Genomic DNA, 222086 nt, shown 5'->3' with positions numbered 1-222086 from the left:
GAACGACGAGGGCCAGCACTCGCTCTGGCCGTCCTTCGTCGACGTTCCCGGCGGGTGGGCGATCGCCCTCGGCGAGAACAGCCGCGAGGCCTGCCTGGACTTCGTCGAGGCGAACTGGACCGATCTGCGCCCCCGCTCCCTGGCCCGGACGACGGACGCCTGACCCTCCTTCACCGCCCGCCCCGGTACTGCCGCCGGCGGTACCGGCCGACCTCTCCGGGGGACCCCGCGCGATGCTCTGCACCAGGCTGACCAACGCCCGTTTCCTCACCATGGACCCGGACCACCCGGTCGCCCGTGAACTCGGCATCTGGCGGGGCCGGATCGTCGGCCTGGACGACGCGGTGGCCGCCCTGCCCGCCCGCGAGGTCGTCGACCTGCAGGGCGCCACCGTACTGCCCGGGTTCATCGACTCCCACGTCCACCTGCCCTGGACCGGCTTCGCACAGAACACCCCCAGCATGGCCGGCTGCACGCGCGTCGACGACGCCCTCGCGGTGGTGGCCGAAGCGGTCGCCCGCAAGGACTCGCCCGGATCGTGGGTGAGCATCGTCGGCTACGACCAGCGGGCGCTGGGCCGCCACCTGACCGCCGCCGACCTCGACCGGGTCGCCCGGGGCCACAAGCTGTACGTGCTGCACGACTCCGGGCACGGCTGCGTCGTCAACACCGCCGTGCTGGACCTGCTGGCCGCGGACGTCCCGCACGAGAACGGTTTCCTCGCCGAAGGCGCCATGGGCGCCGCCCGCGCCCTGCGACTGCCCTATTCGCAGGCGGAGTTGGCCGAGTCCATCGGCCGCGCCGCCCGTACCTGCCTCGCCGAGGGCATCACCGCCTGCGCCGAGGCGGGCATCGGCGGTGCCCTCTTCGGACACACCCCGGTCGAACTCGGCGCCTACCAACTCGCGCGGGAGAAGGGGCTGCTGCCCCTACGGGTCCAGCTGATGGTCTCCGCCGACCGACTGCGTCCGGTCGGCGCCCACGAGGCCGACGGCATCCCCCGGGCGCTCGACCTCGGACTGCGCACCGGATTCGGCGACGACTGGCTGTCCGTGGGCGCCCTCAAGATCTTCACCGACGGCGGGATGATGGCCCGCACCGCCGCGCTCAGCGCCCCCTACGAGGGCATGGGCCACGCCGGCCGGTTGCAGGACGACCCCGAAGTCCTCACCCGGACCATCGTCGACGGTCACCTCGCCGGATGGCAGCTCGCCGTGCACGCCATCGGCGACCGGGCGGCGGACGTGGCGCTCGACGCCCTCGAAGAGGCCCAGCGCCTGAGACCCCGGCCCGACGCCCGGCACCGCATCGAGCACGCCGGCCTGATCCGCCCCGACCAGCTCCCGCGGTTCGCGCGGCTGGGCATCAGCGCGGTGGTCCAGCCCAACTTCCTGCGGTACTTCGGCGACGACTACGCGGCGATCATGGGGGAGGAGCGGGCGCCGTGGCTCTACCGCGGCCGGGGCTTCCTCGACCACGGCATCACCCTGGTCGGCAGCTCCGACCGCCCCGTGACGGACGGATCGCCGCTGCGGGCCGTCCAGTTCATGGTCGAGCGCGCCTCCGGGTCCGGTCGCCGGATCGGCCCGGGGGAGGCGATCACCGTCGACGAGGCCCTGTACGCCTACACGGTCGCGGGCGCCCACGCCTGCCGCTGGGAGGACAGCGCGGGCAGTCTCACCCCGGGCAAGCGCGCCGACCTGGTCGTCCTGGGGGACGACCCGCGGCGCGTCGACGTCTCCCGCATCGGCGGCATCGAGGTCGTGGCGACCTGGGTCGACGGCCGCGACACCGCCTGGCGGGTCAGCAGGCGCGGACCGGCTGGTGGTCGTGGACGAAGCGGGCCGAGACCCAGCCGCGGGAGCCCTGGAGGCGGTACCAGATCGGGTTGCCGTCCACCCACCCGCCGCGCTTCTGGCAGTTGAGGAGCACCCGCTGACCGGGGCGGAGCGACTTGACGACGGGGGAGTACACCGTGGCCCTCTCGCGCACATGGAGGGGCGCGTCCGAGACGACCTCACCCACCGGGTACGCGGCACGGGGCGCGGCGGCCGGCCCGGCCCCCTGCTGGGCGGCCCATCCGGCGCCGCCCATCGGGCCGAGTGCCAGGCCTGCGGCCAGCACGCACATCACTACGGACTTCTTCATCTTCGGCCTCTTCTCCGACGACATCGGCGCGGGCGTGCCGCGGCGGACCGCGGACGGTCGAGAGTGCCCGACACGACTATCCGCGCGGCTGGGGGAACTCCCGGGCCGACACGTCCGCGGTTCCCTCCGATGGCCCCCGGCCGCCGTCGTCGTGCCCCTGATCGGGCGCATGTCCTGATCCCGCTGTTTCGGATGCGGGTGAACGAGCAGACGCGGGCCATGGCACCCGGTGTCGTCAGCCGACGTGCCGTCGTGCCGTCGCTCCGCTGTGCCGCTCCGGCCGGACGGTGCGACCCAGGCCCCCTCCGGCCGTCCGCCGCCCTCCCGCAGAGACGAGTCATCATGGACCACCTGCCCCACGTCCCCGAGCAGGAACTGACCTGGACGACCGAGATCCACCAGGTCCGCACCCGGTTGCGGTTCCCCCTCCGGGCCACGTTCCGGTGGTCGTCCGAAGACCCGCTGGAGGTCGGGGTCACCTTCCACCCGGTGGGCGCCGGTGACGTGACCTGGGTGCTCGGCCGCGACCTGCTGGCCAGGGGCCTGCGCACCCTCGCGGGCACGGGCGAGGTCCGGGTCCGGCCGTCGGCCGGGCCGGGCCGCGCGGGACAGGTCCTCCTGCGGCTGGGGACGGCGCCTCCGTACGCCCTCTTCCTGCTGGACCGGGCGGGGCTGGAGTCCTGGCTGGAGAAGACGTGGGCGGCCGTCCCCGCCGGCGCCGAAGCGGAGCGCCTGGACTGGGAGTTCTTCGAGGGCCTGCTCGCGGACCGCTAGCGGGTGCGTGCGGCAGGCGGCTGCTCTAGCGTCGAAGGAGGGGGAGGTCCGGCCGAGCCGGCCCGGTGGCGGTACGCCGGCCCCGGGTGCTCGGCGGCGCATCACCGCGCGGATCCGGAGGCATCCAGGTCGCGGGCCGCGTGACGAACCCCGAGAGCAGGTGTGTTCCATGCGTATGTCGACACGTGTCGCAGGCGTCCTCACCGGGCTGGCCCTCGCACTCGGCGGCGCGGCCCTCGCCCCGGCCGCGCACGCGGACGTCAGGGACTGCATCAACGTGGTCGAGGAGCAGCTGCAGGGCGGCGAAGCCCCCTCCTACGTGGTGACGGCCTGCGAGACCGCGCAGAGCGGTGGCCACGCCGGGTGTGTGACGGGTCTCACCAAGGGCGGCGGCGTGACGAACGGCACCGCGGTGACCGCCTGCTCGGCGGCACCGTAGGTCACAACAGGGGAAGGGCCCTGTCGTCGGGGACGCCCGCCGCCGGTCCGGGGGCGGGCGTCGGCGTAGCCGCGAGGTAGGCGAGGAGGCCGGCGATCTCACGGCCGGCCTCCGCCGGGTGGCGGAAGCGCGCGCCGGGGGCGATGGCGTAGCGGTTGCGCCGGCCGTCCCGGGTCCGGGTGAGGTACCCGTCGGTCTCCAGGTCCGTGACGATGGCCTGCACGGTGCGTTCGGTGAGGTCGCAGCTCGCCGCGATGTCGCGAAGCCGGACCCCCGGGTCGCGCGCGATGGCGATCAGGACCCGGGCGTGGTTCGTCAGAAAGGTCCAGTGGTTCCGGCGGGAACCCGTGTGCTCGTTCTCCACCCCGACATTCTCACAGTGGCGACTCGCGAAAAGCAAATCCAGAAAAGTCTTTCCGGTATAACTTGACGTGTGTCGGGCGTCCCCGGCAGGGTGCAGGGAAGCGGAAGGGGACTTCCGCAGCGACCGAGCAACGAGCGACCGTAGAGATCGCACAACGCGCCGCAAGCACCTGTGCCCAAGGAGCGAAGACGATGACCATGACGGCCACGACCGAGGCCACCACCTCGACGACCCCCACGACGCCCACCCCTGCCGGTGGCGCCGCGGCGGGACCCGCGATCAGCGGGCTGCCCGAGGTGCCCTGCCCGCGGGAACTGTCGACCGTCGACGCCCGGCAGCTGACCCGGCTGTTCTTCGAACGGCTCCGGAGCCTCGAAGAGGGAACCCACGAGTACCAGTACGTGCGCAGCACGCTGATCGAGATGAACATCTCACTCGTGAACTTCGTCGCCCGCCCGTTCCGCGACCGACCCGGCGGCCCCGAGAACGAGGACATCGTCCAGGTCGGCATCATCGGCCTCATCAAGGCCATCGACCGGTACGACCCCGACCGCAACACCCAGTTCACGACGCTCGCCGTGCCCTACATCACAGGTGAGATCAAGCGCCACTTCCGCGACGCCACCTGGGCCGTGCGGGTCCCGCGCCGGTTCCAGGAGCAGCGCCTGCTGCTCGCGAAGGCCACGGAGGAGCTGACCTCCGAGACCGACCGCGCGCCCACCCCGGCGGAACTCGCCGCCCACCTGGGCCTCACCGAGGACGAGGTCCGCCAGGGCCTGGTGGCCGCCAACGCCTACTCCACCCAGTCCCTCGACGCGCCCCAGTCCGACACCGGCACCGCCGGAGCCCCCGCGGGCGACCGGGCCACCCGCTCACTGGCCGAGACCGTCGGCGACCTGGACCCCGCCCTGGAGGCCGTCGAGGACCGCCAGGCCCTGGCACCCCTGCTCGCGGGACTGGACGAACGCAGCACCCGCATCCTGGAGCTCCGCTTCGGCCAGGAGATGACCCAGGCGGAGATCGGCGAGGAGGTCGGCCTCTCACAGATGCACGTCTCCCGGCTGCTCGCCCGCACGCTGGAGACCCTGCGCGCGGAGATGCTGCACGACTGACCGCGGTCGGAGGACCTCAGGGGGCCGGGCGGCCATCGACGCCCGGCCGTCCCGACCCGTTCCCGAGACCTGACACCGGGGAGTCATGAACAGCTTGCTCCGACTACTGGCCGTCCTGGGCGGCTCCGTCGTGCTCACCCTCGTCGTGGGCCGCCTCACCGACCTGCTCCTGCGGCGGGCGGACGCCCGCCACCCCGAGACCCCACTGTGGAACATGCTGCGCCGCTGCGGCCCGTCCGTGCGGGTCCTGCTCTTCACGGCGGTCCTGCGCGGCGCCTACCGGCAGATCGCGTGGCAGCCCTTGCGCGACCATGAGACCGCCGTGGGCCGCACCCTGACGCTCGTCCTGATCGGCGCGGGCGCGTGGTGCGTCGTCGGCGTCGCCTCCGCCATCGTGGAGTCCTCCTACGCCCGCTACGCGTTGGGCACCCGCGACCCCTCACGAGTACGCCGGGTCCGCACCCAGGTGACGCTCATCAGGAGGATCGTCACCGCCGTCGTCGCCGTGGTCGCCGCCGCGGCGATGCTGCTCACCTTCCCCGCCTTCCGGGCCGTGGGCACGTCCGTACTGGCCTCGGCCGGCATCATCGGCATCGTCGCGGGCGTCGCCGCCCAGTCCACCCTCGGCAACCTCTTCGCGGGCTTCCAGATCGCCTTCGGCGACATGGTGCGCATCGGCGACACGGTCGTCGTCGACGGGGAGTGGGGCGTGGTCGAGGAGGTGACGCTCACCCTGATCGCCGTGCGCACCTGGGACGAGCGCCGGATCACCATGCCCGTCTCGTACTTCACCTCGCGGCCCTTCGAGAACTGGTCGCGCGGCGGCGTCCAGATGACCGGAACCGTCTTCCTCCACTGCGACCACACCGCCCCCGTGCCCCTGATGCGGGAAAAGCTGAAAGAGATCCTGGACGGCTGCGAGGCATGGGACGGCCGCGGCTGGGACCTGTCCGTCACGGACGCGACCCCCACCACCATCGTGGTCCGGGCGATCGTCACCGCCCAGGACGCGGACCGGCTGTGGACCGCCCGCTGCGAGGTGCGCGAGCAACTGGTCGGCTGGCTCGCCGAGAAGCACCCGTACGCCCTGCCCCGCGTCGCCATGGCGGCCGCCGTGCCGTCGCCGGACACCCGTACGGACGCCGGCGACGATATGGGCGCCGGGGCCCGGACGGACGTCAGGCGGCCTGCGGGCTGAAGGCGTACAGGCCGTCCGCACCGGGCTGCACGATGCCGTAACTGCTCTCCGGCACCTCGTTCCACGCGCCGGGCAGATCGCCCAGGGGCTCGGACACGACCAGACGGGTCTCGTCGGACACGCCCTGGAGGAACGCCATGTCGGGGTGCAGCCTGCGCAGCGTGTCGACGCGGCTGCTGTAGAAGAGCGACCGCGAGGTGCCCTGGCTGGAGTAGCGGAAGGCCCACACGGTGGTCCCGTTGGTGACGGCCACGGTCATCTGCATCGGGAACTCCACGCCGTGCTCGTGGCCGATGCGCTCCACCACGCCGACCATCCTGGCGACGGCGCCCGGCGGGTCCTCCTCCAGGCCGAAGGTGAGCGCCAGGTAGAATATGACCTCGGAGTCCGTGGTGCCCTCGATCTCCCCGAAGAGCGCGGGGTCGACGAGCATCGCGAGGTCGCGCCGCATCCCGTGGAAACCGGCGACGGCTCCGTTGTGCATCCACATCCAGCGCCCGTGCCGGAAGGGGTGACAGTTCGTCTGCTGCACCGCCGTGCCCGTCGACGCCCGGATGTGGGCGAAGAACACGGGGGAGGTGACGTGGTCCGACAGCTCCCTCAGGTTGCGGTTGTTCCAGGCGGGACCGACGTCCCGCATCAGGGCGGGCGTACCGTCGCCGCTGCCGCCGTCCGGATACCACCCGATGCCGAAACCGTCACCGTTGGTGGTCTCCACGCCCAGCTTTGAATGGAGGCTCTGGTCGATCAGAGAGTGGGCGGGTTTGTACAGGATGGTGTCGAGCAGTACGGGGGTTCCCGAATACGCCAGCCACCGGCACATGTGCGATCACCTGACTCGTCCGCCCCGTCGGGGTTGGCCGTACCGCGGGCCGGCCGGGGCCGCAACCGCCCGCGGGGGCGCCCCGTCGCCCATGCGCCATTCTCCCGCCGCCCGCCGGGGGCCGCACGCGGACGGCCGCGCACCCGGCGGGCGCCCGTCCGCCGGGTCGGCGGCGGCTACCAGCCGAAACGCCGGTCGACGACGGCCGCGAACTCCTCGAAGCTCAGCACGCGGTCACCGTTCTGATCGGCCGCGTCGAAGAGGGCCGAGGACTCCTCGGTGTCGCCCACGCCCCAGAACGGGATGTCCCCCTGCGCGGCGAGGGTCGGCCCCTTGGAGCGCAGGGCGCCGATGACCTCGGCCCGGGTCAGGGTGCCGTCCTGGTCGAGGTCGAGGGCGTCGAACAACCGCCGGGCCTTCTCACTCATCACATGTCCTCTCAGCGGTGCACGCGCCGTCTCGGCCGACGGGTCCTGTACGCAAGGACGCGACGCGCCCCCGCGAGGTTGCCCGGTCGGGCTCACCAGCTCACGTGCAGGGTCTCCGGCGAACGGTGGATCAGCGTGGGCCGCATCCGCGGCCGCGGCCGGCCGGGGTCGGGGCGCAGCCCCGGCAGGCGGCCGGTCAGCAGCTCCAGGGTCAGCCGCAGCTGTTCGCGCGCCAGCCGGGATCCGGGGCAGCCGTGCGGGCCGTGCCCGAAGGCGAGGTGCTGCCGGTTCACGGGCCGGGTGATGTCGAACTCGCCGGGCCGTTCGTGGCGCTCGCCGTCCCGGTTGGCCGCCCCGAACGCCACCAGCACGGCGGCCCCGGCGGGCAGCCGCGTCCCGCCGAGGGTGACCGGCCGGGTCGTGGTCCTGCGGAAGGCCTGGATGGCGGTGTTGTGGCGGGCGGCCTCCTCAACCGCCGCCGGGATCAGCGAGGGATCGGCGCAGAGCATCCGCCACTGCCGCCGGTCGTCGTCGAGCAGGTGCATCAGTGTGGTTCCGATGAGGGCGCCGGTGGTGAGGAATCCGGCGATCAGCAGGTTCTGCAGGCTCGTCACCAGCTCGTGGCGCTGGTCCGGCGTGAGCTCGCCCGTACCGGGGGCCAGGGCGGCCACCATGGCCGAGCACAGGTCGTCGCGGGGGTGGGCGCGCCGGTCGCGCGCGTACCCGTCGAGCAGCTGCTGCAGTGCGACCACGTCCTCGGCGGCCGCGGCCTGGGCCTGCGGCGGCAGCGGCCGGAAGAGGAGCTCCTCGGCCCGGTGGCCCCCGTGCACGGCCGTGGGCACGTCGGCGGCATCCAGCCCGATCAGCCGCCCGACCACCATCCCCGGCAGCCGCTGCGCGTACGCCCCCACGAGCTCCGCGGACCCGTCCGCCGCGAAGCCGTCCACCAGCCCCGCGGCGCACGTCCGCGCGTACGGGACCAGCTGCGCCACCCGCGCGGCCGACAGCCCCCGGTTCAGCGGGGCCCGGTGCCGGCGGTGGGCCGCACCGTCCGAGGACACCACCGTGGGCCGCGGCCCGAACCCCCGCTGCAGGACGCCGAGGGCCGCCTCCGACAGCGGGACGTCCGGGAGCAGGGCGTTCGCCGAGGAGAAGTCCTCCGCGCGCAGCAGCACCTCCCGTACGTCGCGGTCGCGCGCGACCAGCCACGCGTCGAACTCGGGTACGTAGGTGAGCCCTTCGGCCCCGCGGGCCCGGTCGTACAGCGGGTACGGGTCGCGGTACAGCTCGTCACGCCGGGCCTGCTCGTCGTGCCACGACAAAGGGGACCTCCGGAGCGCTGGGGACGGGGTGGGCGCCGCCGCGTACGACCCGGCGGTGCGCCGGGTCATCCTGCCCGAAGCCGGTCCCGCCCGGTAGGGCGCGGGTCCGGAGCAAGTCCGCTGCTACCGGATCGCGTTGAGTTCGGCGACGATCGACGCGGGCGTGTGACCGCTGGTGTCCGACAGGCGGTGGAAGTCGACCGAGACGAAGTTCGGGGACCGGCCGCCGGCCGCGGGCCGGCACTGCTCGGCGATGCGGTTCCTGAGTTTCGCGCCGTTGTCCAGGGCCGCCGTCAGCACGGTCGGCACGTTGCGGTGGTGGCTCATGGTGAACAGGCGCCGGAAGCCGGGCTCCTGCCGGTCCAGCGGCACGTCGGGCCAACGGGTCACGCAGGACGTGTCGTTGCCGAGGTCCCCGAGGCTCCAGTAGTTGCTCACCGTCCACGACCGGTCGTACATGACGCCCAGGTTCTCGCGGTCGGACCGGTCGGAGAAGATCAGCAGCCGCTTGTCGGAGGTGACGAGGTCGGCGACCTTCGGCCAGCCGTTCTGCCGTACGCCCCACTCGTCCGGCCGGAACACCAGGTCGGACAACCCGCGGACCCGGCCCAGGGACGAGGCGAGCTGGTCGGCGCTCACGTAGTCCTCCAGGAAGACGGTCACCACCTCCTGGGGGTGGGCTGCGAGGAAGTCCACCACGGTCTGCATCGTGCCGTGGAAGGACTGGCGCGGCAGGGCGTACGTGGCGCCGGCGAAGGTCTTGCAGTCGCCGTGGCACAGGTAGACGTCGCTGGGGTAGCAGTCGCTGCCGAAGCTGATGACGCACAGCCAGGTGCTGCGCTCGTACCAGTGCGTGTCCAGGCTGATGCCGCGGACGCCGCCGTCGAGCTGGGCGCGGACCGATTCGGACTGGTTGACGGAACTCCAGCGGGAGTCCTCGTAGTTGGTGAAGGCGTTGTGGGTGGTCAGGAAGGAGACCTCGTCGAGGCGGCGGTCGCCCCAGCGGGCGGCCGCGAGGGCGGCCGGGGTACCGGTCGCGGTCGCGGGGGCGGTCGGGGCCGCGGCGGTGGTGGTGGCGGTCGCGGTGGTGGCGGTGGTCGCGGTGCCCAGCAGAGCCAGCAGGAGGAGGCACGCCGCGGTGCGCCGGGCGCGGCTCCTCCGGAGCGCACCGCGCATGCGGCCGCGGAATCCCGTCATTATCATGCCCATGTCAATCATGGCGGGAGGTTAGCGTGCGGGCCGCCGTTATACCTCCCGGTGGACGTGTGCCGGATGTCCTCTCCTCGGCCGGGCCGGAGCCGAGGGTGTCGGCCGTGTGCCCGGACAGCGAGGCGCTGATCGCCGCCGTCGGGACCTGCTCGTGCGCGCCGGAAGGGGCTGCGGGGGCGGCTGGACCTGTCGAGCGCTCCGTCCGCCCCGCCCCACCGCGCCCGGTCGCACCCGTCGCCGCGGCCGGGCGCCGGGACGGGCCGCCGGCCCGGGGCGTTCGCGGGGGCTCAGTAGCGCAGGGCCGTCGCGGTCTGCGCCGTCACCGTGCCGGACAGCTTGTGCGTACTGCGGGCCGTGCCCCGGCCCGTGCCCTTCCCGGCGACGTCGGAGACCGTCACGACCACGGTGTCGACGAGGTTGCCGCTCTCGTCCTTGAACTCGACCTGCACCGCGAAGGACTTGGCCGCGTCGTCGGTGTTCCGCACGGTCACGGGGACCGTCGTGTAGCCGTCCGCGTCCGTGGCCACCGTGCCCAGGGACACCTGTTCCTCGGCGTCCACTCCGTCCTTGACCTCGGAGAGCTTGTCCTTCGCGACGGCGGCCGCGGACTCGGCGGCCTTCGCGGCCTCGGAGGCGGCCGACGAGACGGCCTCACCGGCCGACTTCACCGCGGACGCGGCACTGGAGACGGCCCCGGCCGGGTCGCCGTCGCCGCCCGAGCAGCCCGCGGCGCCGAACGCCACCGCCGCCAGCACCACGCCTGCCGCACCACGCATCCACGCGACCGTCGCCACCACGCCTCCAAGGGTGTTCCGGGTCTCCCAGTCAACGGCCCGCCGCCCCCCGGATGCCCCCTGGGCGGGGCAACCGGGTGAGGAGCCGCCGCAGCGCCGGCGCCCGGCGGCGCGGGGCGCCCGGCTCAGGGACGCCCGGCGGCCAGCCGGTGCTCGTGGACGCGCAGGTGCAGCGCGGCCAGGTCCAGCAGGGGAGTGGCCACCCCCAGCGCACGGGCGCGCACGGTGAGGTCGGTCAGTACGTGGTCGGCCTCGGTCGGTGCCCCGGCGACCAGGTCGCGGTACAGGGACGGGGTGAGGGGCGAGCCGGGGGCCGTCACCGTCGCCGCGGTGAAGGCCAGCTCGGCCTCCGGCACCGGATACCCGGCCGCCCCGGACACCGCCGCAGCCTCGGCGAGCAGGGACCTCCCCAGGGCCGCCCCGCCCGCGACGGCGTTGACCTCCCCGACGGTGCCGCGCATCAGGCAGGTGACGGCGACCAGGGTCGAGATGAAGACCCACTTGTGCCACATGGCGGCGACGATGTCGCCCGTCGGCGGCGAGTCGATGCCCGCTCCGGTCAGCACCGCGCGGACGGCGTCCACCCGGTCCGAGGGGCGGCCGTCGAGCTCGCCGGTCAGGACCACCGCGGGCGGGGCCATGCGCAGGATGTCGCCCTCCTCGTTCAGGGTGGTGACCACCTTCGCGACGCCGCCGAGGACCGCCCCGGGCCCGAGGCGCGCGACGAGCGCGTCGAGCTGGGCCACGCCGTTGAGCAGCGGGACGACGGCGGTCCCGGGCCCGACGGCCCGCTCGATGTCCGCCAGCGCCGGGTGCAGGGCGGTCGCCTTCACGGAGAGCAGTACCAGGTCGTAGGGGCCGCCCGGCGCGTCGGCCGTCACCAGCTTCGGCGCGAGGCGGAGCTGCTCCCCCTGGCCGTCGACCCTCAGGCCGCGGGCCGCCAGGGCCTTCGCGCGGGCCGGGCGGACCAGGAAGGAGACGTCCTGGCCGGCGTGCGCGAGCCGGGCGCCGAAGAAGCCGCCGACGGCGCCGGCGCCGACCGTGAGGATCCTCATGTGCGGGTGCCTTTCGTGGGAGCGGCCGGAGCGCCGTCGACGGCACTCCGCGGGGAGCGGGGGGAGCGCGGCGCGTACCGGGAGACCGCCACGCCGGCCAGGCACAGCAGTCCGCCGAGGAGGGTGAGCAAGGCCGGTACCTCGCCCAGCAGGGCCCAGCTCAACAGGACGACGATGGCCGGGACGGCGTACGTCGTCGCTCCCAGCCGGCCGGCGGGCATGCGCGCCAGGGCGTAGGTCCACGTGGTGAAGGCCAGGGCGGTGGGGACGACGCCCAGGTAGACCATGTTCAGGGTCGCGGAGAGGGGCGCCCGGGGCAGTTCGCCGAGCAGCTGACCCGTGAACGGCAGGCAGACAGCGGCGCCGGTCATGCAGCTGTACGCGGTGATCTGCAGGGGCGTCCCGTAGGAGAGGGCGGGCTTCTGGGCGATCACGCCGGTCGCGTAGGCGACCGCCGCGAGCAGGCACAGCGCCACCCCGAGGAGTGAGGTGGAGCCGCCGTCGCCCGACGACATCGACAGGCCCACCACGACCGCCCCGACGAAGGAGACGGCCATCCCCGCCAGCAGGCGGGGCGGCAGCGCCTCGCCGAGCAGGCGGGCCGCGAGCAGGGCCATGAGGATGGGCCCGGTGTTCACGAGCAGGGACGCCGTACCGGCGTCGACCAGCCGTTCGCCCCAGTTCAGGGCCACCGTGTAGCCGCAGAACCACACCACGCCCGAGATCAGGATCCCGCGCCAGGCCTCGCGGGGCGGCAGGCCCTGGCGGCGGATCAGGAGCAGGACGCCGAGCACCAGGGAGGCGGCCAGCAGCCGGCCGAGGGCCAGGGCGCCGGGGGAGTACGCGGCGCCCGCGCTGCGGATGGAGACGAAGGCGGAGGCCCAGGCGAACACCGTGAAGGTGACGGCGCCGACCGTGAGGACGCCGGGCGGGACAGGACTCGAGCGGAACGTCATGGCACCACTCTACGGCCGCAACATTTCGGCGTCGACCGAAATAAAGTCTTCGGTGGATCGCCGTCTAGGCCCATGTCCGAGAGGTGATACCCAGCAGGCCGTCGAGGGCCCGCTCGCCGGCCGCGGTCACCTCCAGCGCCCGGCCGCCGCCCGGCGGGCGCACCACCCAGCCCTCGGCCAGGGCCCGTCCGCACAGCCGCGCCCCGGCCAGCCCGCCCAGGTGGCGACGGCGCTCGGTCCAGTCCAGACAGGAACTCGCCGGCCGCCTGCGGCCGGCGCCGGTGAGGTCGATGCCGGTGTCTGCGCACCAGAGGCGCCCGGCCTCCGTCAGTTCGAACACGCCGTCCGTGCGCAGCAGTCCGCGCCGCTCCATCGCGTCGGTCACCGCCATGCCCAGCCGCCCGGCGAAGTGGTCGTAGCAGGTCCGGGCCCGGGCCAGCGGATCCGGTGCGCCGACCACCGGAACGGCGTGCGCGGCGTCCCGGTCCGGCACCGCGTGGCAGGCGAGCTCGTCCAGCAGTCGGGCGGTCGCGGCGTCGGCCACGCGCACGTAACTGTGCCGGCCCTGCCGCTCGGTCACGCAGATGCCGGCGTCGAGCAGCCGGGTCAGGTGGCCGGAGATGGTGGAGGGGGCCACGCCCGTGATCCGGGCCAGCTCACCGGCGGTCCAGGCGCGGCCCTCCAGCAGCGTCATGCAGATGGAGGCCCGGGTCTCGTCGGCCAGCGCGGCGGCGAAGGCCGCCAGTCGGGCCGCGGGAGCCGGGGCGTCCGCGGCCGGCTCGGGGTGCAAGGCGTTCATACGTCCAGGATGCCCGATGATTTCGGCATACGACGAACCATTCCCCGCAGTCGGGTTCAGTGTCCGGCCGCAGCCTTCACCAGGGCCACGGCCAGGCCGATGGCGGCGTCGAGCGCGCCGGCCAGCAGGGCGAGGGCCCCGCCGCCGCCCATGCGGACGCCGCCGTACCAGCCCCAGCCGAAGAGACTCGCGACGCTCACGCCCGCCGAGGCGTACAGGGCGGTCCCCAGGTCCATGACCCCCAGCGCGGAGGAGGCGATCAGAATCAGCGGGGCGACGGCGGACAGCAGCAGGGGACTGCTGACCCACAGCATGTGGCGCAGCTCCGCCCCGGTGGCGAGCCGGCCGTGGACCACGCGGTGGGCCTGCTGGTCGGCGACGAGCGAAGCCAGCCACAGCCCGGCGGCGGCGGTCAGCACCGTGGCCGCGGTCCCGGCGGCGTCGGCGTGCTCCGAGACGGCCAGACCGATCACCACGGAGATCATGGTGATGGTCGCGTACAGCCGTTCCTTCAGCCGCGCGGCGGCGGCCGCCGCCCCATCGGCGCCCGCCCCGCCACCCCCGGCAGCCCCTCCGAACCCGGCATCGGCATGATCCATACCGCCACCCTATGACCGGACGGCCGGACGCGCCCTCTGTCCTGACGGGGTGTTACGGGCCACACTGGTGGTTCAGGGGCGGGACGCGCCCTGATGAGGAGGCGGTGGCGTGGCGTCGGAAGATCCTGCGGAGCGGTCCGCCCCGGCGGTGCGTCCCGAGGTGTGGGAGACGTACGGACCGGCCGATCTGAGTGCGGTGCCGGTGTTCGCCGGAGGGTTCATCAACTTCGGCTACTGGCAGTCCGTCGACCTCGACGGGCCGCTCTCGCAGGAGGACCGGATCCGTAGCGAGCGGGACCTCTACCGGCACGTGCTCGACGCGGTCGCCCCCGGCGGCGGCCGGGCCGTGGAGGTCGGCTGCGGTCTCGGTCTCGGGTGCGCCCTCGCCCTCGACGAGTACGGGCCCGCCCAGGTCACCGGGGTCGACATCCACCCCCAGCAACTCCAGCGGGCCCGGGTGGCGAACTCCCCGCTCCTCGCCGCCCGGCCGCGGCGGCTGCACTTCGCACTCGGGGCGGCGGAGAGCCTCCCGCTCGGCGACGCCGAGTTCGACTGCCTCTACAGCGTCGAGGCGGTCCAGCACTTCCCGGACCTGCCGGCCTTCGCCCGGGAGGCCGCCCGGGTGCTGCGCCCCGGCGGGCGGATCGCGGTCGCCGGCTTCTTCAGCACCGACGGGGTGCCCGCGCCCCAGGAGCGGCTCGCGGGGCTGCTGGAGACGTTCGCCAGCGGACTCGACATCGCCCGGCCGGTCTCCCGGCTCGCGCAGGCCCTCACCGACGCCGGCTTCGGCGACGTCCGGGCCGACTCCATCGGCCCCCAGGTCTGGCCCGGCTGGGACCGCTGGCTCGCCCGCCTCTGGGCCCCCGGCACCTGGCCGCGCAACTTCATGGCCGCCTGGGAGCAGCGGATCCTGGACTACTACCTGGTCACGGCCGCCCGTCCCTAGTCTTCTGAGTCAGGAATTCTGTTCAGATAGCTGGTGAGGCGTTCAAGGATTTCGTCCGCGGTCCTGGTCCAGACGTAGGGCTTGGGATCGCTGTTCCGCGCGGCGATCCAGGTCCGGATGTCCTGTTCCAGGGCCTGGACGGTCTTGTGAACGCCTCGCCGTATCTGCTTGTTCGTCAGCTCCGCGAACCATCGCTCCACCAGATTCAGCCAGGACGACCCGGTGGGTGTGAAGTGCAGGTGGAATCGGGGATGGGCCAGCAGCCAGGTCTTGATGGCCGGGGTCTTGTGGGTGGCGTAGTTGTCCAGCACCAGGTGGACCTCCACACCGGCCGGGACTTCCTTGTCGAGCTTGATGAGGAACTTCTTGAACTCCTCGGCGCGGTGGCGGCGGTGGAGTGAGCCGATCACCTTGCCGGTGCCGACCTCGAGGGCGGCGAAGAGGGTGGTGGTGCCGGCGCGAACGTAGTCGTGCGTGACCCGCTGCGGGACACCGGTCATCATCGGCAGGACGGGCTGCGAGCGGTCCAGCGCCTGGATCTGGGATTTCTCGTCCACGCAGAAGACCAGGGCCCGCTCCGGCGGGTCGAGGTAGAGGCCGACGACGTCGTGGACCTTGTCGACGAAGTACGGGTCCGTCGACAGCTTGAAGGTTTCCGAGCGGTGCGGCTGCAGGCCGAACGCCCGCCAGATCCGTGACACGGTCGACTGCGACAGGCCTGTCTCCTTCGCCATCGACCGCGTCGACCAGTGCGTGGCGTCCTTCGGTGTCGACTCCAGCGTCCTGGTGACCAGCGCGGCGACCTGCTCGTCCGTGACCGACCGTGGACCGCCGGATCGCGGCATGTCTGCGAGGCCGGCGATCCGGTGCTCGACGAACCTCGCACGCCACCGGCCCACCGCATGCGCGGTCGAGCCGAGCCGGGCTGCCACGTCCTTGTTCGAAGCGCCTTCCGCACAGGCCAGAATGATCCGGCAGCGAAGTGCCCACGCCTGCGGCGTGGAACGGCGCCGCACCCACTCCTCGAGTGCGGCCCGCTCCTCATCCGACAACGTCAACTCGGCCTTCGGCCGCCCCGTCCGCGCCATAAACCAAGCCTACACATCTGAACAGAATTCCTGACTCAGAAGACTAGGTCCTGTCGTCGAAGTGGCGCCGGTCAGGCCCGCGGTGTCCGGTGCCGTGCATCGCAAGGCGGAGGGGCGCCCGAGTACTGGACGTACTGGGGCGCCCCGACAACGCGGCGAGGTGCGGTGCCGGGCGCCGCGGGCCAGGTGCAACTTTGACGACAGGGCCTAGTGATCTGGTTCGGAGATGCGTGAGCAGTAGCGGCAGATCCGGTCGAGTATCTGGTCGGCGGTCTTGGTCCACTTGAAGGGCCGGGCGTCGTCGTTCCAGACCTTGATCCAGCCTTCGAGTGCGGTTTTGAGGTCGTCGAGTGAGCAGAACACTCCGCGCTCCAGGCAGCGCCGTTCCAGCTCGGCGAACCACCGCTCGACCTGGTTGATCCACGACGAGTACGTGGGGGTGAAGTGGAGCTGGAACCGGGGGTGCGCCAGAAGCCACCTGTGCACCACCGGCGCCTTGTGGGCGGAGAGATTGTCGCAGATCACGTGGACCGCCAGGCCCTTGTCGGTCTGGCGGTCGATCTCGTCGAGGAAGTCCCGGAAGTCCACTGCCCGGTGCTGCGCGGACAGTTTCGTGATCACTTTGCCCGTCGCGGTGTTCAGGGCGGCGAACAGGTCGACGGTGCCGTGCCGGACGTAGTCGAAACTGCGCCGCTCGGGCACCCCCGGGATCATGGGCAGCACCGGCGCGGTCCGCTGAAGGGCCTGGATCTGCGGTTTCTCGTCCACCGCGAAGACCACCGCGTTCGCCGGCGGAGCGAGATACAGGCCGACGACGTCGCGGATCTTCTCGATCAAGAACGGGTCCGGGGAGATCTTGAAGGTCTCGGTCCGCCACGGCTGGAGGCCGAAGGCATGCCAGATCCGCAGCACACTGGCTGGCGAGATGCCCACGGCCTTGGCCAGTTCCCGCTTGGACCAGTGCGTCCCGCCAGGAGGGGTTTCCTCCAGGGTGCGGACCACCACCTCTTCCACCTGGGCGTCGGTGATGGTCCGCGGGACCCCGGGCCGCGGTTCGTCCGCGAGTCCATCGAGCCGGTCTCGCAGGAACCGGGCCCGCCACTTCGCCACGGTGCCGCGGTTCACTCCCAGCCGGGCGGCCACCGCCAGGTTCGGCCCACCCTCCGCGCACGCCAGCACGATCCTCGCCCGCAGGGCCAGACCCTGCGCGGTCGCCCGGCGCTTGACCCAGTTGCTCAACACCTGCCGCTCGGCCTCACTGAGGACCAGCGGCTCCAGCCTGCTGTCACCCACAACCCACAGCACACCGAAGCCGGCCAGCGCCCGTCAGCCAAACCCGCGAATTGGTACGCAAAGCGACTCACGTGGTGCCGAATCAACTCACGACCAGATCACTAGGGGCGGGTCGCCGGCGCCAGGGCCGTCACGGCGTGGGCGGCGCCTCCTGGAGGTAGGCGGCGATCAGGGCGAGGTCGTTGGCGATGGACACCACGTCCTGGGTGTCCGGGCCGGGGGTGGAGGCGCCGTTGACGCCCGCGTAGAAGGGGTCGAAGCGTCCGCCGCCGCGGTCGAGGTACCCGGCGATGGTGATGGCCCCGACGGCCAGCCGGTCGTTGAGGTCGTCCGGGCCCACCGCCGCTCCGGTCTTGCCGAACACCTTCCCGCGCGCCGGGCAGTCGCGGCAGTTCTCGGCCAGCAGGCCGTCGACGCCGAGGATGGGCAGCGCCTCGCGGAAGAGCCGGGCGTCGGGGGTCCGCTGCCAGTACGCCAGCATCTGCACCAGCGCCGCGGGCGTGGCCCGGTCGGCCGGGTTGCCGCCGCGGCCGTCCGCCAGCTGCAGCTGCTCGCGGTCGACGCCCGCCTCGTCCAGGAAGTCGGCGAGCACCGGGAAGCCGTCCGCGCACCGGTGGCTGCCGGTCGAGACGGCCATCAGGCAGATGCCCAGGTTGGCGCCCAGGTTGTGGCTGACCTTGAGGATCAGCTTGGCGTACTGGGCGTAGGGCGGGGAGGTGTACGCCGCCACCCGCGGGTGGCCGTCGTAGTCCCGGGGCAGCCGGGCGACCGGATTGGCCCCGGCAGGGTCCGCGGTCACCTCCACCCCCGCGCGGTCGAGGGCCTGGATCAGCGCCGCCCGGCCGAACGCCGCCGGGTCGGCGATCGGGGACGTGCGCAGCAGGGGCTCGGCGTCCGCCGCGATCGTACCGGTCAGCCGGATCCGGGTGCCGCCGTCGGTGGCCGTCACCGTGATGTCGGTCGGCTTGCCGGCGGCGACCGTCTTCACCGTGGAACTGACCTGGTACGGGGCGACCTTGGGCCGCCAGTCCAGCCGGGCGGCGGCGCCCGCCGCGTCCCCCGGCGTGGTCAGGAGGTCGATCAGGTTGTCGTTGATGATCATCGGGGTGGGTACGGGATCGAGTCCGGGGTCGGGAGCGAACAGCCGGCTGTCCACGATCACGTCCCCGTCGACACGGGTGATCCCGGAGGCGCGCACCTGCCGGGCGAGCTCGTCGATTCCGGCCAGGGGGTTCTCCGGGGTCAGGGTCGCCCCCGTGAAGACGTCGGCGTAGGTGTGGTCGAGGTCGGTGTACGCGACCGTGCCGTCGGGGCGCGTCCTGCCGCCCATGGTGAGGTCGCCCTGGGCGACGAGGTCGAGGTCGCCGGTCAGGGTGGCGCCGTTGCGCTCGCCGACCGCGTGGACGGGGGTCACGAAGCGGTGTGCGGAGCCGAGGGTGTGCCACGGACCGGAGACGCTGACCAGCTTGGCGGTGGACCCGGGGACGAAGAACTGGTCGGGGTACATGCTGTGCACCACGCGACCGTCGTCCGGCCCGGTCTGCAGCAGGCCCCACTGCGCGTTGCGGTACTCAGGCTTCCGCATGATCTCGGTGATGCGCGGGTCGAGCCCGTCGTCCCCGCCGCCGGACGCGGTGGGGGAGGGCACGGGGGTCGGGTCAGCGCCGTTCGCGGTGCCCGGGGCCAGCGCCAGGAACAGGGGCGCGGCGCAGGCGGCGGCCAGGCCGCGGCGCAGCGCGATGGGGGGCTTCGGTCCGCTCACAGCGCGCTCCGTTCGTCGCGGCTGCCTTCCCCGAGGTCTGAGAACAGCGTGGCACGGCCGGTAGCGGCATGCATGTCACCGTCGGCCGCACCCACCCGGGTCAGGCCGCACCCACCCGGGTCAGTCGGTGTGACCCCCGCCGGGCAAGATCGTTCACAGGGCATGCGACTGAACGTACGAACCGCCGCCCTTGCCCTGGCCCTCGCGGGCTGTGCCCTGTCGGCCGCCACCACCGCCCACGCCGCGGGCCCCGCCTCCGCCCCGGCCGCCGTCACCGCGGCGTCCGTGCCGGCCGACGGCCCGGCCGACGAGCTCACGGACGACCTGACCGACAACCTCGGCGACGTGGTCGAGGACCTCGACCTGTCGGGTGAGGACTGACGCGCACAGGACTGACGCGCACAGGACTGACGCGCACAGGACTGACGCGTACCGGAACGCCGGGCGGCCGGCCCCGCCGCAGCAGGGCCGGCCGTCGTCGTCGGGCCGGGCGGAGACACCCCGTCCGGTCAGTCGTCGTCGGGGCGCACCGCCCCGACGAGGGTGGCGAGCACCTCGACGGCGCTGCCGTCGTGGTCGCTGCCCGCGGTCCCGCTCCCGCTCTGGAAGTTGGCCGCGCGGTCGACCTCGACCACGGAGTCGGAGTGCGAGTTGTCGATGACGGTGATCAGGCTGCCGCTCGCGGCGGCCGGTGTCGCGCCGCCGCCGATGAGGGCCACGGCGAGCGCGGCCGCCGCCCGGATGCGCGCGCCCGTCACACCTTCACGCTCTCGCGCGCCACCGGTACGGGGTGGTGGCGCGAGATGTTCTTCGCCAGCAGCCGGGTGGACTCCCCGACCCCGATCTCCTCGCCGTCGTTCGCCGCGGGCAGCCGCCCGTCGGCGAGGCGCAGTTCGGCGAGGGCGGTGTCCATCGCCTTGTGCGCGGCGAACAGGCACGGGGTGCTGTAGATGGCCACGTCGACACCGAGGTCGGTCAGTTCGGTGAGCGAGAGCCTCGGTGACTTGCCGCCGGCGATCTGGTTGAAGAGCAGCGGCTTGGCGCCCACGGCTTCGCGGATCCGCTCGATCCACTCCACGCTGCGCACCCCGTCGACGAGCACGACGTCCGCGTCGGTCGCCGCCAGGGCCTGCGCGCGGTGGACGATGTCGGCCTCCTCCGTCGCGTCGGTCCGCGCGACGACGACCAGGTCCTTGCGGGTCGCCAGCACCATTTCCAGCTTCTCCAGGTACTCCGCCAGCGGGAGCACCTGCTTGCCGTCGGCGTGCCCGCACCGCCGGGGACGCTTCTGGTCCTCCAGGATGACGCCGGAGGCGCCCATCCGTTCCAGCCCCTCCACCACGTGGCAGGCCACTTCGGGGTCTACGTACCCGTCGTCGATGTCGACGAGCAGGTGGTGACGGGGGAAGGCGCCGCGCAGTCGCTGGACGAAGGCCATCATGTCGGGCCAGGCGATGAATCCGATGTCGGGCAGCCCGTAGTGGGAGGCGGCGAACCCGAAGCCGGACACGAACATCCCGTCGTAGTGCCCGGCCGCCACGGAGGCCGAGTACATGTCGTACACCCCGATGAGCGGTGTGGTGCCCGGCATCGCGATCTGTTCCCGCAGCTTGTTCCCGTAAGTCATCGTTCGGTTCCTCCGAGGGAGCGCATCGGCACAGGGAGGTGAAGAGCCGCTCCACCAGGACTCTTTACCTGAATCAGATCTTTCCTTGGTGAAGTGCAGAACTTTCACGGATGAAGCCTTTACTCACCCCGATGGCGCAGCCGGTTCACCACAGAAACGTCACTTGAACATCAGGTGAGGCAGCCGTGAGAGGGGGACGGAGACTTCCGCGCAAGTGGTTTCATTCCTCGGTCGGCAGCCAGTTGCCGTGCAGTCCGAGGGGTACCCGGACGGGGATGCGGACGCGGGCCACCGGGCCCGGTGCGGGGTCCTCGGCGGGGATGACGAGGAACCAGCTCGACCCGTCCGTACGGTCGGTGGCGAAGGTCAGCCAGTGGCCGTGCTCCGCGGAGTCCAGGCCGGGCTCGGGCGCGAAGACCGGCTCGCCGACCGAGAGGTCGCCGGCGTCCCAGACGCGCGAACTCCCGGTCTCCGTGTCGTACCAGAGCACGGCGTCGTACTCGCCCGGCAGCAGGTCCGTCCGGCCGGTCTCGGTGGCCAGCGCGGCGTACCGGTGGCGGCGGCCGATGAGCCGGTCGTCGACCCGGGGGAACTCCACCCGCGCGTCGGCCAGCGGGGTGCGGGCCATGCGGCCGGCGCCCGGCTCGATGCGCGCCCGTACCAGACTCCCGCGCACGGGCCCGGCCGCCGCGCCGGGGTGCCCGCCGACGGTCAGGCTGCTCCATTGGACGTAGTCGAGGACCACGGGGGCGTCCTCCCCGGGGCCGTCGTCGTAGGCGTTGACGGTGTGCCACAGCCAGAAGGCCTCGTCGGAGGCCCAGCGCAGCGGACCGCCGTCACGCGGGATCAGCGCCACCCGAGTGCCGCGCTCGGGCCGCCAGTCCAGGAACGAGCCGCCCGCCATCGCCGCGGCCAGGTCGAAGAAGGCGGGTGCGAGGACGAGCACGGCGTATCGCGCGGTCAGCGCCATGTCGTGGATCATCATCGGTTCGTCCACGCCGTCGACGGGAGTGGGCCCGCGCTGGACGGCGCCGTCGCGACCGATGACCGACCAGGTCAGGTACGGCGGCTCCAGGCCGTAGCAGAAGACGACCATCTCGCCCGTGACCGGGTCGACCTTGGGATGGGCGGTGATGCCCGCGGGCAGCGCCCCGTCGAAGTCCTCGCGGCCGACGGTCGCCAGGGCCGGGTCGATCCGGTACGGGCACGCCGACTCGGCGAGGGCCAGCATCCGTCCGGCGTGCCGGACGACGTTGATGTCCGGCATGTCCCGGAAGGTGCCCGCGAGTTCCGGCCCCACCTCGTCGGCACCCGGCATGATCATCGACTCCAGGCCCCCCCACAGGGCGTGTCCGGCCCGCTCCTCCGCCTCCAACGCGGGGGTGCGGACGAAGCGGTTGCGGTAGCGGGCGCGGCCCCCGGAGACCCAGACCCCGTGCAGCATGCCGTCGCCGTCGATGGGGTACAGGTACGAGCCGATCGGGGCGAACCGCGGATTGGGGCCGTTGCGCAGGTACAGGCCGTCCAGTGAGGGCGGGAGTTCGCCCGTCACCTCCAGGTCGGCCGCGTCGACCTCCTCCGAGACCGGGGCGAACGACCCCAGCAGGTGCGGGACGCGGGTGGGGTCGAAACGGGGCGGCGTGTGCGTGTTCACGGAACCTCCCGACGTAGGCCCGGCGGGGTCCCGGCGACCGGAGGGGCCCCGTACGGGCGCGCTGTCGCAGCACCTTCCAGTGAAACGCGGTACCGGTACGGGTGCCAGACCGGGGGCCGGGGGCGGGCCGGGGGCCGCCCGGCCCGCACACCGTACGGCAGACCCGGCGCCCCTCGGCGGCGTCAGGGAGGTCAGGCGGGCGCGAACAGGTCCGCGAGCGCGTCGTCGAGGACGAAGCCGTTGTCGAGCCGGACGCGGACCGTCGTGCGCGGCCCGTGTTCGCCGTGGGCCCTCCACGCGGGCTCCAGCGAGGCGATCCGCTCCGCGAGCTGCTGCCTGCTCGCGGGCGGCATCTGATGCCCGAAGTCGTCCATGAGCGCCGTCAGCCGTACGTACTCGCGGACCTCATGGCTCTGCTCGCGTTCCCGGGGCGCGTCCACCCGCTCCACTGTGCCCGCGGTGCCCGCGGCGAGGGCGAGCGCGCCGACGACGGGGTAGTCGGCCGCCGGGGAGGGCGCGGCCGTGACGGCCGTCCCGGCCAGCCTGAGGTCTGCCGCCAGCGTGACCCGCTGGCCTTCCTGAAGCGGGGGTGTCATCGGTCGTTCACTTCTCCGGTCGGGTCGCGGTGGCGGCGGCTGCGCCCCAGTGTCCCACCCTGCCGCTGGGCGAAGATCGGGCATCGCGCGCTCCCGAGCCCGGCCGCCCGCCCGCCCCCGGCCCGGCCGCCCGGCTGCTCAGCCGCAACGCCACTCACCCGCGCCGCGACGGAGGCGGCGCCGGGGGCAGGGCCCAGCGGATCGCCCGGGTCACCGCGTGGCCCCCCGCACGGGCGGCCGGGCCCGGGATCCGCTCGGCCGCCGCACCCGAGCCGCAGACCACGGCCTCCCGGGCCCACGGCGGCAGCAGGTCCACGGCGGCCGCCGCGAGCAGCGCGTACGGCAGCCGGGCGGGGCCCGGCAGCGGCGGATCGGTCAGCAGGAAACGCGCCGTGTCCCGGGACGCGGCCGTCGGGCGCAGGCACGGCCGGAACCACGCCATCCGCGAGGTCAGTTCCCGCACGTCCCGCGGCGGCCGGTCCGCGCCCAGCGCCCGGGCCACCCGCGCCGCGTCGGCGAGGTAGGCGTCGCAGCCCGCCGCGTCCAGCGGGTGCCTGCCGTACCGCTGGTGGGCGCGCAGGAAACAGTCCGCCTCGGCGATGTGCACCCAGGCCAGCAGCTCCGGGTCGTCCGCCCGGTACGGCACTCCCTCGGCCGTCCGGCCGCGGACGCGGGCGTGCACCTCGCGGACCCGCGCCACGGCCGCATCGGCATCCGCACTCGTGCCGAAAGTCGTGACCGCCAGGAAGGTGCTGGTCCGGTGCAGCCGCCCCCACGGGTCCCCGCGGTACCCGGAGTGCGCCGCGACGGCGGCCATGGCCACGGGGTGCAGGGACTGCAGCAGCAGCGCGGCGAGGCCGCCGACGAACATCGACGCGTCCCCGTGGACCCGCCGGACCGGCCGGTCCGGGGCGAACCATCGGGGGCCGGGGGCGGAGTGGATCCGCTCCCGGTTGCGGGCTCCGTCCGGCCCGGCGACGCGCAGGAACACCGCCTCGCCGGCTTGCCGCCGGATCCGCCGGACGGCCGTCGTCGGGCTCGTCATGCGCCCAGTATGCGCCCGGCGGCGGTCCGCGGTCCCATGGACGGTAGGGCGGCCGGAACGATTGAGGAGGGCCGCTCCGGGCAGGTGCCCGGTGTACGAGGAGGTACATCATGGCTGCCGAGGACGTGCCTGTGACGGAGGGCGACGCCGGCACCGGGCACCACGACCACTACGTGGTGCGGGTGAGCGGCGAGATGGACCTGGACCACGCGGGCGACCTGCGGGAGACGCTCGCCGCCGCGCTGTCCCGGGCGCCCGAGGGCGCCGAGATCATCGTGGACCTGCGGAACTCCTCCTTCTGCGATTCCACGGGTCTCAACACGCTGCTGGCCGCGCGGCGGCAGGCCGCCCGGACGGGACACGTCCTGCGCCTGGCCGCTCCCAGTCACCAGCTGTTGCGTCTGCTCGACCTCACCGGGTCCAGCGGATCCTTCCCCCTGGACGCCTCCGTGCCCGGCTGAGTGCACCGGGGACGGTGCGCCCCCCAGCCGGCGGCACGCCGACCCCGACGATCGGAGAACCCGATGACCAGCGCCGACGAGACCTACGGCGACGACGTCTACCAGCCGCAGGACACCGACGAGTCCGCAGAGGCGCAGCCCGACCTGGAGAACACCCTCGACGAACCGGGCCTCGACGACACCCTCGACACCGCGTACGTGCCCTTCGACCGCCCCCTGGCGGTCGACGAGCGGGGCACCACCGCCGCCGAGGCGCGCAGCGGCGAGACCCTCGAACAGCGGCTGGCGCGTGAGCAGCCGGAGGTGTCGGACCAGGACGAGACCTCCGACGAGGCCGGCGACGCCATGCTGGTGGGACCGGACCGGGCGGGCCGTTTGGCCGCGGTGGACGACACGGCTCCGCAGCGCCACGTCTCCGTACTGGCACGCGACGTCGGCATCGACGGTGGCGCCGCATCGGCCGAGGAGGCGGCGGTGCACGTCGTCGAGGAACTGCCGCCCGCCGAGGACCTGGACGCCTGACCGACGCAGCCGACCGCAGGCGGGTCGGCCGGCCGGGGTGGCCGGCCGGAGTCAGTGGGCCGGAGCCCACAGGGCGGCCAGGTGCCCCCGCCCCGGCGTCAGGTCCTCCCAGCCGCCCGGCAGGTCCACCACCACGACTCCGGAGGTCGGGAACCCGTCCCGCAGCCGTTCCAGGAGTTCGGCCGGTCCGGTGCCGCACAGGGCCGTGGCCAGCTCGTGGATACCGGTGTTGTGGCCGACGAGCGCCACGCAGCCGAGCCCGGCTCCGCGTTCCGCCAGTACGGTGACCAGCGCGTTCGGCGCCGCGTTGTACAGCCGCTCGTCGTAGACGGCATCCGGGGGGTCGGGCAGGGCCGGCACCAGCAGCTGCCAGGTCTGGCGCGTCCTGCGCGAGGGCGAGCACAGCGCCAGGTCGGCGCGGTAGCCGCTCTCCGCCAGCCAGCGGCCGGTGCGCGGGGCGTCGGCCCTGCCGCGTTCGCCCAGGGCGCGGTCGAAGTCCTCGGCGGGGTCCCCCTTCGGTACCGCCTTGGCGTGCCGTACCAGCAGGAGTCGGCACCCGGTCGTGAGCGGCGCTGGGTCCGAGGACATGGAGGTCTCCCTTGCGGCTGGAGCGCGTACGCGGGTACACGGTCATGGTGCGGTCGGCCCGCGGCGCGCGCACCCGCACCCCGCCCGGCCCGGCGCGCGGGCGCGGGCGCGGGCGCACTACGCTGCATCGAATGGAACGCGCAGACGTACTCAGGCGAGTGATCGGCATCCTCACCGAGGCCCAGGACATCCGCCGGGCCGCCGAGGCCGGGGACGACGCGGACGCACCGGCCGGGACGGCCGGAATGGCCACGCAACTCCTCAACGAGATGCTGCCGTCGATCACCGTCCCCGCCGAGGCGTCACCGCAGCAGGTGGCGACCCTGGTGGCCGAGGCGCTCGGCCCGGCCCTGCACACGATGGTCTCGGGCTTCAGCCTGGCGTTCACCAGCCTCGCGATCGCGCACGACGACGGGCGGACGGACGTCTCCTCGATCGAGGTCCTCCAGGAACTCGCCCTCGAAGTCGAGGCGGGCACCTACGACGACGGTCCCCGGGAGACCTGACCCGGCCCGGCCGGCCCGCCCGGCCGGCCCGCCCGGCCGGCCCACAGGGCCGGTGCGCGGACGACGTCAGTCCGCGTCCCGGTCCCGCGGGTGGGACATCTTCCGCTCCTGCCGGATGCGCAACTCCTCCGGCGTCTTGCCGGCGACCGGCTTGCTGGCCTCCGGGTGCACCGGGTCCGGGCCCGGGTGCTCCTGCGGCTGCTCCTCGCGGCCTCCGGCCGGCTCCTGACGCCTGTCCTGCGTACCCTTCATGGCTGTCGCTCCCTCGCAGATCCGATCGACGCGGACTTCGAACGTCCTCCACCTACCCCACGGGTCACTGCCGACACGACCGGACCCGTCCGTTCCGGTACGCGTCATCCGCCACGGGCTGGGAAGATGCCCACACATGCCGGAAACGATCAGCAGCTTCGCCACCCGTGTCGTGCGGCGCCGCCGCGAGCCGGTCGCCGTCCAGGCGCTCCGCTCCACCGCCGCCGCCGTGATCAGCTACGTCGTCGCGCTGCGCCTGAGCAGCGAACCGAACCCGCTGACCGCGCCACTGACGGCCCTGCTCGTCGTCCAGGTCACGCTCTACTCCACGTTGACCACCAGCATCCGCCGGGTCAACTCGGTGGTCGTCGGAGTCCTGATCGCCATCGGGTTCAGCGCCCTCGTCGGCCTCACCTGGTGGAGTCTCGGACTGCTGATCCTGGCCTCCCTGGTGGTGGGCCATCTGGTGCGCGTGGACGAGTTCGTGCCCGAGGTCGCGATCAGCGCCATGCTCGTCCTCGGCGTCACCCAGGTGACGGACACCGCCTGGGACCGGGTGCTGGAGACCGTCATCGGCGCGGTGGTCGGACTGCTGGTCAACCTCCTCCTCGCACCACCCCTCTGGATCGGCCCCGCGGGCGCCGCCATCACCGACCTGGCCCAGCGCATGAGCCGCCTGCTCGACCACCTCGGCGAGGAGTCCCTCGGCCCGGGCCGGGTCGAACAGGCCGCCGCCCGGCTCCACGAGGCGCGGCGCCTCGACAACGACATCGCACAGGTCGACACCGCCCTGCGGCAGGCCGAGGACAGCATCCGGCTCAACCCGCGGGTCAAGGAGGGCCTGCTCTTCCGGCTGGTGCTGCGCACCGGTCTGGACACCCTGGAGATCTGCGCCGTGGTGCTCCGCGTGGCCTGCCGGACCCTGACCGACCTGGCCAGGACCCGCCCCGACGGTCCGCTGTTCGAGCCGCTGACCGCCGCGGCCCTGCGCGAGGTGCTGCGCCACACCGCGATCGCCGTGGAGAGCTTCGCCCAGCTGATCACCGCCCAGGTCAGTGCCAACGCGGAAGAGGCCGAGGCGCGCCTGAGCCGTGAACTGGCCGTGGCCCGCGCCCACCGCGACCGGCTCGCCGACCTGCTGCTGGCCTCCGCCCGCGAGGACCCCGAACACTGGCAGCTGCGCGGCGCCCTGCTCACGGAGATCGACCGGGTGCTGGACGAGCTGGGTGTGGAGAAGCGCTCGCAGCGGCTGTTCGAGGAACTGGACGAGCACGCCCGCACCCGGCACACGGGGCGCCTGCGGGCGTGGGCCCGGTGGCGCCGCCGCACGGAACGGCCGCAGCAGTGAGCCGCCGGATGTGCGTGCGCCGCGGCGGCCCGTGCGCCAGGGTGGGGGCATGGTGCATGTACTGGGCAGCAGGATCCTGCTCCGCCCCACGGACCCCGAACGCTCCCGCGCCTTCTACGGTGAGACCCTCGGCCTCGCCGTGTACCGCGAGTTCGGGACGGGACCCGAGCGCGGCACGGTGTACTTCCTGGGCGGCGGTTTCCTGGAGGTGTCAGGACGGGCCGACGCCCCACCCGCGCCGGGCCTGCGCCTGTGGCTCCAGGTCGCCGACGTGCGGGCGGCGCACGAGGAGCTGAGCAGCCGTGGCGCCGAGGTGCTGCGGGCGCCGCTGCGCGAACCCTGGGGGCTGGTCGAGATGTGGATCGCAGACCCTGACGGCGTACGGATCGCCGTCGTGGAGGTCCCGGCGGACCATCCACTGCGGTTCCGCCCCTGACCGGGAGCGCTTACGGCCCCTGGCCGGGGCGGATCCGGGTCCGCCGGGAGCGCCAGGAACGCCCGGCGTCAGTAATAGTGCTTGCGGCCGCCCACGGCGTGCCCGACCGCGCCCAGAATCCAGAGCACCAGGCCGATGACGACGAGGATCACGCCTATCGTCCAGAGGATCGAGATCCCCGTGACGAAGCCGATGATCAGCAGGATGACGCCCAACACGATCATGACTACCTCCTGGTCCTGGTCGAACCGGTTTGGATGGCGTCTACCACGCTTCGGCGCCCTTATGCCTGTTTCGGTCGGAGATGTCGGTCCACCCCGGTCGGCGGTCCCGCGAGGTGCGTCTCGCGCATGACGCGCTCGACCGTCTCGGCGAGGGTGCTGCGTGCTCCGACGACGGTCTCGACGCCCCCGGGGAGGAGGTCGCGCTCGCGGTACCAGGCGCGCAGCTCCCGTTCGGTGACCTGGGCCAGCAAGGCGGGATCGGTCTTGGACGCATGGCGGGACAGCGTCTCCTCGAACGGGACGTCGAGGTAGTAGCAGCGCGAGACGCCGTGGTGGTCGTCGAGCAGGCCCAGCAGCATGTCGCCGTACCGGTCGGCGGAGAGGATGCCCTCGACCACCACGTGGTAGCCGGCGTCCAGGGCATGGCGGGCCACCGTGTCGATGAGTCCGATGTTGGCGCCGCCGGGCACGTCGTGCTCCCTCAGCACGGTCCGCCTCAGGTGGTCCTGGCCCACCAGGGCCACGCCGCGGCCGAACCGCTCGCGGATCCCCGCCGCCACCGAGGACTTGCCCGACGCCGAGTTTCCCCGGACGACCACGAGCCGGGTCTCCTCGCGCCCCACGGACCGGCGGGGGATCCCGGCGGCGCGGGTGCGACGGGTGCGGGGTGCGGCCTGCACCGGCTCCTCCTCCCGGTGTTCCACGGGATCCCCGGGACGCTGGAAGTGGACCGCCGCCGGTGCACCGTCCCGGTAGGCGTCCAACCCGGCGCGGCAGTACGCGACCATCGGCGCGGGCAGCTCGTCCAGCGGGTACCAGCCCATGCCGTCGCACCGGTCCGGCTCCCGCACGCCGGGCCGGCCGGACCACCTGCGCACCTCGAAGAACACGCCGAGGCGGGAGGAAGAGCCCATCGGCGGGCGGTGGTGCACGGTGACCGCCGCGCGCACGTCCGCGGCGTCGATGAGGATCCCGGTCTCCTCACGGGCCTCCCGCACCACCGCCTCCACGATGTCCTCGTCCGCCTCCAGGTGGCCCGACGGCAGGTGCCACATGCCGCTCGCGTACACCGGTCCGGCCCGCCGCGACAGCAGGACCTCGGGACCGCGGTCGCCGTCGCGGCGCAGCAGGAGATGGACGTCGACGGGCAGCGTGTGCCGCAGGGGGGCGCTCAACCGGTGCTCCCGGGGTGGTTCCAGCCGAGTTCGGTGTAGGGGCGTCCGGCGCGGATGCCGTCGATCGCGGCCCGGGCGTAGGGGACCATCGGCTCCGGCAGGGCGTCGAGCGGCCACCAGTCCCAGGACACGCAGCGGTCGGGCTCGCACAGTTGCGGCTCGCCGAGCCATCGCCGGGCCCGGAAGACCAGTTGCATGCGGGGCTGCCCGCCCGGCCGGTCCACGACGTGCACCAGGTGGACGAGGTCGACGTCGGCGGCGTCGATGACGAGCCCTGCCTCCTCCCGCGCCTCCCGCACCAGACAGGCCACGGCGGACTCCTGCTCGCAGTGCCCGGCGAGGAAGTGGTGGGTGGAGGCCGCGTAGGGGGAGTCGGGGTGCCGCAGCCCGAGCAGGACCTCGCCGTCGCGCTCCAGATAGAGATGCACCCCGACCACATGCGCCACCGCCCCGACCCCGCCGCGCTCCCCACCCCGGTCCGGGAGGGCGGCCGACCGGCAGGTGGGGCCCGCGTCGGAATCGGGGGCGGCGTCGGCGTCCGACTCGGCGTCGAGGGCGGTGAGCAGGTCGTGGAGCGCGTCGGGCTCGGCTGGATGGCGTTCGAGGTAGGCGGCGACGACGCCGCGGATGTGTGAGCGGGTAGGGGGCACGTGTACCTCACAGTTCCGGGGGAGGGCCGGTTCCGAGAACGGCTCGGGACCGACCCCGTCACGGTCGCTGCGGGGGCAGTCCGTGGACGGATGTTCGGGCCCTTGGCGAGGGGCCGTGAAGACCGGGTGCCCCGCGCTGAAACTCGCTCGAACAGGGTGGGGTCATCCTCGCGGGGGATTGCGCGCCCCCACTGCCGACCCGGGGACCACGTCACCCCCGAGCCGCCGGCGGCCACCCGCGCGTACGCCCGGACCGGCGCGCTGCCCCGGCCGGCGGCCGGCCGGTACCCGTTGATCGTCCTCTCCCCGGGCTTCACGATGCCGCGAGCCTCGCCGACCACCCTGGCGGAGGACCTCGCCGGCCGCGGTCACGTCGTCGCCGCGGGCGACCACGCGTACGAGTCGGACGGCACGACCTTCCCCGGCGGCCGGGTCCTCAGCTGCAAGGCCTGCGAACAGGTCTTCCCCGACAGGTCGTTGCACCGGCGTCGGACGGCCGGCCCCGGGACGTGTCCTTCGTCCCCGACCGCCTCACCGGCCCGCGCTCCGCCCGGCGCCACTCCCGGCTGATCGGCTCCCGGCACATCGGCATGGCCGGCCAAGGAGCCCCCCGCCCACCCCGCTTCGGGCAGACTGCGGTGATGAACACGGAGGCGGGGCACGGCGAGGACCGCTGGGGCGGCGACGGGGCACTACGGGCCGCGTTGAGAGGTACGGCCGAGGGGCTGGGGTGCGATCTGCCCGAGTCGGACCAGGACCGGGGCCGCATCGCGGAGTACGTCGCCCCGGGGCGCGGCCGACGCGTGACGGTGTACCCGCCCGGTGCGGAGCGCAGGACGTTCCAGGTGAACCTGTACGACCACCGCACGCGCCTGGCCTGCGGGTGGACCGCGGACCTGGCCGGGGCCGTCAGGGCGACGGCGGCGTGGACGGGTGGCGCGGGGCTCGTGCAGACCCGGGCGCGCGCCCCGTTCCTCCTCTTCAGACCCTGGGCCCTCGCCCACGAACGGGAGCCGTTCGGCGGCGTCGAGTTGACCTGGCGGACCAAGCTCGACCTGGTCCACATGCCGCCCTACGACCGGTACCCGCGCGCCCACGCGGTGCCGGCGGCGGCGTACGCCGAGCCGCTGCTGCGTGGGCTGATGCCCGTCAACAGCCACCTGAACCTTGGGTTCTCCACCAGGATCCACGAACCCTGGAAGGCTCGGGTCGGCCCCGCGCTTCACCCTTACGACGAGGGGTTCTACGGGGTGCGGGACGGCGGCGAGGTGGTCGCCCGCGCCGCGACTCCGCAGGAGGCCGTGGCCCACGTGGTGGCCGCCCTCCCCGAGGGGCTGGGGCCGGCGCGCTGAGACGGGGCGGAGCAGCTCGCTACCCGCCGGGTGGGAAGCTCCAGGCCTCGATGTCGCGGTAGTGGATCGGACCCGGGCCGCGGCCGATGTTGCTGCCCACCAGGTGCAGGCGCGCGGCCGGCCAGGAACGGCCGGAGAAGCCGGCGAGCCCGGCGGCGGCCTCCACCACGCACGCCGGATCGCTCCGGCGGGTCCGGGCCAGGGTGAGGTGGGGGCGCAGCGGGCGGTCCTCGAAGGGGACACCGCACTCCTTGACCACGGCGCGCACCTCGGAGGCGAGCAGGTGCAGCCCGTCGAGGTCGCCGTCGACACCGCTCCACAGCACCCGCTCGTCGAAGTGCCCGCCGCCGCGCAGCGACAGTGCGAGGGGGCGGCGGGCCGCCGCCAGCTCCGCCAGCGGCGGCCGCAGCAGCGCAACGGTGCCGACCGGCAGCTCCCCCAGGAACGCCAGCGTGATGTGCCAGTCCTCGATGCGGTTCCACCGCATGCCCGGGTACGCCGCGTACGCGGGCCGCAGCGCCCGCGCGAGCTCCTCCTTGGCGTCGTCGGGCGGGGCGAGCGCCATGAACACACGAACGGTCGAGGGCTGGATCTGTTCCTTCACAGAAGCCTTCGTACCGTACGCCGCACGCTCCGGTCACTTCGGTCCGGCCGACGGCCCGGCCCGCCACCGCCCCGCGGTACCGCCGTGCTCCCGTACTGCCGCTCAGTCGACGAGCACGCCCGGGTTGAGGATGCCCCGAGGGTCCAGTGCGCCCTTCGCCGCGCGCAGCGCGAGGGCGAAGGGGTCGGGGCGCTGGCGGTCGTAGCCCGGACGGTGGTCGCGGCCGACGGCGTGATGGTGGGTGATCGTGGCCCGGTGGCGGTGCAGGACATCGCTCGCCACCGCCTTCAGGTCGTCCCAGAAGGCCACCTCGTCGCCGGGGCGACCCCCCGCGAGGACGGTGAAGTACGGGGCCGCGCCGTCGGGATAGACGTGCGTGAGGCGGCAGTTCACGGTCGCCGGATGGCCGGAGGCCTTGAGCGCGGCCTCCCCGACCTCCCTGCGCACCGCTTCGATCAGGCCGGGGATCCGGTCCCAGGTGGCCGCCGTCTCGAAGGTCTCCGCGACGGCTCCCATCCGGGCCAGGCCGTCACGGAGGTACGGCATCCGCAGGAAGGCCGAGCGCCAGGCGCTCACGGCCGCGTCGGCGTCCGCCGCGCCCGGGGCGCCGGCGCCGCTCGCGGCGTCCGCACCGTCCGCGCCGCCCCGCCTGCCGCCGTGGGAGCGGGCCAGGTCGACGGCCTGCCCGAGCCGGGCGGTCACCGGTCCGTCCGCGGACTCGAACCCCAGGACCAGCACGGCGGAACCGTCGTGCGAGGCACCCGACAGTGCGGCCTCGCCGGCGTCCAGCAGCCGGCAGTTGGCGGGGGACAGGTCCGACTGGGCGATGGCCCGCACCGCCTCCAGCGCGGCGCGGAAGTCGGTGAAGGAGAGGGAGGCGGACGCCTTGTGGGCGGGGCGCTCCTGCAGCCGCACCCACGCCTCCGTGATGACCCCGAGCGCGCCTTCGGAGCCGAGAAAGAGCCGGTCGGGGGACGGGCCCGCGCCCGACGCGGGCAGCCGCCAGGAGGCGCTCGTACCGGCCGGCGTGACCACGCGCAGGGACTGGACGAAGTCGTCGATGTGGGTACGGCCGGTGGCGTAGTGGCCGCCGGCCCGGGTGGCGAGCCAGCCGCCCAGCGTCGAGAACTCGAAGCTCTGCGGGAAGTGCCGCAGGGTCAGCCCGTGGGGGCGCAGCTGGTCCTCCAGACCGGGGCCGAGCGTGCCGGCCTGGATGCGCGCCGCCCGGCCGACGGTGTCGACCTCCAGGACCCGCGCCATGGCCGTCAGGTCCATGGACAACACGGCCCGGTGGGCGTCGCCGCGGTACTCCACGCCGCCGGAGACCGACGAGCCGCCGCCGTACGGGACGACCGCGACCCGCCGCTCGCCGGCCCAGTGCAGCAGGTCGGCCACCTCCTGCTCGTCCGTCGGGCGTGCGACCAGGTCGGGGATGCGGCCGGGCCGCCCGCGCAGCGCGCGCACGACGTCCCGGTAGGCCTTGCCCATGGCGTGGGCGGCGCGCTCCTCGGGCCCGGTCGTGACCAGGTGCGCCAGGCTCGACGGGGGCTCCACGGCGGGCCGGGCGATTCCCAGGTCGCGGACGCGGGGGACGGGGAGGGGGTGGCCGAGGGTGCCGGGTATCAGGGCGCCCATCGCGGCGCACTCCGCGTCGTCGGGGTGCGCGTCCGCCCACCCCCACCCCCACCAGGACCGGGTGCGCGTGGTGGGGGCCGGCTGCTGCGTCGTACCGGGCATGGAGGCGCTCCAGAGATCGCGGGACAGGAACTTACCTTGCGGTAAATTACTTACTGATAATATCCGCCCATGGCAACCCCACGCTCGAAGGCCGGCACCAAGGGAGTCCCGCGGCACCAGCGCCGGGAGCAGATCCTGGCCGCCGCCACGGCGGAGTTCGGCACCCACGGCTACGCGGCCGCCTCCCTCCCCGCCATCGCCGAGCGCGTCGGCGTCACCAAGACCCTGCTGCACCAGTACTTCGGCACCAAGGAGGACCTCCATCTCGCCTGCCTGGTGCCCGTCGGAGAGCGCCTGCTCGACACCGTCAGGACCGCGATGGGCGAGGACGGCACCACCCCGCACACGCCCCTGCGGGTGCTCGGGAGCATCTTCACCGCCCTGGAGGGGCAGCGGGAGGCGTGGTTCGTCCTCTACGACACCTCCCTGCCGGCCGGCGGCGCGGCCGCCCGCCGGGCCGCGGAGTACTGGTCCGCCGTCGACGCCCTCGCCGCCGACGGCACCGCCGACCTGCTGCGGGCGGCCGGGTCCGAGGACCCGCTGGACGCGGACGCGCTCAAGTACGTCTGGCGGGACCTGGTCGCCACCCTCGTCCGCTGGTGGGTCAAGCACCCCGACGAGTCCCCGGAAGCCATGACCCGGCGCTGCGCCCGCCTCTTCGCGGCGGCCGCGGCCCTCACCCCCGCCGAACCACCCTGCTGATCGGCGCCCATGGGCGTAGACCGGCGCTACGGCATGTGCTGCTGCATGCGCGTCGCCGTGCGGACGAGGTCGGCGACGGCCGTGGACCGGCTGTGCGGGGGCCAGGCGATCACGGTGGTGACGGCCGGCGCGTCGAGCACGGGAACGGCGGCGAGGTCGCCGGGCAGTTGGGCCCGGCACGACTCCGGTGAGACCGCGCACGCGCGCCCGAGCGAGACCAGCTGCAGCAGCTGCGCGTGGTCGCGGACCCGCGGGCCGGGCCCGCCCGGGTAGCTGCCGTCGGGGTCGGGCCAGCGGGGCAGGGGCAGGCCCGGCAGCCCGGTGATGTCCGCCATGTGCACATGGGTCCGGGCGGTGAGCGGATGCCCGGCGGGCAGGACCACGACCTGCCCCTCCGTGCCGAGCTCCTCGGTGTCGAAGCCGGCCGTCGGGTCGAACGGCCGGTGCAGCAGCGCCACATCGGCCCGGCCCTCGCGCAGGAGCCGCCCCTGCTCGGCCGGGCCGCACAGGATGACGTCGACGGGAACCGCGCCGGGTTCGGCGGCGTACGCGTCGAGCAGTCGCGCCAGCAGTTCCCTGGACGCGCTGGCCTTCGTGACCAGGACCAGGCCGGGGCGCCCCGTCACGGTGAGGGCGGCGCGGCGGGTCCGGCGCTCGGCCGCCTCGACCGCGTCGAGTGCCGCCCGGCCCTCGACCAGCAGCACCGAGCCGGCCCCGGTCAGCGCCACCGTGCGACTGGTCCGGTCCAACAGCGCCGCCCCGAGGCGCCGTTCGAGCTGCTGGATCGCCCGCGACAACGGCGGCTGCGCGATCCCGAGCCGCTGCGCGGCCCGCCCGAAGTGCAACTCCTCGGCGACGGCGACGAAATACCGCAGTTCCCGGGTCTCCATCCCGACACGCTATACCGGATCGATACCCTGAGGGTATCGCCGCGCACCCGATCGGTCTTGGACTCCCGCCCGCACCCGAAGGCAGCATCGTCCCCATGACTGAACGAACGATCGCGCTGGTCACCGGCGCGAACAAGGGAATCGGCCACGAGATCGCCGCGGGCCTGGGCGCCCTCGGCTGGAGCGTCGGCATCGGCGCCCGCGACGACCGGCGCCGCGGCGCCGCGGTGGAGAGGCTGCGCGCCGCCGGCGTCGACGCGTTCGCCGTACCGCTGGACGTGACCGACGACGCGAGCGTGACCGCCGCCGCACGGCTCATCGACGAACGGGCCGGACGCCTCGACGTGCTCGTCAACAACGCCGCCATCGCGGGGGACATGCCGCAGGAGCCCACCCGGATCGACCCCGCCACCATCAGCCGGGTCGTGGACACCAACGTCGTCGGCGTCATCCGCGTCACCAACGCCATGCTGCCGCTGCTGCGCCGCTCCGCCGCACCCCGCATCGTGAACATGTCCAGCAGCGTCGGCTCCCTCTCCCGGCAGTCGGCCCCCGACGCCGAGCAGACCGCGGGCCCGGTGTCCGCGGCGTACGCGCCGTCGAAGACGTTCCTGAACGCCGTCACCCTCCAGTACGTCCGCGAGCTGAGCGGCACGAACATCCTGATCAACGCCGGCTGCCCCGGCTACGTCGCCACCGACCTCAACGGCTTCCGCGGCGTACGCACCCCCGAACAGGGCGCGGCGATCGCCGTCGAACTCGCCACCCTGCCCGCCGACGGCCCCACCGGCCAGTTCCTCGACGACACGGGCCCCGTGCCCTGGTGACACGCCCGGCCCGACGCCCTGCACCGGGCGGGACCCCTCTGATCGCGGGGCCGGGACGTCAGATCTCCGGGAAGGCGGGGTCCACCGAGAGGGTGGGGGCGATGGTCCGCCAGATCGTGGAGCGGGCCGTCGCCAGGTCCACCCGGGGGTCGTCCAGCATCAGCCGGATGCCCAGGCCGTCGCACAGCGCCAGCACCAGGGTGCTGAGCGCCGCGACGTCGCACTCCGCGAACTCGCCCGACGCGATGCCCCGTTCGACGGCGCCGCCCACCCACGCGTGCAGCTGGTCGTACAGGTCGACCGCCAGGTGCCGGGCCGCCGCGTCGCGCTGGGCGCGCACCCACAGTTCCTGCCAGAGCTTCCAGTCCTGGCGCAGCTCAGCGTCCGACGGCAGCATGCTCCGCAGGATGCGGGCCAGGAGCACCGAGGCCGGGACCGAGCCGCCGTCGGCGCCGGCGTCCGTGTCCGTACCGGTCTGCGCGAAGGAATGCGTCATTGCCTCGGCGAAGAGCTTCTCCCGCGTGTCGAAGTGGTAGTGCAGCAGTGCCTTCGACACCCCGGCGTGCTCGGCCACCTTCCGCATGCTGACGTTCTCGAAGCCGATGTCGGCGATGACTTCGCACGCCGCCGTGAGGATGCGCTCCCGCGTCTCCAGTGCGCGATCGGCCTTGGTCACGTCGTCTGCTCCCCGTGTCGGCGCCCGTGGGCGGGTCGGCCCGGCCCCGCGGCCGCGCCCGCTCCGCCCTCATCCTCGCGCATCGCGCCGCCTCCCGGACCCCCGTAGCGGTGGAAGCCCCGGCCCGCCTTGCGGCCCAGCAGCCCGGCGTCGACCATCCGGGACAGCAGCGGCGGAGGCGCGTACAGCGGCTCGCGGTACTCCGCGTACATCGACCGGGCGATGGCCTGCACCGTGTCCAGACCGATGAGGTCGGTGAGCGCGAGCGGCCCCAGCGGGTGCGCGCACCCCAGGGTCATGGCCCGGTCGATGTCCTCGGCCGAAGCGGTCCCGCACTCGGCCATGCGGACCGCGGCCAGCAGGTACGGCACCAGCAGGGCGTTCACGACGAACCCCGACCGGTCCCGCGCCCGGACGACCTCCTTGCCCAGCACCTCGGCGGCGAAGGCGTGCGTCCGCCGGACGGTCTCCTCACCCGTCAGCAGCGACGGCACCAGCTCCACGAGCGGCAGGACCGGCACCGGATTGAAGAAGTGCAGGCCGATCACCTGCTCCGGCCGCGAGGTGACGCCGGCCGGGCGGATCACGGGAAGGGAGGAGGTGTTCGTCGCCAGGACGGCGTCGCGGCGTTCCACGACCCGGTCCAGCATCCTGAAGACCTCCAGCTTCGCCCCCTCGTCCTCGGCGACCGCCTCGACGACGAGGTCCCGGTCCGCCAGCCGGTCCGTGTCCGCGGTCACCTCGATCCGGCCCGCGGCGGCCTCCCGTTCGGCCGCCGTCAGCTTCCCGGACGCCGCGGCGCGCTCCAGGGAGCGGCCGATCCGCTCCAGGCCGGCGGCCGCGGCCGCCCGGGACGTCTCCACCACCACGACGTCCCGTCCGGCCCGGGCGCACACCTCGGCGATCCCGGATCCCATCAGTCCGCAGCCCACGACCCCGACCCGTTCGACATCGGTCATCGCTTCGTCCTCCCTCCACCACTCCGGCCACTACGACGCGCAAACGGGGCGGTGGCCCGGGCGGCGGCGCCCGCCAGGGGGCCACCGCCGCCCGGACCACCGGCGACACCTCACCCCGCGGACGGCATCCGCAGCACTCCCGTACCGCGCTTGACCAGCTCGCCCGCGACGATCAGGCGCTGGATCTCCGAGGTGCCCTCCCAGATCCGGTCGACGCGCAGCTCCCTGTACAGGCGCTCGACGGGGTAGGAACGGTCGTAGCCGCGACCGCCGAAGATCTGCAGGCACCGGTCGACGACCCGGCCGGACGCCTCGCTCGCCGCCAGCTTGGCGATGGCGGCCTTGGCGTGCAGCGTCTTGCGGTCGACCACGCCCTCGTCGACCTCCCAGGCGACCTGGTGGGTGTAGGCACGGTTGACGGCGATGTCCACGGCGCAGTCGGCCAGCATGCCCTGGATCAACTGGAAGTCGGCGATCGGGGAGCCGAACTGGCGGCGCTCCACCGCCCAGTCCCGGGCCAGCTCCAGCGCCCGCTCCGCCGCGCCGATCGTCCGGGCCGCGATCATCAGCCGCTCCTCGGTGAACCAGGAACGCGTGATGTCGTACCCCTGGCCCACCTCCCCGAGCACCGCGTCCTCGGGGACGAACACCTCGGTGAAGGTGAACTCCGGGTGCTCGTAGACGAAGGTGTGCATCCAGCGCGGCACCCGGGTCATCTCGATGCCCGGCGTGTCCTTGTCGACGAGGAACAGCGTCGGAGCGCCCTCCTCCCCGGCTGCCGCCAGCACGATCATGAAGTCGGCGTGGTCCCCGACGGTGACGAACCACTTCTCGCCGTTCAGCACCCAGCCGCCGTCAGCCCGCGTCGCCGTCGTCCGGATGCTCTGCGGGTCGGATCCCGCCTCGGGCTCGCTCACCGCGTAGCAGTCCCGGCGCCGGCCCCGGATCACGGGCACCAGGTAGCGCTCGCGCTGCTCGCGCGTGCAGAAGGACAGCGCGTTCGCCGGCCGCCACACCATGTCCCACAGCGCGCCGGTCAGCCGCCCCAACTCGGCCTGGACGGTGACCTGCTCCAGGATGGTGAGACCGGCGCCGCCCCACTCCACCGGCATGTTGACGGCCTGCAGCCCGCTGTCGAGGACGGCGTCGCGGATCTCGGTGTGCGCCCGCGGGGGCAGGCCGTTGTTCTCCTCGCAGTCGAGCTCGTACTTCATGATGAAATCGGTGAGTTCGCGCGCCGTGCCCCGGAGCTCTTCCTGACGGGCGGTGAGACGGAAGTCCATGTGCTGTCTGTCCTCTGGGTCGGGGTGAAGGTGGATCTTCAGGGGGCCGGGGCCGGGGCCGGGGCCGTCAGGCGGCGGGCAGGGCGAGGGCCCGAGTACCGCGCTTGATCAGCTCGTTGGCGATGATCAGGCGCTGGATCTCGGAGGTGCCCTCCCAGATCCGGTCGACGCGCAGCTCCCGGTACATGCGCTCGACGGGGTAGGAACGGTCGTAGCCGCGACCGCCGAAGATCTGCACACATCGGTCGATGACCCGCCCGGCCGCCTCGCTCGCCGCGAGCTTCGCCGTCGACGCCTTCGCGTGCAGCGTCTTGCGGTCGGTCTCCGGGCGGTCCGCCTCCCAGGCGACCTGGTGGGTGTAGGCACGGTTGACGGCGATGTCGACGGCGCAGTCGGCGAGCATGCCCTGGACCAGCTGGAAGTCGGCGATGGGGGAGCCGAACTGGCTGCGCTCCACCGCCCAGTCCCGGGCCAGCTCCAGGGCCCGCTCCGCCGCGCCCACGGTCCTCGCGGCGATCATCAGCCGCTCGTCGGTGAACCACTCCTTCGTCAGCTCGTAGCCGTTGCCGACGCCGCCGAGCACGTCCTCGTCCGGTACGAACACGTCGGTGAAGGTGAACTCGGGGTGCCCGTTCACCGCGGAGTGCATGAACCGCGGGACCCGGGTCATCTCCACACCCGGCGCCTGCTTGTCCACGAAGAACAGCGTCGCCGCCCGCTCCGGACCGGCGTCCGCCTGCACCAGCAGGAAGTCCGCGATGTCACCGCAGGTCACGAACCACTTCTCGCCGTTCAGCAGCCAGCCGCCGTCGGCCCGTGTCGCGGTGCTCGTACCCGAGCCCGGGTCCGAGCCCGCACCGGGCTCGGTCACCGCGAACGCGTCGAACCGCTCACCGCGGATCACCGGCATCAGGTACTTCTCCCGCTGCGCCCCGGTGCCGTACGCGAGGACGTTCGCGGGCCGCCAGGGGATGTCCCACAGGCAGTTGGTGACCTTGCCGAACTCCTCCTCGACGATGACCTGGTCCAGCAGGGACAGGCCCGCACCGCCCCATTCGGCGGGCATGTTGATCGCGTAGACCCCCGCGTCCATGGCGGCGCGGGTCAGATCCCGGACGGTGTCGGCGGGCAGCGGCCCTCCGGCCTCCTCCGACTGCTCCTCGTAGCGCATCAGCAGGCGCGCGTAGTCGGCGGCGCGGGCCTTCAGCGCGGCCTGTTCGGGGGTGTAGCGGAAGTCCATGTGTCCTCCAGAGCACAGGGGTGGGGTGGAGCGGTCAGTGCAGGACGGCCCGGCCGTCCAGGGCGAGGGCGCCGTCCGGGCGCACCAGCAGCGGGTTGACCTCCAGCTCGGCGATCTCCGGGTGCGCCGCGGCGACCGTGGTGATGCGCTCGATGACGGCGGCCGCCGCGGCCACGTCGACGGCCGGCCGCCCGCGTACGCCGTCCAGCAGGGCGGCGCTGCGCAGTCCCCGCAGCAGGGCCTCGGCCCGCGCCGCCGGTACGGGGGCCAGGGCGAAGGCGACGTCGCGGAGGGTCTCGGTGAGGACGCCGCCGAGCCCGACCATGGCGACCGGCCCGAACCGCGGGTCCCGGTTGACGCCCACGATCAGCTCGATGCCGTCCGTGAGGTCGGCCATCGCCTCGACCGAGTGGGCGGGAGCCCCGAGCCGGGCGTGCATCTCCCGGTACGCGGCCAGCAGCGCGTCCCGGTCGGCCAGGCGCAGCGCCACACCGCCGGCGTCTGACTTGTGCAGGAGGTGCAGGGCCTTGAGCACGTACGGACCGTCGAACTCCGCGGCCGCGGCCAGCAGCCCGGCCTCGTCCGTGACCTCGCGGGCCGCCGGGAACGGTACGCCGGCGGCGCCGAGCAGCGCCCGCACCCCGTGGTAGCCCGGATCCGCCAGCGGCGCGGCGGGGGACGGCAGGGCCGGGACGCCCGCGGCGTCGGCCGCCGCCCCGCCCGTCATCGCCGCCAGTGCGCGGGCGGCGTCCTCGGTGGCCGCGAACACCGGCACCCCGGCCTCCGCCAGCACCCGGCAGCTCGGCGACTGCGGATACATCGACTGCAGCACCAGCGGCTTCGGCGTCGCGGCGAGGTGCGCGACGATCTCCTTGGCGGCCAGGGCCTCGCCGTCGGCGAGTGCGGAACCCCCCGACGGGCCGCCGCCCAGACCCCCCTCGGAGGCCGCGTACCCGCCGAAGTACCCGGTCATCAGAACGGCGTCGACCTCGTCGGCGGCCAGCAGCTCGCGCGCCGCGTCCGCGTACGACAGCGGCCGCTGCTCCCCCGACCCCGCCAGGTCCACGGGGTTGCCGACCGAGGACTGCTCCCACAGCACGGCCCGCAGTCCGTCCTGCGTCGGCCCGCCCAGCTCCGGTACGTCGAGCCCGGCGTCCTCGGCGGCGTCGGCGGCGATCGCACCGTGGCCCCCGCCGTCGGTGAGGACCGCGGTGCGCAGGCCCCGGGTCCGCGGCCGGGAGGCGAGCGCGACCAGCGCGACGGTCATCTCCCGCGGTGTGCGGACCAGTTCGACGCCGGCGTCGCGGCAGGCGGCGGCCACCACGTCGGCCGAGGTCGTCAGCGCCCCGGTGTGCGACCGGGCGCTGCGGGCGGAAGCGCTGCCGCGTCCGGCGGTCAGCAGTACCACCGGCTTGCCGGCCGCGGCGGCGGCCGCGGCGAAGGCCCGGCCGTCACCGAAGTCCTCCGCGTAGACGGCGATGGCGGAGGTGGCCTCGTGGCGGGCGCAGTCCTCGACGAGGTCGACGAGGGTGACGTCGGCCTGGTTGCCGAGCGAGACGAAGCGGGAGAAGCCCAGACCGTGCGGCTCGCCGCGCAGCTGGAGTTCGAGGGCGAGGTTGCCGCTCTGGCTGAGCAGGGCGACCGCGCCGGCGGCGAAGCGGTCGGAGGCGAGGTACAGCTCCGTGGTGTTGTCGGCGACGCCCAGGCAGTTGGGTCCGACGAGGACGGCTCCGGCGGCGCGTACGCGTTCTGCCACCGCCCGCTGCCGGGCCAGTCCCGCCGGGCCGGCTTCGGCGAAGCCCGCGGTGATGGCGACGATCGCCCTCGCCCCGCAGGCCAGGGCCTCGTCGACGGCGGCCTCGAAGCCGGCGCCGGGTACGGAGACCACGACCAGGTCGACGGGCTCGCCGACCGCGGAGAGGGAGGTCGCGGCGGTCCGGCCGAGGACGGTCCCGCCACGCCGGTTCACCAGGTGGACGGGCCGCCGGTCGGGGGCGCGCAGGGCCTGTGCGGCCACCGCGTGGCCGTACTTCGCCGGATCGTCGCTGGCGCCGACGACGGCGACCGAGCGGGGGTCGAAGAGTGCGGTCAGATCACGGCCCATGTCATCCCTCCAGGCGCAGGGCGGAGTTGGGGCAGCTGTCGGCGCAGGCGCGGGCCTCGTCCTCGGCGCCGGGCGGGACCACGAGGGTGATCAGCCGCGCGTAACCCCATTCGTCGAGTTCGACCAGGTCGGGTGCGGGTTCCTGGCACAGTCCGTAGCCCTGGCAGCGGGTGGAGTCCAGCAGGAGTTTCACGGCGTTCCTTTCAGCGCGGGCAGCGGGAGGGGGGTGGGGGAGGCGGCCGGCAGGGGGAGCCGGGCAGGGGCGCCGACTTCGGGTGGGCGGACCGGGGGTGCGGAGGCTTCGGGTGCGGCCGCTCCGGATGCGGTGGCCCCGGGGACGGCCGCCCGGGTGGCGACCTCCGGGACGCTGACGGTGAGGCGGCGGGAGCCGTCCGCGGGTGCGGCCTCCGCGCACACCGGGCACGGTCCGACCAGATGGGAGCGGACGAGCCGGGGGAACGAGCGGAGCAGGCTGCCCGCGACGCCGGCGGCGGCGTCGAGCAGCCCGCAGGCGCCGCGGCCCCGCAGTCCCTGCGCCCAGCGGTCCAGGTGGTCGGCGGTCTCGGGGGCGGCGGTTCCGGCGGCGAGGCCGGACAGGGCCCCGGCGACGGCCGCCGTCCCGGACACGCAGACCCCGCACTGGCGGGCGCTCTCGGCCGCGAGGTGGCCGGCCGCGTCGGCGGCGGTGGTCACGGGGCACCGGCCGGGGCCCAGGAAGTGGACCGCTCCGCAGCCCAGGGCGGTGCCCGCGGCGGTGAGCGCGTCGGGATCGAGGGGGAGGCCGAGCGCGGCGGCGTCGACGAGCCCGCCGAACAGCCCGCCCATCAGGGCTCCGGCGGCGTCGGGGAGGGCGTGCCGCGCGGCCAGGGCGCGCAGCGGGACTCCGTACGGGACCTCGGTGAGCACGGCGGCGACCGGCCCACCGGACAGGGTGACCAGGGTGCTGCGGGCGACGGCGTCGCGCAGGTCGGGCCGGGCGGCCGTCAGCGCGATCCGTGCGAGCGTCTCGACGTTGGCGACCAGCGTCGGGGCGCCGCCGACCCCTCGTTCGAAGGGGCGGGGTGGCTTCGCGGTGGGCAGCGCCGGCCCGCCGTCGATCCGGCGGACCACTGCCGTCTCCTCGCCGGCGACGTAGGTGTGCTCCGTCTCGACGACCTCGACGACCTCGACGGGCAGCGGCGGCGGGTGCTCGGCGAGGGCCCGGCGCACGCTCTCGCCCGCGACCGGGTCGGAGAGGTAGACGAAGCCGCGGACGGCGCCGGTGACCGCCGCGGCGCGGGCGAGACCGTCGAGGACGAGGTGCGGCCGGGCCCGCAGCAGCCAGCGGTCCTTGACGGAACCGGGCTCGCCCTCCTCGCCGTTCGCCACGACGACCGGGCGGCCGCCGCGCTCGCGTACGGAGCGCAGCTTGACGGCGGCCGGGAAGCCGGCGCCACCCCGGCCGCGCAGCCCCGAGGCGGCGAGGTGGGCGAGCAGTTCGCGGTGGGCGGTGGTCGCGGCGTAGCCGCCCGAGGCGCGGTAGGCGTCGGCGCTCTCCGTCCGGTCCGGAGCCGTCCCGAGGACGGTGCCCGGGGGCTGCGCCGTGGGGAGCCGGATGGTCGTCATCGGCTGCCTCCTGTCCGGGTGGGGGTGGGGGTGGGGGTGGGGGTATGCGTGCGGGGGTGGGTGCGCAGGGTCCGTACCGCGCCCTCCAGCGCGGTGCGGGCCGCCGCGGTGCTGCCGTATCCCGGCCCCGGGAGGCCGATGAGCATGCGGTGGTGGTCCAGGACGACCTCGGCGGCGAGCAGGGCGGCGGCGGGGTCGCCGGCACGGGAGCCGGCGGCCACCGAGGTCACCAGGTCGGTGACCTCGGCGAGGTAGCGGAGCCAGCTGCGCCGGCTGCCGCGCAGGATCAGGCGCTCCACGCGGCGCCGCTCGGCGGCCGCCAGTTCCTCGGCCGTCGCTGGTTCCTCGGCCGTCGCCGGGTCCTCGGCCGCCGGTGCGCCGGGGGTGCGGTGCCGGAGACTTCCCGCGGGCGCGTCCCGCGTCGAGGCGCGCAGCGCGGCGACCGCCGTGGGGAGTTCTCGCTCCGGTTCGGGGGTGAGCCCGAGCCAGTCCAGACGCCGACGACCGCTCATGCGTGCCTCCGGGAGGTGGGATCCCGCCGCCGGTCCGGCGTCCGACGGAGTCGGGCGGCGGGGGAGCGGGGATCGAGGGGTGCGGGCCCGGTCGGGTGCCGGGCGGGCCGCCCGGCCTGCCTCCGCCCCGGTGAACAGGGCGAACGTGGGGCAGCGCCGGGCGGGCGACAGGAAAGCACGTTTGCTGACCGATCGGTCAGGCAAGAATCACGCTAGCTGACCGATCGGTCAGTGAACAAGTCTTGACCCGGCGGAAACAAGCCAGCAATCTGACTGTCCAATCGGTCAGTCCGGTCCCGGCTTCCCGCCCCGGCCGCCTGTCCACTGCTGGGCCGTCTCGTCATCGAACGCCGACACCGATCGCCGCACGGCGGCACGGAGGAGTCACGATGCATTCCCGAGCTCCCGAAACACCGACGGGCCACGCCGGGCCCCCCGGGCCCCCCGGGCGCACCGACGCCGCAGGCCGAACCGGCCCCCCGTCCCGCCCCGCGCCGCCCGACCGCCCGGCCGCGGCGACCTCCCCGCACGCGGCACCGCCGACCAGCCCCCACCCGGACGCAGCCCTCGTGGAGGGGGCCCGCTCCGACGCGACCCGCTCGGACGTCGCCTCCCCGGAGGCGGCCTGCCCGGAGGCGCCTTCAGCCGACGCACCGGCCGCCGACGCAACGCCCCCCGAGGCACCGGCCGCTTCCGAGGCACCGGCCCCCGAGGCCGGAGCCCGTGGCACCCGCATCCGGGCCATGTCTGCCCTGGCCGCATCGCCCGTCGACGCCTCCGGCGGCTCGGCGGCCCCTGCCACGGGCGCCCCGACCCGCGGAGCCCCCGCTCCGGGCGCCACGGCCCCGGCCCCTGAGGCAAGCGCCCCCGCCGCAGGCGTGTCGCCCGGCGATGCGAACGGCGATGCGAACGGCGATGCGAACGGCGATGCGAAGCCTCCCGCCGCGGGCACGCCCGTCCGCGAAGTCCCCGTCCCCGGCGTGCAGACTCCGGGCGCACCGGCCCCGGCCCCCGGAGCCACTGCCCCTGCCGAGGGCGTGTCGCCCGGCGGGGCCTCCGGCGATGCGAAGGCCGCCGCCGGGGAGGGACCCGTCCGCGAGGCCCCCGTCGCGGGCGCGCCGGCCCCGGCCCCCGGAACAACCGCCCCCGACACGGGCGCCCCGGCCCGCGTAGCCCCGGCTCCCAGCGCGCTGTCTCCGGGCGCACCCGCACCCGCACCCGGAGCTACCGCCGCCGACGCTCCCGGGCCCGCGCTTCCGGCGCGGTACTACACCGATCCGCAGATCGCCGCCGCCGAGACCCGGCACGTCTTCGCCGCGTCCTGGCAGCTCGTCTGCCACGAGTCCGACCTGCCGGAACCGGGATCCCGTCTCGCCGCCACCGTCGCCGACCGCGAGGTCATGGTGGTCCGCACCGAGGACGGCGGACTCGCCGCCCACCTCAACGTCTGCCGCCACCGCGGCACACGCCTGGTCACCAACCCCGAACCGGCCGGCAAGGCGATCCGCTGCCCCTACCACGGCTGGACGTACCGCCTCGACGGAAGCCTCGTCGGAGCCCCGGAGGCCCGACAGATCCCCTGCCTCGACAAGCCGAAGCTCGGCCTCTTCCCGGCCTCCGTCGAGTCCTTCCTCGGCTTCGTCTTCGTCAACCTCGACCCCGACGCCGTACCGCTCGCCACGAGCTGCGCGGGTCTCGCGGACGCGGTCGGCCACTACGCCGGAGCCGACCTCGTGCCCATCGGCCGGGCCCGCATCCACGACCTGGCCGGCGCCGAAACGCAGCAGGCCAACTGGAAGGTGGCGGTCGACAACTACCTGGAGGGCTACCACGTCCCGGTGGCCCACCCCGGACTGATGCGCCTGCTCGACTACCAGGGGTACACCTGCGAGATCGAGGAGAACTACGCGCTGTTCGCCTCACCGCTGCGCGACAAGCCGTCCTCCAACTGGGCCGAACGCCTCTACCAGCGCATCGCCGCCCCCATGCCCGGACTCGCCGAGGCCGACCGTCGGATCTGGCGGTACGCGGTCATCTACCCCAACACCCTCATCGACTTCTACCCGGACCACGTCCTGGCCTGGACGGCGATCCCCACGGCCGTGGACCGGGTCGCCGTGCCCGGCGCCTTCTACACCCGCCGCGGCACCGGGTGGCGCACCCGCCTCGCCAGGCGCCTGAACATCCACATCGGCTGGATCACCAACGACGAGGACGCCGAACTGGTCGCCCGCGTCCAGAAGGGCCTCTCCACCCCCGGCTTCGAGCCCGGACCCCTCTCGCGCCGCGAATCCGCCGTCGGCTGGTTCGCCGCCCGCATCCGCGCCGCCCTTGACGGCGCCGCGCCGTAGCGGCCCCCCGATCCGGCTGGGCCCGACCTGACGGACCCCTCCGCGCACGGCACGGCCGCCGCACCCCACCACGCCCGGCCCCGGCCATGCCCCGCCCGACCCCCACCGCACCAGCGGTCCCGCGTCCGCCACCGGCCACCCGCCATCCGCCGCTCGCCGCCCCCGCCGTACAGCCCCCGGCCCCCGGCGTCCGCGCCCACCGTTCGACCGAGCCCCCACCTTCCGCTCGTTCCCGCCGTCCCCCTGCGGCCCTACGGAGAGGACCCCATGTCCCCCGAGGCACTCCCCCCGACCAGACGCCTCTTCCTGCGCGTCGGCACCGCCGCCGCCCTCGCCCTCACCGCAGCCGGCTGCGGCTTCGCGTCCGAAGCCGACCCCGCCGACCGGGCGACCGCCGAAACCCCCATCGACGTCCAGGTGGACGGCGACCTCGTCTACTTCAACTGGGCCGACTTCGTCGACCCGGCCGTGTTCGAAGGCTTCCAGAAGGAATACGGCGTCAAGGTCGTCCAGTCGAACTACGACTCCATGGAGGGCATGGCCGCCAAGCTCAACGCCGGGAACCGCTACGACATCATCTTCCCGACCGCGAAATGGGCGCAGCGCCTCGCGGCCGGCGGCCGCCTGCGCACGATCGACCACTCCCGGCTGCGCAACGCGGAGCCGGTGTTCGGCGGGTACGGGTACTTCGCCGACCCCTGGTACGACCCGCGCTCGGCCCACACCGTGCCCTTCACCATGTACAAGACCGGCATCGGCTGGCGCCGGGACCGGCTCGGCGACCTCACCGGCTCCTGGGACGACCTGTGGAACGAGCAGGCCAAGGGCAAGGTCTTCGTCCTCGACGACCGCGACGAGGTCCTCGGCCTCGGCGCGCTCAAGCTCGGCCTCGACCTCACCACCGGCGACCGCGGCGACCTCGCCCGCGTCACCGACACCCTCCGCTCGCTCCGCCCCCGCCTGCGCGGCTTCTCCAGCGACAGCTACAACAACCTGCTCAACGGCAACGCCGACATGACCCAGGCCTGGAGCGGCGACATGGCCGCCATGCTCGCCCAGGCCGAGGACCCGGCGGTCTTCGGTTTCGAAGTCGCCCGCGAGGGCGCCCCCGTCAATTCCGACTGCTACGCCATACCCGCCAACGCCCAGCACCCCGGGACCGCGATGCTCTTCATCGACTACATGCTCCGCCCGGAGAACGTGAAGAAGAACATCGAGTACATCGGCTACCCCATGCCGGTCCGCGGCACCGAGGACACCTACGCGGCCCTCGTCGAACCCTTCCCCCAGTGCCTGGTGACCGCCGACGACCTCAAGGCCGACCTCTTCTTCCGCAACGGCGACGCCCGGGCCGAACAAGCCCGCGACGCCGCCTGGACCGACGTGAAGGCCGGCTGACATGGCCGACACCCGAACGAAGGGAACCCGGCTGTGGACCTGGCTCCTCCTCCCGGGCACCCTCTGGATGACCGGCTTCCTCGTCGCCTCGCTCCTCCTCGTGGCCACCCTCGCCCTGGGCACCACCGACCCCCTCGGCAACCCGCGCTTCGGCTTCAACCCCGAGAACCTCACCGCGCTCGCCGACCCCGCCTACCGCACCGTCCTGCTGCGCTCCCTCGGCTACGCGCTGATCACCTGCCTCATCTGCCTGGCTGTGGCCTACCCGGTCGCCTACGCCATCGCACTGCGCGGCGGCCGCTTCAAGAACCTGCTGATCGCCGCGATCGTCGTCCCGTTCTTCGCCAACTACCTGGTACGGATGTACGGCTGGTCCGTCGTCCTCTCCGACGACGGACCGCTGCTGAAGTTCCTGCGCGCGGCCGGCGTGGCCGACGACGACACCAAGATCCTCCAGACCGGCGCGGGCGTCATCGCCGGACTCGTCTACGGCTTCGTCGTCTTCATGATCATCCCGCTGTACGCGGCGATGGAGCGCATGGACACCTCGCTCATCGAAGCGGGCCGCGACCTGTACGGCGGCCCCCTGCGCACCTTCCTCTACGTCACCGTGCCCGCCACCCGGCAGGGAGCGGCCGCCGGTTGCGTCCTCGTCTTCCTGCCCGCCATGGGCGACTTCGTCAGCGCACAGCTCATGGGAGGACCCGACCAGATCATGATCGGCAACCTGATCCAGGACAAGTTCTTCCAGGGCCAGAACTGGCCGCTGGGCTCGGCCCTCACCATGCTCCTCATGGCGGTCCTGTTCCTCGGGATGCTCGGCTACCTGCGGCGCACCCGCAAGGACGAGGCGGAGGCGGCCCGATGACCACCGGAAACAGCGCGGGCGCCGCGGACGCGCAAGCCGCCGCGGACGCCCGGACCACCGTGACGGCGCCGAGCGCGACGAACACCCCGTACACGAAGAGCACCCCGGGCGCACCGGCCGGTACGCCCGCACCCGGCGCACCGCCCGCACCCGGCGCACCGCCCGCACCCGGCGCACCGCCCGCCCCCGGCGCACCGCCCGCACCCGGCGCACCGGCCAAGCGGCGACGCCGACGCCGGGCAGCCGAGCGCCGCCCCCGCTTCGCCATCGCCGTCACCGCCCTCTTCTTCGCCCTCCTCTACCTCCCCGTCGGCGTCGTCGTCCTGTTCTCCTTCAACGCACAGAAGTCCCTCACCGTCTTCGACGGCGTCAGCCTCCGCTGGTACACCGCCTTCCTCCACGACGACGTCATCCTCGACTCCCTCGGCATGAGCCTGCGGGTCTCCCTCGTCGCCATGGCCGGCTCGCTCGTCCTCGGCGTCGCCCTCGCCCTGGGCCTCGTACGCAGCAGGAGCCGCCTCGGCTCCTTCGCCGGCCTGGTCATGCTCGTCCCGCTCATCACCCCGGAGATCGTCACCGGCGTCGCCGCGATGCTCCTCTTCAAGGGGCTGGGCATCACCCTCTCCACCACCACCGTGATGCTCGCCGAGATCACCTTCTCCATCTCCTACGTGACGGTCATCCTCCGCTCCCGCATCGCCGCCCTGAACCCCGAGGTCGAGGAAGCCGCCATGGACCTCGGCGCCACCCGCCGGCAGGCGCTGCGCCTGGTCACCCTGCCCGCGCTGCTGCCGAGCATCCTCGCCTCCGCCGTGCTGATCTTCGCCCTCGTCTTCGACGACTTCGTCCTCGCCTACTTCACCACCGGCGTCGACCCGCAGCCGCTCTCCGTCCGCATCTACTCGGCGATCCGGTTCGGCGTGCAGCCCACCATCAACGCCGTCGGCACCCTGATGCTCGCCGGCTCCGTCGGCCTCATCGTCCTCGCCCTCGCCATACCGCGCCTGTTCGGGCGCCGCGGCGGCCTCGACCTGCTCTCCGGGAAGTGACACCCATGCACCCGACCCCCGTGCACCCGACCCCCGCCGTCCGCCTCGACCACGTCAGCAAGCGCTATCCCGCCGCGGACGACACCTACGCCGTGCACGACGTCGCACTCGACATCGCCCAGGGCGAGTTCTTCTCCCTCCTCGGCCCCTCCGGCTGCGGCAAGACCACCCTGCTGCGGATGATCGGCGGTTTCACCGAGCCCACGGAGGGCAGCGTCCTGCTCGACGGCCAGGACGTCACCGGCCTGCCACCGAACAAGCGCAACGTCAACACCGTCTTCCAGAGCTACGCCCTCTTCGACCACCTCTCCCTCGCGGACAACGTGGCCTTCGGCCTCAAGCGCAAGGGCGTCCCCCGCCCCGAGATCCGCGAGCGGGTCACGGGCATGCTCGACCTCGTCCAGCTCGGACACCTCGCGAGCCGCAAGCCGACCACCCTCTCCGGCGGCCAGCGCCAACGCGTCGCCCTCGCCCGCGCCCTGGTCAACCGGCCCCAAGTGCTGCTGCTGGACGAGCCACTCGCGGCCCTCGACCTGAAACTGCGCCGCCACATGCAGGTCGAGCTCAAGCAGATCCAGCGCGAGGTCGGCATCACCTTCGTCTTCGTCACCCACGACCAGGACGAGGCCCTGACCATGTCCGACCGGATCGCCGTCATGAACGACGGCCGCGTCGAACAGTGCGGCACCCCGGAAGACGTCTACGAACGGCCCACCAGCAGCTTCACCGCCTCCTTCATGGGCACCTCCAACCTCGTCCCCGGGACCTACCGCTCCGGCCGGGTCGTCCTCGACGGCGGACCCGAACTGCCCGTCGGCAACCGGCCCGCCGTCACCGACGGCAGCAGGGTCAACGTCTCGATCCGCCCCGAGAAGATCTGGCTGTCCGACCTGGAACCCGACATGGCCCGGGTCGGCGGCGTCGTCAGCGAGACCGTCTACTGCGGCCCGACCACCACCTACCTGATCGAACTGGCCCCCGGCGTCACGGTCTCCGTACTGGAACAGAACACGGTCCGCTCCCGCATGGAGGACCGCTGGAGCGGCGGCGAGCACGTCGAGATCGGCTGGAAGCCCGAGCACTGCCTGGTCCTCGACTGACCCCGCCCCGACCGGAGGAACACCCATGAACCACGACGTCATCGTGCTCGGCGCCGGCCTGGCCGGCCTCGCCGCCGCACGCGACCTCGCCGCCGGCGGTGCCGACGTCCTCGTCGTCGAGGCCCGCGACCGGGTCGGCGGACGCGTCGAGCAGACCGAGCTCCCCGACGGCCGGCTGGTCCAGCTCGGCGGCGAGGTCGTCGGCCGCGCCCACACCGCCTACACGACCCTCGCCGCGGAACTCGGCCTCACCCTCACCCCCAGCTACGTCGCCGAACCGGGCGCCCTCACCCGGGCCACCCCCGAAGGCCTCTCCACCGACGACCCGCCCCACTGGTTCGGCCCCGGCGACGACACCTGCCACCGCAAGGTCACCGACGCCTTCTGCGCGCTCGCCCGCACCGTCGATCCCGACGACCCCTGGGCCCACCCCGACGCCACCGCCCTCGACCGGATCTCCGTCGGCGACTGGCTGCGCGCCGAGGGCGCGACCCCGGCCGTCGTCCGCCTCTGGGAGATCGGCCAGCTCGCCCTCGCCGACGGCTCGTACGAACGCACCTCCCTGCTCGCCGCCCTGCGCAAGCACGCCGCCGTTCCCGTGCCCGGCCCCGACCAGCACTACGACTACGAGGCCTGGGAGGGCCTGCGGGTCGCCGAGGGATCCGCGACCGTGGCCCTGCGCATGGCCGCCGCCCTCGGCGGCCGCATCCGTACCGGTTCACCCGTCGAGGCCGTCACCATCCGCCGCCCCGGCCGCTGCACCGTACGCCTCGCCGGGGGCGAGACCCTCACCGCCGGCGCCGTCGTCAGCGCCCTGCCCGTGGGCCCCCTCCGCGCGGTCACGGTCACCGGCGTCTCCGAGGAACGGCTCGGCTCCCTCCACCGCCAGCGCCACGCCCTCGCCGCCAAGTTCGTCGCCGCCTACGCCCGGCCGTTCTGGCACGACCGCGGCCGCAGCGGACTCTCCGAATGCGAAGGGGTCATCGGCAGCACCTGGCCGCAGAACGACGGCATCCTCTCCGCCCTCGTACCACCCGAAAGGCTCGCCGTGCTGCTCGGCACACCCGCCCCGCTGCGCACCGGCGAACTCCTCGCCGAGATCGCCCGCCTCTACGGCGACGAGGCGCACCGCCCGCTCGCCACCCACATCCGGATGTGGGGCACCGACCCGTGGACCCAGGGGTACGTCACCCAGTGGACCCCCGGTGACGTCACGGCCGTCGGCCCCCGCCACGGCACCCACGAACCACCCTTCTACGTCTGCGGATCCGACCAGTGGGTGGCCGGCTACATGGAGGGCGCCGTCCGCACCGGACGCGCCGCCGCCGGGGAGGCGCTGCGCCGTGGCTGACACCGCACCACTCTCCGGCACCCACGCCGACACGTACTCCGCCACCCTGCTCAACCACGTCGCCGGGACCGACCGGCCCGCGGCCACCGGCGAGACGACGCCACTCGTCGACCCCGCCACCGGCCGGTTCCACGGGTACGCCCCGCGCTCCGGCCGGGCCGACACCGATGCCGCGTGCGAGGCCGCCACGGCGGCGTACGCGCACTGGTCCCGCACCACCCCGGCCGTACGGCAGCGAGCCCTGCTCGGCATCGCCGACGCCATCGAGGAGCACGCGGACGCCCTCGTCGCCGCCGAGACCCGCGACACGGGCAAACCGCCCCACCTGTTCCGGACCGAGGAACTCCCCGCCATCGTCGACAGCGTCCGCTTCTTCGCGGGCGCCGCCCGCAACCTGCCCGGCGCCGCGGCCGGCGAGTACACCGAAGGCCGCACCTCCCTCCTGCGCCGCGAACCGATCGGGGTCTGCGCCCAGATCACCCCGTGGAACTATCCGCTGATGATGGCCGCGTGGAAGATCGCCCCGGCGATCGCCGCGGGCAACACCACCGTGCTCAAACCCGCCGACACCACACCCTCGTCCGCCGTGCTCCTGGCCCGGCTGGCGGCCGAGCACCTGCCGCCCGGCGTGCTCAACGTGGTCTGCGGCGACCGCGACACCGGGCGCGAGCTCGTCGCCCACCGCGACGTCGCCCTCGTCGCCGTCACCGGCAGCGTGCGGGCGGGCCGGCAGATCGCGGCGGCCGCGGCCCTCGACCTCAAGCGCGTCCATCTGGAACTCGGCGGGAACGCCCCGGTCCTCGTCCACGACGACGTGGACGTCGAGGCCACCGCCGCGACCCTCGCCGCGGTCGCCTACTACAACGCCGGGCAGGACTGCACCGCGCCCACGCGGCTCCTCGTCCACCACCGGATCCACGACGCGTTCCTCGCCGCCTTCGCGGCGCGGGCGGCGAAACTGCGCCCGGGTGCCCCGGACGAGCCGGACGCCGACTTCGGCCCCCTCAACAACGCCGCCCAGCTGGCCTCGGTACAGGAACTGCTCGGCCGGCTTCCGGACCGCGCCGAGATCGTCACCGGCGGTGGCCGGCTCCCGGGACGCGGCTTCTTCCACGAGCCCACGGTCGTCGCGGGGGTGCGCCAGGACGACGAGATCGTCCAGGAGGAGATCTTCGGTCCCGTCGTGACCGTGCAGGCCTTCACCGACGAGGCGGAGGCCCTCGTACTGGCCGACAACGTCCGCCACGGCCTGGCCGCCAGCGTGTGGACCTCCGACCACGACCGCGCGATGCGGGCGACGAGGGCCCTGCGCACCGGGATCGTCTGGGTGAACACCCACGGCACCACGGTCTCCGAGATGCCCCACGGCGGGGTCAAGCACTCGGGTTACGGCAGCGACCTGTCCCTGGCCGGTCTTCTGGACTACACGCAGGTCAAGCACGTCATGCTGTGACGGTGGGTGCCGGGGTGACCGGTACGGTCAGCCGTTCAGGGAGGCCATCAGCTCGGGGGCGTAGCGGTCGCCCGAAGCCACCCCGTGCGGGGCCACGGCGTCGATCGCGGCCAGTTCGGCCGGGGTGATCGTCACGGCGGTGGCGGCGACGTTCTCCTCCAGGTAGCGGCGGCGCTTGGTGCCCGGGATGGGCACGGCGCCCTGGTGCAGGGTCCAGGCCAGGGCCAGCTGCGAGGGCGTCACGCCCTTCTCGGCGGCGAGCCGGCGCACCTGGTCCACGACGGCGAGGTTCCGGTGGAAGTTCTCGCCCTGGAAACGCGGGTCGGTGCGGCGGAAGTCGTCCTCCGCGAAGTCGTCGGGGGTGGTGATGGCGCCGGAGAGGAACCCGCGACCGAGCGGGGAGTAGGCGACGAGCCCGATCCCCAGGTCGCGGAGCGTGTCGAGCACGCCGTCGTGCTCGATGCCGCGTTCGAACAGGCTGTACTCGGTCTGTACCGCGGCCAGCGGGTGCACGGCGTGGGCGCGGGCGATCGTGGCGGGGGAGACCTCGCACAGGCCGATGTGGCGGACCTTGCCGGCCTCGACCAGTTCGGCCATGGCGCCCACGCTTTCCTCGATCGGCACGTTCGGGTCGACGCGGTGCAGGTAGTAGAGATCGATGTGGTCGGTACCCAGGTGGCGCAGCGAACGGTCGGCGGACCGGCGGATGTAGTCGGGGGTCCCGTTGTGCCCGCGGAAGGCGCCCCCATCGGTGAACTCGATCCCGGTCTTCGTGGCCACCACGGCCGCCTCACGGCGGCCGCCCAGGGCCTTGCCCAGCAGCTGTTCGTTGCGGAAGGGGCCGTAGCCCTCGGCGGTGTCGAGCAGGGTGACGCCGAGGTCCAGGGCGCGGTCGATCGTGGCGAGGGACTCGGTCTCGTCGGTGGCGCCGTAGTGGGCGCTCATCCCCATGAGGCCGAGGCCCTCGGCCCCGACCTGCAGGCCCTGACGGCCCAGTGCGCGCATCTCCATGGTGTGCTCCTCGAAAGAAAGTAACTAACTGGATAGGTAGAGCATGCGACGCCTCCGCGGCTCTTGTCAATAACTGGATAGTTACTTGCTAGGCTGCGGGCATGGCACGGGATTCCCACGCGACCAAGGCGCGCCTGCTCGACGCAGCCTTCTCGGAGTTCGCGACCTACGGCATCGCCGGAGCGCGGGTCGATCGCATCGCGGAGGCGGCGCAGGCGAACAAGCGGCTCATCTACGTCTACTACGGCAACAAGGAGCAGCTCTTCGACGCCGTGCTCCAGCGGGCCCTGGAGACCGGATCGGAATCCGTCCCCTTCGACGCCGACGACCTGCCCGGCTACGCGGGAGCCGTCTTCGACCACCTCGTCGAGCGGCCCGAGCTGATGCGGCTCGTGCTGTGGAAGCAGCTGGAGCGCCCCGGCTCCACGGACGCGGAGGCCGAGTCCTACGACGGCAAGATCGCGGCTGTGCGGCGGGCCCAGGAGGCAGGCCGCATCGACGCGGGCATCGCCCCGGCGGACGTGCTGACCCTGGTCGTCGGCCTGTCGCAGGCCTGGTTCGCGGCGGTCGGCGGCCCGGCGGCAGGAGCCTCGGGCACCGCGTGGCCCGCCGACCGCCTCGCCGCCCACCGCGCGGCGGTGGTGGAGTCGGTCCGCCGCCTGACGGCGCCGTAGCGGGGGGCAGGGCGGGCGGGGCGGGGCGGGGCGGGCGGGGCGGGCGGGGGCTTCGGGGGTCGGGGTCCCGGCCGGGCGGCATCAGGGAGGTCCTGGGGTTTCCCGTCAGTCCCATCGTCTTCCGTGTCGGGCCGGCCCCTCAAGGGCGCTCCCTGCGGTCGCGTCACTGCGTGATGGCCTCCGGCCACCCTTGACCGCCCGTCCCGCCACGGAAAGTCGAGGACTGTCGGGAAGCCCCCAGAAGAACGGGCCGGGCGTTACGTTCCAGGGACGGGCCGTCGGAGACGCGAGTCGGTGGTTGGGGTGCGCCTCCAATCGCTACGCGCTCCTGCCAGACGGCGTCCGCAGGTTCCGTGGGCTGGGCATAAGCCGCCATCGATCGCTACGCGCTCCCGCGAGACGGCGCCTGCAAGCCCCTGTGGCTGGGCATGGGCCGCCATCGATCGCGGTGCGCTCTCGATCACGCGTCCGCAGTCCGCCTACGGCTGGGCATAGGCCGCTATCGATGGCTGTGCGCACCTGAGGGAGGGCGTCCGCGGCTCTGTGGACCGGGCGTAGGCCGCCACCGGTTGCGCGCGCTTCTCGGTTACGTGTCTGCGATCCGTCTGGGGCTGGTCGCAGGCCGCAGAAAGCTTCCATCGCGCCTCATGGACGGCGTCCGCCCCTCCCACGGGGTGGAAAAGCGTCAGATGACGGCTGGGACGATCCCAATCCAGGTCTGGGTGGGCGGGCTCCTCGGAAAGCTTCAATTCGCCCCAATTACCCCCGTCTGTGCTGGCAGGTGGGATCCCATCATCGCCTTATTCGGGGTTGGCATCGGCTGGGCCGTTGGATGGCCCTCCCGCCCGCTTGTTTCGCCCCTCCCGGCCACGAACAAGCGCCGGACGCCGTCCGTGGGGAGGAGGGTGAAGGTTTCTGCGGCTTCTGTCCAGCCCCGGACGGACCGCAGGCGCGTGATCGAGAGGGCCCGGCCCATAGTGGGCGGTCTATGCCCAACTCCAGAGGCTCGCTGACGCCGTCTCGCAGGAGCGCGTAGCGATCGATGGCGGCCTATGACCAGCCCGAGAGGCCTGCGGACGCCGTAGTCGAGGAGCGCGTAGCGACAGGTGGCGGCTTATGTCCAGCCCAAGGGGCTCGCGGACGCCACCCGACAGGAGCGCGTAGCGATCTGGGGCGCACCCCGGCTACCGGCCCGCATCTGTGATCTGCCCGTCCCTGGAACGGAACGCCCGGCCCGTTCTTCTGGGGGCTTCCCGACAGTCCTCGACTTTCCGTGGCGGGACGGGCGGTCAAGGGTGGCCGGAGGCCATCACGCAGTGACGCGACCGCAGGGAGCGCCCTTGAGGGGCCGGCCCGACACGGAAGACGATGGGACTGACGGGAAACCCCAGGACATCCCTGATGCGGTCCGGCCGGGACCCCGCCGCCCGGAGCCCCCGCCCCGCCCCCGCCCCCCGCCCCGCCCCCCCCGCGACCGGTGGTGCCGTGGGTGCGCGCGCCCTCGGGATCCTGTCCGGGTTCCGGAACCGGGCCGGTGCGTAGGGGAGTTGGGGGTCGGTGCGGCTCTGGCGGAAAGTGCGCGGGGCGTCTGGCCGAAACCGCCGGGACCATGATCAAACACGGCGCAGCTCAAGATCACCGGTTTGAGGTAATCCCCACCCCTTCCGATGGGTGCACCGGTTCACGGACGGTTACTGTGCTTCCGGATCTAGAGGGATTGCCCGGGTATTCACCCTATTTTTCTTCGCTCACCGGTGACGTGCACCGGCATGCGCTGATCACCACCCGCACGAAGGACACGAAGGAAAGGCCTGCGCGATGACCGTGGACACCAGCCCAGAGGCCCAGCTGGAGCCGACCCAGCAGATGAGTCTGGGCACGGCGGCCGCCCGCAACCTTGCCACCACGACCAAGTCCGCCCCCCAGATGCAGGAGATCACCTCCCGGTGGCTCCTCAAGACGCTCCCCTGGGTGGAGACCAAGGGCGGCACCTACCGCGTCAACCGCCGCCTCACCTACACCGTCGGTGACGGCCGCATCGAGTTCGTCCAGGACGGCGCCACGGTCCGGGTCATCCCGCGTGAACTCGGCGAACTCGCCATGCTGCGCGGCTTCGAGGACGAGCAGGTGCTGGCCACGCTCGCCGACCGCTGCGTCCAGCGCGACTTCCGCGCCGGCGAGGTGCTGGTCGAGCGGGGCGCCCCCGCCGAGCGGATCCACCTCATCGCCCACGGCCGTGTCAACCAGACCTCCGTCGGCAAGTACGGCGACGAGATCGCCGTCGCGGTCCTGGCCGACGGTGACCGCTTCGGCGAGAACGCACTGCTCGACGCCGACGCCACTGCCGACTACACGGCCACCGCCGAGACCTCCGGCACCCTCCTGACCCTCTCCCGCGCCGACTTCGCCGCCGTCCTCGACGCGGCACCCGGACTCCGCGACCACGTCGAGCGGTTCGGGTCGCTCCCGCACCAGCGGCAGAACAAGCACGGCGAGGCCGAGATCGCGATGTCCGCCGGCCACACCGGAGAGGCCGCCCTCCCCGGCACCTTCGTCGACTACGAACTCAAGCCGCGCGAGTACGAACTCTCCATCGCCCAGACCGTACTGCGCGTCCACACGCGCGTCGCCGACCTCTACAACGGTCCGCACAACCAGACCGAGGAACAACTCCGGCTCACCATCGAGGCGCTGCGCGAGCGACAGGAGTACGAGCTCGTCAACAACCCGGAGTTCGGCCTGCTCCACAACGCCGACTTCAAGCAGCGCATCCAGACCCACTCCGGCCCGCCCACCCCGGACGACATGGACGAACTGCTCTGCCGCCGCCGCGGCACCAAGTTCTTCTTCGCCCACCCCAGGACCATCGCGGCGATCGGCCGCGAGTTCAACGCCCGCGGCCTCTACCCGGACCACGTCGACCTCGGCGGCCAGCAGGTTCCGGCCTGGCGCGGGGTGCCGATCCTTCCTTGCAGCAAGATCCCGATCAGCAAGGAGAACACCAGCTCCATCCTCGCCATGCGCACGGGCGAGGACAACCAGGGCGTCATCGGCCTGCACCAGACCGGGCTGCCCGAGGAGTACGAGCCGGGCCTGTCCGTGCGGTTCATGGGCATCAGCGAGCAGGCGATCATCTCGTACCTGGTCACCACCTACTACTCCGCGGCCATCCTGGTTCCCGACGCGCTCGGCGTGATGGAGAACGTCCAGATCGGCCGCCGGCGCGACTGACGGCCCCGGGGCCGCCCGACCGGCCCCCGGATCCTTCCTGCACCCTGCCCGGATCCCGGCCGACCCGCCGGGATCCGGGGGTCCGGGACCCGGCGCAGCACCCCCTCCCCGGGATGTCCGCCGTGCGATCCGTGAAGCCGCCCCCCGCCCCCTCCTCCAGCCCGATCGACGAGACACTCGCTAGGAGCCACGGATGCCCGTTCCCGGGCCTTCCCCCGCGCAGTCGAGCCTTCCTGCCGCCGCGGTCCGCTTCGGATCCCACGGCCACGGCCGCGGGGCCGACGCCGTCACCGCAGGCAAGCCCGCACTGCCGACCGGGCCCGCGCTGCCCTTCGGGCCGGCGGCCGCCCGGCCCTCCCCTCCCGCTCCCGAAGTCCCGCCCGCACCGGGCGAAGGACCGGGGGGCGACCCGGTCGCGGAGCCGACGCGGGTGGCCGCCGCCGTGGCGACCGCACCGAACCCCGCCCTGGAGCGGATCATGCGCGGCCCGAGCGGGGTCGGCACGGAGGGACTGTTCTTCTTCACCCCCTACCGCGCACGGCCCGCCGCCGCTCCGGAACCCGTGGCGCCCGCGCCCCCGCCCGCCGCGCAGGGCAGGCCGATCCCCGGCCTCTACCACCACCCGGTCCCGGAGCCCGACCCCGTCCGCGTGGCCGAGGTCAGCCGCCGGATCAAGCGCTGGGCGGTGGACGAGGTGGAGGCGTACCCGCCCGAGTGGGAGGACCAGTTCGACGGTTTCTCCGTCGGCCGTTACATGGTCGCCTGCCACCCGGACGCCCCGACCGTGGACCACCTGATGATCGCCACCCGGCTGATGGTCGCCGAGAACGTGGTCGACGACTGCTACTGCGAGGACCACGGCGGTTCGCCGGTCGGACTGGGCGGAAGGCTTCTGCTGGCGCACACCGCACTCGACCCCGTCCACACCACCGCGGAGTACGCCCCCGCCTGGGAGGAAACGCTCCTCTCGGACGCCCCCAGGCGCTCCTACCGCTCGGCCATGGAGTACTTCACCCGGGCGGCGACCCCGTCCCAGGCCGACCGCTACCGGCACGACATGGCCCGGCTGCACCTGGGGTACCTCGCCGAGGCCGCCTGGGCCGAAACGAAGTACGTCCCGCAGGTGTCCGAGTACCTGGCGATGCGGCAGTTCAACAACTTCCGCCCCTGCCCCACCATCACCGACACCGTGGGCGGTTACGAACTCCCGGCCGACCTGCACGCGATGCCCGCCATGCAGCGGGTGATCGCGCTGGCGGGCAACGCCACGACCATCGCCAACGACCTGTACTCGTACACCAAGGAACTCGAAAGCCCCGGCCTGCACCTGAACCTGCCGGTGGTCATCGCCCAGCAGGAGGGCCTCTCCGACAAGGAGGCCTACCTGAAGGCGGTCGAGGTCCACAACGACCTCATGCACGCCTTCGAGGCCGCCGCCGCCGAACTGGCCGTCTCCTGCCCCGATCCACGCGTGGTGCGCTTCCTCCGGGGCGTGGCCGTCTGGGTCGACGGCAACCACTACTGGCACCGGACGAACACCTACCGCTACAGCCTGCCCGACTTCTGGTAAGGATGGATTTATTCGTGACCAGCACCGATCTCACCGTTTCCGCCCCCACCTCGGCCTTCATCCCGGCCCCGGCGACGCCGTACCAGGGCGACATCGCCCGCTACTGGGACCACGAGGCGCGGCCCGTGAACCTGCGCCTGGGCGACGTCGACGGCCTGTACCACCACCACTACGGCATCGGTGACATCGACCACGCCGCCCTCGGGGACACCGAGGACAGCGCATACGAGAAGAAGCTGATCGCCGAGCTGCACCGGCTGGAGTCCGCACAGGCGGACGTCCTGCTGAGCCACCTCGGGACCATCGGCCGCGAGGACACCCTCGTCGACGCCGGCTGCGGACGCGGCGGTTCGATGGTCATGGCCCACCAGAGGTTCGGGTGCAAGGTCGAGGGCGTCACCCTGTCGGCCAAGCAGGCCGACTTCGCCAACCAGCGCGCCCGCGAGCTGGGCATCGAGGACTCCGTCCGCGCCCGCGTCTGCAACATGCTCAACACGCCGTTCGAGACGGGGCAGGCCGCCGCTTCGTGGAACAACGAGTCGAGCATGTACGTCGACCTGCACGACCTCTTCGCCGAGCACTCCCGCGTCCTCGCGGTCGGCGGCCGCTACGTGACCATCACCGGCTGCTGGAACCCGCGTTACGGCCAGCCTTCGAAGTGGGTCTCCCAGATCAACGCGCACTTCGAGTGCAACATCCACTCCCGCCGCGAGTACATGCGGGCCATGGCCGACAACCGTCTCGTGCCGCAGGCCGTCATCGACCTGACCCCCGAGACGCTGCCCTACTGGGAGCTGCGGGCGACGTCCTCCCTGGTCACGGGCATTGAGGAGGCGTTCATCAACTCCTACAAGGACGGCTCCTTCCAATACGTCCTGATCGCGGCCGACCGCGTCTGACACCGGTGGCGGCGGCCGGGCCCGTACGGACGGGCCCGGCCGCCGCCTGTCGGATGTTGTCCTGTACTGGCCAAACTCGTAAGAGAGCGATCAACTCTCGCGCTACTGTGCGCGCGTGAGTCTTCAAGTCGTCATGGGTTATGGGCCCGCGGGCGCCGCCACCGCCCGTCTGCTGGCCGAGCAAGGACATTCCGTACGCGTCGTCACCAGGTCGGGCAGAGAACCGGAACCTGGCATCGAGCACGTCGCGCTCGACGCGACCGACCGGGAGCGGCTGACCGCCGCCGCCCGGGGCGCCGCCACCATCCACCACTGTGCCGCGCCGCCCTACCACCACTGGGTGCGCGCATGGCCCCCGCTCGTCGCCTCGGCCTGCGCCGCCGCGGAAGCGACCGGGGCCGTCCTGGTCATGCTGGGCAACCTCTACGGCTACGGGCCGGTGGAGGGGCCCATGACCGAAGGGCTGTCGCTGGCCGCGACCGGCCCCAAGGGGCGGGTGCGCGCCGCAGCCTGGGAGCAGGCCCGCACCCTGCACGAACAGGGCCGCATCAGGGCGGTCGAGGTGCGGGCCTCCGACTTCTTCGGCCCCGGTGTCACCGACGGCGGCCACCTCGCCGGACGCGTCGTGCCGGCCCTGCTCCGCGGCAAACCCGTGTCCGCCCTCGGTGACCCGGACGCCCCGCACAGCTGGACCTACCTCCCCGACGTCGCCGCGGCGATGGCCGGGGCCGCCGGTGACGAGCGGGCCTGGGGACGCCCCTGGCACGTACCGACCGGGCCCGCCCGCTCCGTACGGGAAATGGCCGACCTGCTCGCCGCCGGTGCCGGAACCGGCCCGGCCGTGGTGCGCAGGATCCCGCCGGCGGTGCTGGGCCTCGCGGGGCTGTTCTCCCCGCTGATGCGCGAACTGAAGGAGATCCGCTACCAGTTCGACGGCCCCTTCGTCGTCGATTCGAGCGCCTTCGAGACGGCCTTCGAGGCGCGCGCCACTCCCGTCGACGAACAGGTCGCCGCCACGCTCGACTGGTGGCGCGCCCGCCCGACCGCCCGATGACCTCCGCGACAGGGGTACGGCCCCCGGCGGGGGGACGCGAGGCGATAGCGGTCGTGGGCATGGCCTGCCGGTTCCCGGGAGCCCGGAACCCGAACGAGTACTGGCGGCTCCTGACGGCCCCGCGGGCCCAGTTCTCCACCGTCCCGGACGCGCGCTGGCGCAGCGCCGCGTTCCTCAGCGACGACTTCCGCGACACGTCGTCCACCTACACCGCCACCATGGCGCTGCTGCCGGACGTGGGCCACTTCGACGCCGCGCACTACGGGATACCGCCGCGCCGGGCCGCCGCGATGGACCCCCAGCACCGGCTGCTCATCGACCTCGCCCGCGAGGCGATCCAGGACGCGGGGTGGGAGACCGACGGCTTCGACCGCGAGGAGACCTCGGTGATCACGGCCCTCACCGAGAGCGGCTACCGCGAACTCAGCACCATGCGGATACGGATGCGCCAGCTGGCCGGCGGCGAGTTCGGAGCCCCGGCGACGGATCCCGGATGGCAGGAGACCGTACGCGCGGTCCACGGTCTGCACGGCACGTCCGTCGCCGGTCTGCTCCTCAACATGGGCCCCAACAGCATCAGTTCGGTCTTCGACCTGCACGGTGAGAGCTACGCCCTGGACTCCGCGTGCTCCGGCGGGCTGATGGCCGTCGCCAACGCGGTCCACGCGCTGCGGGCCGGCCGGTCCCGCATCGCGATCGCCGGGGGCGCCCAGCTGATCCTCGCCCCCGACCTGCTCGTGGGACTCTGCCGGATCGGCGCCATCTCGCGCAGCGGCAGATGCCTGCCCTTCGGGGCCGAGGCCGACGGCTTCGTCCTGGGGGAGGGGGCCGGCGTCCTGGTGCTCAGGCCCCTGGCCGACGCCCGCGCGGCCGGCGACCGGGTCTACGCGGTCATCCGCGGCGTGGGCACGGCCAACGACGGGACCGTGCAGGGCGGCCTGCACCCCCGGGCGGGCGGCCAGCTCAGAGCCCTGCGCCGGGCCTACCGCGACGCGGACCTGTCCCCGGGTGCGGTGGGCTACCTGGAGGCGCACGGTACGGGAACGACCGTCGGTGACCCCGTCGAGCTCGCGGTCCTGGCGGAACTGCGCGGTCCGGATGCCGCCCCGGCCCATCTGGGAGCGGTCAAGGCGGTCGTCGGGCACTCGCTCAACTCGGCGGGAATGGCCGGCCTCATCAAGTCGGTCCTGGCCGTGCAGCGGGGGGTGATCCCGCCCCAGCCGGAGTTCCGCCTCGCCGACACGGCGGCGCTGGACGCCGCGCGGCTGACCGTCGCGACGGCACCGCTGCCGTGGTCCGGGCGCGGTCTGCCCCGCCGTGCGGGCGTGAGTGCCTTCGGCTTCGGCGGTACCGGCGTCCACGTGGTCGTGGAGGAGTGCCCCGAGCCGCCTGCGGCGCCCGCACCCCCCGACGGACCGTACGAGCTGGTCCTCACCGCCCGGGACCGTCCGGGACTGGCCCGCTACGCCCGGGACGTGGCCCGGACCCTCACCGAGGACGGGCCGCCGCTGGCCCGGGTGGCGGACACCCTGGCCCGCCGCACGCCTCTGACGGAGCGCCTCGCCCTGGTGGCGCGGGACACCCCCGACGCGGCCGCCCGGCTGGCCGCCGCGGCCGCGGAGCTGGAGGCGGGCCGACTCGCGGAGCAGCCCGTGCCCGAGCAGCCCGTGCCCGAGCAGCCCGTGCGCGAGCAGCCCGTGCGCGAGCAGCCCGTGCCCGCGACGGCCGGAGCCTCCGTGCCGGGGCGCACACCCCCGTGCACCCTGCCACCTAGTCCGCTCGCCCCGCGCCGCCATTGGGTCGTGGCCGACGCGGCACGGGAGGTGGCCGGACCGGTCGCCGCCGACGGGGCCCCGTCCGACGCGGTGGCCGTCCCCGATCCACCCGTCCCGCAGGTCGGGGACGCGGCGTCCACCGTCCTCGCCGAGGTGTCGCGGACCGGGGTCTTCCCCCTGGCCGACCTCGCCGAGGACATGAGGCTGGTGACCGACCTCGGCTTCGACTCCCTCATGCTCCAGGAGCTCGCGGTCAACATCGGCAAGCACGCCCCCGGCTTCCCCTCCGAGGACCTGTTCACCCCCGGACTCACGATCGGAGCACTGATCACGCTGCTCGACCCGCACCGCGCGCCGACGGCGCCCGCGGTCCCGCCACCGTCCCCCCGGGCGGGGGCGGCCGAATGGCGCGCCGACACCACCGCGGTCGACGCGTTCCCCGAGGTCGCCCTCTTCGAGCAGCGCCTGGACTCGGTCCGTGCCGGCGGCGCGGCGTTCCCGTACTTCCGCGTGCACGAGGGCACCATCCGCGACACCACCGTGATCGGCGACCGCTCGTACCTGTCCTTCGGCAGCTACAACTACCTGGGGATCTCCGGCCATCCGGCGGTCAACGAAGCCGTCCACCGGGCCGTGGAGCGGTACGGCACCTCGGTCTCCGCGAGCCGTGTCCTCTCGGGGGAGCGGGAGCTGACCGTCCGGCTCGAACGCGCCCTGGCCGGTTTCCTGGGGGTGGAGGACTGCCTCACGCTGGTCAGCGGCCACGCCACCAACGTCACCGCGATCGGGCACCTCGTCGGCGCGGGGGACCTGGTCCTGCACGACGCGCTGGCCCACGACAGCATCCTGCAGGGCTGCACCCTGTCCGGAGCGGCGCGACGCCCGTTCGCCCATAACGACGCCGACGGCCTGGAGCACCTGCTGCGGCTCAACCGGGCGCGGTTCAGACGGGTGCTGATCGTCGTCGAGGGCGCCTACAGCATGGACGGCGACCTCGCCGACCTGCCCGCCGTGATCGAGCTGAAGAAGCGGTACGGGGCCCTGCTGATGGTCGACGAGGCGCACAGCATCGGCACGGTGGGCGAACGCGGTCGCGGGGTGGGAGAGTTCTTCGGAGTCGACCGGTCCGACGTGGACGTGTGGATGGGCACCCTCTCCAAGTCCTTCGCCAGCTGCGGAGGTTACCTCGCCGGTTCGGCCCGCATGGTGCGCTGGCTGCGGCACACCCTGCCGGGCTTCGTCTACAGCGTGGGGCTCACCCCGGCCAACGCGGCCGCCGCACTGGCCGCCACCGAGCTGATCGCCGCGGAACCGCACCGCGTGCGTGCGCTCCGGCGCAACTCCGCGCTGTTCCTCGGTCTGGCCGCCGCGGCCGGTCTGGCGACCGGCTCCAGTGCGGACACCCCGATCGTGCCGGTCGTCCTCGGCGATTCGGCGCGTACCCTGCACGTCGCCGACCGGCTGTTCGCGCGCGGAGTGATCGCCGACCCGATCTTCCATCCTGCCGTCGAGGAGGGACTGTCGAGGCTGCGGTTCTTCCTCACCTGCGAACACCGCGAGGAGGACGTCCGCCGGGCGGTCGCGGCGGTGGCCGAGGAGGTGGCTGCCTCCGCCGGGAGCTGACCGGGGCACTTCAGAACAGCGTTCGTTCGATGCGGCTGAGCATGGCGCTGGTGCCGGGGTCGCCGCCCGCTCCCGCCTCCGCGGGCGGGGCGGCCCCGTCCCGTCCCTCCGCGCCGCCCATCCGCTGGGAGAGCAGGTAGGCGATGATCTCGGCCTCCTGCTCCTGTACGTCGTCGTAGGCCGCGCGCAGGAGCATGTCGCGGACGAGTTCGGGGTCGAGGTTGGGGAAGAGCAGCCGGGCGGCCGTCTCGTCCAGCCCGCCGGCCCCGCGATGGCAGCAGATGATGTGGCCCAGCTCGTGCAAGATGATGTGCTCCTGATGCGCGCTGGTGGTGTTGGCGTCGTAGAAGATGAGGTCCTCGTCGCGGGCGGCGACCCACATGCCGCACGGATGCGACGAGGGCATCTGCATCGGGACCAGGATGATCGGGCGGCCGCGCGCCTCACCGAGGTGGCGGCACAGTTCGGCCACGTCGGTCGCCTCGGGCAGGTCGAGCTCGGCGATCCGCTCGGCGCCGGCCTTCCGGAGCTTCTTGAGCCGGCTGCGGCGGTCGTGGTCCGCCGACCGCTCCTTCCTCGCGCCCCTCATTCGGGGCCGGAGGGGTCGTCGACGGGCGGGAGGCCCTGCAGCTGCCGGTACTGGTCCATGATGGCCGTGATGGCCTGGAGATTCTCCTTCTTCATCCCGGCCGCCCGCATCGCCACGGCGCGGACCCCGGACTGCCGCAGCGCCTCGATGGCGGCGATCTCACTGAGGACCGACTGCGCGACCTTGTCGTCGAAGAAGTAGGCCACCGAGACGCCGAAGAAGCGGGCGAGGGCGGCGAGGAGGTCGGGGGAGGGGTTGGAGCGCTTTCCGGTCCGCAGCTGCGACAGGTACACGCCCCCGACCTTGAGTTCGGGACTGGCCCTTTTGAGTTCCTCCGCCACCTCGGCGTTGGTCCAGTGCTTGCCCTTGGGGCGGACCGTCTTGAACAGGTCGTCGAGACGCACGGCCAGCAGGGGCCGGTCATCGCCCCCGGTCTCGGTCTCCGTCATGGTGAACCTTCCTCCCGTCACCTCCTCGGCATAGCCCTTGGCTATCCGTCACTTTCCCAGAATAGCGGTCAGTTGACAATTGGCCGGGACTCCGCCAACGTTGGGTCTCGCCGATAGCTGTCAGCTAACGCGACTCACGGGGGAAACGGGGTCGGGTTGCTGCGGAAATCGGACTGGCCCGGCCCTCGGGGGATGGGCCGGGCCAGTCCGGGCGGAAGCCACCCGTCCGGCCCGATGGAACACGGGGGAACGGGAGAAGCCCGCCCGGTTTGACGGGGGATGCAAACCGGGCGGGAGCTCTCAACTCGCCTTGCTGAGCTTACTGTAGGCGGCGGCAACCTGGGTGAGCCAGGCGACTTCCGCCACGAAGTTGTCCGTGTCGCGGTCGTCGAAGTCACCCGCGTCCTTGCTGTGGTCGGGGACGGTCCCGGTCCGCTTCGCCTGCAGGGCCTGCCTGATCTGCGCCGCTTCCGCGAAAGCCTGCCGCAGTTCCGCGCCCGCCTCGGCGCCCGGCACGGCCATGTGCGATTCCCGGTCGATGTACGGCCTCAAATCCCGCCAGCCGTCCCGGATTTCGACCACGCGCCGGTGCAGCCGGTAGTTGAGGTCCGAGACCGACGAGCCCGGAGGCTCCAGTGCGATGTCCGGCGAGGCCTCGTACAGGTCCCGCCAGAGCGGGTGCAGCGCCCGGTAGGAGCGGTAGCTGCGGGACCACTCGACCAGTCGCGAAACGGGCGGCCCCCACAGGGAGTTGATGAGACTGAGGGAGAGGATCACGATCCCCGAGGCGCTGAAGACGTTCGAGGCGAGCTTCCAGACGCCGATGTCCACCCCGGCCGCCGCGGTCAGGATGTTGACCGTGCGGGCCGTGCAGTAGAGGAACAGCACCACGGCGGCGACCGACAGCATGCGCAGGGCCTGCCGCAGCGAGGCGTTGTCCGTCATCCGGGCGTACGGGCCGCACTGGCGGTAGATCGTCACGCACGGCACCGCCTGCGAGACGATGAAGACCAGGAGGTAGGTCAGGAGCAGCGGCCTGCTGGTGCCGTCGAAGTCAGAGGCCGGCCGGCCGGGGCCGTCCGCGAGGAAGAACAGCGCCGTCAGCAGGACGTCGAGGACGATGCCGGTGATCAGCCAGTACCGGGTCCCGCGGGCCGCCGCCTCGTCGGTCGCCGCCCAACGGAGCAGGATGATCTGTGCCGCCACGCAGAAGGCCACGGCGGCCAGGTGCATGATCAGGATGGCCAGATTGCCGACGCCCAGGAAGCTCCCGCTGCTCATGGCGACGGCGCCCATGGTGAAGGTGAGGCACTGCAGCAGCAGGGTGGCGATCAGCGCGCGGTAGGCGCCGTCCCGCCAGCTGCGGCGGGCCTGCGCGAGGCGGTAGAAGAGCGCGGCGTAGGAGGAGAGCGCGGCCGTCGCGAAGCAGAGGGTTCGGATGGTGTTCACGTCAGTGGTCGCCCTCGCCCAGCGGGACGACGAGGCCGACGGTCTCGGCCGTCACGGCGACGGCGTGGTCGAAGTAGGCGGCCTCGTCCCGGACGCTGTCGTGCGTCCGGCTGAACACCTGGAACACCAGCAGCCCGATCAGGCTGCTCCACAGGGCGATACCGCGTTCGACGATGTCCGAGAACGGCGCCGGGGGAGTGCCGCCGAAGAGTTCCAGGGCCTCGGGACGCAGCAGCGACGGGCCGGGCAACGTCCGTCGTGGCGGGATCAGTTCGCCGCCCTCCAGTGCCGAGCGCAGGATGCCGGCGAGCACCGCGGGAGTGCGCGAGGCGGGCGGGACGGTGTCCTGCGGGGCGTGGTACCCCGGTACGGGCGAGCCGTAGATCAGGGTGAACTCGGCGGGGTGCGCGAAGGACCACTGCCGCAGGGCCCGGGTCACCGCGAGGAGCCGGGCGCCGGCCGGCGCACCGGACTTCGCGGCGGCCCGGTCGGCCTGCTCCATGGCGGCGCCGGACGCGTCGTAGGCGTCGATGACCAGGGCCGTCAGCAGCGCGTCCCGGTGCGGGAAGACGGCTTCCACAGCGGTGAGGGCGAGACCGCTGTCCCGGGCCACGGCGTCCAAGGACAGTCCTGACGCGCCCAGTTCCTCCAGTTGCCGGCGGGCGATGTCCTTCACCACCGCCGGCAGGGCCACGTCGTCGTCACTCGATTGCGTTGCGGAAACGTTCATGCGCGAACCGTACCCGCGGACGGCCGCACGGGCGGCCGAGTCACCCGAACACCCGTGCCACCCGACGTGATCCGGCCACGGCGGGTGGGACGGGCCCTGGGGAGGCCGCTCCGGGGACGGTCCCCGTCACGGCCCCTGTCAGGAGACGGTGACGAACTTCCCGGTGCTCGGCACCCCTTGGGCATCGAGGGCGAAGAGCATGTACGTCCCCGGCAGCACCACACCGGTGTCCGAGGGGATCGACACCGTGTACGCGCCCGCTCCCGCCGGCGTGGACACGAGCGGGACCCGGCGCTGGTCGTTGTCGGTCGAGTGGGTCGCGGCCGCGGCCCGCATCAGGACGAACGACGCCACCGAGGTGTCGGTGCTCACGGTCAGGGTGCTGCCCGGAGCCGCCCGCGGGGGCACACCCCCGGTGATCGCCGGCCGCGGCTTCTCGGTGCCGTCCGCGTTGAGCAGGTACGGCGGGGTGAAGACCGCTCCGTCGGGGTGGTTCGTCGCGCAGTCGCCGCACAGGCCGCCGCCACCGGAGAAGATCCGGCCGTCCGGCAGCAGGTTGGCGACGCTGTGGTAATTGCGCGGTACGGCCATGGTGGCGAGCGGCGTGAACCTTCCGGTCGCCGGGTCCCAGAGCTCGGGGGTCAGGACCGAGGTGGCGTCACTGAACGGCACCGGATACGCCTGGCCGCCGAAGACGGCCACCTTGCCGTCGGGCAGGACGACGCTGTTGCTGAACGCGCGGGCGTGCTCCATGTCACCGCTGCGGGCCGCCTGGACCTGACTGCCCGAGATGCCGACGGTGTACGCCCGCTGCGTGGCGGGGGAGTCCTGGTAGGCCGGCGAGCCGCCCAGCGTGACCAGCTTGCCGATGTCGTACGGGACGGCGTTGCCGGTCATGGCGTCCTGGCTGTCGGCCCGGGTGCCGGCGGGTGTGACGGCGCCCTGCCCGCTGGTCGAGATCCAGTTCATCTGCTTGCTCGGGCCCAGCTGCAGGACCTTGCCGCCCGAAGTGGCGTGCAGCCACATGTGGTTGTCGGCGCGGTAGGGGCCCGCAGGATCGGCGGTCAGCGCCCGGGCCGCGGGAACGCCGGGCAGTTTCCGCCACGTACGGGTGTCCGGCGACCAGACCTCGCCGGCCTTGTCGGTGCTCGCGTTCCCGCTCCAGGAACCGCCGAGGACGAAGGCCTCACCGGTGGAGAGCAGCGTCATCGCCTGGTAGCCGCGGGCGATGTTCATGCTGGTGGTCGCCGACCAGGAGTCGGAGGCCGGGTCGTAGATGCTGGCCTTCTCCGCGTTGCTGCCCCCGGTGACCAGCACCCGGCCGTCGGCCAGCATGGCTATGCCGGGGCAGAACATGTCGTGGCCGGTGTTGTCGATGCGCCGCTGGGTGACCTTGCCCGTCTTCAGGTCCAGGATCGCGGTCTGGGTGTAGCCGTTGCTGCCGCCGAAGCGGTCGACCGCGTACGCCGACCAGGCGAGGAGCTTGTCGCCGGGCAGGGCGGCGGTGGCCACGGGTACCAGCGGGAAGCCGATGACCCGGCCCCAGGAGCCGTGCACGGCGGGGCTGGCCGGTCCGCTCAGGCGGATCTCGCCCGCCGAGGTCCACGGACCGCGGCCGCCGGCCTCGCTGGTCACGGTCAGGCGCACGTACCGGGCGTGCTCGGTACGGGTGAAGGTGGCGGTCTTGGCGGTGTCGTCGTCCCGCCAGGTGCCGGAGGCCACCGCGGCGCCGAAGGTGATGCCGTCGGTGCTGGTCGCGACGGTGTACGCGCCGGCCCGGCCGTTGGGGCCGTTGCCGCGGGGGTGGTAGACGAGGGCGGAGACGACCGCGGTGCGGTGCATGTCGATGGTGATGCTGTGCGGCAGGGGAGCGGGGGTGCCGGACCACTTGCTGTGCCAGATGGTGTTGGCGTCACCGTCGAGGACGTTGGAGGCGCGGCCGTTCTCGCTGCCGGTCTCCTCGTCGCTGGCCGTGGCCGTCCATCCGGCCCTGGACAGGTCGACGGTGGCGGCGGGCGTGCCCGGGTCGCCGAGCAGGTCGATCTCGGCGGCGGAGGTCCAGGGGCCGCGGTTGCCGGCCTCGGTCTGCGCGGTCAGCCGGACGAACCGGGCGCCCGTCGGGGCGAATCCGAGGGTCTTGGCGGTGGCGTCGTCCGCGAGGGTGCCGGTGGCGAGGGGGCTGCCCCAGTTCTGGCCGTCCGCGCTCACGCTGATCGCGTACTCGCCGACGCGCCCGTTGGGCCCGTTCGCGCGGGGGCGGTAGACGAGCGCGGAGACGACCGCCGTGCGGTGCATGTCGATGGTGATGCTGTGCGGCAGCGGGGCGGCCGGGGCGGTCCACTTGCTGTGCCAGATGGTGTTGGCGTCACCGTCGAGGACGTTGGCGGCGCGGCCGTTCTCGCCGCCGGTCTCCTCGTCGCTCGCCGTGGCCGTCCATCCCGCCCGGTCGAGAACGGGGGCCGTCGGTTCCATGGCGTTCGCCGGCGCGACGCCGTGGTGCGGTGACTGCACCGCCGCCTGCTGGTCGGTGGGCACGGGCGCGGCCCGCGGCCCCGGGGCCCGGCCGGCCGCGGTGCTCGTGACCGCGAGCCACGGTGTCAGACCGAGCAGCAGGGAGCCCAGGGCGAAGGCTATGAGCAGGTGGGAGCGGCGTAACAGGCGGGAGAGCGCGAGGGAGCGCCTGGACTGCAATCTGACCTCCTGGGGCGAACTGATGTGCCCCGAAGAAGATAGTCAGCGCAGGTGCAACTCGTCCGGAGATATGCAGAGTTGGCGGGAAACCGCGACCACCCCCGAGCGCGCCTCGGCCCCGCGGCAGCGGGGCCGAGGCGCGCTCGGGGGCCGAGGGGCCGGACGCCGTCGGGGGTCAGGCGCCCACGTAGGCCGCGAGGTGCTCGCCGGTCAGCGTCGAACGGTCGGCCACGAGATCGGCGGGCGTGCCCTCGAAGACGATCCGGCCACCGTCGTGGCCGGCGCCGGGGCCGAGGTCGACGATCCAGTCGGCGTGCGCCATGACCGCCTGGTGGTGCTCGATGACGATGACCGACTTGCCCGAGTCGACGAGCCGGTCGAGCAGGCCGAGCAGCTGCTCGACGTCGGCGAGGTGGAGGCCCGTGGTCGGCTCGTCCAGGACGTACACACCGCCCTTGTCGGACATGTGCGTGGCCAGCTTCAGCCGCTGCCGTTCGCCGCCGGACAGGGTCGTCAGCGGCTGCCCGAGGCTGACGTACCCCAGCCCGACATCGGCGAGCCGGTCCAGGATGCGGTGCGCGGCCGGAGTGGCCGCCTCGCCCGAACCGAAGAACTCCAGCGCCTCCGTCACCGGCATCGCGAGCACCTCGCTGATGTCGCGGCCGCCCAGGTGGTAGTCGAGCACCGACGCCTGGAAGCGCTTGCCCTCGCAGTCCTCACAGGTCGTCGCGACACCGGCCATCATCGCCAGGTCGGTGTAGACGACCCCCGCGCCGTTGCACGTGGGGCAGGCACCCTCCGAATTGGCGCTGAACAGCGCCGGCTTCACCCCGTGGGCCTTCGCGAAGGCCTTGCGGATCGGGTCGAGCAGACCGGTGTACGTCGCCGGGTTGCTGCGCCGGGACCCGCGGATCGGGCCCTGGTCGATCGAGACGACGCCCTCGCCCGCCGGGATCGAACCGTGGATCAGCGAACTCTTCCCGGAGCCCGCGACTCCGGTGATGACGGTGAGCACGCCCAGCGGGATGTCCACGTCGACGTCCCGCAGGTTGTGCTTCGCGGCCCCGCGGATCGGGAGCACTCCGGTGGGCCTGCGCACCGACTCCTTCAGGGCCGCCCGGTCGTCGAAATGCCGGCCGGTGATGGTGCCGCCCGTGCGCAGCCCGTCGACGGTGCCCTCGAAGCAGACGGTGCCGCCCGCCGTCCCGGCGCCCGGACCGAGGTCGACGACGTGGTCGGCGATCGCGATCGTCTCCGGCTTGTGCTCCACGACAAGCACCGTGTTGCCCTTGTCCCGCAACCGCATCAGCAGGCCGTTCATGCGCTGGATGTCGTGCGGGTGCAGCCCGGTGGTGGGCTCGTCGAAGACGTACGTGGTGTCGGTGAGCGAGGACCCGAGGTGGCGGATCATCTTCACGCGCTGCGCCTCGCCGCCGGAGAGCGTGCCCGCGGGGCGGTCCAGGGAGAGGTAGCCGAGCCCGATCTCGACGAACGACTCCAGGGTGTGGTGGAGCGTGGTCAGCAGTGGTGCCACCGAGGGTTCGTCGAGCGAGTCGACCCATCCGGCCAGGTCGCTGATCTGCATCGCGCACGCGTCGGCGATGCTGACGCCCTTGATCTTCGAGGACCGGGCGGCCTCGGTGAGCCGGGTGCCGTCGCAGTCGGGGCAGGTGGTGAAGGTGACCGCCCGGTCCACGAACTCCCGGATGTGCGGCTGCATCGACTCCCGGTCCTTGGCGAGCATCGACTTCTGGATCCGGGGGATCAGCCCCTCGTAGGTCATGTTGATGCCCGCGATCTTCATCCGGACCGGCTCGCGGTGCAGGAAGTCGTGCAGCTCCCGCTTGGTGTACTTGCGGATCGGCTTGTCCGCGTCGTAGAGGCCGGACTCGCTGTAGAGCCGGTAGCTCCAGCCGCCCGGCTTGTAGCCCGGAACGGTGAGGGCGCCGTCGTTGAGGGACTTGGAGTCGTCGAACAGCTGGGTGAGGTCGAGATCGGTGACCGAGCCCCGGCCCTCGCAGCGCGGGCACATGCCGCCGGTGATGCTGAAGGAGCGGCGCTCCTTCACGGTCTGGCCGCCGCGCTCGACGGTGACCGCCCCCGCCCCGCTGATGGAGGCGACGTTGAAGGAGAACGCCTTCGGCGAGCCGATGTAGGGCTTGCCGAGTCGGCTGAACAGGATGCGCAGCATCGCGTTGGCGTCGGTGGCGGTGCCGACGGTGGAGCGGGGGTCTCCGCCCATCCGCTGCTGGTCGACGATGATCGCGGTGGTCAGCCCGTCGAGGACGTCGACCTCGGGCCGTGCCAGTGTCGGCATGAAGCCCTGCACGAAGGCGCTGTATGTCTCGTTGATCAGCCGCTGCGACTCGGCGGCGATCGTGTCGAAGACCAGCGAGCTCTTGCCGGAACCGGAGACACCGGTGAAGACCGTCAGCCGCCGCTTGGGGATCTCGATGCTCACGTCCTTGAGGTTGTTCACGCGGGCGCCGTGCACGCGGATCAGGTCGTGGCTGTCGGCGGCGTGCCGGGCGGGGGGCTGCGTGTTCTTCCTCGTGGCCATGCTTGACGTCTCTCCATCCATGGGGCGGGCCGCGGACGCGGTCACGGTCACGCCGGGTGGCGGGGCCGTGACCGCGTCCGTCACGTGCGGGCGGTTCCTACTGCTTGCGGGGCTGGTTGAAGCGGAGCATGTTGCCCGCCGGGTCCCTGAAGGCGCAGTCGCGGACACCGTACGGCTGGTCGATCGGCTCCTGCATGACCTCGCCGCCGGCGGCCCGGATCCGCTCGAAGGCCGCGTCGACGTCGTCGGTGGTGAAGATGACGCCGCGGAGCATGCCCTTGGCCAGCAGTTCGGCCATCGCCTGCCGGTCGGCGGCGGGGGCGCCCGGGTCGGCGAGCGGCGGTTCGAGGACGATCTCGACGTCCTGCGTGGGCGAGCCGACGGTCACCCAGCGCATCCCTTCGAACCCGACGTCGTTGCGGACCTCCAGGCCGAGGACGTCTCGGTAGAACGCGATGGCCTTGTCGTGGTCGTCGACTGCGATGAAGCACTGCGAGAGGTTGATGTTCATGGCTCCGACGCTACGAGGCGCCCGCCGATTCCGCTTCTCCATTCCTGATCGGTTCACGGCGGACCGGCTCACCACCCCTGACCGGCCGCGTCATGAACTTCGCCACGCACGCCGGGATGGCCTCACCCGCCTCGTGCCGGCGCGCCCGGTAGGAGCTGGGACTCTCGCCGACCAGCTCGGTGAAGCGCGAGCTGAAGGACCCCAGCGACGTGCTCCCCACGGCGAAGCAGACATCGGTGACGCTCATGTCTCCGCGGCGCAGCAGCGCCTTGGCGCGCTCGACGCGCCGGGTCATCAGGTAGCTGTACGGGGTCTCCCCGAAGGCGGCCCGGAAGCTGCGGGAGAAATGCCCGGGGGACATCAGCGCGACCCTCGCGAGCGCCGGGACGTCCAGGGGCTGCGCGTAGTCGCGGTCGATCACGTCCCGGGCACGGCGCAGCCTCACCAGGTCTTCCAGGGTCATGCGTACCAGCATCGCACGGCGCGGACCGCTCGCCTCGGCGTCCGCGGGATCCGGCGATATTCTTGATCCCTGAGACGAACGACGGGCCGGCCGTTCCTCGCCGACCCCGTCCCGGGCCCTCCCGGGCTCCCGCCGAGCCCGTCCCGACCCGTCCCGGGCTCTCCCCGGGCCCCGGACCTGCCACCGAACGGTTCGACGCGGCGGCCGGGAGTTCCGCCGCCGCGCCGGGCGCCGGTGGCGCCGGAGCCGGGCGCCGGCGGCCCGGGTCGGGCAGGCGGTCCGTCCGCACGATCGTCGTCGTGAGGGAGTTCCCATGGATCTCCACACCATCACCGAAGTCGTCCGCCACCCCGGCGACCGGCCGGGCGCGGACTGGCGCGAGGGCGACGCCTGGCTCGCCGGCGGGACGTGGCTGTTCTCCACGGAACAACCCGGCCTGCGCCGCCTGGTCGACCTGACGGCGCTGCGCTGGGACCCGCTGGTCCCCGACGGCACCGGCCTCGACATCGGTGCCACGTGCACGGTCCGCGACCTGTACGCCTTCGCGCCGCCGGCCGACTGGAGGGCGGGCGGCCTCCTCGCGGCGAGCTGCGAGGCCTTCCTGTCCTCGTTCAAGGTGTGGAACGCCGCCACCGTCGGCGGCAACATCTGCATGTCACTGCCCGCCGGTCCGATGATCACCCTGACCGTGGCGCTGGAAGCCGAGTACGAGCTGTGGCCCCCCGACGGGCCCGCCCGCCGCGTCGACGCGCTCGACTTCGTCACCGGCGACCACCGCAACGTCCTGGCACCCGGGGAGATCCTGCGCCGCGTCCACCTTCCCGGGCGCGCGCTGAGGAAGCACGCCGCGCACCGACGGTTCTCCCTGACCCACCTCGGCCGGTCCACGGTGTTCCTGATCGGCACCCGGACGCCCGGAAAGGACGACCTGCTCCTGACGGTCACCGCGGGCACCACACGCCCCGTCCGCCTCGCCTTCGACAGCATGCCGGACGCCCGGACCCTCCGGCAGAGCATCGACGCCGTCCCCGCCCACCTCTGGTTCGCCGATCCCAACGGCACCCCCGAGCACCGGCACCACCTCACCGCGTACTTCGCCGAGGAGATCCGCACCGAACTCACCGCCGGGGTCTGACATGACGTACACCGTGAACGGCAAGCACTTCGACGAGGCACCGGCCCCGGGCCAGTGCCTGCGCACCTTCCTGCGGGCCCTCGGCCACTTCGGCGTGAAGAAGGGCTGCGACGCGGGCGACTGCGGCGCCTGCACGGTATGGATGGACGGCGATCCGGTGCACAGCTGCATCACCCCCGCCTTCCGGGCGGAGGGCCGTGAGGTGACCACCATCGAGGGCCTCGGATCACCGGGCGGCCTGCACCCGGTGCAACGGCGGTTCCGCGACGCCCCCGGCTTCCAGTGCGGCTTCTGCACCGCCGGGATGATCATGACCTCGGCGACCTTCACCGAGGCGCAGAAGGCCGACCTTCCCCGCGCGCTGAAGGGCAACCTCTGCCGCTGCACGGGCTACCGCGCCATCGAGGACGCCGTCAGGGGTGTCGTGGGCACCGAGGACGCGGCGCCGGGCAGGGCCGTCGGTGCCAGCGTCGTCGCACCGGCGGCCGACGACGTGGTCACCGGCCGCGCGGAGTTCACGATGGACACCCGCAGGGAGGGCATGCTCCACCTCAAGGTGCTGCACTCTCCGCACGCGCACGCCCGCATCCTCTCCGTCGACAAGAGCGCCGCGCTGGCCGTCCCCGGCGTGCACCGCGTCTACACCTGGGAGGACGTGCCGCGCCGGCCGTACACCACCGCCATCCACACCGACCACCTCGTCGACCCGGACGACACCTTCATCCTCGACGACACCGTCCGCTTCGTGGGCCAGCGCGTCGCCGCCGTCCTCGCCGACACCGTCGCCGCCGCCGAGGAGGGCTGCCGCAGGACCGTCGTCGAGTACGAGCCGCTGCCCGCCGTCTTCGACCCCGAGGCGGCCATGGCCGACGGAGCACCGCAACTGCACGGTTCCGACGACCCGTTCGTCCGCGACCCCGTCCACAACGTCCTGCTGGAGCTGCACTCCCACATCGGCGACGTCGACGCGGGGTTCGCCCGCGCCGACGTGATCCACGAGGGCACGTACTCCTCGCCGCGCGTCCAGCACGCGCACCTCGAGACCCACGGTTCCATCGCCTGGATGGAGGACGGGCGGCTCAACGTCCGCACCAGTTCCCAGTCGCCGTCGATCGCCAAGGTCAAGCTCGCCTACCTCTTCGCCCTGCGCCCCGACCAGCTCCGCGTGTTCTGCGTGCGCATGGGCGGCGGTTTCGGCGGCAAGCAGGAGGTCATCTCGGAGGACCTCGCCGCCCTCGCGGCGCTGGACACCGGGCGGCCCGTCAGCTTCGAGTACACCCGCGAGGAGGAGTTCACCACGGCCTCCCCCCGGCACCCGATGTCGCTGACGGTCAGGCTCGGCGCGAAGGCGGACGGCACGCTCACCGCCCTCCAGGTCCGCAACGTGTCCAACACCGGTGCCTACGGCAACCACGGCGGCGAGACCCTCTACGCGGGCGGCGCCGCGGTCATGATCTACCGCTGCCCCAACAAGAAGTACGACGCGTACTCCGTCTACACCAACACCGTCCCCAGCGGTGCCCTGCGCGGCTACGGCATGACCCAGCCGGCCTTCGCCGTGGAGTCGGCCATGGACGAACTGGCCCGCGCCCTGCACCTCGACCCGCTCGAACTGCGCCGCCGCAACATCGTGCTGCCCGGCGACCCGCTCGTCGCCCTGCACGACGGTCCCGACGACGTGCTGTTCACCGAGAACGGCCTCGGCACGTGCATCGACCTCGTGGACGCAGCCCTGGCCCGCACCGCCGACCGGCCGCCGCCGGGGCCCGACTGGCTCGTCGGGGCCGGGGTCGCCAGCTCCCTGCACGAGACCGCGCCCCCCACCGACCACGTCTCCGAGGCCCGGGTCACCCTCGGCAACGACCTCATCTACGAAGTGGCCGTGGGCACCGCCGAGTTCGGCGAGGGTACGTCCACGGCCCACGTCCAGATCGCCGCCACCCAGCTGGGCACCACCCCCTCACGCATCCGGCTGGTGCAGTCCGACACCGACCGCACGGGCTTCGACACCGGCGCCTTCGCCAGCGCCGGGCTCTTCGTCGCCGGCAACGCGGTCCTGCGGGCGGCCAACGCCGTGCGCGACCGCATCCTGGAGTTCGCCGCCGTGCAGACCGGCGTCCACGTCGTGATGTGCTCGATGGACGACGAGGGCGTCGTCTGCGGCGACCGGCGCAGGTCCCTGGCCGAGCTGGTGGCCCTCGCCCGTGCCCGCGGCATCCGCTTCACCGCCGCCAGGAAGGCCTACGGCTCGCCGCGCAGCGTCACCTCCAACACGCACGGGTTCCGCATCGCCGTCCACCGGGTCACCGGCGAGATCCGCATCCTGCAGAGCGTCCACGCGGCCGACGCCGGCGCCGTCATCAACCCGGCGCAGGTCCGCGGGCAGGTCGAGGGCGGCGTCGCCCAGGGCATCGGCTTCGCACTGACCGAGAACTACCAGGTCGACGCCGGCGGCCGCATGGTCAACCCGAACCTGCGCAACTACCGCATCCCCACCTACGCCGACGTGCCGCGCACCGAGCTGCTCCTGGTGGACTCCTCCGACTCCGTCGGCCCCATGCGGGCCAAGGGCATGGCGGAATGCTGCATCAACCCCGTGGCCCCGGCGCTGGCGAACGCCCTGCACGACGCCACCGGCGTCCGTTTCCGCGCGCTGCCCCTCACCCCGGAGAGGATCTACAGCCGCCTGGGCGAACAGTCCGTACAGAGGGCCTGAGCCGATGGACACCGTGAAGCCCGGGTCCGGCGCGGCGACCGTCATCATCGGCCACAAGGTGTTCCCCGGGCTGGAACGCGAGTACGAGGCATGGCAGGAGGGGGTCAACGCCGCGGCCGCGGGCTATCCCGGGCACCTGGGCGCCGAGATCTCCCCGCCGACCGCCCTGCAGCCCGACTGGGTCGTCGTCTACCGGTTCGACTCGGTGGTGCACCTGCAGGCGTGGCTCAACAGCGCGACGAGGCAGAACCTCCTCGACCTGGCCAGGGACTACTTCGACGGCCCGGCCACCCAGCAGTACATCAGCGGCGGGAGCCAGCCCGCCGACGCGCTCGTGACCGTCGTGGTCACCCATCGCGTCCACCCCAGCAGCGTCGACGACTTCCTCGACTGGCAGCGCCGCATGAGCCGGGAGGAGAGCCGGTTCGAGGGCTTCCGCGGAACGGAGGTCTTCCGCCCGATCGAAGGCCTCCAGGACGAATGGACCACCCTGTACCGCTTCGACAGCGCCGCGCACCTCGACGCCTGGCTGACCTCGGACCGGCGGCGGGAGGTCCTCGCCGAGGGCAAGAGGTTCAGCGACTTCCAGCTGCGCACCATCGACAACTCTTTCGGCAGCTGGTTCGCCTTCGAGGAGGACGGCAAGGAGGTGCCGCCGCCCTCCGAGACCAAGACCGCGATCGCGGTCTGGGTCGGCCTCTACCCGACCGTCGTCCTGCTCACCCTCGCCCTGCACCCCCTGGGCATGCCCCTGTGGCTCGGGCTCCTCGTGGGCAACCTGCTGTCGAGCTTCATCATGAGCTTCGTGACGATGCCCTACTACGTGAACAAGCTGCTCCGGCGGTGGCTGCGGCCCGACCCGGACGAGCCACGGCGCAGGACCAACATGATCGGCCTCGGTGTCGTCGTCACCGCGATGCTCCTCTGGGCCGTCCTCTTCTACGTGATCACGACACAGCTCTGGACCTTGCCCTGACGCTCAGCCGGACGGGGCGTCGCCGACGATCAGGCTCCTGAGGGCCGGCATGCCGCCCTCCCGCAGGGCACGGCGCTGCCGGTCGGCCGGCGTCCCCTCCTGCAGCAGCCGGTGGACGAGGGAGGACACCTCCCGCTCGTCGCCCGACTCCGCCAGCGCGGGAGCGACATGGGCAAGCAGGGAATACAGCACGTCCCCGCTGCTGCGGCAGCGCCCGTCGGGGTCGACCAGCGTGGAGTTCAGACCGTGCCGGGCCGCGTGCCAGTTGGCGGCCTGCAGCAGCTCCGGCCGGCACCGCACCGGTGGGGTCCCGGCCCGCTCCTCGGCGAGGGCCACCGCGACCAGCGCGCGGACCAGACCGGCCAGCATCACCGCGTCGTCGGCCCGCAACTGCACGTCCAGGCAGCGCACCTCCACGGTCGGGAAGCGGTCCGAGAGCCGTGCCTGCCAGTAGAGCTGGCCACGGTCGGCGATCACACCCGAGGCGACCAGGGCGTCGATCCGCTGCTCGTAGTCGGCGAGCCCGTCGAAGTACGGGGGCGGACCGCTCACCGGCCACCGTCCGAAGACGATCGTGCGCCAGCTCGCGAAGCCGGTGTCCTTGCCGTCCCACAGCGGCGAGTTCGCCGACATGGCCAGGAGCGTGGGCAGCCAGACCCGGATCCGGTTCAGCACCGCGACGCCGGTCTCCGGATCGGGCACCCCCACGTGGACGTGCATGCCGTTGATCAGCTGTTCGTCCACCAGCTGCCGGGCCTGGCCCTCCATCCTGAGGTACCGCGGCTTGCGGGTGACCGGGACCGCCGAGGTGTCCCTGAGCGGTGCGGCCGCGGCCATGGCGACCCGGCACCCGTGCTCCTCGGCGGCCGACGCGACGGCGTGGCGCAGCCGCAGCAGGTGGCCCCCCACCTCTTCCAGCTGCGTGCAGACCGGCGTGGCGACCTCGACCTGCGCCTGGAGCAGCTCGTCCTGGACCTCGTCGTCGTTCGCGAGCGGGCCGAGGCCGGCCGCCCGCCGCACGTACTCGGCCCCGGGGACCGGCAGCACCGTCACCGGGTCCACCAGGAGGTATTCCTCTTCGACGCCGAATGTGATCACGCCGTGCGGTTACCCCGGGACCGGCGCGATCATCCGCCGAATGCGCCGACCGGCCTAGGAGGTGTCCTGTCGGTCGGGCCCGGGTCAGGAGCGGGATCCGCGGTCGTCGTCATCCGGCCGGGCGCGCCGGTCCGCCGGGGGCTGGGGGCGGACCTGCTCCTCCCGGCCGGTGCCCGGCCGCTGCCGCTTCGCGGCGTGTGCGCCCGCCTCCGTGTCGTCCCCGCGTCCCGCGCCGCCCACGACGGCCTCGTCCGCCTCCCGGCGGGCCTCCCGGTCACCGCTCTCGCCCGGGGCCTGGGACGGGGTGGTCCGCCGCCTGCCGTGGCTCTGCCCGTGTCGCGTCATGGTGTCCTCCTCCTCGTCGGCGTGCGCCGGGCTCAGTAGCCCAGTTCCCGCTTGAGCTCGGCCTTGTCCATGGACGACCGGCCACGGAGGTTCTTGCGGCGGGCCTCCTCGTAGAGCTGGTCGTAGGTCGGCCCCTGCGCCCCCTTGTGGCTGTGCAGTCCGCCGCGCCTGGAGGACGACATGTCCTCCAGCGACGTCCTGCTGGCCGTCTCGGACTCGCCCGCCCGGGCCCGCTCCTTGTTCACGGTCCGTGCGGCGATCTCCTTCGCCCGCTCCGGGCTCTCGCCGCGTTCCTCGGCGCTCTCCTTGATGTGCTCGTACTGGCGTTCCCGCTTGGGGCTGGAACCACGAGGCATGGTGACTCCCTGGCTGGTCGGCTGGTGTGCGGACGGTCCGGTACGTCCGGCGCCTACCCCTGGAGGGACGCCGCACACGGCCGGGCCCGGCCCGCGGTACGCGGGCCGGGTGGATTGGCCCGCCGTCGACCGGGTAGCCGCCGCGGACAAGGGTTCTCCGGGAGGGCTTGCCATGATCCACGTGTCGATACCGCTGATCCCCGCCACGGACGGGGTCCTGCTGATCCCCGCCGACCACGTCACCACCCTGCTGCGCCGCCTCGCGGCCGACTGGGTGGAATCGGCCGAGGCCGGCGAGCTGGGCGGCGACCGGCAGACCGCCGGTGACCTCTCCGGAGTGCTGACGGAGCTCGCCGACCAGATCGACGTCGAGTGCATCGGGTTCGCCTCCGCACTCGACGACGACAACGCCTGAGGCCGCCGGTCAGTCCGGGCCCGCAAGATGCCGTTCGGCCGCCATGACGGCCTCGTGGACGGTCGACATGCCCATCAGTACGCACAGGGTGTAGGCGACGTCGTCCATGGCGCTCCGGGCCGCCCCGTCCCCGGGAGCCGCGGCGAGCCGTTCCCGCGCCGCCCGGAACCGGGCCAGGACCTCCCCGGTCCGGGCCCTGTTCGGCAGCAGCCCGACGCCCCGGCCGTCCTCCCGGCCGGGCCGGGGGCCGACGAGGGCCCGCACCGCCCGGCGCAGTGCCCGGCCCCACCGGGCGGGTACCGGTTCCCCGTGCGCGCCCGCGACCACCGCGGCGGCGAAGTCCGCCACCGGGACCTGCGCCAGCCGGGCGGCGGCCGCCAGCACGAGCTTCGCCTCACGGGCCCCGCAGGGTGCCAGGGCCATCACCATGCCCGTGGCCCACTCCACCGCCTGCTCGTCCCGGGGGACCGGTACATGCCCTAGAGAGGGCTGATGAATGCTTTGAGACGTCACCGATCATCCTTTCAACCGAAGGCTGCACGCGCGGTGGGGGGAAGTATGAAAGGTATTCCCGCCCCGGTTGTCATCCCACACCCGTACAAAGCACGGGCTGTTGACCGGGGACGGGTGCGTGGCGGTCCAGCGGCGCGAGCTGCGAGCGGTGCGGTTCCCGGTCGTCGTTGACCCGGTCGCGCCGCCGCACCCTCGGGATGCCATGCTCACGCCATGAGCGAGCACACCACCACGGTGACCGTCGTCCGCAGCCCGGGCGGCCTCGTCGGCGAGCCGGCCCCGCTGGCAGCCCTGCTGACCGCGTATCACCTGCGCACCGAGGAGGAGAAGGGCAGCCCGGTCGCGGACGAGACCCGGCTGCCCGCGCGCTACCGCGCCGAGATCCAGGACCCCCGGACCGCCTTCGCGGACGACACGGTGCTGATCGCCGTCGAGGACGGTGTCGCAGCGGGCTGTCTCGTGGTGACCGCCCCGGCCGCGGGAACCGCCGAGATCAAGCGGCTGTGGACCGACCCGGCGCGGCGGGGGCGCGGCATCGCCTCCGTCCTGCTCCGTGAGGCCGTCGCCCACTGCGCGGACAGCGGCGTCGCCACCGTGCGCCTCTCCGTGTGGAGCTGGCGGACCTCCGCGATCGCCCTCTACGAACGGTGCGGCTTCCACGTCGCGCGATCCTGGGACCCGCGCGAGGACCTGGTCTGCATGGAGTACCGGACGGCCCCGGCGGGGCGTTGAGCGGATCCGGCCGACGGGCGGCCGGCGCGGGGGTACGCCGCCGACCGGACCGGCCGGGGCCGTGTCCGCCTCCGGCGCGGTTGCGCCGTCCGGGCGCGGGGCAGCGGGAGGATGGTGCCATGGCCGACACCTTCGTAACGCGCACCATCGACGTGACGACCGGGGACCGGGAGACCGTGCACGATCTGACCTCGGAGTGCGCCGCCTTCCTGGGGGAAGTGGCGCGCGGCCGCAGCGGACTGCTCAACCTCTTCACGCCGCACGCGACCGCCGGGCTCGCCGTCATCGAGACCGGCGCGGGCAGTGACGACGACCTGCTGACCGCCCTGAAATCGCTGCTTCCGGCCGACGACCGGTGGCGGCACCGGCACGGCTCCCCGGGCCACGGGCGCGACCACGTCCTCCCGGCCATCGTCCCGCCCCACGCCACGCTCCCGGTGATCGACGGGACGCTGGAACTGGGCACCTGGCAGTCCGTCACCCTGGTGGACACCAACCGGGACAACCCCCGCCGTCAGGTCCGGCTGTCCTTCCTGGCCGGCTGACCGGTCGCCGGGCGGGGATTCACCAGCGCCAGGTGAGGGATCCGCCCTCCGCCACCTCGGCCCAGCGTGCGGCGGCGCGGTCGAGCGCCTCGCAGGCGAGGGCGACCTGCCGGTCGTCGAGCGGGCTCCGGCCGACCCCCCGGCCGTCCGTGCTCAGCCCCGACCAGACGCGGTAGGCCCAGTTGACGCACAGCTCGGCCCGCATGACGGCCTCGCCGCCGCGCCGCAGGACCTTCAGCCCCGACCGGCGGTGGCGGGTCGGAATCACGGGCTCGAACCCCTCGAAGGTCGCGCCCCGCGCCATCGCCCCCCAGAACCCGTCGGTGATCGACAGCGCGCTCTCCACCGCCGCGTGCACGAGGTCGTGGGGCATGGTCGGACCGGTCGGCCCGCCCGGCAGCCGCACGTCCGGCCCGCGCCGGTCCCGCACCTCGAGGTCGTGCCGGTTGTCCGGCAGCTTCCGGAAGATGATCTCCACCGTTCGTCCTCCCCACGGGCTCAGCCGGGATGGTAGACGCGGACCCCCCGCGTCCGCGCTCCCTTTTCCCGCGACGGCCGCCCGCCCGACGGACCGCCCCGCCCGAGCGGCCGCACGCCCGACGTGCCGGACGTCCGGTGCTGCCCCATCCTTCTCATGAGGGCAACCGCAGCTGACGGGCGTCGTCCGCGGAAGGAGCGGTCACCGTGTCGGAACCGCGCGACAAGCCGCCCCGCTTCACCGTGCCGGCCTGGATGCGCAAGTACACGCCCTTCCTGGGCCGGACCCTCGAACAGTTCGCCCGCGTCAACCTGCTGGACTGCGCCACCCGCCTGGCCGCCCAGGCCTTCCTCGGCGCGATCCCCGCCATCTTCGTCATCGGGGCCCTCGCACCCGACTGGCTGCGCCAGCAGCTCGTCTCCACCCTCAGCGGGACCCTCGGCCTCAACGGCCCGGCACTGGACCAGATCCGCTCGGTGGTGCAGAGCAGCGGCGACGACACGGCCACCATCGCCAGCACCGGGGTGGTCGGTGTCGTGGTCACGCTGCTGTCCGCGACCGCCTGCAGCCGCGCGCTCCAGCGGACCTGCGAACGCGCCTGGCACCTGCCCAAGGCGGGCGCCCGGCTCGCGGCCTGGCGCTGGGTGGCCTGGCTGCTGGTCTGGCTGACCGCCCTGTTGTTCCAGGGACCGGTACAGCAGGCGTTCGGGGCCGGCCGGATCCTCGGCGCGATCGTCTCGCTGATCAGCGGCATCCTGCTGTGGTGGTGGACCCAGCACCTCCTGCTCGGCGGGCGGGTGGCGTGGCTGCCCCTGCTGCCGGGCGCGGTCCTGGTCGCGGCCGGGGCGGGCCTGATCAGCTGGGGCTCCCGGTTCTACATGCCCCGTGCGCTGAACCACAGCCTCCAGCAGTTCGGCGGCCTCGGACTGGTCTTCGTGCTCCTGTCCTGGCTGATCATGTTCTTCGTGGTCGTCACCATGGGCATCGCCCTGGGATACATCCTCGCCCACGAGCCCTGGGTGGCCCGTAGGCTGCGCACCCCGGACGACCCGCCGGAGCCGGACGCCGGCGGCCGGCACCGGGACGGCCCGCCACCGGCCCGCCCGCCGCGGCCACGCCCCGGCCCACCCGCCCCTCACCCGGAACGGGTGACCCGAGTGGTGATCACCACCGATGACGGCTTGAGTGGGTGCCGTGGCCCGACCACCGTGCGACCCGATGCTCACGGCCAGATTCACCGCACCGGCCGTGCCGAAGACCCTCGTCCACCGGCCCGAACTGCTCAAACGCCTGACGGCCGGGGTACGGGGCCCGCTCACCCTGATCAACGGGCCGGCCGGCTCCGGCAAGACGGTGCTCACCGCCCACTGGGCCGCGGCCGGCGGGCGCGCCCCCCGGACCCCCCTGTGGCTGACCGTGGAGCCCGACGACGCCCCCGGTGTCTTCTGGGCCTACGTGCTGGAGGCCCTGCACCGGGGCGGCGTCGAGCTGCCCGCCACCGTGGGGCGGCCGACCCGCGCCGAAGGAGTGACCCAGTCGTTCCTGGTGCGCCTCGCGGCGGGCCTGGCCGAGGCCGCGCAGCCCGTGGTCCTCGTACTCGACCAGTTCGACACGGCCCAGCCGCCCGCCATGACCGAGGGACTGGACTTCGTACTCCGGCACGCGGCCGGAGGCCTGCGCATCGTCCTCACCAGCCGGACCGATTCCCTGCTGCCCCTGCACCGCTACCGGGCGGCCGGCGAGATCGCGGAGATCCGGCACGCCGACCTCCGGTTCACTCCCGCGGACGCCGAGGCCCTGCTGGCCGAACACCGGCTGGACATCTCCCCGGCCGGCATCCGGCTGCTGATGCGGCGCACCGAGGGATGGGCCGCGGGGGTCCGGCTGTGCGCCCTCGCGATGCAGCGCAGCCCCGACCCGGAGGCCTTCGTCCGCCAGTTCGCGGCGGACCGCACCACGATCGCCGACTACCTGCTCAGGGAGGTCCTCGACGCGCAGCCGCCGGACACCCAGGACCTGCTGCTGCGCGTCAGCGTCACCGACCGGGTCCACCCCGACCTCGCCGACGCGCTGACCGGCCGCGACGACGCCGCCCGCACCCTCGCCGGGCTGGCCCGCGACAACGCCTTCCTGGAACAGGTCGACGCCTCGGCCTGGTACCGCCTGCACCCGCTGTTCGCCGAAGTCCTGCGCGCGCACCTGCGCCAGCGCCACCCCGGTCTGGAGCAGCAGCTGCACGGGCGGGCGGCGCGCTGGCTCGCCGGGACCGGCCGGGCTCACCGAGGCCGTCGTCCAGGGGGCCGCCGCCGGTGACTGGCCGTTCGCCGCGGGGCAGCTCGTCGACGACCTCGCGATCGGCCGACTGTTCACCGGCCTGGAGGCCGAGCAGCTGAACCGGGCCCTCGCGCCCCTGCCGGCCGATGCACCGGGCGCTGCCCCCGCACTCGTCGCCGCGGCCACCCGGCTCGCCGTCCAGGACCTGCCCGGATACCAGGAGGCCGTGCGGCGCGCGGACTCCTGCCTGGGTCCCGGTTCCGGCGCGGCGGCCCGGTTCGGCCGGGCCCTCCTCGGCGTCCTCGCCGGGCGTACGACCGGTGACCTGCCGGCCACCGAGCGGGCGGCGGCCGACGCCGAACGCCTGCTCGGCGAGCTGCCGCCGCTGCGCGTCGCCGCGCACCCGGAGCTGCGGGCCCTGCTGCTGGCGGGCCTCGGCGCGGTGCGGCTCGGCGCCGGACGGCTCGACGCCGCGGAGAGCGCCCTCACGGCGGCCGTCGAGGCCTGTGGAGGGCGGAGTACGGACGCGCGCACGGACCCGCGCACCGCCGCGGGCGGTGACCCCGAAACCGATCCGGCAACGCAGTACCCGCTCTGCGACGCGCTCGGCTCGCTGGCCCTCACCGAGTTGTCGCAGGGCCGCCTGCGGCGGGCCGCCGAGCACGCCCGCGCCGCTCTCGCGGTCGCCGAGCAGTCGGCGCTCCCGCCCGAGCGGCGGTCCGGCGCCGGTCACCTCGTCCTGGCGGGCGTCGCCGCCGAGCACGACGACCTGCCGGCCGCCCGCGCCCACCTGGACCGTGCCACGGCGATCGCGGTCGCGGCCGGCGGGTCCCGGCCCGACGCCGTGTCCGCGGTCCGGGCCGCGGTCATCGGCGCACGGATCGCGGCCCACGAGGGCGATGTCGAGGGCGCGCTCGCCCTGCTCACCCGCCTGCCCCCGGCGGCGGTGACGGCCGGGCCCGCCAACGCGTGGGCGGTGGACGAGCTGGCCGTCGCCGCCTCGGCCGCGCACCTGGTGCGCGGGGACGCCGCGGCGGCCCTCCGGGTCCTCGACGCCGCGCCCTGCGGACGGCCCGAGCACCTCCTCGCCCGGGCCCGCGCCCTGCTGGCGGCCGGCCGCAGCGGGCCAGCTGCCCGAGAGCTGGCTGCCCTGCCCGCCGAGGAGGGCTTGGCGACGCCGGCCCGGATGGCGGCGTCCCTGCTCAGGGCGCAGCTCGCCACGGCGGACGGCAACCTGGGGGAGGCACGGCGCAGGCACGCGGAGGCCGTGGACCTCGCCCGGCCGGAGGGGCTGCGCACGCCCTCCGCCGAGAACGGGTCCCCCGTACGGCGGACGTCGCCGGCCGCCGCCCGGGAGGACGTTCCGGAGCCTCCCGCACCGCGCCGCGGCCGTCCCGCCGACGGGGCCCCGCCCCCCGTGGTGGAGCCGCTCAGCGCGCGGGAGACCGAGGTGCTGGGGCAGGCAGCGCGCATGCTGTCCACCGAGGAGATCGCGGCCGAGCTGTACGTGTCGGCCAACACGGTCAAGACGCACCTGAAGAGCATCCACCGCAAGCTCGGCGTCACCCGCCGCAGCGACGCCGTCCACCGGGCCCAGGACCTCGGGCTGCTCTGAGCACACGGCACACACCCATTCTCGCCCGTACCGGGCGATGCGGGGAGCCGTGGCACGGTCGACGATGGCGGGGCACCAGCACCTGAAGTCATCCTTCGGAGAGAAGTGAGTGCTCTCATGCGCTACGAGTTCCGCATCTCGGGCGTCGTGCCGGACACACTCGCCGCGAACTTCCCCGAGCTCGACCGGATCCCGGTCCGGGAACAGACGCTCCTCCTGGGCGTCGTGGCGGACGAGGCACACCTGTACGGGCTCCTCACACGCTTCCAGTCCCTGGGCCTGCGGGTGCTCGAAATGCGCCAGGTACCCGCCTGACGCCGCGCCCGCCACCGGACCGGAAGGGAGGACCACCCGCTTCGGGTGATCACGAGAAGCCGTCGGCCGGACGACACTGCGAGGTGTGTCCGGCGCGGTACCGCCAACTGTGAGGTGAGATCGATGGGCCAGTCGACACCGACCGGGGGAACTTGGAACACCGGCCCCGCGCCGGGCACCACACCGCTGTCCGGCGGGGGCGACGGAACCGGGGGAGCGGTCGGCACGTTCTTCGCCGCGGTCCTCCTCGTCGTGACCGGATGCCTCGCGATCTTCCAGGGCATCGCGGCCATCGCCGAGGACGACGTGTACGCGCGCCTCGGCAGCTACGTCTTCGAGTTCGACCTGACCGCGTGGGGCTGGATCCACCTCATCGTCGGACTCGTCGTCGTCCTGACCGGAGTGGGCCTGTTCTTCGGCTCCAACGTGGCCAGGGGCGCGGGCATCGCCCTCGCCAGCCTCAGCATCATCGTCAACTTCCTCTGGCTGCCCTACCAGCCGTGGTGGTCGATCATCATCATCGCGATCGACGTCTTCATCATCTGGTCCCTGTGCACGAGTTGGTCGCAGAAGCCCGCGTGACCCGACGCGGCGCACCGGCGGCCGCCCGGCCCGGCTCACCCCGGACCGGGCGCCGCCGCGCGCGCGGCCACTACTGTTCGGATCATGGCTCTACGACCTGACGAGTTCTACGACCACGCCGTCGCCGCGGCCGATGCCGAGCGGCGACTCCCGCCGGCCCGCATGACCGGGTGGGACATCAGCCCGTTCGAGTCCGCCGGGGCTGCGCGTCGCGCCGCTGCGCCCGCCGGTGCTGCCCGAGCCGGCGCGGCACGACGAGGATCCGTCGGACTGCGCCGCGTGCCGTGACCGGGACGACGGGATCTGGATCGACGACCGGTGGCGGCTGACCCGGATCACGGGAGTGGGCCTCCCGCTCGTTCTCATGCTGCATCCGCGCGATCACCACGACCTGGCCGACCTCCCCGACGCGCTGGCCGCCTCCTACGGAGGTCGCGGCCCGGTCTGAGGCCGCGGTTCCCCCTCCCGCTACGGCACGACAGGCACGTCGGGAGACCGGGACCGCCCCTCGAACAGGGCCTCGAACCGGCCCCCGCGCGGATACGTCCGAACGGAGGCCGCGGGACACCTCTTCGGGGGAACGGGGCCGTCGGGACTTCGGTCGGCGGTGGTCGGCTGCCGAAGAAGGAGGGGCGGCCCCCCTCGGGGCCGTGCGGTGCTCCGGCACCGCCCTGCACGACAAGGAGATTCCACGTGTCGCGTGTTCTGAAGAGTGCGGGCCTCGCCCTGGTGCTGGGCCTGGCGGTCATCGGCGGTGCCTCCTCGGCCTCCGCGGACTCCGTCGCGGAGGGCGTCGCGGTCGGCTCCCCGGGCATCCTCTCGGGCAACGTCGTCCAGATCCCGATCCACATTCCGATCAACGTCTGCGGGAACAGCATCAACGTGATCGGCGCGCTGAACCCGGCCGCCGGCAACACCTGCGTCAACGTCTGAACGACGTAACGCCGGCCCGTCCCGGCCGGACCCCCGGCCGGGACGGGCCGCACACGCGGCCCGCTACCGGCGCGGGCCGCCGAAGGCGCGGCTCAGGCGGCCCGCGCGTGCGTCCGTGAGGGAGCCGGCGCGTGCGTCTGCGTGGGTGCCGCCGTACGGGTCTGCGCACGGGCCCGGGTGTGGGCCCGGGCGGGCGCCCCTGCGTCACCCCGCGAACCCCGCGAGGGGGCCCGTGCGGCGGGCGGATGCCAGACGGCGCGCACGGACTTCCCCACCGTGTGCGACAGGACCGTCACCGAGGAGGTCAGCTCCTCGACGATGCCCCAGCCGAAGCCACCCCCGTTCTCGGCGTCGCCGCACCGCGGTACCGGGCGCGAGCTGCTGCTGTCGTAGACCTCGACGACGAGGGACTCGCGCGGGCAGGTCATCCGCAGCTGCCAGCCGCCCTCCGTGTGCCGCACGGCGTTGCCCAGCAGTTCGCTGACCACCAGCAGGACGTCATGGACGTCGGCCCACGGACACCTGGTCCGCAGGAAGCGGACAGCGGCGCGGCGTGCCAGTGCGGTGTCCGAGCGGGCGGAGTCGAGGACCAGCATGGGGAGCAGCCCCTTCGCGGGAGGAATGACGGTAATCGGGGCGAAACGCCCCTCCATCAGAGTCCCAGCGGCCGGTCCCCCCGGCCATCGGCAATTCGGCCGACCGCCGAGGGCCGAACGAACGGTCCACGGGCGCTCCCCGGCCGACGGCCGCCCCCCCCCGGCCGACGGCCGACCCCCCCGTAAGGTGGCGGGTCCGCGGCGTGCGAGGCTTGGCCGGCACCCGGAGGGAGATCACACGATGCACACGCCGAGCCGGCCCGAAGACCTCGACCACCCCGAGCAGTTGTGGGCCAGAGCCGCGATCATGGCCATGGTCGACGCCGCATGCTCCGCCGGCACGGAGTTCGCCCTCGACGACGACGGCCTGTGGTGCCACAGCACCGGCGGTGACGGCTGGTGGCGCCTGAGCGTGTTCGACGGGGGACGGGCCGTGTTCTGCGGCCAGGACCCCGACGGCAGCCACACCCACGTGGGCGGCGAGCAGATCGACTTCCTGGCGGGCGGGCCCGAATGGCTGCCCTGGGACCTCCTGCGGGACGACGCCGACGGCAACATGTTCGGCTTCGTCTACTGGTGGGAGAACGGTGCCTGGCACCGCATCCCGTACCCGGAGGAAGTGCGCGAGGACGGGCTGGAGGGAGCCGCGCCCTGGGTCGGCTCGCACGAGGAGTTCCTCGGGCTCACGGCTTCCTCCTTCGACGCCCCCCACGTGCACGAGCGGGCCCTCGCCGAGGCCGTCGACCGGTTCGCGGCACTCGTACGGGACGGCAAGGCCGACGTTGACGCGGTGACGGCCCTGCTCACCGCGCCCGGTGCGGAGGGCCGTCCCGCTCCGCGCCTCGACGTGGCGCTCGACATCGCCACCCGCGCGGGCATCCTGGCCTGATCCGGCCGAAGCCGGCCAGGGCGTCCGCTACTTGAGTGCGGCGAACGCCCTGGTGAAGGCCAGCGGCTGCTGGAGGATCGAACTGCACGTCGCGTCGGCGTGGTTGACGGCCCCCGCGGCGCACTGCTTGTCGCGCGTCGAGGACCACATCGCCAGCCTGCCGATGCCCTTCGCCGCCGCGAACTCCACCAGCTGCGTGGCGTCCGCGACGGTGAACACCTCGGTGCTCACGTCGTTGACGCCGATCATCGGCGTGACGGCCACGGCCTTCCAGGCCGCCGCGTCCGAGAGCCCGAGCACTCCCTTGATCTGGGCCTGCGTGGCCGTCGCGGCCTGGATCGCGTACTGCCCCATGTCCCCGCTGTACGCCGGACCGTAGTCCATCGCCATGATGTTGACGGCGTCGACGCGGACGCCGTTCTTGCGGGCGTCGGCCAGCAGCGCCACGCCCGGCTGGGTCAGGCCCTCGGGCATGACGGGCAGGGTGAAGGCCACGTCGAGCCCCGGGTGGGACTTCTGCAGCTTGGCGATGGCCTGCGCGCGGCGCGTGTTGGCAGCGGTGTCCGGCAGGGCCGCACCCTCGATGTCGAAGTCGACCTTGGTGAGCCGGTAGTGGTCGACGACCTTGCCGTAGGCGGCGGCCAGGTCGTCCGCGGTGGCGCAGTTCAGGGCCAGTTCGTGCCCGGCCGCCCCGCCGAAGGACACACGGACGTCCCCGCCCTTCGCGCGCAGCGCGCCGATCTGCGCGGCGACCTTGTCGTTCGCCAGATCGGTGACGCCGCCCCACAGCGGCGCGCAGGCGCCGCCGGAGGTGATGAAGGCGAGGTGGAACTCCTTCACGCCGGTCTGGGCCGCGGTGTCGAGCAGGTCGTAGGCGGGGTAGAGCGAGGTGTCCACGTACGGGGCGAAGCGCGCCCCGCCACCCGTGGGGGCGGGTGCGGTCGCCGTGGGGGAGGGTGTGGCGGTCCGCGTCGGTGCGGCGGAGGTGGCCGACGCGGTCGGGGCCGTGGTCGGCGCCGCGGTGGCGGTGGGACGGGTGGTGGGGCGCCCGCTCGGCTGGACCGTCGCACCCTGGTCCACAGAGCACTTCACCCCGTTGATGCGGCAGCCCGTGGGGTCGCCGGGGGCTCCGGAGCCGCTCGCCACGAAGCCGACGGTGACGGAGGCGCCGGCCGCCAGCTGTCCGTTCCACCCGGCGGGCTTCACGGTGACGCGCCGGCCGGCGACGGTGTGGGTACCGTTCCAGAGCGAGTCGATCTTCGTGCCCTCCGGGAGGTCGAACTCCAGCGTCCAGCCCGACTGTGCCTGGCCGGTGCTGTTGGTGATGACGTACTGCCCGGTGTAACCGCCGCTCCAGGAGCTGGATTTCGTGTAGACGGCGCCGACGGTACCCGCGTGTGCGGTCCCGGTGAGGGCGAAGGCCGCACCGCCGATCACCGCCGCCGCCACGATCGCGCCCGTGACCCTCGCCGTACGACTCGTCCTGCGCCGGTGACCGACTGTGCTGCCCATCGCGTGCCTGCCTCTGTGTTACTGGGGAGTTGGGGTTGCGGCAGCACGCTAGCCGCACCGAAACGGACATTCGTTCGTTTCGGTGCGGCTCTGATGAGTCTTAGGTTCCGCTTAAGGAAGGGGAAAGCGGGGGATCAGGTACGCGCGGCCCCGGCGGCCGGCCCGCTCCGGAGTCGGCCCACGGCCCGGTCCGCCCTGGGCGCTGACCGACCCGGCCTGCCGTGGTGTGGGGTGGTGGCGCCGGTCGTACGGTGGGAGGGGGTACGGAATCGAGCGCGGGTGAGGTGTGCGCCATGCGAAGGTCCGTCCGAACCGCCGGGGCCCTCACCGGCCTGGCCCTCACGCTCGGCGGCATCGTCGCCGCCGCCCCGGCCGCTCCGGCGGACATCCCGGCCTGCACGCAGATGGCCGCCCAGGCGGGCACCGCCACGACCGACGCCGTCACGGCCGCCTGCCGCCGCGGCGTGGTCGGCGACCTCCAGGGCTGCGTGTCCGGCCTCACCGAAGCCGGAGTCCCGGGCGGCGCCGCCACCGGCGCCTGCCGCCTGGCCGCCCACGAACCCCGCTGAAAGCCCGCCCGAGCCGCCTCCGAGAGGTGAGTACGGCCTGGCGGGACGGGATTGGGGCACGGGTGGGGCGGTGTCCTCCCCGGTGGTTCTGCTGCCGACCCTCCGAGGCTCTGCCCGGGTCGACCCGCCGGCGGAACTGCTCCTCGGGGGACATCCCTACGCCCTCGCCATCGAGTTCGGGCTTGTCCTGGAGACCGCGCGGACCCTCTTCCGCACCGGCGGGGCCCTCGTTCTGGCCCCGTCGCGCCCGGTCTCGTTCCTGACGCAGCGCGATCTGCACGGCGGCGACGGGGCCGCCGGCCGGGTGCCGCAGGCGGTCAGCGTTCGGCCGACCGCGCTCCTCGCCGCCGGACTGCCGGTCGGCATGGTCGCCCCGTAGGCTGGCCCTCGGCGCCCTCGCCCGCCGACTCGCCGACCTCGTGGCCGGCGTGCGAACCCGGCCCGCCCGGGCCCGGCCCGCGTCGGCCGCCGCCGCCCCGACGGCGTCCGACCCCCCGCCACAGCATTCCCGCGGGCGCACCTGGTCACGTGCGTACCCGCGCAGGCCGATCCGGGCCCGCCGACACCGGACCCGAACCGGTCGGCCGGCGGCCCGCTCCGGGGGTCAGCCGTGGGTCGTGTCGATCACGCAGAACCGGTTGCCCTCGGTGTCGGCCAGCACCACGAAATCCGGGTCCTCCGGGTAGGAGTCCCAGTCCACGTGCCGCGCACCCAGCGCCAGCAGGCGCGCCACCTCAGCCGCCTGCTCCGCCGCGTCCGCCGCGTACAGGTCGAGGTGGACCCGGGGGCGCTCCTGGACCGGGGTGACGCTGCGCCCCAGCGCCAGTCCGGGCCCGCGGCCGTCGGCCGGGACCAGGACCGTCCAGCCGTCGTCCACCGCCCCGTCGCGCGGTACGTACCCCAGCGCCCCGCCCCAGAATTCCGCGGCCCGGCGCACGTCCTCGGCGCCCATGACGATCGTCCCGATGCTCAGCATGATCCGATTCTGGCAAACGCGGCCGGCCGGGGGCCGCCTCAGGTCCGCGCGGAGAGCTCGACCGCGACCATCGCCGCGTCGTCGCCCAGGGTGTTCCCCGCCGCGTGCGCGAGCAGGTCCTCGCACAGGTGGTCCAGCAGCGCCCGCGGGTGCAGGCCGCCGCACGCGGCGAGGCGTTCCCGGAGCGGATAGAAGGTGCCCGTCCGGTCGCGGGCCTCCAGAACCCCGTCCGTGTACAGCAGCAGCACGTCACCCGGCCCGAAGGGGAAGGTCTGGTCGGTGACCGTGGACGCCACGAGCCCGGCGAGACCCAGCGGCGGCGCGGACCGGGCCACATCCAGGCTCACGACCGCGCCGTCGCGGCGCAGGATCAGCGGCGGCGGGTGCCCGCAGCTGACCAGGCGCACCACCGGCTCGTCGTCGGGGAGCTCCAGCAGTGCCGCCGTCACGAAGCTCTCGCCCGCGCCCTCCGTCCCGCCGCCGTCCAGGTCCGCCGAGACCGCGGCCTCCAGGTAGTCCGCCAGGCCGGGCAGCCCGGCCTCCTGGTGGGCGGAGGCCCGGAACGCACCCAGGACGAGCGCCGCGTCCCCCACCGCCTCCAGGCCCTTGCCGCGGACGTCGCCGATGATCAGCCGCGTCCCCGTGCCCGTACGGGCGGCCGCGTACAGGTCCCCGCCGATCCGGGCCTCCGCCGCCGCGGCCAGGTACACCGAGGCGACGCCCAGTGGCCCGATCCGGTCGCGCAGCGGCCGCAGCACCACCTGCTGGGCGGTCTCCGCCACCGTCCGCAGCTGGACCACCTCCTTCTCGTGCACCTCCCGCAGGTGGGCGAAGAAGGTCACGAAGACCGAGATCATGACGAGCGCGATGATCTGGAAGGTGTGGTTCAGGTCGGTCAGGGTGGTGCGCGTCGTCGAGACCACCACCTGGGCCAGTACTGCCACCAGGCCCACGAAGCCCGTCATCCGGGGCCCCGCGAACGATGCCGTCATGGCGGGTGCGGCGACCAGGAACGGCCCGAGGTGCACCTCCGGTGGAGCCAGGACGTCGACCACCGTCACCACGGCGATCAGCGCGAACGGCGCCACCAGCTGTGCGTGGCTCAGCTGCCGGGACCGGTGGTGACGCGGGGGCGGCGGCCGGAGATCCATCCCTCCTGCATACACCGGGAGGCGACCGGGATCCCCGAAGCCAGGCCGTCGGCGGACCGGCCGGCCCACCGACGGTTCAGCCGGTCCCGCACGGCCCCGGCGGCCTGATCCGGTCCGACCGACCGGAGACGCCCCCTGAGCCCTGTCGTCAAAGTTGCACCTGGCCCGCGGTGTCCGGCACCGCACCTCGCCGCGTTGTCGGGGCGCCCGAGTACGTCCAGTACTCGGGCGCCCCTCCGCCTTGCGATGCACGGCACCGGACACCGCGGGCCTGACCGGTGCCACTTTGACGACAGGACCTACGGGCGCCGGCCGGGCTTGCCGCCCTTTCCGCCCTTGGCCCCACCGGAACCGCCGCGCGGGCTCTTCCCCGTCGACCTCCCGGACGTCGACTTCCCGGACGCCGGCTTTCCGGACCCGCCCCCGGCCCCGCGCCGCGCACCGGCGCCGCCGGCCTTCCCCGTGCCCGCCACCTCCGGCCGCTTGCGCTTCGCCTTCGGCTGCGCGGGCGTCTGCGGACGGCCCCGCGTGGAGTTCACGGTCCGGCCGCGGACGATCCCGATGAACTCCTCCACCAGGTCCGGCGTGGGTTCCGCCTGCGGCCACGACAGCGCCACCCGGGACGTCGGCGCGTCCGAGACGGGCCGGTAGGTGAGGTCCCGGCGGTGGTGCAGACGGGCCAGGGACTGCGGTACGACGAGTACGCCCACGCCCGCCGCCACCAGCTCGATCGCGTCCGCCGTCGTGGCGGGCCGCTCGAACGCGGGCTGTCCCGGCAGCTCCTCCCACTCCAGCGTGTCGTCGAGGGGCTGCCACACGACCTCGTCGGCGAGGTCGGCAATGGTGACCTCCTCGGCGGCCGCCACCAGGTGGTCCTTGGGGACGACGACGACCGTGGTCTCGGTGTAGAGGGGGATCGCGCTCAGGTCGGTACGGTCCACCGGGAGCCGGACGAAGCCCGCGTCGGCGTCACCGGACCGCAGTACGCCGAACACCTCGGCGGAGGCCACCTGCGCGAGGGTCAGCGGGACGTCGGGCAGCCGCTCGTTCCAGATCCGCACCCACTTCGCAGGGGTCACGCCGGGGACATAAGCGAGCCGGAACGCATGGGGTACTTCCGAGCCTGTCACCCCGCAAGGCTACCGGGCGTGGTCGGAACCCGTGCACACGCTCGATACCCTTGACCTCATGACGTCGCACCAGAACACCCAGACGATGAAGCCCGCGACCGCGGCGAAGAAGCTGGGCGTGTACCTCGAGGCCACCCCCGCAGAGTTCCAGGAGGGTGTCGTCTCGCGCAGTGAATTGAGTGCGCTCCAGGCCGACCCGCCCCAGTGGCTCCAGGAGCTGCGCCGCAACGGTCCCCACCCCCGCCCGGTGGTCGCCTCCAAGCTCGGCGTCTCCATCGCGGGCCTCGCCCGCGGCGGCGTCACCGAGCCCCTCACCACCGAGCAGATCGAAGCGCTGAAGCAGGACGCCCCCGAGTGGCTCCAGCGGGAGCGGGCCACCCAGGCCGACGTCCGCAAGGAGGCCGTGCGGATCAAGGAGCGGAACGCCGAGCGGGCCGAGAAGGCGCGCAACCAGGAGTCCTGACCCGCGCCACCCGCGCCCCGGACTGCTGTCGAGCCCGGTCCTCCCGCACGGAGAGGGCCGGGCCTGCCGGACTCCATCCGCCGGGAAGGCGGCGCGGAGGGCTCGGGAGGTGCCGCGCAGGAGGTGCAGGACCGATTCCTCACGCGGCCACGGTCTCCGGGCGCGGGTCGTCCCGGTGCCCGGTGGAAGCCGAGGCGCGCGACGCGAAGAGGGAGTCCAGCGCGAGGGCGCCGGGACCGGTGAACACCAGCAGCAGGAAGGCCCAGCAGAACATCGCCGAGGCCTCACCGCCGTTCTGCAGCGGCCACAGCGCACCGGGCTGATGCACCGTGAAGTACGCGTACGCCATCGATCCGGAGGCGACGAAGGCGGCCGCCCGGGTGCCCAGGCCGAGCAGGACCAGGGCGCCGGCGAGCAGCTGGATGGCGGCCGCGTACCAGCCGGGCCAGGTGCCGGCCGCGACGGTGCCGCCGCCGTGGGCTCCGCCGAGGACGCCGAAGAGCGAGGCCGCCCCGTGCGAGGCGAAGAGCAGGCCCGTGACGATCCGGAACAGGCCGACGGCGTAGGGCTGGGCAGGGTCGAGACGTGCGTTCATGGGGGGGAGGCTCCTTCGGTGGGGGACGGGTCCCGAAGTCGTGCCGAACAGCTCGATCGCGAGCGCCCCATAGGTTAGGTAGCCCTAACAGGTGTGACAAGCGCACGTTCCGGCCACTCCGCCCGAGCCGCACCGGACGCTACGCCGCCCCCTGGCGGCCGCGTCGGCGGCGCGCGCGGCCTTCCCCCGGCCGGACTCCCGGCGTGGACGCCGGCCGCGGACTCCCTGCGCGGACTCGGACGGCCCGGTCGGACCCGTCAGCTGGCGGTCCGCCGGCACCTGGGGTCCGCTGGAGGCGTGAGCATCCTCCCCGGCCCGGGCTGGTGGGCGGGCCTCCCGCCGGCGGCGGGGGCCGCCGTCATGGCCACCGGCATCCTCTCCGTCGCCCTGCACTTGACCGGACACGAGGCGCTGTCGGTCCTCGCCTTCGTCATCGCCGTCGCCCTCTGGCTCGTACTCGCCGTCGACTTCACGGCGCGGCTGCTGGGCGACCGCGGGCGGTTCCGGGCCGAGGCCGACACCCCGGCCGCCCTGACGGCCGTCGCCGCCACCACCGTCCTCGGCACCCGGCTCTCCCTGTTCGGCTGGCAGACCCCGGCCGCCGCCCTGCTCGCGCTGGCCGCGCTCGTCTGGCCGGGCCTCCTGCTCAACGTCCTGACGCACTGGCGCCGCCGCATGCCCGGAGGAGCCTTCCTCGGGTGCGTGGCCACCCAGGGGCTCGCCGTCCTCGCGGCGGTCCTCGCCGCCGTCGACCGCCAGGACTGGCTGGCCCGGGCGGCGCTGGCCGCGTTCTGCCTCGGACTGCTGCTGTACGGGGCCGCCTTCTTCCGGTTCGACCTGCACGAGGTGGTGGGCGGGGCCGGCGACCACTGGGTCGCCGGCGGCGCGCTCTCCATCTCCGCACTGGCCGGCTCCAAGCTCACCGCCTCACCCGTCTGGTCGGGTTCGGCGCACACGGCCCTGCGGACGGTCACGCTGGTCACGCTCGCCCTGTCCCTCGTCTGGTACGTCGTCCTCCTCGCCGCCGAACTGCGCCACCCCCGGCCGCGCTACGACATCCGCCGGTGGGCCACCGTCTTCCCGCTCGGCATGACGTCCACCGCCTGCCTCTCCGTCGCCGGCCCGGCCGGGATCGCCTGGCTGGTGCCGCTCGGCGAGGTCCTGCTCTGGATCGCCGTGGCCGCCTGGCTGTTCACCGTCGCCGTTCTGATCGCCTCCCACCTCGCAGCCCGGCGCACCCCCACCGGGTAGGGAGATGGCCACCGACCGGGCCGCCGCTCTCCTGTGGCGGGGCCGACGCCCGGTCAGTAGGGTCCCGGCATGGCGTACACGTTCCAGCTGACGATCGACTCGCCCGACCCGCACCCGCTCGCCGACTGGTGGGCCGACGCCCTCGGCTGGGAAGTGGAACCCAGCGACGAGCCGTTCATCCGCGGCCTGATCGCCGCGGGACACGCGACCGAGGACGACACCACCACCCACCGCGGCACCCTCGTCTGGAAGGCCGGGGCGGCGATCCGCCACCCGGACGGGCTCCAAGGGGCGCCCCGCATCCTCTTCCAGTTCGTCCCCGAACCCAAGACCGTCAAGAACCGGGTGCACCTCGACGTGCGCACCGGCGACGACGACCCGCGGGCGCTGGTCGAACGCCTCGTCGCCAAGGGCGCGAAGCACCTCCACGAGGGCCGCCAGGGCCCCAGCACGTGGACCACGCTCGCCGACCCCCAGGGCAACGAGCTCTGCGTCTCGCACTGAGGCGCACCCACCCGGCCCGCCGGACACCCCTTAGGCTTCCACGGGTGAAGGTCATCCTCTTCGGCGCGACCGGGATGCTCGGCCGGGGCGTCCTGCGCGAATGCCTGCGCGACGACTCCGTCGACGGCGTCCTGGCCATCGGCCGCCGCCCGCTCGGCGTCAACCACCCCAAACTGCGCGAGCGGGTGCAGGACGACCCGTCCGACCTGTCCGCCGCCGGGGTCGACCCGGCCGCGTACGACGCCTGCTTCTTCTGTCTCGGCGTCTCCTCCGTCGGCATGAAGGAGGAGGACTACCGGCGCGTGACCCATGACCTGACGCTCGCCGTGGCCCGGCCGCTGGCGGCCGCCAACCCGGGAATGACCTTCGTCTACGTCTCCGGGGAGGGCACCGACAGCACCGGACGCGGCCGTTCCATGTGGGCCCGCGTCAAAGGGCGGACCGAGAACGACCTGCTGGAACTCCCCTTCCGCGCCTACATGTTCCGCCCCGGCATCGTCCAGCCGGTGCGCGGCGTACCGTCCAGGACCCGGCTCTACCGCGTCCTCTACGCCGTCACCGCGCCGCTGGTGCCGCTGCTGCGGCGGTTCGCGCCGGACCTCGTCATCACCTCCGAGGCCTTCGGCCGCGCCATGATCGCGGTGGCCACCCCCGGCACCGAGGTCCTCGGCCACATCCTGCGGCCCGCGGACATCAACCGCCTGGGAGGTGCCCGGACCAGGGGTAATTGAGTACCGAGCACCCCCTCCCGCAGGCGAGAATGAGCCATCTCAAACCGGGAGGACCCCATGAGCCAGGAGACCCTGACTCTGCACGACCTGATGCCCGCCCAGGCGCTGGCCGACTCGATCGACGCCGGGTACGTGAGCCGCAAGCCGCACCCCGAGCTGCCGCTGTCCATCTACACGTACACGCGGACGGCCCAGTACGAGCGCGTCTGGAACGACGTCACCACGCGCTGCCGCGGACTCGTCGCCGACGACGAGACCGGCGCGATCGTCGCCCTGCCGCTGCCGAAGTTCTTCAACGTCGGCGAGCACGAGTCGGGTCAGCCCTACGCCCCGGCCCTCCCCGACGAGCCGTTCGAGGTGTACGACAAGGTCGACGGCAGCCTCGCGATCGTCTTCCACTACGCGGACCGCTGGCGGGTCGCCTCCAAGGGTTCCTTCACCAGCGCCCAGGCCGTCTGGGCGCAGCGCCGGCTCGACGGCGCGGACACCGCGGCCCTGCACCCGGGCACCACCTACCTCGCGGAGATCCTGTACCCGCAGAACCGCATCGTCGTCGACTACGGCGACCGCCGCGACCTCGTCCTCCTCGCCGCCTTCGGCGCGGACGGCACCGAGGTGCCGCTCGCGGACGCCGCGGCCCACTAGGACGGGATCGGTTCCGTCGTCACGGTGTGGCCCGCCATGCCCCTCGGGGAACTGCTCGCGCTCGCCGAGTCCAACACCCTGCCCGGCGGTGCCTCCGCGAACGGCATGGACGCCGAGGGCTTCGTCCTGCGCTTCGCCTCCGGCGTGCGCGCCAAGGCCAAGCTGTCCGAATACGTACGGCTCCACAAGGTGCTCACCGGCGTGACCGCGCGGGACGTCTGGCGCGGCCACGGCGTGCAGCGCTTCGCCGGCCTGCCCGCCAAGCAGCTCGCCCAGGGCCTGAACTGCACCGTCGCCGACATCGAGGCCGCGGGCGGCAAGCCCCTGGACGCGCTGCTGGCGCAGGTGCCCGACGAGTTCGACCACTGGGTGCGCGAGGTCATCGCGGACCTGGAGGAGGCGGCCGCCCGCCACGAGCGGGCGATCGACGAGGCCTACGCGGGCCTCGCGCACCTGGCCGCCGACCGGGGCGCTTTCGCCCGGGCCGTCGCGCAGCTGCCCGACCGCACCGTCCGGCCCGCGATGTTCATGCGGCTCGACGGCCGGTCGACGGAGCTGACCACCTGGCGCCGGGTACGGCCGGAGACCGCCGACCCGTACATCACCGACGAGGAGGACCGGACCCTCCCCGAGGAGGGGGACCGGACCGCCCCCGCGCCCGCTCGGGAGGGTGCGGGCCGGCCGCGGCGTGCCCGCCCGCACGCCCGTGGCTGCGCCGCGGATCCCGGCGGCGGCGCCGGACCGGGCCGACGCGCCCGCGCGCCGGGAGGCCCCGCTGCCCGTCGTCCACGTCATGACGGGCCTGCCCGCCTCGGGCAAGACGACGGCCGCGCGGGCCCTGCAGGCCGAGGCCGGCGGCCGGATGCGCCGGGTCAACCTCGACGACCTGCGGGCCATGCTCGACCTGCCGGATCCCGCGAGGGGCCGCAGCTTCGCCCACGAGCAGACCGTCCTGGCGGTCCAGGACGCGGCGGTCCGCGCGGCCGTCGACGGCGGCTTCGACGTCGTCGTCGACAACACCCACCTGACCAAGCACATCCCCAAGCGGCTGAAGGCGGCCGTCGGCGGTCTCGCGACCTTCGTCGTGCACGACTTCACCGACGTCCCGCTGGAGGAGTGCCTGCGCCGGGACGCCGCCCGTGAACGCCGGGTCGGCGAAGAGGTCATCCGGGTCCTGGCCGAGAAGCACCGCAACGCCCGCAAGGGCGGCTGGCGGCTGACGACGGAGTGGATGAACGGCGGTTCCGGAGCGGTGGCCGCCCCGCCCGTGACCCCGTACGTCCCCGACCCGGCGCTGCCGACCGCGGTGATGTGCGACATCGACGGCACGCTCGCGCTCACCGGCGACCGGGGCCCGTACGACTTCACGCGCTGCGAGCTCGACCTGCTCAACGAGTCGGTACGGCACGCCCTGAACGCCTTCCGGCGCGCGGACGGCGACGTGATCGTGCTGCTGTCGGGCCGCGGCGAGGAGTACCGGTCGCAGACCGAGGCCTGGCTGCGCCGGCACGAGGTGCCGTACGACGAGCTGTGGATGCGCGCGGCGGGCGACACCCGCCGCGACGACGTGGTCAAGGCGGAGCTGTTCGACGCGCACGTCCGCCACCGTTACGCGGTGCGGGTGTCGCTCGACGACAGGGACCGGGTCGTCGCGGTCTGGCGCCGGATGGGCCTGCCCACCTGGCAGGTCAACTACGGCGACTTCTAGACCGGGGCCAGGTGGCGGGATGAGGACCGTTCTGATCGTCGATGCCGCGAACGTCGTCGGGTCCGTGCCGGACGGCTGGTGGCGCGACCGGCGCGGTGCCGCCGAACGGCTGCGGGACGCGCTGGCCGCCCGGGCGGCCGCGGGGCAGGACGACGAGGAGACCGTCCTCGTCGTCGAAGGCGCCGCCCGCGGCGTCGGGTCCGTGCCCGGCGTACGGGTCGAGGCGGCGTCCGGCAGTGGTGACGACCTGATCGTGGAACTGGCCGCGGCCGGTGCGGAGGACGGCTGCGCGGTGGTCGTGGTCACGGCCGACCGCGAGCTGCGCGAACGCGTCCGGGCGTACGGTGCGCGGTGCGTGGGACCGCGTACCGTACGCCCGGTGGACTGACCGCGGGTCAGCGGCAGTACTTCACCTCGGAGAGGTTCTTGACGTAGCGGGCGGAGACCCAGCGCTCCCTGTCGTAGGCCTTCGCGCGGTTGCGGTCCTCGCGGTCACCGCGGTCCTGGCGGTCCTCACGGTCCTCGCGGTCCTCGCGGCCGGAGCCGTTCTCCCAGTCGCGGTCCTCGTGCAGGCGGTACCAGATGCGGTTGCCGGCGACGTTCTCGCCGTACTTCTTGCACTCGATCTCGACCCTGCTGTTCGGCTGCACCTGGCCGACGGCGCGGGACTGGGTGGTCGGCTTGCTGCGGACCTTCAGCGGGCCCTTGGAGACCACCTTGCCGCGGGCGTACTTCTCGTACGGGTACTCGCCGGGCTGCGCGGACGCGGGAACCTCGCCGACGATGATCTCCCGCGGACCCTCGTCCGCGACGGCGGCGCCCACCCCGACCAGACCGAGAACCAGGCTTCCGGTGGCGAGAGCGAGGGTGGTTCTGGTGGGCTTCAGCATGAGCCGACTCCTCTGTGAAGACGTCCGACCGGCCGCGGCACGCGGCACGGGACGGCAACCGACGGTTGCCAGGGACGACTATGACCAGGAGCGGGACCCCATCCCGGGTGACGCACCGGCGTTTAGCCCGATATGAGCAATCTGTCCACCGGGGGCCCGGTGGCCGTACCCGCCCCCGTACGGGCACGGCCGCCGAGCGGGGCCCCGGGGGGACAGGGCCGCTGCCGGCCGGGCGGCCGGCAGACCAGCACTGTACGGGCGTGACGCCCGCGGCCGCGCCCATCCAAGGGTGGAGACCGGCCTACCGCGTTGGGTGGTGACCCCGTACAACCAGGGCGGTACTCAAGGGGGTTGACGGGCACGCCGCAGGGATACCGGCCGGCTCGCCGCCCGAATGCCCCGATCGCCGGTCCCTCCGGATGCGGCGGCGGGCGGGGCGCGCCAGAGTGGGCGCATGGGTATCGATGACTACGGCGGCGGAGCCGGCGCGCACGAGAGCGGCGTCCTCGTCGTGACGACCAACGACGTCCCCGGCTACCGGGTCGAGCGGGTCATCGGCGAGGTGTTCGGCCTCACCGTGCGCTCCCGCCACCTGGGCAGCCAGATCGGCGCCGGACTGAAGTCGATGATCGGCGGTGAACTGAAGGGCCTGACCAAGACCCTGGTCCAGACCCGCAACCAGGCCATGGACCGGCTCGTGGAACAGGCCAAGGCGCGCGGGGCGAACGCCGTGCTGATGATGCGTTTCGACGTCACGGACGCCGCCGACGTCGGGACCGAGGTCTGCGCCTACGGGACGGCCGTCGTCCTGGTCCCCGCCTCCACCTGACCGTCCTTGTACGGTGTTCCCTCCGGAGACGAAGGGGCGGGCCGATGGGTCGACGCAAGTCAGCGGCAGAGGTGTTCGACGCGGTGGGGGAGCGCTACGAGGAGGCGTTCGGGCAGGTGCCCGGCCAGATCGCGGCCCTCGACTGGCTCATCGCCCGGCTCCCCGCCGGAGCCCGCGTGCTGGACGTGGGCAGCGGCACCGGACGGCCCACCGCCGAGACCCTGGTCCGCGCCGGCTGCGACGTGACCGGCATCGACGTCTCGGCGGCCATGGTGGCCCTGGCCCGTGCCAAGGTCCCCGGCGCCCGCTTCGAACAGGCCGACGTACGCACCTGGACGCCGCCGCCCGGCGGCTTCGACGCGGTGTGCTCCTTCTTCCCGCTGCTGGTCATGGACCAGCCGGAGGTGGCGGCGGCTCTGGACCGGATGGCTTCCTGGACCGCACCCGGCGGGTACTTCGTGATGGCCACCGTGCCGGGGGACATCCGGGGTCTGGACATCGAGTGGATGGGACACGAGGTCAGCGTGAGCAGCCTCTCCACCGAGGACCACCTGACCCGGCTCGCCGACCGGGGCCTGGAGGTCCTGCACCACCACACGGCGACGTTCCGTCCCGCCGGCGAGGGGGCGGTCCCCGAGGAACACCTCTTCTGCTACGCCCGCCGCACGCCCTGACGGGCGGACCCGGGAGCGGGGCGGGTGCCGGGCCGGCAGGCGGGCCCGGCACCCGTTGCGGCGGGGAGGCCGGTCGGCGGTTGCGGAGGTGGTCGGTCAGCGGTTGCGGAGGAGGTCGACGATGACCTCGCGGCCGGAGGCCGCGGTGAGGGCGGCGGGACCTTCGCCCGGACGCCGTTGCCGCCGGTGACGAAGAAGTGGTCGGGGGAGCCGTTGGGGTCCAGCGCGCTGTTGTCGACGAGGTACGTGCGGCGCGAGCCGGCCGTGAGGGTCTTGCCGGGCAGCGGGGCCCACTTGCCGCCGGCCTTCAGCAGCAGTTCTTCGATCATCTCACCGGCGCGCGAGGCGCTGTTGGCGCGGATCCCCTCGCGGTCAGGCGCCGCCGCGGCCCGGGTGGACCCGGGGGCCGGCGGCCTCGGCTTCACGACACCCGCCGTGCCGGGAACCGGTGCACATTCCCGGAATGTCCGCTGAACGCCCCCGGCGCCGGGAAAGTTTTCCGCAACCGGCGGCAACCTCCGGGCAGGTCGCGCGTCGTGCGGGGGTGAAGGGGCGCGGTCCCGCGTCCCCGACCCGACCGTGGAGAACCACCGTGAAGAACCTCAAGCGTGTCCCCCTGGCCGTCCGCCGCACGGCCGTCGTCGCGGCCGCCGCGGGGGCGGCCGTCGCCCTCGCCGGCCCGGCCCATGCCGCCGGCGGAGCCTCGGCGGCGCCCTCCCCGGCGGTGAGCGTCCCGGCCAGTGCCTCGCCCAGCGCCTCGCCCGGTCAGGGCGGTCCCGCCCCCGTCCCCTCGGTCAGCACCCCGTCGAGCGGCGGCAAGGGCGACGGCAGCGCGTCCCCCAGCGCCGCCCCCAGCGCTTCCCCGAGCCTCCCGGGGGCCGGCACCCGGCCCGGCGCGTCCCCCTCGGACCCGGCCGCGGCACCCGACGGCGCGGAGCTCGCGCATACTGGCTCCTCGGCCACGACCGTCGCGATGGGGGCCGGGGCCACCGGACTGGTCCTCGCCGGCGCCGCAGCCCTCTACGCCGTGCGGCGCCGCGCGAACAGCTGAGGAACCCCGTGCTCCACCTCGCACCACCTGTCGGCCCCCTCACGCCCGGCTCCGGCCGGACGTGGCGGGGCCTGTGGTCGTCGCTGCGCCGCGAGTGGTCCGTCGCCCGGCGGGTCGCCCCGCGCTCGTACGGTCCGGCGTACGGCTCCTCGTACGGAACCGGACCCGCCTCCGGGCGGCGTGCCCACGACCACCCCCACTCGGGCGACGGCGACCCCGGGCCGCCCACCGTCACCGGGCTCTACCACGCGCACCGGCTCGGCATGGTCCGGCTGGCGGTGCTGCTGGTCGACGACCTCGCCACCGCCGAGGACGTGGTGCAGGACGCCTTCACCGCCCTGTACCGGCGACACGGCGAGCAGATCGCCGACGTCGACAATGCCCTCGGCTACCTGCGCACCTCGGTCGTCAACACCGCGCGGTCCGTCCTGCGCCGCCGGCGCACCGTCCGGGGCTGGACGCCGCCGCCGACGATCGACGAACCGTCCGCCGAGGACCGCGTCGTCCTCGACGAGGCGCACCGCGAGGTGCTCGCCGCGCTCGCCCGGCTCACGCCCCGCCGCCGCCAGGTCCTTGTCCTGCGGTACTGGGCCGACCTCAGCGAGGCGGAGATCGCGACCACCCTGGGGATCAGCAGGGGGGCGGTGAAGTCCAACGCGAGCCGCGGCCTGGACGCGCTGGAACGGAATCTGGAGGGACGGATATGACGCCCGACGGCGAACGCGGCGAACGCGGCGAACGCGGCGAACGCGGTGAACGCGGCGATTTCGGCGAGCACCCGGGCGAGCGCCCCGTCGAGCGCAGGCTGCGCCAGGCGCTCGACGCGCGCGCGGACGGCGTCGACGTCCGCCGGCTGCGCCCGGCGAGCCCGCCCGGCATGCGGGCCGGCAGGGGCCCGGCGGGAAGGCTGCGGCGGTTCGCCCTGCCCATCGCGGGACTCGCTGCCACTGCTGTCGCCGCTGCCGCCGGGACGGCCTACCTGCTCCTCGCCCCGGACACGGGGCCGGGCCCGCACCTGCCCGCCACTCCGCCGGAGGTGACGGCCCCGGCCCCGTCCACCGGAGCCCCGCCGTCGCCCTCGCCGAGCCGGCCGGGCCCGGCCCCGACGCCGACGCCGGGCGGGGACGCCTCCTCGGGCCCGTCCGGATCCCCGGGCCCCGGCCGGTCGGCCACCCCGTCGGCGAGCCCGTCGGCCCAGGCGTCCCCGCAGCGTCCGGGGTCGGTGAGTCCTTCGTCCGGCGCGTCCGTCACGCCGGGCGCGGTGATCACCTCGTCCCCGCCGTCGGGGCGGTAGCGGCAGCGGCTGCGCAGGACCTCCGCACGGCTCACGGCGTGCGGAGGTTCTCCACCGCCACCACCAGCGGCGCCAGTTCCGGATCGCCCGCGGCCTCGTCCAGCGCCTCGCGCAGCGCGGTGTCGTTCGTGGGGCGTGCGGCGGTCAGCAGTGCGAGACCGGACTCGCTCACGTCGGTGTAGATGCCCCGGCGGTCGGTGTCGCAGATGTAGCGGTTCAGCAGGCCGCGGTCCTCCAGCCTGCTCACCAGCCGGGTCGTCGCGCTCTGGCTGAGCACGACCGAGTCGGCGACCTGGTGCATGCGCAGGTGTCCGCCCGGCCCGTCGTGCTGGCGGCTCAGGACGTCGAGCAGCGAGTACTCGCGGACGCTGAGGCCGTGCCCGGCCTGCAGGGCCCGTTCGATGTGCGCCTCGATCCGGCCGTGCAGGAGCGAGAGGGCGCACCAGCCCTGGGAGAGGGCGGTGAGCGCGCTGTCCGTGGCCGTCATGGGCTCCTCCGTCGTGAGGCGTCGAAAGCAGTGGGTGCGCCGGGGCGCCGGGGCGGCGATACGCACCGTGCGGGCGTGTGTCCACCAGGATATGCCAACACCGCAATATCCCGCGCTTGCAAATATCCCGCGTCTGCAATTAATGTGGACGCACGTAAACGGCGGCAGCATCGACGAGTGCAGGCCGCACCCGCACCACCACCTCCCTGAAGGGCACCTCCCCATGCCTCTCGCACTTCTCGCCCTCGCTGTCGGGGCCTTCGGGATCGGCACCACAGAATTCGTGATCATGGGCCTGCTCCCCGAGGTCGCCTCCGACTACGGCGTCTCGATCCCCACCGCGGGCCTCCTGGTCACCGGCTACGCCCTCGGCGTCGTCCTGGGCGCCCCCCTCATGACCGTGCTCGGCACCCGCATCCCCCGCAAGCGCATGCTGATGCTGCTCATGGCCCTCTTCATCGCGGGCAACGTGCTCTCGGCACTCGCCCCCGCCTTCGGCGTCATGCTCACCGGCCGTGTGGTCGCCTCCCTGGCCCACGGCGCCTTCTTCGGCATCGGCGCGGTCGTCGCCGCCGAGCTCGTCGCCCCCGACAAGAAGGCCGGCGCGATCGCCATGATGTTCACCGGCCTGACCGTGGCCAACGTCGTCGGCGTCCCGCTCGGCACCCTCGTCGGGCAGACCCTCGGCTGGCGCGTCACCTTCATGATCGTCGCCGCGCTCGGCGTCGTCGGCCTGCTCGGCATCGCCCGCCTGGTGCCCGACCTGCCCCGGCCCGAGGGCGGCGTCCGGATCCGCCGCGAACTCGCGGCCTTCCGCAACGTCCAGGTGCTGCTCGCGATGGCCATGACCGTCCTCGGCTTCGGCGGCGTCTTCGCCGCGATCACCTACATCACGCCGATGATGACGAACGTCGCCGGCTTCGCGGACTCCTCCGTCACCTGGCTCCTCGTCCTCTTCGGTCTCGGCATGGTCGCCGGCAACCTCATCGGCGGCCGCTACGCCGACCGCGCCCTCATGCCCATGCTCTACGTGTCCCTGGGCGCCCTCGCCCTCACCCTCGCCGTCTTCACCCTGACCGCCCACAGCAAGGCCGGCGCCGCCGTCACCGTCGTCCTGATCGGCGCCCTCGGCTTCGCCACCGTCCCCCCGCTCCAGAAGCGGGTCCTCGACCAGGCCGCCGGAGCCCCCACCCTGGCCTCCGCCGTCAACATCGGCGCCTTCAACCTCGGCAACGCCCTCGCCGCCTGGCTCGGCGGCCTCGTGATCGCCGCCGGGCTCGGCTGGACCGCCCCCAACTGGGTCGGCGCCGCCCTCGCCGCCTCCGCCCTCGTGCTGGCCCTCGTCTCCGGAGCGCTGGAGCGCCGTACGGCCGGACGCGCGGCCCGCGCCGACGGCCGGGTGGTCGCGACCGCCGCGGCCCCCGGGACGGCCGCCGCCGCACCCGCCCACCACTGATCCCCACCCTCCCCGTACGACCCGCAAGGAGCACCGCGATGTCCACCCCCACCACGGCCCGCACCACCGTCACCCCCCTGACCACCCAGGACGCCGAACTGCTCGTCGCCGCCGCCACCGCGGCCGCCGAGACGGCCGGCGCCGCGGTCAGCGTCACCGTCCTCGACGCGGGCGGCCACCTGCTGGCCTTCCGCCGCGACGACCGGGCCGTACTGATCTCCGGCGAGACCAGCACCCGCAAGGCCTGGACGGCCCTCCAGCTCGACGCGCCCACCGCCGACCTCGTCGACGCGGTCCGCCCCGACGGGCCCTTCCACACCCTGCCCACGGCCCTCGACCGGCCCCTGCTGTTCATAGCGGGCGGGCTCCCCGTCCACCGCGACGGCCGCCTCGTCGGCGCCGTGGGCGTCGGCGGCGGAGCCCCCGACCAGGACCACGCCTTCGCCGCCGCGGCGCTCGACGCCCTGGTCTGACACCGCCCGGTCGCGCGCCCGTGTCCCCCTGTGCCACCTTGGTACGGGGGACACGGGTACATGATGCGGAAGACGACGAGGCACAGGAGGGCCCACGCCATCGCGACGGCAGGTGTCGCCGCGCTCGTCACCCTTGCCCTCCCGGGCTGCACGGCGGCCTCCGACGAGGTGCGGGCCCCAAGCACCACCGCACCCGGCGCCGCCGGTACGACGACCGCCCCGGCAGCCGCCCCCACCCCGCCGCCGTCCCCGACCTACGCCCTGTCCACCGCCCCGCGCACCATCCCGGCCGTACGCGAACACGAGCCGGCCCGCGGTCCCGGCTGGAAGCCCGCCCCCGGCGCCCGCGTGGTCGTCGCGCAGGACGACGCGGCCGCGCTCTCCGACGAGGCCCGTCTGCTCGCCGGGGAACTCGGCCTCGCGTACGGGGAGTCGGCCGCGCCGCGCGCCGGCGACGTGGAGCTCTCGGTCGAGGGCTCCGGCAAGCCCGAGTCGTACACACTCACCGTCAAGGACGGCCGCGTCCGCATCAACGGCCCCGACGAGGCCGGGGTCTTCTACGGCACCCGCACCCTCAAACAGGCCGTGCGCGCCGCGGGCTCCGCCCCCGAGGGCACCGTGCGCGACGGTCCGGCCAAACCGCAGCGCGGCCTCAACCTCGACATAGCGCGCAAGCACTTCACCCCCGACTGGATCAAGGGCCGGCTGCGCGAGATGGCCGACCTCAAACTCAACCAGCTCGGTCTGCACTTCTCCGACGACCAGGCCTTCCGGATCCAGTCGGACAGCCACCCCGAAATCGTCTCCACCCCGCACCTCACCAAGGCGCAGGTCCGCGACATCACGGCGCTCGCCTCCCGGCTGCACATCACGGTGGTCCCGGAGATCGACTCGCCCGGACACCTCGGCGCGGTGCTGCGCGCCCACCCCGACCTGCAACTGCGCGACGTGAACGGCAGGGCCGTCAAGGGCGCGGTGGACATATCCAACCCGGCCTCGGCCAAGCTGGTCGACGACCTGCTGCGCGAGTACCGCCCGCTGTTCCCCGGCGGGGCCTGGCACCTGGGCGCCGACGAGTACCAGGCGCTGGTCGTCCGGGACCCGCAGGCCTCCTTCCCCCAGCTCGCCCGCGCGGCGCAGCAGCGCTACGGGCCCTCGGCCCGGGTGCAGGACCTGGCCACGGGATGGCTGAACGACCGCGCCGACGTGGTCCGCCCCTCGGGCAAGGCCCTCAAGGCATGGAACGACGGCTTCTTCAGCGGTGGGGTGACCAGCGCCGCCAAGGACATCCAGGTCGAGTACTGGACCGGCAAGGAGATCGGGGCGCGGCCGCCGCTGGAGTACCTGCGCGAGGGCCGCGAGCTGGTGAACCTCAACGACGAGTACCTGTACTACGTGCTCGGCGAGCCGAACCAGTTCACCTACCCCACCGGCCGGCGGATCTACGAACAGTGGACCCCGCTGGTCCTGCGCGGCACCACCCCCGTACCCGCCTCGTACGACGGCCAGGTGCTCGGCGGTCGTCTCGCCGTCTGGGCCGACCTGGCCGGCGCGCAGACCCAGGACCAGGTGGCGGCGGGCATCAGGATGCCGCTGGCGGCGCTGTCGCAGAAGGTGTGGGACGCGCGGGCGCCCCAGCTGCCCTGGGCCGACTTCCAGGCCCTGGCGGGCCGGCTCTGAGCCGGCCTGGCCCCCGGTGCGGTCTGGCCCGCGGTGCGGCTGGCCCGCGGTGCGACAGACCCCGCAGTGCGGTCGGCATCGCAGCGGGGCCCCGCCGCGCTGCGGAGACCTCTCCGCCCCTCACGCCTCCGCGCGCGCCCGGACCCGTCTGCTGTGGTGCCGCACCCGCTCGACGGCGGGCGGCAGGGCCGTCACCACCGTCAGGACCCATGCGGCGGCGCAGCCCCAGAGCAGCACCTCGGACACGGTCACCGAGGCCGCCACGAACAACGCCGCCGTCGTGGCGGCCCAGACCCCGGCCCAGGCGGCCCGCCGCCGCCGGCGCCCCGACCGCAGCATCCGGTCGAGGGCCCGGTCGGCCCTGAGTTCCGCCTCGATCGCCGAGAGGGCGCGCTGCTCGCGATCGGAAAGTCCGGCTCCGTCCATCACGACGCACCTCCGCGGGCTGCCGCCGCCGGGCGCGGATCGCAGCCTGTGGGCTGCGAATACCCGGCCTGACACGCGTCAACCCCCGGAGGACGCCGATGCCGCCGGGCGACGTCACCAGATGGAGTCGACCCACTCCGGGTGGTCGACGAACGGGTTGCGGTTGTGCTGGTACACGTCGAATATGACCTGGTTGCGGCGCTGCTCGAAGGCGTCCGGCGGGTCCGCCCGGTTCCACTGCTTCAGCAGGCTGATCCGGCCGAAGAGCGGGGCCGAGCCGTTGTTGACCTTGTCGTTCAGCTCCAGGTTCGCGAAGCCGTCCTCGCCCTCGTAGCGGACGGCCATGTAGAGCAGCATGCGGGCGACGTCACCCTTGACCGCGTCGCGGGGCTCGAAGGAGTCGGCGTCGGTCAGGCTGCCCGGTGCCTCGCCGACGGGGCTGCCGCCGTTGTCGAAGTCCTTGTTGCCGCGGGTGCTGTTGACGGTGACGTCCTCGGGCCGCAGGTGGTGCAGGTCGGTTCCGGGACCGGTGGCCGTGCCGAAGTCGCCGTGGCTCTTGGCCCAGACGTGCTCGCGGTTCCAGTCGTTGGCGCCGCCGCCGTTGGTGGACTTCGACTGCGAGCGGCCGGAGTAGAGCAGGATGACGTTGTTCGGGTTCGCCGGGTCCTCGTCGGTCGTCGTCAGGGCGTTCCACACCCCGTCGTAGCCGACCTTGGACTGCGTCTTGATGATGCCGTGCAGGGCCGCCTTCAGGGCGGCACCGGTCTTGCCCTCGGCGGGCGCGTAGTACGCGTCGTACGAGGCGGCCGCGGCGGGTGCGGCCCCGGGGGTCCGGGGCGCCGCCGGCGTGCCGTCCTGGCCGGCGGACGCGGCCGCCGGTACGGCGACCAGGGCGACGGCGGCGAGGCCGGCCGCCCAGGGGGTCAGGCGCGAGATTCTCATCGGGTGGGGGGTACCTCTCCGTACGCACCGTCCCCGCCCGGGGATTCGGCGGGGGATCGGGTGGCACAGCGAGGATGGCATTGTCATGTGCCCATCAGGCAAAAAAGATGTGTCGGGGACGTGGAAGCCGGGGTGTGGGCCGCGACCGTCGCGGGCAGGGTAGCGATGGCCCGCCGGCGGGGCCGCCCGATCGCGCACCGCCTCGAACCGCCTCGAACCGCCTCGAACCGTCTTGCCGACCGCCTTGTCTGGAGAGCAGCCCATGGCAGTGAAGATCCTCATCGTGACCGGCGACGCGGCCGAGTCGCTGGAGGTGCTGTATCCCTACCAGCGGCTGCGCGAGGAGGGGTACGAGGTCCACATCGCGGCCCCGCAGGTGAAGCAACTGCGCTTCGTGGTCCACGACTTCGAGGATGGCTTCGACACCTACACCGAGAAGCCCGGCTACACCTGGCCGGCCGACCTGGCCTTCCCGGACGTCGTGACGGAGGACTACGCGGCCGTGGTCGTCCCGGGCGGACGGGCGCCCGAGTACCTGCGCAACGACCCCGAGGTGCGGCGGATCCTGGCCGCCTTCGCGGAGGCCGACAAGCCGATCGCGCAGATCTGCCACGGCCCGCTCGTCACCGCCGCCGCCGGAAGCCTGACCGGCCGCCGGGTGACCGCCTACCCGGCGCTGGAGCTGGACATGAAGGCCGCGGGCGCCGCGTTCGAGGACGCCGAGACGGTGGTCGACGGGACCCTGGTCTCGGCCCGCGCGTGGCCCGACCACGCGAGCTGGATGCGGGAGTTCCTCACCGTCCTGCGCGGCAAGGCCCCGGTGGTCTGACCGGCCCGGCCCTCCGGCCCCGAGCGGGCGCGGACGACGCGTGGCGGCGCCCCGCACGGGGGCGCCGCCACGCGGGCGACGGTGGTCAGCTGCCGGTGGTGATCGCCGGAGCCGGCTCGTACTTGTAGTTCGGGCCGAAGTTCTTCTTCACGGCCGCTTCCCAGGACCCGTCCTGGACCATCTTCTTCAGCGCGTCGTTGATCTTGCGCTGGAGTTCCTTCTCGCCCTTCTTGACGCCGATGCCGTAGTTCTCGTTGCTGAGGCTCTGGCCCGTCAGCTTGAACTTGCCCTCGTTGCCCTTGCGGGCGGCGTACCCGGCCAGGATCGCGTTGTCCGTGGTCATCGCGTCGACGCGGCCCTCCTGCAGGGCGACGACGCAGTCCGAGTAACCGCCGAGTTCCAGCAGGGCGGCCTTCGGGGCGAGGTTCTTCTTGAGGTTCTCGGCGGAAGTGGAACCCGTCACCGAGCACATCGTCTTCGAGTTGAGGTCCTCGGCCTTGGTGATGGAGGAGTCGTCGGCGCGGGTCAGCAGATCCTGGTGGGCCACGAAATACGGGCCCGCGAAATCGACCTTCTCCTTGCGCTTGTCGTTGATCGAGTAGCTCGCGACGACGAATTCGACCTCGTTGTACTGGAGGAGCAGCTCGCGGTCGTTGCTGAGGACCTGCTTGAACTCGATCTGGTCCGGCTTGTAACCGAGTTGCTTGGCCACGTAGGTGGCCACGTCCACGTCGAAACCGGTGAAGGTGCCGCCGGTCTCCCGCATTCCGATACCGGGCTGGTCGAACTTGATGCCGATGGACAGGGTCCCCTGGTCCTCTTCTCCGCCGCCGCACCCGGAGGCGGTCAGGGCGAGGGCGATCACTGCGGCGACCGCGCCGGCCTGGGGAACCTTCATGCTTGCACTCTTTCCTGGGGGAACGCGGTACGCGTCACCGGGATCGCCGGGCGTGTGGAACCGCGGGGACGTACGACACGTCGAGACATGTGTACGAGGAAGCTAGGAAGAGGGCGCCCTTAGCGTCACTACATTTGAGCGAAACTTGAGGATAACGATCCGGCTCGACCGTAATTTCTTCGGCGAAACCGGGTCTCACCAGCAGAAAGGGGCGGGCGTGGGAACAGGTTCGGTACGGGTGGACGGAAATGCGCTGCTTTTGGGAGAAGGGGTGCAGATCCGGTTCATACGGACCCTGCGCCTGCCCGAATCCGGAACGCACGCGTTGCCGCCGGGGCTGGGGGAATTCCCTCTGCGCCGGGTCGAGGACCATCCCGGGACCGTCCCGCCGGAGTGGCTGGCGAAGGGCGGCGTGATGCTGCCCGTGTACCTGCGCGAGGCCATGTGGCTGAGCTTCGGCGGGACCAGGACCCCCGCGGCGCTCCAGGTCGGCGTCGGAAAGGTCTGCGCGGTCTCCGGCGAGCGGTGGAGCGGCAGGCTGGCGCGCAGCCCGCAGAACTACGTGGTGCTGCCCCGCCAGCCCTGGCTGGACGGCATCAACTCCGGCGACGGGACGGTGCGCCAGTTCGTCGCCGTGCCGCTGGGGCTGGGCGCGACGGTCGAGGGGCAGGTCACGGGCGAGGAGACGACCGGAGGCGTACAGCTCCAGGCGTTCGAACTGGGCCGTGAGGCCCTGGCGCAGTGGCACCGCACCGAGCGGGCCCGCCTGGCGCCGCCCCCGCCGCCGGGCGCCGAGGGGCTCTACGGTGCTCCGCCCCCGCAGGCCCCGATGGGCGCGGGCTTCGGCGGCCCGGTCCCCGCCCCGATGATGGCCCCGCCCGCCCCGGGAGGCGCCCCGGCACCCCGTTCGGCGGCTCCCGGCAGGTCGGGTCCGCCCGCCGCCCCCGCGATGGGGCTCGGCGTCGGCGGCAGCATGCGCCAGGAGGTCTACCGGGACGAGCGCCCGCTCTCCGACTGGGCCGATGAGCCGGCCGCCCGGGTCTTCGTGCACCTGGTGCCCCCGCCCGCGTGGCGGGCGATCACCGGGGAGGAGGCGCCGCCCTCGCCGGTCGACCGGGCCGCCTACACCAAGGCCGGGCTGCCCTGGTTCGACTACTACGACGAATCGGCCACCGACCTGGCGCCGACCGACACCCTCGGCGCGGTGAAGCCGGTGGGGGAGTGGCTCGGCGACGACCACGCTCCGTGGGTGGAACCCGCCCCCGGGCAGGTCAAGCCGCTCGGGAACGCCCCGAGGCCGGGCAAACCCGTACAGGACGGAGACTGGTAGCGGCGGCGACGCCCGAGGCGCCGGGAGCGGGGCCGCACCGGCCCGACTGGCCGGGAACGTACGGCCGTTCGGGCCGGCGCGGGGTCCCCGTGGGATCATGGGCGGGCAGTACCCGCAGACGAAGGGGGAGTTCGGTGACCGGTGTACGCAAGGGACTGGCGAAGGTGGAGGTCGCGCTGCGGTGGGACCCCAGCCCGGCCGGCACTCCCGCGAACGACCTCGACCTCGTCGCGGCGGTCTACGCGGCCGCCGATCCGCACGGGACCCCCGTCCAGCTCGTGCACTTCGGCAGCCGGTCGCCGGACGGCACGATCAACCTCAACCGCGACAGCCACACCGGTCAGGGCTTCGGCTTCGACGAGGTCATGACGCTCGAACTGGACCGGATGGCACCGGAACTGGGCCGCGTGGTGATCGGCGTGGTCATCCAGGACACCGGTGCCGGCGCCGCGGCGGGTGGGGGCGGACGGCGTGCCAAATCCTTCGCCGACGTCGCCGGGACGGGTTTCCGGATCCGGGAGGGCCACACCGACCTCGCCCAGGGCGACTTCGCGGGCCTGCCGGCCGCTACCGCCGCCACGGTCGCGGAGTTCACCCGGGACGCCTCGGGCGCCTGGTCGTTCGGCGTACGACTGGCGGGCTTCGACACCGACCCGGAGGAGTTCGCCCGCGCCATGGGCGGGGTCCGCTGAATGCGGTCGAGACCGCCGCACGGCCGTTCGGGCCGGGTGGCGCCGAGGCTCCGCCCGGACAGGGCGGCGCCGAGGTTCCGCTCAGAGCGGGCGGCGGCCACTCGGGTGAGTGGCCGCCGCCCGGTCCGGGTGGCGCGCTGCCGCCGTCCCCACGAGGCAGCGCGGGCGGGCCGCCGTCCGGTCACCGGGACGGCAGCCCACCGGATCAGGGGGTCCGGCCCGTTACCGGCCGGGCGGGGTGGCCGGGCGCGAGGCCCAGGGCCGGGAGCATGACGGCCTCCACGAACCGGACCAGGTAGTCGGCGTCCGCGTAGCGTCCCTCCAGCACGGGCCGGATGCGCAGGACGCCCATCAGCTGGGCCGGCAGGAACTCCACGGCGGGATGGTCGGCGGCGATCTCGCCGCGCTCGACGGCCCGCCCCACCATGGCGTCGAAGGCGGCCAGTTCCGGTTCGACCAGGGCCTCGCGCAGGGCGGCCTGGAGCGCCTCGTCGCTGAGCACGGCGTGCCCGAGGGCCTGCGTCAGCCGGGTGTCCCGGTTGGAGGTGCCGGCCGCGATCCGGGCCGCTTCGCGCAGGTCGCCCGCCAGGGTCCCGGTGTCCACCGCGGCGAGGGTGCCCCGGCGGGCGGAGCGCAGGGCAGCGGCGACCAGCTGGGGCTTGGTCTTCCACTGCCGGTAGAGCGTGGACTTGCCGCAGCTGGCGCGGGCGGCGACGCCCTCCATGGTCAGGGCCTCGTAGCCGTGCTCGCGCAGCTGGTCCAGGACGGCGTCGTAGAACTCCTGCTCCCGCTCCGGGGTGATCTTGGAGCGGCGCGCGGGGATCGGCGTCGACGTCATGGGTTGCGGCTCTCCTCGGGGGCGCCTCGGCTACGGGTTCCGTCAGGAAGTGTACGGGAACGCGACCGTATCGGTACACCAGCGTATCGATACGCCAATGTATCGATACACTGGCGTGTCGCTGTGCGCGCAACAGGAAGAGAGACCGGGGGATGACCGCCCACACCACGCCTGCCGGGCCGCCGGCAGCCGGACCGAGAGCCGCTCGCCGACGCCTCATACGCGAGCTGCTGCTCGTCGCGGGCTTCTTCACCGTCTACAAGGCGGGCCGGCTGCTCTCGACCGACCGCACCGGCGAGGCCTTCCGCAACGCGGACTGGATCTGGGACGCCGAGCGCGCCCTGCGCATGCCCGGGGAGGGGGCGGTGCAGCGGCTGCTGCTGCACGGCGAAGCCCTCGTGACCACCGCGAACACCTACTACGCGGTCGTGCACTTCCCCGCCACCGCGCTCTTCCTGATCTGGCTCTACGTCCGGCATCCCGCGCACTACCTGTGGACCCGCCGGGTGCTCGCCGTGCTCACGGGAGCCGCGCTCGTCCTGCACCTCGCCTATCCCCTCGCACCTCCGCGCATGCTCCCCGTCGCGCGACTCATCGACACCGGTCAGGTCTACGGGCCCACCGTGTACCGGGCCGCCCCGGACGCCGACACGCTGGCCAACCAGTTCGCCGCGATGCCCTCCCTGCACTTCGGGTGGGCGCTGATGCTCGCCATCGGCGTGATCGCCGCGACGCGGGGCGGGAAGCGGTCGCGGTGGAGCCCGCTGTGGCTGCTGCACCCGCTGGTGACCCTCCTGGTGATAGTCGGCACCGCCAACCACTACTGGCTCGACGCGATCGTCGCCGCCGTGCTGCTGGGGATCGCGCTGCTGCTGGTCCCGCGGCCGCGCGCGGCCGCGCCGGAGCCCGCAGACCCGGACGTGGACACCGGCGCGGGGAACGCCGCAGCGGCCGGGCAGGAAGTACGGGCCGGACAAGTGGTGCCGGCGGTGCAGGCGGCCCCGACGGCGCGTGAGGAACCCGCCGTACCCGTCCTGCCGCACCGGAAGAGCACCGCCGAGACCGTGGGAGCGGGGCAGTGAACGACACCCTCCTCGCCGTCGGGCTCTGCCTCGCCTCGGCCGTGGCCTACGCGGCCGGCGCCGTCGCCCAGGAGCGGCTCGCCCGCGCCGGCGTGGCCCGCAGCGCCGGCGCGCTGCTGGGCTCCGGCGTCTGGTGGTGGTCGGCCGGACTGAACGCGGCCGCCGCCCTGCTGCACGCCGCCGCCCTGCGGTACGGGCCCCTCACGCTGGTGCAGCCGCTCGGCGCGCTCACCCTGGTCGCCGCCGTCCCCATGGGGGCGCGCCGGGCCGGCCGCCACGTGGCCGCCACCGAATGGCGCGGCACCCTCGCCACCGTCGCCGGGCTCGGCCTGCTGCTGCTCCCCGCCTCCGGGCCGGCCCCCGACGACACCCTCACGCTGGTCGAGGCGCTGGCCGTCTCCGGAGCCACCATCGCCGTGATCTCGCTTCTGACCGCGGCGAAGGAACCGGGCTCGGGGCTGCGGCACGCCACCGCCTCGGGACTCGCCTCCGCGGTGGCCTCCGCGCTGACCCAGACCGTGGCCGTCGCCGGTGGGCGCGGAGGCTCCCTCCTCAGCGTCCGGGTCGTCACGGTGGCCCTGCTCGTCGTCGTGTTCGCGGTCGGCGGGATGCTCCTGTCACAGCGGGCCTACCGGGGTGGAGGCCTCGGCGCCCCGCTCGCGGTGGTGAACCTCGCCAACCCCCTCGCCGCGGCGGCCATCGGCGCGGTCCTGCTCGGCGAACGCCTCCAGGGCGGCCCGGCGGGGCTGCTGCTGGCGGCCGCCGGAGCGCTCGTGGCGGCGCGCGGCGTGGTCCTGCTGACCCGGTCCCCGGCCGGTGCCGGTCTGAGCGGCGCGGCCGAGCTGGCCGTCCCCGGGGGGCGGGTGCCCGTCTGATCGGGGAGTCCGCGCGCGACTGCGCAGAAACGTTACTCCGCACCGTTCCTCCTGCGGTTCACGGCCGGACCCGTCGGGTTCCGGCCGTTGTCCGTTCCGGCGCCCGCCCCCGGGGCACGCCGCGGCGGGTCCCACTACCCTGGCCGCACCACGGCGAAGTACGGCAACGAGCAGCGAGGAACCGGTACCGAGATGAGCGTCACCCCCGTCCCCACCGCCGACCTGTACGACGAGTACGGCGAAGACCTCGGCATCTGCACGACCGGCTTCCGCCGGTTCGGCGGGCGCCGGCTCTTCGCCGGCCCCGTGCGGACCGTCCGCTGCCACGAGGACAACGCCCTCCTGCGCGAACTCCTCCACACGCCGGGCGAGGGCGCCGTCCTCGTCGTGGACGGCGGCGGCTCGCCGCGCACGGCCCTGGTCGGCGACGTCATCGCGGGCGCGGCCGAACGCAACGGCTGGGCGGGGCTGATCATCAACGGCTCGGTCCGCGACAGCGTCGCCCTCGGCGGCCTCGACCTCGGCGTCCAGGCCCTGGGCACGGTGCCCCGCAAGAGCGGCAAGACCGGCGCGGGCGCCGTGGACGAGCCCGTCACCATCGGCGACGTCACCTTCCGCCCCGGAGACACCGTCCACGCTGACGACGACGGCGTGGTCGTCCTGCCCGCCTGAATCAGCCAGGGGCCGGGGGCGGCCCTGGCAGGCGGAGGGCGGGACGGGTTTCACTGCCGGGCCATGAGACGACTCAGGATCACGGGCCTGCTCGGCGCGACCGCACTCGCCGTCGGCACCCTGACCGCCGCGGGACCCGCGCACGGCCTGGCCGCGGCCGACCCGCCGCCGACGGGACCCGCGCACGGCCGTCCCGCGGCCGACCCGCCGCCGACGGGACCCGCGCACGGCCGTCCCGCGGCCGACCCGCCGCCCGCCGAGTTCGGCACCGACTGGCACGACCCCCTCACCGCCGCGCCACCCGTCCCGAAACCCGCGACCCGTTCGTGCCGGGTGACCCTCGCGGAGGCGCAGTTCCGCGACTTCACCCCCTACCGCGGCGACTACGCACCCCCCACCGGCTGCGGGCCGGCCGACTGGGCCGCCGTGGTGCTCCGACTGGACGGCAAGGTCAAGGGCCGCCAGTACGACCGCCTGGGCCATCTCTCCCTGGGCGGTGTCGAGATCCTGCGCACCTCCACCCCGCAGCCCTCGCCCGACGGCATCACCTGGTCCGTCGAGAAGGACGTCACCCGCTACCGCGACACCCTCACCCGCCCGCAGCCCGTCGAGATGCTCATCGGCAACGTCGTCGACGACACCTACACCGGTGTCATCGACGTCACGGTGACCCTCACCTTCTACGCCGCCGACGGCCGCACCCGCGCACCGGACACCCCCGACCGCGTCCTGCCGCTGACCACCCCGCTGGTCACCACCCCCCGCAACACCGAACGGCTGCTCGCCGAGGTGTACGCCACCGGCTCCGGCGGCGGCTGCGAGGAGTACTGGTACCTGACCACTCCCGCCGGAGCCCCGTACTCCTGCCCCGCGGCCGACGGGCCCCACCGCGAGGTCCGGGTCTCCGTCGACGGACGGCTCGCGGGCATCGCCGCTCCCTTCCCCACCGTATGGACCGGCGGCTGGTCCAACCCGTTCCTCTGGTACGTCACCCCCGGCCCGCGCGCCTTCGACGTGCAGCCGATCCGCTACGACCTCACGCCCTACGCCGCCCTCCTCAACGACGGCCGTCCGCACCGCATCGAGGTCGGCGTCGCCGGGCTGCCCGCCGGGCAGAGCGGCTGGAGCACCCCCACCAACCTGCTGCTGTGGCAGGACGAGGCCCGCCAGGTCGTCACCGGCGCCCTCACCCGGCACGAGGAGGGCGCCCCGTCCGGCCACTCCCGCTGGACGCCCGCCGCCCCCGGCGGACAGCACCGGGTGGACACCGAGGGCGCGCACCGCCTGACCGTCGCGGGACACCTCGACACCTCCCACGGGCGGGTCGCCACCACCGTCGTCCGCTCCGTGCACCACACCTCCGCCCACCGCTGGACCGAGGGCGAGAACCTCGACGCGCTCACCGCGCGCTGGACCGACCAGGAGAGCGTGACGCACGGGCCGACCACCACCCGGACCGACCGCACCTACACGATGGACGGCGAGACCACCCTCGGCGCCGGCGACCGCCTGCGCACGGTCCTCTCCCTCGGCGACCGGGCGGACACCGTGACCCTGCGCGGCGGCCGTACCCTCGGCACCCTCCGGCTCGACGACCGGTACACGGGCGACGCCACCTACACCGCGAACGTCCCCCGGGACCAGCGCCACGCGGTCGCGACCACGACCGCCCGCCACCGGCTGGACGGGTCCCAGGTGCCCGGAGGGTGCTACGACCGCACGGTGGGCACCGTCCAGGGAACGGTGACGGTGGACCGGCGACGCTGCTGACGGTGCGGGCGCCTACGATGATCCGCCATGGACACGAGTGAGGCCGGCAGACAGCTGATCGACGGGCGCTTCGAACTGGTTGCGCCCCTGGGCAGCGGCGGCATGGGTACCGTTTGGCGGGCGCGCGACATCGCCCTGCACCGCGAGGTGGCGCTCAAGGAGGTACGCCCGCCGGACCCGGCGACCGCCGCCGCCCAGCCCGGCCTCGCCGACCAGATGCGTGAACGCGCCGTCCGCGAGGCCCGCGCCCTCGCCCGCCTCGCCCACCCCCACGTCGTGACGATCCACCACATCGTCGAACCGCCGGACGGCGTGGACGGACACCCGTGGATCGTCATGGAGATGGTCCGGGGCGGCTCTCTCCACGACCGCCTCGAATCCGGCCCGCTGCCGCCCGCGGAAGCGGTACGGCTCGGCCTCGACGTGCTGTCCGCGCTGCGCGCCGCGCACGCCGAGGGGATCCTCCACCGTGACGTGAAGCCGGCCAACGTCCTGCTGCGCCCGGACGGTTCGGCCGTGCTGACCGACTTCGGCATCGCCGCGCTCCACGACTCCACGGGGCTCACCGCGACCGGCGTGCTGATCGGCTCGCCGGAGTACATCGCGCCCGAGCGGGTCCGCGGCGAGGAGGGGCTGGCCGCCTCCGACCTGTGGTCGCTCGGCATGCTGCTGTACGTGGCCGCCGAGGGGACCAACCCGCTGCGCCGGGCCACCAGCCTGGCCACGGTCGTCGCCGTGCTCGACGAGCCCATCCCGGCGCCGGTGCGGTCCGGCCCGCTGGGCCCCGTACTGGAACGGCTGCTCGTACGGGACCCGGCCGGGCGGCCCGACGGGGCACAGCTGGAACAACTGCTCCGGGACGCGAGCGCCGCTCTCGGTTCCGGTTCCGGTGCCGGCCCGGGTGCGGGCTCGGGCGCGGCGCCCGTCGCCTCCCCGCCCGTCGCCTCCCCGGCCGTGCCGGGCCCGTACGGGCAGTTCGGTCCGTACGCGCCCACCAGCACCCCGCCCGGCCCGCACACGCACACCCCCTCGCCCTACGCCTCCGGGGGCTCCCCGTACGCGGCGACCACCAGGCCCGTACCGGTGACCGCCGGCCCGCGCCGCCGCCCCGCCCTGATCGGAGCCGCGCTCACGGCCGTCCTGGCGGCCGGCGTGGTCGGGATCGTCCAGCTGCTGCCCGACGGGAACTCCGGCGACGACGACGCGAAGGGCGGCGCCGCGACCCGCCCGGCCGTCGCCTCCGCCGCCACCCCCGGTACGCGGGACGCCTCTTCGGCCCCGTCCGCCAAGGCGAGCGCGCAGCAGGCGGACGCGCCCCGCGGCAGCATGATGACGCCGGGGAACGTCCGCACCGCCCTGGAGGCGTTCAAGAAGCAGACGGGGACGACCACCTTCGTCGACATGACGCTCTACGACGGCTACATCCTCGCCTCCATCCCGACGGCCGCCGGCGCCGAGACCGTCGACTCCTGGCAGTACCGGGACGGCGTGGCCAGCCGCACCGGCCCGGACGGCACGGTCGAGGAGGGCGAGCCGCTGATCGACATGGCCACGGTCAACTGGGACGCGCTGCCCGGCATGCTGGAGCGGGCGAAGAAGGACCTGAAGGTCGAGAAGCCGACCTCCCGCCACGTCATCATCGACCCCTGGATGATGGACCAGGTCCCCGCCGTCCGCACCTACCTCAGCGACGAGTACGGGCGCGGCGGCTACATCCTGTGGGGCACCGACGGCAGCCTCAGGAAGGTCTACGCCCTCTAGAGGGTGTCCGGCGGACCCGGGGCGTCCGGCCAGGATCCGCCGGAGCACCCCTGCGGCCCGTGCCCGTCCCGGGTCACCGGCCCCGGCCCCGGCCCCAGCCCCCGTCCCCGTCCCCGCCCCGTTCGGGCGTACACCGAGGAGACCGATCCACCGTGCCCAGCTGGCGCAGCACCCTCACGAAGGCCGGGATCTCCGGCACCCGGCTGCGGGACGACTACACGCACGCCGCCCGCCGGGTGCTCCGGCGCGAACCCGCGCCGTACCTGGCACTGCGCCTGCTCGCCGCGCCGCCCCTGGTGCCGGCCCTCGCCGCGGGACTCGCCTTCATGAACCTCGTCGACGACATCGCCGAGACCGGCACGCCGCAGCAACGGGCCGAGGGTCTCGCCGCGTTGACCGAGGGCGTCGGGACCGCCCTCAGGACCGGCGACAGCCCCGATCCCGTCCTGCGGGCCTACGCCCACGCGGTGGACTCCCGGAGCCTGCCCGGGCACTGGGTGTCCCGCTTCCTCGCGGGCGCCGCCACCGCGGAGGCCGCCTTCGACGGCTTCGCCGACGAGGCGGACTACCAGGCCTACCTCGACGCGTACGCCTGGCCCGGTGTGCTGGTCTTCACGGGGCTGCAGTACCAGGGCGGCCCGGATCCGGAACAGGCCGCCGGCTGGCGGCGGTTCGTCGACGCCGCCCAGCGCGTCGACTTCCTCGCCGACCTCCACGGCGACCTCGTCGACGGCCGGCTCTGCCTCCCGCGCGCCCGCCTCGACGAGCACTCCGTGACCCGGGCCGACCTGGAGGCGGCCCGTGACACCCCTGCCGTACGGGCCCTCCTCGCCGACGAGACCCGCCGTGCCCGGGCGGCCCTCGACGCCACCCACGACCTCCTGGACCTCGTCGAGCCCGGCCTGCGCCCCGTCATCGCCACCATGGCCGACCTGATGGCGCACCAGTTGACCGCCGTCGAGCGGGCCGGTGTCGGCGCCCTGCGCCGGGACGTCGGCTACGGAGCCGTCGCACCCCTGCGGATCCTGCTGCGCGCCGCCACCCGGCCCCACACCGCCCGGACAGGGTCCGCAGCCTCCGGGCCGCCGGGCGGGGCCCCCGACGCTTGACCTCAACCAGGGTTGGGCTCCTGGGTTCCTACCGGAGCCGCGGGAACCGATCGGCGGCGCCTTTCCCCGGAGGTACGCCATGACCGAGCGCACAGCCCACAGCGGGATCCCCGACCGCTACCGCCACGCCGTGATACCGCACATCATGGTCGATGACGCCGCTGCGGCGATCGACTTCTACCAGCGGGCGTTCGGCGCCCGTGAGGACTTCAGGATCGACGTTCCTGGCGGTGGGATCCTCCACGCCGAGATCACCATAGGGCGGTCGACCCTGATGCTGGGCGATGCCGGCCTGCCCGAGGCGGAGGCCGCGTCCTTCGCCGCGCCGAGCGCGCTCGGCGGAGGCACCTCCGTCACGCTGCACGTCTTCGTGCCGGACGTCGACGGCCTGACGGAGCGTGCGGAGGCGGCCGGCGCCCGGATCGTCCAGCCGCCCAAGGACATGTTCCACGGTGACCGCACCGTCATCCTCAAGGACCCCTTCGGCCACATGTGGGTGTTCCTGACCCACGTGGAAGACGTTGCGCCGGACGAGCTCCGGCGCCGTCCGGCCGCCTCCGGGTGACGGAACCGTGCTGCTAGTAGGCGCCGTTGACGTTGTCGATGGAGCCGTAGCGCTTGGCCGCGTAATTGCACGCCGCGGTGATATTGGCCACCGGGTCGTAGGAGTCCAGCGAAGTACCGGGTACGTGGTAGGCCTTGAAGGTCGGGTCGATCACCTGGAGCAGGCCTTTGGAGGGGATTCCGTTCTGGGCGTTGATGTCCCAGAGGTTGATCGCCCTGGGGTTGCCCGAGGATTCCCGCATGACGTTGCGGTGAATTCCGTTGTAGCTGCCGGGAATGCCGTGCTTGGCCATCACGGCGAGGGACTCGCGGATCCACCCGTCGAGATTGTTCGGGTAGGCGGAGGCCGGCTCGGCGGCCGTCTTCGCCGCCGTCTTGACCGCCGTGGCGGCCTTCACCTGGGAGCCGAGGGTCAGTTTGATGCCGGGCCGGATGACCGACGGGTTGTCGCCCACGACCGCGCGGTTCGCCTCGTAGAGCTGCCTCCATCCGCCACTGACGGAGTGGTCCGAGGCGATCTCCGAAAGGGTGTCGCCCGCGACCACGGAATACGTGGTGGGAGGGGCCGTCACCGCGGTGACGGCGGTGGCCGCGGTGACGGTGGTCGTCGCGGCCGTCGGAGCACCCGTCCCGGCCGCACCCGCGGTGGTCGCTGTGATCAGCGGGAGCGTGAGGGCCGCACCGCCTGTGCCGGCAAGGGCCAGCTTGCGGGTGATCGGGTTCTGCTTCGGCCGACGGTGCTTACCCTTTGCAGGCATGGCGGAATTCCTCACGTGGGGGGACGGGAGACCCGGGTTCGCAGCGCCGTATTCGGCAGCGCGCCACCTGGAGTGAGGTGACCGTAGGTGAGCCCGCCGGGCGTGAACAAGCCCCGAATTCCGCCCATAGATCGACATCCCGCTATCCGCCCCGGAAATGACCTTGTGGACATCGCGGCGAAAAGGCCGATTCCCTTTCCGGTAAAAGGGAATCGGCCTGGGGCGGGAAATGATGTTGACCTGTTCCGCGTGACTGACATCACGGGGTGACGGGCCGGTGGTCAATCAGGGCAAGTCCGCTCTCTGTTGGTCTCATTCGGGCGACACGCGCTTAGGGTTCAATTCGCCCATAGAGGAGCCTTTCCGGCGCGCCCGCCTCCCTCACGCCCTCGCGGAAAGCGCCGGGGGGAGTGCCTCCAGCCGCTCGATGGCGGTCGCCACCGCCGTCTTCGAGGCAGGCAGCAGGGGGAGCCGTACGTCGGGGGCCGGGATGCGGCCCTGGGCGTGCAGCACACCCTTGACGACGCCCGGACTGGGCTCGGCGAAGGCCGCCGCCGACAGGCCGGCCAGGGCGTGGCCGAGCGGCCGGGCGCGTACCGCGTCCCCGGCCCGCCAGGCCGCGGCGAGCTCCGCGAACCGGTCCGTCGCCAGGTGCGCCGAGGCCAGGATCCCGCCCGACGCGCCCAGCGCGAGCATCGCCGACACGTGGACGTCGTCCCCGGCCAGCACGTCGAAGCCGGCCGGCCGGTCGCCGAGGAGGTCCACCGCGTCGTGGTCGACGGCGCCGACGGCGTACTTCACCCCGACGACCCCCGGCAGCGAGCCGAGGGCCCTCAGCGTGGCGGCGTCCAGCGGCTGCCCCGTCCGGTGGGGCACGTGATAGACGACCAGCGGTACGGGGCTCACCGCGGCCAGCCGCTCGAAGTGCGCCAACACCCCGGCCGCCGAAGGCCGTACGAACGACGGGACGGTGACCAGCGCCGCCCCCACCTGCGGCCACCGCGCCAGCCCGGCCAGCGACGCCTCCGCGGCCCGGGTGCCCGGCGCCCCCGCTCCGACGGTCAGCACGGCGCCGCGTTCGCCGCAGACCCGGGCGCACACGCCGGTGACGAGGTCACGCTCCGCCCCGTCGAGGCCTGCCACCTCGCCCGTGGTGCCGAGGGCGACGATCCCGGCGGCGCCCGCGTCGAGGACCTCGTGGGCGAGTGCCTCCAGGGCCCCGGCGGCCACCTCCCCGGACGGCGCGAAGGGGGTGACGAGCGGTACGTGGATCCCGTGCAGCGGGGCGGTACCCGCGGCGACGCCCCGCGGGGTCGGGCCTGCGGTGCGGTCTGTCGTGTCGTGTGCCATGCCGATGAGCCTGGCCCGCCCCTAGCGGCGAATCCAGTTCACGTTCCTTACCCCAACCGTAAGCTGAGCCGATGCTCGACGTACGACGCCTGCGCCTGCTGCGCGAACTCGCCCGCCGCGGCACCATCGCCGCCGTGGCCGAGGCCCTGTCCTTCAGCCCTTCGGCGGTGTCCCAGCAGCTCGGCGTGCTGGAGCGGGAGGCCGGCCTGCCCCTGCTGGAACGCACCGGGCGGCGGGTCCGCCTCACCCCGGCCGGGCAGAACCTGGTCCGGCACGCCGAAGCCGTCCTGGAACGGCTCGAACAGGCCGACGCCGACCTCGCCGAGGCCCGCGGCGGCCTGGCCGGAGCCCTGCGCATCGGTGCCTTCCCCACCGCCTCCCGCGCGATCGTCCCGGCCGCCCTGGTGGCCCTCGCCCGCCGCCATCCGGGGCTGGAGCCGATGGTCTGCGAGACCGATCCGGCGGCGGTCGCCCACGCCCTGCGCGCCGGCGACCTGGACGTCGCCCTCGTCCACGCCTACGACTTCGTCCCCGCCGAGCGCGAGCCGGGCCTCACCACCGAACCCCTGTACGGCGAGGCCATGTACCTGGCCGAGCCCGCCGCGGGCACGCCGGGGGTGTCGGGGACGCCGGGCACGCCGGGGACGCCGGGGACGCCCGAGGCGTCCGGGGTGCCCGGGACGCCCCGGGTGCCCGCGCCCGAGCAGGACGCGGTCCTGCGCGCCCACGCCGGATCGCCCTGGATCACCGCCACCCCCGGCACCCTCTGCCACGCCATGACCGTGCGGGCCTGCCAGGCCGCCGGCTTCACGCCCCGGGTGCGCCACCAGGTGGACGAGTTCGCCACCGTGCTCGCGCTGGTCGCGGCCGGCCAGGGCGTGGCCGTCGTACCCCAGCTCGGGATCACGGGAGCCGCGCCCACGGGACCCGCCGACCCGTCCGTACACCTCACCCGGCTGGCGATGCAGCGGCGCACCAACCTCGCCTTCCGCAGCGGAGCGGGCACCCACCCGGCCGTGGCGGCCTTCGGCGCGGCCCTTCGGGCCGCCGTACCGCCGGATCTGGCCGGGTCGCGCGCCGAAGCGTGACACAACTCCCTTACCGGGTGCCGTCCGTGTACGTTCGTTGATCCAGACCGAACCGATCAGAACGGGGTACGACGTGACGCATCGCGTACGAGGGGTCATCGCCCGGAGCAAGGGCGCACCGGTGGAGACGACGACGATCCTCGTGCCCGACCCGGGACCGGGCGAGGCGCTCGTCCGGGTGCAGGCCTGCGGGGTCTGCCACACCGACCTGCACTACCGCGAAGGCGGGATCAACGACGCGTTCCCCTTCCTGCTCGGTCACGAGGCCGCCGGCGTCGTGGAGTCCGTGGGCCCGGACGTCACCTCCGTGGCCCCCGGTGACTTCGTCGTCCTCAACTGGCGTGCGGTGTGCGGCACCTGTCGGGCCTGCAAGCGGGGACGCCCCTGGTACTGCTTCGCCACCCACAACGCCACCCAGCCCATGACCCTGGAGGACGGCACCCCGCTGTCCCCGGCGCTCGGCATCGGCTCCTTCGCCGAGAAGACCCTGGTCGCCGCCGGCCAGTGCACCAAGGTGGACCCGGCCGCCTCCCCGGCCGCCGCCGGCCTCCTCGGCTGCGGTGTGATGGCCGGTCTCGGCGCCGCCCTCAACACCGGCAACGTCGGACGGGGCGACTCCGTCGCCGTCATCGGCTGCGGGGGAGTGGGCAACGCGGCCGTGGCGGGCGCCCGGCTCGCCGGCGCCTCGAAGATCATCGCGGTGGACCTGGACGACCGGAAGCTGGAATGGGCCCGCGGCCTGGGCGCCACGCACACCGTCAACGGGCGCACGGACGACGTGGTCAAGGCCGTCCAGGGCCTCACCGACGGCAACGGCGCCGACGTGGTCATCGACGCCGTGGGCCGCCCCGAGACCTACCGGCAGGCCTTCTACGCGCGCGACCTCGCCGGGACGGTGGTCCTGGTCGGAGTGCCGACGCCGGAGATGAAGCTCGAACTCCCGCTCCTGGACGTCTTCGGCCGCGGTGGCGCCCTGAAGTCCTCCTGGTACGGCGACTGCCTGCCGGAGCGCGACTTCCCCCTGCTGATCGACCTCTACCTGCAGGGACGGCTGGACCTGGACGCCTTCGTCTCCGAGACCATCCCGCTCGACGGGGTCGAGGAAGCCTTCGCCCGGATGGAACGCGGCGAAGTGCTGCGCTCGGTCGTCCAGTTCTGACGCACCCCGAAGGCCCCGGTCCGGTTCGCCCGGTCCGGGGCCCGTGCGGCCCAGGGATCAGGCCGCCCGCCACAGCGCCGGTACGGACGGGGGCTCCCAGCCCCGCTGCGCCGTGTGCGGCTGGAGGCAGACGTAGCTGCGGCCGCCGTACACGACCCGCTCGCCCGCCCGGTAGGCGGTCCCCGCCGTCCACGCGCCGCCCGTCGGTGGGGTGCCCGTCGGGGTGGGCCCCGGGCCGGGGTCCTGGGGGAGGTCCAGGACGAAGTCGAAGGCCGCCTCGCGCCCGCCACCGGCGTCCCGCACGGTCATCAGCAGCCGGGGGTCGAAGATCGCGTCGGTGTTGTTGCGCGGCTCGTTCGGGAAGTACAGCTGTGTCGTCAGCACCGGACGGCCCGGGGCCTGCACCTTGACGTGGACGTGGCGGGTGCGGCCGGGGTAGAGCCCGGGGACGATCGTGCTCAGCGCGAAGGAGCCGCGAGAGTCGGTGTACTGGTGACCCCGCAGCCGGTACCGGACGTTGTCGTAGGCGCCGTTCGCGTCGGCCTGCCAGAAGTCCAGCAGGACGCCCGCCACCGGCAGGCAGGCCCGGCCGAAGACGTAGCCCGTCACCGTCAGCCGGGTGCCGGGCATGCCGGGCTCCAGCAGGCTGGTGCGCTCGGGTGAAGCAGGCTTGAAGTAGGGGCCCTCGGTCTGCTCGGGAGTGGGGTGGTCGCCGTCGTCGCACGCCGGGGTCAGGGGTACGGGCCCGGCGTCCGGGGTGAGGGTGCGGGCCAGTGCCGGGCCGCCGATGAGGGCGGCGGGGACCGCCGCGGTGGCCGCGAGGGCCGCGCGCAGCACGGACTTGCGGCTGATGCGGCGGGGCCGCTCGGTGTCCGCGCGGCGTAACGCGTCGTCGCCGTTCCTGCCCGGATCGTGCATGCCTGCCTCCTTGGGGCTGTGGATTCGCCATCGAACCTAGGCGGACGCCCCGCCCGGTTCGATGGACGCAAGACGGCTGCTGTGGTGCTTTCGGAACTCGCCCGGGCTGGTGCCCGTCTCCCGCCGGAAGAACCGGCAGAAGTACGCGGGGTCGGTGAACCCGACGCGGGCGGCGACCTGTCGTACCGGCAGTTCGGTGTGCGCGAGCAGGCGTTGGGCCTGGTACGCACGGGCCTCGTTCAACAGCCGGCCCGGGCTGCGGCCGGTGGCCGCGCGCACGGTCCGGGTGAGGTGGCCCGGCGTCACCCCGAGCCGCTCGGCGCACTCGCGGACCGACCAGGCCACGGGCCGGGCGGCCAGCCGGACGAACGCCTCCGCCACCGTCGGGGGAGTGAGGGCTGCCGCGGGGCCGCGGAGCCGGGCCGGTCCGCCGGGTGCGTCGGGGCGGCCGCGGGCCGGCAGCCGCGCCATGCGGACGACGAGTACGTGCAGCAGGGCGCGGAGCACGCTCTCGTGGGCGGGGGCGCGCTGCCGGCACTCGGCGGCCAGGTCGGCCATCAACCGTGCGGTGCGCTCGTGTTCGGCCTCGCCCAGGTCGAACCAGCAGGTCTCCCCGATCCGCCGCAGGAGCGCCCGGTCGGCGGGATGGTCCACCAGGAAGTCCTCGGTGAACAGGGCGAGGGTGCCGTCGAGACCGTGCTGGTCCCGCCAGTAGTGGACCTGCCCGGGTAGTACCACGGCCAGCTGGCGCGGCCGTACGGGGTGGCCGGCGAGATCGACGACGTGGGTGCCGGATCCGGCGGCGATGTGGACGATCTCGTAGAAGGTGTGGCGGTGCGGGCGGTCGGACCGTGACAGGGGCCCCAGCTCGTCGAAGGACCCGGCGGCGAACGGTACGGTGCCCGGTCCGGCCAGCTCCAAGCGGTGCAGGGGCGGCTCCCCGGGGCGCGGCGGCGCCGGGCAGGGGGTCCCCGGTGCGACGGTGGTGTTCCGCATCGTTCCCCCAGCAGGTCCAGACCAATCGGGCGATGTCACGATCCCTCGCCGGAGGCCCCGCGAAACCCGGCGGGAGGAATCCCGCCGGACCCGTCGGATCCCGCTGCCCGGAGGCCCTTCCGTCCCGGCAGCCGGGGCGCCCTAGGTCCTGTCGTCAAAGTGGCGCCGGTCGGGCCCGCGGTGTCCGGTGCCGTGCATCGCAAGGCGGAGGGGCGCCCGAGTACTGGACGTACTTGGGCGCCCCGACAACGCGGCGAGGTGCGGTGCCGGGCGCCGCGGGCCAGGTGCAACTTTGACGACAGGACCTAGACTCGGGCGGACCGCCGCGCCCACCCGTGCCCCACCCGGCCGGGGCGCGGAATTCCGCACCTCGTACCCCTGGGGGCCGTCCGTGACCGTCGTCCACAGCTACCGCCAGCCCGGCACGGTCCTCACCGACCACCGGTTCTCCGTCCCCCTGGACCACGCCTGCCCGGACGGGGAGCGGATCGAGCTGTACGGCCGCGAGGTGGTCGCCACCGGCAAGGACCCGGAGTCCCTGCCCTGGCTGCTGTACCTGGAGGGCGGCCCCGGCTTCGGCGCCCGCCGCTTCGTCGGCCGCCAGGCCTGGCTGGAGCGGGCGCTCCAGGACTACCGGGTCCTGCTGCTGGACCAGCGCGGCACCGGCCGGTCCACTCCGCTGAACCGGCAGACCCTGCCCCTGCGCGGCACCCCGGCCGAGCAGGCCGATCACCTCGCCCACTTCCGCGCCGACTCCATCGTCCGCGACGCCGAGGCGATCCGCCCCGGCCTGACGGGCGGCGCGCCCTGGACCGTACTCGGCCAGAGCTTCGGCGGCTTCTGCGCGGTCCGCTACCTCTCCAGTGCCCCCGAGGGCCTGACCGCGGCCCTGATCACCGGCGGCCTCCCGTCGCTGACCGCCACCGCGGACGAGGTGTACCGGGCGGCGTACCCCCGCATCGAGCGCAAGAACCTCGGCCACTACGCCCGTTACCCGATGGACGTCGAACGGGCCCGCCGGATCGCCGCGCACCTCGCGGAGCGGCCGGCCGAACTCCCCGGCGGCCACGTCCTGACGGTGGAGGCCTTCCAGTCCCTCGGCATCCTCCTCGGCGGCGGCGACGGCAGCCACCAGCTGCACTACCTGCTGGAGGACGCCTTCGTCCCGACCCCCGCCGGACCGGCGCTCTCCGACGCCTTCCTCGAAGGCGCCCGCGCCCACCTCTCCTTCGCCGGACACCCCCTCTACGCGCTGGTCCACGAGGCGATCTACGCCCAGGACCCGGCCGCGCCCACGGCATGGGCCGCCGAACGGGTCCGGTCGGACCACCCCCGCTTCGACGCCCGCAAGGCCCTCGCCGGGGACGAGCCGCTGCTCTTCACCGGCGAGACCGTCCACCCCTGGCACTTCACCACCGACCCGGCCCTCGCCCCGCTGCGCGAGACCGCCGACCTGCTGGCCGCCCGCACGGGCTGGCAGCCCCTCTACGACCCGCAGCGGCTGGCGGCGAACGAGGTTCCGGTGGCCGCGGCGATCTACCACGACGACATGTACGTGGACACCGCGGACTCCCTGCGCACGGCCCGCGCCATCCGCGGCCTGCGCACCTGGGTGACGGACGAGTTCGAGCACGACGGCCTCCGCGCAGGCGGCCCCCGCGTCCTGGACCGCCTCCTGTCCCTCGTCCACGACGACGCCGTCTGACGAGAGTCCATGCAGGTCAGAGGCGTGATGGGGACCTCGGTTAATCATTCTCCCGGAAGTTGATCACACGGTTAGGGTGGGGCCTCGTACCCCGGGAACCGACCCACGTGTGGAGTGTGCATGTCGAGAAGAATGTCGAGCGCGGTCTCGCTGGCCCTGGCCGGCGGACTGGCCGTGACGGGCCTGGCGGCGGGACCGGCGACGGCCGCCGTCGCCGGACCGGCCGTCAGCGCCGCGGGGGCGGGGGAGACCTCCGTCGGCGCGCAGGCATGGACGCGCGTGTCCAAGAAGAACCCGAACCGCGCCTACTGGAACGCCCTTGACGACCTCCGCGTCGGCAACGAGGGCGCCGCCCAGGGCCTGTCCCGCGCCTTCCTCCAACTGGACACCACCGCGCTCAAGGGCGCCACGGTCTCCAGGGCGACCTTCAAGATCGCCAATACCGGCTCCGCGTCCTGCGAGGGCCGCCCGGTGGAGCTGTGGAGCGTCGACGCCGTCTCGGCGCAGACCACGTGGAAGCGCCAGCCCGCCAAGGGAGCCCGGCTGGCCACGGTGACGGACGCCAAGGGCCATGAGGGCTGCGCCTCCGGCGACCTCGAGTTCGACGCCACCGCGCTGGTGAAGGCGGCGGCGGCCGCGTCACGGACCTCCGTCACCGTCGGGCTGTTCGCCTCCGACGAGTCCAACGTCTCGGCCTGGAAGCGCTTCGCACCGGCGACCGTGAAGCTGGAGACCACCATCGGCCGCCCCGTACCGCCGGTGATCGGTTCTCCGGAGTTCCCGGACGCCACGAACGGGGTCCCGGCCGGAACCGGGAAGGCGCGGACGCCGGGCACGTTCACCTTCGGGACCGGTGGTGCCGACAACATCGAGAAGATCGTGTACTGGTCCGACTGGGACCCGCGCCAGGTCACCGTGGCGCCGGGCGCCAGTGCCGTCATCACGCCCACCGCCTCCGGACCGCACACGATCTACGCGTACAGCCTGGACAAGGCCGGACGGCGCTCGGACCAGGCCCTCTACCACCTCTGGGCGCTCGGCAACGGAGGGGTCCGCGACAGCGCAGGCGACCTGAACGGCGACGGCCTGCGGGACCTGTGGACCGTCGACCCCAACGGCAGGCTCCGCTTCTCCGCCGGCCGGGCCGACGGCACCTTCGCCGCTCCGGCCGACGGCGGTGCGTCCTTCGCCCCCGGCAGCCGCGTCGCCGCCGGCGGTGACTGGGGCGAGGACGGGTACAACGACCTGCTGGTGCTCGAAACCGTCCCGGGACTGGGGGCCAAGCAGCTCCGGGTCCTCCCCAACGACGGGCTGGGCAGCGTCCGTCCGCACGACGCCGCGGTCCTGAGCGTCCTTGAGAGCGACCCGGTGCAGGGCAACGACCACTGGTCCGATGCCCAGGACATCGCTGACGCGGGTGACCTGAACGGCGACGGCGAGCCCGACCTGCTGGTCAAGCAGGGCGCGAAGCTCTGGGCCTACACGGGCAGCCGCTCCGGCTACCTCGACATGAACGGCGCTCCCGTCCTGGTGGGCGACGGCGGCTGGGACGGCGTGTCCGTCCTGGTCCCGGGCGACACCGACGGCGACGGCACCCCCGACCTGTGGGTCCGGGACGACACCACGGGCGACCTGTTCGCCGTACGGGGCGCCGAGGACGCCGCGGGTGGGTTCGACCCCACGAGCTGGGCCTCCGCGCAGAGCGTGAAGATCGGCTCCGGCCTCGGGCGGACCGCGTACCCCACCCTGGTCTCGGCGGGCGACTTCGACCGCGACGGTCTCGCCGACCTGGCCGCCGTCGGTGCCGACGGCCGGACCGTCTGGTTCCGTGCGACCGCCACCGGTATCGACGTGACCCCGCGGCCCGTCGGCTGACCCCCGTCGACGTCAACCGGCCGGGGCGGCATCCGCGTTCAGCGGGGCCGCCCCGACTGCGTTGTGTCGGGGGGTTCCACGAAGGGGTGGGTCAGGTGGGGCGTGGCCAGGAGGGCGCCGCGTTGCGCCGCCTGCGCCAGCAGGTGCTCGCGGGAGGCGCGGGCGGCGGGCCGGTCGCGTTCGTGGGAGTACGGGACCGCCGGATTGCCCAGCTGCACGGCGTGCACCAGCACGTCGCCGGTGACCAGCACGTCGCGGCCCGCCGGGCCCTGCTCGACCAGCACCGACTGGTGGCCGGGGGTGTGCCCCGGAGTCGGCAGCAGGGTGATGCCCGCCGCCAGCCGGTGCCTGCCGTCCACCTCGTGGAGCCGGCCGGTGGCCCGCAGCGGCGCCACCGTCCATTCCCACACCGGGTCGGCCCGGTCGAGGGCGGCGACCTCCGCCCGCTGGACGACGTGGCGCGCGGCGCGGAAGAACGGTTCGCCGCCCGGCCCCGAGGTCCAGCCCGCGTGGTCCTCGTGCAGGTGCGTCAGCACCACCGTCTCCACGTCCTCCGGTGCGATGCCGGCCTCCGCGAGGGCGGCCGGCAGCCGACCGGGCACCGGAGCCCATCCGGCCGCGGGCCCGTCCGCCGGCCCGACCCCCGCGTCCACCAGCACCCACCGGCCGCCGGGTCGTGCCACGGCGAAGCACCGGAAGTCCAGCCGCCACGCCCCGCCGGGACCCGCCGCGCCCGGATCCAGCAGCGCGGCGCGCGCCCAGTCGGCCGCGTCCGCGCCGGGGAACGCGGTCGCGGCGGGCTCGAAGAAGGTTCCCGTCGCATCCAGGAGGGCCACTACCAGCCCGTGTCGGTCCATTCACCTATGGTGCAACGTATGACCGAACAACGTGATCTGCAGGCTCCCTTGGCGCCCATGCCCACCGACTGGCAGCGCGCACTCGCCGTCGTGGCCCACCCGGACGACCTGGAGTACGGGTGCGCGGCGGCCATCGCGGACTGGACGGGCGGCGGCCGCGAGGTGGTCTACCTCCTCGCCACCCGCGGCGAGGCGGGCATCGACTCCGTCGCCCCCGCGGAGTGCGCCCCGCTGCGCGAGGCCGAGCAGCGGGCGAGCGCCGCCGTGGTCGGGGTGTCGGCGGTGGAGTTCCTCGACCACCGCGACGGCATCGTCGAGTACGGTCTCGCCCTGCGCCGGGACATCGCCGCCGCCATCCGCCGGCACCGTCCCGAGCTGGTCATCACCCTGAACCACCGTGACACGTGGGGCGGGGAGCAGGGCGGCGGCTTCTGGAACACCCCCGACCACAAGGCCGTCGGCCGGGCCACCCTGGACGCCGCCGCCGACGCCGGCAATCGCTGGATCTTCCCGGAGCTGATCTCCGAGCAGGGCCTGGAGCCGTGGGACGGGGTCCGCTGGGTGGCCGTCGCCGGCACCAGCACGCCCACGCACGCCGCCGACGCCGGACCGGGCCTGGAGCGTTCCGTGCGGTCCCTGCTGGAGCACAAGGCGTACATCGCCGCGCTGACGGACCAGGATCCGGAGGAGTACGTCCGCACCTTCCTCACCGGCAACGCCGAACGGGTGGCGGCGCGGTACGAGGGCCGCCCGGCGGTCGCGTTCGAGGTCTTCCCCCGCTGACCGCCCCACCCTAACCTGACGACTCGTCAGAAGAAGGCGCGTTGCCGGACCGGGGGTGCGGACAAGGTGATCGACACCATCTCCACGGAGATCGCCGAGGGTGAGGAGCGGATCCGCCTGGAAGTCGCGGAGGGCGTGGCCGTCCTCACCCTCTGCCGCCCCGACAAGCTGAACGGCTGGAGCTGGGAGTCCAGCCGTCAGCTGGGTCTGCTCGCGGACCGGATCCGTTTCGACCCCACGGTGCGCGCCGTACTGCTGAGGGCCGAGGGCCGGGCGTTCTGTGCCGGCATCGACGTGACCGCTCCGGGCGGCGCCATCGGCGGCGGATCCGGCGCCGAGCGCACCCGAGCCTACTACGAGGGCATCCGCTGGGTCCACGAGCGGTTCACGGTCCTCACACGGCTGCCGCAGCCCGTGGTCGCCGCCGTCCAGGGCTACTGCCTGGGCTTCGGCTTCGAACTGGCCCTGATGGCGGACGTCCGGGTCGCGGCCCGGGACGCCGTCTTCGCCCTGCCCGAGGCCCAACTGGGCGTCGCGGTGGACGCGGGCGGTGACCTGCGCATCGCCCGCGAGGCGGGCGCGGGCTGGGCGAAGTTCCTGGCCCTCACCGGCCGCCGGATCGACGCCGCGACCGCCGAACGGCTCAACCTGGTACAACTCGTGGTGGAGGAAGCAGACTTGGAGGTCGCGTCGCAGGCCCTGGCGGCGGAGATCGCCGCCAACGCCCCCCTCGCGGTCCAGGGCATCAAGCGGGCGGTCGACGCCTACGCCGACGCTGCCCTCCCCGCGGCCCTCGACCGGGTGGCGATGACCGCGGCTCTCACGCTCGCCTCGGACGACGCCCGCGAGGGTTACGCCGCCAAGGCGGAGCGCCGCCCGCCCCGCTTCAGCGGCGGCTGACCCGCCGCCCCGCGTCAGGGCGGGACGTCGCGGAGACGTGGCGGAGACGTCGCGGAGACGTGGCGGAGACACCCCTCAGGGAGTCTGCGGACGGTCGTCGAAGGGGGCGCGCCCCAGCTGCTCCCGTACCGGGGCCACCTCGGGGCTGACCACCGTCCGACGCTGCCAGTTGGCGCCGTCGACGACCAGGGTGTGGCCGGTGACGAACCGGGCGTACGGTGAGGCGAGGAACGTCGCCGCCCAGCCCAGTTCCCGCGGTACCCCGACCCGCAGGGCCGGCTGCCGGGCGTCCTTGGCGCCGGGTGCGGCGCGGTCGAGGCCGCCCCGGATGTCCGCCGTCATGTCGGCGTGCGGGAAGAGGCCCGGGACGAGCCCGTTGACCTGGATGCCGTACGGGCCCCACTCCACGGCGAGCGTCTCCACGAGGTTCTTCACCCCGGCCTTGGCGGCGGCACTGTGCGCGAAACCCGGGCCGCCCGTCCAGGCGTACGAGGCCCCGACGTTGACGATCGAGCCGGGGGTGCCCGCCGCGAGGTGGCGGCGGCCGAACTCGCGGGTCATGAACCAGGTGCCGGTCAGGGTGATGTCGACCACGGCCCGCCACGCGTTGGGGGAGAGGTCCTCCGCCGGGGAGGGGAAGTTGGCGGCCGCGTTGTTGATCAGGACGTCCGGCAGTCCGAGCGCCGCCTGCGCCGCGTCGAACACGTCCGCGACCCGCTCCGGGTCCCGGATGTCGCAGACGGCGGCGCTCACCCGGCCGGCGCCCGGCACGCCCGCCAGCTCGTCCCGCGCCGCCTGGAGCTGCTCGGGCCGTCGGCCCGCGATCAGCAGATCGGCGCCGAGCCGGGCGAACTCGGCGGCCACGGCCTTGCCCAGCCCGCTGCCGCCGCCGGTCACGAGGACCACCTGTCCGGCGTACGTACCGGGAGGCAGGGCGGCGGCACCGAGCGGCGGCGGCGCGGGCAGTCCGCGCAGAGGGTTCTCCATGCGCCCATCGATAGCGTGCGGGCGCTCAGATCACCATCCCCGGACGGCCCGCGAACCACGACCTAGCTGCCGGGGTTGTACGCCTGCCGGGTCGCGCAGGTCCAGATCACCGGCTTGAGCCTGCCCTTCGCGTTCACGGCCGCTCCGCCGACCCGGTCGGCGTCCGACACCGCGTCCGCCATGCTCGCCCCGCCCGGCGCCAGCCTCGGCAGCGCCTTGACCGGGCCGGAACCGGCCCGCAGGAGCGCCTGGTCCGGCAGGGCCATCTCGTCCGGGTGGAACTTGGCCGTGCCGACGGTGACGTTCGTGGTCGGGCTGACCGCCTCGAACGTCGCGTACGGGTGGGAGCTCAGTCCCCCGGGGGAGGTGCCGGGGCCGCCGACCGGGGGCTCCCACACCCACGTGCGGTACTCGTGCCACGGCCCGGACCAGTCGTAGCCGACGATCCGGCCGCTCTCGTCGAGGTCCTGGACATAGCTGTCGTTCATCGTGGGGTCCAGCAGCCGGGCGGCGCCGCCGTCCCCCGGCCACAGCACCGGGTGGGTGCCCTCCAGGTGCGCGCCGGTCTCGGGTACCTCGTAGTCCTGCGTGGCCATGCCCAGGATGTCGCCGTGGTTGTTGATGCCGGTGACCATCGTGATCCGGGTCCCCGGTCCGGCGTCGGCCGGGACCGGCAGCTCGCGGACCTTCAGGCCGTCCTTCCAGACGGCGCCGGGCCCGCTGTCCGAGCGGGACACCACGTACCCGGCGTCATTGACGTCGGCCTCGACGTCGTGGGCGTAGCCGTCCGGCAGCGGGGTGATCGCCGGCGCGCCCACCTGGTAGGTGAACAGCGTGTGGGTGTCGAAACCGTGCAGGACGCCCACCATCAGGCCGTGCGCGTTGACGGCGATCACCCGGCCCGACGCGTTCGGGTCGGTCAGCGGCACCCGGTGCACCGTGGTGCCGGTCCAGTAGACGGGCTTGTGGCCCGAGACGCCGACGGCGAGGCCGTCTGCTCCGAAGTCGAAGACGCCCTGGCTCTGGTCGACGTCGCGCGTGTACGACTCGTCCCCGATCGAGCCGAGCACCTGGATCTTCGGAGCGCACTTCGCGTCGGTCGCCGCGGCGGCCGGTCCGGCCGCGGTGATCAGGCCCGCCAGAACGACGGCGGCCCCGGCCGCGGACATGCTTTTCCTCATGTGATGGTCCCCCCTGGACAGGTGCAGTTCCCCGTTGAGTCATGACACTGCACGTCACATAGTGCCTGATGGTGTGGCGAACGTGGCCGGAAAAGACGCGTGTTGTTCCGCCCCGGACGGCATCCGCCCCCGCCCCCGGTTCACAGAAGGGCAAGCGACCGCTTAGTATGCGCCCCGGAGCGTGATTCCTCGACGGCGGCTGGAGGCCCCGGATGCAGGCATGGCGAGTACATACCCCCGGCGAACCCCGCGAGGCCATGCGCCTCGAAGAGGTTCCCGAGCCGGTGCCCGGCGAGGGCGAGGTGAGACTCAGGGTGCTCGCCGCCAACGTCAACTTCCCCGACGCGCTGCTCGTCCGGGGGCAGTACCAGATCACACCGCCGCTGCCCTTCACCCCCGGCGTCGAGATCTGCGGCGAGACCGAGGACGGCCGCCGCGTCATCGCCAACCCGAGCCTGCCGCACGGCGGGTTCGCCGAGTACGTCACCGCACCGGCGCGCGCCCTGCTCCCCGCCCCGGACACCCTCGACGACGCCGAGGCGGCCGCCCTCCACATCGGCTACCAGACCGGCTGGTTCGGCCTGCACCGCCGCGCCGGCCTCCGGGCCGGCGAGACCCTCCTCGTGCACGCCGCCGCCGGCGGGGTCGGCAGCGCCGCCGTCCAGCTGGGCAGAGCCGCCGGGGCCACCGTCATCGGAGTCGTCGGCGGCAAGGACAAGGCCCGCACCGCCGAACGACTCGGCTGCGACCTCGTCATCGACCGCACGGCGGAGGACATCGCGGCCCGCGTCAAGGAGTTCACCGGCGGACGCGGCGCCGACGTCGTCTACGACCCCGTCGGCGGCGACGCCTACACCGCGTCGGCCAAGTGCGTCGCCTTCGAGGGCCGCATCGTCGTCGTCGGCTTCGCGAGCGGCACCATCCCCGCCCCCGCCCTCAACCACGCCCTCGTGAAGAACTACTCCGTGCTCGGCCTGCACTGGGGCCTGTACGCCGCCAAGGACCCCGCCGCCGTCCTCGCCTGCCACACCGAACTCACCCGGCTCGCCGCCGAGGGCGCCGTCACGCCACTGGTCAGCGAACGCGTCCCGCTCGCGGGCGCCGCCGACGCCGTGCAGCGCCTCGCCGACGGGACCACCACCGGACGGCTGGTGGTCGTGCCGGGCCCGGACGGAGCCGCCCGATGACCACCGGCGCCACCCCCACCACCCCCGAGGCGCTGCGCGCCCGCACCCGGGAGCTGCTCGCCGCACACCCGCCCGCCGCCACCGACCGCACCGCGTTCCTCCGCGCCCGCTTCGACGCCGGACTCGCCTGGGTGCACTACCCCGAGGGCCTCGGCGGACTCGGCGCGCCCCGTACCCTCCAAGCCGTCGTCGACGCCGAACTGGAGGCGGCCGGCGCCCCCGACAACGACCCCCGCCGGATCGGCATCGGCCTGGGCATGGCCGCGCCCACGATCCTCGCCTACGGCACCGAGGAGCAGAAGCAGCGCTTCCTGCGCCCCCTGTGGCTGGGCGAGGAGGTCTGGTGCCAGCTCTTCAGCGAACCCGGCGCCGGATCCGACCTCGCGGCCCTCGCCACCCGCGCCGTCCTCGACGAAGGCTCCGGCGAGTGGGTCGTCGACGGCCAGAAGGTCTGGACCTCAAGCGCCCACAACGCCCGCTGGGGCATCCTCGTCGCCCGCACCGACCCCGCACGGCCCAAGCACCAGGGCATCACCTACTTCCTCTGCGACATGCACGCCCCCGGCGTCGAGGTCCGGCCGCTGCGCCAGATCACCGGCGAGGCCGAGTTCAACGAGGTCTTCCTCACCGGCGTCCGCATCCCCGACGCCCACCGCCTCGGCGCCGTGGGCGAGGGCTGGGCGGTCGCCCGCACCACCCTGATGAACGAACGCGTCTCCATCGGCGGCATGCGCATCCCCCGCGAGGGCGGCATGATCGCGCCCGTCGCCAGGGCCTGGCGCGAGCGCCCCGGGCTGCGCACCCACGCCCTGCACCAGCGGCTGCTGGAACTGTGGGTCGAGGCCGAGGTCGCCCGCCTCACCGGGGAGCGGCTCCGCCAGCAGCTCGCCGCCGGCCAGCCCGGCCCCGAGGGCTCGGGCATGAAGCTGACCTTCGCCCGCCTGAACCAGGAGATCAGCGGACTGGAGGTCGAACTCCTCGGCGAGGAAGGCCTCCTGTACGAGGACTGGACCATGCGCCGGCCCGAACTGGTCGACTTCACCGGCCGCGACGCCGGCTACCGCTACCTGCGCGCCAAGGGCAACAGCATCGAGGGCGGCACGAGCGAAATCCTCCTCAACATCGTCGCCGAACGCGTCCTCGGCCTGCCCCCCGAACCGCGCGACGACAAGGACCTCGCATGGAAGGACCTGTCCCGATGACGGCACCCGCAGCGCCGACGGCGCCGGCCGACCTCCTCTACTCCGAGGCCGAGGAGGAACTGCGCGCCGCCGTACGCTCGCTCCTCGTCGCCCGCTGCGACGCCGCCGCGGTGCTCGCCCGTGCCGAGACGGGCCGGCCGCACGACCCGGCCCTGTGGCACACCCTCGCCGTCGGGATCGGCACGGCGGGTCTCCTCGTGCCCGAGAAGCTCGGCGGACAGGGCGCCGGGCACCGGGAGGCGGCCGTGGTGCTGGAGGAGCTGGGCCGGGCCGTCGCCCCCGTCCCCTACCTGACCAGCGCCGTGCTCGCCACGGAGGTCCTGCTCGGCTGCGACACCGCCGAAGCCGCCCCGCTGCTGGCGGAACTGGCCTCGGGACGCACGGTGTGCGCCCCGGCGCTGCCGCTGACCCTCGCCCCCGGCGCCCCCCTGCCCGCCCCGGTACGGGACTCCGGCGGCGGGACGCTGACCGGCACGGTCGGCGCCGTGGCCGACGCGGTGGCCGCCGACGTCCTGCTCGTCCTGGCCGACACCGGCCTGTACGCGGTCCGCGCCGCGGACGCCGCCGTGACCCCGCTGGTTCCGCTGGACCTGACCCGCCCGCTCGCCACCGTCAGCCTGCAGGCCGCCCCGGGCACGCTCATCGCCGACGCCGCCACGGCCCGGGCCGCCGTCGCCGGAGCCCTGCTCTCCGCGGCGGGCCTGCTCGCGTCCGAGCAGGTCGGCCTCGCCGAGTGGTGCCTGACCGAGACCGTCGGACACGTCAAGGGCCGCTACCAGTTCAACCGGCCCGTCGGCTCCTTCCAGGCCCTCAAGCACCGGCTGGCGCGGCTCTGGCTCGACGTGGCCTCCGCCCGGGCCGCGGCCCGGGCCGCGGCCGACGCCCTCGCCTCCGGTGCCCCCGACGCCCCCCTCACGGTCGCCGTCGCCCAGGCCCACTGCTCGGGGGTCGCCGTCCGGGCCGCCGAGGAGTGCGTGCAGTTGCACGGCGGGATCGGCATGACCTGGGAACACCCCGCCCACCTCTACCTCAAGCGCGCCAAGGCAGATTCCCTGGCCCTCGGCACGGCGGGGCACCACCGCGGCCTGGTCGCCGACTTCGCGGAACTCCCGGCGCCCTGAGCGCTGCCGCGGGGCGGCGGGTGCCCGACCGGATCCCCCGACCGGTCGGGCACCCGCCGCAACCGGCCTGCCCCGGACGGACCGCCCTGCCCGTGCCGAACCGGCCTGCCCCGGGCGGACCGCCCCGCCCCGCCGACGGCGGCTCCGCGGCCGATCCCTATGCTCCCCGCATGACCGCCGTGATCGCCCCCTTGTCCGCCGCCGGACTGCGTACCCACCGCGACGAACTCGCCGCCCTCCTGCGCGCCGTGGTCGCCGACGGCTCCTCGCTCGGCTTCCTCGACGGCCTCGACCACCACACCGCCGCCGCCTGGTGGGACTCCCTGCTGCCCGCCGTCGAGGACGGATCCCTCCGCCTGTGGATCTCCCGCGCCGGAGCCGACGGGCCCGTCGACGGCACCGTCAGCTGGTACCGGGAGTCCAAGCCCAACGGCCGCCACCGCGCCGAACTGCGCAAACTCATGGTCCACCCGGCCGCCCGGGGCCGCGGCCGGGCCCGCGCCCTCCTCGCGCACGCCGAGTCGGAGGCCGCCCGCACCGGGGTGCTCCTGATGGTCCTGGACACCGAGACCGGCAGCGGTGCCGAGCATGTCTACCTCTCCGCGGGATGGACGGAGGCCGGCACGATCCCCGACTACGCCACCGACCCGGCGGGCCGGCTGCACCCGACCACCCTCTTCTACAAGCAGCTGCGCGCCGCCCACGGGTGACCTCGCCCGCCGCTCGGCGTTAGACCCGTAGCCGCCGGCCACCGAGCGAGGGAGACCGCATGTCCGCAGCAACCGCCGCCCCACTGAGCCGACGCGCGCTCCTGCGCACGGCGTTCACCGCGGCCGTGCTCGCCGGCACGGGCGCGGCGCTGGCCCCCGTACTGCGCGCCCGCCGGCCCCGCCAGACCCTCACCCCGGCGCCGCTCGCCGAGGAGACCTACCGGGGCCGGCACATCGCCGTGGACGTCGCCGGGGTCCGCATCGACGGCCGCCCCCTGCACGTCATGCGCCGCGCCGACGGCAGCTACCTGAGCGGCATCAACCACTTCCAGTCCTATCCCACCCCACTGGAACTGGCCCGGGCCGCGGTCGACGAACTGGGCACGACCCAGCTGGCGTTCGCGGCCCCGCACCACGGCTGACAGACCCACGGGAACGGGAGGACCCCGCTTTGCACGTCCGGCAGAACCAGAAGAACCTCACCAGCGCCCAGAAGAAGCGGTTCACCGCGGCGGTACTGGAGCTGAAGCGCAGCGGCGCCTACGACGCCCTGGTGCGCACCCACGACAAGTACTTCGTGCCCGACCGGGACCGCAAGCTGCGCGTCGGGCACATGTCCCCGTCCTTCTTCCCGTGGCACCGGCTCTACCTGCTGGAGTTCGAGAAGCAGTTGCGGCAGGTCGACCCGAACGTCTCCGTCCCGTACTGGGACTGGACGACCGACACCAGCCCGGTGTCCTCCCTCTGGGCGGACGACTTCCTGGGCGGCACGGGTCGCGCGGCCGACCGCAAGGTGATGACCGGGCCGTTCGCCTACGACAAGGGCAACTGGACGGTCACCGTGGGCATCACGGAGTCCGCGTTCCTCACCCGCAACCTGGGCAGGCCGCAGAATCCGATCGCCCTGCCGACCCCGGCCGAACTGCAATGGGCGCTCGACGACCCGGTCTACGACGTCTCGCCCTGGGACTCCACGGCCACGGCCGGAGGCTTCCGCAACAAGCTGGAGGGCTGGGCCGCCCCCAAGAGCGAGCGCTGGCGCAACCACAACAAGGTCCACCAGTGGATCGGCGGCCACATGACGGGCGGTACGGCGCCCAACGACCCGGCGTTCTGGCTGCACCACGCGTTCGTGGACCTGATCTGGGACCGCTGGCAGCAGCGGCACCCCCGCTCGGGGTACCTGCCGGCCGCGCCCCTCGCCCTCGGCGACCTCCAGCGCGGTCGGGTCATCGCCCTCGACGAGCCGATGCCGCCGTGGAACGTCACACCGCGCGAAGCCCTCGGCCACCAGGGCCTGTACCGCTACGAATGACCCGGTGGCCCCGGACCGGTCCGGGAGCGCGGGACGCAGGGGAAAGGGCCCCCGCCGCACGGCGGGGGCCCTTCGGTCGAGCAGGCGATCAGTGGCCGTAGCCCTCGCCCTCGGTGTGGTGCTCGGCGCCGCCGCCCGACGCGTTGACGCAGGTGTTGCCGAACGCGGGGTTCAGGAGGGCGATCACGTTGACCGTGTTGCCGCAGACGTTGACCGGGACGTGCACCGGAACCTGGACCAGGTTGCCCGACAGGACACCGGGGGAGCCGACCGCCGCACCGTGCGCTCCGGCATCGGCGACAGCCAGACCCGCACCGGCGACCACGGCGCTACCGGTGACAGCGGTGATGGCGAATGCCTTCGCGATACGCGACATCAAGATCTCCTCGTGAGATGTGGGGCGCCACAGAATCTGTGGCATTTGACATGGCATACAACGCGGGGACGGCCGTGGGGTCACGGCCCCTGGTCCTACCCGGTGACGGGAAACCCGACCGACGCGAAGGACGGCCGCACCTGAGCCACCTCCCCGGCCCGCAGCGTCCCGACGACCCGGCCCGAGCAGCCGGGGCCCTGGTAGAGGGTGGCCGGGCCGCGGGTGGCGTTGGTGACCGCGCGGGCGCCGCCGCCCTCGGCCGCCACGCAGCCCCGTGGCGCGGTGAGCCCGTGGACCCGGTCGTCCTGGCCCACGTACTGGAAGTCCGGCCCGGCGGCCCGGGCCGGACCGGTGACGCACGAGATGCCCGCCAGCAGGAGGACGGGCAGAGTGTGGTGGATACGCAGGATTCGCATGCCCGTCCAACCGGGCCGGTCCCCGGCCCGGTCACGCCTTGTCACCCGTGGGACGGGCGTGCGAGCGTGCGGGACCGGTACCAGCTGCAGGAGGACGGGATGAGCACAGAGGGCGTCACCGAGGGCATCGGCCGGCCGCGGGTTAGGACCGTGGCCGGCGTGGTCGAGGGCCGCACCGGGACCGACGGCATCGCGGTCTTCCGCGGCATCCCGTACGCGGCCCCGCCCGTCGGCCCCCTCCGCTTCGCGCCCCCCGCGCCCCCGGCCGCCTGGGACGGCGTCCGCGAAGCCGCCGCCTTCGGACCGACCGCACCGAAAGTGCCCTACCCGGCCACCTTCGCCGCCCTGCTGACCGACCCGGAGATCCCCGGCGACGACTGCCTCAACGTGAACGTATGGACCTCCGACCCCACCCCCGGGGCCGGGCTGCCCGTCATGGTGTGGATCCACGGCGGGGCGCACACCCGCGGCTCAGCGGCGGTACCCGTCTATGACGGCACGGCCTTCGCCCGCGACGGCGTCGTGCTGGTGTCCTTCAACTTCCGCCTCGGCGTCCTCGGGTACGGGCTCTTCCCCGACGCGCCCGCCAACCGGGGCCTGCTGGACCAGATCGCCGCCCTCGCATGGGTCCGCGACAACATCGCCGCCTTCGGCGGGGACCCGGCCCGCGTCACCGTCTTCGGCGAGTCCGCCGGAGCCATCAGCATCGGCGCCCTCCTGGCCGCGCCGCGCGCGGCCGGCCTCTTCCACCGGGCGGTCCTGCAGAGCGGAGCCCCCGAGGCCCTGGCGCGCCCCCGGGTGCGCGCCATGGTCCGGCGGATGGCCTCGCTGCTGAAGGTGGAGGCCACCGCCGCTGCCTTCACCGCGACCTCCCTGCCGGACCTGATGGCCGCGCAGGCCGCCGTCCTGCGCCGGTCGGGCCCCCTCCTCGGCGGGCCCGCCTTCGGCCTGGTCGTCGACCCGGACACGCTCCCCGTCGACCCCCTCGACGCCCTGACCGCCGAGACGGACGCCGCCTCCGGCGAGGTGCCGCTGCTCTTCGGATGGACCACCGAGGAGTACCGGCTGTGGCTCGCCCCGACCGGCGGCATGCGGCTGCTGGACCGGCTGGGACCGCTCGCCGTGGCGATGGCGCGGGCCCGGGCCGGCAAGGACCGGGCCGCCGTACGGGCGCTGCGCACCGCGCTGCCCGGGGCCGGGCCGGCCGAGCTCGCCGGGCAGCTCCTCACCGACCGGCTGCTGCGCGATCCGCTGCGCAGGCTCGCGGGGGCCCGGCGGGCCGCGCCGAGCTACCTGTACGAGTTCGCCTGGTGCTCGGGCGTCGCGGGCCTCGGCGCCTGCCACGCGCTGGAGCTGGGCTTCGTCTTCGACACGCTGTCCGTGCCCGAGGCCGCGTGGCTGGCCGGGACCGAGGCCCCGCAGGCGCTCGCCGACGAGATGCACACGGCATGGGTGCGGTTCGCGACGACGGGCGACCCGGGCTGGGCACCCTGGAACGGCGACGGCCCGCCGAAGGTGTTCGGCGGGCCGGAGCGCGATCGTGCGGAGGTGCCGGTGGCTATTCGACCGGCCCTTCCATGACCTTGCTGATGTACTCGATCGGCCCCTCGCCCATGTTCGGGACGTAGGTCTTGGCGTTGTGCTGGCCGCCCGGGATCACCCGCAGGCTGGTGTGCACCGGCCCCTTGTTGCCGAAGGTGGCGATGAACTTCTGCACGTCCGGCAGGGTCTTCTTGTTGCTCTCGTTGTCACCGACCTGGAAGGCGAGGTAGACGTCCGGCCCCTTGCTGTCGATCAGCTGCTTGGCCAGCAGCTCGGGGTTGTTCTCGGCCTTCTCCTTGTCGTGTCCCTTCCACAGGGAGGAGTCCGGGACGATGTCCGGGCCGGACGCGATCACGGCCTTGAACTTGTCCGGGTGCTTCAGCACGGCCTTCATGCCCGCGAAGCCGCCGGTGGAGGAGCCCATGAACGCCCAGCCGTCACGGGACTTCACGGTGCGGAAGTTCGCCTTCATCAGGTCCGGGACGTCCTCGGTCAGCCAGGTGCCCATCTTCGGCTGGCCGGGGATGTCGGAGCCGTCCCAATAGACGCCCTTGTCGTCCGGGCCGGGGTTGAGCACCGGCATGGCCAGCAGGAAGGGCTTGCTCTTCCCCTCCGCGTACCACTTGCTGATGCTGGTCTGGAGGCCGAGGTCGGTGCCCATCCAGTAGTTGCTGGGGTAGCCGGCGCCGCCCGGCAGGGCGATCATGACCGGGAAGCCGCTCTTGGCGAACTTCGGGTCGTTGTACTCCTTGGGGGCCCACACCCAGACCTTGCCCTTGAAGCCGGACTTCTTGCCGTCCAGGGTGGTCACGGCCACGTGCGTGCCGTCGGCCAGCGTCATCGAGTTCTTGAAGTCGGCGGCCGGTCCGGTCGGCATCAGCATCTTGGAGTTCGCCGGCTGCTGCGCTCCCGCGCCGCCCTGGCCGGAGCCCTTGCCACCGCCCGGCTGCTGCCCGAAGGACACCGCGGAGCCCTTGTCGGTGAAGGGGGGTATCTCGTAGTAGGCCATGACGCCGGCGGCTATGCCCGCGAGCGCGAGCACCGAGACGCCGGCGATCAGCCAGCGCCGGCCCCGCCGCCGCGGGGGCTCGGGCTGCTCCTGCTCCCACTGTCCCTGCGGCTGCTGCCCGTACGGACCGCCGTACTGGTCCTGCCGGGCGTACGGCTCCGCGTACTGCTCCCCGTACGGCTCGCCGTGCGGGGGCTGTCCGTGCGGCTGCGCGTGAGGACGGCCGTACTGGTCGCCGTAGGGCGGCCGCGGGCCCTGCCCTCCCGGCCCGTACGGCTGGTGCTGCTGCCCCTCGGGTGCGTACGACATGTGCGGTGGCTCTCCGGCTGGTGCTGCCCCAGGGGGGCGGGTGGTCCGACGTCTCGGTTCTTCCGTTCGGAAGATGAACGAAAGTACGCCAGGGTTCCGCACTTTCCCTTCTCTTGGGGTTCCCTAGGCCAGCGCATTGCCCGGCGGTCGCCGGGCACCGGGAGTTCCCCGACCAGTGGTCGCCCGTGCCTGGTACCCGTACGTCCTCCTGGGTAGGGTGCCCCCGCCCCGCCCCCGGAACGCCCACCCCGCCCGGAGTCAGCCGATGACCCTGCAGCGCCGGATCCTGATCCTCGCCGCCGCCCTCGCCGTGCTCACGGCGGTCGGGCTGACCGCCGTCCTGCGGGCCTCCTCCGCGGCCGGCGCCAAGGACCGGGCCCGCGCGGACGGCCCCCGGACCGCTCCGGGGGAGGTCTCGCTCGCCCCGGACACCGGCGGCCGGCGGATCGTCTTCCGGAACATGGCCTGGGGCCCCCACCGGGACGAGCTCGCCACCGTCCCGGCGGACGCGCCCGGGCGGGAGCGCAGCGTGTCCGGGGTGAGCTGCCTGCGCTTCCACGCGGCCGGCGGCACCGGGATCTGCCTCCGGGCCGACGGGACCGGGCTCCAGGACGGCTACCGCGCCGTCGTCCTCGACGCCCGCCTGAAGGAGGTCGACACCCGCCCGCTCGCGGGGATCCCCACCCGGGCCCGGGTGTCACCCGGCGGGCACCTGGCCGCCTGGACCGTCTTCGTCGGCGGGGACTCCTACGCCGGGACGGGCTTCTCGACGCGGACCTCGGTGCTCGACCTGCGCACGGGCAGGTACGACGCCTCCCTGGAGGACTTCACGATCCTCAAGGACGGGAAGACGTACCGCAGCGCGGACGTGAACTTCTGGGGCGTCACCTTCGCCGCCGACGAGCGGACCTTCTACGCGACCCTGGGCACGGGCGGCCGGACCCACCTGGTCCGCGGTGACCTGGCCGGGCGCACGGTGACCACCGTGCGCGAGAACGCCGAGTGCCCGTCGCTGTCGCCCGACGGGACCCGGCTGGTGTTCAAGAAGCGGGTGGCGGGCCTGCCGGCCGAGGCGCCCTGGCGGCTGCACGTCCTGGACCTGGCCTCGGGCGCCGAGACCCCGCTCGCCGAGGAGCGCAGCGTCGACGACCAGGTGGTGTGGACGGACCGCGGCACGGTCGTCTACTCCCTGCCCGGAGACTTCGGCGCCGACCTGTACGCCGTACCGGCCGACGGGAGCGGCGCCCCCGCCCGGCTGATGGACTCGGCCCTGGCCCCGGCCTTCCTCGGATGAGGGGGCCGGGACACGGGCGGGGGCAGGACCGTTTTTCCGTTCTTCCGGTTCCTAGGCCGGGATCAGGGTCTTGCGGCGGCGCTTGCGCTGGGCCCCCGCCGACAGCCTCAGCTCGATGATCGACCGTACGGCCGGCCACTCCTCGTCGAGGATCGAGTAGAAGGCGGTGCTGCGGACGGCGCCGTCCAGCCCCCGCGAATGGGCCCGGCGGACCCCTTCGCAGGTGAAGCCGAGACGTTCCATCGCGGCCCGTGACCGGCCGTTGCGCGCGTCGGCGCGCAGCGAGATGCGCCGGACGCCCCAGGTCTCGAAGGCGTGGCGGAGCATGAGCAGCTTCGCCTCGGTGTTGATACCGGTGCCCTGGGCCGTCGGGGACAGCCAGGTATTGCCGATCTCGGCGGCATCGGGGATCGCCGTCGCCGGATCGCCGAACGGGACGCCCGGCACGGCGGGCCACACCAGCGGCCCCTGCCAGTAGTCGAGTTCCAGGAACCGGGTCGAACCGACCACGCGCCCGTCAGTGGCTCTGACGATGGCGAACGGGAGCGATCGACCGGCGGCCTGATCGGAGAGGGCGCGGTCGATGTACTCGTGTGACGCCTGCACCCCATGGGGTACGGGGGTGAAGGCGTAAGTCGTACGATCCTCGGCCCCGGCCACGGCCAGAGCCTCGGTGTGGTGGGGGGCGAGGGGCTCGAGCCGCACGGTGCGGCCCGCGAGGTGTACGGGTACGGGCACGGAGCCTTCGGTCCTTCTGGGCGGTGGGGTGGTTGCACAGTCTGCGTCCATGACGTCGCCCCCCGTGCAAAACACGAGTGAAAGGCAATCGGCTGTCGGATGAACGCGAGTGGCTCAATGTAGCCCCTTGAAGTCCTTCCATGAAGCCCCAATTTGGCAATGGTGTGACGCTGGTTTTCGACGACTTGGGTCCCCGCCCCGGAGCGCCCGTAATCCTGATCCACAGACATCCCTTCCACCGCACGATGTGGGCCCCCCAGACGGCCGCCCTCACGGCCGCCGGATACCGCGTGATCACCCCTGACCTGCGGGGATACGGAGACAGCCCGGTTCTGCCGGGCACGGCGCCGCTCGCCGGCCTCGCGGACGATCTCGCCTCCCTCCTCGCCGGACCGGGCATCGAACAGGTGGTCGTCGGTGGTGTGTCCATGGGCGGTCGGATCGCCATGGAGTTACGGCTGCGCCACCCGGGTCTGGTAAGGGCCCCGGTGCTCTCCGACACCTCCCCGGCGCCCGGGACGGAAGCCGGGGCGAAACTGCGCCGGGAGACCGCCGAACGGCTGATCGCGGAAGGCATGAGGCCCTGCGCCGAAGAGGTGATCGACAAGATGCCGGCGCCCTACGACGTCACCGGCATGCCCGGGGCCGCCGCCCGGGTCATGGCCATGCTGTGCGCGACCGACCCCGAGGGCGTGGCCGCCGCACAGCGCGGCCGGGCCGAGCGCCCCGAAGCCTTCAACCGGGCCCTGCTGGACTTCCTCGCCGGCCTCTGACCCGCGCCGGGCCCCCGACCGCGGGACTGAGATCATTCCGGGTATGGACGACGTACTGCGGCGACTGGCCGCCGTGGGACCCTTCTTCGCCGTGCCCTCGGGGCAGGAGCCGCCCGGGCCCGGCTTCCGGCCGCTCTCCGCGCTGTACGGCGAGGGCCTCGCGCCGTATGTGGCAGAGGTGGGCCGCCGGATCGGCACCGGACCCGGCAGAGTGGCCGCCTCGACCGCCCAGTTCGGGATCGCCTCCCGGCTCTGGTCGATCGGCCTGGGGTGCGCGGCGCTGGCCGGGCGGGTGCCGGACCTGGCCGCCGACCGGGTGTGGTGGCGGCTGCCCGACGAGGGGTCGCTCCAGCTCTGGCTGCCCGAGCCCGCCGCCCGGCCGGCCGAGGGCCTCGGCGCGTCGGTCCTGGAGAACCTGGCCCTGCTGGAGACGGCCTTGCGGGAGCGGTACGGGGTCTCCCCGACGGTCCTGCGGGGGAACGCGGCGTCGGGCCTGGTCGGCGCGCTGCGGGTGCTGATCGACCGGGTCCCCGGTGGCGCGGCCGTCGCCCTGGCGCGCGCCCTGCTCGCCGACGACGGCGCGCTCGCCGGCACGGGCACCTTCCTCCACGAGGAGGGGCTCGGCGTGGCCTTCGTGCGGCGCAGCTGCTGCCTGTACTACCGCGTCCCCGGCGGGGGCTTGTGCGGCGACTGCGTCCTGCGCACCCGGCGGACCGCCTGAATCCGCCCGTACGGGCAGCCCGTTCGGAGCAGGGGCGGGCGCGGCACACAACCGCGTGCGGGGGCTCGTCGTAGCGTCCCCTCCATGACCGCAAGCACACCGCACCAGCCCGCTTCCCTCACCCGCCGCGCCGCCCTGGCCGGGCTCGCCGCGGGAGCCGGCGCGCTCGCCGTCGCAAGCACCGCCAGCACCGCGGCGGCGGTGCCCACGCCGTCCGCGACGGCCTCCGAACCGGCGCCGGGAGCGATGGAGCTCTTCGCCGACCCCGGCTTCAACTTCGCGGGCCTGCTCGCGCTCGGGGCCGCCGGCATGCGCGCCTCCGAGGTCGGCGAGGTGCTGACCGCGGTCAACGCCATCAACGCGGCGGGTCTGTCCGAGCAGACCTGGACCGACACCTTCCGCTCCTGGGGCGACCGGCTCGCCGCACCCCCGGCCGCCGGCCGGGACGGCGGCGGGGCACCGTCACAGACCCGCCGCTTCCGCTCGCTGCGCGCGGCCCAGTACTACGCCCAGGCGCTGTTCTACGTACTGGGCACCGACCGGCCCGGTGACGAGGAGGCCGTCTACCGGGCGGGACGCGGGGCCTGGGACACCTTCGCCCGCCTGTGCACGCCTGCCGCCGTCACCGCCCGGGTCCCGTGGGGCACGACCAGCCTCCCGGTGTGGTTCTTCCGCCCGGACGGCCCCGCCGAGCGCCGCCCCACCGTCATCCTCACCAACGGCAGTGACGGGCAGAACGTCGACATGTGGACCTACGGCGTGTCCGCGGCCCTCGACCGCGGCTGGAACGCCCTCGTCTACGACGGCCCCGGCCAGGGGCAGTTGCTGTTCGTGGAGGAGATCCCCTTCACCACCCGCTGGGAGACGGTGGTCCGCCCGCTCGTCGACTGGCTGCTCCGCCGCGAGGACGTGGACGGCGGACGCATCGCCCTCACCGGCCTCAGCATGGGCGGCAACCTCGCCCCGCGCGCCGCGGCCTTCGAGCACCGGCTCGCCGCCTGCGTGGCGATGCCCGGTTGTCTCAGCCCCTGGCTGGGCTTCGACAAGGAGCTGCGCGACCTCGTCACGCCCGACAAGGAGGAGACCAACCGGGTCTGGAACGAGGAGGTCGTTCCGGCGCTGACCCCGCAGGAGGCCTTCAACGTCAAGAAGCGCTTCGAGATCTTCGACCGGCAGGCGCTGCGCCAGGCGCGCCAGGGCAAGGTCCTCACCGACCTCTGGACACCGGCCCAGGTCGCGATGGGCCTCGACATCACCGGGGTCGTCGGGCGGATCAAGGCCCCGACGCTCGTACTGGACTACGACTTCGAGCAGTTCTACCCCGGCCAGCCGCGGCAGATGTACGACCTGCTGCGCACCCGCCGCGAGTACGTGAAACTGACGAAGGCCACCGGGGCGCAGCTGCACTGCTCCCCGATGGCCCCGCAACAGCACTGCGACGTCGTCTTCGACTGGCTCGCCGACGTCCTGCGCCGCTGAGCCCTCCGTCGCTGATCGCCCCGGTGCGTTTCCTTAGAAGGTCACGTTCCAGGAGTCGATCCTGCCGGTGTCGCCGCCGGCGTTGTCGTTGACCCGCAGCTTCCAGGTGCCGGCCGCGACCTCGGAGGAGGCGTTGACCGTGTAGACCTGGTTGATGTTGTCGGTGCTGCCGCCCGAGCGGTTGTGGACCGTGTAGACGGTGCCGTCCGGGGCGATCAGGTCGACCTTGAGGTCACCGATGTAGGTGTGCACGATGTTCACACCGACCTTGAGGGTGGCCGGGGCGTTGCCGGTCACGCCGCTGACGGTGATGGGGCTCTCCACGGTGGTGTTGTCACCGATGGCGAAGTCCGCGGTGTTCTCGAAGTACTTGCCGGGCGGCGGGGTGCTGCCGACCGCCTTGAGGGCGTCGACCTGGCCCTCGCCGAAGAAGCCGTTCTTCGCCGTGGTGCCCTTGCAGCGGCTGTCCGACGGGCAGGCGACGTCGTTGGCCTGGGTGGCCAGCTTGTCGCGCAGCTGCGCCGGGGTGATGCCCGGGTTGGTGCTGGCCAGCAGCGCCGCCACACCGGCGACGTGCGGCGAGGCCATCGAGGTACCGCTCATGGAGCCGTACTTGCCGCCCGGCAGGGTGCTGTAGATGCCGGTGGCGTCTCCGCCGGGGGCCGTGACGTCGACGACGTTCAGACCGTAGTTGGAGTAGGAGGCCTTCGCGGTGGTGCCCATCGCCGAGACCGTGACGACGCCCGGCAGCTCGGTCGGGATGTCGAGGCAGGCGTTGGTGATGGTGCGCGTGACCGGCGTCGAGTCGTTCGGGCTCTCGGTGTCGGTCGTCTTGTTGGCCAGGTCGATGTTGGAGTTGCCGGCCGCGGCGACCTGCAGCGAGCCCTTGCCCTCGGCGTACTCCTGGGCGCGCTTGACGCCCTCGATGATCGCGGCCTGGTCGGCGTTGTCCGGGCAGTTGAACTGCCACGGGTCCGTGTAGTAGCTGTTGTTGGTGACCTTGAAGCCGTGGTCGCCGGCCCACATGAAGCCGCAGACGGTGTTCTCGGCGAAGAAGAGCGAGGAGCCCGGCTCGGCGATGCGCACCGAGGAGATCTTCACGCCCGGGGCGACGCCGATGACGCCCTTGCCGTTCTTGGCGGCGGCGACCGTACCGGCCACGTGCGTGCCGTGGGTGCCGACGTCGCGCCAGGCGCCCGCACGGGTGTCCGGCTTGCCGTACGCGCAGGACGCGGAGTCCGCGGCGTTGAAGTTCGGTGCCAGGTCCTGGTGCTGGTCGTCCACACCGGTGTCCAGGATGCCGACCTTGACGGAGGCGGAGCCCGTGGTGACGGCCCAGGCCTGGTCGGCCTTGATCTGCGTCATGTCGGCGCGGACCGGCTCGCCCGAAGGGGTCGTGGACTGCGCCGGGTTGGCGGGAAGCGCCGGGTTGTAGGCGTCCGCCGGCACGTCCGAGGTGCGGGTGGCGCCGACCTGCTGGACCCCGCTCACGCCGCGCATGGTGGTGGCGAAGGAGGCGGACGCGGAGTGGGCGGTGATGACGCCGATGGCGTCGTAGTACTGGAAGACCGTTCCCCCGTTGGCGGTGACCGCGTTGCGGACCGCCGTGGTGTCACCGGGGGCGGTGATCACGAGGTAGGCGCGGGTGCCGGCAGCCCAGGTCGCACTCTGGGAAGCGGGGGCCGCGGCCCTGGGAGCCGCCGCCGCGGGGGCGGGGACGGCCGAGCCGGAGGGAGACACGGGGGCGGTGCCGGCGAGCGCGGCGGGAGCCCCGAAGGCGAGGGCCGCGCCGAGCGTGGCGGCCAGCACGAGGGTACGCCGAGGTCGGCTGGATATGTGGGGTATCAATGCGTCCTCCGAAGACCCGGTGGTCAGGCCGGGTCGTACGAAACAAGTGGTGGACGCAAGATGTCATGCACGCGGCTGGTTGCGGAAGTACCTTTTACAGCCCGGGGGTTCGTTTATCGGTGGCCGAATACCGACTATGGGTGCAAGTGGGGAGAATGCGGCGGGCCGGCCGGGCTGGGCACCGTGGGGGCGAGCCCTGCCCGGCCGGCCCGCCGCGTGCGGAGCGGACCGGCCGAGGAGTCCCGAGGTCAGACCGGCACGCCGTCCTTGGGGTGGTGCGCCGGGACCGGCGCGGAGGCCGCGTCCGCGGCGGCCGTCTCCGGTGCGGAGGCCGGCTGCGTCGCGTGTCCGTCGTCGACGAGGGTCTTCTCGTCGAACGGCAGCCGCCCCGCGAGGACTTCCGAGGCCCGGTCGCGGTCGAACTCCTTCGTCCACGTTCCGATGAGTACGGTGGCGACCGCGTTGCCCGCGAAGTTCGTCAGGGCCCGCGCCTCGCTCATGAACCGGTCGATGCCGACGATCAGGCCGACGCCGTCGACCAGTTCCGGCCGGTGCGACTGCAGGCCGCCCGCGAGGGTCGCCAGGCCCGCACCGGTCACCCCGGCCGCACCCTTGGAAGCGATGATCATGAACAGCAGGAGGGAGATCTGCTCACCCAGGGCCAGCGGCGTCCCCATGGCCTCGGCGACGAACAGCGAGGACATCGTCAGGTAGATGGCGGTCCCGTCCAGATTGAAGGAATAGCCCGTGGGCACCGTGATGCCGGTGACCGGCCGCGACACCCCCAGGTGCTCCATCTTCGCGATCAGCCGCGGCAGCGCCGACTCCGACGAGGAGGTCGACAGGATCAGCAGGAACTCCCGGCCCAGATAGCGCAGCAGGGCGAAGACGCTGACCCCCGTGCACACGCGCAGCAGCGTGCCGAGCACCACGAACACGAACAGCAGACAGGTCGTGTAGAAACCGATCATGATGACGGCGAGGGACTTCAGCGCGTCGATGCCGGTCGCCCCGACCACCGCCGCGATCGCCCCGAAGGCGCCTACGGGAGCCGCCCACATGATCATCGCCAGCACCCGGAACACGAGCTTCTGCACGTGCCCGATCCCCCGCAGGACCGGCTCGCCGGCCGCGCCCATGGCCTGGAGCGCGAACCCGCACAGCAGCGCCACCAGCAGCGTCTGGAGCACCTCCCCGCCGGTGAAGGCGGAGACCAGCGTGGTCGGGATGATCCCCAGCAGGAACTCCGGGGTGCTCTCCGCACCGCCCGCCTTGGCCTGCGCCTCGCCCGCGCTGCGCGCCGCCTCGGTCAGCTGCAGCCCGCTGCCCGGCTCCAGGAGGTTGCCGACCAGCAGGCCGATGGCCAGCGCCACCGTGGACATGACCATGAAGTAGCCGAGGGCCAGCCCGCCCACGGCGCCGACCTTGGCGGCCTTGCGCACGGAACCGATGCCCAGCACGATCGTGCAGAAGATCACGGGCGAGATCATCATCTTGATGAGGTTCACGAAGCCCGTGCCGAGCGGTTTGAGCTCGACGGCGACGCCGGGTGCGGCGAATCCGACCACGATGCCGAGCAGCACCGCGGCGATCACCGCGATGTAGAGATAGTGCGTTCTGTCGCGCTGGGCGGCCACGATGCCTCCTGGTGGTGAAGTCGTCCGGGGAGACCATCACCCAGGGCTGTGACCCCGGTCACCCTTGCGTTCATTGAGTTCACGACCCGGTGCACACTGAGCGCCATGTTCCGCTTGCCTCGTCCGCCGCGCAGCCTCGCCGGCCAGCTCTTCGCCATGCAGGTACTGCTCGTCGCCGTGGTCGTCGCGGGCTGCGCCGTCTTCGCCTACGCCACCGCCCGGGGCCAGGCCGAGGAAGCCGCCAGGCGCCAGGCCGGGGCCGTGGCCCGGGCCGTCGCGGACTCGCCCTCCGTACGGGAAGCGGTACGGGGAGCGGCGGCCGGGAGCGACCCGTCGGCCGCGCTCCAGCCCTACGCCCAGAAGGTCCGCGTGGACTCCGGCGTCGACTTCGTCACGATCATGGCCCCGGACGGCAGGCGCTGGACCCACCCCGACCCCCGCCGGATCGGTGAGCCCTACCTGGGCAACACCGCCCGGGCCCTGCGCGGCGAGACCTTCAGCGAGACCTACACCGGCACCCTCGGCCCCTCGATCCGCGTGGTCACCCCGCTGGAGGACGACGGCCGGATCGTCGGCCTGGTGAGCGCGGGCATCACCGTCCGCGCCATCAGCGACCGGCTCGGCGCGCAGCTCACCGCCCTCGTGTGGGTCGCGGGAGGCGCGCTCGCCCTGGGCGGCGCCGGCACGTACGTCGTCAACGCGAGGCTGCGCCGCCACACTCATGGCATGAACGCGGCCGAGCTCAGCCGGATGTACGACTACCACCAGGCGGCCCTGCACGGTGTGCGCGAGGGGCTCCTCATGCTCGACGGGCAGCGCCGGATCACCCTGATCAACGACGCCGGACGCGAGCTGCTGGGCCTGCCGGGGGACGTCACCGGCACCGGTGCGGCCGATCTCGGCCTGCCCGCGCCCCTCACGGGCGTCCTGCTGGCCGACCGCCCCCGGGTGGACGAGGTGCACCTCACGGCGGACCGCGTCCTGGTGGTCAACAGCTCGCCCGTCGCCGGCGGCGGCCGCCGCGGCACCGTGGTCACCCTGCGCGACCACACCGAACTGCAGGCGCTCACCGGCGAGCTGGACCACGAGCGGGGTTTCACACAGGCCCTGCGCTCGCAGGCCCACGAGGCGGCCAACCGGCTGCACACCGTGGTCTCCCTGATCGAGCTCGGCCGCGCACAGGAGGCGGTGGAGTTCGCCACCGCCGAGCTGGAACTGGCCCAGGCCCTCACCGACGAGGTGGTCACCGCCGTCGGGGAGCCGGTCCTGGTCGCGCTGCTGCTGGGCAAGGCGGCCCAGGCGCACGAGCGGGGCGTCGAACTCGTGGTCACCGCCGACAGCCGCAGCCTCGCCGACCTCGGCGGACTGCCGCCGGCCCGGGACCTCGTCACGGTGCTCGGCAACCTCATCGACAACGCCGTCGACGCGGTGACGGCCGTACCGGGGGCCCGGATCGCGGTCACCCTGCGGCCCGAGCGCGAGGAGCTGCTGCTGCGGGTCGCGGACAACGGACCCGGACTGCCCGAGGGGGTGGACGTCTTCCGCCGGGGCTGGTCCGGCAAGGGGGAGGGCCGCGGCCTCGGTCTCGCACTCGTCCGCCAGGTCGCCCAGCGCTACGGCGGCGCTGTGGTCGCCTCGCAGGGGCCGGGCGGCGGCGCGGAGTTCACCGTACGGCTGCCCACGGCTCCCGAGCCCGCAGCTGATCGGGACGCCGCCGCGGGAGGCGCGCGGTGAGCGGCGGCGAGGTCCGCGTGCTGGTGGTCGAGGACGACCAGGTGGCCGCCGACGCGCACGCGCTCTACGTCGGCCGGGTGCCCGGTTTCACCGCGGTCGGGGCCGTCCACTCGCTCGCCGAGGCCACCCGGGTGCTGGAACGCACCCGGGTCGACCTGCTGCTGCTGGACCTGGGCCTGCCCGACGGGCACGGCCTGCGCTTCGCACGCGGACTGCGGGCCGCCGGGCATCCCGTCGACGTGATCGTGGTGACGTCCGCCCGGGACCTGGCCGTGGTCCGCGAGAGCGTCTCCCTGGGTGTGGTCCAGTACGTCCTGAAGCCCTTCGCGTTCCCCACCCTGCGCGAACGGCTGCTGCGGTACGCCGAGTTCCGCGCGACGGCGGGCGAAGCGGCCGGCCAGGACGACGTCGACCGGGCGATGGCGGCCCTGCGCGCGCCCCGCCCGGCCGAGCTGCCCAAGGGGTTGAGCGCGCCGACCCTGGACCGGGTCGCCGCCCTGCTGCGGGCCGCGCCCGAGGGGCTGACCGCGGCGGGGGCGGCCGAGGCGGCCGGGATCTCGCGGATCACCGCCCGCCGCTACCTGGAGCACCTGGTGGACACCGGCCGCGCGGACCGGACGCCCCGGTACGGCCAGGTCGGCCGCCCCGAACTGCACTACCGCTGGCTGGCGGCGGCCGGTTCGGTGTCGAAGGTGTAGAACTTCCGGTGGTCGAGCATGTCCGCCGGGGTCACGTCGTTCCACGGCCGCATGGTGTCGTTCAGGTCCACCACGTTCGACGTGCCCGCGCCCGGCAGGTACGTGGACTGCGGGTGCTTGGCCTGCCAGTCGGCCCACAGCTTGTCGATGAAGGCGTGGTGCATCCAGAACACCGGGTCGTTGGGGGAGACCCCGGTGGACATCTGCCCGCCGACCCACACGTGCACCCGGTTGTGCAGGTTGACGCCGCGCCAGCCCTCCAGGTGGTTGCGGAAGCCGTTGGAGGAACTGTTCCACGGAGCCATGTCGTAGACCGGCATGGCGAGGACGGAGTCCACCTCGGCCCGGGTCGGCAGCTGGGCCACGCCCGCGCCGAGAGCCCGGCGCAGGTAGGGACGCCCGTCCACGCGCACGTCCACGTTCCACCGGCCCGCCGAGTAGGCGAACGGGCCGTCCATGACCTGCCCGTCACGGGCCCGCCCGGTGCCGCCGAGGAAGTCGGGGGCCCAGAGGGAGGACCGGGTGGTGCGGTCGGCGGTCCAGTCCCAGTACGGGAGCGCGACACTCGCGTCCACCGTCTGCAGCGCCGCCTCGAATTCCAGCAGGAAGCGCCGGTGCCACGGCAGGAAGGAGGGAGAGCGGTGACCGACGCGGTCGCCCGAGTCGGTGTCGCTCATGATGAAGCCGTTGTGGGTGGTGACGAAGCGGTCGTAGCTGCCGTTGCGCTTGAGCTCCAGCAGCGCCGAGGTGAAGGCGCGCTTCTCGTCGGGGGTCAGCGAGGCCTGGTTCTTGCGGACGGTCATGCCGCACCTCCGAAGGGGACGAGGGGCGCGCCCTGGAGGTCGCGGACGGCGGCACGGGCGAGCAGCTTGGGCTCGGCGAAGGTCTCGTAGTGGTTGATGACGCTGATCCAGCTGCCGTCGGCGTTGCGCATGATGTGGAGTTCTCTGCCGTCTATTCGGACGGTGGGTTGGTCGGGGCCGTGGTGGCCCCCGTGGTGGCCTCCGCCGCCCACGGTGATCTGGATGCGGCGGCCCTGGTAGACCTCGTCGACCGTGCCCGGGGGTGTGGGCGCGGCGGGGGTCGCGGCGGCGCTCGTGGCGACGCCCGTTGCTGCAGCGGTCAGGCCGAGGACGGTGAGTGCACCGGCGGTCGTCCCCAGTGCCTGACGGCGGGTGATCTTGTTCATGAGCGAAGAGGTACCAGCGCTCGCGAAGACCGTGGCCGGTATCCGGACATCGGCGGACAAGTTTGCGGTAGAACAAGTTGGATGATCTTCCCGTTCGGACCGGCTGCAGGCGCCCGAACGAGAAGATCTGCGGCGTCGAGCCTACTCGACAGTAATTTCTTCTGGTCGGCGGGTGGCGTATGAACGGTGTCACAGTGAAGAGTCGGCCGGAAGCAGAGCGTCAGCGGCCCCGTCAGGTGGACGTGGCCCCACGCTGCGGGACGTCTTTGATGAACACGAGCCCGTCCGTCGCCGCCAAGTGGGCCGGGTCGAACGGGGAATAGCCGAACCAGGCCGACGCGCGGGGAGCGGTGAGCGTGCCCGCGACAGCCGCCCCGAGCGCGCGGGAGTCGACCACGCAGAGGTCGTCCACGAGCGCGTACAGCACCCCCTCCAGGGTGCCCGGCACGGGGGTGTCCACCCCCCGGTGCCGGATCGTGCCGAGCGCAGTCGCGAAGAAGGCGTACTCCTCGCCCAGGTGCGCGCTCGCGAGTGCACCGGCGCTCCACCACTCCAGCCGCACGCCGCCCATCCGCATCGAGCTCACGTCCCGTTGGAGGTGGCTGTTGTGGGCGTGGACCAAGGTGGGGCCGCGGTCGGCGAGGGCGAGGAGGTTGTGGGCCATCATCAGGCCGCGCTGGCCGACCAGTCGCGCCATGCGGCCGGGCGAGGTGTCGGCCGTCCAGAAGTGGTAGCGCAGCAGGCCCGTCGCCGTGCGCCCGTACAGCCGGGCCCGCTCCCACGCCTCCCGCGAGGTCGCCGTGATCAGGTGCGGGGTGCGTGCGTCGAGCAGTGCCACGAGGTCGTCGGCGAGCAGCCGCAGCTCACGGGCCTCGGCGCTGCGGCCCGCCGACCGGGCCGGGTCGGTCATGGCGGCCGGTTCGGTCCACCGTTCGTCGGCGCCGAGCAGGCGGTCGAGCGCGGGTGCGGTGCAGGGCAGCAGGTCGGCGTCCACGTGGGGGGCGAGATAGGCGTGGAGCGCGGTGAGGGCCTGCCGGGGGCTCGCCGCACCGGTCATCTCCAGCGGGCCGTCGATGCCGGCGAAGCGCAGTCGTTCGGGGGCGGGCCGGCCCTCGTTGAACGCGCGCATCCACCGTACGAGTTCACGGTTGGCCGGCGCTCCGCCGAAGCCGTGGCCGAACCCCCCTTCCATGACCTCGTCGAGGCTGCCGGCGCCGGAGGTGACGTACGCGTCGACGGTGAGTGCCGCCATGCAGTCGCTCTCGACCGCGATCGTCCGGTAGCCCTCCTCCTCGACGAGCTGCCGGAAGAGTTCGTTGCGCACGTCGAGCAGAGCGTCCTCGCCATGCGTGGGCTCGCCCAGGGCGAGCACCCGCGGCCGGCCCGCGAGCAGCCCCAGGACGGCGGCGGCCTCGACGGCGTGGACGGTGTCCTTGATGCCAGTAGCCATGCCTTCAACGCTATCGTTGAAGCAGCGGTTGAAACTTTCCCGCGATATCGTCGGCGCCGTGGCACGAAACCCTCAAAGCAGTGGACGGCTGAGGCCGGTCGACCTGGCACGCGGGCACGGTCTTTCCGCACAGGCCGTCAGGAACTACGAGGAGGCCGGGATCCTGCCGGTCGCCGAGCGGACCGCCCACGGCTACCGCACCTACACCCCCCTGCACGCGCGGGCCCTGGACGCCTTCCTCGCCCTGGTGCCCGGCCACGGCCACCGGACGGCGACGTCGATCATGCGAGCCGTGAACGAGGGCGCCGTCGACGAGGCGTTCCGCCTCATCGACGAGAGCCACGCGCAACTCCTCGACGACCGGCGGACCCTGCGCGCCGTGGAGCAGGCACTGCGGGACCTGGCCCCGGGGCCGGCGTCGCCCGCGCCGTCCGGCGCATCGTTCATCGGGCCGCTCGCGGACCTGCTGGGGATCAGGCCCGCGACCCTGCGCGCGTGGGAGAGGGCCGGGCTCGTCAACCCGCGCCGCGACCCGCTGACCGGCTACCGCGTCTACGACGGGGCGGCCGTGCGGGACGCCCGCCTCACCCACCAACTACGGCGCGGCGGTTACCTGCTGGACCAGATCGCCCCCCTCCTCGCCCAGGTCCGCTCGGCCGGCGGTCCGGAACCCCTGGAGGCGGCACTGCTGACCTGGAGCGAGCGCCTGTCGTCCCGCGGCCGTGCCCTCCTGACCGGTGCTGCCGAGCTGGAGGCGTACCTCCGCGCCCGGGGCTGACGACCCCGCGGGCCTCCGCCACGGCGGCCGATCCCCCGGGCGGATTTCCGAGGTGGATTTCCAAGGCGGATTTCCCCAAGAAAGTTCTGCAAAAAGACTTTTGGAGAGCGGGCGGGCGGCCCTACCCTCCTCCCCATGCCCAGCGAAGATCAGAAGCGCGTGCTCGATCCCGAGCGGGACGCGGCGGCGCTCAAGGCCCTCACCCACCCCCTGCGCATCCGCCTGCTCGGGATGCTCCGGCAGGACGGCCCCGCCACCGCCAGTGAACTCGCGGTCAGGACGGGGGAGTCGTCCGCCTCGACCAGCTACCACCTGCGGGTGCTGGCGAAGTACGCGTTCGTCGCCGAGGCCGAGCATCGTGACGGCCGTGAGCGCCGCTGGCGGTCCGTGCACGCCCTGACCTCCTGGAGCAACGAGGCCATGGAGGCCACACCGGGCAGCCGCGCCTACGTCAACCTCTCGCGCAGGAGGCAGATCGAGCACCTGTCGACGTCCCTGGCCCGCCACGAGGCGGATCTGGCCGACGGCCGGCTGAGCCGGGAGTGGGTGGAGCCCTCCGGGATCAGCGACCGGATGCCCCGGCTGACCCCCGAGTCCCTCACCGAACTCCGTGCGGCGTTCGACCGGCGGCTGGAGGAGCTGACCGCGCGGGACGCGGGCGACCCGCGCGCGGTGCAGGTCGTCCTGCTCACCGCCGGCCTGCCGCTGGCCCCGCGCGGGCCGGGTACCGGCCCGGGCGCCGCCGCGGAAGCCGGGGGCGCGTCGTGAACGGGGGAGGGGGCGCGAGTCCGGACCGGGACCGGGGCCGGGAGGCGAGCGTGGGGCGGGAGGCGAGCGTGGGGCGGGACGCGGGCCGGGTGGTGGAGTCCGACGCCGCACGCCGCCGCTACGTCACGGTCTGCGTCCTGTACTGGCTGCCGCTGGGACTGACCATCGCCCCGCTGATCCTGCTGCTCACCGAGCGCGGGCTGTCCCTGGCCGCCGTAGCCGGCTGCCTGGCAGCGCACTCCCTCACCGCCGCCGTCCTCGAACTGCCCACCGGGGGACTGTCGGACGTCGTGGGGCGCCGGGTCGTCCTGGCGGCCGCCGGCGTGTCGAACCTGGTCGCGCTGGTCCTCGTGGCCCTGGGCACGGCCGCCTGGCAGCTCGCACTCGGCATGGCCCTGGTCGGGGCGGGCCGCGCCCTGTCCAGCGGGCCCGCCGAGGCCTGGTACGTCGACACCGTCCACGCCCGCTCCGGACCGGGCGCCGAACTGCGCACCGGACTGGCCCGCGGCGCCTCCGCGACCTCCGCCGCCCTCGCGGGCGGCACCCTGCTCGGCGGCGCCCTTCCCTGGCTGCTCGGACTCGGTCCGGACCTCGGCGCCCGGCTGGCCGCGGCCACCTCCGGGCTGGTCCTGCCGCTCTCCTGGCCGCTGCTGCTGGGAGCGGCGGTCGAGATCGTCTTCGTCCTCCACGTCCTGACCGCCCTGCGGGAGCCGCCCCGGCCGGCGGCCTCGCTGCGCGACGTCCTGCGGGGCGTACCGGCCACCGTGGCGCGCGGGGTCCGCCTCGGCGGACGCGACGCGCTGGTCCGCCGGGTCCTCATCAGTGCCGCGGGCGCCGGCAGCGCGCTGGCCGTGGTCGAACTGCTCACCCCGGGCCGCACCGCCGACCTGACCGGCGCTCCCGAGTCGGGAGCGGTGCTCTTCGCCGCGCTCGCCTGCGCCGGCTTCGCCTGCTCCGCCATCGGCAGCCACCTCGCGCCGCTCACCGCCCGGCTCGCGGGAAGTGGCCGACGGGCGGTCGTGGTGGGTCTCGGTGCCAGTGCCGGCGGCCTGGTCCTGCTGGCGGCCACGGCCACGTCCACCGGTGTCGCCGCGGTGCTCGCGGGGGCCGCCGGCTTCTGCCTGGTCTACCTCGGCCGGGGTGCGGCGGGACCGAGCGAGAACGAGCTGCTGCACCGCCGGGTCGAGGGCTCGGGGCGAGCCACGGCCCTGTCCGTCCAGTCCCTCGCCCTGCAACTGTCGGCAGCCCTCACCGGTTCGATCGCGGGCCTCCTGCCGCCCGGGCCGCTGCCCTGGCTGCTGGGAGGCGCCGCGATGCTGGCGGGAGCCCTCCTGTGGGTCGACCGCGGCCGCCGGTCCCAGGCAGCCCCGTCCGTCCCGGCCCCGGCCGCCGTCGACGGTCCGCCGCGGGCCGCCGCGGTGGCCGGAGACGGCCCGCCCCACGACGCCCCCTGACTGATGTCCGTTTTGTCAGGTAATGGAGGATATCGTCACCTATAGTCCAGGCATGGCTCTGCATGAGACGAAGGACGCAACCCGCCAGGACGCCGACACGGACGTGTTCGCGTCCACGCTGAGCGGCCAGATCCTCCCCAAGTACCGGATCCCGGAGGACCACTCGCCCACCGAGGTCGTCTACGAACTGCTCCGCAACGAGCTCCTCCTCGACGGCAACGCCGCCCAGAACCTCGCGACCTTCTGCACCACCTGGTCGGACGAGGGCGTGCACCGCCTGATGAACGTCTGCCTCGACAAGAACATGATCGACAAGGACGAGTACCCGCAGACCGCCGAGATCGAGTCCCGGTGCGTCAACATCCTCGCCGACCTGTGGAACGCCCCCGCCGGAACCACCGCGACCGGATGCTCCACCACCGGCTCCAGCGAGGCCGCCATGCTCGGCGGGCTCGCCCTCAAGTGGCGCTGGCGCGAACGCCGCCGGGCTGAGGGACTGCCCACGGACCGCCCGAACCTCGTCTGCGGCCCGGTCCAGATCTGCTGGGACAAGTTCGCCCGCTACTTCGACGTCGAGCTGCGCCAGGTCCCGCTGGAACCCGGTGCCACCGGACTGCAGCCCCACCAGCTCGCCGAGTACGTGGACGAGAACACCATCGGCGTCGTCGCCATCCTCGGCGTCACCTACACCTGCGACTACGAGCCCGTCGCCGAACTCGCCGCCGAACTCGACCGCATCCAGGCCGAGCACGGCTGGGACGTCCCCATCCACGTGGACGGTGCGAGCGGCGGCTTCGTCGCGCCCTTCCTCCACCCCGACGTCGTGTGGGACTTCCGGCTGCCGCGCGTCGCCTCGGTCAACACCTCCGGGCACAAGTACGGGCTCGCGCCCCTCGGAGTCGGCTGGATCATCTGGCGCTCCGCCGACCTGCTCCCCGCCGACCTCGTCTTCAAGGTCGACTACCTCGGCGGCGACATGCCGACCTTCGCCCTCAACTTCTCCCGCCCCGGCGGTGAGATCGTCGCCCAGTACTACCTCTTCCTGCGCCTGGGCCGGGGCGGTTACCGCCGCGTCCAGCAGGCCTGCGCCGACACCGCCCAGTACCTGGCGGGGCAGATCGCCGACATGGGCCCCTTCACGCTCCTCTACGACGGCAAGGGCGCCCTGCCCGCTGTCTCCTACACCCTCACCGACGCCGCCGCGTCCCCCTTCACCCTCTACGACCTTTCCGACCGGCTGCGCATGCGCGGCTGGCAGGTGCCCTCGTACCCGCTGCCCGCCAACCGCGACGACACCGTCATCCAGCGCGTCCTCGTCCGCCACGGAGTGACCCGCGACCAGATCGCGCTCCTGGTCGAGGACATGCGCCGGGCCGTCGAGCACCTGACGGCCACGCCCCCGCCGGTACCGGCCACCGAGCCGCGGTCCGGCTTCCACCACTAGCCGTCGGGGATGGACGGCGGACCGCCCGACGTCTGGGCGCAGGGCGACGCCTACGAGCGGTACATGGGCCGGTGGAGCCGCCGGGTCGCGGAGGTGTTCGTGGCACGGCTGGGCGTTCCGGCCGGGCTGCGGTGGATCGACGTCGGCTGCGGAACCGGCGCGCTGACCGCCGTGGTCACCGAGCAGTGCCGGCCGCGCGCCGTCCTGGGGCTGGACCGGTCCGCCGGGTTCCTGGGGGCGGCCCGGGCGGCCGTGCCCGCGCCGGCCCGGTTCGCCGCGGCCGACGCGTCGGCCTTGCCGGTCCGCGACGCCTCGTTCGACGCGGTCGTCAGCGGGCTGGCCCTCAACTTCTCCGAAGCGCCCGGCACCGCCGTGGCCGAAGCGGCGCGGGTGGTCCGGACCGGCGGGCTCGTCGCGGCGTACGTATGGGACTACGCGGACGGCATGAGCCTCCTGCGCCGGTTCTGGGACGCGGCGGCCGCCGTTGCCCCCGCGGCCGCCGCGCTGGACGAGGCCCGGCGGTTCGCGGTGTGCCGCCCCGGCCCGCTGCACGCGCTCTGGACCGGGGCGGGGCTGGCCGACGTGACGGTCGCGCCCGTCGAGGTGCCCACCGTGTTCGGCGGTTTCGACGACCTGTGGGAGCCCTTCCTCTCCGGCCAGGGGCCGGCTCCCGGCTACGTCGCGACGCTGACCCCCGCCGCCCGCGACCGCCTGCGCACCCGGCTCGCGTCGGACCTGCCCTTCGGCCCGGACGGCTCGGTCGCCCTCACCGCCCGCGCCTGGGCGGTGAGGGGCCGCCGCCGGTCCTGACCGGTGCCTCGCCGACCGTGCCGGGCTCGCGGAGCCTCCTACTTGGCGCCGAAGTTCTGCGTCCACCAGGGGCCGCCCGCGCCCTGGTGGATGCCCACGCCGATGTCCTTGAAGGAGCAGTTGAGGATGTTCGCCCGGTGGCCCGTGCTCTTCATCCAGGAGTCCATCACCGACTGCGCCGTCTGCTGGCCCCTGGCGATGTTCTCGCCGTACGTCGACCAGCGGTAGCCGGACGCCGTCGTGCGCTGGCCGGGGTCCTTGCCGTCCGGGTTGGTGTGGTCGAAGAAGCTCCGTGCGGCCATGTCGTCGGAGTGCCCCTGCGCCGCGGACCGCAGCTGCGGGTCCTCCCTGAGGGGGCCGCAGCCCGCCGCCGCCCGCTCGCTGTTGACCAGCGCCACCACCTGGCCGGCGATGCCCGGCGGAGCGGGCGCCGGCTTCGGCGTCGCCGGGCGCGGACTCGGCGAGCTGCTGCGGCTCTGCGTGGGGCTCGGGCTCGCCGACGGGCTCGCGGAGGCCGAGGCGGAGGCGGACGGGGACGGGGAGGCCGACACGGACGCCGAGGGGGAGGCCGGCTGCGACGGAACCCCCGCGGACTCCGTGGCGGAGAGCGCGGCCAGGGGCGCGGCGGACGCCCCGCCCTCGTCCTTCGGGCTCCCGGAACCGGGAAGCCCGCCGAGGTAGGCCAGGCCACCGCCCGCGACGCAGGCGGCGACCACCGCGCCGCCGACCACCCGGCGGCGGCTCCGCCGGCGCTTGCGCAGCGCGCCCCGGCCGCCGGTGCCCCTGCCCGGCTCCGTGACCGGCCCGGCGTGCGCCACCGGCGTGAGCTGGGTGGCCGCGTCGGTGAAACCGCCGTCGGCGCCGTCCGTGCCGTCCGCCGCGTAGGCCACCGCCGCGCCGTCGAAGGCGGTGGCGCCGGCCGAGCGCATCCCGGCCAGCAGGGCCGCCGAGACGGGCACGAGGGCCAGACCGGCCAGCAGTCCCTCCGCGGGCACCAGTCCGCCCCACAGCCCGGAACACCGCACGCATTCCCGTGCGTGACGGGCTATTCGCTTGCGCCACAGCGCCGAGGGCTGCCCGTCCCAGCCCCCCAGTACCGTCCGCAGCTCCTCGCACGCCGGCTGGGCGTCCAGGGCGCGCTCCACCACCCGGGCCGCCTCCAGCTGTGCCTTCATCCGCTGCACGCGCACCGCCGTGTGCTGCGTGGACAGCTCCAGCGCCGAGGCCACCTCCGCCCGGGTCAGCTCCCCGGCGCACTCCAGCCACCACAGCGACAGCAGCGCGCGGTCCTCCGGCTCCAGCCAGCGCGTCGCCCGGGCCGTCTCGCGCCGCTGGCCCGCCAGGTTGAGGCGTACGACGGTCAGGTCGACGAAGTCCGCGCCCGGATCGGCCACGTCCCAGGCCGACTCCAGGGTGCTCTCGCCGAAGCCGCTCTGCCGGGCCTGCCAGTGCGCCCGCACCCGGTTCATCGCGATGGCCACCAGCCAGGACCGGAACGACTCGTCCGCACGCAGGCCGCCCAGGCCGTCCAGGGCCCGCAGCATCGTGTCCTGCACCACGTCGTCCACGTCGCAGGAGCCGTTCAGCGCGCGCCCGACGATGTTGTAGACGAGCGGGAGGTGGGCGCCGACGAGCTCGTCCTGGGCGCGGGGATCGCCCGCGCGAGCCGCTGCCACCAGCGCTGCGGTGTGCTGAGTAGTCATGTGAATGTCCCTGTCCGTACCGGCGGTCGATGATGCCCGATACATGGGAGACCGCGACGACGGGCCTCGATAACAGTTAATCGGAAGAATTTTCCCGGACGCCATTCCCGGGCACCCACCGGGGTCACAACAGGGGCGTCAACGCCTCCGCGGCGGCGCGCACGGCGGGCGCGTACGACTCCAATTCCTCCCGCGGGACGAGGAAGGCCACCGTGGTGACGCTGACCCCGCCGACCGGTCGGCCCGACGGGCCGAGGACCGCCGCCCCGATGCAGCGGATGGTGGGTTCGTTCTCCTCGTCGTCGAGCGCGTACCCCAGCGAACGGACCGCCGCCAACTGCGCGTAGAGCGCCCGTGGGGTCGTGAGGGTGTTCGGTGTCCGGGCCGGCAGCCCGGTGGCGGCCACGAGTCCGGCCACCTCCCCCGCGGGCAGGTGCGCCAGTACGCCCTTGCCGATCGCGGTCGTGTGCAGCGGCATGCGCATCCCGACCCGGGAGGCGGTCCGGAAGGGCTGGTCGCCCTCCAGCTTGCGGATGTAGGTGATCGCCTCGCCGCTGTGCAGGGCGAGATGGACGGTGTGGCCGGTGGTCCGTTGCAGCTCGCCGAGGACCCGCCCGATCCCGGCCGGCTCTCCGCCGTCGACCAGGGCGGACAGCGCGCGCAGCCGGGGCCCCACGCCGTAGCGGCTCTCCGGCGCAGGGCGTACGAACCCCTGGTCGACCAGCGACGCCAGGATGCGGAAGGTGCTCGACTTCGGGACGGCGGCGGCCGCCGCCACGTCGGTCAGCCGGTGCGGGCCGCCCGGCGCCGCCACCGCCTCCAGGACGCGCAGCGACTTCTCCGCCGCCGACCCGGCCGCCGACGACCGGCCACCCGCGCGCACGTCCCCGGCGCTTTCCTCGGCATGCGACACCACGACAACTCCCGCTGTGTGTAAGGTCTGGACCACATCGTTCCGCCTGACGATACGCAGTTCCACTACGTGGAACAAACGGGGAGGGTTTCCATGTCCAGCCACCCGTACGCGGTGCTGGCCGCCCAGCGCCTCCTTCCGGTGCTGCGCAACGCCGACGCCGATGACGCCGTGCGCGCCACCACCGCCCTGCTCGCCGCCGGCTGCCGCGTCGTGGAGCTGACCACCTCCACCCCCGGCTGGGCCGCGGCCGTCACCCGGACGGCCGCGCTTCCGGACGCGCAGGGACGTCCCGCCCTGATCGGCGTGGGCACGGTGACGACCACCGAGCAGGCCGAGACCGCCCTGGACGCGGGCGCCGGCTTCCTGGTGTCCCCCTACCCGGCGCCCGAGGTCCGCGAGGTCGCCCGGCGGCGCGAAGCCGTCTTCATCGAGGGCGGATTCACCCCCGCCGAGATCGCGTCCGCCGTCCGGGCCGGCGGCGCCGCCAAGGTCTTCCCCGCCCACGTGGGCGGCCCGCGGTTCCTGCGCTCCGTCCGGGCCGTCCTGCCGGACGCGGTGCTCGTCCCGACCGGCGGCATCCGCCCGGCCGAGGTCGCCGCATGGCTCGCGGCGGGCGCCACCGCCGTCGGCATCGGCGGCGGCCTGCCGACCGACCCCGGCGAACTCGCCGCCGTGTTCGCCGCCGCGGCCCCGGAGCCGCGGCCGTGACCCGGCGACGGACCGCCTCGGACTACGACGTCCTGGTACTCGGCGAGGTCCTGGTCGAGATCCACGCGGGCACCACCCTGCGCGAAGCCGCCGACGGCACCTCGGCCCGCATCTCCTACTCCGGCGACGCCCTCAACGCGGCGGCCGCCGCGGCCGCCGCCGGGGCCCGTACCGCCCTGCTCGCCGTGGTCGGCGACGACGAACTCAGCGTCCCGCTGCTGCGCCGGGCCGCCGAACTCGGCGTGGACGTCTCCCACGTCCGCCGCGCCCCGCACCCCAACGGCGCCTACCTGCTCTGCGCCGACCCCGACGGCGACCGCGAGTTCGTCTACTGGCGCACCCGCAGCGCCGGCTCCACCCTCTCGCCCGGGCACGTCGCATCGTGGCGCGACCTGCTGACCCGCTGCGGGGCGCTCGTCACCAGTGGCATCACCGGCGCCCTGGCGCCGAGCAGCCGCGCCGCCGTACTGGCCGCCGCGCGCCTCGTCCACGGCGCGGGCGGGCACCTCACGTACGACCCCAACTTCCGCCCCCGCCTCACCGGCCGGGCCGAGGCCCGGGAACTGCTCACCCGGATCGCCCCGCTGACCGGACTGCTCAAGACCTCCTGCCCGGCCGACGCGCAGGCCCTCGTCGGCACGACCGACCCGGTGCGGGCCGCCGCCCGGCTGCGGGCGCTCGGCGCCCGCACGGTCGCCGTCACCGCCGGCGCGGACCGGCTCCTGCTCGACGACGGAGGCGGGGCCGCCTACCACCCGGTGCCCGTGAACCCCGCGCCCGTCGACGCTACGGGCGCGGGCGACTGCTTCACGGGCACCACCACCGCACGGCTCGTCCTCGGCGACCGCCTCACGGACGCCGTGGCCCACGGCATCGCCGCCGCCTCGCTCTCGGTGTCCGGCCGCGGCGGCACCGGCCGGGTCCCGGAGTTCAGTGAGACGGCGGCGCTGGCGGCCGCGCTCCGGGGAAGGACGGCGGGGTGAGCGGTCCGCCCGTGCCCCGGAGCTGCTCCACCGGCGGTTCCGGATCGGCCACCCAGCCCGCGGCGAGGACCAGCCGCGAGACCCGGTGGACGGCCAGGAATCCGAACGGCCGGTCGAAGGCGACCCGGGCCCTCCGGGCGCGGTACCCCGGCTGACGGGCGGCGGCGCCCGGTCTGGCGGCGACGGCGGTGACGGCGGCCGCCTCGAATCCCGCGGCGTGGAACCGGGCCGTCGCCGACTGCCGGGCCGAACTGATCGCCAGCGGTCCGGTGCTGATGCCGGGAAAGTGCCCGCGGCCGCTGTCGGTCGCGGTGCGCAGTCCGAACAGCGCCGCGTCCGCCAGCAGGTCGTGCTCCGCGGCCAGGGAGAAGGCGACCGTGGACACCGACAGCACGGGCCGCGGGCCGAACGCGTCCACCGTCCCGATCGCCAGCCCGGGGCCCGGCGTCCCGTCCGGGAGGGCGTCGCCGCGCACGGACGGGAGGTCGCCGGAGACGGCGGCGATGCCGGTCGCCAGTACCTCGGCGGCAGGCGCCGCCGGATCACCGAGGAGCAGGTGGACGTCCATGTCCATGCCCTCGGCGCCGGTGACGGTCAGGGCCGTGACCCGCCCCGCGGGGCCCCGGGTGACCCGCACCGGGTCCAGTGAGGACGTGGTGCGCACCAGCTGCCGTACACCGCGTCCCGCCCAGGGCCCCTCGGACGGGCGGCCGGGGAACTCCCGGAACGGCTCGGCCCACTTCAGCGTCAGCGCGAGCGCGGACGCGAGGACGAGACGGGTGTCGTGCCGGAGGGACACCGGCATGCGCTCGATCAGGCCGCCCGTCCGCTCCGCCGCCCACCCGTCCAGGACCCTCGTGTCCGCCTCCGGCACGCCGGTCAGGGTGCCCCGGGTGCCGGGCGGCAGCTTCGCCGACCAGCCGTCCTCCAGCGGCAGGTCGGCCGCGACCCACAGGCCGGTCGCGGTACTGAGCCCCCGTACGCCGTCCAGCGCACCGAGCAGCTCCCGCGCGGCGCCCGCCGCGTCCCCGGCGGGCGTACCCAGGGCCTGCGCCAGTTCGGTGCGGGCCGGACCGGCGGAGCCGTCCGCGAGGAGCGCGAGCAGCGGCCAGACCCCGGCCGCGGTGAAGACCGTGCCCCCGCCGGTGGCGGCCCGCGCGGCCCAACGTGCGGTGAGGTGGTTGACCGCCCGTACCGTCGAAGGCGTCTGCGTCTGCGTCATGCGGGGAGGGTACGTGGAGGGGCGCCGCCGGGCCGGACGGACGTCCACGGCCCGGCGGCGCCGGTCAGCGGCCGCGCAGGCCCCGGTCGACGGCCGTCATCAGCTCGCCGTCGGCGGTGTCCGCGTCCAGCGACCAGAACATCGCGCCGCCCAGGCCGTGTTCCCGGATGTAGCCGGTCTTGGCGCGCAGCACCTGGGGGTCGTCGTAGGTCCAGAGGGTGGAGCCGTCGAAGAGCCAGGCGTGTCCGTTGCGCCGGTCGCGGTGGACCTGGTACGCGCCGGAGTCCGCCAGCTTCTTCAGCGCCCTGTAGTCCTCGTACCCGGCGGCCCAGGTGGCGGGGGCCGGCCCGGTGGCGGGCTGGCCCATGCCGTCGCCGCCGCCGCTGACGCCGGTCCAGCCCTGCCCGTAGAACGGCATGCCCATCACGAGTTTGTGCGCGGGCGCCCCGCGTCGCTGCCAGGCCTCCACGGTGCCCTGGACGCTGAAGTCGCCCCGGGCGTACAGCGCGGACTGCTGCGCGGTCCTCGGCTCGCCCGAGACGTGGAAGTCGTAGCCCTGGAGGTTGACGAAGTCCAGGTCGCGCATGATGCGGCGGACGTCGAAGCCCGCGTCGATCTTGGCGGGGGCGGTCGGGACGAAGGCCGTCAGCTCGTACTTCGTGCCCCGCTTCTGGCTGCGCGCGTACGCGTCGAGCTGGCTGCGGAACTCCTTGACCAGTTCGGTGAAGTTGCGCTTGTCCTCGGGGCGGTAGGTGGTGTCGGTGTCGCCCGCGGAACCGGGCCACTCCCAGTCGAGGTCGATCCCGTCGAAGACGCCGGCGGCGGCTCCGGCCCCGCCCCGGGTCCCGTCCTGGGGGAGGTTGCCCTTGATGTACAGGTCGATGCAGGACGCGACGAATGCCTTGCGGGAGGCAGGGGTGAGCGCGGCGTCGGAGAAGTGCGTGGACCAGCTCCAGCCGCCCAGCGAGATCAGCACCTTGAGGCCGGGGTGCTTCGCCTTGAGCTCGCGCAGCTGGTTGAAGTTGCCGGCGAGGGGCTGGTCCCAGGTGTCGGCGACCCCGTCGACGGAGTTCGCGGCGTCGAGCGGACGGGCGTAGTCGGCCCAGGCGTCGGCCTCGCCGGGCACGTTCCCGGTGAAGCACTTGCCGTCCGCGCTGACGTTGCCGAAGGCGTAGTTGATGTGGGTGAGTCTGCCGGCGGAGCCGTTCGCGTCGAGGTCCTGGACCTGGAAGTCCCTTCCGTAGACGCCCCATTGGGTGAAGTAGCCGACCTTCTTGTACGAGCGGCCGGCTCCTCCGTGGGCGGACGCGTCCCCGTCGGCGGGGGCGAAAGCGGTCAGGAGGGAGAGGGAACAGGCGGCTACGGCCAGTCTGCCGAGCATGCTGCGGCGCATGGGCTTCCTTTGCGGATGCGAGGAGTGGGCGTGAGCGCGTGCGGCGGTGCATGCCGGAAACTATTGGTCTGGACCAGAGCGGTCAAGGGGGTGGCCGAAACCGGTCGCTCCCGAGCGGCGAGGGGGCCCGATGCCCTCGGGGACCGCCCGCGGCGGCTTCCTCCCGACCCCCTTGATCGAACTGCGGCCGCAGCGCCTCGGTAGTGTGTGCGAGTGACGCTCACCGACGACCGACAGTTCCCCGCCGCGCTCGCGGCCGCCATGGCGGCGCCTTTCGACTACGCGGAGGGCGACGGCGTCGACTTCGAGCCCTTCGAGGCCTTCCTGTCCGCCGAGGACACCACGGACTGGTTCCGGGCCTGGACCGGCAACAACGAGCTGGACGGCGGCGTCTTCCGCGTCTTCGGCCAGGACGGCACGGGCGGGTACGCGGCGTTCTGGCTCGTCCGGCCGGGGCTGGCGGTGGCGGACCAGCCGGTGGTGTTCCTCGGGTCCGAGGGGGAGACGGCCGTCGTGTCCCGCGATCTGGGCGACTTCCTGTGGCTGCTGGCCGACGGCTGCGGACCGTACGAGGCGGCCGCGCCGTACGGCGCCGCCTGGACCTCGCGCCCGGACGAGGCGCTGACGGCCGTGGCCGAGCGGTTCGCTCCCGACGCGCGCCGCACGGCGGGCGCCGTGATCGAGCTGGCGGCCGAGGAGTTCCCCGATTTCGACGACACCATCCTGGAGCTCTGCCGCTGACGCCGCGGGGCGGCCAATTCGCTGGAACCCCGGCGCGCTTGCGCACCTGGACCGAGTGAGGCCCGGTCCTGCCGTCCGACCGGGAAGCCCCGCACGCCGGCCGGCCGGCGTGCGTGCCTAAAGTTCGTGCTGTATGCAGCCAGTTGGGGAGCCCCAGGAGGACACCGACCATGCAGCCCCGTACGGCGACCGCCGCCGACATACCCGAACTGATCCGGCTCAGGGCCGCCGCGCTCGACGCCCTCGGCGTCGACCCCGGACCGGCCGACGCGCCGTGGCGGGCCATCGCCCGCGGCTGGTTCGCCGAACGGGTCGCGGGGGACCGGTCCGACTGCACCTGTCTGGTCGTCGGCGGCGGGCCCGGTGAGCCGCTGCTGGCCGCGGGCATGGCCTGGGTGACGTACCACCTGCCCGGGCCGCGGTGGCCGGACGGGCGGCGCGGCTACATCGACGGCATGGTCACGGAGGCGGCGGCCCGCGGGCAGGGCCATGCGGGACGGATCGTCGCCGGGCTGGTCGAGTGGCTGAACGGACTCGGCGTCCACTACGTCCAACTGCACGCCAGCTCCGCGGGCGAGCCCGTGTACCGTGCCGCGGGCTTCGTCCCCGCCCGGTACCCCGGGATGGACCTGATCACGACGTAGGTCGTGCCCGCCGGCCGCGCGGCCCGTCGGGCATCACCGGCGTCCCGGGCCGGTCGTTCCGGCGGTGGGCCGAGGAGGACGCGCACCTGGTCCGCTGAAGCCACGGGGACCCCCGCCGAATCCGGCCCCCACCCCACCCCACGTGGGCGTTCTGGCAGACTGGGCGCGTAACCAGGCGGTGCAGGACAGGAAACCGGTGCGATTCCGGTGCGGTCCCGCCACTGTGACCGGTCTCCCCACGCGGGAGACCGGGAGTCAGACACTGACGCACCGCCCCTGCTCCTTCACGTCGACCAGGGGACGCGGATCCCCCGGAGAGGCCCCGCCATGTCGCGTTCCCGCGCCGCCCTGCGCGCGTTCACCCCCCTCGCGCTCCTCATATCCCTGACCGGCTGCGCCGGTTCACCCGGGGCCGGCCCGGACAGTGCCACCGGCGACCCCGCCGCCGCGCCCGGTTTCCCGTACACCGTCACCAACTGCGGTGTGAGCAGCACCTACCAGGCTCCGCCGCGGCGCGCCGTCACCATGAACCAGCACTCCACCGAACTGCTGCTCGCCCTCGGCCTGGGGGACCGCATCACCGGCACCGCCTACCTCGACGACGCCGTACTGCCCGCCTACCGGCCCGCCTACGACAAGATCAAGGTGCTGGCCGAGGAATACCCCTCCAAGGAGGTCCTCCTCGGAGCCGACCCCGACTTCGTCTACGGCGGCTACGCCAGCGCCTTCGACAAGGCACAGGGCCGCGACCGCGAGGGACTCGCCCGCACCGGCATCAACTCCCGCCTCAACGTGGAGTACTGCACCGAAGGGGCCGTCGGCCTCGACCAGCTCCGGACCGAGATCACCGAGGTCGCCCGGACCTTCGGCGTGCCCGACCGCGGAACGGAGCTCATCGCGGACGAGCAGCGCCGCATCGACGCCGTGACCGCACGGGTCAAGGACCGCCCCCGGCCGACCGTCTTCGCCTACGACTCCGGCGAGGCATCCGCCTCCACCTCCGGCGGCAACGGCATAGGCAACGAGATCATCTCCCTGTCCGGCGGCACGAACGTCTTCGCCGACCTCAAAGACACCTTCGGCGACGTCGCCTGGGAGAAGGTCATCGAGCGCAAGCCCGAGGTCGTCCTCATCTACGACTACGGCGGCACCACCGTCGAGGCCAAGAAGCAGCGACTCCTGAACGACCCGGCCCTCGCCGAGGTGCCCGCCGTCAAGAACCGGCGGTTCGTCGTGCTGCCGCTCTCCTCCGTCGTCCTCGGCGTCCGGGTGGCGGACGCCGTGGAGGCGCTGGGCGGCCAGCTCCACCCGAACGCCGCGTGAGGCAGCGCACCGGGGCGGTCCTCGCGGTACTCACCGCCGCGCTCGCCGCGTCGGCCCTCGCCGGCCTGGCGCTGGGCCCCGTACGGATCGCCCCCGACCGGGTGCTCGACATCGTCCTCGGCGGTCTCGCCGGGGACCGGCCCACCGGAGCCTTCGCCTCCATCGTGTGGGACGTGCGCATGCCGCGGATCCTGCTCGGCGCCGTCGTAGGAGCGGGGCTCGCCGTGGCGGGCACCGTGCTCCAGGCCCTCGTACGCAACCAGCTCGCGGACCCCTTCCTGCTCGGGGCCTCCTCCGGCGCCTCCGCCGGAGCCGTCCTCGTGATCGTCTTCGGCTCGGCCGCCGCCGGATTCGGCATGGGCGTACCGCTGGCCGCGTTCGCCGGCTCCATGGCAGCGCTCGTCGCCGTCTACGCCATGGCACGGCGCGGCGGCACCATGACCACCGGCCGGCTGATCCTGGCCGGCGTGGCCGTCCAGTACATCCTGTCCGCCCTCACCAGCCTCGTCCTCGTCCTCGCCGCGCACCCCGACCAGATCCGCTCCGTGCTCTTCTGGACCCTCGGCGGACTCGGCGGGGCGCGCTGGGAGGAACTGGCCCTGCCCGCCGCAGCGCTGATCGTCGGAGGGGCACTGCTCCTCACCCTCGCCCGGCCGCTCGACCTGCTCCTCGCCGGGGAGGAGGGCGCGCACACCCTGGGCCTGGACACCGGACGCTTCCGCGCCGCGGTGTTCGTCCTGACCTCACTGGTCATCGGCGTGCTCGTCGCCTGCAGCGGGGCGATCGGCTTCGTCGGGCTGATGGTCCCGCACGCCGCCAGGATGGCCGTGGGCGCCGGCCACCGGGCACTGCTGCCGGTCGCCGCGCTCGGCGGTGCGGTGTTCCTGGTCCTGGCCGACCTGGTCGCCCGTACCGCCGCCGCCCCCGAGGAGATACCGGTGGGCGTGGTCACCGCCCTCGTCGGCGGGCCCTGCTTCCTCTGGATGCTGCGCCGCTCCACCCGCACCGAAGGAGTGACCGGATGACCGCGACGACCGAACCGTCCGGGTCGACCGGGCCGATCGCGCCGCCCGCGACGGCCGGCGCCTCCCGGCCGGTGGGACTCGCCGTCGAAGGCCTGAGCCACGAGACCGACGGACACACCCTCCTCCACGGGATCGACCTCACCGCCCGGCCCGGCGAGACGGTGGGGGTGGTCGGCCCCAACGGCAGCGGCAAGACCACCCTGCTGCGCTGCGTCTACGGCACCCTGCGGGCGACCGCCGGCCGGGTGCTGCTGGACGGCGCGGACGCGGACGCGCTCACCGTCAAGGAACGGGCGCGGCGCGTTGCGGTGGTGCCGCAGGACGCCACCGGCACCTTCGGGCTGACCGTCCGAGAGGTCGTCGCCATGGGGCGCAGCCCGCACAAGCGCTTCTGGCAGCAGGACGGTCCGGACGACGTACGGCGCGTCACGGGAGCCCTGGAGACCGTGGGCGCCGGCCCCTTCGCGGACCGCCGCTTCGACGAACTGTCCGGCGGCGAACGGCAACGCGTCCTGGTGGCCCGCGCCCTCGTCCAGGACCCGGGGCTGCTCGCCCTCGACGAGCCGACCAACCATCTGGACATCCGCTACCAGCTGGAGGTCCTCGGCCTGGTCCGGGCACTGCCCGCGACCAGCCTGCTCGTCCTGCACGACCTCAACCTCGCCGCCGCCTTCTGCGACCGGCTGTACGTCCTGTCGGGCGGCCGCGTCGTCGCCTCGGGGCCGCCGCGTGCGGTGCTCACCGAAGAACTGCTGGCCGAGGTCTACGGAGTGCGCGCCCGGGTCGGGATCCACCCCGACACGGGCGCGCCCAACGTCGTCTACCTGCCCGCCGTCACGGGTTCCTGATACCCGTAGGGGCGCGTGATGATCTCCATCCCGTGCCCCGCCGGGTCCGTGAAGTACACGCCGCGACCCCCGTCGTTGTGGTTGATCTCGCCGGGGATCCTGCCGTGCGGGTCGGCGAAGTACGGGACCCCCGCGGCGCGGATCCGCTCGAACGCGACGTCGAACTCTTCTTCGGAGAGGAGGAAGGCGTAGTGCTGAGGGGTGATGGACGAGGCCGGGATGGTGGCGAAGTCCAGGGTGACGCCGTTGGCGGTCTCGACGGGGACGAACGGCCCCCACTCGGGCCCGACCTCCAGGCCGAGGACGTGCGCCAGGAATGCGGCGGACTCCCGGTTGTCACGGGCGTGGACGATCGTGTGGTTCAGCTGTACGGACATGGGTGAATGCCTCCGGAAGGCACATCACGGCACCTCCATGCCTCACCCGGTCGGTGACCGGCACGCGATGCCGTGACGCCACCCTAGCGGGTGTCCTGCCGATCAGGAGTGCTGGAAGTCCCGTACACCGCCTTGACGTTGTCCTGCGCCGGGTGCGTGCGGCCGGCCGGGCCCGCCGCGAACACCCGCAGCAGGTTCTCCGTCACCCGGGTGGTCAGCGCCCCGGACCGCGCGTCCAGGCCGTGGTTGCGTCCGCTGCGGCCGTCGCCCGTCGCGTCCAGGGCCTCCACCCACCGCATGGTGCCGGTGGCGAACACGCCCGCCCCGCTCGGCACCGTGTAGTACGCGGTGTCCTGGTGGCTGGGGCGGCCCTCGCACACCACGGGGGAGTGGGCCAGGATCTCGATCGGCCTGGGCGTGGTGAAACCGGTGTTGACCTTGTCGTACTCCACGCCCACGAGGTGTTCGAAGCGGTCGCCCGCCTTCGCGCCGGTGCCCTCGAACAGCCAGTGGCCGGGGTGGGTCACCACGTACGGGGCGTCCACCGGGTAGCCGTCGTAGATCACGCCGAGCAGGGAGCTTCTCCGGGTCGGCGCCGGGCGCCGAACGGAAGTCCACGGTCGCGGGATGGCCCCGCTTGAAGCCCGGGTCCTGGGCGTAGGAGGACTTGTAGCAGACCAGGGTCCGGTCCGGCCCCAGTTCGGAGGCCTCCAGCCGGATGCGGCGGAAGCAGCAGTTGGCGCCCAGGATCGCGATGTTGGTGCCGGCGTCGCGGGCGGCCGTGAAGTGGGCGCGCTGCTCCGGCGACCAGTACTCGTCGTGCCCGAGCGAGAGCACCGCCGCGGCGCCCTCCAGCAGCCGCTTCTCCCGCGCGACGTCCGTGGTGGTCGCGTAGGCGAGGGGTATGCCGAGCCGTTCGGCGAGGGCGATCAGCGGGGCCTCGTACACCAGGAACAGGCCCGCGCCGTCGTCGTAGTCGTACGGCCGGTCGAAGGAGACGGACAGGGAGCGCGAGGCGTAGCCGCCGTTGGGGCCGTCGTAACTGCCGTAGCCGCCCCAGCGGTTGTAGGCCTGCCAGGTGGCGACCGCGTTGACGACGACGGTGCGCCCGGCCGTGGCCGCCGACCGGACGGTGACCGGCACGAAACGCTGGCCGCCCTCGCCGCCCTGCGCGTCGAGGCGCAGCAGGTAGCTGCCCTCCGGCCAGTCCTTCGTCTCCACCGTGGTGGTGCGGGCCCACCGGGTGCGGACCATCCGGGTGTCGGCGTCGACGGTGTGGTCCGGCTGCCGTACGCCCGGCAGGGCCTGCGAGCGCCACACCAGCCGGGCGCGGGCGCCGCCGTACCAGCCCATGCGGTAGGCGGAGACGGTGAACCGGGGCGCGGTCGTCGACACGTACAGTCCGAAGGACTCGCCCGGGAGCACGCTGACCCTGTCGGCGAAGCCCTCGACGGCACGGGCCGGTCCGGCCTTCGTCACCGGCCAGTCGGCATGGCCCGGACGGGCGTTCTCGGCCCGCACGTCGAAACCGTGGCCCGCGGCCGCCGACGGCTTGCCGTCCGGCGCCGGCGTCCCGTTCCGGCCGTCGGCGCCGCGGTCGCCCGCCGCGCCGGCGTCCCCCTCCGTGCAGCCGGCCACCGCCCCGAGTCCCGCGGCCGTCGCGGCGCCCGTGGCGATCGCGAGGAACCGCCGCCTGCCCGCGCCGCCGTCGCCGGCCGGCCCGGCTATGTGCTCCTGATCCATGAGGGCACGCTATGTCACCCTTCGCGGCCCGCCCCCACCGCCCCGCCCCCCTGCTGACCTGGGGCGCGGCCGGTGGGCCGGGGGCGGCGGGGCGGCGGGGGCGGGTGTCCCGCCGGCGCGGGACTACCCGAGGGGCAGCACCAGGTGGGCGGCGGAGTCGTCGGTGGAGGTGATGGTGGTGGTGCTGCCTTCGGCGCCGGCGTCGGTGTCGGCGTCGGAGTAGAGCTGGTCCCGGCTGTTCACGACCAGCATGAGCCGGTGCTCGGGGGCGATGTCGTAGCCGGCGGCCTGGAGCTGCCAGGTGGTGACGCGGTTCTCAGTGGAGGACAGGTCCCGCAGGGTGACGGGTTCGTGCGTGATGATGCGGGCCGTGTCGTCGGGGCCGACGTCGAAGAGGTAGGCCACCAGGGTCGTGGCGTCGGCGGAGCTGCGGACGGTCAGGGTGAGCTCGGGGACGCCCCGGACGCGTCGGGCCGCCTGGAGCGGGCCGCTGGTCCACACCGCGAGGTGCCGGCGGTCGAAGGCGTCGGTGGCGTACTGCTTGGGGTTGCCCTTCCACTCGGCCTGGCCGGTCGTGATGATGGCGTCCACCGCGGTGGCCGCGGTGAGCTCGCCGGCGGCGAATTCGAGCTTCCACCCCGTCTCCGGCGTCGTGCCCAGTCCGCCGTCCTGCCGGCCCGCTCCGGTGGCGGTGAGGTACCAGCGCTCGGTGGAGGTGGTGACGTCCGCCCAGGACGGCCGGGGCTCGCGGACCGCCGGTTCGGTGATGACGTTCTGACCGGTCTCCGGGTCGGCGGTGGTCCTGTACGTGAACATGATCTGGCTGTTGACCGCGGGCCAGTCGGCGACGCCGTTGTCGGCTCCGAGCACGTGGTGGTCGAGCCAGGCGAACGCCTCCTCGACGGGCAGGTTCGGTCCGCTGGAGGGGATGGTGAGGCCGGCGCCCTCGGGCGCGGCGTGGTCGCCGATCCAGAGGTTGAGGTGCTTGGGCACGGTCAGCCGCTCGAAGTGGGCGATGGCCTGATTGGCCGGGAAGAGCGTCTCGTGCCAGGTGTTGGAGAGGAAGGTGGGGATGCCGCGGACGTTGGTCTCCTCGACGTAGGAGGACGGTGAGCGCACCTTGCCCCACGCCACCACGTCGTCGAGGTTCCGGCCGGCCCGGAAGTCGTCCAGGATCTGCCGCGTCGCCGCGTCGAACTTCCGCTCCTCGGGGCCGCCCGTGAAGTCGATCAGGGACTGTACGGCCTTCAGGTGCCGCGTGTCGTTCTGGTAGAGGCTGTCGGCCAGGTCGCCCCAGGTGCTCAGGGCGACGACGGCGTCCACCCGGTCCGCCGGGTCGTTCGCGGCGACCAGCTGGCTGATGCCCGACCCGTAGGACTCGCCGAGGAACGCGACCTTGCTCGGGTTGAAGTGGCGCTGGGCGTAGTCGATGACGGCGGAGCCGTCGGTCAGGTCGGAGGGGCCGGCCACGTCGATCGTTCCCCCGGAGGTCCAGGGCGCGTCGGCGTGGCCGCCGCCCGGCAGCGGGAAGGTGAGTCCGATGCCGCGCGGGGTGTAGGCCAGCACGTGGTAGCCGCGCAGCGCCAGCTGGAGGTACGCGTACTCGAAGAGGATCCAGCCGAAGGGCGTCCAGCCCGCCGGCACGATCACCACGGGGCGGGGCTCGGACGTGTTGAGCTTGATCGTGTGCGCGGAGAGCCCGGTGCCGTCGCCGGCGGTGATGCGGGGGAAGCCGAAGGTCGCCCTCTGCCGGACCTGTTCGGTGAGCTGCTGGAGTTCGGGGGTGAGCAGCGGACTCTCGGCCGTGCCGTTCAGTGTGGCGACCAGGGCCTCTGCGACGTTGACGGCGGCCGGGTCGACGGCCGTCGGCGTGCTGTAGATGCCGTGCCCGGCGATCCGGCCCAACTGTGCGGCGGTGACGGGGGTGATCGGGTTGTCGTCGTGCGAGTGGCTCACGAAGCCGTCCTCTCGAAATCACCGACCGGGCGTCGCCGATCGGTGGCGTGGGGGGACCCGTTGTAGCCCGGCCGGACCGTTCCATGGCGCATATCAGGACATCCATGCTCTTGACGGCATCCGGCGGTTTTCACCCGTCCAGACCGTTTGAACGCACCCTGCCGTCACGTGCCACGGAGATCGGTCAGGGTCCGCCGCCCGGCGATCGGACGCGGTCCGCGACGGGTCGGGAATGATCGACCTGATCCGGCCCCAGCCGTGCCGCAGAACGGGGGAGGGGGCCTTTCGCGGCGCAGTCGGGCGTTCTAGGCTGCCCCTTTGTCGTTTCCGAACACCAACCGGTCACGGTGGAGTGCGAGATGGCGTACTGCGGCGGTGTAGATGAACGATTCCGCACAGGTGGGCCCGGGGAATGACGGACGCCCTCTGCCCGCTCGGTCCGCTGACGGTCCGCGCGGGGGTACGCCGCTCAGGGGTACGTGCGTTCCACGGTGGAGAACACCCGCACCAGCGCGGGTGCCGCAGGAGCCGACGCGAAGCCGAAGCGCACGGGCGGGTCGACGGCAGCCAGCCCTCCGAGGTCGGTCCCGCCGAGCGCGGCCCGGGCGGTGGTGACCGGCCACAGGCCTGCCGCCGCGTACCACTGGCGGCATCCGGGCCGCGAGCTGCCCCGGGTACGTACGCCGACCATCAGGCGGGAGGGCAGGTCGGTCACGGCCGCCCAGACCGGCCGACGGGCGAGGGGCCGGGGGACGGCCCGCAGGGCCAGGCCGAGGGCGCCCTGACGGCCGACCAGGAACCGCAGTTCCAGAGGGCCCGCCGTGACGTGCCAGGCGTCCTCGTGGACCCGTACCGACACCGGATCCGTCCGGACCTCGTCGAAGTGGTAGACACCGGCGATGTACTCGGCCGTCCGGGTGGTGGGGGCGATCAGCGTGCGCCGGCCGTCGGCCCGCTCCAGCATCACGTCACTGAAGGCCCCGAAGGGCGAGCGGGGCCAGTGGCCCACCACCACGCGCGTGCCGGAGCCCGTGCCGACGGCGGCGATCCAGCCGTCGAAGGTCAGCCGTTCGCGTTCCACGCCCCGCGCGTACCCCGCGCCGCGCCCGCGCATGCCCGGTGCCCGTCAGCGGGGCGGTTCGCACCGCCGGGGAAGGGTCACGGTCCCGGGCCGGTGCTCGAAGGTGTCCATGACCAGCCATTCGTCCAGGGCGGGGTCGTAGAGGTTCTGGACACCGAACTGCAACACCTGCCAGAAGGTGCCCCGGTCCTTCTCGTCGACGTAGATGTCACCCAGAGCGAGCGGCACCCGCGGGTGGTTCCCGGGCGGCAGGTCCGGGAAGACCACGCCCACCCTCCAGTGGTTCACCTGCCGCTGCGGAGTGCGCCGCAGCGTCTCGCGCCCGACGAACCGGGCGCTCTCGAAGCCCTGGTTCAGCGTCTCCAGGCTGAAGCCCGGGATGCGCGAGCAGGGGTGCTCGGTCAGACCGGGCCACTTGTAGGTCAGCGTGTAGAGCGTGCCGCGGTGGATCAGGTTGGTGAACCAGATCGGGTGCTGCGGCCCGCCCGCGGTCATCTGGCTGTCGCCGTCCCTCCCCTCCCAGGTGAACGGCACCGTGATGTCCAGGTCCCGGACGATGTACGAGCCCTTGCCGCGGAAGTCACGGGGGAGGCGGGGCGGAGGAGGCGCCGGGGAGACGTCCTGGCGCCCGGCCGGAGTGCGGGAGAGGGCCGCGGTCATGTCGCGGGCCACGGCCGAGGTGAGGGGTCCGCTCACGGTCAGGGGCCCGCTTCCGGTCAGGGCTCCGCTTCCGGTCAGGGGTCCGCCGGTCAGCGGCCCACTACTGGTCAGGAGCCCGCTCACGGTCAGGGGCCGGGCGGCGGCCGGGGACGGAGCTGCGAGGACGAGGGCGGCCACCGCGGCGAGAGCCGCCGGTACGGCCCTCCTGGATACGCCTTTCCCACCCATGGTCTCCCCGGCTGTCGCGTCGGGCGCCGTCACGGCGCAGCGGACAAATGCGGTAATGCTGGGACACCGTCCCCGCAATCACCCGATCCGAAACCGACCCGTCGTCACTCGGGGTGCGCCACCGCGGCCTTCTGCAGTTCCACCGCCGCCAGCAGGCTCAGCCTCGGCTCCACCCGGCGCAGCGCCTTCACGGCGGCGACCGAGTCGACGTCCCCCGTGAAACCGGCCTCGGCCAGCCGCGAGCGGACCCAGTCGGCGCGCAGTCGGCCGTCGTCGGCGCCGACGGTCGCCTCGGCGATCGCGACCGCGCGCTCCAGCCCCGCGCGCTCCTCGGGGGAGGCCGCCTCCAGGGCCCGGCGCAAGGAGGCCGCCACGGTGTCCGCGTCACGGATGGGCAGGACGAAGGTGTGCTTGGTGTCCGTTCCCAGGAATTTCCACATGCCGATCATCGTGGCTGTCGAGTTCCGCGCACGGCAAGGAACGTGAGGAGCAGCACAGGTCCGGGGCCGGCCCGGCCCCCGCCGTCAGAGCTCGGCCGCCCCTTCCGGCGCGGCGTCCTCGGCCTCCCAGCGCAGCAGGTCGCCCGGCTGGCATTCCAGTACCTCGCAGAGCGCGGCGAGCGTCGCGAAGCGCACCGCCTTGGCGCGGCCGTTCTTGAGCACGGCCAGATTCGCCGGGGTGATCCCCACCCGTTCCGCCAGCTCACCCACGGACATCTTCCGCCTGGCCAGCATCACGTCGATGTCGACGGCGATGGGCATCAGATCACCTCGTCCAGCTCGGCCCGCATCCGCGCCGCTTCGCCGTCTCGCGCGACGGCCTGGGTGAGCAGCATCCGCAGCACCAGCACGACGAGTGCGACGCCCAGGATGGCCAGGCCGATCCCGGCCATGATCACGGTGACACCCGGGTCCTCCCGCTGGCCCGGGGCATTGACGGCCGTGACCGCGAACCACAGCAGGGCGGCCGCCACGATCGCCCGGATCACGCCGTTCACGTACCGGAACGCGGCGTGGGAGAACACGGTGCCGCGCCGCACCATCGTCACCAGCCGCCATACGCAGACCAGGGCGACCTGGGCCGTGACCATGCCCAGGATCGTGATCACCCGCATGGGTGTGAGGGGAAGCGACCCGTCCTCCGGATCGTTCCCCAACGCCCAGACCATCGCTGCCTGTACGAACACGGTGCCGGTGAGCACCACCGCGAGCACGGCGCGCAGTGCGTGCACGGTCCATTTCCCCATGACCCATCCCTCCATCGACTTGCGATGGAAATCTATCGAATCTCGATAGGCTGAGCAAGGGCTCGGAACGCCGGGACGACAGGACGGTCGCACAGGGCCCGCCAGGGCGACCGTGCCGCGTGGGCGTCGCTGTGATCCGCTTAGCATGTTCTTGTCATGGTCAAAGTGAGGGTGCTCGGCCCGTTCCGGGTGGAAGTCGACGGCCGCGCGGTCGGCACGGGCGGTCGCCTCGCCCGGATGGTCCTGGTCCAACTCCTGCTCGCCCGCGGGGCCGTCGTGCCCACCGAGCGGATCGTCGAGCGGCTGTGGCCCACGGGTACCCCGGCGAGCGCGCAGGCGTCGCTCCACGCCTACATCGCACGCCTGCGCCGTGTCCTCGAACCGGGGCGTGCCCCGCGCACGCCCGCCCGCCTGCTGGTCAGCGCTCCCTACGGCTACGCCCTCCATCTGGAGCAGGACGCCGTGGACGCCTGGCTCTTCGAACGCCGGGTGGCGGCCTTCCCGACGTCGCAGTCCTCCCCCGGCACGGCCGCCGAGGATCTGGCAGCGGCGCTCGATACCTGGGGCGGGCAGCCGTACGCGGAGTTCTCCGACGAGCCGTGGACTGCGGGGGAGCGGGCCCGGCTGGAGGAGGTGCGCCGCACCGCCCGCGAACGGCTCGCCGCGGCGCGGCTGGCCGCCGGTCAGGCCGCGCAGGCCCTCGCCGACGCCGGGGCGCTCACCGGGGAGCAGCCGTTGCACGAAGAGGGCTGGCGGCTTCTGGCCCTGGCGCTGTGGGCCCGCGACCGACAGGGGGACGCGCTGGCCGCGCTGCGGCGGGCCCGGCACGTCCTCGACGAGGAACTCGGCGTGGAACCCGGTCCTGCCCTGCTGGAGTTGGAGCACGCGCTGCTGCACCAGCGCCTGGACGTACTCCGCGCGGCGACCGGTGTCCCGGCCCCGGCACCGGCCCCGGTCATGACAGCGGTCACGACAGCGGTCGGCACCCCGCTCACGACAGCGGTCACCGCAGCGGTCGGCACCCCGGTCACGACAGCGGTCACGGCAGCGGTCGGCACCCCGGTCACGGCGACGGTGTTCACGGCCGACCGGCTCCTGGGCCGTGACGAGGAGCTGGCCGCCCTCGCCGGCGCCGCCGACCGCGCGCTGGGGGGCCGGGCGCAGGTGGTCGTGGTCAGCGGCGAGGCCGGCATCGGCAAGTCGAGCCTGCTGGAGACCGCCGTCGGCCAACTCCCCGCCCAGGGCTGGCTGGTCGGGTCGGGGCACTGCCCCGAGACCGACGGCGCCCCACCCGGCCGCGCCTGGTTCGACATGCTGCCGGGACTCGCGGAGGCCGCCCCGCCCGGCCCGCACGCCGCGGAACTCGCGCCCCTCCTGGCGCCCGGCACCGGGGGCGACTCCGGGCTGCCGGACGGCAGCCCGGCCGGACGCTTCCGTCTGCACAGGGCACTGATCGGCTGGCTGCGCGACGCGGCCCTGCGCGGGCCGCTCGCGATCGTCCTGGACGACCTGCACCGGGGCGACCGCGAGAGCCTGGAGCTGTTCCTGCTCTGCGCCGAGCAACTGCGTGACGTATCGCTGCTGCTGGTGGGTTCGTACCGCACGGGTGAGGGCGATCTGACCGGTGCCCTGGCACGGCTCGCCGCCTGCTCACCGGTACGGCTGACCCTGGGCGGGCTGTCGGCGGCCCAGGCCAAGGAGCTGCTGCGGCGCGGCGCGGCCGGCATGAGCGACCATGCCGCCGTGGCCCTTGCCGAACGGGCCGGAGGCAACCCGTTCTACCTGCGGGAGAGTTCGCTCCTGCTGGCGGGCGAGGGCGAGCAGCAGGCACTCGCACGCGTCCCGCAAGGCGTCCGGGACGTGCTGCGCCGACGCCTGGCCCTGCTCGCCCCGGGTGCCGCGGCCGGCCTGCGCCTGGCAGCCGTCGCCGGACGCGAGACGTCCGTGGCCCTCCTCGCCCACGCCGCGGACGGTGACGCCGAACAGCTCCTCGACGCCCTGGACGCCGGAGTCACCGCCGGGCTGCTCACCGAACCGCGCCCGGGCACGGTCCGCTTCACCCACGCCCTGGTGCGCGACGCGCTGGAAGGCGACCTCACGCGGCTGCGGCTGGCCCGGATGCACTCCCGCCTGGGCCGGAGCCTGATCGCCCTCGGCTCCGACGACGTCGCCGCCACGGCCCACCACCTGCTGAAGGCGGCCTCGGTGGTGACCGCCGATGCCGCTCCCGCGGTCCACCACGCCCGGCTCGCGTGCGAGCAGGCGGTGCGCCGCTACGCCCCGCAGAACGCCGAAGCCCTCCTCAACGCGGCCCTCGGTCTCCTCACCGACCGGCCGGGCGCGTTCGCCGGGCAGGACCACGCCCTGCTGCGGGTGACGCTGCTGGGTCAGCTGGTGGACTGCCGGATCCGGATGGGGGCCGTGGTGCCCGCCCGTGAGGCGCAGGAACAAGCCGTACGGGTGGCCCGGGCACAGGGCCGGGCCGACCTGCTGACCGCCGCCTACACCACCTGGACCGAACCGACGCCCTGGCGCGTCCGACCGTACGCGGAGTCCGACCCGGAGGCCGTCGAGGAACTCGGGCGGCTGCTGGAGGACCCCGGCCTGTCCGACCGGCAGCGGTGCCTGCTGCTCGACCAGTTGTCGGACGCGCTCGACGACACCGATCCGCGTGCCGTGGCCGTGGGACGCCGGGCCGTGGAAGTCGCCCGGAGCGCGGGCGATCCCCGGCTGCTGGGCCTGGCCGTCACCTCCCTGCTGCGCAAGGTCGACTGCGAACTCGACCCCGACGTCTACCGGGAGCTCCACCGGGTACTCGCCGACGTGGCCGCCGCCCACGACAGCCCCGAGTACGCGTGGATGAGTTCCTACATCGCCGCCCGGACAGCGGCCGGCCGCAACGACCCGGAGGAGATGGAGCGTTGCCTGGTACGCGCGGACGAGATCGCCCGTACGTACGAACTCCAGGGTGCGTTCGCGGTGGCCAGGCTCCGACGCCCCATGCTCGCCATGGCCCGGGGCCGTTTCGACGAGGCCGAACAGGACCTGGGTACGGCCGTGGCCGAGCTGCGGGAACGCGGAGCGGTGGACCTCAGCGGGCTGGCCGCTCTGAGCCTCGGGTGCATCCGCCTGCAGCAGGGCCGCCTCGCCGAGATGCTGCCGGTCCTGCTCATGGTGTGGGAGCGCTACCAGCCGTACAACGAAGCCCTCGCGGCGCTCGCGCTGCTGGCCGCCGGGCGCGCCGACGAGGCCAGGGCAGTCTTCGCCCAGCGCGTGGCGCACCGCCGCGACTTCGCGTACCCCATCCTGGCCGGGCTGCGGGGCGTGGCCGCCGTGACCTTCGGGGACCGGGAGGCCGCCGCCGAAGTGTACGAGGACCTGCTGCCCCTGCGCGGACTGGCGGGCGGGGCGAGCAGCCTCAGCGTGGTCTACCGGCCCGTCGCGCAGACCCTGGGCGAACTCGCCCGCTTCCTGGACCGCCCGGAACAGGCCCGGCAGCACTTCCAGGAGGCCGGGCGGGTGGCGGCCGCCTGGGACTCGCCCCACTGGGCGGCCGCGGCGACCGCCGCCCTGGCCGAACTCCCTGCTGCACCCGCCCCCGTGACCACCCCCTAGATGAGTGAGTCCGATGTTCGTGCTGGTCGCGACCATGGCAAAGGGCGCCCGTTGGTCAGTGTGTGAAGACAAACCTGGACGCCCTTCTGGCGGCACTGTACGTGTTCATCGACGACCATGTGGCGCCTTGTCGCCGGATCGGGCGACCCCCGAAACTCACGGACGCCGAACTGCTGTGCCTGGCCGTCGCCCAGGTTCTGCTTGGCTTCCCCTCGGCCCGGCACTGGATCCGCTTCGCCCATGCCCGCCTGGGGCACCTGTTCCGCTATCTGCCCCAGCAGTCCGCCTACAACAAGCGCCTCAACGCCGCCGGTCCGCTGATCAGCCAGGTGATCGAGGCGCTGGCCCGGCAGGTGCCGACCTGGCACGACGATCTGCGGCTGATCGACTCCACCCCGCTGCCCTGCGCGGCCTCCCGCGAGACCGTCAAACGCTCCGAAGTGGCCGGGCACTGCGGCTACGGCTTCTGCCGCAGCCACTCGTGCTTCTTCTGGGGATTCCGGCTCTACCTGGTCACCACCGCCGAGGGCATGCCCGTCACCTGGTGCCTGGCCAACCCGAGGACCGGCGAGCGGGAGGTGATGGCCGCGCTGCTCGAACGCGACCACCGCCTGGTCCGCCGAGGGCAGGTGATCCTCGCCGACAAAGGCTTCGCGGGGAAGGAATTCGAGACCTTCGTCAGCGAGCGCCTCGGCGCCCATCTCGTGCGCCCGGACCGGGAGGACGAACCGGTCCGGCACGGCAAGATCGCCCGGGTCCGGCAGTGGATCGAGGCTGTCATCGACACCCTCAAAGGCCAGCTCAGCCTCGAACAACACGGCGCCAGGACCCCGGCCGGAGTCTTCGCCCGCACCGGACAACGACTCCTCGCCCTCGCCGTCGGCATCTGGCACAACTGGACCACCGGCGCCGCAGTCAAACGCTCACTGATCGCCTACGACCACTAAGAACATCGGACTCACTCATCTAGGGGGTGTCGGACAGCTCGGCCATGAAGGCAGCGGCCAGGTCGAGGTACTCCTCGGGTGAGTCCGTCGCCAACTGGAGGTCCACGAGCACCTCGTCGGCGCCGGTGCCGGTGGCGCACATCGCCCTGAGGTGGTCGCAGAGCTGGCGCACGGTCCCGCGGTGGTGCACCTCCGCGGGGTCGGCCCCGGCCGCCGTGACCTCCGGGTTCACCCGGAACACCCTGCGCAGTGCCGCGGGGTCGCGGCCGGCGCGCTCTGCGGCCTCCGCGGCGACCGCCCACAGTCCCTGCACGTAGGGCAGCGGCATCGAGGCCCCCAGCCAGCCGTCCGCGCGCCGGCCGACGCGCTCCAGCGCGGGCGGGGTGAACCCGCCGAGCAGGACCGGGGGTCGCGGGCCCTGGACGGGCTTGGGCAGGACGGTCGACCCGGGGATCGTCCACAGGGGACCGGTGTGGACCACGGGGTCGCCCTGCCAGACGGCGTCGAGGACGTCGAGGGTCTCCTCCAGCCGTGCCCCACGCCCCTGCCAGGGCACCCCGGCGGCCTCGTACTCCTCCCGCATCCAGCCCAGCCCGATGCCGACGTCGAGCCTGCCGTGGCTGATCAGGTCGAGGGTGGTCAAGGCCCGGGCGAGCACGACGGGTGGCTGCCAGAGGGCGTTGAGCGTACTGCTGCCGAGCCGGACCCGTTCGGTGGCGGAGGCCGCCACGGCCAGCGCGAGCACCGGGTCGAGATGGGTGCCGTAGCGGACGGGCATCGGCTTCCCGCCGGGGTAGCCCTCGGCGGGGGTCAGCGGTGCCAGCAGCCGGTCGGCCACCCACAGGCTGTCGCAGCCCAGGGCCTCCAGGGCCGTGCACATCGCGGCGGAGCGGTCGGGATCGGCGAACGGGCCGAACTGGGGGACGGAGAAACCGATGCGCATCGGCGGTACTTCCTCGGTGGGTACGGGTGCGTACGGGTGCGTACGGGTGGGGCAGGACGGGGGCGGGGAGGGGGAGTGCGGCACGTCAGACGGCGGTGCGCCGACCGCGGACCCGCTCGGTCTCACGGCGGTACTGCCGCTGCCCGAGCAGCTTCCACATCACCCGGGCCGGTACGGGCAGCCGTGCCATGAACTCCCGGCGCTCCTCGGGCGAGGTGTCCTCCAGGATGGCGCCGAGGGCGATCATCAGCCGGTTGCGGGGGGTCTCCGCCAGGCCCCGCTCACCCACCGCGTGCCACTGCTCCTCGTTCACATGGAGTGCGACCAGCGGCATGACATGCCGCTCCTCCTCGTCGAGATGGGCGCACAGCTGCCGGTGGTGCCGGCGCAGCGCCTCGGCGAGCTCGTCGCGGTCCTCACGGTAGGCCCGTGCCTGCCAGCGGTCCATGTGCCGCTGCACCTCGGCGATCCCCTCGTCGAGTTCGCGGTGCTGCGTCTCCATCGCCAGGACCTGCTCGGCATCGAGATCCAGGTGGGGCAGCAGGACCGGCCAGAGCATCTCGTCCTCACCGGTGTGGTGGGCGTGCAGGCCGATGGCGTACAGCCGCCAGTGCTCGGCGAGAATCCCGGCGCGGGCGGTGTCGCCGGGAGGCGCGTCCTGGACGAGTTCGGTCAGCAGGCGCGATTCTCGGCGGAACACCTGGTGGATCATCGCCATCTCGCGGGTGTAGGGGTGGACGGGGGAGTCGGACGTGTTGCGCGAAGTCATGACCCCAGTCTTCGGGCCCCCCTTGCAGGCCCCTTGCAGACGACTTGCCGCCGGTACGGCACGGGGCGCCCCGTGCGCCGACACGCCTGAGGCAGGTGTCGGTGAACGGGGCGCCCCGGTGGTGGCGCCGGCCGTCAGTTGTTGGAACCGACGGTGTTGTCGTGACCGGCGGCGAAGATGTCGTCCCCGGCGACCTGGGACCAGTCGCCGAAGACGAACGTGAACGAGGGCTGGGGCTGGTAGTTCACGGTCACGTCGGCGCTCGCGACACCGGCGGTGCCGAAGACGACGGCGCCGGCGGCCAGGGCGGTCAGAAGGAAACGCATGCTGCACCTCTCTGCGGAAGGGCAATGGCACGCCCAAGTTAAAGAATCCGGCGCGTCCGACCGGTCCTGACCTGCCGGTGCGGGCCGAGTCTCATCCGATCGGCGGCCTTGGCCCGGTGACGCCCGGGTGGCCTTCCTCGGCGACGCGCTCGCTGTGACGTCCGGTCTGCGCGTGCCGACCCGGGCGGGCCGGGCGCGGCCGGTCCGGTCGGCAGCGGGCTGATGGTCCGCCCCGGCCTCTTCTCGCCGCTCGCCCAGGCCGAGAGCGCGCTGGTCGCGCTCCTCATGGTCAACGGCGCCCGGGCCGGCGTGCTCACCCGGCGGCTGTCCCCCCCCCGGCGCCCCGAGCCGCAGGATCTTCGTACGGGGCGGTACCACCGGCCTCGTCCCGCCGGTGTGCTGGTGGGACTCGGTGGGCGTGGGGTCATCGACACCAGCACCCGAGCCGCACGGTACGTACGGCCCGGTGCGGCGCGCACCCTTCGCGGATCAGCGCCCCGGTTGCACCTGCTGCAGGCGGGACACCGCCTGCTCCTGGCCGTTCGTGCCCTCACGGATGGTCTGCGCCCGGTCCATGACCGCCCAGCCCGCCCTGCCGTCCGCGTGCACCTCGTCGCGCGCGTCGCGGACGCCGTAGTGCCGGTAGAGCTGCGACTCCTCCGCCACGGTCAGGACGCTCCCGCAGTCCAGGGCCGCGCACGGCGCCCGCTCGATCATCGCCACCGGGTACGGGACGACCAGACGGCCGTTCTGCAGATCCGCCTCGCGCAACGGGACGAACACCCCGCCCAGGCCGGACGCCCGGTCGATGATCCGCACCCACTCGGGCCTGCCGGTGGTGTCGTCCACCAGGAGGTACTCCACCAGACCCAGGCGCTGCCCCTGGTCCGTGAACGCCGTGCAGCCTTCCATGGCCGCCACTTGCTCCTGCGTGATCACTGATGCTCCTTAACCCTGCCGCGCGCTCTGTCGTCCCTCGGCTACCCACCCGCGCCGAACCGAAGCGCCGCGGTGGGCGCGCGCCTCGGAGGAGGCGGACACGCGACCGGGCCCCGACCCGGGGGAGAGGTCGGGGCCCGGTCGACGCGGCGGTTCCGCGTCGCGCGCCCACCGCGGACGGCGCCCACCGCGGACGGCCGTCCCCGCGGTCCGTGGTCAGGGGCGGAACACGTCCTTGACGTCTTCCTTGGCGTGGCGGGCCTTGCCCCTGGCCTGCTCGGCCTCGCCCTCGGCGGTCATCCGCTCGTTGCCCACGGCGCGGCCCAGGGCCTCCTTGGCCTTGCCCTTCGCCTGCTCGGCGTGCGCCTTGCTCTTCTCCGTGCCCGACATCGGGGACCTCCTCGTGGTCGTACCGGCTTGGTCGTGACCGCTCTCCTGCTCCCGATCCCCGCCCGCAAACGTCACCGCCTCGGCTGCGTCCGGCAGGCGCCCGGGCGAGGACGGCCTCTGGATGACGTGATCAGCGAGAACTGCTGAGCCTGCCGTCGGACCAGCAGCAGGGCTCCCGGCCCCGACCCCGACCCCGGCCCCGGCGTCCGCGTCAGGCGGGGTGCGGCGGGCGGCGCGGGGCGGCGGGCCGGGCGCAGCCGACACAGGTGGTGGCCGCCGGCCGGATCTCCAGGCGTTCGGGCGCGATGACGCCGCCGCAGGCTTCGCACCGCCCGTACTCTCCTCGTTCGAGCCGTTGCAGCGCCTGGTCCAGTTCCTCCAGGTGCTCGCGCGCCTGCGCCATCAGGGAGGCCACGTGCGCCCGCTCGAAGGCGGTGGTCCCGCCTTCGGGGTCGTGCTCGTCGTCGACCGCGACCAGGGCGTTGGCCGCGACGATCCCGTCGAAGTCGCGGGCCAACGCAGCCGCCCGCGCCACGGTGTCCGCGCGGTCGGCCGCGAGCCGGGCGCGCACCGTCGAGGAGTCGGCCGGTTCGGGCCCGCCCTGGTCGTGCCGGGACACCTCACTCATGCTCCGACAACGCCGACCCGCGGCCCCCGATTCCCCGGCCCCCTCCGTACCGGCCGTGCCTGCGGTACCGCCGCCCGCAGGTCCGAGCGCGGTGCCCGGGGACCCCGGCAGCACGCGTACGGCGGAACTCGCCGCGAGGGCCCGGGGCAGCGCCGCACCGGGTGCCGAACGCCGGAAAGGGGCGAACGGCCGTCGGGGCTCCCGCACCCAGGGGGATCAGCGCACCGAACGCGATGACGATGCCGACCGTCGTGGGCCACGTCCGCCACCGGCCGAGGGGGCCGGTACAGACCGAGCCCAGCACTGCGCCGATGCCGGAGGCCGTCGCAGGGCCGAAGAGGAGGAGGAACGCGAAGCTCAGGGCGAGGAGTCCGGCCAGCGCGGGGACGTGCCGGATCACCGTGAACGTCCACGGCCAGTACCGCCGCCGGGGCGCCGAACGCGACGAGCAGGGTCGCCGGCGGAGGTCCCACCACCGTGGCGATCGACCCCACGCCCGACAGCACCGCGTTCCGGCCCCGGGCAGGGGTCCGGTCCTGGGTCGATGGGGAACGCCGAGGGGGGCCACAGCCGTGTGGCTGTGGCCCCCCTCGGGGTTGCCGCGGCGGGAAGCCGGGGTGTCGGTCAGGCGTGGCGGTGGTGGTGCTTGTTGCCGGTGACCAGGCGGTAGACGGCGAGGAGGATGACGGAGCCGACGATGGCCGCGATCCAGGTGGAGAGGTCGAAGAAGCCGTCGATGGAGTCGACGCCGAATATGACCTTGCCGAGCCAGCCGCCGAGCAGGCCGCCCGCGATGCCGATCAGCATCGTGATGATGATGCCACCGGGGTCCTTCCCCGGCATGAGTGCCTTGGCGATGAAGCCCGCGAGCAGTCCGATGAGGATCCAGGCAATGATGCCCATGCGCTTCTCCAACCTCGTGAAATGATCCGGTGTTGACGCTCGTCTTCACCGATACGCGGTTTCCAAACGTCCGGCGGCCGGAGTGAATCAGAGCGGACCGGTCCGGGCTGGCAGGATGCGGTGGGGGACTGGCTCCCCCGATCGTGCAACCGTCGAGTCGGAGGAACGAAAACGCATGCGTTATCTGCCGCTGGGAAGTTCAGGTCTGCTGGTCTCCGCCGTCGGCCTCGGCTGCAACAACTTCGGCAGCAGGCTTGACGCCCAGGCCACTCGGGCCGTCGTCGACGCCGCCCTGGAGGCGGGCGTCACCCTGCTCGACACCGCCGACATCTACGGCGGCGGGGGCGGTTCCGAGCGGCACCTCGGGCAGGCCCTGAAGGGCCGGCGCGACCAGGTCGTCCTCGCCACCAAGTTCGGCTACGACGGCGTCGACATGAAGTACGGTCCCGCCGCCGGGTCCCGCGGCAGCCGCGCCTACGTCCGGCGCGCCGTCGAGGAGTCCCTGCGCCGCCTCGAAACCGACCACATCGACCTGCTCCAGCTGCACAGCCCCGACCCGGCCACGCCCGTCGCCGAGACGCTGGCCGCGCTCACCGAGCTCGTCGCCGAGGGCAAGGTGCGCTACGTCGGCCACTCCAACTTCACCGGGTGGCAGCTCGCCGAAGCCGCCCACGTCGCCCGCGAGACGGGCTCCGTCCCCTTCGTGTCGGCGCAGAACGAATGGTCACTGCTGGAGCGGTCGGCCGAGCGCGAACTGGTGCCGGCCGCCCGGCACTACGGCGTCGGCGTGCTCCCGTACTTCCCGCTCGCCAACGGCCTGCTGACCGGCAAGATCCGTCGCGGCGTGCCCGTCCCGGCCGGCTCCCGCCTGGAGGACCGGGCGTCCTACCTCACCGAGGAGCGCCTCGACGTGGTCGAGGCGCTGGCCGCGATCGCGGAGAAGCACGACCGGACCGTCCTCGAACTCGCCATCGGCTGGCTCTCCGCCCGGCCCGGCTGCGCCTCCGTCATCGCGGGCGCCACCTCCGCCGAGCAGATCCGCGCCAACGCCGCCGCCGGCGAACACCCGCTGGACGCGGACCTGCTCGCCGAGATCGATGCGATCGCACCGGGCGTCCCCGCCTGACGGACATCACCGCCCGGGGACGCGTGTGCCCCACACCCCGCGGGGGTGTGGGGCACACGCAACACCCGCCCGGTCAGGACACGATGTCCTTGCGGGCGAAGCCGCGGAAGGCCAGGGCGAACAGCACCAGCGCGTACGACACCGACACCACCGCCCCCTTCACCATCCCGCCCCACTCCAGTTGCGGCTGCAGGGCGTCCGCCCACGCGAACTGCCAGTGCGCCGGCAGGAACTCCCGCCAGGAGCCGAGCGCCGTCACCGCGTCCAGGACGTTGCCGACGATCGTCAGCCCGACCGCGCCGCCCACCGCGCCCAGCGGCGCGTCCGTCCGCGTGGACAGCCAGAACGCCAGCCCCGCCGTCACCAGCTGCGAGACGAAGACGAAGGCCACCGCCAGCGCGAGCCGCGGCACCGTGTCCCCGGCCGCGAGCGCGCCTCCCGCGGGCAGCTTGAGCGGCCCCCACCCGTACGCGGCCGTGCCCGCCGCCAGCGCCACCACCGGCAGCAGCACGATCGCCGCCAGGCTGAAGCCCAGCGCCACCACCAGCTTGCTCCACAGCAGCCGCGCCCTCGGCACCGGCGACGCCAGCAGGTAGCGCAGCGAGGACCAGCTCGCCTCCGAGGCCACGGTGTCCCCGCAGAACAGCGCCACCGGCACCACCAGCAGGAAACCGGCCGACACGAACAGACAGGTCGCGGCGAAGTTCGCGCCCGAGGCCGTGGCCGTGTCGATCAGGGTGATCCGGCCGTTCCCGCCGCCCCTGCTGTCCGGCCCGCCCCCCACCGCGAACGCGATGATCATGATGAAGGGCAGTGCGGCCAGCACCCCGCCCATCACCAGCGTCCGGCGCCGGCGCCACTGCCGCAGCGCCTCCACGCGCAGCGGCAGGGTACGGCCCGCCCGGTAGCCCGGTGCCGTTTCCGCAGCCGCCTCCCGCGCCGTCGTCGCCGTACTCATGCCGGACCTCCGATCAGGGTGAGGAACGCGTCCTCGAGTCTGCGGTGCGGCCCCACTGCGGTCACCGGCACCTCCAGCCGCACGAGTTCGGCGATCAGCCAGGCGGCCGTCGCGCCTTCGAGGCGTACGAGCAGCCCGTCGTCCGCGGCCACCACGGACCCCACCCCTTCCAGCGCCGCCACCTTGCCGACGGCCACCTCGTCCGCCGGCCCGGCCAGCGTCACCAGCAGGGTGTCCCCGCCACCGGTGATCTCGGCGACCTCGCCCGCCGCCACCCGCTGCCCGCGGTCCATGACCACCAGGTGCGTGCAGGACTGCTCGACCTCCGACAGCAGGTGGCTGGAAACGATGACGGTCCGCCCCCCGGCCGCGTAGCGGATCATCACGTCCCGCATCTCGCGGATCTGCGGCGGGTCCAGACCGTTCGTCGGCTCGTCCAGGATCAGCAGGTCCGGCATCCCCAGCATCGCCTGCGCGATCGCGAGCCGCTGGCGCATGCCCTGCGAGTACGTCCGCACCGCGCGCTCCAGCGCGTCGCCGAGCCCCGCGATCTCCAGGGCCTCCGCCATGTGGGAGTCCTCGGCCGGGCGACCGGTGGCCTGCCAGTACAGCTCCAGGTTGGCGCGGCCCGTCAGGTGCGGCAGGAAACCCGCGCCCTCCACGAACGCCCCGACCCGCGACAGGACCGGTGCCCCGGCCCGCACCGCGTGCCCGAACACCCGGATCTCCCCGGCGTCCGGCGAGATCAGCCCCATCAGCATGCGCAGCGTGGTGGTCTTGCCCGCGCCGTTGGGCCCGAGCAGCCCCAGCACCTGGCCCTTCTCCACCCGGAAGGACAGGTCCCGCACCGCGTACCGGTCCTGCGCCTTCGCGTACCGCTTCGTCAGGCCCGTGATCTCCAGCGGTACGTCGGCCAGCGCGGGGTCCGGCCGCGGTACGCCGGCCCGCGCGCCGCCCGCGCCGCGCCCGCGCAGACCCAGCAGGGCCGCCGCGAGCGCCGCCGCGCCCAGCGGCAGGCCCCAGGTCCAGGCGGGCAGGCCCGCCGTGGCGGTCCGTACCCGCGGGGCGACGGGCACGGCCAGGGGGCCCTGCACCGCGACCGTGTAGGCGGCCGGCGCGGCGGGGCTCGCGTACCCCAGGTCGGTGGCGGCGACCACGAGACGCAACCGGTGTCCTGCATCGAAGGAGTGGTCGATCGCGGGCAGTCGCAGCCGTACGGTCGCACCCTGCTGCGCGTTCTCCACCCGCAGCGGGGCGACCAGCTGGGAGGGCAGCACCTGCTGCCGCCCGTCCGGCCCCACGTCGTACACCTTGCCGAACAGGACGGCCGAACCGTCCGCAGCCGTCGACCTCACCTTCAGGGTTACGGTCGGGGCCCCGGTGATCTGCAGGTCGCCGGTCAGCGGTGCCGACTCGAAGCGGGCGTTCTGCCCGGGGAAGTCCAGCGACAGCCCGGCACCGAAGGAGGCCAGCTGCCCGCCGACACCGGGCAGGGAGGACAGCGCGGGGGGCGCGCCGCCCGCCGGGTTGACGAAGGTCTGCTCGCGTCCGGTCAGGACGAACTCCTTCGGTCCGGCAGCCAGCCCGGGGTAGCGTTCGCCGCGCGCGCCGCGCAGTATCACCTCGCCGTCGGTGGAGTCGATCCCGCCGGAGCGCGAGACCCGGAACGTCGGTCCGGCGTCCGCGCCCTCGTCGCCCTTGAGGTGGCGGTCGAACCAGGCCGCCACGCGGGCCTCCACCCGGTCCGCCTCGCGCATGCCGCCGTCGTGGCCGCCGGCCGCCCAGTCCACCGACACGGGCGCGCCGTTGGCCGCGATGGCGGTGGCCATGGCGTCGGCCTGGTCCAGGGGGAAGAGGGAGTCGTCCTGGCCCTGCACGATGAGGGCCGGCACCTTGATCCGGTCGGCGACCGCCGACGGACTGCGCTGCTCCAGCAGGGTGCGGGCCTCGGCGTCGGGCTTCCCGGCCACGGCGACGCGTTCGTACATCGCACACAGCTCGGGGGTGAACTTCCCGCAGCCCGGACCGGCCGTGGCGGCGTCCTGCGCCCCGGTGGCGGGCCCGGTCCCGGTCGCCGCCCCGGTCGCAGCCCCCGTCCCGGTCTCCGGCCGCCCGCTGCCGGCGTCCTGCGGTGTGGCCCGAGGGGCGGTGCCGGCCTGCTGCATCCCGTCGGCCGAGCCGGTGGTGAAGAAGATCCCCGACCAGAGCTTCTTGAAGACGCCGCCCGGGAAGAGGGAGTCCGCGAGGTTCCAGTAGGTGATCTCCGGGGCGATCGCGTCCACGCGCCGGTCGTGACCGGCCGCCAGCAGCGAGACCGCCCCGCCGTAGGAGGCCCCGGACACGCCCACGCGCGGGTCGCCGTCCGCGTCGAGGCGTACCTCGGGCCGGGCCGCGAGCCAGTCGATGAGCCGGGAGACGTCCTTGACCTCGTGCTCGGGGTCGTTCAGCCCGATCCGGCCGCCGGAGCGGCCGAAGCCGCGCGCCGACCAGGTCATCACGGCGTAGCCCTCGCGGGCCAGCCGTTCCGCCTGGGCGCGGACGTCGTCCTTGCTGCCCCCGAAGCCGTGCCCGAGGAGCACGGCGGGGCGTTTCGCCCCACCGTCCGCCCCGTCGCCCGCGACGAAGTAGGAGGTGTCGATGTCGGCACCGGGCATGTTCAGGACCTGGTCCCGGCGGTGCACGGCGGGCGCGTCGCCGGACGCGGACGAGGCCGTCCACGTACCGGCTCCCGCCACGACGGCCAGCGCGGCGGCGCCCGCGAGCAGGCGGTCTCGGCGGCGCCGGGGCATACGGAGCTTCATACGGGCACCCTAAGGGCCCGGTAGCCGGCCTCCGAGCACCCACAGGCGGAACTCCCGACCTTCTCAGGGACGAGCCCGCACCCCGGACGTACCGCGCCTGCGGTACGCGCGCCCGCTCGCCCGCCCTCGGCCGCGGTACGGGGGCCTGCGTCTGTCCGACCTCCGCTGCCGTCCTGCCGTCCGACCTGCGCATCGTGCCGCCGGACGGCAGGATGGCCGCATGCTGCTGGCCGAGGTCGCCCGTGTGTCCCGGGAAGTCGCCGCCACTTCCGCCCGGTCCCGCAAGACCGCGCTGCTCGCGGAACTCTTCGCCGCGGCCCCGCCCGACGAGGCCGGGCTGGTCATCTCCTACCTGGCCGGACGTCTCCCGCAGGGCCGTCCCGGCATCGGCTGGCGGACCCTGGGCCAGGAGATCCCGCCGGCCGTCGAGCCCACCCTCACCGTCCGCGACGTCGACACGGCGGTCAGCGGGCTGGTCGCCGAGGCCGGCGCCGGGTCCGCCGCCCGGCGCAGCGGGATCGTCGCCGGCCTGCTCGGCGCGGCCACCGAGGCCGAGCAGGCGTTCCTGCGCAGCCTGCTGTCCGGGGAGGTGCGCCAGGGCGCGCTCGACGCGGTGGCCCTGGAGGGTGTGGCCGCGGCCGCCTCAGTGCCCGCCGCCGAGCTGCGCCGGGCGGTGATGCTGGACGGCTCGCTGCCCCGGGTGGCCGAGGCGGTGCTGACCGGCGGCCCCGAGGCGCTGCGCGCCGTGACCCTGCGGGTGGGCCGGCCCGTACAGCCGATGCTGGCGGGTACGGCCGCGTCGGTGACCGAGGCACTGGCCGCGCTCGGCCCGTGCGTGGTGGAGGAGAAGCTCGACGGGATCCGCGTGCAGGTCCACCGCGAGGGGGAGGACGTACGGGTCTACACGCGCTCCCTCGACGAGATCACCGGCCGGCTGCCGGAAGTGGCGGACCTCGCCCGGTCGCTGCCCGGGGAGCGGTTCATCCTCGACGGGGAGGTCATCGGGCAGACGGCGGACGGCCGCCCCGTCCCCTTCCAGGAGATCGCGAGCCGGGTCGGCTCCCGGCTGGACGTGGACGCCGCCCGCCGGACGCTGCCGGTCGTCCCCTACTTCTTCGACGTCCTGGCCGTCGGCGACGACGTCCTCCTCGACCTCCCCGTCCGCGAGCGGTACGCGGCCTTGGCCGCCCTCGTGCCCGCGAGCGCCCGGGTCGGCCGGCTGGAGGTGCGGGACCCGGCGGCGCAGGAGGCCGAGGCCGTGGAGTTCTGGGCCGAGACCCTGCGCCGCGGCCACGAGGGCGTGGTGGTCAAGGCCCTGGAGTCGGCCTACGCGGCCGGCCGGCGCGGCAAGCACTGGCTGAAGGTGAAACCGGTGCACACCCTGGACCTGGTCGTCCTCGCCGCCGAATGGGGCCACGGCCGGCGCACCGGACTGCTGTCCAACCTGCACCTGGGCGCGCGCGCCGCCGACGGCACCTACGCCATGCTCGGCAAGACCTTCAAGGGCCTCACCGACGAGATGCTGCGCTGGCAGACGCAGGCCCTGGGCGCGCTCGCCACCTCGGACGACGGGTTCACCGTACGGGTCCGGCCCGAACTGGTGGTGGAGATCGCCTACGACGGCCTGCAGCGTTCGACGCGCTACCCGGCCGGTGTGGCCCTGCGCTTCGCACGGGTGGTCAGGCACCGCCCGGACAAGACACCCGAGCAGGCCGACACCGTCGAGGCGGTCCTGGGCCAGGGACGCGCCGTCTGAGGCCACCGGCCCGCTTGTCCGTACCTCGCCCGGTTACGGGCCGGTGTGGGGAACGCCGCGTCATGGACGTGCCGTAGGGCGGTGACAGGCGCGCGGGCCACGGTGGCTGTCCACGTGCCGGCCCCTTGCGGGACCGCCGCGTCGACCCGCAGACCGTGCCCGTGACCCCGCCGTGCCAGGAGCCGCCGCCGTGGACCTTGACTCCGTGCTGACCCGCAGGCCGTCGTCCGGCCCGGAGGCGCCCCGCGACGATCCCCCGCCCGTGAGGAGGTCGGGGCGACTGCACCGGGCCCGGGCCGCCGTCGTCGCCGCCCTCCCCGGAACGGGCGCGGTCGCCGCCTCCCTCCTGGCCCTCGCCGCCCTGGGCGCGCTGATCACCGAACCCGTCCTCATACCGTCCCTGGCCGCCAGCGCCGCCGTCCTCCACTACACCCCCACCCTGCACACGGCCCAGCCCCGGACCGTCGTGGTCGCCCACCTCCTCGGCGCCGCCTCCGGCTACGCGGTCCTCGCCGCGCTGCCGGGCAGCCCATGGAGCGCGGCACTGGCCGCCGGCCTGACCTTCGCGGCCACCAGCGTCGCCCGGACCCCGCATTCGCCCGCCTGCGCCACCGCGGTCGTCGTCGTGCTGCAGTACCCGGCGCCCGCGCGGTTCGTCCCGCTGCTGTTCTGCGCCACCGTCGTCCTCGTCCTGGGCGGTCTCGCCGCCTCCCGCCTGCGCCCGGCGGCGCCCCGCTACCCCGTGCGCTGGTGGTAGCGCGCATCCCACGACGCCACCGTGATTTGCCTCAGAGGCAATGCGGTTTGCCAGCAAGGCAAGACTCTGGCTCAATCGGGGCATGAACCCCGGTCCCGCTCCCGGCGCCGACGACGCGCACGGCCCCGAAGCCGCCCACGGCTCTGAAGCCGCCGCCGACGAGCTGCCCGCCGTCGCACCACAGCTGCGCGAGCTGCGCCGCCGCGCCGGTCTCACCCTGGAGGCCGCCGCCGCCCGGGCCCGGCTCTCGCCCGCCCATCTGTCGCGGCTGGAGACCGGCCGTCGCCAGCCCTCGCTGCCGCTTCTGCTCGGCCTCGCCCGCACCTACGGTACGACGGTCTCCGAGCTGCTCGGCGAGACCCCCGCCGTCGCCGATCCCATCGTACGGGCCGGCGGTCCCGGCGCCCGCGAGGCCGACGGCTGGACGTACTGGCAGGCGGGCGGCGCCGGGCGCGGGATGCAGGCGCTGCGCGTGCACGTCCCGCACGGCCGCGGCCCCGACGACCTGGTCCGCGTCCATCCCGGCGAGGAATGGCTGTACGTCCTCGACGGCCGGCTCCGCCTGCACCTGGGCGAGGCCGAGCACCTGCTGGGGCCGGGGGACAGCGCCCACTTCGATTCCCTGACCCCCCACCGGATCGGCGCGGCCTCCTCCGGCGGCGCCGACCTGCTGTTCGTCCACACCCTGCTGCAGAGCAGCCTCGCCGGGCTGTGCCTCGGCGGGGCCGCGACCACCACGCACCACCGATAGGCGAGGAGCCCGTCCATGACCCCCGTGCCCCCTGCGGACAAGCCCGCCGGCGTACGCGCGCGTTTCGAGGCCAAGTTCCCGCGCGGCCTGATCATCCGGCTCGTCGCCTACCTCTTCGTCGGCCACCTCTTCGCCTTCTTCGTCTACCTCCTCTTCGTCCTGGGTGGCCAGAACCAGTAAGTCCCGGAGCGCGCGAACCGGTGCCGCACGGCTATGGAAAGGTGCGGGGGTCGTGGCTACCCTCCGCGCATGATTCCCACGGTTGTCTGGGGTACCGGCAACGTCGGCCGTCTGGCCATCCGCGCCGTCGCGGCCCATCCCGCGCTGAAACTGTCCGCAGTCATCGTCCGCAATCCAGCCAAGGTCGGCCGCGACGCGGGTGAACTCGGAGGCCTCGACCACCTGTTGGGGGTCGAGGCCACCGACGACGCCGCATCGGTACTGGCCGGCCGCCCCCGGGCCGTGGTGTACGCCGCGTCCGGTGACGTCCGGCCCGACGACGCCCTCGCCGACATCACCCGTGCGATCCGGGCGGGTGCGGTCGTGGTGAGCCCGGCCCTCTACCCGCTGTACGACCACCGCAGCGCCCCGCCGGAGTTCCGCGACCCGGTGCTCGCGGCCGTCGCGGAGGGCGGCGGCTCGCTCTTCGCCTCCGGCGTCGACCCCGGCTGGGGCAACGACGTCCTCCCGCTCCTGATCAGCGGCCTCGGCACCACGATCGACGCCGTCCGCTGCCAGGAGATCTTCGACTACTCCACCTACGACCAGCCCGACTCCGTCCGCAACCTCATCGGCATGGGCCACCCCATGGACTTCGAGCCGATGATGCTCATGCCGTCCGTACCGACGATGGTCTGGGGCGGCCAGATACGGATGATGGCCCGGGCGCTCGGCGTCGAACTCGACGAGATCCGCGAGACCTCGGAGCGACGGGCCCTCGACGCCACCGTGACCACCCCCACCATGGGCGACTTCGAGGCGGGCACCCAGGGCGCGATCCGCTTCGAGGTCCAGGGCGTCGTCGCGGGCGAGCCCCGCATCGTCATCGAGCACGTCACCCGCATCCACCCCTCCTGCGCCCCGGACTGGCCCGTGCCGCCGGACGGCGGCGACGGCGCCCACCGCGTCGTCATCGAGGGCCGCCCCCGCATCGAGGTCACCGTCGAAGCCACCGACGAGGGCGAGAACCGCTCCGCGGGCGGCAACGCCACCGCCGTCGGCCGTCTCGTCGGTGCCATCGACTGGCTCACCGAGGCGGAGCCCGGGCTCTACGACGCCCTCGACGTCCCGCTGCGCCCCGCCACCGGCAGACTCGGAAGGAAACCGTCATGAGGATCGACATCCCCGAAGGCCAGCACCCGATCGAGTACGTGTGGGGCGACATGGTCCCCGGGATCGGCATGGCCGCCGCGAACTTCTCCCTGTCGGTGTACGCCCACACCACGCTGGGGCTGCGGGAGTTCGAGGCGGCCCGGCTGCGCGTCGCACAGATCAACGGGTGCGTCTTCTGCCTGGACTGGCGCACCGAACGGGACGGCCTGAAGGTCGAGGAGGAGTTCGCCGACGCGGTCACCGAGTGGCGCACCACCGACGCCTTCGACGACCGCACCCGCCTGGCGGCGGAGTACGCCGAGCGGTACACCCTCGACCACCACGGGCTCGACGAGGAGTTCTGGGACCGGATGACCGCACACTACAGCCAGCTGGAGATCGTGGAGCTGCACGATGAGCATCGGGTCGTGGCTGGCCTTCGGGCGGCTCAACCACGTGCTGGGCCTCGACAGCGTCTGCGTGCTGCCCGGGCACTGAGGGGCCGTGGTGTGCGGACCGGCGGGCGGGCCGGCATGCGGATCGGCATGCGGACCGGAGGGCGGTCAGGCAGGCGGACAGGTCCGCGGACAGGCAAAAGGGGCCGTTCGGCGATCCGAACGGCCCCGGCCGCTGGGGGGAGGACGCGGCCCTACGTCAGGTCGGTGGCGATGATCTTCTCGATGTTCCGCTCGGCGAGCGCCGTGATGGTGACGAAGGGATTCACGCTCGCGTTGCCGGGGATGAGCGCGCCGTCGATCACGTACAGGCCGGTGTAGCCGTGCAGACGCCCGTAGTTGTCGGTCGCCCTGTTCAGGACCGCGCCGCCGAGCGGGTGGTAGGTGAGGGTGTCGTTCCAGATCTTGTTGCCACCGAACAGGTCGGTCCGGTAGATCGTGCCCTCCTTCGAGTTGATCCTGTCGAAGATGGTCCTGGCCATGGTGATGGACGGCTGCTTCCAGGCCGCCTGCCAGCTCAGGTCGGCCCTGCCCGTCGCGGCGTTCCAGGTGAACTCGGCCCGGTTGGGGTTCTTCGTGATCGACAGGTAGAAGGAGGCGTAGGTCTCGATCCCGGTGGGGAGCGGGGCGACCTCGGCGAAGGCGCCGCCGGCGTCCCAGTTGTCGATGCCGGAGCAGGGGATGGTCGACTGGAGCTTGCCGGTCGGGTCCCACATGTGGTTGGCGCGGCCGCACATGACGTTGCCGTTCTCGCCCCAGCCCTTGCCCACCTCGCCGTTGAGGTTCGGCAGGGCACCGGTGGCCTTCAGCTTGACCAGGAGCTTGCTGGTGCCGACGCTGCCGGCGGCGAAGAACACCCGCTCGGCGGTGACGGTCTTGGTGGCCACCGTGTCGCCGGTGGTGTTGAGCTGGTCGATGGCGACGGTGTAGCCGCCGCCCGCGGCGGGGGAGACCGTGGTGACCTTGTGCAGCGGCGAGATGGTGACCCGGCCGGTGGCGCCGGCCCGGGCGAGGTAGGTCTGGACGAGCGACTTCTTGCCCGCGTTGTTGCCGTAGAGGATCTCGCCGGCCAGGGCGGACTTGGTGGCGGTGCCCGCCGCCTCCTTCTTCATGTAGTCCCAGTCGTACACGTCGGGCACGAAGGTCCAGGCGAAGCCGGACCGCTGGGCGTGCTTGCGGCCGACCCGGGAGAACTGGTAGCAGTCGGCGGTGTCGAACCAGGCCGGGTCGATCATCCCGACGCCGAGACCGGCGTTGGCCCGCGGGTAGTAGGTGTCGTACATCTCGTCGGCGTTCACCGACGGCAGCACGGCCGCGAAGTTCGCGCGCTTGGGCGTGACCGCCATGCCGCCGTTGACCAGCGATCCGCCGCCGACGCCGCGGCCCTGGTAGACGGTGATGCCGGCGAAGTCCTCGGCGTCGAGGATCCCCGTGTACTTGGGGACGTCCTTGTCGATGGGGAAGCCGAGGAAGTTGCTGAGCGGCGCCTTCGTCCGGGTGCGCAGCCAGAACGAGCGGTAGTCCGGACTGGTCACCTTCGGGAAGATCTTGCCGTCCGGGCCCGGGGTGTCCCAGTTCATGCCCATCTCGATCATCTGCACGTCGACTCCGGCCTGTGCCAGCCGCAGCGCCGCGACCGACCCGCCGTAGCCGGTGCCGATGACCAGGACCGGTACCCGGGCGCCGTCGCCGATCGGTCCCGGCGCTACGGCCGGGGCCGCTTGCGCCGCCGCGGGAGAGAGGTGACCGGCCAGGGCCACGGCCCCGATGATGGAACCTGTTCTACCCAGGAATCCGCGACGGGAAATTCCATTGGAGCCTCTTTTGGGCAGGGTGTTGTCACCCATGTGACGTTCCTCACTCTCGATGGAATGGGAACGAGTTCTACTGCCGCCCGCGTGTGAAGTCACTACATACGTCTAGGTAACTTTCGGTCGATCAGCGGCCCCGGGCGGCCGGTTCCCGGCCCCGGACCCAGCCCAGCACCAGCAGCGAGGCGACCGCGGCGAAGGCGCACCAGGTCGAGGCGAATTCCAGCCGCCACAGCGCTGAGCAGGCCAGCGCCCCCGCCCCCAGCACCGCGGCGAGGGTCCGCAGCCACCGGTCCCCGGCGAGCAGCAGGGCGCCCAGGGTGGCGGACAGATAGCCCGTCAGGACCAGGGCCGTCCACGGAACATTCACGCCGTAGCCGATCGTGCGGCCCCGGATCTCGGCCGTCACCGGCCCGGTCGCGAGGGCGTGCACCAGCACCGCCGCGGTCGCGAGACCCACGGCCAGCGGCCACCACAGGCGCCGCCGCGCGCCGGGCGCCGCCGCGAGCAGCACCCCCACGGGCACCCACACGGGCAGCACGGGCAGGGCGATCACGGCCCAGGCGGTGGCGGCCGGTGAGCACCCGCCGCCCGTGCCCCACACCGCGGCCTCCACGAGCTGGTGAACGCCCAGCAGCAGCGGCAGCGCGGCCACGAGCAGGTCGCGGGCCCGCCGTACGCGCGCCACGCACACGAGTCCGACGGCGGCGACCGCCGTGCCCGCCACCAGATCGGCCGTCGCGCTCCAGCACACGGGGATCAGCCCGGCGCGGTGCGGTCACCCCGCTCGCGGGGTTCGAGCGGCGGCGAGGACAGCGCGCAGTGCGTGTGGCACTGCGGGTGGCACACCCCGGGCGCGGGGGAGCGTACGGTCGCCCAGGCCACGACGGCTCCGGCCACGAGGGCCCCCGCGCACCACGGCATGGCCCGCCCGAAGGCCGCGTCGAACTGCGTTGCCGAGAGGTACGACTCCGGGCCCATTCCGGCCAGCAGCGGCAGCGCCGCCACCGCGAGCAGCCCGGCCGCGCGGGCCGCGGCGTTGTTGATGCCGCTCGCCAGGCCCGCCCGCCCCGGATCCACCGACGACAGCACGGTCGCCGTCAGGGGGGCCACCAGGGTCACCATGCCCAGCCCCATCACCACCATGGCGGGCAGCACGTCCGCCACGTACGAGGCCCCCGGGCCCACCCGCAGCGTCAGCAGGATCCCGGCCGCGCACAGCAGTGGCCCCACGGTGAGCGGGACGCGCGGCCCGATCCGCTCGGCGAATTCGCCCGAGCGGGCCGACAGCAGCAGCATCAGCAGCGTCGTCGGCAGCAGCGCCGCACCCGCGCCGAGCGCCGAGTACCAGGCCACCACCTGCAGCTGCAGCACGACGAGGAAGAAGAAGCCGCTGAAGGCCGCGTACACGCACAGGGTGACGAGGTTGACGGCCGTGAACTGCCGCGAGGCGAAGATGTCCGGCGGCACCATCGGGTCGGCGCGGTGCCGCTCCACCCACACGAAGGCGGTGCCCAGCAGCACACCGCCCACCGCCGCGGCGATCACCGGCGCGGTGCCCGACGAGGCCTCGATCAGCGCGTAGGTGACCAGGCCCAGGGCGCCCGCGCCGAGCACCGCCCCGGCCACGTCGAACCGCCCGTGCGCCTGCGGGTCCCGCGACTCCGGTACGTGTCGCAGTGCCACGGGCACGCACAGCGCGGCCACCGGCACGTTCAGCAGGAACACCCACCGCCAGCCCGGCCCGTCGACCAGCCAGCCGCCGAGGAAGGGCCCCACCGCCGCGCCCACCCCGCCCAGCCCCGACCACAGGCCCACGGCGCGACCCCGGTCGCCGGCCCGGATCGAGCCCTGGATCAGGGCGAGGGAGCCGGGGGTCAGCAGCGCCCCGCCGATGCCCTGCAGGGCCCGCGCGGCCACCAGGACGCCGGCGTTCGGGGCGATCCCGCACAGCAGGGAGCCCACCGCGAACCACACCGTGCCCAGGACGAAGATCCGGCGGCGGCCGAAGCGGTCACCGAGGGCCCCGCCGACCAGGATCAGCCCGGCCAGCGTGAGCAGATAGGCGTTCACCGTCCACTGGAGCACCGCCAGATCGGCGTCGAGGTCCTCCCCGATCCGCGGGAGCGCCACGTTCACGACCGTCGAGTCCAGCATGGCCATGGTCGACCCGAGCACCGTGGCGAGCAGGATCCACCGGCCGCGCGCCGAGGCCAGCGGGACGGCGGGCCCGGGCGGCGCGTCGGGCGACTCGGCGGGCACGGTCATGCCTTCAGGCTGGCGCGCCCGGCGCGGAAGGGCCAGCGGGGCGCGCCGCCCCCGCCCGGGTCCCGGACCCCCGGGGTCGGCTCATAAGGCCCTCTTGTAATGAACATGACGCCTCCTTCACCATGACCCGCGCACGTCACGCACACCCTTCCCGCACATCCCGCACACGGCGTACGAGGAGACAACACGTGGCCCAACGCGACAAGCGGTCCTCACGAGCCCTACGGCCCACGAGGCCGGCCAGGTCCGCACCGTCCTTACGCACGGCGTTCGCCGCCCTCACCTCGGTCCTGCTGCTCCCGCTCGGCGCGGGCGTCGCCGCAGCCGCACCGGATCCCGGCCCCGGCGCGCCGACCGCGGCCGAGCGCAAGATCGAACCCAAGCTCCGCGCCCAGCTCGACGGCTCGGCCAAGGCCGTCTTCTGGGTCTACCTCGACAGCGCCGCCGACCTCACCGCCGCGGGGAAGCAGCAGACCCGCGCCGCCAAGGCCGAGACCGTGCTGAGGACGAAGAAGGACCACGCCGCGCGCAGCCAGGCCGACGTCATCAAGGCCCTGCAAGGCGCCGGGGCCGAGTACACCTCGTACTGGATCGTGAACGCCGTGCGCGTGGTCGGCAGCGAGAAGCTCGCCGGCACCCTCGCGCAGCGCCCCGAGGTCGCCCGGATCGACGCCGACGACAAGGTCGACCTCCCCAAACCCGCCGAGGGCAAACGCGAGAAGGCCGTCGCCGACGCCGTCGAGTGGAACATCGACCGGATCAAGGCCCCGCAGGTGTGGGACCGGATCGGCGTCCGCGGCGAGGGCATCGTCGTCGCCAACATCGACAGCGGCGTCGACTTCACGCACCCGGCCGTCGCCAACCAGTACCGCGGCAGGAACGCGGACGGCAGCTACTCCCACGCCTACAACTGGTTCGACCCGGCGGGCGTCTGCGCGGGCGCCGCGCCGTGCGACAACAACGACCACGGCACCCACACCATGGGCACGATGGTCGGCGACGACGGCGGCGCCAACAAGATCGGCGTCGCCCCCGGCGCCCGCTGGATCGCCGCCAAGGGCTGCGAGTCCAACTCCTGCTCCGAGGCCTCGCTGCTCGCCTCCGGCCAGTGGATCGTCGCACCGACCGACCTGAACGGGCAGAACCCGCGGCCCGACCTCGCCCCGCACATCGTCAACAACTCCTGGGGCGGCTCGGGCGGCGACACCTGGTACCAGCAGATCGTCGACACCTGGCGGGCCGCCGGGATCTTCCCGGCCTTCTCCAACGGCAACGCCGGCCCCGGATGCTCCACCAGCGGCTCACCGGGCGACTACGCCAGCTCCTACAGCTCCGGCGCCTTCGACATCAACAACGCGATCGCGTCCTTCTCCTCGCGCGGAGCCGGCCCCGGCGGCATCGTCAAGCCCAACATCTCCGCCCCGGGCGTGAACGTCCGCTCCTCCGTCCCCGGCGGCGCGTACGAGGCCTTCTCCGGCACCTCCATGGCCTCGCCGCACACCGCGGCCGCCGTGGCCCTGCTGTGGTCCGCCGCCCCGGCCCTCGAAGGCGACGTCGCGCAGACCGAGTCCCTCCTCGACGGCACCGCCCTGGACACCGACAGCAGCCAGTGCGGTGGCAACGCCGCGGACAACAACGTCTTCGGCGAGGGCCGGCTCGACGTGCTGGCCGCCGTCAACGCCGCCCCGCGCGGCGCGATCGGCGCCCTCGGCGGCACCGTCCGCTCCGGCGGTGGGCCCCTCGCCGGCGTGAAGGTCACCGCCGACGGCCCGATCGACCGTACGACCACCACGGCGGCCGACGGCAGCTACACCTTCCCGGCCCTGTCCGTGGGCGAGTACACCCTGACCGCCGCCAAGTTCGGCTACGGCCAGGAGGCGGCCACCGCCACCGTGACCGAGAACGGCACCGCCACCGGCGACTTCACCCTCACCCAGGCGGCCTCCGGCAAGGTCACCGGCACCGTCGTCTCCGCCTCCGGGCCGGCCGCGGGGGCCGCCGTCACCATCGCCGACACCCCGCTGACCGCCACCACCGACGCCCAGGGCCGTTTCGAGGTCACCCTGCCCCACGGCACCTACCGGGTGAACGCCACCCACGCCTCCCGCTGCCTCGGCGCCGGCACCGCCGAGGTCACCGTCGGCGGGGACACCACCGTCACCGTGAACCTGCCCGAGCGCACCGACGGCTACGGCTACGCCTGCGCCACCGCGAGCGACCGGCCCTACCGGGCGGGCAGCGCCCAGCTCGCCCTCACCGGCGACAACACCACCGAACGGGTCGACCTGCCCTTCCCGCTGCCGCTCTACGGCAAGACCTACGCCCAGGCCTGGATCGGCACGAACGGCACGGTCAGCTTCGGCGGCAACCACACCGGCGACATCAACGGGGACCTCCCGAGCACGGCCACGCCCAACGCCGCCCTCTACCCCTTCTGGGACGACCTGGTCGTCGGCGCGGCGGGCAGCGGCTCCGGCGTCCTCACCGCCGTCACCGGCACCGCCCCGCACCGCGCGTACGTGATCGAGTGGCGCGAGGTGGCCCACTGGTCGGCGCAGGCCGAGAAGTTCTCCTTCTCCGCGGCGATCGGCGAGGACGGCACCGTCACCTACTCCTACAAGGGAACCGGCGGCACCGGCATCAAGGGCGGCTCCACGGCCACCGTCGGCGTGGAGAACGCCACCGGAACCGACGCCTTCAAGTACTCCTTCAACACCGCGGTCATCACCGACGGCCTGTCCATCGCCTTCCGCACCACCAAGAGCGGCGTGGTGGCCGGACGGGTCCTCGACGCCAACGACGGCAACGGCGTCGCCGGAGCCACGGTGACCGTCGGCACCGGCGACACCGCGGTGTCGGCGACCACCGCCGCGGACGGCGGCTACGTCGTCCAGAGCCCCTCCGGCGCGCGGACCGTCTCCCTCGCGGCGGCCCAGTACGAGCCCGCCACCGCCACCGTGGACGTCAAGGCCGCCGACGTCACGACGGTCACGCAGTCCCTGCGCACCGGCAGGGTGACGGCGTCCCGGTCGGCGCTGGAGGTCGTGCTCCCGGCCGACCAGCAGCGGACGCGGACCCTGGACCTCACCAACCCCGGTCTCGGCACGGCCTTCACCGTGTCCGAGGACGCGGCCTGGCTGGCGGCCGCACCCGCGAGCGGCGAACTGCCGACGGGCGGCAGGGTCCCGGTCACCCTCTCGGTCGACACGACCGGACTGGCGCCCGGCACGGTCCTCACCACCGACCTGAAGATCGCCTCGGCGAGCGGCCGCACCCCGGTCCTCACCGTCCCGGTCAAGGTCGTCGTCCCGCGCTACCAGGTCGGCGTGGACGCCGGCTCCGGCTACGGCTCCACCGACGCCCTCGGCGACGCCTGGTCCCCGGACCGCAGGTACACGCCGGGCTCGTACGGCTACCAGGGCAACGGCACCGTCCAGTCCACCGGCCGCACCATCGCCGGCACGGACGAGCAGCGGCTCTTCCGCAACGCCCGCGAGGGCATGTACGAGTACCGCTTCGACAACGTGCCCAACGGCACCTACACGGTGGAACTCGGCTTCGCCGAGCTCTCCTCCACCAAGCCGAACAAGCGGGTCTTCGACGTCCTCGCCGAAGGCGCGCAGGTCCTGCCCTCCCTCGACATCTCGCTGGAGGCGGGCACCTACAAGGCCGTGACCCGCACCTACACGGTCACGGTCACGGACGGCGTGCTCAACGTCCGCTTCGTGACGCACTCGGGATTCGGCAAGCCCCTGCTGAACACCCTCCGGGTGACCGACCGCCCCGACAAGGGCTGACCCGGTGAAGGGGGCGGGGCCCACCGGCCCCGCCCCCTGCGCGTCCGGGCACCCACCCGGCTTCCGGCCCATTCGGGTGGCCGGCCCGGCCGATCCGCGCCACCTGCCACGGGCCGGCCGCCCCGGTCGTTAGCGTGGACGACCATGACGCTCCTGAGCGACGAGGCAGACGCCGTCCGGGCCCTCGTGGAGTCCGCCGATCCCGGGGCGGTATGGGCCGTCGGCGGACCCGACGGCCCCCACGCGTCCTCGGGCGGAGCGGACGAGGCCGTCGACGTCGCGGGCCTCACCGCCGTGCTCGCCCTGTGGCCCGCGGTGGGCACCCTCGTCGACGAGGGCGCGCTGCGGCTGCACACGCCGCTGGCCGCCTACGGGGACGAGGCCGCGGCGGGCACCCCCGCCGGAACCACCGCCCACCACCTCCTCACCCGCCCCGGGGGCACGGCCGCCCTCACCCGCCTCGTCGAACACCTCTCCGGCAGCCCCCTCGCCGACCTCGCCGCCGCACGCGTGTGGCACCCACTCGGCATGACCCGCACCCGCCTCGCCGACGGCATCCTCCGCGCACCCCTCGCCGACCTGGCCCTCTTCCTGGGGCGCCTGCTCCACCCGAGCGCCGACGGCGGCACGGGCGCGGCGCACGACGGATCCGTCCCGGCGCCCCTCACCCCCGCCTGGACGGCCGAGTCCCTGCGCATCCGCACGGGCGAACTCACGCCCGCCCGCGGCCTCCTCTGGCAGCCCGCCCCGCACGGCGTCTGGACCCACCACGCACCGACCGACCCCGGCCCCGCCGTCTGGATCTCCCCGCGCCACCACCGCTGGGCGGTCCTCCTCCCCGCCGCCGGCGGCCCGCTGCGCACCACCTTCCGCGAAGCCGTCTTCGCCCCGGCCGGATCAGGCCGCAGCAGCACGTCGGACGGGATCCCCCGGGTGTAGCGCTCGAAGCGCGCACTGCGCGGGCGGGACGTACGGTGATGCAGATGTCACCGGCCGTTGTCGTCGTTCCCGCCGCGGAGGTTCACGCATGCGTACGGTCCAAGGGGCCGCCCTCCACGGGCTCAAGGCCCGGGTACGGGCGCTCGCCGAACGGACCGGGCTGCCGGTGCGGTCCACACGGGCCGGGGCCCGTCCGCACGCCGACCCGGCCTCGCGCCCCGCGGAGCGGACCGGCCGGGCCCTGCGGGGCGGAGCCCCGCTCGCGGACGCCCGCCCGGCCGTGCCACCGGTCGGCGCCGAGGACCCCGGCCGGCCGGCCACCGCACGCGGACCGCTCCGGCGGACCTCCGCCGCCCGGCCCGCGGGGCCCCCCGCGGCGCTGCCGCCCGCCGGCGCCCCCGCGACCACGACCACCGTGCTCGGCTCACTCGGCGCCCTGCTCACCGCCGCCGGCCGGCCGCGCCCCCGCCGCCGGCGGCCGGGCGAGGCCGGCGCCTCCGCCGCCGCGCTCCGCGCCCTGCGCGCACGCCACGGGGACGCGCCCGCCCTCGTCCGCACCCGCTCCGGCCAGACGGTCCTCGTCCTCCTCGACCCGCGGGACCTGCGCCGCTTCTACGCCGAACCCGTCAGCGTCCTCGCGGCCGACCCGCCCCGGAAGTGCCGGGGTCTGAACACTCACGAGACCGACCGGGACGGCGACGCCCCCGGCTGCGCCCGCGGCGAACAGCGCCCCGAGCGGCGGCGGATGAGCGCCGACGTGCTCGCGGCCGGCCTGCCCGTGCACCCCGCCGCCGGGCAGATCCTCGCCGTCGTCGCCGAGGAGGCCCGGCACCTGACCGCCACCGGCACCCTCGAACTCCAGCGCGTCCGGCACGCCGTGAACCGGGCCGCCCGGCGGATCGTCCTCGGGGACGCCGCCGCCGGGGACGACGAACTCGCCGGATGGCTCACCCAGTTGCGCGCCGAGGACGGGCGCCCGCGCGGCGGCCGGAACCGCGCCGCGCGAGCGGTGCACGACAAGACCCGCGCACGCATCCGCGCGTACGTCCGGCACGCGGGCGAGGACACCCTCGCCGGCCGCGCCGCCCGCCACGCGGGCCCCGGCGACACCACCGACCCCGACGGCGCCGTCGACCCCGCCGACGAGGCGCGGCTCTGGCTGCTGGCGATGGACGCCGTCCCCGACACCGTGCTGCGCACGCTCCTCCTGCTGGGCGCCCACCCCTGCGAACAGGACGCGGCCGCCGCGGAGGCGTCCGCCGAGGTCGCCGCCGGGCCGGCCCGGGGCCGACTGCCCAGGCTGCGGGCCTGCGTCCGCGAGTCGCTGCGCCTGTACCCGGTGGTGCCGGACCTGATCCGCGTCACCCGCGACGAGACCGAATGGCGGGGCGTGCGCCACCCGGCCGGCACCGCCGTGCTCCTGCCCGCCGCGTTCCACCAGCGCGACCCCGAACGGGTCCCGGCCGCCCACGTCTTCGTACCGGGCCGGTGGAAGAACCCCGGCGCCGACCGGGACGTCCGGATGGCGCCCTTCAGCCACGGCGGCGGCCGCTGCCCCGGCGATCAGCTCGGGCTGATGATCACGGCCGCCTTCTGCGCCGAGGTACTGCGCGGCCACCGGATCACGGGCACCCGGCCGGTCCTCGACCCCGTCGGCCCCCTGCCCGTGACGCTCGACCCGCACGGCGTACGTCTCACCCTCACCCGCCGCTGACGGCCGTCTCACCCCCTCACCCGCCGCTGACGGCCGCTCCCCGCGCCGCCGTCCTCCGGCCGACCGCCCGGCCCTGACCTCCCAGATCCCTGCCGAACCCCACGAGGAACCCATGTCCGACGCCGCGACCTCCGCGTCCACCGCACGGGACGTCGACCAGCTCGACGCCCCGTGCCGCGCCCTCGCCGACGCTGCCGACGCGGTCGGCGAGGCCGCCCGCTACGCCTCCGGCCTCGCCTTCGGCACCCGCCTGCCCGCGGCGGCGCTGGCCAGGGGAGGCCGCAGCAGACGCGGTTGGCGCACCCTGGTGCGTACCCTCACCGACCCGGCGGGCCTCGGCTGGGCCGCCCGCGGCCGGGGGGCGGCCCGCGCGGGCCGGCTCGCGGGGGTCCTGGCCGGCCGGGAGAGCCTCGCCATCAGCATCGCCGTCTGCGGACTCAGGGCCAGGATCCGGGCCGCGAGCGCGGACCGCCCCGAACTGCTGGAGGACGCCGGCACCGCGGCGGTCCTACGGGCCGTCGAGGCCGGCCGCCAGGCGGAAGCCGTCCGACTGTTCCGCGGCATCATGCGCGAGCGGGGCACCGAGCACGCCTTCTCGCTGATGGCGCCGTCGTTCGCCGACATCCTCGCCTGGCACGCCCTGACCGACGCCAACCCCTTCAACGACCACGCCGGCTGGCAGGTCGCCACCGGCCGGGCCGAGACCGCCCGGCCGCTCCTCGGACTGGGCGCCGCCCTGTGGGCGTTCTGCGACCGTGGCTCCGGGCTGCCCGCACGTCCCCCGGCCGGGCCGGCCGCCGAGCGAGGGCCCGTCCGGCGCCGGGTCGCGGACCGGCCGCCCCGCACGCCCCGGCCGCTCCGCCCCGCGGGGCGGCCGGCGGGCGGGAGCCTGCGCGACCACGCCGCCGCGCTGCGCGCGCACGCGGTCCGGTTGCGCGGGGCCGCGGCCGGGTCACCGGGATGGCAGGGCCGGGAGACCGAAGCGCTGCGCGCCGAGGTCGAGAACCTCGCGGCGCGCTGCGCGACGGCGGCGGGCGGCCTGGCCCTCGCCGCGGCCCAACTGCGGGACCCGTGACGGGCGGTCGGGACCGGAACCGGGTCGGGACCGCAGACCGGGTCGGGGCGGGTGGCGGGACCGTGGCGCTACAGGACCAGGGACAGCAGCAGGACGCAGCCCAGCCCGACCACCGAGATGATGGTCTCCATCACCGACCACGTCCTGACCGTCTGACCGACGGTCATCCCGAAGTACTCCTTCACCAGCCAGAAACCGGCGTCGTTGACGTGGCTGAAGAAGAGAGAGCCGCAGCCGATGGCGAGGACCAGCAGCGCCGTTCCGGTGGTGGACGTGTCCGCGGCGAGCGGGGCCACCAGACCGGCGGCCGAGATCGTCGCCACGGTCGCCGAGCCCGTCGCCAGCCGGATGGCGACGGCGATGAGCCAGGCCAGCAGCAGCGCGGGCACGGCCCAGTGGTGCGACAGGTCCAGGACCATCTGCCCGACGCCCACGTCGACGAGGGTCTGCTTGAAGCCGCCGCCGGCGCCCACGATCAGCAGGATGCCCGCGATCGGGGCGAGGGACTTCTCCACCGTGACCGAGATCCGCGCCCGGGTGAAGCCGGCCGCCCGGCCGAGGGTGACCATGCCCACCAGCACCGCCGTGAGGAGGGCGATCAGCGGGGAGCCGACGACGTCGGTCACGCGCTGCACGGGGTTCGCCGGATCGTCCACCACGATGTCGACGAGGGCCTTGACCAGCATCAGCGCCACGGGCAGCAGCACGGTGAACACCGTCGCCCCGAACCGCGGTCGGTGCTCCGCACCGGTCGACGGCCGGGACCGCACGAGCATGTCCTTCGGTACCGGGACGTCCACCCACCGCGCCGCGTACCGGGAGAACAGCGGCCCGGCGACGAGCACGGTCGGGACGGCGACCACCACGCCGAGCGCCAGGGTGACACCCAGGTTCGCGTGGAGCGCGTCGATGGCGACGAGGGGTCCGGGGTGCGGGGGTATCAGCCCGTGCATCACGGACAGGCCGGCCAGCGCCGGGATGCCGATCCGCATCAGGGAGTAGTTGCCCCGCTCGGCGACGAGCAGCACCACCGGTACCAGCAGCACGATGCCGACCTCGAAGAAGAGCGGCAGCCCGATCACCGACGCGATGAGGACCATCGCCCACGGCATGGCCCGCCCCTCGGCCCGGGCCAGGATGGTGTCCACGATCTCGTCCGCGCCGCCGGAGTCCGCCAGCAGCTTGCCGAGGATCGCGCCGAGCGCGATCAGGACGCCGACGCCCGCGACCGTGGCGCCGAGTCCGGCGGCGAAGCTCGCCACGGTCTTGGCCGGGGGCGCGCCCGCGAAGACGCCCAGGGCCAGTGAGCCGACCGTCAGGGCCAGGAAGGCGTGCAGTGCGAGACGGGTGATGAGCAGGACGATGAGCGCGATGGCGGCGAGGACGGCGATCCCGAGCCGGGCGTTGCCGACCGAGGCGATCGGCGCGGCGCCGGCGGTGGCGGCGGACGTCAGGGTCCCGAGGGCAGGACCGGTCACGGTGACGACTCCTCAGTTCTCGGGGGTGCAGAGCCGGCGCAGCGCGGCCAGGGCCTGTTCGGTGACGTCCTCCGGGGCGCCGGCCACGTCGACCTCGACGCCGGGCTCGTCGTCCTGGAGCGGCTCCAGCGTGGCGAACTGCGAGGCCAGCAGTGTGGTGGGCATGAAGTGGCCCTTGCGCGCCGCCATCCGCTCCTCGATCAGCGGGCGTTCACCCGTCAGGTGCACGAAGACGGCCCGGGGGGCCGCGGCGCGCAGGCGGTCGCGGTAGGAGCGCTTGAGCGAGGACGCGGCGATCACACCGCCGTGGGTGCCGGCGCGGTTGCGGATCCACTCGCCCACGGCGTCGAGCCAGGGCCACCGGTCCGCGTCGTCCAGCGGGTGGCCGGCCGCCATCTTGGCGACGTTGGCCGCCGGGTGGAACGCGTCGCCCTCCGCGTAGGGAAGGCCGAGCCGTTCCGCGAGCAGCCGGCCCACGGTCGTCTTGCCCGTGCCGGCCACGCCCATCACCACAATGACGCGCTGGGTGCTCACGTCCACCTCGCTGTCCTCGTCGACATCGGTTCGTGCGGCACCACTGAAGCGCATTAAGTACTACGTATTCAAGCCTCGGGTCAAAAACATCACATCTTTTGGCGGGGTGGGCGTCACCGTACGCTTGCGCCATGACCACCGAAGGCGCCGAGAGCGGTCCGGCAGCGGGCCTGCACTCCCACGTGCTGGACACCATCGGCCTCGCGATCGCCGCGGGCGAGTACCCGCCCGGCAGCGTCCTGCGCACGGACGAGATCGCCGAACGCTTCGAGGCCTCCCGCACCGTGGTGCGCGAGGTGGTCCGCGTCCTGGAGTCGATGCACCTGGTCGAGTCCCGCCGCCGCGTCGGCGTGACGGTGCGCCCCGCCGACACGTGGAACGTCTACGACCCGCGGGTGATCCGCTGGCGGCTGGCCGGCCCCGACCGGCCGCGGCAGCTGCGCTCCCTCACCGTGCTGCGCTCCGCGGTCGAGCCGGTGGCGGCCGGGCTCGCCGCGACCCTGGCCACGCCGCAGCACTGCGCCGACCTCACGGCGGCGGCCCTCGGGATGGTCCGCACCTCCCGCGGCCACCGGCTCGAGGACTATCTGCGCTACGACATCGCCTTCCACCGCGTGGTGCTGAACGCCTCCGGGAACGAGATGTTCGCCCGGCTCGGGGACGTCGTGGCGGAGGTCCTGACGGGGCGCACCGAACACGAGGTGATGTTCCACGATCCCGACCCCGCCGCCGTCACCCTGCACGTCCAGGTGGCGGAGGCGGTGCGCGAGGGCGACGCCACCCGGGCCGAGACCCTGACCCGGCGGATCGCGGTGGGCGCACTGGAGGAACTGGACGTCCTCCTCGCACCGTAGGAGGTGCCCCGCCCGCTGCCGCCCGCCGCCCGCCGCCGGCAGCTCCGGCGGTGCCGTTGCCATGCCCGCCAGGCCGCGGCGGCGGTGCGCGTCCGCGAGCGGGGCGGGCACCGCGAACCGGCCCGGTCCGGCGGCGGCGAGGGACAGCGCGCGCTGCCGGCGGCGGACGCGCAGGCGCAGCAGCGCCCCGGTGAACGCCCACGCGCAGCCGGCGACGACCAGGCCCCGCCCGGTCCGTCCCGCGGCGCCGGTGACGCCGGGCAGGGCGAGGGCGGCGTCGGCGGCGAGGACGGGAGCGGCGGCCAGGGTCGCCGCGGGCAGGTACCGGAACCACACCGGCAGGGCGGTGAACAGGACGACACGGGAGTACTCGGGCCAGCCGGAGCCGGCCCGGGCGGAGTCCGCGCCGTTCCAGGACGTCAGTACGAGGGAGAGGACGACGAGAGCGCCGAGGATCCAGGCTCCGCGAACGGGTGCGAAGGCGGCCGGGACCCGTACGCGGAGCCAGCGTCGGGCGTCGTCGACGTCCCAGGACCGGAGCGCGCCCTCGGGTACCGACGCCCCGGGCAGGTGCTTGGCGAAGTCGGTCACGGCGCCAGTATGGGAGCGCCGTGCCGCGGCCATAAGGGGCGGCCGCGGCACGGAATCGCTACGGCCGTTTCACGCGTCGAGCACGGCCAGCTCCAGCCCGGCGAGGCGCTCCGGCTCCGCCACGATGTCGATCTCGGTGATGAGGCCGTCCTCGATCGTGAACCGCAGCACCAGGAACAGCCGTCCCAGCGGAGCCATCGCCAGGCCGACCGTGCCGCCCACCAGCGCCGGCTGCGTGGCCCGCGCCCGCTGCATGGCGGCCATGGCGCCCGTGGCGACGGGGACCGCCCCGGTGACCGTGAGGGGCCGGGGGGTGGGTCCGACGGCCTGGTCGGCGCGGAGCACGACGTCGGGGTGGAGCAGCGAGACGAGGTCGTCGAAGTGCCCGCCA

General features: G+C 73.7%; 216 protein-coding genes, 5 pseudogenes and 1 riboswitch (2 of these 222 cut by a window edge). Of the genes and pseudogenes, 115 read left to right on the top strand and 106 right to left on the bottom strand.

Annotation, left to right across the window (positions count from 1 at the left end):
- From AC2RP6_RS05530 to AC2RP6_RS05515, 4 genes are all read left to right on the top strand, one after another.
- Positions 1-163, top strand: the 3' portion of a protein-coding gene (locus tag AC2RP6_RS05530) for an MbtH family protein (protein WP_486445136.1). The gene continues 50 nt to the left of window position 1, outside the view; 163 of the gene's 213 nt are visible here — the last part of the coding sequence; its start codon lies beyond the left edge, outside the window; the stop codon is at positions 161-163.
- A gap of 70 nt (positions 164-233) precedes the next feature.
- The gene (locus AC2RP6_RS05525) at positions 234-1925 is read left to right on the top strand and encodes an amidohydrolase (RefSeq protein WP_486445135.1); all 1692 of its coding nucleotides are present in this window, start codon (positions 234-236) and stop codon (positions 1923-1925) included.
- Between the two features lie 565 nt (positions 1926-2490).
- On the top strand, positions 2491-2922 hold the full coding sequence (locus AC2RP6_RS05520) for an SsgA family sporulation/cell division regulator (protein WP_486445134.1): 432 nt from the start codon (positions 2491-2493) through the stop codon (positions 2920-2922).
- A gap of 169 nt (positions 2923-3091) precedes the next feature.
- Entirely contained in the window at positions 3092-3361 is a 270-nt protein-coding gene (locus AC2RP6_RS05515) for a hypothetical protein (RefSeq protein ID WP_486445133.1), read from the top strand.
- Between the two features lies 1 nt (position 3362).
- Here AC2RP6_RS05515 and AC2RP6_RS05510 read toward each other — a convergent pair whose 3' ends face one another.
- Positions 3363-3725, bottom strand: coding sequence for a helix-turn-helix transcriptional regulator (locus tag AC2RP6_RS05510; protein WP_486445132.1), 363 nt, complete (start codon positions 3723-3725; stop codon positions 3363-3365).
- A gap of 191 nt (positions 3726-3916) precedes the next feature.
- Between AC2RP6_RS05510 and AC2RP6_RS05505 the strand changes: the two genes are divergently transcribed.
- Positions 3917-4837, top strand: a complete 921-nt coding sequence (locus tag AC2RP6_RS05505; protein WP_486445131.1) for a SigB/SigF/SigG family RNA polymerase sigma factor — start codon at positions 3917-3919, stop codon at positions 4835-4837.
- An 85-nt stretch (positions 4838-4922) separates the two neighbouring features.
- Entirely contained in the window at positions 4923-6035 is a 1113-nt protein-coding gene (locus AC2RP6_RS05500) for a mechanosensitive ion channel family protein (RefSeq protein ID WP_486445130.1), read from the top strand.
- Here the strand turns inward: AC2RP6_RS05500 and AC2RP6_RS05495 are convergent.
- The 9 genes from AC2RP6_RS05495 to AC2RP6_RS05455 all read right to left on the bottom strand — a co-directional run bounded on the left by AC2RP6_RS05495 (position 6016) and on the right by AC2RP6_RS05455 (position 14020).
- Positions 6016-6858, bottom strand: a complete 843-nt coding sequence (locus AC2RP6_RS05495) for a class II glutamine amidotransferase (RefSeq protein WP_486445129.1) — start codon at positions 6856-6858, stop codon at positions 6016-6018. The two genes, AC2RP6_RS05500 and AC2RP6_RS05495, sit on opposite strands and share 20 nt — an antisense overlap.
- Positions 6859-7034: 176 nt before the next feature.
- On the bottom strand, positions 7035-7286 hold the full coding sequence (locus AC2RP6_RS05490; RefSeq protein ID WP_486445128.1) for an EF-hand domain-containing protein: 252 nt from the start codon (positions 7284-7286) through the stop codon (positions 7035-7037).
- 92 nt (positions 7287-7378) lie between these two features.
- Positions 7379-8608: a cytochrome P450 gene (locus AC2RP6_RS05485; protein WP_486445127.1), complete on the bottom strand. Its 1230-nt coding sequence runs from the start codon at positions 8606-8608 to the stop codon at positions 7379-7381.
- Between the two features lie 123 nt (positions 8609-8731).
- Positions 8732-9784 carry a PI-PLC domain-containing protein gene (locus AC2RP6_RS05480; protein WP_486445126.1) on the bottom strand — a complete coding sequence of 351 codons (1053 nt, stop codon included), beginning with the start codon at positions 9782-9784 and terminating at the stop codon, positions 8732-8734.
- 320 nt (positions 9785-10104) lie between these two features.
- The gene (locus tag AC2RP6_RS05475) at positions 10105-10614 is read right to left on the bottom strand and encodes a hypothetical protein (RefSeq protein WP_486445125.1); all 510 of its coding nucleotides are present in this window, start codon (positions 10612-10614) and stop codon (positions 10105-10107) included.
- 122 nt (positions 10615-10736) lie between these two features.
- The gene (locus AC2RP6_RS05470) at positions 10737-11666 is read right to left on the bottom strand and encodes a 2-dehydropantoate 2-reductase (RefSeq protein ID WP_486445124.1); all 930 of its coding nucleotides are present in this window, start codon (positions 11664-11666) and stop codon (positions 10737-10739) included.
- Positions 11663-12622 carry a DMT family transporter gene (locus tag AC2RP6_RS05465; protein ID WP_486445123.1) on the bottom strand — a complete coding sequence of 320 codons (960 nt, stop codon included), beginning with the start codon at positions 12620-12622 and terminating at the stop codon, positions 11663-11665. Before AC2RP6_RS05465 ends, AC2RP6_RS05470 begins: the two co-directional genes overlap by 4 nt.
- A 64-nt stretch (positions 12623-12686) precedes the next feature.
- Positions 12687-13421 carry a helix-turn-helix domain-containing protein gene (locus tag AC2RP6_RS05460; protein ID WP_486445122.1) on the bottom strand — a complete coding sequence of 245 codons (735 nt, stop codon included), beginning with the start codon at positions 13419-13421 and terminating at the stop codon, positions 12687-12689.
- 56 nt (positions 13422-13477) lie between these two features.
- Positions 13478-14020 carry a hypothetical protein gene (locus AC2RP6_RS05455; protein WP_486445121.1) on the bottom strand — a complete coding sequence of 181 codons (543 nt, stop codon included), beginning with the start codon at positions 14018-14020 and terminating at the stop codon, positions 13478-13480.
- A gap of 109 nt (positions 14021-14129) precedes the next feature.
- Here AC2RP6_RS05455 and AC2RP6_RS05450 point away from each other — a divergent pair, with 109 nt between their 5' ends.
- Positions 14130-14966 carry a class I SAM-dependent methyltransferase gene (locus AC2RP6_RS05450; RefSeq protein WP_486445120.1) on the top strand — a complete coding sequence of 279 codons (837 nt, stop codon included), beginning with the start codon at positions 14130-14132 and terminating at the stop codon, positions 14964-14966.
- Here the strand turns inward: AC2RP6_RS05450 and AC2RP6_RS05445 are convergent.
- The 3 genes from AC2RP6_RS05445 to dacB form a co-directional block, all read right to left on the bottom strand.
- Entirely contained in the window at positions 14963-16054 is a 1092-nt protein-coding gene (locus AC2RP6_RS05445) for an IS630 family transposase (RefSeq protein ID WP_486445119.1), read from the bottom strand. The two genes, AC2RP6_RS05450 and AC2RP6_RS05445, sit on opposite strands and share 4 nt — an antisense overlap.
- Before the next feature lie 207 nt (positions 16055-16261).
- Positions 16262-17347, bottom strand: a complete 1086-nt coding sequence (locus tag AC2RP6_RS05440; RefSeq protein ID WP_486445118.1) for an IS630 family transposase — start codon at positions 17345-17347, stop codon at positions 16262-16264.
- A gap of 130 nt (positions 17348-17477) precedes the next feature.
- Positions 17478-19109: a D-alanyl-D-alanine carboxypeptidase/D-alanyl-D-alanine endopeptidase gene (dacB, locus tag AC2RP6_RS05435; RefSeq protein ID WP_486445117.1), complete on the bottom strand. Its 1632-nt coding sequence runs from the start codon at positions 19107-19109 to the stop codon at positions 17478-17480.
- Between the two features lie 162 nt (positions 19110-19271).
- Here dacB and AC2RP6_RS05430 point away from each other — a divergent pair, with 162 nt between their 5' ends.
- A complete protein-coding gene (locus tag AC2RP6_RS05430) occupies positions 19272-19490 on the top strand; it encodes a hypothetical protein (RefSeq protein WP_486445116.1) in 219 nt (72 codons plus the stop codon).
- Positions 19491-19618: 128 nt separating this feature from the next.
- Here AC2RP6_RS05430 and AC2RP6_RS05425 read toward each other — a convergent pair whose 3' ends face one another.
- From AC2RP6_RS05425 to AC2RP6_RS05405, 5 genes are all read right to left on the bottom strand, one after another.
- Positions 19619-19867: a hypothetical protein gene (locus tag AC2RP6_RS05425; RefSeq protein ID WP_486445115.1), complete on the bottom strand. Its 249-nt coding sequence runs from the start codon at positions 19865-19867 to the stop codon at positions 19619-19621.
- The gene (locus AC2RP6_RS05420) at positions 19864-20736 is read right to left on the bottom strand and encodes an isocitrate lyase/PEP mutase family protein (RefSeq protein ID WP_486445114.1); all 873 of its coding nucleotides are present in this window, start codon (positions 20734-20736) and stop codon (positions 19864-19866) included. The genes AC2RP6_RS05425 and AC2RP6_RS05420 overlap by 4 nt, the downstream gene beginning before the upstream one ends.
- 220 nt (positions 20737-20956) lie before the next feature.
- The gene (locus AC2RP6_RS05415; protein WP_486445113.1) at positions 20957-22390 is read right to left on the bottom strand and encodes a carotenoid oxygenase family protein; all 1434 of its coding nucleotides are present in this window, start codon (positions 22388-22390) and stop codon (positions 20957-20959) included.
- 191 nt (positions 22391-22581) lie between these two features.
- Complete coding sequence (locus AC2RP6_RS05410; RefSeq protein WP_486445112.1) at positions 22582-22986, bottom strand: hypothetical protein; 405 nt, start codon at positions 22984-22986, stop codon at positions 22582-22584.
- Positions 22987-23140: 154 nt separating this feature from the next.
- A complete protein-coding gene (locus tag AC2RP6_RS05405; RefSeq protein WP_486445111.1) occupies positions 23141-24031 on the bottom strand; it encodes an oxygenase MpaB family protein in 891 nt (296 codons plus the stop codon).
- A gap of 110 nt (positions 24032-24141) precedes the next feature.
- Between AC2RP6_RS05405 and AC2RP6_RS05400 the strand changes: the two genes are divergently transcribed.
- Positions 24142-24492 carry an STAS domain-containing protein gene (locus AC2RP6_RS05400; protein WP_486445110.1) on the top strand — a complete coding sequence of 117 codons (351 nt, stop codon included), beginning with the start codon at positions 24142-24144 and terminating at the stop codon, positions 24490-24492.
- Between the two features lie 63 nt (positions 24493-24555).
- A complete protein-coding gene (locus AC2RP6_RS05395; RefSeq protein ID WP_486445109.1) occupies positions 24556-25014 on the top strand; it encodes a DUF5709 domain-containing protein in 459 nt (152 codons plus the stop codon).
- Positions 25015-25065: 51 nt separating this feature from the next.
- Here AC2RP6_RS05395 and AC2RP6_RS05390 read toward each other — a convergent pair whose 3' ends face one another.
- Positions 25066-25602 carry a SixA phosphatase family protein gene (locus AC2RP6_RS05390; RefSeq protein WP_486445108.1) on the bottom strand — a complete coding sequence of 179 codons (537 nt, stop codon included), beginning with the start codon at positions 25600-25602 and terminating at the stop codon, positions 25066-25068.
- Positions 25603-25733: 131 nt separating this feature from the next.
- On the opposite strand from AC2RP6_RS05390, the gene AC2RP6_RS05385 reads away from it, so the two are divergent.
- Positions 25734-26108, top strand: coding sequence for a hypothetical protein (locus AC2RP6_RS05385; protein ID WP_486445107.1), 375 nt, complete (start codon positions 25734-25736; stop codon positions 26106-26108).
- 66 nt (positions 26109-26174) lie between these two features.
- Here the strand turns inward: AC2RP6_RS05385 and AC2RP6_RS05380 are convergent, their stop codons facing one another.
- The gene (locus tag AC2RP6_RS05380) at positions 26175-26360 is read right to left on the bottom strand and encodes a hypothetical protein (protein ID WP_486445106.1); all 186 of its coding nucleotides are present in this window, start codon (positions 26358-26360) and stop codon (positions 26175-26177) included.
- Positions 26361-26496: 136 nt separating this feature from the next.
- Here AC2RP6_RS05380 and AC2RP6_RS05375 point away from each other — a divergent pair, with 136 nt between their 5' ends.
- Together AC2RP6_RS05375 and AC2RP6_RS05370 are read left to right on the top strand one after the other, a co-directional pair.
- The gene (locus AC2RP6_RS05375; protein WP_486445105.1) at positions 26497-27708 is read left to right on the top strand and encodes an FUSC family protein; all 1212 of its coding nucleotides are present in this window, start codon (positions 26497-26499) and stop codon (positions 27706-27708) included.
- 49 nt (positions 27709-27757) lie between these two features.
- Complete coding sequence (locus tag AC2RP6_RS05370; protein WP_486445104.1) at positions 27758-28144, top strand: VOC family protein; 387 nt, start codon at positions 27758-27760, stop codon at positions 28142-28144.
- 68 nt (positions 28145-28212) lie between these two features.
- Here AC2RP6_RS05370 and AC2RP6_RS05365 read toward each other — a convergent pair whose 3' ends face one another.
- From AC2RP6_RS05365 to AC2RP6_RS05350, 4 genes and pseudogenes are all read right to left on the bottom strand, one after another.
- Complete coding sequence (locus AC2RP6_RS05365; RefSeq protein ID WP_486445103.1) at positions 28213-28368, bottom strand: DUF6131 family protein; 156 nt, start codon at positions 28366-28368, stop codon at positions 28213-28215.
- 59 nt (positions 28369-28427) lie between these two features.
- On the bottom strand, positions 28428-28991 hold the full coding sequence (locus AC2RP6_RS05360) for an AAA family ATPase (protein WP_486450226.1): 564 nt from the start codon (positions 28989-28991) through the stop codon (positions 28428-28430).
- A 225-nt stretch (positions 28992-29216) separates the two neighbouring features.
- Positions 29217-29543: pseudogene (locus AC2RP6_RS05355) on the bottom strand (NUDIX domain-containing protein); the annotation flags it as partial.
- Positions 29540-30193 carry an NUDIX domain-containing protein gene (locus AC2RP6_RS05350; protein WP_486445102.1) on the bottom strand — a complete coding sequence of 218 codons (654 nt, stop codon included), beginning with the start codon at positions 30191-30193 and terminating at the stop codon, positions 29540-29542. The pseudogene AC2RP6_RS05355 and the gene AC2RP6_RS05350, both read right to left, overlap by 4 nt.
- Positions 30194-30349: 156 nt before the next feature.
- Here AC2RP6_RS05350 and AC2RP6_RS05345 point away from each other — a divergent pair, with 156 nt between their 5' ends.
- Both AC2RP6_RS05345 and AC2RP6_RS05340 read left to right on the top strand, forming a co-directional pair.
- On the top strand, positions 30350-30763 hold the full coding sequence (locus tag AC2RP6_RS05345) for an alpha/beta hydrolase (RefSeq protein WP_486445101.1): 414 nt from the start codon (positions 30350-30352) through the stop codon (positions 30761-30763).
- Positions 30764-30834: 71 nt separating this feature from the next.
- Positions 30835-31545, top strand: coding sequence for a DUF6193 family natural product biosynthesis protein (locus tag AC2RP6_RS05340; RefSeq protein ID WP_486445100.1), 711 nt, complete (start codon positions 30835-30837; stop codon positions 31543-31545).
- Between the two features lie 19 nt (positions 31546-31564).
- On the opposite strand, the gene thpR is transcribed toward AC2RP6_RS05340, so the two are convergent.
- On the bottom strand, positions 31565-32149 hold the full coding sequence (gene thpR, locus AC2RP6_RS05335; protein WP_486445099.1) for an RNA 2',3'-cyclic phosphodiesterase: 585 nt from the start codon (positions 32147-32149) through the stop codon (positions 31565-31567).
- Positions 32150-32251: 102 nt separating this feature from the next.
- Positions 32252-33886 (bottom strand): FAD-binding oxidoreductase, encoded by a 1635-nt coding sequence (locus tag AC2RP6_RS05330; protein ID WP_486445098.1) that lies wholly within the window; start codon positions 33884-33886, stop codon positions 32252-32254.
- 69 nt (positions 33887-33955) lie between these two features.
- Between AC2RP6_RS05330 and AC2RP6_RS05325 the strand changes: the two genes are divergently transcribed.
- Positions 33956-34588 (top strand): TetR/AcrR family transcriptional regulator, encoded by a 633-nt coding sequence (locus tag AC2RP6_RS05325; protein WP_486445097.1) that lies wholly within the window; start codon positions 33956-33958, stop codon positions 34586-34588.
- Between the two features lie 26 nt (positions 34589-34614).
- Here AC2RP6_RS05325 and AC2RP6_RS05320 read toward each other — a convergent pair whose 3' ends face one another.
- Complete coding sequence (locus AC2RP6_RS05320; protein ID WP_486445096.1) at positions 34615-35478, bottom strand: LysR family transcriptional regulator; 864 nt, start codon at positions 35476-35478, stop codon at positions 34615-34617.
- 95 nt (positions 35479-35573) lie between these two features.
- Between AC2RP6_RS05320 and AC2RP6_RS05315 the strand changes: the two genes are divergently transcribed.
- Positions 35574-36305, top strand: coding sequence for an SDR family oxidoreductase (locus tag AC2RP6_RS05315; protein ID WP_486445095.1), 732 nt, complete (start codon positions 35574-35576; stop codon positions 36303-36305).
- 58 nt (positions 36306-36363) lie between these two features.
- On the opposite strand, the gene AC2RP6_RS05310 is transcribed toward AC2RP6_RS05315, so the two are convergent.
- The 8 genes from AC2RP6_RS05310 to AC2RP6_RS05275 form a co-directional block, all read right to left on the bottom strand.
- Positions 36364-36981: a TetR/AcrR family transcriptional regulator gene (locus AC2RP6_RS05310; protein ID WP_486445094.1), complete on the bottom strand. Its 618-nt coding sequence runs from the start codon at positions 36979-36981 to the stop codon at positions 36364-36366.
- Positions 36978-37940 (bottom strand): 3-hydroxybutyryl-CoA dehydrogenase, encoded by a 963-nt coding sequence (locus AC2RP6_RS05305; RefSeq protein WP_486445093.1) that lies wholly within the window; start codon positions 37938-37940, stop codon positions 36978-36980. The genes AC2RP6_RS05310 and AC2RP6_RS05305 overlap by 4 nt, the downstream gene beginning before the upstream one ends.
- Before the next feature lie 110 nt (positions 37941-38050).
- Positions 38051-39223: an acyl-CoA dehydrogenase family protein gene (locus tag AC2RP6_RS05300; protein WP_486445092.1), complete on the bottom strand. Its 1173-nt coding sequence runs from the start codon at positions 39221-39223 to the stop codon at positions 38051-38053.
- A 67-nt stretch (positions 39224-39290) separates the two neighbouring features.
- Positions 39291-40463 carry an acyl-CoA dehydrogenase family protein gene (locus AC2RP6_RS05295; RefSeq protein ID WP_486445091.1) on the bottom strand — a complete coding sequence of 391 codons (1173 nt, stop codon included), beginning with the start codon at positions 40461-40463 and terminating at the stop codon, positions 39291-39293.
- 34 nt (positions 40464-40497) lie between these two features.
- Positions 40498-42567: an acetate--CoA ligase family protein gene (locus tag AC2RP6_RS05290; protein ID WP_486445090.1), complete on the bottom strand. Its 2070-nt coding sequence runs from the start codon at positions 42565-42567 to the stop codon at positions 40498-40500.
- Between the two features lies 1 nt (position 42568).
- Positions 42569-42760, bottom strand: coding sequence for a ferredoxin (locus AC2RP6_RS05285; RefSeq protein WP_486445089.1), 192 nt, complete (start codon positions 42758-42760; stop codon positions 42569-42571).
- A complete protein-coding gene (locus tag AC2RP6_RS05280) occupies positions 42757-44172 on the bottom strand; it encodes an NADH-ubiquinone oxidoreductase-F iron-sulfur binding region domain-containing protein (protein ID WP_486445088.1) in 1416 nt (471 codons plus the stop codon). Before AC2RP6_RS05280 ends, AC2RP6_RS05285 begins: the two co-directional genes overlap by 4 nt.
- Entirely contained in the window at positions 44169-44684 is a 516-nt protein-coding gene (locus tag AC2RP6_RS05275) for a hypothetical protein (protein ID WP_486445087.1), read from the bottom strand. The genes AC2RP6_RS05280 and AC2RP6_RS05275 overlap by 4 nt, the downstream gene beginning before the upstream one ends.
- 743 nt (positions 44685-45427) lie before the next feature.
- Between AC2RP6_RS05275 and AC2RP6_RS05270 the strand changes: the two genes are divergently transcribed.
- The 7 genes from AC2RP6_RS05270 (at position 45428) to AC2RP6_RS05240 (ending at position 54254) form a co-directional block, all read left to right on the top strand.
- A complete protein-coding gene (locus AC2RP6_RS05270; protein WP_486445086.1) occupies positions 45428-47035 on the top strand; it encodes an aromatic ring-hydroxylating oxygenase subunit alpha in 1608 nt (535 codons plus the stop codon).
- A 267-nt stretch (positions 47036-47302) separates the two neighbouring features.
- The gene (locus tag AC2RP6_RS05265) at positions 47303-48433 is read left to right on the top strand and encodes a polyamine ABC transporter substrate-binding protein (RefSeq protein ID WP_486445085.1); all 1131 of its coding nucleotides are present in this window, start codon (positions 47303-47305) and stop codon (positions 48431-48433) included.
- 1 nt (position 48434) lies between these two features.
- Positions 48435-49301: an ABC transporter permease gene (locus tag AC2RP6_RS05260; RefSeq protein ID WP_486445084.1), complete on the top strand. Its 867-nt coding sequence runs from the start codon at positions 48435-48437 to the stop codon at positions 49299-49301.
- Positions 49298-50350 carry an ABC transporter permease gene (locus tag AC2RP6_RS05255; protein ID WP_486445083.1) on the top strand — a complete coding sequence of 351 codons (1053 nt, stop codon included), beginning with the start codon at positions 49298-49300 and terminating at the stop codon, positions 50348-50350. The genes AC2RP6_RS05260 and AC2RP6_RS05255 overlap by 4 nt, the downstream gene beginning before the upstream one ends.
- Positions 50351-50355: 5 nt before the next feature.
- Positions 50356-51450 carry an ABC transporter ATP-binding protein gene (locus AC2RP6_RS05250; protein ID WP_486445082.1) on the top strand — a complete coding sequence of 365 codons (1095 nt, stop codon included), beginning with the start codon at positions 50356-50358 and terminating at the stop codon, positions 51448-51450.
- A gap of 25 nt (positions 51451-51475) precedes the next feature.
- Complete coding sequence (locus AC2RP6_RS05245) at positions 51476-52801, top strand: flavin monoamine oxidase family protein (protein WP_486445081.1); 1326 nt, start codon at positions 51476-51478, stop codon at positions 52799-52801.
- The gene (locus tag AC2RP6_RS05240) at positions 52794-54254 is read left to right on the top strand and encodes an aminobutyraldehyde dehydrogenase (RefSeq protein ID WP_486445080.1); all 1461 of its coding nucleotides are present in this window, start codon (positions 52794-52796) and stop codon (positions 54252-54254) included. Before AC2RP6_RS05245 ends, AC2RP6_RS05240 begins: the two co-directional genes overlap by 8 nt.
- A gap of 27 nt (positions 54255-54281) precedes the next feature.
- On the opposite strand, the gene AC2RP6_RS05235 is transcribed toward AC2RP6_RS05240, so the two are convergent.
- Positions 54282-55265: an aldo/keto reductase gene (locus AC2RP6_RS05235; protein WP_486445079.1), complete on the bottom strand. Its 984-nt coding sequence runs from the start codon at positions 55263-55265 to the stop codon at positions 54282-54284.
- A 101-nt stretch (positions 55266-55366) separates the two neighbouring features.
- Between AC2RP6_RS05235 and AC2RP6_RS05230 the strand changes: the two genes are divergently transcribed.
- From AC2RP6_RS05230 to AC2RP6_RS05205, 6 genes are all read left to right on the top strand, one after another.
- A complete protein-coding gene (locus tag AC2RP6_RS05230; RefSeq protein WP_486445078.1) occupies positions 55367-55939 on the top strand; it encodes a TetR/AcrR family transcriptional regulator in 573 nt (190 codons plus the stop codon).
- 1818 nt (positions 55940-57757) lie between these two features.
- Positions 57758-59170, top strand: coding sequence for a family 2B encapsulin nanocompartment shell protein (locus tag AC2RP6_RS05225; protein ID WP_486445077.1), 1413 nt, complete (start codon positions 57758-57760; stop codon positions 59168-59170).
- Between the two features lie 193 nt (positions 59171-59363).
- Positions 59364-60740, top strand: coding sequence for a family 2 encapsulin nanocompartment cargo protein terpene cyclase (locus tag AC2RP6_RS05220; protein ID WP_486445076.1), 1377 nt, complete (start codon positions 59364-59366; stop codon positions 60738-60740).
- Positions 60741-60742: 2 nt separating this feature from the next.
- Positions 60743-61639: a geranyl diphosphate 2-C-methyltransferase gene (locus AC2RP6_RS05215; RefSeq protein ID WP_486445075.1), complete on the top strand. Its 897-nt coding sequence runs from the start codon at positions 60743-60745 to the stop codon at positions 61637-61639.
- Between the two features lie 115 nt (positions 61640-61754).
- Entirely contained in the window at positions 61755-62693 is a 939-nt protein-coding gene (locus tag AC2RP6_RS05210) for an NAD-dependent epimerase/dehydratase family protein (RefSeq protein ID WP_486445074.1), read from the top strand.
- Positions 62690-66091: an aminotransferase class I/II-fold pyridoxal phosphate-dependent enzyme gene (locus tag AC2RP6_RS05205; RefSeq protein WP_486450225.1), complete on the top strand. Its 3402-nt coding sequence runs from the start codon at positions 62690-62692 to the stop codon at positions 66089-66091. The genes AC2RP6_RS05210 and AC2RP6_RS05205 overlap by 4 nt, the downstream gene beginning before the upstream one ends.
- A 10-nt stretch (positions 66092-66101) precedes the next feature.
- Here AC2RP6_RS05205 and AC2RP6_RS05200 read toward each other — a convergent pair whose 3' ends face one another.
- The 8 genes from AC2RP6_RS05200 to AC2RP6_RS05165 all read right to left on the bottom strand — a co-directional run bounded on the left by AC2RP6_RS05200 (position 66102) and on the right by AC2RP6_RS05165 (position 75533).
- Entirely contained in the window at positions 66102-66680 is a 579-nt protein-coding gene (locus AC2RP6_RS05200; RefSeq protein ID WP_486445073.1) for a toxin, read from the bottom strand.
- Positions 66677-67129: a helix-turn-helix domain-containing protein gene (locus AC2RP6_RS05195; protein ID WP_486445072.1), complete on the bottom strand. Its 453-nt coding sequence runs from the start codon at positions 67127-67129 to the stop codon at positions 66677-66679. The genes AC2RP6_RS05200 and AC2RP6_RS05195 overlap by 4 nt, the downstream gene beginning before the upstream one ends.
- Before the next feature lie 300 nt (positions 67130-67429).
- The gene (locus tag AC2RP6_RS05190) at positions 67430-68578 is read right to left on the bottom strand and encodes an MAB_1171c family putative transporter (protein ID WP_486445071.1); all 1149 of its coding nucleotides are present in this window, start codon (positions 68576-68578) and stop codon (positions 67430-67432) included.
- Position 68579: 1 nt separating this feature from the next.
- Positions 68580-69308 (bottom strand): TetR-like C-terminal domain-containing protein, encoded by a 729-nt coding sequence (locus tag AC2RP6_RS05185; RefSeq protein WP_486445070.1) that lies wholly within the window; start codon positions 69306-69308, stop codon positions 68580-68582.
- A gap of 138 nt (positions 69309-69446) precedes the next feature.
- Complete coding sequence (locus tag AC2RP6_RS05180; protein WP_486445069.1) at positions 69447-71999, bottom strand: galactose oxidase family protein; 2553 nt, start codon at positions 71997-71999, stop codon at positions 69447-69449.
- A gap of 175 nt (positions 72000-72174) precedes the next feature.
- Complete coding sequence (locus tag AC2RP6_RS05175) at positions 72175-74559, bottom strand: ATP-binding cassette domain-containing protein (RefSeq protein WP_486445068.1); 2385 nt, start codon at positions 74557-74559, stop codon at positions 72175-72177.
- 97 nt (positions 74560-74656) lie between these two features.
- Positions 74657-75070 carry a VOC family protein gene (locus AC2RP6_RS05170; RefSeq protein ID WP_486445067.1) on the bottom strand — a complete coding sequence of 138 codons (414 nt, stop codon included), beginning with the start codon at positions 75068-75070 and terminating at the stop codon, positions 74657-74659.
- Between the two features lie 10 nt (positions 75071-75080).
- Complete coding sequence (locus tag AC2RP6_RS05165; RefSeq protein ID WP_486445066.1) at positions 75081-75533, bottom strand: helix-turn-helix domain-containing protein; 453 nt, start codon at positions 75531-75533, stop codon at positions 75081-75083.
- A gap of 313 nt (positions 75534-75846) precedes the next feature.
- On the opposite strand from AC2RP6_RS05165, the gene AC2RP6_RS05160 reads away from it, so the two are divergent.
- Genes AC2RP6_RS05160 through AC2RP6_RS05150 form a run of 3 tightly spaced genes read left to right on the top strand, consistent with a single transcriptional unit; the run spans position 75847 to position 80360 of the window.
- On the top strand, positions 75847-76668 hold the full coding sequence (locus AC2RP6_RS05160; protein WP_486445065.1) for an FAD binding domain-containing protein: 822 nt from the start codon (positions 75847-75849) through the stop codon (positions 76666-76668).
- A 1-nt stretch (position 76669) separates the two neighbouring features.
- On the top strand, positions 76670-79384 hold the full coding sequence (locus AC2RP6_RS05155) for a molybdopterin-dependent oxidoreductase (RefSeq protein WP_486445064.1): 2715 nt from the start codon (positions 76670-76672) through the stop codon (positions 79382-79384).
- Positions 79385-79388: 4 nt separating this feature from the next.
- Complete coding sequence (locus AC2RP6_RS05150; RefSeq protein WP_486445063.1) at positions 79389-80360, top strand: antibiotic biosynthesis monooxygenase; 972 nt, start codon at positions 79389-79391, stop codon at positions 80358-80360.
- Between the two features lie 3 nt (positions 80361-80363).
- On the opposite strand, the gene AC2RP6_RS05145 is transcribed toward AC2RP6_RS05150, so the two are convergent.
- The 3 genes from AC2RP6_RS05145 to AC2RP6_RS05135 all read right to left on the bottom strand — a co-directional run bounded on the left by AC2RP6_RS05145 (position 80364) and on the right by AC2RP6_RS05135 (position 82159).
- Positions 80364-81458, bottom strand: a complete 1095-nt coding sequence (locus tag AC2RP6_RS05145; protein ID WP_486445062.1) for a carboxylate-amine ligase — start codon at positions 81456-81458, stop codon at positions 80364-80366.
- 84 nt (positions 81459-81542) lie between these two features.
- Entirely contained in the window at positions 81543-81803 is a 261-nt protein-coding gene (locus AC2RP6_RS05140) for a hypothetical protein (RefSeq protein WP_486445061.1), read from the bottom strand.
- Positions 81804-81835: 32 nt separating this feature from the next.
- Positions 81836-82159 carry a plasmid stabilization protein gene (locus AC2RP6_RS05135; protein ID WP_486445060.1) on the bottom strand — a complete coding sequence of 108 codons (324 nt, stop codon included), beginning with the start codon at positions 82157-82159 and terminating at the stop codon, positions 81836-81838.
- A gap of 172 nt (positions 82160-82331) precedes the next feature.
- Here AC2RP6_RS05135 and AC2RP6_RS05130 point away from each other — a divergent pair, with 172 nt between their 5' ends.
- On the top strand, positions 82332-82574 hold the full coding sequence (locus AC2RP6_RS05130) for a DUF6213 family protein (RefSeq protein ID WP_486445059.1): 243 nt from the start codon (positions 82332-82334) through the stop codon (positions 82572-82574).
- Between the two features lie 9 nt (positions 82575-82583).
- On the opposite strand, the gene AC2RP6_RS05125 is transcribed toward AC2RP6_RS05130, so the two are convergent.
- Positions 82584-83021: a DUF5133 domain-containing protein gene (locus AC2RP6_RS05125; RefSeq protein WP_486445058.1), complete on the bottom strand. Its 438-nt coding sequence runs from the start codon at positions 83019-83021 to the stop codon at positions 82584-82586.
- Between the two features lie 279 nt (positions 83022-83300).
- Between AC2RP6_RS05125 and AC2RP6_RS05120 the strand changes: the two genes are divergently transcribed.
- Both AC2RP6_RS05120 and AC2RP6_RS05115 read left to right on the top strand, forming a co-directional pair.
- Positions 83301-83819 (top strand): GNAT family N-acetyltransferase, encoded by a 519-nt coding sequence (locus tag AC2RP6_RS05120; protein ID WP_486445057.1) that lies wholly within the window; start codon positions 83301-83303, stop codon positions 83817-83819.
- A 119-nt stretch (positions 83820-83938) separates the two neighbouring features.
- Positions 83939-84364: a secondary thiamine-phosphate synthase enzyme YjbQ gene (locus AC2RP6_RS05115; protein WP_486445056.1), complete on the top strand. Its 426-nt coding sequence runs from the start codon at positions 83939-83941 to the stop codon at positions 84362-84364.
- 19 nt (positions 84365-84383) lie between these two features.
- Here AC2RP6_RS05115 and AC2RP6_RS05110 read toward each other — a convergent pair whose 3' ends face one another.
- On the bottom strand, positions 84384-84842 hold the full coding sequence (locus AC2RP6_RS05110; RefSeq protein ID WP_486445055.1) for a hypothetical protein: 459 nt from the start codon (positions 84840-84842) through the stop codon (positions 84384-84386).
- Between the two features lie 254 nt (positions 84843-85096).
- On the opposite strand from AC2RP6_RS05110, the pseudogene AC2RP6_RS05105 reads away from it, so the two are divergent.
- The 7 genes and pseudogenes from AC2RP6_RS05105 to AC2RP6_RS05075 all read left to right on the top strand — a co-directional run.
- Positions 85097-85789 (top strand): annotated as a pseudogene (locus tag AC2RP6_RS05105) (YhjD/YihY/BrkB family envelope integrity protein); the annotation flags it as partial.
- Positions 85790-86060: 271 nt separating this feature from the next.
- Positions 86061-87155, top strand: coding sequence for a winged helix-turn-helix domain-containing protein (locus AC2RP6_RS05100; protein ID WP_486445054.1), 1095 nt, complete (start codon positions 86061-86063; stop codon positions 87153-87155).
- A gap of 187 nt (positions 87156-87342) precedes the next feature.
- On the top strand, positions 87343-88731 hold the full coding sequence (locus AC2RP6_RS05095; protein WP_486445053.1) for a LuxR C-terminal-related transcriptional regulator: 1389 nt from the start codon (positions 87343-87345) through the stop codon (positions 88729-88731).
- A 117-nt stretch (positions 88732-88848) separates the two neighbouring features.
- Positions 88849-89046: a hypothetical protein gene (locus tag AC2RP6_RS05090; protein ID WP_326478109.1), complete on the top strand. Its 198-nt coding sequence runs from the start codon at positions 88849-88851 to the stop codon at positions 89044-89046.
- Positions 89047-89169: 123 nt separating this feature from the next.
- Complete coding sequence (locus AC2RP6_RS05085; RefSeq protein ID WP_486445052.1) at positions 89170-89628, top strand: DUF7144 family membrane protein; 459 nt, start codon at positions 89170-89172, stop codon at positions 89626-89628.
- A 229-nt stretch (positions 89629-89857) separates the two neighbouring features.
- Positions 89858-90076 carry a hypothetical protein gene (locus AC2RP6_RS05080; protein WP_486445051.1) on the top strand — a complete coding sequence of 73 codons (219 nt, stop codon included), beginning with the start codon at positions 89858-89860 and terminating at the stop codon, positions 90074-90076.
- 245 nt (positions 90077-90321) lie between these two features.
- Positions 90322-90561, top strand: a complete 240-nt coding sequence (locus tag AC2RP6_RS05075) for a chaplin (RefSeq protein ID WP_486445050.1) — start codon at positions 90322-90324, stop codon at positions 90559-90561.
- A 92-nt stretch (positions 90562-90653) separates the two neighbouring features.
- Here the strand turns inward: AC2RP6_RS05075 and AC2RP6_RS05070 are convergent, their stop codons facing one another.
- Entirely contained in the window at positions 90654-91157 is a 504-nt protein-coding gene (locus tag AC2RP6_RS05070) for an ATP-binding protein (protein WP_486445049.1), read from the bottom strand.
- Positions 91158-91398: 241 nt separating this feature from the next.
- On the opposite strand from AC2RP6_RS05070, the gene AC2RP6_RS05065 reads away from it, so the two are divergent.
- Entirely contained in the window at positions 91399-92046 is a 648-nt protein-coding gene (locus AC2RP6_RS05065) for a hypothetical protein (protein ID WP_486445048.1), read from the top strand.
- Between the two features lie 27 nt (positions 92047-92073).
- Here the strand turns inward: AC2RP6_RS05065 and AC2RP6_RS05060 are convergent, their stop codons facing one another.
- On the bottom strand, positions 92074-93558 hold the full coding sequence (locus tag AC2RP6_RS05060) for a glycoside hydrolase family 18 protein (protein WP_486445047.1): 1485 nt from the start codon (positions 93556-93558) through the stop codon (positions 92074-92076).
- A gap of 293 nt (positions 93559-93851) precedes the next feature.
- On the opposite strand from AC2RP6_RS05060, the gene AC2RP6_RS05055 reads away from it, so the two are divergent.
- Both AC2RP6_RS05055 and AC2RP6_RS05050 read left to right on the top strand, forming a co-directional pair.
- The gene (locus AC2RP6_RS05055; RefSeq protein ID WP_486445046.1) at positions 93852-94127 is read left to right on the top strand and encodes a hypothetical protein; all 276 of its coding nucleotides are present in this window, start codon (positions 93852-93854) and stop codon (positions 94125-94127) included.
- Positions 94128-94197: 70 nt separating this feature from the next.
- Positions 94198-94506, top strand: coding sequence for a hypothetical protein (locus AC2RP6_RS05050; RefSeq protein WP_486445045.1), 309 nt, complete (start codon positions 94198-94200; stop codon positions 94504-94506).
- 225 nt (positions 94507-94731) lie between these two features.
- Here AC2RP6_RS05050 and AC2RP6_RS05045 read toward each other — a convergent pair whose 3' ends face one another.
- The 3 genes from AC2RP6_RS05045 to AC2RP6_RS05035 all read right to left on the bottom strand — a co-directional run bounded on the left by AC2RP6_RS05045 (position 94732) and on the right by AC2RP6_RS05035 (position 97384).
- Positions 94732-95103 carry a VOC family protein gene (locus AC2RP6_RS05045; protein WP_486445044.1) on the bottom strand — a complete coding sequence of 124 codons (372 nt, stop codon included), beginning with the start codon at positions 95101-95103 and terminating at the stop codon, positions 94732-94734.
- 38 nt (positions 95104-95141) lie between these two features.
- Positions 95142-96254 carry a PP2C family protein-serine/threonine phosphatase gene (locus AC2RP6_RS05040; protein WP_486445043.1) on the bottom strand — a complete coding sequence of 371 codons (1113 nt, stop codon included), beginning with the start codon at positions 96252-96254 and terminating at the stop codon, positions 95142-95144.
- Positions 96255-96553: 299 nt separating this feature from the next.
- Complete coding sequence (locus AC2RP6_RS05035) at positions 96554-97384, bottom strand: LysR family transcriptional regulator substrate-binding protein (protein WP_486445042.1); 831 nt, start codon at positions 97382-97384, stop codon at positions 96554-96556.
- Positions 97385-97442: 58 nt separating this feature from the next.
- On the opposite strand from AC2RP6_RS05035, the gene AC2RP6_RS05030 reads away from it, so the two are divergent.
- Positions 97443-97847 carry a DUF5997 family protein gene (locus AC2RP6_RS05030; RefSeq protein WP_486445041.1) on the top strand — a complete coding sequence of 135 codons (405 nt, stop codon included), beginning with the start codon at positions 97443-97445 and terminating at the stop codon, positions 97845-97847.
- A 139-nt stretch (positions 97848-97986) separates the two neighbouring features.
- Here the strand turns inward: AC2RP6_RS05030 and AC2RP6_RS05025 are convergent, their stop codons facing one another.
- Positions 97987-98442: a DoxX family protein gene (locus AC2RP6_RS05025; protein ID WP_486445040.1), complete on the bottom strand. Its 456-nt coding sequence runs from the start codon at positions 98440-98442 to the stop codon at positions 97987-97989.
- A 297-nt stretch (positions 98443-98739) separates the two neighbouring features.
- On the opposite strand from AC2RP6_RS05025, the gene AC2RP6_RS05020 reads away from it, so the two are divergent.
- From AC2RP6_RS05020 to AC2RP6_RS04995, 6 genes are all read left to right on the top strand, one after another.
- The gene (locus AC2RP6_RS05020) at positions 98740-99693 is read left to right on the top strand and encodes a tellurite resistance/C4-dicarboxylate transporter family protein (protein ID WP_486445039.1); all 954 of its coding nucleotides are present in this window, start codon (positions 98740-98742) and stop codon (positions 99691-99693) included.
- Between the two features lie 69 nt (positions 99694-99762).
- The gene (locus AC2RP6_RS05015) at positions 99763-100197 is read left to right on the top strand and encodes a VOC family protein (RefSeq protein WP_486445038.1); all 435 of its coding nucleotides are present in this window, start codon (positions 99763-99765) and stop codon (positions 100195-100197) included.
- 44 nt (positions 100198-100241) lie between these two features.
- Positions 100242-100928, top strand: coding sequence for a Rossmann-fold NAD(P)-binding domain-containing protein (locus AC2RP6_RS05010; RefSeq protein WP_486445037.1), 687 nt, complete (start codon positions 100242-100244; stop codon positions 100926-100928).
- A gap of 57 nt (positions 100929-100985) precedes the next feature.
- A complete protein-coding gene (locus AC2RP6_RS05005; protein WP_486445036.1) occupies positions 100986-101573 on the top strand; it encodes an RNA ligase in 588 nt (195 codons plus the stop codon).
- A gap of 706 nt (positions 101574-102279) precedes the next feature.
- Positions 102280-103281, top strand: a complete 1002-nt coding sequence (locus AC2RP6_RS05000) for a phosphatase domain-containing protein (protein WP_486445035.1) — start codon at positions 102280-102282, stop codon at positions 103279-103281.
- Between the two features lie 19 nt (positions 103282-103300).
- A complete protein-coding gene (locus tag AC2RP6_RS04995) occupies positions 103301-103669 on the top strand; it encodes a PIN domain-containing protein (RefSeq protein ID WP_486445034.1) in 369 nt (122 codons plus the stop codon).
- A 7-nt stretch (positions 103670-103676) separates the two neighbouring features.
- Here AC2RP6_RS04995 and AC2RP6_RS04990 read toward each other — a convergent pair whose 3' ends face one another.
- Complete coding sequence (locus AC2RP6_RS04990; protein WP_486445033.1) at positions 103677-104171, bottom strand: SH3 domain-containing protein; 495 nt, start codon at positions 104169-104171, stop codon at positions 103677-103679.
- 454 nt (positions 104172-104625) lie between these two features.
- On the opposite strand from AC2RP6_RS04990, the gene AC2RP6_RS04985 reads away from it, so the two are divergent.
- Together AC2RP6_RS04985 and AC2RP6_RS04980 are read left to right on the top strand one after the other, a co-directional pair.
- Complete coding sequence (locus AC2RP6_RS04985; protein WP_030843377.1) at positions 104626-105000, top strand: YbjQ family protein; 375 nt, start codon at positions 104626-104628, stop codon at positions 104998-105000.
- 44 nt (positions 105001-105044) lie between these two features.
- On the top strand, positions 105045-105674 hold the full coding sequence (locus tag AC2RP6_RS04980) for a class I SAM-dependent methyltransferase (RefSeq protein WP_486445032.1): 630 nt from the start codon (positions 105045-105047) through the stop codon (positions 105672-105674).
- Here the strand turns inward: AC2RP6_RS04980 and AC2RP6_RS04975 are convergent.
- The gene (locus AC2RP6_RS04975) at positions 105653-106099 is read right to left on the bottom strand and encodes a hypothetical protein (protein ID WP_486445031.1); all 447 of its coding nucleotides are present in this window, start codon (positions 106097-106099) and stop codon (positions 105653-105655) included. The two genes, AC2RP6_RS04980 and AC2RP6_RS04975, sit on opposite strands and share 22 nt — an antisense overlap.
- A gap of 167 nt (positions 106100-106266) precedes the next feature.
- On the opposite strand from AC2RP6_RS04975, the gene AC2RP6_RS04970 reads away from it, so the two are divergent.
- Positions 106267-106725 carry an LPXTG cell wall anchor domain-containing protein gene (locus AC2RP6_RS04970; protein WP_486445030.1) on the top strand — a complete coding sequence of 153 codons (459 nt, stop codon included), beginning with the start codon at positions 106267-106269 and terminating at the stop codon, positions 106723-106725.
- Positions 106726-106733: 8 nt separating this feature from the next.
- Positions 106734-107432, top strand: coding sequence for an RNA polymerase sigma factor (locus tag AC2RP6_RS04965; RefSeq protein ID WP_486445029.1), 699 nt, complete (start codon positions 106734-106736; stop codon positions 107430-107432).
- Positions 107433-107700: 268 nt separating this feature from the next.
- On the opposite strand, the gene AC2RP6_RS04960 is transcribed toward AC2RP6_RS04965, so the two are convergent.
- Together AC2RP6_RS04960 and AC2RP6_RS04955 are read right to left on the bottom strand one after the other, a co-directional pair.
- Complete coding sequence (locus tag AC2RP6_RS04960) at positions 107701-108054, bottom strand: hypothetical protein (protein WP_486445028.1); 354 nt, start codon at positions 108052-108054, stop codon at positions 107701-107703.
- The gene (locus AC2RP6_RS04955) at positions 108051-108506 is read right to left on the bottom strand and encodes a MarR family winged helix-turn-helix transcriptional regulator (protein ID WP_486445027.1); all 456 of its coding nucleotides are present in this window, start codon (positions 108504-108506) and stop codon (positions 108051-108053) included. The genes AC2RP6_RS04960 and AC2RP6_RS04955 overlap by 4 nt, the downstream gene beginning before the upstream one ends.
- A gap of 223 nt (positions 108507-108729) precedes the next feature.
- On the opposite strand from AC2RP6_RS04955, the gene AC2RP6_RS04950 reads away from it, so the two are divergent.
- The 3 genes from AC2RP6_RS04950 to AC2RP6_RS04940 are packed head-to-tail and all read left to right on the top strand — an operon-like array spanning position 108730 to position 112115.
- Positions 108730-109962 carry an MFS transporter gene (locus AC2RP6_RS04950; protein WP_486445026.1) on the top strand — a complete coding sequence of 411 codons (1233 nt, stop codon included), beginning with the start codon at positions 108730-108732 and terminating at the stop codon, positions 109960-109962.
- A gap of 38 nt (positions 109963-110000) precedes the next feature.
- A complete protein-coding gene (locus AC2RP6_RS04945) occupies positions 110001-110435 on the top strand; it encodes a GlcG/HbpS family heme-binding protein (protein ID WP_486445025.1) in 435 nt (144 codons plus the stop codon).
- Between the two features lie 60 nt (positions 110436-110495).
- A complete protein-coding gene (locus AC2RP6_RS04940; protein ID WP_486445024.1) occupies positions 110496-112115 on the top strand; it encodes a beta-N-acetylhexosaminidase in 1620 nt (539 codons plus the stop codon).
- Between the two features lie 120 nt (positions 112116-112235).
- Here AC2RP6_RS04940 and AC2RP6_RS04935 read toward each other — a convergent pair whose 3' ends face one another.
- Entirely contained in the window at positions 112236-112541 is a 306-nt protein-coding gene (locus tag AC2RP6_RS04935; protein WP_486445023.1) for a DUF3040 domain-containing protein, read from the bottom strand.
- A 114-nt stretch (positions 112542-112655) separates the two neighbouring features.
- A complete protein-coding gene (locus tag AC2RP6_RS04930) occupies positions 112656-113483 on the bottom strand; it encodes an endonuclease I family protein (RefSeq protein ID WP_486445022.1) in 828 nt (275 codons plus the stop codon).
- Between the two features lie 262 nt (positions 113484-113745).
- On the opposite strand from AC2RP6_RS04930, the gene AC2RP6_RS04925 reads away from it, so the two are divergent.
- On the top strand, positions 113746-114312 hold the full coding sequence (locus AC2RP6_RS04925; protein ID WP_486445021.1) for a DJ-1/PfpI family protein: 567 nt from the start codon (positions 113746-113748) through the stop codon (positions 114310-114312).
- Between the two features lie 85 nt (positions 114313-114397).
- Here the strand turns inward: AC2RP6_RS04925 and AC2RP6_RS04920 are convergent, their stop codons facing one another.
- The gene (locus tag AC2RP6_RS04920) at positions 114398-115210 is read right to left on the bottom strand and encodes a glutamate ABC transporter substrate-binding protein (RefSeq protein ID WP_486445020.1); all 813 of its coding nucleotides are present in this window, start codon (positions 115208-115210) and stop codon (positions 114398-114400) included.
- 217 nt (positions 115211-115427) lie between these two features.
- Here AC2RP6_RS04920 and AC2RP6_RS04915 point away from each other — a divergent pair, with 217 nt between their 5' ends.
- Entirely contained in the window at positions 115428-116540 is a 1113-nt protein-coding gene (locus tag AC2RP6_RS04915) for a hypothetical protein (RefSeq protein WP_486445019.1), read from the top strand.
- 134 nt (positions 116541-116674) lie between these two features.
- Positions 116675-117232 carry a TerD family protein gene (locus AC2RP6_RS04910; protein ID WP_486445018.1) on the top strand — a complete coding sequence of 186 codons (558 nt, stop codon included), beginning with the start codon at positions 116675-116677 and terminating at the stop codon, positions 117230-117232.
- Positions 117233-117437: 205 nt separating this feature from the next.
- On the opposite strand, the gene AC2RP6_RS04905 is transcribed toward AC2RP6_RS04910, so the two are convergent.
- Positions 117438-118070 carry a TetR/AcrR family transcriptional regulator gene (locus tag AC2RP6_RS04905; RefSeq protein WP_486445017.1) on the bottom strand — a complete coding sequence of 211 codons (633 nt, stop codon included), beginning with the start codon at positions 118068-118070 and terminating at the stop codon, positions 117438-117440.
- A 152-nt stretch (positions 118071-118222) separates the two neighbouring features.
- Here AC2RP6_RS04905 and AC2RP6_RS04900 point away from each other — a divergent pair, with 152 nt between their 5' ends.
- The 7 genes and pseudogenes from AC2RP6_RS04900 (at position 118223) to AC2RP6_RS04870 (ending at position 125904) form a co-directional block, all read left to right on the top strand.
- Positions 118223-119152: a phosphatase PAP2 family protein gene (locus AC2RP6_RS04900; RefSeq protein WP_486445016.1), complete on the top strand. Its 930-nt coding sequence runs from the start codon at positions 118223-118225 to the stop codon at positions 119150-119152.
- Positions 119149-120027 carry a DMT family transporter gene (locus AC2RP6_RS04895; protein ID WP_486445015.1) on the top strand — a complete coding sequence of 293 codons (879 nt, stop codon included), beginning with the start codon at positions 119149-119151 and terminating at the stop codon, positions 120025-120027. Before AC2RP6_RS04900 ends, AC2RP6_RS04895 begins: the two co-directional genes overlap by 4 nt.
- A gap of 192 nt (positions 120028-120219) precedes the next feature.
- Positions 120220-120699 (top strand): ribonuclease E activity regulator RraA, encoded by a 480-nt coding sequence (gene rraA / locus AC2RP6_RS04890; RefSeq protein WP_486445014.1) that lies wholly within the window; start codon positions 120220-120222, stop codon positions 120697-120699.
- Between the two features lie 252 nt (positions 120700-120951).
- A pseudogene (locus AC2RP6_RS04885) lies at positions 120952-122469 on the top strand (peptide-N4-asparagine amidase); the annotation flags it as partial.
- 27 nt (positions 122470-122496) lie between these two features.
- Positions 122497-124230, top strand: coding sequence for a serine/threonine-protein kinase (locus tag AC2RP6_RS04880; RefSeq protein WP_486445013.1), 1734 nt, complete (start codon positions 122497-122499; stop codon positions 124228-124230).
- A gap of 152 nt (positions 124231-124382) precedes the next feature.
- Entirely contained in the window at positions 124383-125339 is a 957-nt protein-coding gene (locus tag AC2RP6_RS04875) for a phytoene/squalene synthase family protein (RefSeq protein ID WP_486445012.1), read from the top strand.
- Between the two features lie 79 nt (positions 125340-125418).
- Positions 125419-125904, top strand: a complete 486-nt coding sequence (locus tag AC2RP6_RS04870; protein WP_486445011.1) for a VOC family protein — start codon at positions 125419-125421, stop codon at positions 125902-125904.
- A gap of 13 nt (positions 125905-125917) precedes the next feature.
- Here the strand turns inward: AC2RP6_RS04870 and AC2RP6_RS04865 are convergent, their stop codons facing one another.
- Positions 125918-126661 carry a LysM peptidoglycan-binding domain-containing protein gene (locus AC2RP6_RS04865; RefSeq protein WP_486445010.1) on the bottom strand — a complete coding sequence of 248 codons (744 nt, stop codon included), beginning with the start codon at positions 126659-126661 and terminating at the stop codon, positions 125918-125920.
- A gap of 381 nt (positions 126662-127042) precedes the next feature.
- Complete coding sequence (locus AC2RP6_RS04860) at positions 127043-128011, bottom strand: dihydrodipicolinate synthase family protein (protein WP_486445009.1); 969 nt, start codon at positions 128009-128011, stop codon at positions 127043-127045.
- 71 nt (positions 128012-128082) lie between these two features.
- Between AC2RP6_RS04860 and AC2RP6_RS04855 the strand changes: the two genes are divergently transcribed.
- Both AC2RP6_RS04855 and AC2RP6_RS04850 read left to right on the top strand, forming a co-directional pair.
- The gene (locus AC2RP6_RS04855; protein ID WP_486445008.1) at positions 128083-129099 is read left to right on the top strand and encodes a LysR family transcriptional regulator; all 1017 of its coding nucleotides are present in this window, start codon (positions 128083-128085) and stop codon (positions 129097-129099) included.
- Positions 129100-129172: 73 nt separating this feature from the next.
- Positions 129173-130258 (top strand): S-(hydroxymethyl)mycothiol dehydrogenase, encoded by a 1086-nt coding sequence (locus AC2RP6_RS04850; protein WP_486445007.1) that lies wholly within the window; start codon positions 129173-129175, stop codon positions 130256-130258.
- Between the two features lie 57 nt (positions 130259-130315).
- On the opposite strand, the gene AC2RP6_RS04845 is transcribed toward AC2RP6_RS04850, so the two are convergent.
- Complete coding sequence (locus AC2RP6_RS04845; protein WP_486445006.1) at positions 130316-131176, bottom strand: dioxygenase family protein; 861 nt, start codon at positions 131174-131176, stop codon at positions 130316-130318.
- 36 nt (positions 131177-131212) lie between these two features.
- Positions 131213-132172: a helix-turn-helix transcriptional regulator gene (locus AC2RP6_RS04840; protein ID WP_486445005.1), complete on the bottom strand. Its 960-nt coding sequence runs from the start codon at positions 132170-132172 to the stop codon at positions 131213-131215.
- A 391-nt stretch (positions 132173-132563) separates the two neighbouring features.
- Between AC2RP6_RS04840 and AC2RP6_RS04835 the strand changes: the two genes are divergently transcribed.
- Positions 132564-133877, top strand: coding sequence for an alpha/beta fold hydrolase (locus AC2RP6_RS04835; RefSeq protein WP_486445004.1), 1314 nt, complete (start codon positions 132564-132566; stop codon positions 133875-133877).
- Positions 133878-133997: 120 nt separating this feature from the next.
- Entirely contained in the window at positions 133998-135752 is a 1755-nt protein-coding gene (locus tag AC2RP6_RS04830) for a DNRLRE domain-containing protein (RefSeq protein WP_486445003.1), read from the top strand.
- A 38-nt stretch (positions 135753-135790) separates the two neighbouring features.
- On the opposite strand, the gene AC2RP6_RS04825 is transcribed toward AC2RP6_RS04830, so the two are convergent.
- Positions 135791-136609 carry an MBL fold metallo-hydrolase gene (locus AC2RP6_RS04825; protein ID WP_486445002.1) on the bottom strand — a complete coding sequence of 273 codons (819 nt, stop codon included), beginning with the start codon at positions 136607-136609 and terminating at the stop codon, positions 135791-135793.
- Between the two features lie 18 nt (positions 136610-136627).
- Here AC2RP6_RS04825 and AC2RP6_RS04820 point away from each other — a divergent pair, with 18 nt between their 5' ends.
- On the top strand, positions 136628-137392 hold the full coding sequence (locus AC2RP6_RS04820; RefSeq protein ID WP_486445001.1) for a PIG-L deacetylase family protein: 765 nt from the start codon (positions 136628-136630) through the stop codon (positions 137390-137392).
- A 66-nt stretch (positions 137393-137458) separates the two neighbouring features.
- Positions 137459-138292 carry an enoyl-CoA hydratase/isomerase family protein gene (locus tag AC2RP6_RS04815; protein ID WP_486445000.1) on the top strand — a complete coding sequence of 278 codons (834 nt, stop codon included), beginning with the start codon at positions 137459-137461 and terminating at the stop codon, positions 138290-138292.
- Positions 138293-138367: 75 nt separating this feature from the next.
- Here the strand turns inward: AC2RP6_RS04815 and AC2RP6_RS04810 are convergent, their stop codons facing one another.
- Together AC2RP6_RS04810 and AC2RP6_RS04805 are read right to left on the bottom strand one after the other, a co-directional pair.
- Positions 138368-139279, bottom strand: coding sequence for an SDR family oxidoreductase (locus AC2RP6_RS04810; protein ID WP_486444999.1), 912 nt, complete (start codon positions 139277-139279; stop codon positions 138368-138370).
- A gap of 62 nt (positions 139280-139341) precedes the next feature.
- On the bottom strand, positions 139342-140448 hold the full coding sequence (locus AC2RP6_RS04805) for a hypothetical protein (protein WP_486444998.1): 1107 nt from the start codon (positions 140446-140448) through the stop codon (positions 139342-139344).
- 224 nt (positions 140449-140672) lie between these two features.
- Between AC2RP6_RS04805 and AC2RP6_RS04800 the strand changes: the two genes are divergently transcribed.
- The 6 genes from AC2RP6_RS04800 to AC2RP6_RS04775 all read left to right on the top strand — a co-directional run bounded on the left by AC2RP6_RS04800 (position 140673) and on the right by AC2RP6_RS04775 (position 145995).
- Complete coding sequence (locus tag AC2RP6_RS04800; protein WP_486444997.1) at positions 140673-141647, top strand: NADPH:quinone oxidoreductase family protein; 975 nt, start codon at positions 140673-140675, stop codon at positions 141645-141647.
- Entirely contained in the window at positions 141644-142849 is a 1206-nt protein-coding gene (locus AC2RP6_RS04795) for an acyl-CoA dehydrogenase family protein (RefSeq protein ID WP_486444996.1), read from the top strand. The genes AC2RP6_RS04800 and AC2RP6_RS04795 overlap by 4 nt, the downstream gene beginning before the upstream one ends.
- Positions 142846-143970 carry an acyl-CoA dehydrogenase family protein gene (locus AC2RP6_RS04790; RefSeq protein WP_486444995.1) on the top strand — a complete coding sequence of 375 codons (1125 nt, stop codon included), beginning with the start codon at positions 142846-142848 and terminating at the stop codon, positions 143968-143970. Before AC2RP6_RS04795 ends, AC2RP6_RS04790 begins: the two co-directional genes overlap by 4 nt.
- Before the next feature lie 170 nt (positions 143971-144140).
- Positions 144141-144680: a GNAT family N-acetyltransferase gene (locus AC2RP6_RS04785; RefSeq protein WP_486444994.1), complete on the top strand. Its 540-nt coding sequence runs from the start codon at positions 144141-144143 to the stop codon at positions 144678-144680.
- A gap of 59 nt (positions 144681-144739) precedes the next feature.
- Positions 144740-145102, top strand: coding sequence for a tyrosinase family oxidase copper chaperone (locus AC2RP6_RS04780; RefSeq protein ID WP_486444993.1), 363 nt, complete (start codon positions 144740-144742; stop codon positions 145100-145102).
- 29 nt (positions 145103-145131) lie between these two features.
- Positions 145132-145995: a tyrosinase family protein gene (locus tag AC2RP6_RS04775; protein ID WP_486444992.1), complete on the top strand. Its 864-nt coding sequence runs from the start codon at positions 145132-145134 to the stop codon at positions 145993-145995.
- Between the two features lie 88 nt (positions 145996-146083).
- Here the strand turns inward: AC2RP6_RS04775 and AC2RP6_RS04770 are convergent, their stop codons facing one another.
- Entirely contained in the window at positions 146084-146371 is a 288-nt protein-coding gene (locus AC2RP6_RS04770) for a chaplin (protein ID WP_486444991.1), read from the bottom strand.
- A 95-nt stretch (positions 146372-146466) separates the two neighbouring features.
- Complete coding sequence (locus AC2RP6_RS04765; RefSeq protein ID WP_486444990.1) at positions 146467-146787, bottom strand: hypothetical protein; 321 nt, start codon at positions 146785-146787, stop codon at positions 146467-146469.
- Positions 146788-146886: 99 nt separating this feature from the next.
- Between AC2RP6_RS04765 and AC2RP6_RS04760 the strand changes: the two genes are divergently transcribed.
- Positions 146887-148368: a carboxylesterase/lipase family protein gene (locus AC2RP6_RS04760; RefSeq protein WP_486444989.1), complete on the top strand. Its 1482-nt coding sequence runs from the start codon at positions 146887-146889 to the stop codon at positions 148366-148368.
- Here the strand turns inward: AC2RP6_RS04760 and AC2RP6_RS04755 are convergent.
- The gene (locus AC2RP6_RS04755; protein ID WP_486444988.1) at positions 148346-149647 is read right to left on the bottom strand and encodes an alpha/beta hydrolase; all 1302 of its coding nucleotides are present in this window, start codon (positions 149645-149647) and stop codon (positions 148346-148348) included. The genes AC2RP6_RS04760 and AC2RP6_RS04755 overlap by 23 nt on opposite strands.
- A gap of 265 nt (positions 149648-149912) precedes the next feature.
- On the opposite strand from AC2RP6_RS04755, the gene AC2RP6_RS04750 reads away from it, so the two are divergent.
- On the top strand, positions 149913-150941 hold the full coding sequence (locus tag AC2RP6_RS04750) for a TolB family protein (RefSeq protein WP_486444987.1): 1029 nt from the start codon (positions 149913-149915) through the stop codon (positions 150939-150941).
- Positions 150942-150992: 51 nt separating this feature from the next.
- On the opposite strand, the gene AC2RP6_RS04745 is transcribed toward AC2RP6_RS04750, so the two are convergent.
- Positions 150993-151679 carry a GNAT family N-acetyltransferase gene (locus tag AC2RP6_RS04745; RefSeq protein ID WP_364848726.1) on the bottom strand — a complete coding sequence of 229 codons (687 nt, stop codon included), beginning with the start codon at positions 151677-151679 and terminating at the stop codon, positions 150993-150995.
- A 140-nt stretch (positions 151680-151819) separates the two neighbouring features.
- Between AC2RP6_RS04745 and AC2RP6_RS04740 the strand changes: the two genes are divergently transcribed.
- The 3 genes from AC2RP6_RS04740 to AC2RP6_RS04730 all read left to right on the top strand — a co-directional run bounded on the left by AC2RP6_RS04740 (position 151820) and on the right by AC2RP6_RS04730 (position 154652).
- Complete coding sequence (locus AC2RP6_RS04740) at positions 151820-152452, top strand: alpha/beta fold hydrolase (RefSeq protein ID WP_486444986.1); 633 nt, start codon at positions 151820-151822, stop codon at positions 152450-152452.
- A gap of 43 nt (positions 152453-152495) precedes the next feature.
- Positions 152496-153173, top strand: a complete 678-nt coding sequence (locus AC2RP6_RS04735; protein ID WP_486444985.1) for a (2Fe-2S)-binding protein — start codon at positions 152496-152498, stop codon at positions 153171-153173.
- Between the two features lie 84 nt (positions 153174-153257).
- Complete coding sequence (locus tag AC2RP6_RS04730; RefSeq protein WP_486444984.1) at positions 153258-154652, top strand: alpha/beta hydrolase family protein; 1395 nt, start codon at positions 153258-153260, stop codon at positions 154650-154652.
- Between the two features lie 33 nt (positions 154653-154685).
- Here AC2RP6_RS04730 and AC2RP6_RS04725 read toward each other — a convergent pair whose 3' ends face one another.
- Both AC2RP6_RS04725 and AC2RP6_RS04720 read right to left on the bottom strand, forming a co-directional pair.
- Positions 154686-156461, bottom strand: coding sequence for a S8 family peptidase (locus AC2RP6_RS04725; protein WP_486444983.1), 1776 nt, complete (start codon positions 156459-156461; stop codon positions 154686-154688).
- Between the two features lie 287 nt (positions 156462-156748).
- On the bottom strand, positions 156749-158137 hold the full coding sequence (locus AC2RP6_RS04720) for a cation:dicarboxylate symporter family transporter (RefSeq protein WP_486444982.1): 1389 nt from the start codon (positions 158135-158137) through the stop codon (positions 156749-156751).
- A 105-nt stretch (positions 158138-158242) separates the two neighbouring features.
- Between AC2RP6_RS04720 and AC2RP6_RS04715 the strand changes: the two genes are divergently transcribed.
- Both AC2RP6_RS04715 and AC2RP6_RS04710 read left to right on the top strand, forming a co-directional pair.
- Positions 158243-159871: a sensor histidine kinase gene (locus AC2RP6_RS04715; RefSeq protein WP_486444981.1), complete on the top strand. Its 1629-nt coding sequence runs from the start codon at positions 158243-158245 to the stop codon at positions 159869-159871.
- Positions 159868-160569, top strand: a complete 702-nt coding sequence (locus AC2RP6_RS04710; protein WP_486444980.1) for a response regulator — start codon at positions 159868-159870, stop codon at positions 160567-160569. The genes AC2RP6_RS04715 and AC2RP6_RS04710 overlap by 4 nt, the downstream gene beginning before the upstream one ends.
- Here AC2RP6_RS04710 and melC2 read toward each other — a convergent pair.
- The 3 genes from melC2 to AC2RP6_RS04695 form a co-directional block, all read right to left on the bottom strand.
- Positions 160527-161372, bottom strand: coding sequence for a tyrosinase MelC2 (melC2, locus tag AC2RP6_RS04705; protein ID WP_486444979.1), 846 nt, complete (start codon positions 161370-161372; stop codon positions 160527-160529). The genes AC2RP6_RS04710 and melC2 overlap by 43 nt on opposite strands.
- Complete coding sequence (melC1, locus tag AC2RP6_RS04700) at positions 161369-161758, bottom strand: apotyrosinase chaperone MelC1 (protein ID WP_486444978.1); 390 nt, start codon at positions 161756-161758, stop codon at positions 161369-161371. The genes melC2 and melC1 overlap by 4 nt, the downstream gene beginning before the upstream one ends.
- Positions 161759-161990: 232 nt before the next feature.
- Positions 161991-163208, bottom strand: a complete 1218-nt coding sequence (locus AC2RP6_RS04695; RefSeq protein ID WP_486444977.1) for an erythromycin esterase family protein — start codon at positions 163206-163208, stop codon at positions 161991-161993.
- Positions 163209-163266: 58 nt separating this feature from the next.
- On the opposite strand from AC2RP6_RS04695, the gene AC2RP6_RS04690 reads away from it, so the two are divergent.
- The 5 genes from AC2RP6_RS04690 (at position 163267) to AC2RP6_RS04670 (ending at position 168462) form a co-directional block, all read left to right on the top strand.
- Positions 163267-163986, top strand: a complete 720-nt coding sequence (locus AC2RP6_RS04690; protein ID WP_486444976.1) for a TioE family transcriptional regulator — start codon at positions 163267-163269, stop codon at positions 163984-163986.
- 135 nt (positions 163987-164121) lie between these two features.
- Complete coding sequence (locus tag AC2RP6_RS04685; protein WP_486444975.1) at positions 164122-164754, top strand: ArsR/SmtB family transcription factor; 633 nt, start codon at positions 164122-164124, stop codon at positions 164752-164754.
- A 68-nt stretch (positions 164755-164822) separates the two neighbouring features.
- A complete protein-coding gene (locus AC2RP6_RS04680; protein ID WP_486444974.1) occupies positions 164823-166208 on the top strand; it encodes an MFS transporter in 1386 nt (461 codons plus the stop codon).
- A gap of 52 nt (positions 166209-166260) precedes the next feature.
- Complete coding sequence (gad, locus tag AC2RP6_RS04675; protein WP_486444973.1) at positions 166261-167652, top strand: glutamate decarboxylase; 1392 nt, start codon at positions 166261-166263, stop codon at positions 167650-167652.
- A gap of 9 nt (positions 167653-167661) precedes the next feature.
- Positions 167662-168462 carry a class I SAM-dependent methyltransferase gene (locus AC2RP6_RS04670; RefSeq protein WP_486444972.1) on the top strand — a complete coding sequence of 267 codons (801 nt, stop codon included), beginning with the start codon at positions 167662-167664 and terminating at the stop codon, positions 168460-168462.
- A gap of 38 nt (positions 168463-168500) precedes the next feature.
- Here the strand turns inward: AC2RP6_RS04670 and AC2RP6_RS04665 are convergent, their stop codons facing one another.
- Entirely contained in the window at positions 168501-170165 is a 1665-nt protein-coding gene (locus AC2RP6_RS04665; RefSeq protein WP_486444971.1) for a sigma-70 family RNA polymerase sigma factor, read from the bottom strand.
- 124 nt (positions 170166-170289) lie between these two features.
- On the bottom strand, positions 170290-171081 hold the full coding sequence (locus tag AC2RP6_RS04660) for an IclR family transcriptional regulator (RefSeq protein WP_486444970.1): 792 nt from the start codon (positions 171079-171081) through the stop codon (positions 170290-170292).
- A gap of 90 nt (positions 171082-171171) precedes the next feature.
- Between AC2RP6_RS04660 and AC2RP6_RS04655 the strand changes: the two genes are divergently transcribed.
- Both AC2RP6_RS04655 and AC2RP6_RS04650 read left to right on the top strand, forming a co-directional pair.
- Positions 171172-171789 (top strand): bifunctional 4-hydroxy-2-oxoglutarate aldolase/2-dehydro-3-deoxy-phosphogluconate aldolase, encoded by a 618-nt coding sequence (locus AC2RP6_RS04655; protein WP_486444969.1) that lies wholly within the window; start codon positions 171172-171174, stop codon positions 171787-171789.
- Positions 171786-172772: a PfkB family carbohydrate kinase gene (locus tag AC2RP6_RS04650; RefSeq protein ID WP_486444968.1), complete on the top strand. Its 987-nt coding sequence runs from the start codon at positions 171786-171788 to the stop codon at positions 172770-172772. The genes AC2RP6_RS04655 and AC2RP6_RS04650 overlap by 4 nt, the downstream gene beginning before the upstream one ends.
- Here the strand turns inward: AC2RP6_RS04650 and AC2RP6_RS04645 are convergent.
- A complete protein-coding gene (locus AC2RP6_RS04645) occupies positions 172720-173994 on the bottom strand; it encodes a serpin family protein (protein WP_486444967.1) in 1275 nt (424 codons plus the stop codon). The genes AC2RP6_RS04650 and AC2RP6_RS04645 overlap by 53 nt on opposite strands.
- A 64-nt stretch (positions 173995-174058) precedes the next feature.
- Complete coding sequence (locus AC2RP6_RS04640) at positions 174059-175387, bottom strand: glycoside hydrolase family 18 protein (RefSeq protein WP_486444966.1); 1329 nt, start codon at positions 175385-175387, stop codon at positions 174059-174061.
- Positions 175388-175600: 213 nt separating this feature from the next.
- Between AC2RP6_RS04640 and AC2RP6_RS04635 the strand changes: the two genes are divergently transcribed.
- The 5 genes from AC2RP6_RS04635 (at position 175601) to AC2RP6_RS04615 (ending at position 179968) form a co-directional block, all read left to right on the top strand.
- The gene (locus AC2RP6_RS04635; RefSeq protein ID WP_486444965.1) at positions 175601-176128 is read left to right on the top strand and encodes an SMI1/KNR4 family protein; all 528 of its coding nucleotides are present in this window, start codon (positions 175601-175603) and stop codon (positions 176126-176128) included.
- A 170-nt stretch (positions 176129-176298) separates the two neighbouring features.
- Complete coding sequence (locus AC2RP6_RS04630; RefSeq protein WP_486444964.1) at positions 176299-176772, top strand: GNAT family N-acetyltransferase; 474 nt, start codon at positions 176299-176301, stop codon at positions 176770-176772.
- Positions 176773-176920: 148 nt separating this feature from the next.
- A riboswitch (cobalamin riboswitch) is annotated at positions 176921-177057 on the top strand.
- Between the two features lie 42 nt (positions 177058-177099).
- Positions 177100-178095 (top strand): ABC transporter substrate-binding protein, encoded by a 996-nt coding sequence (locus AC2RP6_RS04625; protein ID WP_486444963.1) that lies wholly within the window; start codon positions 177100-177102, stop codon positions 178093-178095.
- The gene (locus AC2RP6_RS04620) at positions 178092-179120 is read left to right on the top strand and encodes a FecCD family ABC transporter permease (protein ID WP_486444962.1); all 1029 of its coding nucleotides are present in this window, start codon (positions 178092-178094) and stop codon (positions 179118-179120) included. Before AC2RP6_RS04625 ends, AC2RP6_RS04620 begins: the two co-directional genes overlap by 4 nt.
- Positions 179117-179968 carry an ABC transporter ATP-binding protein gene (locus AC2RP6_RS04615; RefSeq protein ID WP_486444961.1) on the top strand — a complete coding sequence of 284 codons (852 nt, stop codon included), beginning with the start codon at positions 179117-179119 and terminating at the stop codon, positions 179966-179968. Before AC2RP6_RS04620 ends, AC2RP6_RS04615 begins: the two co-directional genes overlap by 4 nt.
- On the opposite strand, the gene AC2RP6_RS04610 is transcribed toward AC2RP6_RS04615, so the two are convergent.
- The 8 genes and pseudogenes from AC2RP6_RS04610 to AC2RP6_RS04575 all read right to left on the bottom strand — a co-directional run bounded on the left by AC2RP6_RS04610 (position 179941) and on the right by AC2RP6_RS04575 (position 187259).
- Entirely contained in the window at positions 179941-180345 is a 405-nt protein-coding gene (locus AC2RP6_RS04610) for a VOC family protein (protein WP_486444960.1), read from the bottom strand. The two genes, AC2RP6_RS04615 and AC2RP6_RS04610, sit on opposite strands and share 28 nt — an antisense overlap.
- A gap of 83 nt (positions 180346-180428) precedes the next feature.
- Positions 180429-181698 (bottom strand): annotated as a pseudogene (locus AC2RP6_RS04605) (N,N-dimethylformamidase beta subunit family domain-containing protein).
- A gap of 513 nt (positions 181699-182211) precedes the next feature.
- Entirely contained in the window at positions 182212-184044 is a 1833-nt protein-coding gene (locus tag AC2RP6_RS04600; RefSeq protein ID WP_486444959.1) for a CocE/NonD family hydrolase, read from the bottom strand.
- Between the two features lie 469 nt (positions 184045-184513).
- Positions 184514-185125, bottom strand: a complete 612-nt coding sequence (locus AC2RP6_RS04595) for a hypothetical protein (protein WP_486444958.1) — start codon at positions 185123-185125, stop codon at positions 184514-184516.
- Positions 185126-185170: 45 nt separating this feature from the next.
- Positions 185171-186013: a hypothetical protein gene (locus AC2RP6_RS04590; RefSeq protein WP_486444957.1), complete on the bottom strand. Its 843-nt coding sequence runs from the start codon at positions 186011-186013 to the stop codon at positions 185171-185173.
- A 104-nt stretch (positions 186014-186117) separates the two neighbouring features.
- Complete coding sequence (locus tag AC2RP6_RS04585; protein WP_486444956.1) at positions 186118-186453, bottom strand: hypothetical protein; 336 nt, start codon at positions 186451-186453, stop codon at positions 186118-186120.
- Between the two features lie 84 nt (positions 186454-186537).
- The gene (locus AC2RP6_RS04580) at positions 186538-186774 is read right to left on the bottom strand and encodes a helix-turn-helix domain-containing protein (RefSeq protein WP_486444955.1); all 237 of its coding nucleotides are present in this window, start codon (positions 186772-186774) and stop codon (positions 186538-186540) included.
- Positions 186774-187259: a DUF2975 domain-containing protein gene (locus AC2RP6_RS04575; protein ID WP_486444954.1), complete on the bottom strand. Its 486-nt coding sequence runs from the start codon at positions 187257-187259 to the stop codon at positions 186774-186776. The genes AC2RP6_RS04580 and AC2RP6_RS04575 overlap by 1 nt, the downstream gene beginning before the upstream one ends.
- A 156-nt stretch (positions 187260-187415) precedes the next feature.
- Here AC2RP6_RS04575 and AC2RP6_RS04570 point away from each other — a divergent pair, with 156 nt between their 5' ends.
- Together AC2RP6_RS04570 and AC2RP6_RS04565 are read left to right on the top strand one after the other, a co-directional pair.
- Positions 187416-190874 carry an ATP-binding protein gene (locus tag AC2RP6_RS04570; protein WP_486444953.1) on the top strand — a complete coding sequence of 1153 codons (3459 nt, stop codon included), beginning with the start codon at positions 187416-187418 and terminating at the stop codon, positions 190872-190874.
- Between the two features lie 62 nt (positions 190875-190936).
- Positions 190937-191821, top strand: a complete 885-nt coding sequence (locus tag AC2RP6_RS04565; protein ID WP_486444952.1) for an IS982 family transposase — start codon at positions 190937-190939, stop codon at positions 191819-191821.
- 19 nt (positions 191822-191840) lie between these two features.
- On the opposite strand, the gene AC2RP6_RS04560 is transcribed toward AC2RP6_RS04565, so the two are convergent.
- From AC2RP6_RS04560 to AC2RP6_RS04530, 7 genes are all read right to left on the bottom strand, one after another.
- Complete coding sequence (locus AC2RP6_RS04560; RefSeq protein ID WP_486444951.1) at positions 191841-192848, bottom strand: TIGR03619 family F420-dependent LLM class oxidoreductase; 1008 nt, start codon at positions 192846-192848, stop codon at positions 191841-191843.
- A gap of 1 nt (position 192849) precedes the next feature.
- Entirely contained in the window at positions 192850-193533 is a 684-nt protein-coding gene (locus tag AC2RP6_RS04555) for a hemerythrin domain-containing protein (RefSeq protein ID WP_486444950.1), read from the bottom strand.
- A gap of 134 nt (positions 193534-193667) precedes the next feature.
- Positions 193668-193859 (bottom strand): hypothetical protein, encoded by a 192-nt coding sequence (locus AC2RP6_RS04550; protein ID WP_486444949.1) that lies wholly within the window; start codon positions 193857-193859, stop codon positions 193668-193670.
- A gap of 489 nt (positions 193860-194348) precedes the next feature.
- Positions 194349-194798, bottom strand: a complete 450-nt coding sequence (locus tag AC2RP6_RS04545; protein WP_486444948.1) for a PRC-barrel domain-containing protein — start codon at positions 194796-194798, stop codon at positions 194349-194351.
- A 216-nt stretch (positions 194799-195014) separates the two neighbouring features.
- Positions 195015-195188, bottom strand: coding sequence for a CsbD family protein (locus tag AC2RP6_RS04540; protein WP_486444947.1), 174 nt, complete (start codon positions 195186-195188; stop codon positions 195015-195017).
- A 211-nt stretch (positions 195189-195399) separates the two neighbouring features.
- Positions 195400-195816 (bottom strand): TraR/DksA family transcriptional regulator, encoded by a 417-nt coding sequence (locus AC2RP6_RS04535; protein WP_486444946.1) that lies wholly within the window; start codon positions 195814-195816, stop codon positions 195400-195402.
- Between the two features lie 624 nt (positions 195817-196440).
- Positions 196441-196719: a GlsB/YeaQ/YmgE family stress response membrane protein gene (locus tag AC2RP6_RS04530; RefSeq protein ID WP_329274429.1), complete on the bottom strand. Its 279-nt coding sequence runs from the start codon at positions 196717-196719 to the stop codon at positions 196441-196443.
- A 175-nt stretch (positions 196720-196894) separates the two neighbouring features.
- Between AC2RP6_RS04530 and AC2RP6_RS04525 the strand changes: the two genes are divergently transcribed.
- Positions 196895-197845: an aldo/keto reductase gene (locus tag AC2RP6_RS04525; RefSeq protein ID WP_486444945.1), complete on the top strand. Its 951-nt coding sequence runs from the start codon at positions 196895-196897 to the stop codon at positions 197843-197845.
- Positions 197846-197918: 73 nt separating this feature from the next.
- Here AC2RP6_RS04525 and AC2RP6_RS04520 read toward each other — a convergent pair whose 3' ends face one another.
- Both AC2RP6_RS04520 and AC2RP6_RS04515 read right to left on the bottom strand, forming a co-directional pair.
- Positions 197919-198803, bottom strand: a complete 885-nt coding sequence (locus AC2RP6_RS04520; RefSeq protein ID WP_486444944.1) for an ABC transporter permease — start codon at positions 198801-198803, stop codon at positions 197919-197921.
- The gene (locus tag AC2RP6_RS04515; RefSeq protein WP_486444943.1) at positions 198800-201604 is read right to left on the bottom strand and encodes an alpha/beta fold hydrolase; all 2805 of its coding nucleotides are present in this window, start codon (positions 201602-201604) and stop codon (positions 198800-198802) included. The genes AC2RP6_RS04520 and AC2RP6_RS04515 overlap by 4 nt, the downstream gene beginning before the upstream one ends.
- A 220-nt stretch (positions 201605-201824) precedes the next feature.
- Between AC2RP6_RS04515 and AC2RP6_RS04510 the strand changes: the two genes are divergently transcribed.
- The 6 genes and pseudogenes from AC2RP6_RS04510 (at position 201825) to AC2RP6_RS04485 (ending at position 206677) form a co-directional block, all read left to right on the top strand.
- Complete coding sequence (locus tag AC2RP6_RS04510) at positions 201825-203360, top strand: ATP-dependent DNA ligase (protein ID WP_486444942.1); 1536 nt, start codon at positions 201825-201827, stop codon at positions 203358-203360.
- A 190-nt stretch (positions 203361-203550) separates the two neighbouring features.
- Positions 203551-204117, top strand: a complete 567-nt coding sequence (locus tag AC2RP6_RS04505; protein WP_486444941.1) for an HPP family protein — start codon at positions 203551-203553, stop codon at positions 204115-204117.
- Positions 204118-204199: 82 nt separating this feature from the next.
- Positions 204200-204868 (top strand): helix-turn-helix domain-containing protein, encoded by a 669-nt coding sequence (locus tag AC2RP6_RS04500; protein WP_486444940.1) that lies wholly within the window; start codon positions 204200-204202, stop codon positions 204866-204868.
- A 15-nt stretch (positions 204869-204883) separates the two neighbouring features.
- On the top strand, positions 204884-205048 hold the full coding sequence (locus AC2RP6_RS04495; protein ID WP_486444939.1) for a DUF6126 family protein: 165 nt from the start codon (positions 204884-204886) through the stop codon (positions 205046-205048).
- A 69-nt stretch (positions 205049-205117) separates the two neighbouring features.
- Positions 205118-206200: an NAD(P)H-dependent amine dehydrogenase family protein gene (locus tag AC2RP6_RS04490; RefSeq protein ID WP_486444938.1), complete on the top strand. Its 1083-nt coding sequence runs from the start codon at positions 205118-205120 to the stop codon at positions 206198-206200.
- Positions 206197-206677, top strand: a pseudogene (locus AC2RP6_RS04485) (carboxymuconolactone decarboxylase family protein). Before AC2RP6_RS04490 ends, AC2RP6_RS04485 begins: the two are co-directional and overlap by 4 nt.
- 151 nt (positions 206678-206828) lie before the next feature.
- Here AC2RP6_RS04485 and AC2RP6_RS04480 read toward each other — a convergent pair.
- From AC2RP6_RS04480 to AC2RP6_RS04470, 3 genes are all read right to left on the bottom strand, one after another.
- On the bottom strand, positions 206829-208481 hold the full coding sequence (locus AC2RP6_RS04480) for a GMC oxidoreductase (RefSeq protein WP_486444937.1): 1653 nt from the start codon (positions 208479-208481) through the stop codon (positions 206829-206831).
- A 91-nt stretch (positions 208482-208572) separates the two neighbouring features.
- The gene (locus tag AC2RP6_RS04475; protein WP_486444936.1) at positions 208573-209199 is read right to left on the bottom strand and encodes a DUF6629 family protein; all 627 of its coding nucleotides are present in this window, start codon (positions 209197-209199) and stop codon (positions 208573-208575) included.
- A 5-nt stretch (positions 209200-209204) separates the two neighbouring features.
- Entirely contained in the window at positions 209205-210713 is a 1509-nt protein-coding gene (locus AC2RP6_RS04470) for an MFS transporter (RefSeq protein WP_486444935.1), read from the bottom strand.
- A gap of 188 nt (positions 210714-210901) precedes the next feature.
- Here AC2RP6_RS04470 and AC2RP6_RS04465 point away from each other — a divergent pair, with 188 nt between their 5' ends.
- The 4 genes from AC2RP6_RS04465 (at position 210902) to AC2RP6_RS04450 (ending at position 218238) form a co-directional block, all read left to right on the top strand.
- Positions 210902-214510, top strand: coding sequence for a S8 family serine peptidase (locus tag AC2RP6_RS04465; RefSeq protein ID WP_486444934.1), 3609 nt, complete (start codon positions 210902-210904; stop codon positions 214508-214510).
- Positions 214511-214654: 144 nt separating this feature from the next.
- Complete coding sequence (locus AC2RP6_RS04460) at positions 214655-215449, top strand: serine hydrolase domain-containing protein (RefSeq protein WP_486444933.1); 795 nt, start codon at positions 214655-214657, stop codon at positions 215447-215449.
- A gap of 88 nt (positions 215450-215537) precedes the next feature.
- A complete protein-coding gene (locus AC2RP6_RS04455) occupies positions 215538-217163 on the top strand; it encodes a cytochrome P450 (RefSeq protein WP_486444932.1) in 1626 nt (541 codons plus the stop codon).
- A gap of 112 nt (positions 217164-217275) precedes the next feature.
- A complete protein-coding gene (locus tag AC2RP6_RS04450; protein WP_486444931.1) occupies positions 217276-218238 on the top strand; it encodes a hypothetical protein in 963 nt (320 codons plus the stop codon).
- 68 nt (positions 218239-218306) lie between these two features.
- Here AC2RP6_RS04450 and AC2RP6_RS04445 read toward each other — a convergent pair whose 3' ends face one another.
- Together AC2RP6_RS04445 and AC2RP6_RS04440 are read right to left on the bottom strand one after the other, a co-directional pair.
- Positions 218307-219716 (bottom strand): GntT/GntP/DsdX family permease, encoded by a 1410-nt coding sequence (locus tag AC2RP6_RS04445; protein ID WP_486444930.1) that lies wholly within the window; start codon positions 219714-219716, stop codon positions 218307-218309.
- Positions 219717-219728: 12 nt separating this feature from the next.
- Entirely contained in the window at positions 219729-220250 is a 522-nt protein-coding gene (locus AC2RP6_RS04440; protein WP_486450224.1) for a gluconokinase, read from the bottom strand.
- 131 nt (positions 220251-220381) lie between these two features.
- On the opposite strand from AC2RP6_RS04440, the gene AC2RP6_RS04435 reads away from it, so the two are divergent.
- Positions 220382-221104 (top strand): FadR/GntR family transcriptional regulator, encoded by a 723-nt coding sequence (locus AC2RP6_RS04435; RefSeq protein ID WP_486444929.1) that lies wholly within the window; start codon positions 220382-220384, stop codon positions 221102-221104.
- 660 nt (positions 221105-221764) lie between these two features.
- On the opposite strand, the gene AC2RP6_RS04430 is transcribed toward AC2RP6_RS04435, so the two are convergent.
- Positions 221765-222086 carry the final stretch of a sigma-70 family RNA polymerase sigma factor gene (locus AC2RP6_RS04430; protein ID WP_486450223.1) on the bottom strand. Its footprint extends 491 nt past the window's final position, so only the last 322 of its 813 coding nucleotides appear in the window; the start codon falls outside the window, past its right edge; it ends in the stop codon at positions 221765-221767.

The sequence above is a fragment of the Streptomyces sp. WAC03905 genome, assembly GCF_057371075.1.
The sequence above is the reverse complement of the archived record's forward strand: the minus strand, read 5'-3'. Positions and strand labels throughout refer to the sequence as shown.

What these genes read in the sequence shown, in the direction of transcription:
- AC2RP6_RS05280 (WP_486445088.1), bottom strand. Translation starts at nt 44,172, where the DNA reads ATGACGACCATCCGGCTCCCCACGGCGCAGCCCCCGGGCACCGTCCTC.
- AC2RP6_RS05465 (WP_486445123.1), bottom strand. Translation starts at nt 12,622, where the DNA reads ATGACGTTCCGCTCGAGTCCTGTCCCGCCCGGCGTCCTCACGGTCGGC.
- AC2RP6_RS04630 (WP_486444964.1), top strand. Translation starts at nt 176,299, where the DNA reads ATGCAGCCCCGTACGGCGACCGCCGCCGACATACCCGAACTGATCCGG.
- AC2RP6_RS04755 (WP_486444988.1), bottom strand. Translation starts at nt 149,647, where the DNA reads ATGTCGTACGCACCCGAGGGGCAGCAGCACCAGCCGTACGGGCCGGGA.
- AC2RP6_RS05340 (WP_486445100.1), top strand. Translation starts at nt 30,835, where the DNA reads ATGAACACGGAGGCGGGGCACGGCGAGGACCGCTGGGGCGGCGACGGG.
- AC2RP6_RS05315 (WP_486445095.1), top strand. Translation starts at nt 35,574, where the DNA reads ATGACTGAACGAACGATCGCGCTGGTCACCGGCGCGAACAAGGGAATC.
- AC2RP6_RS05085 (WP_486445052.1), top strand. Translation starts at nt 89,170, where the DNA reads ATGGGCCAGTCGACACCGACCGGGGGAACTTGGAACACCGGCCCCGCG.
- AC2RP6_RS05100 (WP_486445054.1), top strand. Translation starts at nt 86,061, where the DNA reads ATGCTCACGGCCAGATTCACCGCACCGGCCGTGCCGAAGACCCTCGTC.
- AC2RP6_RS04540 (WP_486444947.1), bottom strand. Translation starts at nt 195,188, where the DNA reads ATGTCGGGCACGGAGAAGAGCAAGGCGCACGCCGAGCAGGCGAAGGGC.
- AC2RP6_RS05300 (WP_486445092.1), bottom strand. Translation starts at nt 39,223, where the DNA reads ATGGACTTCCGTCTCACCGCCCGTCAGGAAGAGCTCCGGGGCACGGCG.
- AC2RP6_RS04610 (WP_486444960.1), bottom strand. Translation starts at nt 180,345, where the DNA reads ATGTCCGTACAGCTGAACCACACGATCGTCCACGCCCGTGACAACCGG.
- AC2RP6_RS05470 (WP_486445124.1), bottom strand. Translation starts at nt 11,666, where the DNA reads ATGAGGATCCTCACGGTCGGCGCCGGCGCCGTCGGCGGCTTCTTCGGC.
- AC2RP6_RS05480 (WP_486445126.1), bottom strand. Translation starts at nt 9,784, where the DNA reads ATGCGCGGTGCGCTCCGGAGGAGCCGCGCCCGGCGCACCGCGGCGTGC.
- AC2RP6_RS04480 (WP_486444937.1), bottom strand. Translation starts at nt 208,481, where the DNA reads ATGGGTGACAACACCCTGCCCAAAAGAGGCTCCAATGGAATTTCCCGT.
- AC2RP6_RS05445 (WP_486445119.1), bottom strand. Translation starts at nt 16,054, where the DNA reads ATGGCGCGGACGGGGCGGCCGAAGGCCGAGTTGACGTTGTCGGATGAG.
- AC2RP6_RS05370 (WP_486445104.1), top strand. Translation starts at nt 27,758, where the DNA reads ATGGTGCATGTACTGGGCAGCAGGATCCTGCTCCGCCCCACGGACCCC.
- AC2RP6_RS04740 (WP_486444986.1), top strand. Translation starts at nt 151,820, where the DNA reads ATGAAGCCCCAATTTGGCAATGGTGTGACGCTGGTTTTCGACGACTTG.
- AC2RP6_RS04905 (WP_486445017.1), bottom strand. Translation starts at nt 118,070, where the DNA reads ATGACGTCGACGCCGATCCCCGCGCGCCGCTCCAAGATCACCCCGGAG.
- AC2RP6_RS05330 (WP_486445098.1), bottom strand. Translation starts at nt 33,886, where the DNA reads ATGCCCGGTACGACGCAGCAGCCGGCCCCCACCACGCGCACCCGGTCC.
- AC2RP6_RS04575 (WP_486444954.1), bottom strand. Translation starts at nt 187,259, where the DNA reads ATGGGGAAATGGACCGTGCACGCACTGCGCGCCGTGCTCGCGGTGGTG.
- rraA (WP_486445014.1), top strand. Translation starts at nt 120,220, where the DNA reads ATGAGCGTCACCCCCGTCCCCACCGCCGACCTGTACGACGAGTACGGC.
- AC2RP6_RS05025 (WP_486445040.1), bottom strand. Translation starts at nt 98,442, where the DNA reads ATGAACGCACGTCTCGACCCTGCCCAGCCCTACGCCGTCGGCCTGTTC.
- AC2RP6_RS04760 (WP_486444989.1), top strand. Translation starts at nt 146,887, where the DNA reads ATGAGCACAGAGGGCGTCACCGAGGGCATCGGCCGGCCGCGGGTTAGG.
- AC2RP6_RS05490 (WP_486445128.1), bottom strand. Translation starts at nt 7,286, where the DNA reads ATGAGTGAGAAGGCCCGGCGGTTGTTCGACGCCCTCGACCTCGACCAG.
- AC2RP6_RS05325 (WP_486445097.1), top strand. Translation starts at nt 33,956, where the DNA reads ATGGCAACCCCACGCTCGAAGGCCGGCACCAAGGGAGTCCCGCGGCAC.
- AC2RP6_RS04525 (WP_486444945.1), top strand. Translation starts at nt 196,895, where the DNA reads ATGCGTTATCTGCCGCTGGGAAGTTCAGGTCTGCTGGTCTCCGCCGTC.
- AC2RP6_RS05120 (WP_486445057.1), top strand. Translation starts at nt 83,301, where the DNA reads ATGAGCGAGCACACCACCACGGTGACCGTCGTCCGCAGCCCGGGCGGC.
- AC2RP6_RS04900 (WP_486445016.1), top strand. Translation starts at nt 118,223, where the DNA reads ATGACCGCCCACACCACGCCTGCCGGGCCGCCGGCAGCCGGACCGAGA.
- AC2RP6_RS04655 (WP_486444969.1), top strand. Translation starts at nt 171,172, where the DNA reads ATGTCCAGCCACCCGTACGCGGTGCTGGCCGCCCAGCGCCTCCTTCCG.
- AC2RP6_RS04985 (WP_030843377.1), top strand. Translation starts at nt 104,626, where the DNA reads ATGGGTATCGATGACTACGGCGGCGGAGCCGGCGCGCACGAGAGCGGC.
- AC2RP6_RS04530 (WP_329274429.1), bottom strand. Translation starts at nt 196,719, where the DNA reads ATGGGCATCATTGCCTGGATCCTCATCGGACTGCTCGCGGGCTTCATC.
- AC2RP6_RS05130 (WP_486445059.1), top strand. Translation starts at nt 82,332, where the DNA reads ATGATCCACGTGTCGATACCGCTGATCCCCGCCACGGACGGGGTCCTG.
- AC2RP6_RS05290 (WP_486445090.1), bottom strand. Translation starts at nt 42,567, where the DNA reads ATGGGCCGTGATCTGACCGCACTCTTCGACCCCCGCTCGGTCGCCGTC.
- AC2RP6_RS05515 (WP_486445133.1), top strand. Translation starts at nt 3,092, where the DNA reads ATGCGTATGTCGACACGTGTCGCAGGCGTCCTCACCGGGCTGGCCCTC.
- AC2RP6_RS05220 (WP_486445076.1), top strand. Translation starts at nt 59,364, where the DNA reads ATGCCCGTTCCCGGGCCTTCCCCCGCGCAGTCGAGCCTTCCTGCCGCC.
- AC2RP6_RS05195 (WP_486445072.1), bottom strand. Translation starts at nt 67,129, where the DNA reads ATGACGGAGACCGAGACCGGGGGCGATGACCGGCCCCTGCTGGCCGTG.
- AC2RP6_RS05175 (WP_486445068.1), bottom strand. Translation starts at nt 74,559, where the DNA reads ATGGCCACGAGGAAGAACACGCAGCCCCCCGCCCGGCACGCCGCCGAC.
- AC2RP6_RS04805 (WP_486444998.1), bottom strand. Translation starts at nt 140,448, where the DNA reads ATGTCCGCGGCCGGGGCCGCCGTCGTTCTGGCGGGCCTGATCACCGCG.
- AC2RP6_RS04920 (WP_486445020.1), bottom strand. Translation starts at nt 115,210, where the DNA reads ATGAAGGTTCCCCAGGCCGGCGCGGTCGCCGCAGTGATCGCCCTCGCC.
- AC2RP6_RS05235 (WP_486445079.1), bottom strand. Translation starts at nt 55,265, where the DNA reads ATGGAGATGCGCGCACTGGGCCGTCAGGGCCTGCAGGTCGGGGCCGAG.
- AC2RP6_RS05395 (WP_486445109.1), top strand. Translation starts at nt 24,556, where the DNA reads ATGACCAGCGCCGACGAGACCTACGGCGACGACGTCTACCAGCCGCAG.
- AC2RP6_RS05500 (WP_486445130.1), top strand. Translation starts at nt 4,923, where the DNA reads ATGAACAGCTTGCTCCGACTACTGGCCGTCCTGGGCGGCTCCGTCGTG.
- AC2RP6_RS04580 (WP_486444955.1), bottom strand. Translation starts at nt 186,774, where the DNA reads ATGCCCATCGCCGTCGACATCGACGTGATGCTGGCCAGGCGGAAGATG.
- AC2RP6_RS04865 (WP_486445010.1), bottom strand. Translation starts at nt 126,661, where the DNA reads ATGCCTGCAAAGGGTAAGCACCGTCGGCCGAAGCAGAACCCGATCACC.
- AC2RP6_RS05405 (WP_486445111.1), bottom strand. Translation starts at nt 24,031, where the DNA reads ATGACGAGCCCGACGACGGCCGTCCGGCGGATCCGGCGGCAAGCCGGC.
- AC2RP6_RS04840 (WP_486445005.1), bottom strand. Translation starts at nt 132,172, where the DNA reads ATGCGGAACACCACCGTCGCACCGGGGACCCCCTGCCCGGCGCCGCCG.
- AC2RP6_RS04695 (WP_486444977.1), bottom strand. Translation starts at nt 163,208, where the DNA reads ATGGCTACTGGCATCAAGGACACCGTCCACGCCGTCGAGGCCGCCGCC.
- AC2RP6_RS04980 (WP_486445032.1), top strand. Translation starts at nt 105,045, where the DNA reads ATGGGTCGACGCAAGTCAGCGGCAGAGGTGTTCGACGCGGTGGGGGAG.
- AC2RP6_RS04940 (WP_486445024.1), top strand. Translation starts at nt 110,496, where the DNA reads ATGATGCGGAAGACGACGAGGCACAGGAGGGCCCACGCCATCGCGACG.
- AC2RP6_RS04585 (WP_486444956.1), bottom strand. Translation starts at nt 186,453, where the DNA reads ATGTGGAAATTCCTGGGAACGGACACCAAGCACACCTTCGTCCTGCCC.
- AC2RP6_RS04995 (WP_486445034.1), top strand. Translation starts at nt 103,301, where the DNA reads ATGAGGACCGTTCTGATCGTCGATGCCGCGAACGTCGTCGGGTCCGTG.
- AC2RP6_RS04825 (WP_486445002.1), bottom strand. Translation starts at nt 136,609, where the DNA reads ATGGACCGACACGGGCTGGTAGTGGCCCTCCTGGATGCGACGGGAACC.
- AC2RP6_RS05090 (WP_326478109.1), top strand. Translation starts at nt 88,849, where the DNA reads ATGCGCTACGAGTTCCGCATCTCGGGCGTCGTGCCGGACACACTCGCC.
- AC2RP6_RS05155 (WP_486445064.1), top strand. Translation starts at nt 76,670, where the DNA reads ATGACGTACACCGTGAACGGCAAGCACTTCGACGAGGCACCGGCCCCG.
- AC2RP6_RS04615 (WP_486444961.1), top strand. Translation starts at nt 179,117, where the DNA reads ATGACCGCGACGACCGAACCGTCCGGGTCGACCGGGCCGATCGCGCCG.
- melC1 (WP_486444978.1), bottom strand. Translation starts at nt 161,758, where the DNA reads ATGAACAAGATCACCCGCCGTCAGGCACTGGGGACGACCGCCGGTGCA.
- AC2RP6_RS04855 (WP_486445008.1), top strand. Translation starts at nt 128,083, where the DNA reads ATGCTCGACGTACGACGCCTGCGCCTGCTGCGCGAACTCGCCCGCCGC.
- AC2RP6_RS04800 (WP_486444997.1), top strand. Translation starts at nt 140,673, where the DNA reads ATGCAGGCATGGCGAGTACATACCCCCGGCGAACCCCGCGAGGCCATG.
- AC2RP6_RS05030 (WP_486445041.1), top strand. Translation starts at nt 97,443, where the DNA reads ATGACGTCGCACCAGAACACCCAGACGATGAAGCCCGCGACCGCGGCG.
- AC2RP6_RS04670 (WP_486444972.1), top strand. Translation starts at nt 167,662, where the DNA reads ATGGACGGCGGACCGCCCGACGTCTGGGCGCAGGGCGACGCCTACGAG.
- AC2RP6_RS05455 (WP_486445121.1), bottom strand. Translation starts at nt 14,020, where the DNA reads ATGGATCATGCCGATGCCGGGTTCGGAGGGGCTGCCGGGGGTGGCGGG.
- AC2RP6_RS04625 (WP_486444963.1), top strand. Translation starts at nt 177,100, where the DNA reads ATGTCGCGTTCCCGCGCCGCCCTGCGCGCGTTCACCCCCCTCGCGCTC.
- AC2RP6_RS05205 (WP_486450225.1), top strand. Translation starts at nt 62,690, where the DNA reads ATGACCTCCGCGACAGGGGTACGGCCCCCGGCGGGGGGACGCGAGGCG.
- AC2RP6_RS05115 (WP_486445056.1), top strand. Translation starts at nt 83,939, where the DNA reads ATGGCCGACACCTTCGTAACGCGCACCATCGACGTGACGACCGGGGAC.
- melC2 (WP_486444979.1), bottom strand. Translation starts at nt 161,372, where the DNA reads ATGACCGTCCGCAAGAACCAGGCCTCGCTGACCCCCGACGAGAAGCGC.
- AC2RP6_RS05380 (WP_486445106.1), bottom strand. Translation starts at nt 26,360, where the DNA reads ATGAAGGGTACGCAGGACAGGCGTCAGGAGCCGGCCGGAGGCCGCGAG.
- AC2RP6_RS04470 (WP_486444935.1), bottom strand. Translation starts at nt 210,713, where the DNA reads ATGACCGTGCCCGCCGAGTCGCCCGACGCGCCGCCCGGGCCCGCCGTC.
- AC2RP6_RS04780 (WP_486444993.1), top strand. Translation starts at nt 144,740, where the DNA reads ATGTCCGCAGCAACCGCCGCCCCACTGAGCCGACGCGCGCTCCTGCGC.
- AC2RP6_RS04930 (WP_486445022.1), bottom strand. Translation starts at nt 113,483, where the DNA reads ATGAGAATCTCGCGCCTGACCCCCTGGGCGGCCGGCCTCGCCGCCGTC.
- AC2RP6_RS04860 (WP_486445009.1), bottom strand. Translation starts at nt 128,011, where the DNA reads ATGGCACACGACACGACAGACCGCACCGCAGGCCCGACCCCGCGGGGC.
- AC2RP6_RS04555 (WP_486444950.1), bottom strand. Translation starts at nt 193,533, where the DNA reads ATGACTTCGCGCAACACGTCCGACTCCCCCGTCCACCCCTACACCCGC.
- AC2RP6_RS04590 (WP_486444957.1), bottom strand. Translation starts at nt 186,013, where the DNA reads ATGGGTGGGAAAGGCGTATCCAGGAGGGCCGTACCGGCGGCTCTCGCC.
- AC2RP6_RS05135 (WP_486445060.1), bottom strand. Translation starts at nt 82,159, where the DNA reads ATGCCTCGTGGTTCCAGCCCCAAGCGGGAACGCCAGTACGAGCACATC.
- AC2RP6_RS05400 (WP_486445110.1), top strand. Translation starts at nt 24,142, where the DNA reads ATGGCTGCCGAGGACGTGCCTGTGACGGAGGGCGACGCCGGCACCGGG.
- AC2RP6_RS04460 (WP_486444933.1), top strand. Translation starts at nt 214,655, where the DNA reads ATGACGCTCCTGAGCGACGAGGCAGACGCCGTCCGGGCCCTCGTGGAG.
- AC2RP6_RS04550 (WP_486444949.1), bottom strand. Translation starts at nt 193,859, where the DNA reads ATGCGTTTCCTTCTGACCGCCCTGGCCGCCGGCGCCGTCGTCTTCGGC.
- AC2RP6_RS04955 (WP_486445027.1), bottom strand. Translation starts at nt 108,506, where the DNA reads ATGACGGCCACGGACAGCGCGCTCACCGCCCTCTCCCAGGGCTGGTGC.
- AC2RP6_RS04715 (WP_486444981.1), top strand. Translation starts at nt 158,243, where the DNA reads ATGTTCCGCTTGCCTCGTCCGCCGCGCAGCCTCGCCGGCCAGCTCTTC.
- AC2RP6_RS04435 (WP_486444929.1), top strand. Translation starts at nt 220,382, where the DNA reads ATGACCACCGAAGGCGCCGAGAGCGGTCCGGCAGCGGGCCTGCACTCC.
- AC2RP6_RS04750 (WP_486444987.1), top strand. Translation starts at nt 149,913, where the DNA reads ATGACCCTGCAGCGCCGGATCCTGATCCTCGCCGCCGCCCTCGCCGTG.
- AC2RP6_RS05170 (WP_486445067.1), bottom strand. Translation starts at nt 75,070, where the DNA reads ATGAACATCAACCTCTCGCAGTGCTTCATCGCAGTCGACGACCACGAC.
- AC2RP6_RS05390 (WP_486445108.1), bottom strand. Translation starts at nt 25,602, where the DNA reads ATGTCCTCGGACCCAGCGCCGCTCACGACCGGGTGCCGACTCCTGCTG.
- AC2RP6_RS05505 (WP_486445131.1), top strand. Translation starts at nt 3,917, where the DNA reads ATGACCATGACGGCCACGACCGAGGCCACCACCTCGACGACCCCCACG.
- AC2RP6_RS05245 (WP_486445081.1), top strand. Translation starts at nt 51,476, where the DNA reads ATGAACCACGACGTCATCGTGCTCGGCGCCGGCCTGGCCGGCCTCGCC.
- AC2RP6_RS04535 (WP_486444946.1), bottom strand. Translation starts at nt 195,816, where the DNA reads ATGAGTGAGGTGTCCCGGCACGACCAGGGCGGGCCCGAACCGGCCGAC.
- AC2RP6_RS04795 (WP_486444996.1), top strand. Translation starts at nt 141,644, where the DNA reads ATGACCACCGGCGCCACCCCCACCACCCCCGAGGCGCTGCGCGCCCGC.
- AC2RP6_RS04640 (WP_486444966.1), bottom strand. Translation starts at nt 175,387, where the DNA reads ATGCGCCGCAGCATGCTCGGCAGACTGGCCGTAGCCGCCTGTTCCCTC.
- AC2RP6_RS04770 (WP_486444991.1), bottom strand. Translation starts at nt 146,371, where the DNA reads ATGTCGCGTATCGCGAAGGCATTCGCCATCACCGCTGTCACCGGTAGC.
- AC2RP6_RS04925 (WP_486445021.1), top strand. Translation starts at nt 113,746, where the DNA reads ATGGCAGTGAAGATCCTCATCGTGACCGGCGACGCGGCCGAGTCGCTG.
- AC2RP6_RS05520 (WP_486445134.1), top strand. Translation starts at nt 2,491, where the DNA reads ATGGACCACCTGCCCCACGTCCCCGAGCAGGAACTGACCTGGACGACC.
- AC2RP6_RS04945 (WP_486445025.1), top strand. Translation starts at nt 110,001, where the DNA reads ATGTCCACCCCCACCACGGCCCGCACCACCGTCACCCCCCTGACCACC.
- AC2RP6_RS04785 (WP_486444994.1), top strand. Translation starts at nt 144,141, where the DNA reads ATGACCGCCGTGATCGCCCCCTTGTCCGCCGCCGGACTGCGTACCCAC.
- AC2RP6_RS04450 (WP_486444931.1), top strand. Translation starts at nt 217,276, where the DNA reads ATGTCCGACGCCGCGACCTCCGCGTCCACCGCACGGGACGTCGACCAG.
- AC2RP6_RS05055 (WP_486445046.1), top strand. Translation starts at nt 93,852, where the DNA reads ATGCGAAGGTCCGTCCGAACCGCCGGGGCCCTCACCGGCCTGGCCCTC.
- AC2RP6_RS05525 (WP_486445135.1), top strand. Translation starts at nt 234, where the DNA reads ATGCTCTGCACCAGGCTGACCAACGCCCGTTTCCTCACCATGGACCCG.
- AC2RP6_RS04990 (WP_486445033.1), bottom strand. Translation starts at nt 104,171, where the DNA reads ATGCTGAAGCCCACCAGAACCACCCTCGCTCTCGCCACCGGAAGCCTG.
- gad (WP_486444973.1), top strand. Translation starts at nt 166,261, where the DNA reads ATGGCTCTGCATGAGACGAAGGACGCAACCCGCCAGGACGCCGACACG.
- AC2RP6_RS05255 (WP_486445083.1), top strand. Translation starts at nt 49,298, where the DNA reads ATGACCACCGGAAACAGCGCGGGCGCCGCGGACGCGCAAGCCGCCGCG.
- AC2RP6_RS04950 (WP_486445026.1), top strand. Translation starts at nt 108,730, where the DNA reads ATGCCTCTCGCACTTCTCGCCCTCGCTGTCGGGGCCTTCGGGATCGGC.
- AC2RP6_RS04820 (WP_486445001.1), top strand. Translation starts at nt 136,628, where the DNA reads ATGACCGAACAACGTGATCTGCAGGCTCCCTTGGCGCCCATGCCCACC.
- AC2RP6_RS05375 (WP_486445105.1), top strand. Translation starts at nt 26,497, where the DNA reads ATGCCGGAAACGATCAGCAGCTTCGCCACCCGTGTCGTGCGGCGCCGC.
- AC2RP6_RS05185 (WP_486445070.1), bottom strand. Translation starts at nt 69,308, where the DNA reads ATGAACGTTTCCGCAACGCAATCGAGTGACGACGACGTGGCCCTGCCG.
- AC2RP6_RS04520 (WP_486444944.1), bottom strand. Translation starts at nt 198,803, where the DNA reads ATGAGTACGGCGACGACGGCGCGGGAGGCGGCTGCGGAAACGGCACCG.
- AC2RP6_RS04845 (WP_486445006.1), bottom strand. Translation starts at nt 131,176, where the DNA reads ATGCACGATCCGGGCAGGAACGGCGACGACGCGTTACGCCGCGCGGAC.
- AC2RP6_RS05320 (WP_486445096.1), bottom strand. Translation starts at nt 35,478, where the DNA reads ATGGAGACCCGGGAACTGCGGTATTTCGTCGCCGTCGCCGAGGAGTTG.
- AC2RP6_RS05015 (WP_486445038.1), top strand. Translation starts at nt 99,763, where the DNA reads ATGGCGTACACGTTCCAGCTGACGATCGACTCGCCCGACCCGCACCCG.
- AC2RP6_RS05385 (WP_486445107.1), top strand. Translation starts at nt 25,734, where the DNA reads ATGGAACGCGCAGACGTACTCAGGCGAGTGATCGGCATCCTCACCGAG.
- AC2RP6_RS04870 (WP_486445011.1), top strand. Translation starts at nt 125,419, where the DNA reads ATGACCGAGCGCACAGCCCACAGCGGGATCCCCGACCGCTACCGCCAC.
- AC2RP6_RS04765 (WP_486444990.1), bottom strand. Translation starts at nt 146,787, where the DNA reads ATGCGAATCCTGCGTATCCACCACACTCTGCCCGTCCTCCTGCTGGCG.
- AC2RP6_RS04455 (WP_486444932.1), top strand. Translation starts at nt 215,538, where the DNA reads ATGCGTACGGTCCAAGGGGCCGCCCTCCACGGGCTCAAGGCCCGGGTA.
- AC2RP6_RS05070 (WP_486445049.1), bottom strand. Translation starts at nt 91,157, where the DNA reads ATGCTGGTCCTCGACTCCGCCCGCTCGGACACCGCACTGGCACGCCGC.
- AC2RP6_RS05165 (WP_486445066.1), bottom strand. Translation starts at nt 75,533, where the DNA reads ATGACCCTGGAAGACCTGGTGAGGCTGCGCCGTGCCCGGGACGTGATC.
- AC2RP6_RS04935 (WP_486445023.1), bottom strand. Translation starts at nt 112,541, where the DNA reads ATGGACGGAGCCGGACTTTCCGATCGCGAGCAGCGCGCCCTCTCGGCG.
- AC2RP6_RS04490 (WP_486444938.1), top strand. Translation starts at nt 205,118, where the DNA reads ATGATTCCCACGGTTGTCTGGGGTACCGGCAACGTCGGCCGTCTGGCC.
- AC2RP6_RS05275 (WP_486445087.1), bottom strand. Translation starts at nt 44,684, where the DNA reads ATGAGCGGTCGTCGGCGTCTGGACTGGCTCGGGCTCACCCCCGAACCG.
- AC2RP6_RS04810 (WP_486444999.1), bottom strand. Translation starts at nt 139,279, where the DNA reads ATGGAGAACCCTCTGCGCGGACTGCCCGCGCCGCCGCCGCTCGGTGCC.
- AC2RP6_RS04735 (WP_486444985.1), top strand. Translation starts at nt 152,496, where the DNA reads ATGGACGACGTACTGCGGCGACTGGCCGCCGTGGGACCCTTCTTCGCC.
- AC2RP6_RS04730 (WP_486444984.1), top strand. Translation starts at nt 153,258, where the DNA reads ATGACCGCAAGCACACCGCACCAGCCCGCTTCCCTCACCCGCCGCGCC.
- AC2RP6_RS05225 (WP_486445077.1), top strand. Translation starts at nt 57,758, where the DNA reads ATGACCGTGGACACCAGCCCAGAGGCCCAGCTGGAGCCGACCCAGCAG.
- AC2RP6_RS05495 (WP_486445129.1), bottom strand. Translation starts at nt 6,858, where the DNA reads ATGTGCCGGTGGCTGGCGTATTCGGGAACCCCCGTACTGCTCGACACC.
- AC2RP6_RS04790 (WP_486444995.1), top strand. Translation starts at nt 142,846, where the DNA reads ATGACGGCACCCGCAGCGCCGACGGCGCCGGCCGACCTCCTCTACTCC.
- AC2RP6_RS04510 (WP_486444942.1), top strand. Translation starts at nt 201,825, where the DNA reads ATGCTGCTGGCCGAGGTCGCCCGTGTGTCCCGGGAAGTCGCCGCCACT.
- AC2RP6_RS04830 (WP_486445003.1), top strand. Translation starts at nt 133,998, where the DNA reads ATGTCGAGAAGAATGTCGAGCGCGGTCTCGCTGGCCCTGGCCGGCGGA.
- AC2RP6_RS05420 (WP_486445114.1), bottom strand. Translation starts at nt 20,736, where the DNA reads ATGACTTACGGGAACAAGCTGCGGGAACAGATCGCGATGCCGGGCACC.
- AC2RP6_RS05250 (WP_486445082.1), top strand. Translation starts at nt 50,356, where the DNA reads ATGCACCCGACCCCCGTGCACCCGACCCCCGCCGTCCGCCTCGACCAC.
- AC2RP6_RS05265 (WP_486445085.1), top strand. Translation starts at nt 47,303, where the DNA reads ATGTCCCCCGAGGCACTCCCCCCGACCAGACGCCTCTTCCTGCGCGTC.
- AC2RP6_RS04665 (WP_486444971.1), bottom strand. Translation starts at nt 170,165, where the DNA reads ATGACTACTCAGCACACCGCAGCGCTGGTGGCAGCGGCTCGCGCGGGC.
- AC2RP6_RS05305 (WP_486445093.1), bottom strand. Translation starts at nt 37,940, where the DNA reads ATGACCGATGTCGAACGGGTCGGGGTCGTGGGCTGCGGACTGATGGGA.
- AC2RP6_RS05140 (WP_486445061.1), bottom strand. Translation starts at nt 81,803, where the DNA reads ATGACGCGACACGGGCAGAGCCACGGCAGGCGGCGGACCACCCCGTCC.
- AC2RP6_RS04685 (WP_486444975.1), top strand. Translation starts at nt 164,122, where the DNA reads ATGCCCAGCGAAGATCAGAAGCGCGTGCTCGATCCCGAGCGGGACGCG.
- AC2RP6_RS05295 (WP_486445091.1), bottom strand. Translation starts at nt 40,463, where the DNA reads ATGGACTTCCGCTACACCCCCGAACAGGCCGCGCTGAAGGCCCGCGCC.
- AC2RP6_RS05160 (WP_486445065.1), top strand. Translation starts at nt 75,847, where the DNA reads ATGGATCTCCACACCATCACCGAAGTCGTCCGCCACCCCGGCGACCGG.
- AC2RP6_RS05215 (WP_486445075.1), top strand. Translation starts at nt 60,743, where the DNA reads ATGGATTTATTCGTGACCAGCACCGATCTCACCGTTTCCGCCCCCACC.
- AC2RP6_RS05200 (WP_486445073.1), bottom strand. Translation starts at nt 66,680, where the DNA reads ATGAGGGGCGCGAGGAAGGAGCGGTCGGCGGACCACGACCGCCGCAGC.
- AC2RP6_RS05460 (WP_486445122.1), bottom strand. Translation starts at nt 13,421, where the DNA reads ATGAACGCCTTGCACCCCGAGCCGGCCGCGGACGCCCCGGCTCCCGCG.
- AC2RP6_RS05365 (WP_486445103.1), bottom strand. Translation starts at nt 28,368, where the DNA reads ATGATCGTGTTGGGCGTCATCCTGCTGATCATCGGCTTCGTCACGGGG.
- AC2RP6_RS05260 (WP_486445084.1), top strand. Translation starts at nt 48,435, where the DNA reads ATGGCCGACACCCGAACGAAGGGAACCCGGCTGTGGACCTGGCTCCTC.
- AC2RP6_RS04495 (WP_486444939.1), top strand. Translation starts at nt 204,884, where the DNA reads ATGACCCCCGTGCCCCCTGCGGACAAGCCCGCCGGCGTACGCGCGCGT.
- AC2RP6_RS05430 (WP_486445116.1), top strand. Translation starts at nt 19,272, where the DNA reads ATGCGACTGAACGTACGAACCGCCGCCCTTGCCCTGGCCCTCGCGGGC.
- AC2RP6_RS05270 (WP_486445086.1), top strand. Translation starts at nt 45,428, where the DNA reads ATGTCTGCCCTGGCCGCATCGCCCGTCGACGCCTCCGGCGGCTCGGCG.
- AC2RP6_RS05410 (WP_486445112.1), bottom strand. Translation starts at nt 22,986, where the DNA reads ATGACACCCCCGCTTCAGGAAGGCCAGCGGGTCACGCTGGCGGCAGAC.
- AC2RP6_RS05230 (WP_486445078.1), top strand. Translation starts at nt 55,367, where the DNA reads ATGGCACGGGATTCCCACGCGACCAAGGCGCGCCTGCTCGACGCAGCC.
- AC2RP6_RS04570 (WP_486444953.1), top strand. Translation starts at nt 187,416, where the DNA reads ATGGTCAAAGTGAGGGTGCTCGGCCCGTTCCGGGTGGAAGTCGACGGC.
- AC2RP6_RS05150 (WP_486445063.1), top strand. Translation starts at nt 79,389, where the DNA reads ATGGACACCGTGAAGCCCGGGTCCGGCGCGGCGACCGTCATCATCGGC.
- AC2RP6_RS04645 (WP_486444967.1), bottom strand. Translation starts at nt 173,994, where the DNA reads ATGACGCAGACGCAGACGCCTTCGACGGTACGGGCGGTCAACCACCTC.
- AC2RP6_RS05060 (WP_486445047.1), bottom strand. Translation starts at nt 93,558, where the DNA reads ATGGGCAGCACAGTCGGTCACCGGCGCAGGACGAGTCGTACGGCGAGG.
- AC2RP6_RS05040 (WP_486445043.1), bottom strand. Translation starts at nt 96,254, where the DNA reads ATGGATCTCCGGCCGCCGCCCCCGCGTCACCACCGGTCCCGGCAGCTG.
- AC2RP6_RS05045 (WP_486445044.1), bottom strand. Translation starts at nt 95,103, where the DNA reads ATGCTGAGCATCGGGACGATCGTCATGGGCGCCGAGGACGTGCGCCGG.
- AC2RP6_RS05065 (WP_486445048.1), top strand. Translation starts at nt 91,399, where the DNA reads ATGCACACGCCGAGCCGGCCCGAAGACCTCGACCACCCCGAGCAGTTG.
- AC2RP6_RS04880 (WP_486445013.1), top strand. Translation starts at nt 122,497, where the DNA reads ATGGACACGAGTGAGGCCGGCAGACAGCTGATCGACGGGCGCTTCGAA.
- AC2RP6_RS04515 (WP_486444943.1), bottom strand. Translation starts at nt 201,604, where the DNA reads ATGAAGCTCCGTATGCCCCGGCGCCGCCGAGACCGCCTGCTCGCGGGC.
- AC2RP6_RS05005 (WP_486445036.1), top strand. Translation starts at nt 100,986, where the DNA reads ATGAGCCAGGAGACCCTGACTCTGCACGACCTGATGCCCGCCCAGGCG.
- AC2RP6_RS04500 (WP_486444940.1), top strand. Translation starts at nt 204,200, where the DNA reads ATGAACCCCGGTCCCGCTCCCGGCGCCGACGACGCGCACGGCCCCGAA.